At 38.7% G+C, this 230,686-nt stretch carries 196 protein-coding genes, 1 tRNA gene, 1 other RNA gene and 3 pseudogenes (1 of these 201 cut by a window edge); 102 read left to right on the top strand and 99 right to left on the bottom strand.

The genetic code is table 11. From position 1 onward, the window contains the following. The 15 genes from BUA96_RS01000 to BUA96_RS00930 form a co-directional block, all read left to right on the top strand. Window positions 1-1,459, top strand: the 3' portion of a protein-coding gene (locus tag BUA96_RS01000) for an NADP-dependent glyceraldehyde-3-phosphate dehydrogenase (protein WP_072979420.1). 137 nt of this gene lie to the left of the window's left edge; only the last 1,459 of its 1,596 coding nucleotides appear in the window; the start codon falls outside the window, past its left edge; it ends in the stop codon at window positions 1,457-1,459. A gap of 385 nt (window positions 1,460-1,844) precedes the next feature. After that, complete coding sequence (locus BUA96_RS00995; RefSeq protein ID WP_072979418.1) at window positions 1,845-2,510, top strand: GNAT family N-acetyltransferase; 666 nt, start codon at window positions 1,845-1,847, stop codon at window positions 2,508-2,510. Between the two features lie 47 nt (window positions 2,511-2,557). Beyond that, window positions 2,558-3,745, top strand: a complete 1,188-nt coding sequence (gene argG, locus BUA96_RS00990) for an argininosuccinate synthase (protein ID WP_072979416.1) — start codon at window positions 2,558-2,560, stop codon at window positions 3,743-3,745. Further along, window positions 3,742-4,719 (top strand): N-acetyl-gamma-glutamyl-phosphate reductase, encoded by a 978-nt coding sequence (gene argC / locus BUA96_RS00985; RefSeq protein ID WP_072979414.1) that lies wholly within the window; start codon window positions 3,742-3,744, stop codon window positions 4,717-4,719. Before argG ends, argC begins: the two co-directional genes overlap by 4 nt. Window positions 4,720-4,806: 87 nt before the next feature. Next, window positions 4,807-5,607, top strand: coding sequence for a pyrroline-5-carboxylate reductase (proC, locus tag BUA96_RS00980; protein WP_072979412.1), 801 nt, complete (start codon window positions 4,807-4,809; stop codon window positions 5,605-5,607). Further along, complete coding sequence (locus BUA96_RS00975) at window positions 5,607-6,740, top strand: aspartate aminotransferase family protein (protein ID WP_072979410.1); 1,134 nt, start codon at window positions 5,607-5,609, stop codon at window positions 6,738-6,740. Before proC ends, BUA96_RS00975 begins: the two co-directional genes overlap by 1 nt. A 59-nt stretch (window positions 6,741-6,799) precedes the next feature. Beyond that, window positions 6,800-7,750: an N-acetylornithine carbamoyltransferase gene (locus tag BUA96_RS00970; RefSeq protein ID WP_072979408.1), complete on the top strand. Its 951-nt coding sequence runs from the start codon at window positions 6,800-6,802 to the stop codon at window positions 7,748-7,750. Window positions 7,751-7,759: 9 nt separating this feature from the next. Beyond that, window positions 7,760-8,536 carry an acetylglutamate kinase gene (gene argB / locus BUA96_RS00965; RefSeq protein WP_072979405.1) on the top strand — a complete coding sequence of 259 codons (777 nt, stop codon included), beginning with the start codon at window positions 7,760-7,762 and terminating at the stop codon, window positions 8,534-8,536. Beyond that, a complete protein-coding gene (locus BUA96_RS00960) occupies window positions 8,536-9,600 on the top strand; it encodes a M20 family metallo-hydrolase (RefSeq protein WP_072979403.1) in 1,065 nt (354 codons plus the stop codon). Before argB ends, BUA96_RS00960 begins: the two co-directional genes overlap by 1 nt. 61 nt (window positions 9,601-9,661) lie before the next feature. Further along, the gene (argH, locus tag BUA96_RS00955) at window positions 9,662-10,960 is read left to right on the top strand and encodes an argininosuccinate lyase (RefSeq protein WP_072979401.1); all 1,299 of its coding nucleotides are present in this window, start codon (window positions 9,662-9,664) and stop codon (window positions 10,958-10,960) included. A 184-nt stretch (window positions 10,961-11,144) separates the two neighbouring features. Beyond that, window positions 11,145-11,516, top strand: coding sequence for a hypothetical protein (locus BUA96_RS00950; RefSeq protein WP_072979399.1), 372 nt, complete (start codon window positions 11,145-11,147; stop codon window positions 11,514-11,516). A gap of 152 nt (window positions 11,517-11,668) precedes the next feature. Then, window positions 11,669-12,751, top strand: a complete 1,083-nt coding sequence (locus BUA96_RS00945; protein ID WP_072979397.1) for an efflux RND transporter periplasmic adaptor subunit — start codon at window positions 11,669-11,671, stop codon at window positions 12,749-12,751. Between the two features lie 25 nt (window positions 12,752-12,776). Continuing rightward, window positions 12,777-15,983, top strand: a complete 3,207-nt coding sequence (locus BUA96_RS00940; RefSeq protein WP_072979395.1) for an efflux RND transporter permease subunit — start codon at window positions 12,777-12,779, stop codon at window positions 15,981-15,983. Further along, entirely contained in the window at window positions 15,964-17,415 is a 1,452-nt protein-coding gene (locus tag BUA96_RS00935) for a TolC family protein (RefSeq protein ID WP_072979393.1), read from the top strand. The genes BUA96_RS00940 and BUA96_RS00935 overlap by 20 nt, the downstream gene beginning before the upstream one ends. Window positions 17,416-17,626: 211 nt before the next feature. Beyond that, on the top strand, window positions 17,627-18,154 hold the full coding sequence (locus BUA96_RS00930; protein ID WP_072979391.1) for an SRPBCC family protein: 528 nt from the start codon (window positions 17,627-17,629) through the stop codon (window positions 18,152-18,154). A 114-nt stretch (window positions 18,155-18,268) separates the two neighbouring features. Here BUA96_RS00930 and leuB read toward each other — a convergent pair whose 3' ends face one another. The 4 genes from leuB to BUA96_RS00910 all read right to left on the bottom strand — a co-directional run bounded on the left by leuB (window position 18,269) and on the right by BUA96_RS00910 (window position 22,647). Beyond that, window positions 18,269-19,384, bottom strand: coding sequence for a 3-isopropylmalate dehydrogenase (leuB, locus tag BUA96_RS00925; protein ID WP_072979389.1), 1,116 nt, complete (start codon window positions 19,382-19,384; stop codon window positions 18,269-18,271). A gap of 24 nt (window positions 19,385-19,408) precedes the next feature. Continuing rightward, window positions 19,409-19,993: a 3-isopropylmalate dehydratase small subunit gene (gene leuD, locus BUA96_RS00920; protein ID WP_072979387.1), complete on the bottom strand. Its 585-nt coding sequence runs from the start codon at window positions 19,991-19,993 to the stop codon at window positions 19,409-19,411. Continuing rightward, complete coding sequence (leuC, locus tag BUA96_RS00915; protein ID WP_072979385.1) at window positions 19,994-21,379, bottom strand: 3-isopropylmalate dehydratase large subunit; 1,386 nt, start codon at window positions 21,377-21,379, stop codon at window positions 19,994-19,996. A 95-nt stretch (window positions 21,380-21,474) separates the two neighbouring features. Further along, window positions 21,475-22,647, bottom strand: a complete 1,173-nt coding sequence (locus BUA96_RS00910; RefSeq protein ID WP_072979383.1) for a 2-isopropylmalate synthase — start codon at window positions 22,645-22,647, stop codon at window positions 21,475-21,477. 127 nt (window positions 22,648-22,774) lie between these two features. Between BUA96_RS00910 and BUA96_RS00905 the strand changes: the two genes are divergently transcribed. From BUA96_RS00905 to BUA96_RS00895, 3 genes are all read left to right on the top strand, one after another. Then, window positions 22,775-24,337 carry a hypothetical protein gene (locus BUA96_RS00905; RefSeq protein ID WP_072979381.1) on the top strand — a complete coding sequence of 521 codons (1,563 nt, stop codon included), beginning with the start codon at window positions 22,775-22,777 and terminating at the stop codon, window positions 24,335-24,337. Window positions 24,338-24,358: 21 nt separating this feature from the next. Further along, entirely contained in the window at window positions 24,359-25,231 is an 873-nt protein-coding gene (locus BUA96_RS00900) for a DMT family transporter (RefSeq protein ID WP_317041282.1), read from the top strand. Window positions 25,232-25,368: 137 nt separating this feature from the next. Continuing rightward, window positions 25,369-25,617 (top strand): hypothetical protein, encoded by a 249-nt coding sequence (locus tag BUA96_RS00895; RefSeq protein WP_072979377.1) that lies wholly within the window; start codon window positions 25,369-25,371, stop codon window positions 25,615-25,617. Window positions 25,618-25,822: 205 nt separating this feature from the next. Here the strand turns inward: BUA96_RS00895 and BUA96_RS00890 are convergent, their stop codons facing one another. Continuing rightward, window positions 25,823-26,533: an RluA family pseudouridine synthase gene (locus BUA96_RS00890; protein WP_072979375.1), complete on the bottom strand. Its 711-nt coding sequence runs from the start codon at window positions 26,531-26,533 to the stop codon at window positions 25,823-25,825. A 12-nt stretch (window positions 26,534-26,545) separates the two neighbouring features. Continuing rightward, a complete protein-coding gene (panB, locus tag BUA96_RS00885) occupies window positions 26,546-27,364 on the bottom strand; it encodes a 3-methyl-2-oxobutanoate hydroxymethyltransferase (RefSeq protein WP_072979373.1) in 819 nt (272 codons plus the stop codon). 134 nt (window positions 27,365-27,498) lie between these two features. Here panB and BUA96_RS00880 point away from each other — a divergent pair, with 134 nt between their 5' ends. Further along, window positions 27,499-27,948 carry a 3-methyl-2-oxobutanoate hydroxymethyltransferase gene (locus tag BUA96_RS00880; protein WP_072979371.1) on the top strand — a complete coding sequence of 150 codons (450 nt, stop codon included), beginning with the start codon at window positions 27,499-27,501 and terminating at the stop codon, window positions 27,946-27,948. 293 nt (window positions 27,949-28,241) lie between these two features. Beyond that, complete coding sequence (locus BUA96_RS00875; RefSeq protein WP_164916938.1) at window positions 28,242-31,499, top strand: ankyrin repeat domain-containing protein; 3,258 nt, start codon at window positions 28,242-28,244, stop codon at window positions 31,497-31,499. Here BUA96_RS00875 and BUA96_RS00870 read toward each other — a convergent pair. Next, a complete protein-coding gene (locus BUA96_RS00870; RefSeq protein ID WP_072979367.1) occupies window positions 31,496-32,929 on the bottom strand; it encodes an L-serine ammonia-lyase in 1,434 nt (477 codons plus the stop codon). The two genes, BUA96_RS00875 and BUA96_RS00870, sit on opposite strands and share 4 nt — an antisense overlap. A 316-nt stretch (window positions 32,930-33,245) precedes the next feature. Between BUA96_RS00870 and BUA96_RS00865 the strand changes: the two genes are divergently transcribed. Beyond that, complete coding sequence (locus tag BUA96_RS00865; protein ID WP_072979365.1) at window positions 33,246-34,865, top strand: dihydroxyacetone kinase subunit DhaK; 1,620 nt, start codon at window positions 33,246-33,248, stop codon at window positions 34,863-34,865. 163 nt (window positions 34,866-35,028) lie between these two features. Next, on the top strand, window positions 35,029-36,945 hold the full coding sequence (dnaK, locus tag BUA96_RS00860; RefSeq protein ID WP_072979363.1) for a molecular chaperone DnaK: 1,917 nt from the start codon (window positions 35,029-35,031) through the stop codon (window positions 36,943-36,945). 173 nt (window positions 36,946-37,118) lie between these two features. Here the strand turns inward: dnaK and BUA96_RS00855 are convergent, their stop codons facing one another. Then, window positions 37,119-37,619: an OmpH/Skp family outer membrane protein gene (locus BUA96_RS00855; RefSeq protein WP_072979361.1), complete on the bottom strand. Its 501-nt coding sequence runs from the start codon at window positions 37,617-37,619 to the stop codon at window positions 37,119-37,121. Window positions 37,620-37,805: 186 nt separating this feature from the next. Here BUA96_RS00855 and BUA96_RS00850 point away from each other — a divergent pair, with 186 nt between their 5' ends. Next, window positions 37,806-38,822, top strand: coding sequence for a hypothetical protein (locus BUA96_RS00850; protein WP_072979359.1), 1,017 nt, complete (start codon window positions 37,806-37,808; stop codon window positions 38,820-38,822). A 345-nt stretch (window positions 38,823-39,167) separates the two neighbouring features. Here the strand turns inward: BUA96_RS00850 and BUA96_RS00845 are convergent, their stop codons facing one another. Together BUA96_RS00845 and BUA96_RS00840 are read right to left on the bottom strand one after the other, a co-directional pair. After that, entirely contained in the window at window positions 39,168-39,893 is a 726-nt protein-coding gene (locus tag BUA96_RS00845) for a leucine-rich repeat domain-containing protein (protein ID WP_072979357.1), read from the bottom strand. 564 nt (window positions 39,894-40,457) lie between these two features. Next, entirely contained in the window at window positions 40,458-41,117 is a 660-nt protein-coding gene (locus BUA96_RS00840) for an alpha/beta hydrolase (protein WP_233430590.1), read from the bottom strand. Between the two features lie 203 nt (window positions 41,118-41,320). Between BUA96_RS00840 and BUA96_RS00835 the strand changes: the two genes are divergently transcribed. From BUA96_RS00835 to BUA96_RS00800, 8 genes are all read left to right on the top strand, one after another. Further along, on the top strand, window positions 41,321-41,746 hold the full coding sequence (locus BUA96_RS00835; protein WP_072979353.1) for a PaaI family thioesterase: 426 nt from the start codon (window positions 41,321-41,323) through the stop codon (window positions 41,744-41,746). 2 nt (window positions 41,747-41,748) lie between these two features. Then, entirely contained in the window at window positions 41,749-42,858 is a 1,110-nt protein-coding gene (locus BUA96_RS00830; RefSeq protein WP_072979351.1) for a chorismate-binding protein, read from the top strand. 31 nt (window positions 42,859-42,889) lie between these two features. Then, complete coding sequence (gene menD, locus BUA96_RS00825) at window positions 42,890-44,605, top strand: 2-succinyl-5-enolpyruvyl-6-hydroxy-3-cyclohexene-1-carboxylic-acid synthase (protein WP_072979349.1); 1,716 nt, start codon at window positions 42,890-42,892, stop codon at window positions 44,603-44,605. Between the two features lie 73 nt (window positions 44,606-44,678). After that, window positions 44,679-45,020, top strand: a complete 342-nt coding sequence (locus BUA96_RS00820) for a DUF2853 family protein (RefSeq protein WP_072979347.1) — start codon at window positions 44,679-44,681, stop codon at window positions 45,018-45,020. 144 nt (window positions 45,021-45,164) lie between these two features. Beyond that, window positions 45,165-46,007 carry a CvfB family protein gene (locus tag BUA96_RS00815; RefSeq protein ID WP_072979345.1) on the top strand — a complete coding sequence of 281 codons (843 nt, stop codon included), beginning with the start codon at window positions 45,165-45,167 and terminating at the stop codon, window positions 46,005-46,007. A 67-nt stretch (window positions 46,008-46,074) separates the two neighbouring features. Beyond that, window positions 46,075-46,914: a 1,4-dihydroxy-2-naphthoyl-CoA synthase gene (locus tag BUA96_RS00810; protein WP_072979343.1), complete on the top strand. Its 840-nt coding sequence runs from the start codon at window positions 46,075-46,077 to the stop codon at window positions 46,912-46,914. A 56-nt stretch (window positions 46,915-46,970) separates the two neighbouring features. Further along, window positions 46,971-47,489, top strand: coding sequence for a PH domain-containing protein (locus tag BUA96_RS00805; protein WP_072979341.1), 519 nt, complete (start codon window positions 46,971-46,973; stop codon window positions 47,487-47,489). Further along, a complete protein-coding gene (locus BUA96_RS00800; RefSeq protein WP_072979339.1) occupies window positions 47,482-49,020 on the top strand; it encodes a PH domain-containing protein in 1,539 nt (512 codons plus the stop codon). The genes BUA96_RS00805 and BUA96_RS00800 overlap by 8 nt, the downstream gene beginning before the upstream one ends. Before the next feature lie 3 nt (window positions 49,021-49,023). On the opposite strand, the gene BUA96_RS00795 is transcribed toward BUA96_RS00800, so the two are convergent. From BUA96_RS00795 to BUA96_RS00770, 6 genes are all read right to left on the bottom strand, one after another. Beyond that, entirely contained in the window at window positions 49,024-51,435 is a 2,412-nt protein-coding gene (locus BUA96_RS00795) for an alpha-ketoacid dehydrogenase subunit alpha/beta (protein ID WP_072979337.1), read from the bottom strand. A gap of 184 nt (window positions 51,436-51,619) precedes the next feature. Beyond that, the gene (locus BUA96_RS00790; RefSeq protein WP_072979335.1) at window positions 51,620-54,451 is read right to left on the bottom strand and encodes a gluzincin family metallopeptidase; all 2,832 of its coding nucleotides are present in this window, start codon (window positions 54,449-54,451) and stop codon (window positions 51,620-51,622) included. A 114-nt stretch (window positions 54,452-54,565) separates the two neighbouring features. Then, the gene (locus BUA96_RS00785) at window positions 54,566-55,255 is read right to left on the bottom strand and encodes an LOG family protein (RefSeq protein ID WP_072979333.1); all 690 of its coding nucleotides are present in this window, start codon (window positions 55,253-55,255) and stop codon (window positions 54,566-54,568) included. A 32-nt stretch (window positions 55,256-55,287) separates the two neighbouring features. Beyond that, window positions 55,288-58,119, bottom strand: a complete 2,832-nt coding sequence (gene uvrA, locus BUA96_RS00780; RefSeq protein ID WP_072979331.1) for an excinuclease ABC subunit UvrA — start codon at window positions 58,117-58,119, stop codon at window positions 55,288-55,290. A gap of 115 nt (window positions 58,120-58,234) precedes the next feature. Next, the gene (locus tag BUA96_RS00775; protein WP_072979329.1) at window positions 58,235-59,311 is read right to left on the bottom strand and encodes a DNA topoisomerase IB; all 1,077 of its coding nucleotides are present in this window, start codon (window positions 59,309-59,311) and stop codon (window positions 58,235-58,237) included. 194 nt (window positions 59,312-59,505) lie between these two features. Continuing rightward, window positions 59,506-60,594 (bottom strand): M42 family metallopeptidase, encoded by a 1,089-nt coding sequence (locus BUA96_RS00770; protein ID WP_128755718.1) that lies wholly within the window; start codon window positions 60,592-60,594, stop codon window positions 59,506-59,508. A gap of 106 nt (window positions 60,595-60,700) precedes the next feature. Here BUA96_RS00770 and BUA96_RS00765 point away from each other — a divergent pair, with 106 nt between their 5' ends. The 10 genes from BUA96_RS00765 (at window position 60,701) to BUA96_RS00720 (ending at window position 69,311) form a co-directional block, all read left to right on the top strand. After that, a complete protein-coding gene (locus BUA96_RS00765; RefSeq protein WP_394365236.1) occupies window positions 60,701-61,393 on the top strand; it encodes a DUF4294 domain-containing protein in 693 nt (230 codons plus the stop codon). Window positions 61,394-61,614: 221 nt separating this feature from the next. Further along, window positions 61,615-62,154: a bifunctional pyr operon transcriptional regulator/uracil phosphoribosyltransferase PyrR gene (gene pyrR / locus BUA96_RS00760; protein WP_072979325.1), complete on the top strand. Its 540-nt coding sequence runs from the start codon at window positions 61,615-61,617 to the stop codon at window positions 62,152-62,154. Window positions 62,155-62,169: 15 nt separating this feature from the next. Next, complete coding sequence (locus BUA96_RS00755) at window positions 62,170-63,102, top strand: aspartate carbamoyltransferase catalytic subunit (RefSeq protein WP_009780522.1); 933 nt, start codon at window positions 62,170-62,172, stop codon at window positions 63,100-63,102. After that, window positions 63,099-63,434, top strand: coding sequence for a ribonuclease Z (locus BUA96_RS00750; protein WP_072979323.1), 336 nt, complete (start codon window positions 63,099-63,101; stop codon window positions 63,432-63,434). Before BUA96_RS00755 ends, BUA96_RS00750 begins: the two co-directional genes overlap by 4 nt. Window positions 63,435-63,496: 62 nt before the next feature. Next, complete coding sequence (locus BUA96_RS00745) at window positions 63,497-64,417, top strand: ribonuclease Z (protein WP_072979322.1); 921 nt, start codon at window positions 63,497-63,499, stop codon at window positions 64,415-64,417. Window positions 64,418-64,524: 107 nt separating this feature from the next. After that, window positions 64,525-65,169 (top strand): pyridoxamine 5'-phosphate oxidase, encoded by a 645-nt coding sequence (gene pdxH, locus BUA96_RS00740; protein WP_072979320.1) that lies wholly within the window; start codon window positions 64,525-64,527, stop codon window positions 65,167-65,169. Between the two features lie 9 nt (window positions 65,170-65,178). Further along, entirely contained in the window at window positions 65,179-65,664 is a 486-nt protein-coding gene (locus BUA96_RS00735) for a SixA phosphatase family protein (RefSeq protein ID WP_072979318.1), read from the top strand. Then, the gene (ppk1, locus tag BUA96_RS00730; protein ID WP_072979316.1) at window positions 65,665-67,749 is read left to right on the top strand and encodes a polyphosphate kinase 1; all 2,085 of its coding nucleotides are present in this window, start codon (window positions 65,665-65,667) and stop codon (window positions 67,747-67,749) included. A 3-nt stretch (window positions 67,750-67,752) separates the two neighbouring features. Next, window positions 67,753-68,652 carry a Ppx/GppA phosphatase family protein gene (locus tag BUA96_RS00725; RefSeq protein WP_072979314.1) on the top strand — a complete coding sequence of 300 codons (900 nt, stop codon included), beginning with the start codon at window positions 67,753-67,755 and terminating at the stop codon, window positions 68,650-68,652. A 71-nt stretch (window positions 68,653-68,723) separates the two neighbouring features. After that, complete coding sequence (locus tag BUA96_RS00720; RefSeq protein ID WP_072979312.1) at window positions 68,724-69,311, top strand: porin family protein; 588 nt, start codon at window positions 68,724-68,726, stop codon at window positions 69,309-69,311. Between the two features lie 85 nt (window positions 69,312-69,396). Here BUA96_RS00720 and miaE read toward each other — a convergent pair whose 3' ends face one another. Next, window positions 69,397-69,978: a MiaE family protein gene (miaE, locus tag BUA96_RS00715; RefSeq protein WP_072979310.1), complete on the bottom strand. Its 582-nt coding sequence runs from the start codon at window positions 69,976-69,978 to the stop codon at window positions 69,397-69,399. Next, a pseudogene (locus BUA96_RS00710) lies at window positions 69,978-71,737 on the bottom strand (DNA polymerase III subunit gamma/tau). The gene miaE and the pseudogene BUA96_RS00710 overlap by 1 nt, the downstream one beginning before the upstream one ends. 184 nt (window positions 71,738-71,921) lie before the next feature. On the opposite strand from BUA96_RS00710, the gene rnpB reads away from it, so the two are divergent. Next, window positions 71,922-72,239: RNase P RNA component class A (rnpB, locus tag BUA96_RS00705), an RNA gene on the top strand. 424 nt (window positions 72,240-72,663) lie between these two features. Here rnpB and rsmD read toward each other — a convergent pair. The 3 genes from rsmD to BUA96_RS00690 are packed head-to-tail and all read right to left on the bottom strand — an operon-like array spanning window position 72,664 to window position 74,643. After that, window positions 72,664-73,206 carry a 16S rRNA (guanine(966)-N(2))-methyltransferase RsmD gene (gene rsmD / locus BUA96_RS00700; protein WP_072979308.1) on the bottom strand — a complete coding sequence of 181 codons (543 nt, stop codon included), beginning with the start codon at window positions 73,204-73,206 and terminating at the stop codon, window positions 72,664-72,666. Then, the gene (locus tag BUA96_RS00695; RefSeq protein WP_072979306.1) at window positions 73,203-74,003 is read right to left on the bottom strand and encodes a DUF3822 family protein; all 801 of its coding nucleotides are present in this window, start codon (window positions 74,001-74,003) and stop codon (window positions 73,203-73,205) included. Before BUA96_RS00695 ends, rsmD begins: the two co-directional genes overlap by 4 nt. Next, complete coding sequence (locus BUA96_RS00690) at window positions 73,990-74,643, bottom strand: hypothetical protein (protein ID WP_072979304.1); 654 nt, start codon at window positions 74,641-74,643, stop codon at window positions 73,990-73,992. The genes BUA96_RS00695 and BUA96_RS00690 overlap by 14 nt, the downstream gene beginning before the upstream one ends. A gap of 116 nt (window positions 74,644-74,759) precedes the next feature. Between BUA96_RS00690 and BUA96_RS00685 the strand changes: the two genes are divergently transcribed. The 5 genes from BUA96_RS00685 (at window position 74,760) to BUA96_RS00665 (ending at window position 79,294) form a co-directional block, all read left to right on the top strand. Then, window positions 74,760-76,193: an ATP-dependent DNA helicase gene (locus BUA96_RS00685; protein WP_072979302.1), complete on the top strand. Its 1,434-nt coding sequence runs from the start codon at window positions 74,760-74,762 to the stop codon at window positions 76,191-76,193. Between the two features lie 5 nt (window positions 76,194-76,198). After that, window positions 76,199-76,765, top strand: a complete 567-nt coding sequence (locus BUA96_RS00680) for a DUF4126 domain-containing protein (RefSeq protein ID WP_072979300.1) — start codon at window positions 76,199-76,201, stop codon at window positions 76,763-76,765. Further along, window positions 76,762-77,514 (top strand): 3-deoxy-manno-octulosonate cytidylyltransferase, encoded by a 753-nt coding sequence (gene kdsB / locus BUA96_RS00675; RefSeq protein ID WP_072979298.1) that lies wholly within the window; start codon window positions 76,762-76,764, stop codon window positions 77,512-77,514. The genes BUA96_RS00680 and kdsB overlap by 4 nt, the downstream gene beginning before the upstream one ends. Continuing rightward, entirely contained in the window at window positions 77,514-78,050 is a 537-nt protein-coding gene (locus BUA96_RS00670; RefSeq protein ID WP_072979296.1) for a 1-acyl-sn-glycerol-3-phosphate acyltransferase, read from the top strand. The genes kdsB and BUA96_RS00670 overlap by 1 nt, the downstream gene beginning before the upstream one ends. Window positions 78,051-78,280: 230 nt before the next feature. Continuing rightward, window positions 78,281-79,294, top strand: coding sequence for a hypothetical protein (locus BUA96_RS00665; RefSeq protein ID WP_072979294.1), 1,014 nt, complete (start codon window positions 78,281-78,283; stop codon window positions 79,292-79,294). A 108-nt stretch (window positions 79,295-79,402) separates the two neighbouring features. Here the strand turns inward: BUA96_RS00665 and BUA96_RS00660 are convergent, their stop codons facing one another. From BUA96_RS00660 to rlmD, 18 genes are all read right to left on the bottom strand, one after another. Beyond that, entirely contained in the window at window positions 79,403-81,439 is a 2,037-nt protein-coding gene (locus tag BUA96_RS00660) for a DUF349 domain-containing protein (RefSeq protein WP_072979292.1), read from the bottom strand. A gap of 85 nt (window positions 81,440-81,524) precedes the next feature. After that, window positions 81,525-82,253 carry a shikimate dehydrogenase family protein gene (locus tag BUA96_RS00655; RefSeq protein ID WP_072979290.1) on the bottom strand — a complete coding sequence of 243 codons (729 nt, stop codon included), beginning with the start codon at window positions 82,251-82,253 and terminating at the stop codon, window positions 81,525-81,527. A gap of 58 nt (window positions 82,254-82,311) precedes the next feature. Beyond that, entirely contained in the window at window positions 82,312-83,334 is a 1,023-nt protein-coding gene (locus BUA96_RS00650; protein ID WP_072979288.1) for a DUF368 domain-containing protein, read from the bottom strand. Continuing rightward, on the bottom strand, window positions 83,324-84,304 hold the full coding sequence (locus BUA96_RS00645; protein WP_072979286.1) for a DUF368 domain-containing protein: 981 nt from the start codon (window positions 84,302-84,304) through the stop codon (window positions 83,324-83,326). Before BUA96_RS00645 ends, BUA96_RS00650 begins: the two co-directional genes overlap by 11 nt. Window positions 84,305-84,490: 186 nt before the next feature. Further along, complete coding sequence (locus BUA96_RS00640; protein WP_072979284.1) at window positions 84,491-85,888, bottom strand: tetratricopeptide repeat protein; 1,398 nt, start codon at window positions 85,886-85,888, stop codon at window positions 84,491-84,493. Between the two features lie 115 nt (window positions 85,889-86,003). Further along, on the bottom strand, window positions 86,004-87,194 hold the full coding sequence (locus BUA96_RS00635; RefSeq protein ID WP_072979276.1) for an aspartate aminotransferase family protein: 1,191 nt from the start codon (window positions 87,192-87,194) through the stop codon (window positions 86,004-86,006). Further along, on the bottom strand, window positions 87,184-89,013 hold the full coding sequence (locus tag BUA96_RS00630; RefSeq protein WP_072979275.1) for an OstA-like protein: 1,830 nt from the start codon (window positions 89,011-89,013) through the stop codon (window positions 87,184-87,186). The genes BUA96_RS00635 and BUA96_RS00630 overlap by 11 nt, the downstream gene beginning before the upstream one ends. Before the next feature lie 89 nt (window positions 89,014-89,102). Beyond that, on the bottom strand, window positions 89,103-89,672 hold the full coding sequence (locus tag BUA96_RS00625) for a class IV adenylate cyclase (RefSeq protein WP_128755719.1): 570 nt from the start codon (window positions 89,670-89,672) through the stop codon (window positions 89,103-89,105). Between the two features lie 47 nt (window positions 89,673-89,719). Beyond that, window positions 89,720-90,772 carry a zinc-binding metallopeptidase family protein gene (locus BUA96_RS00620; RefSeq protein ID WP_072979271.1) on the bottom strand — a complete coding sequence of 351 codons (1,053 nt, stop codon included), beginning with the start codon at window positions 90,770-90,772 and terminating at the stop codon, window positions 89,720-89,722. Window positions 90,773-90,907: 135 nt separating this feature from the next. Next, the gene (locus BUA96_RS00615) at window positions 90,908-92,179 is read right to left on the bottom strand and encodes an adenylosuccinate synthase (protein WP_072979270.1); all 1,272 of its coding nucleotides are present in this window, start codon (window positions 92,177-92,179) and stop codon (window positions 90,908-90,910) included. After that, window positions 92,180-92,668: a Fur family transcriptional regulator gene (locus BUA96_RS00610; protein WP_175546491.1), complete on the bottom strand. Its 489-nt coding sequence runs from the start codon at window positions 92,666-92,668 to the stop codon at window positions 92,180-92,182. It lies immediately after the preceding gene. A gap of 24 nt (window positions 92,669-92,692) precedes the next feature. Then, window positions 92,693-94,909: a RelA/SpoT family protein gene (locus BUA96_RS00605; protein WP_072979268.1), complete on the bottom strand. Its 2,217-nt coding sequence runs from the start codon at window positions 94,907-94,909 to the stop codon at window positions 92,693-92,695. A gap of 86 nt (window positions 94,910-94,995) precedes the next feature. After that, window positions 94,996-96,228: a M48 family metallopeptidase gene (locus tag BUA96_RS00600; RefSeq protein WP_072979267.1), complete on the bottom strand. Its 1,233-nt coding sequence runs from the start codon at window positions 96,226-96,228 to the stop codon at window positions 94,996-94,998. A gap of 10 nt (window positions 96,229-96,238) precedes the next feature. Beyond that, window positions 96,239-97,045 (bottom strand): TrmH family RNA methyltransferase, encoded by an 807-nt coding sequence (locus BUA96_RS00595; protein ID WP_128755720.1) that lies wholly within the window; start codon window positions 97,043-97,045, stop codon window positions 96,239-96,241. A 28-nt stretch (window positions 97,046-97,073) separates the two neighbouring features. Beyond that, on the bottom strand, window positions 97,074-97,994 hold the full coding sequence (locus BUA96_RS00590; RefSeq protein WP_072979266.1) for a CPBP family intramembrane glutamic endopeptidase: 921 nt from the start codon (window positions 97,992-97,994) through the stop codon (window positions 97,074-97,076). Window positions 97,995-98,073: 79 nt separating this feature from the next. Next, window positions 98,074-98,814 carry a DUF6048 family protein gene (locus BUA96_RS00585; RefSeq protein ID WP_072979265.1) on the bottom strand — a complete coding sequence of 247 codons (741 nt, stop codon included), beginning with the start codon at window positions 98,812-98,814 and terminating at the stop codon, window positions 98,074-98,076. Continuing rightward, a complete protein-coding gene (locus tag BUA96_RS00580) occupies window positions 98,783-99,280 on the bottom strand; it encodes a DUF6452 family protein (protein ID WP_072979260.1) in 498 nt (165 codons plus the stop codon). The genes BUA96_RS00585 and BUA96_RS00580 overlap by 32 nt, the downstream gene beginning before the upstream one ends. Window positions 99,281-99,285: 5 nt before the next feature. Further along, window positions 99,286-100,698 (bottom strand): 23S rRNA (uracil(1939)-C(5))-methyltransferase RlmD, encoded by a 1,413-nt coding sequence (gene rlmD / locus BUA96_RS00575; RefSeq protein ID WP_072979256.1) that lies wholly within the window; start codon window positions 100,696-100,698, stop codon window positions 99,286-99,288. Between the two features lie 259 nt (window positions 100,699-100,957). Here rlmD and rocD point away from each other — a divergent pair, with 259 nt between their 5' ends. Continuing rightward, window positions 100,958-102,202, top strand: coding sequence for an ornithine--oxo-acid transaminase (rocD, locus tag BUA96_RS00570; protein ID WP_072979251.1), 1,245 nt, complete (start codon window positions 100,958-100,960; stop codon window positions 102,200-102,202). A gap of 107 nt (window positions 102,203-102,309) precedes the next feature. Here rocD and BUA96_RS00565 read toward each other — a convergent pair whose 3' ends face one another. After that, a complete protein-coding gene (locus BUA96_RS00565; protein ID WP_072979249.1) occupies window positions 102,310-102,813 on the bottom strand; it encodes an FKBP-type peptidyl-prolyl cis-trans isomerase in 504 nt (167 codons plus the stop codon). 74 nt (window positions 102,814-102,887) lie between these two features. Then, a complete protein-coding gene (gene pepT, locus BUA96_RS00560; RefSeq protein ID WP_072979243.1) occupies window positions 102,888-104,123 on the bottom strand; it encodes a peptidase T in 1,236 nt (411 codons plus the stop codon). Between the two features lie 174 nt (window positions 104,124-104,297). Here pepT and BUA96_RS00555 point away from each other — a divergent pair, with 174 nt between their 5' ends. The 4 genes from BUA96_RS00555 (at window position 104,298) to guaB (ending at window position 109,959) form a co-directional block, all read left to right on the top strand. Beyond that, window positions 104,298-105,311, top strand: a complete 1,014-nt coding sequence (locus BUA96_RS00555; RefSeq protein ID WP_072979242.1) for a quinone-dependent dihydroorotate dehydrogenase — start codon at window positions 104,298-104,300, stop codon at window positions 105,309-105,311. Window positions 105,312-105,402: 91 nt separating this feature from the next. Next, the gene (locus BUA96_RS00550) at window positions 105,403-107,340 is read left to right on the top strand and encodes a tetratricopeptide repeat-containing sensor histidine kinase (RefSeq protein ID WP_072979241.1); all 1,938 of its coding nucleotides are present in this window, start codon (window positions 105,403-105,405) and stop codon (window positions 107,338-107,340) included. A gap of 186 nt (window positions 107,341-107,526) precedes the next feature. Then, window positions 107,527-108,393, top strand: coding sequence for a hydroxymethylglutaryl-CoA lyase (locus BUA96_RS00545; protein ID WP_072979240.1), 867 nt, complete (start codon window positions 107,527-107,529; stop codon window positions 108,391-108,393). 93 nt (window positions 108,394-108,486) lie between these two features. Then, on the top strand, window positions 108,487-109,959 hold the full coding sequence (guaB, locus tag BUA96_RS00540) for an IMP dehydrogenase (protein WP_072979239.1): 1,473 nt from the start codon (window positions 108,487-108,489) through the stop codon (window positions 109,957-109,959). A gap of 79 nt (window positions 109,960-110,038) precedes the next feature. On the opposite strand, the gene BUA96_RS00535 is transcribed toward guaB, so the two are convergent. Together BUA96_RS00535 and BUA96_RS00530 are read right to left on the bottom strand one after the other, a co-directional pair. Further along, window positions 110,039-110,584 carry an OmpH/Skp family outer membrane protein gene (locus BUA96_RS00535; RefSeq protein ID WP_072980419.1) on the bottom strand — a complete coding sequence of 182 codons (546 nt, stop codon included), beginning with the start codon at window positions 110,582-110,584 and terminating at the stop codon, window positions 110,039-110,041. Window positions 110,585-110,733: 149 nt separating this feature from the next. After that, a complete protein-coding gene (locus BUA96_RS00530; protein ID WP_072979238.1) occupies window positions 110,734-110,970 on the bottom strand; it encodes a hypothetical protein in 237 nt (78 codons plus the stop codon). Between the two features lie 279 nt (window positions 110,971-111,249). On the opposite strand from BUA96_RS00530, the gene BUA96_RS00525 reads away from it, so the two are divergent. The 5 genes from BUA96_RS00525 to BUA96_RS00505 all read left to right on the top strand — a co-directional run bounded on the left by BUA96_RS00525 (window position 111,250) and on the right by BUA96_RS00505 (window position 118,037). Further along, window positions 111,250-112,116, top strand: a complete 867-nt coding sequence (locus BUA96_RS00525) for a peptidylprolyl isomerase (RefSeq protein ID WP_072979237.1) — start codon at window positions 111,250-111,252, stop codon at window positions 112,114-112,116. Next, window positions 112,100-113,524, top strand: a complete 1,425-nt coding sequence (locus tag BUA96_RS00520) for a peptidylprolyl isomerase (RefSeq protein WP_233430589.1) — start codon at window positions 112,100-112,102, stop codon at window positions 113,522-113,524. The genes BUA96_RS00525 and BUA96_RS00520 overlap by 17 nt, the downstream gene beginning before the upstream one ends. A gap of 3 nt (window positions 113,525-113,527) precedes the next feature. Next, window positions 113,528-114,481 carry an AAA family ATPase gene (locus BUA96_RS00515; protein WP_072979235.1) on the top strand — a complete coding sequence of 318 codons (954 nt, stop codon included), beginning with the start codon at window positions 113,528-113,530 and terminating at the stop codon, window positions 114,479-114,481. A gap of 247 nt (window positions 114,482-114,728) precedes the next feature. Then, the gene (locus BUA96_RS00510) at window positions 114,729-116,993 is read left to right on the top strand and encodes an aconitate hydratase (protein ID WP_072979234.1); all 2,265 of its coding nucleotides are present in this window, start codon (window positions 114,729-114,731) and stop codon (window positions 116,991-116,993) included. A gap of 156 nt (window positions 116,994-117,149) precedes the next feature. Next, a complete protein-coding gene (locus BUA96_RS00505; RefSeq protein ID WP_072979233.1) occupies window positions 117,150-118,037 on the top strand; it encodes an anti-sigma factor in 888 nt (295 codons plus the stop codon). Window positions 118,038-118,111: 74 nt separating this feature from the next. On the opposite strand, the gene BUA96_RS00500 is transcribed toward BUA96_RS00505, so the two are convergent. Continuing rightward, the gene (locus BUA96_RS00500) at window positions 118,112-118,846 is read right to left on the bottom strand and encodes an XRE family transcriptional regulator (protein ID WP_072979231.1); all 735 of its coding nucleotides are present in this window, start codon (window positions 118,844-118,846) and stop codon (window positions 118,112-118,114) included. A 387-nt stretch (window positions 118,847-119,233) separates the two neighbouring features. On the opposite strand from BUA96_RS00500, the gene guaA reads away from it, so the two are divergent. The 3 genes from guaA (at window position 119,234) to BUA96_RS00485 (ending at window position 123,231) form a co-directional block, all read left to right on the top strand. Then, window positions 119,234-120,766, top strand: coding sequence for a glutamine-hydrolyzing GMP synthase (guaA, locus tag BUA96_RS00495; protein ID WP_072980417.1), 1,533 nt, complete (start codon window positions 119,234-119,236; stop codon window positions 120,764-120,766). A gap of 80 nt (window positions 120,767-120,846) precedes the next feature. Then, a complete protein-coding gene (locus tag BUA96_RS00490) occupies window positions 120,847-122,823 on the top strand; it encodes a LysM peptidoglycan-binding domain-containing protein (RefSeq protein WP_072979229.1) in 1,977 nt (658 codons plus the stop codon). A 3-nt stretch (window positions 122,824-122,826) separates the two neighbouring features. Further along, the gene (locus BUA96_RS00485) at window positions 122,827-123,231 is read left to right on the top strand and encodes an OsmC family protein (RefSeq protein WP_072979227.1); all 405 of its coding nucleotides are present in this window, start codon (window positions 122,827-122,829) and stop codon (window positions 123,229-123,231) included. 104 nt (window positions 123,232-123,335) lie between these two features. Here BUA96_RS00485 and rplT read toward each other — a convergent pair whose 3' ends face one another. From rplT to BUA96_RS00435, 10 genes are all read right to left on the bottom strand, one after another. Continuing rightward, the gene (gene rplT / locus BUA96_RS00480; protein WP_009780461.1) at window positions 123,336-123,680 is read right to left on the bottom strand and encodes a 50S ribosomal protein L20; all 345 of its coding nucleotides are present in this window, start codon (window positions 123,678-123,680) and stop codon (window positions 123,336-123,338) included. Window positions 123,681-123,789: 109 nt separating this feature from the next. Continuing rightward, entirely contained in the window at window positions 123,790-123,987 is a 198-nt protein-coding gene (gene rpmI, locus BUA96_RS00475; protein WP_009780460.1) for a 50S ribosomal protein L35, read from the bottom strand. Window positions 123,988-124,105: 118 nt separating this feature from the next. Beyond that, window positions 124,106-124,657, bottom strand: a complete 552-nt coding sequence (gene infC / locus BUA96_RS00470; protein WP_072979225.1) for a translation initiation factor IF-3 — start codon at window positions 124,655-124,657, stop codon at window positions 124,106-124,108. 22 nt (window positions 124,658-124,679) lie between these two features. Then, window positions 124,680-126,626 carry a threonine--tRNA ligase gene (thrS, locus tag BUA96_RS00465; RefSeq protein WP_072979223.1) on the bottom strand — a complete coding sequence of 649 codons (1,947 nt, stop codon included), beginning with the start codon at window positions 126,624-126,626 and terminating at the stop codon, window positions 124,680-124,682. A gap of 123 nt (window positions 126,627-126,749) precedes the next feature. Continuing rightward, window positions 126,750-128,081 (bottom strand): DUF58 domain-containing protein, encoded by a 1,332-nt coding sequence (locus BUA96_RS00460; RefSeq protein WP_072980414.1) that lies wholly within the window; start codon window positions 128,079-128,081, stop codon window positions 126,750-126,752. Window positions 128,082-128,089: 8 nt separating this feature from the next. After that, entirely contained in the window at window positions 128,090-129,127 is a 1,038-nt protein-coding gene (locus tag BUA96_RS00455; RefSeq protein WP_072979221.1) for an AAA family ATPase, read from the bottom strand. Between the two features lie 2 nt (window positions 129,128-129,129). Continuing rightward, entirely contained in the window at window positions 129,130-130,350 is a 1,221-nt protein-coding gene (locus BUA96_RS00450) for a DUF4350 domain-containing protein (protein ID WP_072979219.1), read from the bottom strand. Next, window positions 130,347-131,090 (bottom strand): DUF4129 domain-containing protein, encoded by a 744-nt coding sequence (locus tag BUA96_RS00445; RefSeq protein WP_072979217.1) that lies wholly within the window; start codon window positions 131,088-131,090, stop codon window positions 130,347-130,349. Before BUA96_RS00445 ends, BUA96_RS00450 begins: the two co-directional genes overlap by 4 nt. Next, the gene (locus tag BUA96_RS00440) at window positions 131,090-131,947 is read right to left on the bottom strand and encodes a YciC family protein (RefSeq protein ID WP_072979215.1); all 858 of its coding nucleotides are present in this window, start codon (window positions 131,945-131,947) and stop codon (window positions 131,090-131,092) included. The genes BUA96_RS00445 and BUA96_RS00440 overlap by 1 nt, the downstream gene beginning before the upstream one ends. Continuing rightward, window positions 131,925-132,914, bottom strand: a complete 990-nt coding sequence (locus BUA96_RS00435) for a stage II sporulation protein M (protein ID WP_072980412.1) — start codon at window positions 132,912-132,914, stop codon at window positions 131,925-131,927. The genes BUA96_RS00440 and BUA96_RS00435 overlap by 23 nt, the downstream gene beginning before the upstream one ends. A 199-nt stretch (window positions 132,915-133,113) precedes the next feature. Here BUA96_RS00435 and BUA96_RS00430 point away from each other — a divergent pair, with 199 nt between their 5' ends. From BUA96_RS00430 to BUA96_RS00420, 3 genes are read left to right on the top strand one after another with little or no spacing between them, the layout of a single operon-like run. Then, the gene (locus BUA96_RS00430) at window positions 133,114-133,836 is read left to right on the top strand and encodes an RDD family protein (protein WP_072979213.1); all 723 of its coding nucleotides are present in this window, start codon (window positions 133,114-133,116) and stop codon (window positions 133,834-133,836) included. After that, the gene (locus BUA96_RS00425) at window positions 133,836-134,456 is read left to right on the top strand and encodes a trimeric intracellular cation channel family protein (RefSeq protein ID WP_072979211.1); all 621 of its coding nucleotides are present in this window, start codon (window positions 133,836-133,838) and stop codon (window positions 134,454-134,456) included. The genes BUA96_RS00430 and BUA96_RS00425 overlap by 1 nt, the downstream gene beginning before the upstream one ends. A gap of 42 nt (window positions 134,457-134,498) precedes the next feature. Further along, complete coding sequence (locus tag BUA96_RS00420; RefSeq protein WP_072979209.1) at window positions 134,499-135,044, top strand: pyridoxamine 5'-phosphate oxidase family protein; 546 nt, start codon at window positions 134,499-134,501, stop codon at window positions 135,042-135,044. Window positions 135,045-135,049: 5 nt separating this feature from the next. Here the strand turns inward: BUA96_RS00420 and BUA96_RS00415 are convergent, their stop codons facing one another. Further along, window positions 135,050-135,775 carry a peptidylprolyl isomerase gene (locus tag BUA96_RS00415; protein ID WP_072979207.1) on the bottom strand — a complete coding sequence of 242 codons (726 nt, stop codon included), beginning with the start codon at window positions 135,773-135,775 and terminating at the stop codon, window positions 135,050-135,052. 2 nt (window positions 135,776-135,777) lie between these two features. On the opposite strand from BUA96_RS00415, the gene BUA96_RS00410 reads away from it, so the two are divergent. From BUA96_RS00410 to BUA96_RS00395, 4 genes are all read left to right on the top strand, one after another. Continuing rightward, window positions 135,778-136,425: an NUDIX hydrolase gene (locus tag BUA96_RS00410; RefSeq protein ID WP_072979205.1), complete on the top strand. Its 648-nt coding sequence runs from the start codon at window positions 135,778-135,780 to the stop codon at window positions 136,423-136,425. A gap of 63 nt (window positions 136,426-136,488) precedes the next feature. After that, the gene (locus BUA96_RS00405) at window positions 136,489-137,292 is read left to right on the top strand and encodes a lysophospholipid acyltransferase family protein (RefSeq protein WP_072979203.1); all 804 of its coding nucleotides are present in this window, start codon (window positions 136,489-136,491) and stop codon (window positions 137,290-137,292) included. A gap of 180 nt (window positions 137,293-137,472) precedes the next feature. After that, on the top strand, window positions 137,473-138,411 hold the full coding sequence (locus tag BUA96_RS00400) for a serine hydrolase (protein ID WP_072979201.1): 939 nt from the start codon (window positions 137,473-137,475) through the stop codon (window positions 138,409-138,411). A gap of 58 nt (window positions 138,412-138,469) precedes the next feature. Further along, window positions 138,470-141,253, top strand: coding sequence for an NTP/NDP exchange transporter (locus tag BUA96_RS00395; protein ID WP_084673009.1), 2,784 nt, complete (start codon window positions 138,470-138,472; stop codon window positions 141,251-141,253). Here the strand turns inward: BUA96_RS00395 and BUA96_RS00390 are convergent. The 8 genes from BUA96_RS00390 to BUA96_RS00355 form a co-directional block, all read right to left on the bottom strand. Next, on the bottom strand, window positions 141,250-141,711 hold the full coding sequence (locus tag BUA96_RS00390; protein ID WP_072979196.1) for a MarR family winged helix-turn-helix transcriptional regulator: 462 nt from the start codon (window positions 141,709-141,711) through the stop codon (window positions 141,250-141,252). The two genes, BUA96_RS00395 and BUA96_RS00390, sit on opposite strands and share 4 nt — an antisense overlap. Continuing rightward, on the bottom strand, window positions 141,712-142,185 hold the full coding sequence (locus tag BUA96_RS00385; RefSeq protein ID WP_072979194.1) for a glutathione peroxidase: 474 nt from the start codon (window positions 142,183-142,185) through the stop codon (window positions 141,712-141,714). It lies immediately after the preceding gene. Between the two features lie 3 nt (window positions 142,186-142,188). After that, entirely contained in the window at window positions 142,189-142,611 is a 423-nt protein-coding gene (locus tag BUA96_RS00380; protein WP_072979191.1) for a DoxX family protein, read from the bottom strand. Between the two features lie 108 nt (window positions 142,612-142,719). Continuing rightward, complete coding sequence (locus tag BUA96_RS00375; protein WP_072979189.1) at window positions 142,720-143,178, bottom strand: SRPBCC family protein; 459 nt, start codon at window positions 143,176-143,178, stop codon at window positions 142,720-142,722. Between the two features lie 164 nt (window positions 143,179-143,342). Beyond that, complete coding sequence (locus BUA96_RS00370) at window positions 143,343-144,632, bottom strand: serine hydrolase (RefSeq protein ID WP_072979187.1); 1,290 nt, start codon at window positions 144,630-144,632, stop codon at window positions 143,343-143,345. A gap of 31 nt (window positions 144,633-144,663) precedes the next feature. Next, window positions 144,664-147,570, bottom strand: coding sequence for a PEP/pyruvate-binding domain-containing protein (locus BUA96_RS00365; protein ID WP_072979184.1), 2,907 nt, complete (start codon window positions 147,568-147,570; stop codon window positions 144,664-144,666). Window positions 147,571-147,786: 216 nt separating this feature from the next. Continuing rightward, window positions 147,787-148,428, bottom strand: a complete 642-nt coding sequence (locus BUA96_RS00360; protein WP_072979182.1) for a hypothetical protein — start codon at window positions 148,426-148,428, stop codon at window positions 147,787-147,789. Between the two features lie 4 nt (window positions 148,429-148,432). Beyond that, a complete protein-coding gene (locus BUA96_RS00355) occupies window positions 148,433-148,927 on the bottom strand; it encodes an RNA polymerase sigma factor (protein ID WP_072979180.1) in 495 nt (164 codons plus the stop codon). 124 nt (window positions 148,928-149,051) lie between these two features. Between BUA96_RS00355 and BUA96_RS00350 the strand changes: the two genes are divergently transcribed. Then, window positions 149,052-150,347, top strand: a complete 1,296-nt coding sequence (locus tag BUA96_RS00350) for an NAD(P)/FAD-dependent oxidoreductase (RefSeq protein WP_072979178.1) — start codon at window positions 149,052-149,054, stop codon at window positions 150,345-150,347. A gap of 65 nt (window positions 150,348-150,412) precedes the next feature. Here BUA96_RS00350 and BUA96_RS00345 read toward each other — a convergent pair whose 3' ends face one another. The 6 genes from BUA96_RS00345 to BUA96_RS00325 form a co-directional block, all read right to left on the bottom strand. Next, window positions 150,413-151,240 (bottom strand): alpha/beta hydrolase, encoded by an 828-nt coding sequence (locus BUA96_RS00345; RefSeq protein WP_072979176.1) that lies wholly within the window; start codon window positions 151,238-151,240, stop codon window positions 150,413-150,415. A 72-nt stretch (window positions 151,241-151,312) separates the two neighbouring features. Then, window positions 151,313-151,732: a DUF1801 domain-containing protein gene (locus BUA96_RS00340; RefSeq protein WP_072979174.1), complete on the bottom strand. Its 420-nt coding sequence runs from the start codon at window positions 151,730-151,732 to the stop codon at window positions 151,313-151,315. A 1-nt stretch (window position 151,733) separates the two neighbouring features. Continuing rightward, window positions 151,734-152,333, bottom strand: coding sequence for a YdeI/OmpD-associated family protein (locus BUA96_RS00335; RefSeq protein ID WP_072979172.1), 600 nt, complete (start codon window positions 152,331-152,333; stop codon window positions 151,734-151,736). A 123-nt stretch (window positions 152,334-152,456) separates the two neighbouring features. Continuing rightward, the gene (locus tag BUA96_RS17230) at window positions 152,457-152,630 is read right to left on the bottom strand and encodes a hypothetical protein (protein ID WP_164916939.1); all 174 of its coding nucleotides are present in this window, start codon (window positions 152,628-152,630) and stop codon (window positions 152,457-152,459) included. Between the two features lie 58 nt (window positions 152,631-152,688). Then, complete coding sequence (locus tag BUA96_RS00330; protein ID WP_072979170.1) at window positions 152,689-154,002, bottom strand: MFS transporter; 1,314 nt, start codon at window positions 154,000-154,002, stop codon at window positions 152,689-152,691. A 3-nt stretch (window positions 154,003-154,005) separates the two neighbouring features. Next, window positions 154,006-154,704 (bottom strand): arylesterase, encoded by a 699-nt coding sequence (locus tag BUA96_RS00325; protein WP_072979168.1) that lies wholly within the window; start codon window positions 154,702-154,704, stop codon window positions 154,006-154,008. 118 nt (window positions 154,705-154,822) lie between these two features. Here BUA96_RS00325 and BUA96_RS00320 point away from each other — a divergent pair, with 118 nt between their 5' ends. Both BUA96_RS00320 and BUA96_RS00315 read left to right on the top strand, forming a co-directional pair. Beyond that, window positions 154,823-155,509, top strand: a complete 687-nt coding sequence (locus tag BUA96_RS00320; RefSeq protein WP_072979166.1) for an ABC transporter ATP-binding protein — start codon at window positions 154,823-154,825, stop codon at window positions 155,507-155,509. After that, window positions 155,506-158,052 (top strand): ABC transporter permease, encoded by a 2,547-nt coding sequence (locus BUA96_RS00315; protein WP_175546490.1) that lies wholly within the window; start codon window positions 155,506-155,508, stop codon window positions 158,050-158,052. The genes BUA96_RS00320 and BUA96_RS00315 overlap by 4 nt, the downstream gene beginning before the upstream one ends. On the opposite strand, the gene BUA96_RS00310 is transcribed toward BUA96_RS00315, so the two are convergent. The 4 genes from BUA96_RS00310 to BUA96_RS00295 all read right to left on the bottom strand — a co-directional run bounded on the left by BUA96_RS00310 (window position 158,049) and on the right by BUA96_RS00295 (window position 161,870). Further along, window positions 158,049-158,798, bottom strand: a complete 750-nt coding sequence (locus BUA96_RS00310; RefSeq protein WP_072979164.1) for a DUF3307 domain-containing protein — start codon at window positions 158,796-158,798, stop codon at window positions 158,049-158,051. The two genes, BUA96_RS00315 and BUA96_RS00310, sit on opposite strands and share 4 nt — an antisense overlap. Further along, window positions 158,795-159,388 carry a SatD family protein gene (locus BUA96_RS00305; protein ID WP_072979162.1) on the bottom strand — a complete coding sequence of 198 codons (594 nt, stop codon included), beginning with the start codon at window positions 159,386-159,388 and terminating at the stop codon, window positions 158,795-158,797. The genes BUA96_RS00310 and BUA96_RS00305 overlap by 4 nt, the downstream gene beginning before the upstream one ends. Before the next feature lie 114 nt (window positions 159,389-159,502). Further along, window positions 159,503-161,254, bottom strand: a complete 1,752-nt coding sequence (gene ggt / locus BUA96_RS00300) for a gamma-glutamyltransferase (RefSeq protein WP_072979160.1) — start codon at window positions 161,252-161,254, stop codon at window positions 159,503-159,505. 4 nt (window positions 161,255-161,258) lie between these two features. Continuing rightward, the gene (locus tag BUA96_RS00295) at window positions 161,259-161,870 is read right to left on the bottom strand and encodes an acyl carrier protein phosphodiesterase (protein WP_072979158.1); all 612 of its coding nucleotides are present in this window, start codon (window positions 161,868-161,870) and stop codon (window positions 161,259-161,261) included. Window positions 161,871-162,006: 136 nt separating this feature from the next. Here BUA96_RS00295 and glmM (BUA96_RS00290) point away from each other — a divergent pair, with 136 nt between their 5' ends. Continuing rightward, window positions 162,007-163,395 carry a phosphoglucosamine mutase gene (gene glmM, locus BUA96_RS00290; RefSeq protein ID WP_072979156.1) on the top strand — a complete coding sequence of 463 codons (1,389 nt, stop codon included), beginning with the start codon at window positions 162,007-162,009 and terminating at the stop codon, window positions 163,393-163,395. A gap of 2 nt (window positions 163,396-163,397) precedes the next feature. Here the strand turns inward: glmM (BUA96_RS00290) and BUA96_RS00285 are convergent, their stop codons facing one another. Next, complete coding sequence (locus BUA96_RS00285) at window positions 163,398-164,267, bottom strand: lysophospholipid acyltransferase family protein (protein ID WP_072979154.1); 870 nt, start codon at window positions 164,265-164,267, stop codon at window positions 163,398-163,400. A gap of 236 nt (window positions 164,268-164,503) precedes the next feature. Between BUA96_RS00285 and BUA96_RS00280 the strand changes: the two genes are divergently transcribed. Together BUA96_RS00280 and BUA96_RS00275 are read left to right on the top strand one after the other, a co-directional pair. Next, on the top strand, window positions 164,504-165,154 hold the full coding sequence (locus BUA96_RS00280; RefSeq protein WP_072979152.1) for a rhomboid family intramembrane serine protease: 651 nt from the start codon (window positions 164,504-164,506) through the stop codon (window positions 165,152-165,154). A 45-nt stretch (window positions 165,155-165,199) separates the two neighbouring features. Further along, window positions 165,200-165,880 carry an SIMPL domain-containing protein gene (locus BUA96_RS00275; RefSeq protein ID WP_072979150.1) on the top strand — a complete coding sequence of 227 codons (681 nt, stop codon included), beginning with the start codon at window positions 165,200-165,202 and terminating at the stop codon, window positions 165,878-165,880. A 37-nt stretch (window positions 165,881-165,917) separates the two neighbouring features. Here the strand turns inward: BUA96_RS00275 and BUA96_RS00270 are convergent, their stop codons facing one another. Together BUA96_RS00270 and BUA96_RS00265 are read right to left on the bottom strand one after the other, a co-directional pair. Beyond that, complete coding sequence (locus BUA96_RS00270) at window positions 165,918-167,036, bottom strand: GNAT family N-acetyltransferase (RefSeq protein ID WP_072979148.1); 1,119 nt, start codon at window positions 167,034-167,036, stop codon at window positions 165,918-165,920. A 40-nt stretch (window positions 167,037-167,076) separates the two neighbouring features. Then, on the bottom strand, window positions 167,077-167,967 hold the full coding sequence (locus BUA96_RS00265) for a transporter (RefSeq protein ID WP_072980408.1): 891 nt from the start codon (window positions 167,965-167,967) through the stop codon (window positions 167,077-167,079). Between the two features lie 176 nt (window positions 167,968-168,143). Here BUA96_RS00265 and BUA96_RS00260 point away from each other — a divergent pair, with 176 nt between their 5' ends. Genes BUA96_RS00260 through BUA96_RS00245 form a run of 4 tightly spaced genes read left to right on the top strand, consistent with a single transcriptional unit; the run spans window position 168,144 to window position 173,654 of the window. Beyond that, entirely contained in the window at window positions 168,144-168,404 is a 261-nt protein-coding gene (locus BUA96_RS00260) for a DUF4834 family protein (protein WP_072980406.1), read from the top strand. Window positions 168,405-168,432: 28 nt separating this feature from the next. Next, window positions 168,433-170,874 carry a YfhO family protein gene (locus BUA96_RS00255; protein ID WP_072979146.1) on the top strand — a complete coding sequence of 814 codons (2,442 nt, stop codon included), beginning with the start codon at window positions 168,433-168,435 and terminating at the stop codon, window positions 170,872-170,874. Between the two features lie 27 nt (window positions 170,875-170,901). Then, window positions 170,902-172,185 carry a glycosyltransferase family protein gene (locus tag BUA96_RS00250; RefSeq protein WP_072979144.1) on the top strand — a complete coding sequence of 428 codons (1,284 nt, stop codon included), beginning with the start codon at window positions 170,902-170,904 and terminating at the stop codon, window positions 172,183-172,185. Then, on the top strand, window positions 172,185-173,654 hold the full coding sequence (locus BUA96_RS00245; RefSeq protein WP_072979142.1) for a lipopolysaccharide biosynthesis protein: 1,470 nt from the start codon (window positions 172,185-172,187) through the stop codon (window positions 173,652-173,654). The genes BUA96_RS00250 and BUA96_RS00245 overlap by 1 nt, the downstream gene beginning before the upstream one ends. Window positions 173,655-173,698: 44 nt before the next feature. Here the strand turns inward: BUA96_RS00245 and BUA96_RS00240 are convergent, their stop codons facing one another. Then, window positions 173,699-174,982: a hypothetical protein gene (locus tag BUA96_RS00240; RefSeq protein WP_072979140.1), complete on the bottom strand. Its 1,284-nt coding sequence runs from the start codon at window positions 174,980-174,982 to the stop codon at window positions 173,699-173,701. Between the two features lie 166 nt (window positions 174,983-175,148). Between BUA96_RS00240 and BUA96_RS00235 the strand changes: the two genes are divergently transcribed. Beyond that, window positions 175,149-175,493: a DUF4870 domain-containing protein gene (locus tag BUA96_RS00235; RefSeq protein ID WP_084673007.1), complete on the top strand. Its 345-nt coding sequence runs from the start codon at window positions 175,149-175,151 to the stop codon at window positions 175,491-175,493. A gap of 180 nt (window positions 175,494-175,673) precedes the next feature. Here the strand turns inward: BUA96_RS00235 and BUA96_RS00230 are convergent, their stop codons facing one another. From BUA96_RS00230 to BUA96_RS00220, 3 genes are read right to left on the bottom strand one after another with little or no spacing between them, the layout of a single operon-like run. Next, entirely contained in the window at window positions 175,674-176,954 is a 1,281-nt protein-coding gene (locus tag BUA96_RS00230) for an ammonium transporter (protein ID WP_370175079.1), read from the bottom strand. A 33-nt stretch (window positions 176,955-176,987) separates the two neighbouring features. Continuing rightward, entirely contained in the window at window positions 176,988-177,326 is a 339-nt protein-coding gene (locus tag BUA96_RS00225) for a P-II family nitrogen regulator (RefSeq protein ID WP_072979138.1), read from the bottom strand. A gap of 19 nt (window positions 177,327-177,345) precedes the next feature. Further along, window positions 177,346-178,464, bottom strand: coding sequence for a porin (locus BUA96_RS00220; protein WP_072979136.1), 1,119 nt, complete (start codon window positions 178,462-178,464; stop codon window positions 177,346-177,348). Window positions 178,465-178,936: 472 nt separating this feature from the next. Here BUA96_RS00220 and gltB point away from each other — a divergent pair, with 472 nt between their 5' ends. The 3 genes from gltB (at window position 178,937) to BUA96_RS00205 (ending at window position 185,473) form a co-directional block, all read left to right on the top strand. Then, the gene (gene gltB, locus BUA96_RS00215; RefSeq protein WP_072979134.1) at window positions 178,937-183,445 is read left to right on the top strand and encodes a glutamate synthase large subunit; all 4,509 of its coding nucleotides are present in this window, start codon (window positions 178,937-178,939) and stop codon (window positions 183,443-183,445) included. A 7-nt stretch (window positions 183,446-183,452) separates the two neighbouring features. After that, window positions 183,453-184,919, top strand: coding sequence for a glutamate synthase subunit beta (locus BUA96_RS00210; protein WP_072979132.1), 1,467 nt, complete (start codon window positions 183,453-183,455; stop codon window positions 184,917-184,919). A 113-nt stretch (window positions 184,920-185,032) separates the two neighbouring features. Further along, window positions 185,033-185,473 carry a hypothetical protein gene (locus BUA96_RS00205; protein ID WP_128755721.1) on the top strand — a complete coding sequence of 147 codons (441 nt, stop codon included), beginning with the start codon at window positions 185,033-185,035 and terminating at the stop codon, window positions 185,471-185,473. Window positions 185,474-185,523: 50 nt separating this feature from the next. Here the strand turns inward: BUA96_RS00205 and BUA96_RS00200 are convergent, their stop codons facing one another. The 7 genes from BUA96_RS00200 to BUA96_RS00170 all read right to left on the bottom strand — a co-directional run bounded on the left by BUA96_RS00200 (window position 185,524) and on the right by BUA96_RS00170 (window position 192,288). Further along, window positions 185,524-186,039 (bottom strand): hypothetical protein, encoded by a 516-nt coding sequence (locus tag BUA96_RS00200; protein ID WP_128755722.1) that lies wholly within the window; start codon window positions 186,037-186,039, stop codon window positions 185,524-185,526. A gap of 42 nt (window positions 186,040-186,081) precedes the next feature. After that, complete coding sequence (locus BUA96_RS00195) at window positions 186,082-186,873, bottom strand: S1 family peptidase (protein ID WP_084673005.1); 792 nt, start codon at window positions 186,871-186,873, stop codon at window positions 186,082-186,084. Further along, window positions 186,864-187,463, bottom strand: a complete 600-nt coding sequence (locus tag BUA96_RS00190) for a hypothetical protein (RefSeq protein ID WP_072979126.1) — start codon at window positions 187,461-187,463, stop codon at window positions 186,864-186,866. The genes BUA96_RS00195 and BUA96_RS00190 overlap by 10 nt, the downstream gene beginning before the upstream one ends. A 182-nt stretch (window positions 187,464-187,645) precedes the next feature. Then, window positions 187,646-188,764: a DNA polymerase III subunit beta gene (dnaN, locus tag BUA96_RS00185; RefSeq protein WP_072979124.1), complete on the bottom strand. Its 1,119-nt coding sequence runs from the start codon at window positions 188,762-188,764 to the stop codon at window positions 187,646-187,648. A gap of 138 nt (window positions 188,765-188,902) precedes the next feature. Then, window positions 188,903-190,582 (bottom strand): gliding motility-associated ABC transporter substrate-binding protein GldG, encoded by a 1,680-nt coding sequence (gene gldG, locus BUA96_RS00180; protein WP_072979122.1) that lies wholly within the window; start codon window positions 190,580-190,582, stop codon window positions 188,903-188,905. Continuing rightward, a complete protein-coding gene (gldF, locus tag BUA96_RS00175) occupies window positions 190,579-191,304 on the bottom strand; it encodes a gliding motility-associated ABC transporter permease subunit GldF (RefSeq protein ID WP_072979120.1) in 726 nt (241 codons plus the stop codon). The genes gldG and gldF overlap by 4 nt, the downstream gene beginning before the upstream one ends. A gap of 24 nt (window positions 191,305-191,328) precedes the next feature. After that, the gene (locus tag BUA96_RS00170; protein WP_072979118.1) at window positions 191,329-192,288 is read right to left on the bottom strand and encodes a Gfo/Idh/MocA family oxidoreductase; all 960 of its coding nucleotides are present in this window, start codon (window positions 192,286-192,288) and stop codon (window positions 191,329-191,331) included. 195 nt (window positions 192,289-192,483) lie between these two features. On the opposite strand from BUA96_RS00170, the gene BUA96_RS00165 reads away from it, so the two are divergent. Continuing rightward, window positions 192,484-193,125: a protein-L-isoaspartate(D-aspartate) O-methyltransferase gene (locus BUA96_RS00165; protein ID WP_072980396.1), complete on the top strand. Its 642-nt coding sequence runs from the start codon at window positions 192,484-192,486 to the stop codon at window positions 193,123-193,125. A gap of 3 nt (window positions 193,126-193,128) precedes the next feature. Here BUA96_RS00165 and BUA96_RS00160 read toward each other — a convergent pair whose 3' ends face one another. Together BUA96_RS00160 and BUA96_RS00155 are read right to left on the bottom strand one after the other, a co-directional pair. Further along, complete coding sequence (locus tag BUA96_RS00160) at window positions 193,129-193,362, bottom strand: hypothetical protein (RefSeq protein ID WP_072979116.1); 234 nt, start codon at window positions 193,360-193,362, stop codon at window positions 193,129-193,131. 142 nt (window positions 193,363-193,504) lie between these two features. Beyond that, complete coding sequence (locus BUA96_RS00155) at window positions 193,505-194,245, bottom strand: hypothetical protein (protein ID WP_072980394.1); 741 nt, start codon at window positions 194,243-194,245, stop codon at window positions 193,505-193,507. Window positions 194,246-194,447: 202 nt separating this feature from the next. Here BUA96_RS00155 and BUA96_RS00150 point away from each other — a divergent pair, with 202 nt between their 5' ends. Genes BUA96_RS00150 through BUA96_RS00140 form a run of 3 tightly spaced genes read left to right on the top strand, consistent with a single transcriptional unit; the run spans window position 194,448 to window position 197,163 of the window. After that, the gene (locus tag BUA96_RS00150; RefSeq protein WP_072979114.1) at window positions 194,448-195,341 is read left to right on the top strand and encodes a DUF72 domain-containing protein; all 894 of its coding nucleotides are present in this window, start codon (window positions 194,448-194,450) and stop codon (window positions 195,339-195,341) included. Continuing rightward, a complete protein-coding gene (locus tag BUA96_RS00145) occupies window positions 195,338-195,817 on the top strand; it encodes a gluconokinase (protein WP_072979112.1) in 480 nt (159 codons plus the stop codon). The genes BUA96_RS00150 and BUA96_RS00145 overlap by 4 nt, the downstream gene beginning before the upstream one ends. Beyond that, window positions 195,817-197,163: a GntP family permease gene (locus BUA96_RS00140; RefSeq protein WP_072979110.1), complete on the top strand. Its 1,347-nt coding sequence runs from the start codon at window positions 195,817-195,819 to the stop codon at window positions 197,161-197,163. Before BUA96_RS00145 ends, BUA96_RS00140 begins: the two co-directional genes overlap by 1 nt. Here the strand turns inward: BUA96_RS00140 and BUA96_RS00135 are convergent. The 5 genes from BUA96_RS00135 to BUA96_RS00115 form a co-directional block, all read right to left on the bottom strand. Further along, window positions 197,160-198,254, bottom strand: coding sequence for an endonuclease/exonuclease/phosphatase family protein (locus BUA96_RS00135; protein ID WP_072979108.1), 1,095 nt, complete (start codon window positions 198,252-198,254; stop codon window positions 197,160-197,162). The genes BUA96_RS00140 and BUA96_RS00135 overlap by 4 nt on opposite strands. Before the next feature lie 61 nt (window positions 198,255-198,315). Beyond that, the gene (locus BUA96_RS00130) at window positions 198,316-199,602 is read right to left on the bottom strand and encodes a mechanosensitive ion channel family protein (RefSeq protein WP_072979106.1); all 1,287 of its coding nucleotides are present in this window, start codon (window positions 199,600-199,602) and stop codon (window positions 198,316-198,318) included. Between the two features lie 189 nt (window positions 199,603-199,791). Continuing rightward, complete coding sequence (locus tag BUA96_RS00125; RefSeq protein ID WP_072979104.1) at window positions 199,792-200,118, bottom strand: CCC motif membrane protein; 327 nt, start codon at window positions 200,116-200,118, stop codon at window positions 199,792-199,794. A gap of 1 nt (window position 200,119) precedes the next feature. Further along, window positions 200,120-200,395, bottom strand: a complete 276-nt coding sequence (locus BUA96_RS00120) for a DUF2752 domain-containing protein (protein ID WP_072979102.1) — start codon at window positions 200,393-200,395, stop codon at window positions 200,120-200,122. Between the two features lie 3 nt (window positions 200,396-200,398). Beyond that, a complete protein-coding gene (locus BUA96_RS00115; RefSeq protein ID WP_128755723.1) occupies window positions 200,399-202,390 on the bottom strand; it encodes a T9SS type A sorting domain-containing protein in 1,992 nt (663 codons plus the stop codon). Window positions 202,391-202,483: 93 nt separating this feature from the next. On the opposite strand from BUA96_RS00115, the gene BUA96_RS00110 reads away from it, so the two are divergent. From BUA96_RS00110 to BUA96_RS00090, 5 genes are all read left to right on the top strand, one after another. Further along, entirely contained in the window at window positions 202,484-203,041 is a 558-nt protein-coding gene (locus BUA96_RS00110; RefSeq protein ID WP_072979098.1) for a Smr/MutS family protein, read from the top strand. A 200-nt stretch (window positions 203,042-203,241) separates the two neighbouring features. After that, on the top strand, window positions 203,242-203,517 hold the full coding sequence (locus tag BUA96_RS00105) for a hypothetical protein (protein WP_072979096.1): 276 nt from the start codon (window positions 203,242-203,244) through the stop codon (window positions 203,515-203,517). A 351-nt stretch (window positions 203,518-203,868) separates the two neighbouring features. Then, window positions 203,869-203,942 (top strand) — tRNA-Arg (locus BUA96_RS00100). Window positions 203,943-204,172: 230 nt separating this feature from the next. Continuing rightward, complete coding sequence (locus BUA96_RS00095) at window positions 204,173-205,345, top strand: site-specific integrase (protein ID WP_233430588.1); 1,173 nt, start codon at window positions 204,173-204,175, stop codon at window positions 205,343-205,345. Window positions 205,346-205,563: 218 nt separating this feature from the next. Beyond that, entirely contained in the window at window positions 205,564-206,220 is a 657-nt protein-coding gene (locus BUA96_RS00090; protein ID WP_072979094.1) for a sugar-binding protein, read from the top strand. Here BUA96_RS00090 and BUA96_RS00085 read toward each other — a convergent pair. After that, window positions 206,217-207,263: a substrate-binding domain-containing protein gene (locus BUA96_RS00085; RefSeq protein ID WP_072979092.1), complete on the bottom strand. Its 1,047-nt coding sequence runs from the start codon at window positions 207,261-207,263 to the stop codon at window positions 206,217-206,219. The two genes, BUA96_RS00090 and BUA96_RS00085, sit on opposite strands and share 4 nt — an antisense overlap. A gap of 299 nt (window positions 207,264-207,562) precedes the next feature. Here BUA96_RS00085 and BUA96_RS00080 point away from each other — a divergent pair, with 299 nt between their 5' ends. The 10 genes and pseudogenes from BUA96_RS00080 (at window position 207,563) to BUA96_RS00035 (ending at window position 222,867) form a co-directional block, all read left to right on the top strand. Continuing rightward, complete coding sequence (locus BUA96_RS00080; RefSeq protein WP_084673003.1) at window positions 207,563-208,489, top strand: sugar phosphate nucleotidyltransferase; 927 nt, start codon at window positions 207,563-207,565, stop codon at window positions 208,487-208,489. Next, window positions 208,480-209,595 (top strand): phosphotransferase enzyme family protein, encoded by a 1,116-nt coding sequence (locus BUA96_RS00075; protein WP_072979090.1) that lies wholly within the window; start codon window positions 208,480-208,482, stop codon window positions 209,593-209,595. The genes BUA96_RS00080 and BUA96_RS00075 overlap by 10 nt, the downstream gene beginning before the upstream one ends. Continuing rightward, complete coding sequence (locus tag BUA96_RS00070; RefSeq protein ID WP_072979088.1) at window positions 209,592-210,530, top strand: NAD-dependent epimerase/dehydratase family protein; 939 nt, start codon at window positions 209,592-209,594, stop codon at window positions 210,528-210,530. Before BUA96_RS00075 ends, BUA96_RS00070 begins: the two co-directional genes overlap by 4 nt. After that, window positions 210,530-211,858, top strand: coding sequence for a sugar MFS transporter (locus tag BUA96_RS00065; protein WP_072979085.1), 1,329 nt, complete (start codon window positions 210,530-210,532; stop codon window positions 211,856-211,858). The genes BUA96_RS00070 and BUA96_RS00065 overlap by 1 nt, the downstream gene beginning before the upstream one ends. Beyond that, window positions 211,857-213,809: pseudogene (gene nagB / locus BUA96_RS00060) on the top strand (glucosamine-6-phosphate deaminase); the annotation flags it as partial. The gene BUA96_RS00065 and the pseudogene nagB, both read left to right, overlap by 2 nt. A gap of 10 nt (window positions 213,810-213,819) precedes the next feature. After that, the gene (glmM, locus tag BUA96_RS00055; protein WP_072979081.1) at window positions 213,820-215,211 is read left to right on the top strand and encodes a phosphoglucosamine mutase; all 1,392 of its coding nucleotides are present in this window, start codon (window positions 213,820-213,822) and stop codon (window positions 215,209-215,211) included. 270 nt (window positions 215,212-215,481) lie between these two features. Further along, window positions 215,482-218,409: a SusC/RagA family TonB-linked outer membrane protein gene (locus BUA96_RS00050; RefSeq protein WP_072979079.1), complete on the top strand. Its 2,928-nt coding sequence runs from the start codon at window positions 215,482-215,484 to the stop codon at window positions 218,407-218,409. Between the two features lie 18 nt (window positions 218,410-218,427). Then, the gene (locus tag BUA96_RS00045; protein ID WP_072979077.1) at window positions 218,428-220,077 is read left to right on the top strand and encodes a RagB/SusD family nutrient uptake outer membrane protein; all 1,650 of its coding nucleotides are present in this window, start codon (window positions 218,428-218,430) and stop codon (window positions 220,075-220,077) included. After that, on the top strand, window positions 220,070-221,416 hold the full coding sequence (locus tag BUA96_RS00040; protein WP_233430587.1) for a DUF3472 domain-containing protein: 1,347 nt from the start codon (window positions 220,070-220,072) through the stop codon (window positions 221,414-221,416). Before BUA96_RS00045 ends, BUA96_RS00040 begins: the two co-directional genes overlap by 8 nt. An 83-nt stretch (window positions 221,417-221,499) precedes the next feature. After that, window positions 221,500-222,867 carry a Gfo/Idh/MocA family oxidoreductase gene (locus tag BUA96_RS00035; protein WP_072979075.1) on the top strand — a complete coding sequence of 456 codons (1,368 nt, stop codon included), beginning with the start codon at window positions 221,500-221,502 and terminating at the stop codon, window positions 222,865-222,867. A gap of 376 nt (window positions 222,868-223,243) precedes the next feature. Here BUA96_RS00035 and BUA96_RS00030 read toward each other — a convergent pair whose 3' ends face one another. Genes BUA96_RS00030 through BUA96_RS00020 form a run of 3 tightly spaced genes read right to left on the bottom strand, consistent with a single transcriptional unit; the run spans window position 223,244 to window position 229,121 of the window. Further along, window positions 223,244-224,689 carry a SusD/RagB family nutrient-binding outer membrane lipoprotein gene (locus BUA96_RS00030; RefSeq protein WP_233430586.1) on the bottom strand — a complete coding sequence of 482 codons (1,446 nt, stop codon included), beginning with the start codon at window positions 224,687-224,689 and terminating at the stop codon, window positions 223,244-223,246. Between the two features lie 12 nt (window positions 224,690-224,701). Further along, window positions 224,702-227,794 (bottom strand): SusC/RagA family TonB-linked outer membrane protein, encoded by a 3,093-nt coding sequence (locus BUA96_RS00025; RefSeq protein ID WP_072979073.1) that lies wholly within the window; start codon window positions 227,792-227,794, stop codon window positions 224,702-224,704. Between the two features lie 31 nt (window positions 227,795-227,825). Then, on the bottom strand, window positions 227,826-229,121 hold the full coding sequence (locus BUA96_RS00020) for an alkaline phosphatase family protein (RefSeq protein WP_233430585.1): 1,296 nt from the start codon (window positions 229,119-229,121) through the stop codon (window positions 227,826-227,828). Window positions 229,122-229,240: 119 nt separating this feature from the next. Between BUA96_RS00020 and BUA96_RS00015 the strand changes: the two genes are divergently transcribed. Next, window positions 229,241-229,843: a TetR family transcriptional regulator gene (locus BUA96_RS00015; protein ID WP_072979071.1), complete on the top strand. Its 603-nt coding sequence runs from the start codon at window positions 229,241-229,243 to the stop codon at window positions 229,841-229,843. Here the strand turns inward: BUA96_RS00015 and BUA96_RS00010 are convergent. Continuing rightward, entirely contained in the window at window positions 229,826-230,083 is a 258-nt protein-coding gene (locus BUA96_RS00010) for a CBU_0592 family membrane protein (RefSeq protein ID WP_072979069.1), read from the bottom strand. The two genes, BUA96_RS00015 and BUA96_RS00010, sit on opposite strands and share 18 nt — an antisense overlap. Window positions 230,084-230,467: 384 nt before the next feature. Between BUA96_RS00010 and BUA96_RS00005 the strand changes: the two are divergent. Then, a pseudogene (locus BUA96_RS00005) lies at window positions 230,468-230,686 on the top strand (hypothetical protein); the annotation flags it as partial.

The raw sequence follows: 230,686 nt of genomic DNA, 5'->3' as shown, positions 1-230,686 counted from the left end.
AGATGGAGAGCGTCAACCAACTCGTTTGGGCTCTATTCCTTCTTTGGGCGAATCTGAAGCTATTGCAGCAGTTGATGCTGCGCACAAAGCCTATGATCGCGGTCAGGGCTTGTGGCCTACAATGAAAGTTGCCGACCGTATTAAGTGTATGGAAACTTTCGTTACAAAAATGAAAGAAAAGCGGGAACTCATTGTAAAACTGCTGATGTGGGAGATTGGTAAAAATTACCCGGATTCGCAAAAAGAGTTTGATCGTACAGTTGAATATATTCTTGATACCATCGAAGATTACAAGAATATGGATCGTGAGAGTGCTAAATTCTATAAAGAAGGTGGTATTCACGCGCATATTAGACGAGGTCCTTTAGGCGTTGTACTTTGTTTGGGGCCTTATAACTATCCGCTTAACGAGACGTTTTGTTTGCTGATTCCTGCATTGATTATGGGAAATACGGCTGTTTTTAAACCGGCTAAGCACGGCGTTCTTTTAATCACACCGTTGCTAGAGGCTTTTCAAGAAAGTTTCCCTGCCGGAGTGGTGAATATTCTTTTTGGAAGAGGTAGAGCCGTGGCAACACCAATTATGAAAACCGGAAAGGTAGATGTTTTAGCCTTGATTGGTCATAGTTCTTCGGCCAATTCACTTCAGGCATTGCACCCTAAACAAAACCGTTTGCGCTTAGTTTTAGGTCTCGAAGCAAAAAATCCCGCGATAATTTTACCGGATGCTGATCTTGATCTTGCAGTTGCAGAATGCATCGCCGGAACACTATCTTTTAACGGCCAGCGCTGTACAGCGTTGAAAGTGATCTATGTGCATGAAAATATCGCAGAAACCTTCAATAGAAAGTATGCTGAGGCTGTTGATGCTTTAAAATTTGGTTTGCCTTGGGAAGATGATGTGAAGCTCACGCCGCTCCCTGAACCTTCAAAACCAGATTATATTCAGCAGTTGATTGATGATGCTAAAGCCAAAGGCGCAAAAGTGATCAACGCAAAAGGCGGGGAGCGCTCAGAAAACTTTATTTGGCCGGCAGTATTGTTTCCGGTGACTAAAGAAATGGAGGTTTACAAAGAAGAACAATTTGGCCCTGTAGTTCCGGTGTTGACATTTAAACACATCGACGAACCTTTAGATGATATGGCTGAATCGAATTACGGACAGCAAGTAAGTCTTTTTGGTAAAGATGTAAAAGCACTTGCGCCGCTGATAGACACGTTAGTTAATTTAGTATGTCGTGTAAATTTAAACAGTTCGTGTCAGCGCGGTCCAGATGTTTATCCATTTACAGGCAGAAAGGATTCAGCGGTGAGTACATTGAGCGTACATGATGCCTTGCGTTCGTTCTCGATACGCACATTTGTGGCTTCTAAAGACAATGCATACAACAATGCGATCCTTAATGAGCTGTTGGATACCAAAAAATCAAACTTTGTAAGTACAGATTACTTGCTGTAACATTCATAAATGATTTGGTTTATTATGAATCAATCAGTGAAAAGTGCTTTTTGTATTGAAAACTGAAGAATATTTAAAAAAGTAGATTTATTTGATATTTCTAGTAAAATCTGGAGGTTCATTTAAATCTACTTTGTATTTTAGCATCAACAATGAAGGGAATAAAAAGACATATAACAGAACTAAAGCAAGCGGTAAGTGCGTTGCTTAATTCTTTATACCCAGTTAACAGAACCAACACTACATTGGTTTATATTCCTGTACGCCGCCGTGAGCGCCGCCGCCCCTAGTGGGTGCATATTTTTAGGGAACTTAGGTGAGTCCGGTTCCAACTTTCGATTCAAATTACAATTTCACTTTTTTCTAACTTCCAATTCAATTGAATATGGAAATTATTATTGCTAACAAATCCCACGCGGGATATGCACAATATATTTGCGATACCATCGCAGAATCTGCAAAAGTACGCGGCACCGGAATCGCCAAACGTACACCTGAATACGTCATTACCAAGATGGAAAACGGCAATGCAGTGATCGCCCTTGACGGTGAGAAATTTGCCGGTTTTTGCTACATCGAGGCTTGGGGCCATGGTAAGTTTGTAGCTAATTCAGGACTTATAGTACATCCGGATTATAGAGGCAGCGGACTCGCGCGCCAGATCAAAGAAGCGATCTTTAATCACTCCAGAGCTAAATATCCTGATGCTAAAGTATTTGGGATCACCACCGGTCTTGCCGTGATGAAGATCAACTCGGATTTGGGCTACCGTCCTGTGACCTTCTCAGAGCTTACAGATGATCCTACTTTTTGGAAAGGTTGCCAAACCTGCAGAAACTACGACATTCTTCAACGTACTGAGCAAAAAATGTGTTTGTGCACAGGAATGCTTTATGATCCTGAAAAAGAAGAAAAGAAAAAGCAGGAAATTGAAGATAAAATCAATCAAAGAGTTCGTGAGAAAGAAGAGGTAAACCCTAAAGCATTTACCCGATTAAAAAGCATCAAAGAACACTTGTTTTTGAAAAAAGATAAAAAAAAAGAAGAATAAAAACCTTAAGCTCACTTACCGAGCGTTTTCAGAATAAATAGAATAAAATGAAAAAATTAGTTCTCGCCTACAGCGGCGGCTTAGATACCAGTTATTGCGCAAAATACCTTTCAGAAGAAAAAGGATTTGAAGTTCATGCGGTAAGCATTAATACCGGTGGTTTTACGCAAGAAGAGATTGACGAAATCGAATCTAAAGCCTTAAAGATCGGTGCAAAAACCTACAAAAATGTACAAGCAGTAGATCGCTTTTATGACAAAGTAGTTAAGTATTTGATCTTTGGGAACGTATTGAAAAACAATACCTATCCGCTTTCGGTAAGTGCAGAACGTATTATTCAGGCGGTTGAGATCATCAATTATGCAAAATCTATTGGTGCAGAATACGTAGCTCACGGAAGCACGGGAGCAGGAAACGATCAGGTGCGTTTTGATATGATCTTTCAAACTTTGGCACCTGAGATCGAGATCATCACACCAATTAGAGATTTAAAACTTTCACGTCAGGAGGAGATCGATTATTTAAAAAGTCACGGGGTTGAGATGTCTTGGGAAAAAGCACAATACTCTATAAACCGTGGACTATGGGGAACTTCTGTTGGCGGAAGTGAAACATTGACTTCACACCAAGGTTTGCCGGAATCTGCTTTTCCTTCTCAGGTAGAAAAGTCTGAAGCAGAAAAAGTAACCTTAACTTTTGAAAAGGGTGAACTTACCGCTGTAAATGGTAAATCGGGATCTCCTGTAGAAAATATTGAAGCTTTACAAAAACTTGCGGCTCCGTTTGGTATCGGTCGTGATATTCATGTGGGTGACACGATTATTGGGATTAAAGGTCGTGTAGGTTTTGAAGCTGCTGCACCTGTGATTATTTTAAAAGCGCATCATTTGCTAGAGAAGCACACGCTTACAAAATGGCAAATGCAGCACAAAGATTATTTATCTAATTTCTATGGAATGCACCTGCACGAGGGACAATATCTTGATCCCGCAATGCGCAACTTGGAAGCATTTTTAACCGATAGTCAAAAGAATGTTTCAGGTGAAGTGTATGTGACGCTTCAACCGTATCGATTTACTTTAGAAGGAATAAAGTCTGATCACGACTTGATGAATGCTTCGTTTGGTGCGTATGGTGAGATGAATAAAGGCTGGACGGCAGATGATGCTAAAGGCTTTATCAAAATCACCGGGAACCAAAACAAGATTTACAACCACGTAAACGGAGACTCATGATCAAAGCAGGAATAATTGGCGGTGCCGGTTATACGGCAGGAGAGTTAATCAGAATTCTACTGAATCATAATTATGTTGATTTAAGTTTTGTTTTCAGTACTTCAAATGCCGGAAATCTATTGAGCGATGTGCATCAGGACCTACTAGGAAGTACTGATATTCGATTTGCTGATACGGTTGATTTTAATGTTGATGTGGTTTTCTTGTGTTTAGGACACGGAAACTCAACTGCATTTTTAGATAAGAATGTGTTTTCAGAAGAAACCATTATTATTGACTTAAGTAACGATTTCAGGCTAAAACCAGACGCTGAGTTTCAAGGAAGAGAATTCATTTACGGACTTCCGGAACTGAATAAAGACGAGATCAAACAAGCGGGTTCTATTGCAAATCCGGGGTGTTTTGCTACTGCGATCCAGTTGGCATTACTTCCGTTAGCAGATTCAAAGAATATAACTTCAGACATTCACATCAATGCAGTGACCGGTGCTACCGGAGCGGGAACTTCACTTTCAGCAACGACGCATTACACTTGGAGAGATAATAACTTCTCATATTACAAGCCGTTTACCCATCAGCATATGGGGGAGATCAATCAGTCGGTTAAAAGTTTGCAAAGCGGATTTGACAAGGAGATTTTCTTTCTTCCAAATCGTGGGAATTTCTCTCGAGGAATTTTCGCCACCGCGTACACCAAATTTGAAGGAGACCTGGAAGCTATTAAAAAAATCTACACCGATTTTTATGCCGAAGCGCCATTCACCTTTGTTTCCGAGACAGATATTCATATGAAGCAAGTGGTGAACACCAATAAATGTTTGATTCACTTGCATAAGCACAACAATCAATTATTGATCACCAGTTGTATTGATAATCTTTTAAAAGGAGCTTCAGGACAGGCGGTAGAAAATATGAACTTGATTTTCGGTCTACCACAAACCGAAGGCTTGAATTTAAAAGGAAGTTATTTCTAAGCCTTTAGAGAGGCGTATAAAAAGATTTCCGTCTGAAATTTATCCTGAGCGATAGTCGAAGGGCGGAAATGAAAAATCTTATTAATTATGAAAATAGCAATCATAGGTACAGGTAATTTGGGGCTTTCAATAGCTAAAGGTTTAATTACCAATAATGCAATCACTTCTTTGTACATGACGCGCCGTAATCCGGCTGGGATTGAGTCCTATGCCGAATATAAAAACGTGTTTGTGACTTCAGACAATGTTGAGGCGGTGCAAAAATCTGATATTTTGATTTTTGCGGTACAACCTGCGCAGTTAGGTTCTATTTTACACGATATCAAAAACGAATTGACTGATAAGCATGTACTGATATCAACGATCACAGGGTATCAAATTTCGCAGATAGAAGATATTGTGGGAACTGACCAGTTCATCATTCGCGCGATGCCGAATACAGCGATTGCGGTTGGTGCATCGATGACGTGTTTGGCGAGTAACGAGAAAGGAATGAAGCGTATCAAGATCGCCGAAGCTATTTTCAACAGATTAGGAAACAGCTTGATCATTCCTGAAAAACAAATGCAAGCAGCAACGGTAGTTTGCGCCAGCGGAATCGCATTCTGGATGCGCTTAATTCGCGCAACAACACAGGCAGCGATTCAGTTAGGTTTTGATGCTAAAGAAGCACAAGAATTAGCGATGCACACCTGTAACGGTGCTTCCAAATTATTGATCGATTCCGGAAACCATCCAGAAGAAGAGATCGATCGTGTAACCACGCCAAAAGGTTGTACCATAGAAGGCTTGAACGAGATGGAGCACAAAGGCTTGAGTTCGTCGTTGATTCAAGGGATGGTTGCATCTTTCAATAAAATTAATGTTATAAAAACAGACCAGAAATAATGAGTTTATTTGATGTTTATCCACTTTATGATGTGACACCCATTAAAGCTCAGGATGTCTGGGTTTATGATGCTGCACCTACTAAATATTTAGATTTATATGGTGGTCACGCGGTGATCTCCATAGGTCACGCACATCCTAAATATGTTGAAAATCTTACCAAGCAATTGGGCGATATCGGCTTTTATAGCAATGCGGTTAAAAACCCATTACAGGAAGCTTTAGGCGAAAAATTACCGCTTCAGGCTAATTGTCCCGGCTATCAATTATTTATGTGTAGCAGTGGGGCTGAGGCTAATGAGAATGCGTTGAAAATGGCATCTTTCGTTACCGGAAGAAAAAAAGTAGTCGCTTTTCACAACAGTTTCCACGGAAGAACTTCAGCAGCGGTTGCCGCGACCGATAATCCTAAAATTGTCGCACCAATTAACGCACAGCAAGAAGTTGAATTTTTACCCTTAGGAGATTTGGACGCTTTAGCTGCAGTTTTAGCAAAAGGTGATGTTTGTGCGGTAATCGTGGAGTTTATTCAAGGTGTTGGTGGTTTAGATATCAGCACTGCTGAATTTTATGAAGGCGTTGATAAACTATGCAAGGAAACCGGAACCTGCCTTATTGCAGACGAAGTTCAGGCAGGTTTTGGCCGTACCGGCAAATTCTTTGCTTTTCAAGAATATAACGTGGAGCCTGAGTTGATCTCGATGGCTAAAGGAATGGGGAACGGATTTCCGGTTGGAGGAATTCTAATTCACCCTTCGATCAAAGCAGAATACGGAATGCTGGGGACCACCTTTGGTGGAAATCACTTAGCGTGTACCGCAGCCTTGACCGTTCTTGAAGTTTTAGAAGAAGAAGATTTGATGACACACGCGTTACGCGTTTCTGATCATTTTAAGGCAAAAACTACAGAAATTCCGCAGATCAAAGCGGTAAAAGGGCGCGGTTTGATGCTAGGTATTGAATTTGATTTTGATACGGCAGCCTTACGCAAAAAGCTGATTTACGATCAGCATATTTTTACAGGAAGTGCAAAAAATAAAAACTTGATACGCATTCTTCCACCATTAACGGTTCAGAACGAGCATATCGATCAGTTTTTTGAAGCACTTAAAATAGAATTAAACAACTTATAATAACTATAACTCTAGCAGAGATTTCGGCTGCTAACTAACACTTTGACAGGAATCAACTAATGAAAAAATACACCGGTTTAGACGACATTACAGATCTACAGGAATTAATCGCCGAAGCACGCGCGTTAAAAGCGAATCCATATGCATATGAACATTTAGGAAAGCGCAAGCGCCTGGTGATGCTGTTTTTCAACTCGAGTTTGCGCACGCGTCTAAGTACAGAAAAAGCAGCAAGCAATTTAGGAATGGATGTTACGGTGATGAACTTCAACAGCGACGCTTGGAAGTTAGAATTTGAAGACGGCACAGTGATGAATGCAGACACTTCTGAGCACGTGAAAGAAGCGGCCAAAGTGATCTCTCAATACGGTGATGTGATTGCGGTACGTGCTTTCCCAACGTTGACTGATAAAGCCAAAGATGAGTCAGAATACGTGATCTCTAACTTTGTAAAATACGCCACAGTACCGGTGGTCAATATGGAAAGTGCAACGGCGCACCCATTACAGGCCCTGGCAGATGCTATTACCATCACGGAGCTCTCTCAAAAGAAAAGGCCAAAAGTGGTCCTGAGTTGGGCGCCTCACCCTAAAGCATTACCGCATGCGGTGGCCAATTCGTTTATCGGGATGATGCAAAAAATGGATGTTGAGCTTACCGTTACGCATCCTAAAGGTTATGAACTGAGCGACGCTACGATGAAGGATACGCCTGTGGTTTATGATCAAGATGAGGCCTTAAAAGATGCAGATTTTGTCTATGTCAAAAACTGGAGTAATTACGAGAATTACGGTAAAGTTTTGGCAACTGTAGATTCGCACAGCAGTTGGACGATTACCGACGAAAAACTGGGCAATGCCAAATTTATGCATTGTTTGCCGGTGCGTCGCAATGTGATCGTTGCAGACGAAGTTTTAGACGGAAAGCAATCTGTAGTGATCGAGCAGGCAAACAACCGTACGTTTTCTGCGCAGGTGGTTTTGAAGAAGATATTAGAGAACCTGAATTAAAAGCCGAAAATGAAAAAGCTAAACATCGTCAAAGTAGGCGGGAACATTATCGAGAAAGAAGAAGATCTTCAGTCTTTTTTAGATGCTTTTGCAGCGCTTCCGGAGCCGAAGATTTTGGTGCACGGTGGCGGAAAGCTAGCGAGTCAGCTGGCTGAGCGGTTAGCAATTCCGGTGAATATGGTGAATGGTCGTAGAATTACCGATGCCGAAACGGTTGAAGTAATCACGATGGTTTACGGAGGAAAAGTGAACAAAAGCATCGTCGCCGGTTTGCAAGCCAGAAACTGTAATGCGATAGGATTTTCGGGAGCTGATGGGAATACGATCTTGTCTGTAAAAAGACCGGTTAAGGAAATCGATTTTGGTTTTGTGGGTGACGTGGTAGCGGTAGATTCAGAGATGATCGATAAGCTTTTGAGTATTGGGATCACCCCAGCATTTTGTGCGATCACACACGACGGAAATGGGCAATTATTCAATACCAATGCAGATACGATCGCGTGTGAATTGGCACGTGGACTTTCAGCAAACTATGAAGTTACGTTGAATTATTGCTTTGAAAAGAACGGCGTTTTACTCGATATTAACGACGATACTTCAGTAGTGAAAGACATTGATTCAGCCAAATATGCTGAATTCTTAGAAGAAAAAATAATAGCAGACGGAATGCTTCCAAAAATGGAAAACTGTTTTTACGCTTTAAAAGGCGGTGTGCAGCAAGTACGTTTAGGAAAGCCCGAAATGCTACACCATAAAGATGCTAATTTTACAACCTTAAGACTGTAATGAATAGAGAGCAACTTACACAGGAAGCGATTGAGCTACTTAAAAAATTGATCGCAACCCAATCTTTTTCTTCCGAAGAAGAAGGTACCGCTGCGATAATTGAAGCTTGGTTTAATGCGCACGATATTCCTTTTAAAAGGCAGGCCAATAATATCTGGGCAACCAACAAAGACTTTCAAGAAGGCAAAACTACATTGCTGCTTAATAGCCACCACGACACGGTGCAGCCTAATAATGGGTATACACGCGATCCGTACAGTCCGGATGTAGAAGATGGTAAACTATATGGTTTAGGGAGTAATGATGCAGGTGGGTGTTTAGTTTCGTTAATCGCAACCTTTACCTATTTCTACGCGCAGGAAAATCCAAAATACAATTTGGTTATTGTGGCCAGTGGTGAAGAAGAAAGCAGTGGTCCCAATGGTTTGAATAGTATGCTTAAGGTGATTCCGCCGGTTGATGTTGCAATCGTGGGTGAACCTACCTTAATGAATCTCGCAGTTGCTGAAAAAGGTCTTGTGGTGTTTGACGCCAAAGTGAAAGGAACGCCTTCTCATGCAGCGCATCCTAACGATAACAATGCGATTTACAATTGTATTGAAGTTTTAGAATGGTTTAAGAATTTCAAATTTGAAAAATCTTCAGATGCGTTGGGCGATGTAAAAATGACCGTTACGCAGATCAAAGGAGGGAAGCAGCATAACGCGGTTCCGGCAGATGTGGAATTGGTTGTTGACGTGCGCGTGAATGATGCGTATTCCAATAAGGAAATAGCCGATTTACTTCAGGAAAAAGCGCCGTGCGACGAGATCATTCCGCGTAGTTTGCGATTAAATTCTTCTTCAATTCCTGTAGATCACGATTTGGTTAAAGCCGGCATTGCGCTAGGAAGAAGTACTTACGGTTCGCCAACACTTAGCGATCAGGCGGTATTGAGCTGCCCTTCGCTTAAATTGGGTCCCGGTGACAGTACGCGCTCGCACAGCGCTAACGAATTTATCTATGTAAATGAAATCGAAGAAGGAATCGAAATTTATATAGATTTGCTGAAAAGTATACTTTAAGATTTCCGCCTTTGCGGAATAATTAGATTCCTTATTTCTAGGGAATGAAAACACACGAGATATGAAACTTTGGGACAAAGGTGCCGATATAGATACTAAGATCATCGATTTTACGGTGGGTAACGATCGTGAGATCGATGTGCATATTGCTAAATATGATGTGCAAGCGACACGCGCGCACGTAAAAATGCTGAATAAAATAGGTATTCTTACCGATGAGGAATTAAAAAGTTTGCTTCCGCAGCTTGATATTTTAGAAGCGCATACGCAAAATCCGGATTTCTTTATAGAGCCTGAATATGAAGACATTCATTCTAAACTAGAAGCAGAATTAACGCTTATTCTTGGCGATACCGGTAAAAAAGTACACACGGCGCGCTCGCGTAACGATCAGGTTTTGGTAGCGCTTCAGTTGTATTATAAAGAACAATTACAGCAAATTAAAGCGCGTACGGTTTCTTTATTTGAAACCTTAATGCATCTTGGTGAAAAGCATAAAGATAAGTTGTTGCCGGGTTATACGCATTTACAGGTCGCAATGCCTAGCAGTTTTGGTCTTTGGTTTACAGCGTATGCTGAGTTATTGATCGACGATGTAATATTGATCAATGCGACTCAGGATATTGTTGACCAAAATCCACTGGGTTCTGCGGCAGGTTACGGAAGTTCGTTTCCTATAGATCGCCAGATGACGACCAAAGAATTGGGTTTTGCCACAATGAAATATAACGTGGTTGCAGCGCAAATGGCGCGCGGTAAAAGCGAGCGTACACTGGCTTCGACCTTAGGAAGTTTAGCCAACACACTGTCTCGTTTTGCGATGGATGTGTGCTTGTATATGAGTCAGAATTTTGGCTTTGTGAGTTTTCCGGAGCATCTTACTACGGGAAGCAGTATTATGCCGCACAAAAAGAATCCTGATGTTTTTGAGTTAATTCGTGGTAAGTGTAATAAGATTCAATCCTTAAGTACCGAAATGGTACTAATTACTAATAATTTGCCCAGCGGGTATCACAGAGATTATCAGTTGTTGAAAGAAAATACGATAAGCGCGGTTGAGACCATCAAGGACATTTTAGAGATCTTTGATTATGCGATTGGTCAGGTGATCGTTAAAGAAATTGACCTGAACGATGAGAAGTATAAATACCTGTTTACTGTTGATAGTATTAACGATCTCGTAGTAGAAGGTAAATCATTTAGAGAGGCATATCAACAGATTGGAAGCCAAGTACAAGACGGGACGTACAAGCCTGAGGCCGGAAAAAATCATACCCACATAGGTAGCATTCATAATCCGGGATTTGCCGAAATTAAAGCTAAAATGCGCAAAGTTTCCACCGCTTTAGATATCAAATAGCATAGCGTAAGCTTTTAAGCTAAAAAGTGGCATAAAGTTATTTTTATGCCACTTTTTTTATGAGATCACTTTAAGTTTTGATTAAATGCTAAGAAAATGATTTTTCTTAAAACTTTTCGTTTACAATTTTTGGTGGTTTGCTAAGTCTTCTGTTAATTTTGTCTCGTCTTAATTCAAAGAACATATGAAGTTTCTTTTTTCATTTATTGTATTCCTTGCTGGCTTTGTGCAGCTTTCAGGTAGTTCTTACCTGCCGGCTGATTCGGCAATGCAATCCAATGCTTTTGAAGAAACCTTAATCAATGACTTGAATCAACCACATTTTGACGTGGTTCACAGTCAAAACTTAGAATTAAGAATCGCAGAATTTGAAATTGAAGAAAGCGATCGTTCAATTTCTAAAGCAAGCCAAAGCCTTGCAACCGCAGTCCTCGCTACACAGACATCTGTTCCAAGATGTTTTTACTTTAAATACAAATATTTAAAAACTAAAGCGCGTTCTTCTTTAAGCGCTTCAGTAAAGCCATACCTTTTATTCCAGGTATTTAGACTTTGATTTAAACTTTTAAGCCCACATTGTTTGGGCTAAACCTGTTTCAGTTTTTTGGTGCCTCACACTTAGCCAAGAAGCCGAGACATTCCTATGTTTTTTCCGTTCGGGAAAAGCTTTTAAATCCATTTAATTTTTTAAAGTAAAATTCACATCACATGAAAAAGATTCTCATGATGTTGGGCTTGGGGACTATGTTGTTCCACGTAAGCTGCAAGTCAGAACACCACGAAAAGGAAGAAGAAACTACCTTTTATGTTACTAATCCTATGCGAAAGGATACCGTAATTACAAAAGATTATGTTGCCCAGATTCACTCAAGTCGTCATATTGAATTACGTGCTCAGGAGCGCGGGTATCTTCAGAAAATATTTGTTGACGAAGGTCAATCCGTAAAAAAAGGACAGCTTCTTTTTCAAATTATGCCGAAGCTTTATGAAGCAGAAATGCAAAAAGCAAAAGCCGAAGCACAATTTGCCAATATTGAATATCAAAACACTAAAAAACTCGCCGATAGCAATGTGGTTGCACCTAACGAACTAGCAATGGCTAAAGCGAAGTTAGAAAAGGCTAATGCAGAGCTTGCGCTATCCCAAGTACATCTTGAATTTACTCAGATACGAGCACCATTTGACGGGATCGTTGACCGCTTTCACGTGCGTTTAGGTAGTCTGGTAGATGAGGGCGAATTACTCACCAATCTTTCAGATAACAACATTATGTGGGTTTACTACAATGTTCCTGAAGCGGAATATCTTGATTATAAAGCTGCGCTGAAAGATGCTACAAAACCAGAAGTTGAATTGCTTATGGCAAACAACAAATACTTTGGTCACAAAGGTATTGTAGAAACCATTGAAGCCGACTTTAATAACGAAACGGGTAATATTCCTTTTAGAGCTACTTTCCCTAACCCTGACGCGCTACTACGTCACGGAGAAACCGGTAATGTACACGTTACTATTCCTTTAGAAAATGCGCTTTTAATTCCACAGAAAGCAACTTTTGAAGTCCTTGACAAGAAGTACTGTTATGTGATAGATGACGAAGGCGTCGTTCACTCTAGACAAATTACCATCGCTGAAGAAATGCCGCACTTGTATGCTGTGAGCGATGGTCTGAGCACCGATGATAAAATTCTTCTTGAAGGATTGAGATTGGTAAGAGAGAATGATAAAGTAGAATATGAAGTAGAAGAACCTAGTGAAGCTATGGCTGAATTAGCTCTTTACGCTGAGTAAGCACTTCTTCTAAAAAAGGAAAATAATGTTTAGTAGATTTATTCACAGACCCGTATTTGCGATAGTAATTTCGATTATTATCGTGTTTATAGGTTCGCTCGCGATCAAGCAGCTGCCTATATCACAGTTCCCGCAAATCGCGCCTACCACGGTAAATATTTTTATTGCGTATCCCGGTGCAAGTGCAGATGTATTAGTAAAATCAACCTTAGTAACCTTAGAGAATTCGATTAACGGGGTTCAAGGAATGCGTTATATGGCTACCGATGCTACCAGTGCAGGGGAAGCCACGCTTAGAATCATTTTTGAACCCGGTACAGATCCTAACCAAGCTGTGGTGAGGGTCAAGACCAGGGTTGACCAGGTGATGCCCCTCTTGCCCGAATTGGTTCAGCGAGAAGGGGTAGTGATTACACCCATACAGCCTAGTATGTTGATGTATGTGAACCTGTACTCTAAGGAAAAAAGTATGGATGAAAAATTTCTGTACAACTATGCTAACGTAAAAATGATTCCTGAGATCAATCGTCTAAAAGGGGTTGCACGGTCTCAAATTTTAGGAAGCCGTAGATACGCAATGCGTGTTTGGTTAAATCCAGATCGTATGCGTGCTTATGATGTCTCAGTTGATGAAGTGATGGAAGCGATGCAGGAACAAAGTATCGTGGGACGTCCCGGACGCTTGGGACGAAGTTCTGGTATAGAGGCGCAGTCTCTAGAATATGTGTTGACGTATAAAGGCCGGTACAACGAGCCTGAACAATATGAAAATATCATTATTAGAGCCAATTCTGAAGGGGAAAGCATTCGCCTGAAAGATATTGGTAAAGTAGAGTTAGGAAGTGAATTCTTTGATATCTACTCCAACTTAGATGGTCATCCTTCTGCGGCGATCGTATTGAAGCAAAACTACGGAAGTAACGCCAGTGACGTTATTGATGAAGTAAAAGAAAAGCTTGAAGAAATGCGCGCTGATTTCCCTCCAGGAATGGACTATAAAATCAGTTATGATGTTTCTAAATTCTTAGATTCTTCTATAGAACAGGTAATAGACACCTTACGTGATGCCTTTATTTTAGTTGCCTTAGTAGTATTTATATTCTTAGGAGACTGGCGCTCCACGTTAATCCCTATCATCGCGGTGCCGGTCTCTTTAATTGGGGCGTTCTTTGTCATTCAGTTCTTTGGCATTTCGATAAACATGGTGACGCTGTTTGCGCTCGTACTGGCTATTGGTATTGTGGTGGATGATGCGATTGTTGTCGTCGAGGCGGTGCACGCCAAGTTTGAAGAGCATCCGCATATATCGCCGTATCTCGCCGTTAAACAAGTTTTGGGTGAAATAAGTGGAGCGATTATAGCGATAACCGGTGTAATGGTTTCGGTATTCTTACCTATATCATTTATGTCTGGTCCCGTAGGAACCTTCTATAGACAGTTCTCGATTACTATGGCGAGTTCCATTGTGATTTCAGCATTGATCGCGTTGACGCTGACGCCGGTATTGTGTGCAATGCTGTTAAAGAATAACCACGGACAAGAGAAGAAGCGTAATCTCTTTACACGTGCGCTGGATAAATTCAATAGTGGTTTTGATAAACTTACCGGTAAATACGTTGCAGTACTGAAGCGTATCGTAAGCAGAAGATGGTTAACCTTCGGAATTTTGATTGCTTTCTGTATTGGTATTTTCTTAGAAAGTCAAGTGCTTCCGTCAGGGTTTATTCCTAGTGAGGATCAAGGTACGATCTATGCGATCATTCAAACACCTCCGGGAGCAACATTAGAGCGAACCAATAAAGTTTCGCTTGAACTTCAGAAAATCGCTGAAGAAGTTGACGGGATCGAGTCGGTTTCTTCGCTTGCAGGTTATGAGATTATGACCGAAGGTCGTGGTTCTAACGCAGGTACGTGTTTGATCAACTTAAAACCTTGGTCTGAGCGTGAGCACGATGTTACCAAAATTATGGAAGAGCTTGAGGAGAAATCAAAAGGGCTAGGTGCCATAATTGAATTCTTTGAACCGCCTGCCATCCCTGGTTTTGGTTCTTCTGGTGGATTCTCAATGCGTTTGTTAGATGAGAATACGGAAACGGATTATCAAGATTTTGATAAGGTAAACCAAGAGTTTGTAGACCATTTAAAAGCGCGTAAAGAACTCACCGGTGTATTTACCTTCTTTGCGGCAAATTATCCGCAATATGAGCTGGAATTCAATAATGATCTTGCTATGCAAAAAGGTGTTTCTATTGGGAAAGCTATGGAAAACCTAAACATTATGATAGGTAGTACCTACGAGCAAGGTTTTATCAAGTTTGGTCGCTTCTTTAAGGTCTATGTACAGTCTGATCCTAAATTCAGAAGATTGCCTTCAGATGTGCTCAATATGTTTGTGAAGAATGAGGATGGCGAAATGGTTCCGTATTCTGCATTTATGACCCTTAAGAAAACACAAGGGCCTAACGAGGTAACGCGTTTCAATATGTATAATTCTGCGGCAATACGCGGTCTACCGGCTCCCGGATATACGACAGCAGACGCGATTGAAGCAATTCGTGAAGTAGCAGCGACAACCTTACCCAAAGGATATGACATTGGCTGGGAAGGTCTTTCTTATGACGAGGCTAACCGCGGTAATGAGTCCGTTTATATTTTCTTGATTGTATTAGTCTTTGTGTACTTTGTTTTAGCTGCACAGTACGAATCCTTTATCATTCCGTTATCGGTAGTGTTCTCGCTTCCGGTTGGGGTATTTGGATCATTTATGGTGCTTAAAATGATGGGACTACAGAATGACATTTATGCCCAAATTGGTCTCATAATGTTAGTAGGTCTTTTGGGTAAAAACGCCGTGCTTATTGTAGAATTTGCAGTATTAAAACGCTCTCAGGGTGCCACGATACTCGATGCTGCGATAGAAGGAGCAAAGGTGCGTTTCAGACCTATTTTAATGACTTCGTTTGCCTTTATCGCCGGTTTGATTCCGCTGTTATTAGCATCAGGAGCAGGAGCGATTGGTAACCATACGATTGGTGCTTCGGCATTAGGCGGAATGTTATTCGGTACTATTTTCGGGGTGATTATCGTGCCCGGATTGTACTTCATTTTTGGCTCTCTCGCAGACGGAAGAAAATTAATTAGAGACGAAGAAGACGGTTCTTTAACCGAAGGCTTTGTACACGAAATAGATAGTTTTTCAAATTCAGAAGAAGATGATCAAGAAGATAAATAAAACGCAATTTTTATATACCGTAATGGTGTTGTTCATACTGGCATTTTCTGCCTGTAAAGCACCAGGTTTAGCAGAGCGGGAGGTCGATTTAAAGGACCTCCCACAAAGCTATACCAACTATGCGGTGACTGATACGACCAACACTGCTTTGATACACTGGAAGCAATATTTTACAGATCCTTATTTAACTGTGCTTATAGATTCTGCTCTGGCAAACAATCAGGAGTTGAATATTATGCTACAAGAAATTGCGATTTCAAAAGCAGAGATCAAAGCAAAAAAAGGTGAGTATTTACCCTTTGTAGGCTTTGGTGCTGGTGCCGAAACTGAAAAAGTTGGTAGATATACAAGTCAGGGAGCTAATGATGCCAACACAGATATACGACCGGGAGAAGAATTCCCGGAGCCTTTGCCTAATTATGATTTCGGACTCAAAGCAACTTGGGAATTGGATATCTGGAAGAAACTACGCAACGCAAAAAAAGCAGCCGTCTTTAATTATTTGTCGAGCGTAGAAGGTCGAAATTTTATGGTTACGCAGTTGGTAGGCGAGATCGCTGAAAACTACTACGAACTTTTAGCACTCGATAATCAGTTAGAAATTTTAAACCGAAATATTGAGATTCAGAATAATGCGTATCGAATCGTGCGACTTCAAAAAGAAGCTGCACGTGCCACAGGGCTTGCGGTGAGTAAATTTGAAGCAGAAGTATTGCACACTAAAAGTTTGCAGTTTGATATTCAGCAACGCATTGTAGAAGCTCAAAACCGAATCAATTTTCTGGTGGGTCGCTTTCCGCAGCACGTTGCCCGCAGTTCTCAAGATCTGATGGCAATGAAACCTGCGGTTATTCAATCTGGAGTTCCCGCGCAACTCTTAGAGAATCGTACTGATATTAAGCAAGCTGAATTAGCGCTTGAAGCGGCTAAGCTTAATGTAAAAGTGGCAAAAGCACGTTTTTATCCTTCGCTAGGTATTTCAGCCGGAGTAGGTTTTGAAGCGTTCAACCCGAAGTATTTGCTAGACACTCCGGAGTCTTTATTGTACTCAATTGCCGGAGAGTTGACAGCGCCTTTGATCAATAGAAACGAGATCAAAGCAGCGTACGCAGGTGCTAATGCAAAACAAATTCAGGCGGTTTATGATTATGAGCAAACCGTGTTGAATGCGTATATAGAAGTGGCTAACCAACTAGCTAAGGTTGATAATTTAGAACAGAGTTTTGCGCTGAAGTCGCAAGAAGTAGATGCCTTAAATCGTTCGGTGAATATTTCAGGGCAGTTGTTCTCTTCGGCAAGAGCTGATTATATGGAAGTTTTAATGACGCAGCGCGATGCGTTAGAATCTAATTTTGATTTAGTGGAAACTAAAATGGCTCAAATGAATGCCTATGTGCATATGTACCAGGCGCTAGGTGGCGGCTGGAACTAGTTTTTAGTTAGTGTTGAGGTTGTTTGCATCGCTTCTTTTGATATCGGAAGCGTGCAAACTAGAAACCGCCCGGTGGTGATGTCCCGGGCGGTTTTTTATTGAAATCAATTAAGACACAAAATATCGTTTTGGGAGTGGTTGTTTAAAAAAGTTTGAGAATTACATTTAAAATTTTTCTACTTTAGTCTGTAGCAACCTCAAACAACCTGATATGTTATTCGTCTATATCCTCATCGGAATTTTAGTTTTAATCGCTATTCTGCATTTGACCGCCAAAAAGCAATATGTAGTAAAGCGTGATATCAACATTCAAAAACCAGCAGATAAAGTTTTTGAATATTTAAAGTATTTAAAAAATCAAGATCATTGGTCTCCTTGGAGCCGAAAGGATCCAGATATGAAGAAAGTCTATGAAGGGGTAGATGGTACTGTGGGCTTTGTTTCTAAATGGGATGGAAATAAAGAAGTAGGAAGTGGCGAACAAGAGATTACAGGGATCATTCCCGGTAAACGTATAGAAAGTCAGTTGCGCTTTATTAAACCTATGAAAAGTACCAGCGATGCGTGGTTAGCGGTAAGCACACCTAATCCCGGGATAACTAACGTAGCTTGGGGTTTTAGCGGAAAGAATAAGTTTCCCTTTACAGTGATGACGTATTTTATGAGTATGGATAAAATGGTAGGCAAAGACTTTGAAGCCGGACTCAAAAATCTAAAGGAAATTCTCGAGGATAATTAGGAATCTGACACTGAACAAAAAAAAAGCGACCCAACAGGTCGCTTTTTTTATTCTAATATTTCAGGTCTAACATCTCAGATCTAGGATCTAATATCTTCTACCTAAAATCTATTCCTAGATAATCGTGCTTTGTCCCGCGTGAATGTTTCTAAAATTACGATTAGAATCTTCAGGATGTGTGATGTAGTCAGCAATAAAGTCACCCACCTTGGTCGTGCTGTAGGGTTTTTTAGGATTGATATCGCCAGTAGTGATACCTAACTCTAATGACTTTTCTACTGCTTTTTCGATAGCGTCTGCTTCTTTTTGCAGATCAAGATGGCGTAACATCATTGCTGCAGAAAGAATAGAAGCCAGCGGGTTAGCAATATTTTTACCAGTAGCTTGAGGGAATGAACCGTGAATAGGCTCAAACATTCCTACAGTGCTTCCGATAGATGCAGAAGCCAATAGCCCGATGGAACCACCAATTACCGATGCTTCATCAGAAATGATATCTCCAAAAAGATTTTCGGTTAAGATCACATCAAACTGACTCGGATTTAAGATCATTTGCATCGCTGCGTTGTCCACAAATAAAAAGTCGAGTTCTACATCATCATATTCTTTAGCGATCTCGGTAACGGTTTTACGCCATAAACGCGAAGTTTCTAATACATTTGCTTTATCTACAAGCGTTAATTTTTTTCTTCGGTTTTGTGCTTCTTTAAAGGCAAGATGCGCAATACGCGTGATTTCTTCAACAGAGTAGGAGCAACCATCGCTTGCTACTTGTCCGTCTTCGCTTAATTCTTTTGATCCAAAGTAAATTCCGCCGGTGAGTTCGCGATAGATAGAAATATCAGTCCCGCTGATGATCTCTTTTTTCAACGGAGAATTTTCGATCAAGCGCTCGTAAGCTTTTACCGGTCTGATGTTACAGAATAGACCAAGCGACTTACGCAGCTTTAATAAACCTTGTTCAGGTCTAACTTTTGCTGAAGGATCATTGTCATATTTAGGATGACCAATGGCACCAAAAAGTACCGCATCGCTTTCCTGACACAATTTGATCGTATCTTCAGGAAGCGGGTCTCCCGTCTCGTCAATAGCGCAAGCGCCTACCAGCGCTTTGTTAAATTTAAATGTATGATTGTAAACGTCTGCGATCGCATCAAGCGCCTTCACGGCTTGCTCAGTGACCTCAGGACCAATACCGTCTCCTGCTAAAAGTGCTATATCAAATTTCATAAGTGCTACTTTATCGTTTATTAGTTAGAAGCTGCGTTCAAGTTCAAAAGCTTCGATTTTATCTTTTTTACTGATCAAGAAATCAATGTCATCATAGCCATTGATCATACAGACCTTTTTATACGGATCGATCTCAAACTCGAGTTCGCCCGCAGGGGTACTCAATAACTGGTTTTCTAGATCAATGGTGAGTTTGGTTTGCGGTTTTTCAGCAACAAGTGCTAAAAGTTCTTTTAAATATTCCGGAGTTACCTGAATAGGAAGAATACCGTTATTAAGCGCGTTTCCTTTAAAAATATCTGCAAAGAAACTGCTGATCACTACTTTAAAACCATATCCTGCAATCGCCCAAGCGGCGTGTTCTCTACTAGAACCGCAACCAAAGTTATCTCCAGCAACTAAAATAGGACCGCTGTACGTAGGATCGTTCAAAACAAAATCCTCATTTACTTCACCGTTTTGTTTAAATCTCCAATCTCTAAAAACATTATCGCCAAAGCCTTTTTTGTCGGTAGACTTTAGGAAGCGCGCAGGTATGATCTGGTCTGTATCTATATTTTCAATAGGTAACGGAACAGCAGTATCGGTAAGTTTTGTAAACTTTTCCATCTAGTTTAATTGTTTTGTAATGTCTGTAATTTTTCCGGCAACGGCGGTGGCGGCAGCCATTAGCGGACTCGCTAAAATCGTACGAGCGCCTTGTCCTTGGCGTCCTTCAAAGTTTCGGTTTGAAGTAGAAACGCAATATTCACCTTCCGGAATTTTATCATCGTTCATCGCTAAACAAGCAGAACAACCGGGCTGTCTCAATGCAAATCCGGCTTCAGTAAAGACTTTATCAAGTCCTTCCTCAACGAGTTGCTTAGCTACTTGCTGCGATCCCGGAACTAACCAGGCGTTTACATTTGGGGCTTTTTGTTTTCCTTTTACAAAATCTGCCGCAATGCGGAAATCTTCAATACGGGAGTTGGTACAACTACCAATAAATACATAATTGATAGGTTTATCAATAAGGCTTTCTCCCTTTTTAAAGTTCATATAAGCGAGTGCCTTATCTAGATTTACATCCTCTTTATCAGGAATGGTTCCGGTAACTTTAATTCCCATTCCCGGGTTTGTACCGTAAGTAACCATTGGCTCGATGTCTTCTGCATCAAACGAGTATTCTTTATCAAAAACCGCATCAGCATCTGTAGGAAGCGTTTTCCAGTAGGCCAATTTTTCTTCCCATTCTGCATTTTCCGGAGCGAATTCGCGCCCTTGAACGTAGTCAAAAGTAGTCTGATCTGGTGCGATCATTCCGCCTCGCGCACCCATTTCGATACTCATATTACAAACCGTCATACGGCCTTCCATAGACATTTCTTCAAAGACATTCCCGGCATATTCACAGAAATATCCGGTACCTGCGTTGGTACCAATTTTTGAGATCACATAAAGAATTACATCTTTAGGAAGCACGTTAGGTTTTAATTTTCCGTTTACGTTTACCCGCAGACTTTTCGGCTTCGTCAATAATAAACACTGGCTTGCAAAAACCTGCGCAACCTGGCTAGTACCAATACCAAAAGCGATCGTACCAAATGCACCATGTGTAGAGGTGTGGCTATCCCCACAAACCATCGTCATACCCGGTTGGGTGATTCCTAATTCGGGAGCCATCACGTGTACGATTCCGTTGTATTTGTGACCAAGACCATAAAGCGTGATCCCATGTTTTTCACAGTTTTCTGAAAGTTGTTTCAGCTGATTTCTTGATAATACATCACGCACCGGCAAATGTTGATCTACTGTTGGTGTGTTGTGATCTGCAGTTGCCACGATCTGATCAGGGCGTGCTACGGCGATGCCGCGTTCTTCTAATTCTGAAAAAGCTTGCGGGCTGGTTACCTCGTGAATAAGGTGTTTGTCTATATAAAGTACTTGTGGGCCATTAGGCACCGTGTCTACCACGTGCGCGTCCCAAACTTTATCAAATAGGGTTTTTCCTGCCATTGTATTGTAATTGGTTCCTGAGAACACTTAGATTATATGAAAAAATAAGGATTCTAATTCAAGAATCCTTATTTAATAGTTTAATTTATAATGTGTTATGCTTCGACTTGCGTCTGAATTTTTGCTTCTTTCATGATCTCGTGAATGTCTTCATCGTGAATTTCTTTCTGCTTATCTGCAAATTTAAGAAAGACCTCATAAACATCATCTAACTGAAGCTTGGTTAATTCGTAGCCTACTTTTTTAGAACGGTACGCTAAAGCTGCGCGACCGCTACGTGCAGTAAGAATGATGGCGCTTTCGGTAACACCAACTTCTTCTGGATCCATAATTTCGTAAGTCTCGCGGTTTTTGATCACACCGTCTTGGTGAATCCCTGAGCTGTGAGCAAAAGCATTAGAACCCACAACCGCTTTGTTAGGTTGTACCGGCATTCCCATTTTGTCACTTACCATTTTACTGGTATCCCAAAGTAGACGAGAATTGATGTTAGTATCCAAACCTAAGTCCGGATGTTGACGTAAGATCATCACGACTTCTTCAAGAGCGGTATTTCCGGCACGTTCGCCAATACCGTTTATAGTACATTCTATCTGGCGCGCACCATTAACCACACCGGCAATCGAGTTGGCAGTTGCAAGGCCCAGATCGTTATGACAGTGGCAAGATAGAATGGCTTTGTCAATACCTTTTACGTTTTCCATAAGGTATTTCATTTTTGCTCCGTATTCTTCGGGTAAGCAGTATCCTGTAGTATCAGGAATATTAAGCACCGTAGCACCTGCTTTTACAGCAGCTTCACAAACGCGTGCCAGATACTCATTGTCTGTACGGCCAGCGTCTTCAGCATAAAACTCTACGTCTTCTACAAAGGTTTTTGCATAAGCCACAGCATCGTAAGCGCGTTTAATAATGTCCTCACGATTTGATTTAAACTTGTATTTAATGTGCGAGTCGCTGGTACCAATTCCTGTGTGAATACGTGGCTTTACAGCATGTTTTAAAGCTTCAGCAGCTACTTCAATATCTTTTTTAACGGCACGGGTAAGACCGCATACCGTTGCGTTTTTTACCAAACGCGAAATTTCTTCAACAGATTTAAAATCACCGGGGCTAGAGATAGGGAAACCGGCCTCAATAACATCAACACCCAGCAGGTCGAGACGTTCTGCAATAATTAGCTTTTGTTGGGTGTCTAATTTACAGCCTGGGACTTGCTCCCCGTCTCGTAGTGTTGTGTCAAAAATTTGGACTTTGTTATCGGTCATAGTGCTTTTTTTCTCAATTTAAGTGTGAATATATATATTGGTAGTACTTTTGAGGTTACCAAAGCAAAATAACCTACGATGTTTAAGCAAAAACGTCTTTATTTAAAGTACTGATAAACAATATTTTATGCGTAAAATCATTACAACAGCAAATGATTCAAAAGATTCGCTTTACGTGCTCATCAAGTCGTTATCAAAGTCTGAAAAACGACAATTTAAACTTTACGTAGGTCGCCTGGACGGAAACGCAGATTCTAAGTATTTACAGCTTTTTAACCTGCTGGATAAAATGAATACCTATGATGAAAGCGAAATTTTTAAGCAGAATATTGTCAAGAAACAACAGCTGTCTAATCTAAAAGCGCATCTCTATAAGCAGATTTTAATCTCGCTGCGCTTGAGTCCGGCGCATCAAAATATACGTGTTCAAATACGAGAACAGTTAGATTTTGCTACGGTGCTTTATCAAAAAGGCTTGTATCAACAAAGCTTAAAACTTCTGGAGAAAGCCAAGCATATGGCAATTGAGAATGAAGAAAAAAATGTGGCCTATGAGATCGTTGAGCTTGAAAAAGTGATCGAAAGTCAATACATCACGCGCAGTATGAGTACCCGCTCAGAAGAGTTAGCAAACGAAGCTAAGATCCTTAGTCAGCAGAATCTGATGACCAGCAAACTCTCTAATTTATCGCTTCAGCTGTATGGATTGATGTTGAAAACCGGCTATGTGCGTAGTGATGAAGAGAAACGAGAGATCACTCAATTTTTCACGAAGTCGATGCCTAAGTATAAAATGAGCGATCTAGGATTTCGGGAGAAACTATGGTTGAATAAGGCCTATCTCTGGTATAGTTTTTTAATTCAGGATTTTTTAAGCTGCTTTAAATATGCAACGCGCTACGTAGAGTTGTTTGAAGAAACACCGTCAATGATCGCCCGTAATCCGGTGTTTTATCTTAAGGGAAATCATTATTTGCTAGAGTCGTTATTCTTCTTGAAACATCACACCAAATTTGAAGAAGTCCTTGCTCGACTAGAAACGCGTTTAGCATCTACAGACTTTCCGCATAGCGATAATTTGGAGATTTTAGAATTTCTATATGTGTACTCGCATAAGCTGAATCATAAATTTATGGTGGGTGATTTCAGTACAGATGACGGACTCATAGAAAAAATTGAAAAATACCTGAAGCAGTCGGGGCAACGCATGGATGAACACCATATAATGGTGTTTTATTACAAGATCGCTAGTCTGTATTTTGGAAATGGTCAGAATAAAAAGTGCATCGAGTATCTTGGAAAAATCATCAACAATAAGTCGCTCAAAATGCGCGAAGATTTAATGTGTTTTGCACGTATTCTTAATCTTGTGGCGCATTATGAAGCCGGAATGGATTATCATTTAGAAACGCTTTTACGTAGCACTTATAAGTTTTTGATCAAGATGGATGACCTGCACGAGGTGCAAAAAGAGATGATCAAATTCCTAAGAAATCTAGGTGAGATTTTCCCGGGCGAATTGAAAAATGAATTCAAAAAATTACGGAATAGGCTAGAAGTCTATGAAGATGATCCGTACGAGCGCCGAGCATTTTTGTACCTTGATATTCTTTCTTGGTTGGATAGCCGAATTGAAAACCGCCCTGTTGCCGATATTATTAAAGAAAAAGCATCTTTGCTTAATCGCTAGTGTTCGAAGAAAATTCTTGTTTTGACCCAAACCCAAAATTCCTATATCAAAAATATTTTACAGCTTAATCTGGCAATGCTCTTGGTAAGTACTAGTGGTGTTTTAGGGAGAGCGGTCACTTTGCCACCTGTGGTAACTATAGGTTGGCGCGCACTCTTAGCAGTAGGTTTTCTGTTTTTATTTTTAAAATGGAAAAGGATCAGTCTAAAAATAGATAGAGAAGATCGTTTTAAGGTGATTTTAGGCGGAATTTTAATGGGCATTCATTGGGTCGCTTATTTCAAAGCATTGCAACTGAGTAATGTCGCTATTGGAATGCTTACCATTTTCACCTATCCCGCGTTAACCAGTATTTTAGAACCATTGTTGTTGAAACTTCCATTTCAGAAAATCCATTTATTTCTGGGATTGCTTGTACTCGCTGGGATTGCTTTTTTAATACCTGATCTGGATTTTGAGAATGAATATACACAGGCGGTAGCTTTTGGCTTAGGTTCGGCATTGGCGTATGCTTTACGTAATATTTTGATGAAAAAACAGGTGGAAAAATATCACGGTAGTTTATTAATGACCTATCAAGCACTTATTGTAGGAATTGCATTAATTCCATTGAGTTTTCAAACCAATGTTGAAGCACTTCAGGAAAATCTCGTCTGGCTTTTAGCCTTAGCTTTGCTCACTACAGCTTTAGGGCATACCTTATTTCTAATGACCTTTAGACATTTTTCCATCACTACTGCAAGTATTATAAGTAGTGTGCAGCCGGTATATGGGATCGCTTTAGGGATTTTACTTTTAGGGGAAATGCCACAATGGAGCACAATAATAGGCGGAGTTTTGATCATTAGTGCAGTGATCATAGAAAGTTTACGTAATGTTAAACCGAAAGCCTAAACGGTTGACTGTGAGTGTAAAGGAATAATTGTTTTTAAACAATCTAAATACAAATCATTCAAAATCAGCTATTTAAATTCATTCTTGCTAGAATAGCCTGTACTTTTACTTCAGTATTAATCCAAAAAAGAAACGTTATGGCTATCAGACTCGGAAATAGTTGTTCAAATTGCGAAAATTTAACAGCATCAAATCAATGTAAACTTCACGATGTACAAGTAACTGCAGGTTACACTTGTGATAGTTTTTCAATGAAAGCAGAACTTAAAAATGATCCTAATTGCGCTAACTGTGCTCGTTTTCACGGTCCTACTTGTGCAAATCCTCAGAAAGCAGCTCCAGAAATGCTATGCTCACACTGGGCTCCGCATAACAATGCAGCTTAATTTTCTGAAAGTTATAAAATTATATAGTAAAGCTCTTTCGCAAGAAAGAGCTTTTTTTATTGGTATCTCCAAATGTTTAAATAGGATGTAAGACTAGCTATCGGGAGGCTTCGAAATAAGAATTATTATCCAAGTAAATCTTCAAGTATTTGCCCAGAGGCAGGCAACTTATAAGTAGCAGCAATTTCAATTAAAGCTAGAGTTATCAATCACTTAAACAGGCTCTCCATAAATTATCATCTAGTGGCGGATCTGCAATAAAAGTCATTTCTTTTTTTTGAACAGGATGTACTAACGTTAATTTGCGTGAGTGTAAATGTATGCTTCCGTCAGGATTGCTTCGGTCAAAACCATATTTCAAATCGCCTTTGATCGGGCATCCAATCGCTGATAATTGGGATCTGATTTGATGATGGCGTCCGGTATGTAAATCGACTTCCAATAAAGAATATGTGTTCAGTTTTTTGAGTACACGGTATTCTAAAATTCCTTTTTTACTGTCAGGCACTTCGTTGATGTGACTGTACGACTTGTTTTGCTTAGGATTTCGTTTTAAATAATGAACCAGCCTATCTGAATTTTTAGGCGGGTTTTCTTTTACTAATGCCCAATAGGTTTTTTTTGCCTCTTTTGCCGCAAACAGCTTATTGAGTCTCGGTAAGGCTTTCGACGTACGTGCAAAGATCACAATGCCACTCGTAGGGCGGTCTAACCGATGCACGACGCCGAGATAAACGGCTCCCGGTTTGTTGTACTTTTCTGCGATATAACTTTTTACCACTTCGCTAAGTGGCTTATCTCCGGTTTTATCACCTTGTACGATATCTCCAGGCCGTTTATTGACGACAATAATATGGTTGTCTTCATAAATGACTTGAAGATTCTCTTTTGTGCTATGTATTGCTTGATTTTTCAGAGGAAAGACAACTTAGTATTGCTCATCTTCAGAAGGAAAATCAACAGCCTTTACATCAGTAATATACTGCTCAAACGCACCGGTCATCAAGGTGTGCAGGTCTAAATATCTGCGTAAAAAGCGCGGACTGAATTCTTTACTCATTCCTAGCATATCGTGCATTACCAAAACCTGACCGTCAACGCCATTACCGGCGCCGATACCAATGACAGGAATAGTAAGACTTTCGGCTACTTCTTTAGCTAATTTGCTCGGTACTTTTTCTAAAACCACCGCAAAGCAGCCTAATTTTTCTAGAAGTAGTGCGTCTTCTTTAAGCTTCTGAGCTTCAGATTCTTCTTTAGCGCGTACGGTGTACGTACCAAATTTATAAATAGACTGTGGTGTTAACCCCAAATGTCCCATCACCGGAATTCCAGCGTGTAGAATACGTTTGATAGACTCTTTAATTTCTTTTCCACCTTCCAATTTTAATGCGTGACCGCCGCTTTCTTTCATAATGCGAATTGCAGAACGAAGTGCTTCTTTAGGGTCACTCTGATAGGTTCCGAAGGGGAGATCTACTACCACTAGAGAGCGCTTTATAGCACGAATTACCGATGATGCGTGGTAAATCATTTGATCTAAAGTGATCGGTAGCGTGGTCTCGTGACCTGCCATAACGTTAGAGGCAGAGTCGCCAACTAAAATTACATCGATACCGGCACGGTCTAGAATTTTAGCTGTAGTATAGTCATATGCGGTAAGCATTGCGATTTTCTCGCCTTGACTTTTCATTTCGGTTAAAGATTTAACCGTAATTCTTTTGTATTCTTTTTTTGCTGCTGACATAGCACAATTTTTAAATGCGCGTAAAAGTAGTAAATTACTCACGTTTTGCCCCAAAAAGAAAGCTTTGAATATAAAAGCAAGGGTGTTAATGCATTAGTATTTTAACTGTCAAACCGCTACTAAAAACCATCACTTTGAAAAGAATTATTACGCTCGTTTTTATTATTTCATTTAGCTGTGTAAAAGCTCAAGAGCCTGAGCAGGCTAAAGAAGTGGTAATTGCATTTTTTAATGCATTTCATCAGCAGGATACTTTAGCTATGAAAGAATTGGTTTATGATTCGATTAAAATGCAATCTATTGGGTTGTCTAAATCAGGCTCGGTAAAACTTTCAACCAGCAGTTTTGATTCCTTTTTAAAATCGATCGCCGGGATTCCTGATACTGTAAATTTTGAAGAACGCATTCTGGATTATAAAGTACGTGTTGATGTATTAATGGCTAACGTATGGACGCCCTATGAATTCTATATAAACAACGAAATAAGCCATTGCGGAGTCAATAATTTTCAGATGATCTGGGATGACAATACCTGGAAGATCTTTTACATTGTTGATACCAGACATCAAGAAGGTTGTAAGTAATCTGCTTTTGTGTTAACGCATAAGCTATTTTATATAACTGCTATTGAATTCGGGACGAGCCTTGCGACATCTCAGTCTCGATTATCGAATAAATAGCTTTGTGTTTTTCAGTTATTTAACTATCTTCAAACTCCCTTAATAATCCCCTCGTAGCGTTAATTTTAAATTCATAAACCGTGAGGGGCTCCTGTTACTTATTCTATTTTCTTGTACTATTTGGTTTCCAGATTTGTTGCGGGCAGCAAACTATTGATACGCTACGAGCGCCCGGATTTGGCGTTGATATACGTTTTTTGGATCCTCTTGATCCCGGGCATAAATCAGTTATTCGCTCAGTTCCTTTCACTGTTTTTGAGACTAAAAATGAGTCCAATGCAGTGCTTCCTGTTGAGAAGGCTTCAGAGTTGCGCTATGAATTTGTACAAACCGCTTATGATTTTGAGCAAAAGATTCTGGGGCTAGATGCTGAAGATTTAGTGGCTTCGGCAAATTTTTCACAAGCGTATAATAGTACTGCCGATGCTGAGAAAAAAGATCAGTTGTTGTATGTCTATACGTTACGTAAAAAGAGCTTATTTGCGCTAGAGCTTCAGCAGAATCAGATTTCTGAAAAGTTTAAAGATGCCGTCGCTCGGCTTGGTCGCGATTTGACAGCCGAAGGTTTTCTCAGTTGGTTTGGAACACACTATACCACCCGCGTAACCTATGGCGGACTATTTCTGACCCGTAATATTATTCGGTCTGAAAACTTTGTCAATTCTCCCTATTCAGAAAAAGAATTTAAAACCAAATTACTCATCGCAGTCGGCGAGCAGCAACGTGGCGATACACTTACAGATCCTTACATTCAGTTAGGTCCTCCACAGCGTTTTACGCGAGGAGGTGACTCTAAAGAGATCTGGGACGAGCGCTGGGAGCAAACCGTAACTCCTGAGAATGCTCAAATAATCGAAGCAACCTATAAGCCGCTGACGACCCTACTCACTCCTCAAAACTTTCCGGAGCTTGAGGATATAGCAGAAAAAAGAGTTTTGCTCGAGACTGCCCTTGCACGTGCGGAATCCAGAGTTAAAAACTGGCAAGCGCAAGAGCATAGTTCTTCATTCTTTCAGAAATATTCGTTGCGCTTTCGGCAAAAAGCGATCTCTGTTGTAAAAAACAGTATGGGAACGGCAGAAGAGTCTTCAAGAACCAATTATGTTGGCGATCTTTTCTTTGGAAGTTTTAATGCCAATGGTGAACCTATGACCACCAAACCTTTGATTGAGTATCAGGGGATAGACTTGAATACATTGCTAACAGATGAAGAAATTGCACTTAACAAGATTCTTGATTTTACAATTTCGCCTGAAGAATTAAAGGGATCTTACGTCAGCATTTGGGATGATACTAAAAAGTTGGTCAAAGGTGAAAACCGAACCACTTTATTTATTAGCGGACCCGAGACTGCCAGAACGGCTTTTAAGGAAGCACTGGTACAACCTGTATTTAAAGAAGTTCAGATAACCACTATTGATAACGATGTGTTTACCATCAAATACAGTTTAGAACAACTTAAAGAACATACGCTAATTGTAGCTTCCGGGAATCCTTATAATTATGCTTTGGACTCCGAATTGGTCGCTGCTGCGGCACGAGGAGATACGCTAGCAATCGTAGAAAAATACCTCGCCGGGGCATCCCGGGCAGTGGATGGCGTTATTGCCGCAGCAGTACAGAATTTTGATGATGCAGCTGTACTGAATACAATTTTTGATTTTGGCGTGCAACCTACAACCAGTGATCTGGATCTGGTTTTTGATCCGGATTATTTCAGTAAAGAAAAGGCATTGACATTACTAGAACGGGGCGCAAAACCTAAGAACAATATGATCTTTAAAGCAGTTGCTTACAAAGCTCCTGAGGTGATTTATGCACTGCTTCGAGAAGGGGCAAAACCCGTGAATAATGATATTGCTTTCGCCGTTAGAAACAAAGACTATAAAGCAGTCAAAGCGCTGATGAGTGATGGGATCACTAATTTTACTGCTGATACCGAAATGCTAGCGCTCGCCGTAACTAACGCAGATGCCGATCTCGTCGAACAGTTTATTGAATTTGGAGCGGAGGCTAATGCCACTATTTTAGAAGAAGCCTTAAAGTCTGAAGATTCAGAGCTCTTAGATCAGATTAAAATGGTCACCACAACGTCGGCACAGGTTTTAGAGGTTGTTGCTCAAGCTGATGATACTACATTATTCTCTTATTTTTTGCAGCAAGGGGAGGCGCAACTTTCAGACAAAGTGATTACCACTGCAATAACCAATAGTAACTTGGCAATTTTAGGTCAAGCGTTAGATCAAGAAGACCGTGCAGACTTTTCACTAGAACAAGCAATACTTTTTAAGAGCACACCTGCGGTCAGATTAAGTCTTGAACACGGCGCGAATGCAGCCCCTGCTTTTGATTACGCTGCTGCGGAAAATGATTTTACACTTTTTAAGGAAAGTCTAGATCGCTTTAACGGAGATCCTAAAACAGCCTTACGCGTTGCCGTTAAATACAATCAAACCGATTTTGCAAAGTATGTTTTTCAGCAGAAAGAAGCTGAAGTAGATCCCAATGTACACCTCACGGAAGTCGTCAAAAATGAAAATCAGGAGCTAGTGGAGTTTTTGATTTCAAAACGTGCAGATCCACAACTGGCGGTTGACGCGGCAATCCAATCGGGCAATAGCAGTATCACGCACTATTTGATTGAAAAAGGAGCTGTAGTTGAAAACCCAAATCTTTTAAAAAGTGCGTCAAAGAACCAGAATATTGAGTTGGCCAAAGTACTGCTTGAAACACGTCAAATGGATCCTGATGCGATTATGCTAGATCTTATCGCGCTTAAAGATGCAAAGCTGGTAGAAACAAATTTAAGTTATGGTGCTCAGGCTGACGCAGCAGCACTGCGGGCGGCTGTTGACTCAAAGAGTGAAGAAATAGCCTTAAAGTTGATCGAGCTTGCTGCCAATGATTTACTTACAAATACCTTGATTTTTAATGCTGTTAAAAACGGGATGCCTCAAGTGGTATCTCATTTGATCGATCGTGTTTCTAATCCGGATTACGCATATAAAGCAGCTCTAGAAACCAAGCAGGCTGAAATGTTAAACTTAAGTATTGCCAAAGGAGCGATGACCGAAGATCAAGATCTATTTAGAGTTATGCGTGCTGATTTTCAAGAAGCAGTACCCGTTTTGTTGGATGCCGGTTTAGATCCCAAAGTGCTGGATCTTGAAGGGAATACGCTCTTACATTATGTTGTGTTTAAAAGCGATAAAGAAGATCTTCAGCTTATTGAGGACTTACTAGACTACGGGTTGAATATTAATGCGAAAAATAAAATAGGAGAGACCCCACTGCATTGGGCGGTAAAAGGCGGAAATCAAAACACAGAGATCATAAAAAAACTACTCGCAAATGGAGCGCTTGTTGAAGCACAGACCATAAAACGGCAAACTGTTTATGATTACGCCGAAGACAAATCGATTAGACAGTTATTAAAAGAGAGCATTTACCGCTAGCAATCGCTTAACGCCACGTTTACAGCAAGCCCACCTTCGCTAGTTTCTTTATATTTAGAGTTCATATCTTTCGCAGTTTGCCACATCGTTTCAATAACTTTATCTAGCGGCACTTTGGCATTGCGAGCATCTGTGTCTAGAGCCATTTCACAAGCGTTAATGGCCTTGATGGCACCCATCGCATTACGCTCTATACACGGAATTTGAACCAAACCAGCAATAGGATCGCAGGTTAATCCTAAGTGATGTTCCATTGCGATCTCACTTGCCATTAAAACCTGTTCCGGTGTGCCGCCCATTAATTCGGTTAAGGCGCCGGCTGCCATTGCGCTTGAAACTCCTATTTCAGCTTGACAGCCTCCCATCGCGGCAGAAATAGTAGCTCCTTTTTTAAACAAGCTACCAATTTCACCGGCTACCAGCATAAATTGTCTGATGTCTTCAAAGTTGGCATCGTGATTCTCAATAACCATATAATACATCATCACCGCCGGGATCACACCCGCGCTACCATTTGTGGGAGCAGTGACCACCCGACCTAAAGAAGCGTTTACTTCGTTTACAGCAAGCGCAAAGCAGGAAACCCATTTGAGAATTTGCCTGAACTTAACCTCGGTACCGCGAATTGCAGTGATCCATTCTTCAGCATTTGTGTAGTTGCAGTCGCCTATCAGATTTTTATGGGAATCAAACGCACGACGACGTACATTGAGTCCGCCCGGTAATGTACCTTCGGTGTGGCAACCGGTGTACATAGAATCCAGCATTACATTCCAGATCTCCTTCAGTCTAAAATTGATCTCTTCCTCAGTATTCAAGGATTTCTCATTCTCAAGAACGAGTTCAGAGATTTTTAGATTTTCGGCCTTACAATAGGCTAATAATTCTTTTCCTGATTGTATAGGGTATGGAAAGCCTTTAAGTTGTTCTTGTTTTATCTTAGAGCGCTTGCGTTCTTCTTGCACGACAAAACCACCGCCAATTGAATAGAACGTATCTGTGGTGCGTTTGCCTGAACTCAACTGAGCTCTAAATGTGATACCATTAGGGTGAAAAGGTTTAAACTTTTTGTTGAAAATAATTTGAGTTTCCGAATCAAAATCTAGTAAACGCTCACTATTAAAGCTCAGTTTTCTCTCTTTTCGAATACGCTCAATAACACCGCTAATATCCTCAATTGGAAATTTTTGCGGGTCAAGACCTTCTAAGCCCAGCAACACCGCGATATCTGTAGCGTGCCCTTTTCCTGTAAGCGTAAGCGAACCATAAAGCTCTACGGTAATGCGCTCAACGTTGTCAAATTTACCCTTATCCTTTAGTTTACTAATCCATCTGCGAGCAGCGCGCCACGGCCCTAGCGTATGCGAACTAGAAGGGCCTACGCCAATTTTAAGCATATCAAAGACGCTAATGCTCTCGATTTTTTTCATAGGGTATATTTAAGACGAATTATAGGGTTTTATTTGGCGCCAAATATAGGATTTTAGATGATGCTACATCGTTGTCATAGGTTGAAAAATCAATTGATTTAGTTGGGTAAATTGGTTAATTGACCGGCATTGAAACTCATTGTTTTACCAAATTTATTTAGAGTATCAATAGGAGTAAATGACAAAATTTAGGTTGCAGTAGATCTCGGTGGAGCGCTATGTCAATTGAAATTTAAACATTTTTATAAGGAAGCTTTAAGAGTGTAAGGCTGCGCTAAATTGTAATTTGAAGCTGCAAATTATTCAAATTACACTCATGAAATTTTTTATAAATGAACCCCAAAATGTCGTCAATGAAGCGATCGAGGGGATATTGACTGACCCTAAACTTACTAAACTTGATAATTTTCCTGAGGTGCGGGTCGTGCTTAGAAAGGAGATCGATGCCAATAAAGTATCTGTGATCTCAGGAGGTGGAAGTGGTCACGAACCGGCCCACGCCGGATTTGTAGGTGAGGGAATGCTTACCGCTGCAGTATGCGGCGACATTTTTGCGTCTCCGTCTGTGGATGCGGTGTTATCTGCGATCGTGGCTACAACCGGAGATCAAGGCTGTTTACTTGTGATTAAAAATTATACGGGCGACCGACTCAATTTTGGTCTGGCAGCAGAGCAAGCTCGTGAAATGGGATATAAAGTAGAAACCGTGATTGTGGGCGACGATATCGCACTTGGTGAAGATGTTGAGCAGCGTGGCCTTGCCGGGACACTATTTGTGCATAAAGTCGCAGGATATTTGGCAGAAGCCGGAAAAGATCTTGAAGAAGTTGCTGCAATGGCTCAAAAAGTAGCCAGCCAGACGTGTTCTATAGGTTTATCCTTAGAAGAAGGAAAAAAGTTTGAACATCCCGAAGCTTCGCGTTTAGAAGATTCTGAGGCTGAATTAGGACTCGGGATTCACGGCGAACCCGGAGTCGAAAAAATTAGTATTCAAAATGCAGATGTGCTGGTGGAGAAAATGTTGAAGAAGCTAACACAATTTTTACCTCATGAGGAGCAGGAGTATGCCTTATTGCTTAATAATTTAGGAAGTGTCACTCCTTTAGAGATGAGCATTCTGCTTAATGGCATTAGTAAAAGTGAGCTTGCTAAAAATGTGAAACTTTTGGTTGGGCCGGCGCAATTAATGACCTCACTTAATATGAATGGTGTTTCTATTTCGGTGCTGCAATTAGATGATGAGATTACCGAAGCACTAACTGCAAAAGCACAGCCGGCTGCCTGGATGATCAGAACGTACGCCGAAAAATCTTCGGTTGAAAGTCCGGAGTTGCCTAAGACGCTTCCTTATAAAGCTTCTAGCAATAGTGAGGTTTCCAAAGCTATTAATGCCATAACTATGATGCTGATTGAATCAAAAGATGAACTCAATGCTATTGATGAAAAAGTAGGGGATGGTGATGCCGGATCAACTTTTGCCACAGGAGCAAAGAAGCTTCAAGAAGTACTAGATAAACTTCCGCTAGCGGATTATTCAGAGTTGCTTATTACTATAGGCCGCATTTTAGCTCGGGAAACCGGAGGTTCAAGCGGAGTATTACTTTCTATTCTATTTACCAGAGCCGGAAACGCTTATAAAGAATCACAACATTTAGGAAAATCTTTGTTAGAAGGACTTAATAAAATGAAAGAGTTTGGCGGGGCCGAAGAAGGGCAGCGAACGATGATTGATGCGTTGCAACCTGCTTTTGAAGCACTGGCTGAAGATAAAAGCATTACCGAAGCTGCTCGTGCAGCCCGAAAGGGCGCTGATAAGACCAAAGAAATTACGCAAACTAAATTTGGTAGATCTTCTTATTTATCGGAAAACTCTTTGGAAGGAATTCCCGATCCCGGTGCGGAAGCTGCAGCACGTGTCTTTGAAGAGTTGGCTTAAAACCTACAAAATTGACACTAGAGCAGCGACCCTTTGTGCGTTGTTGTCTGAATTCTAAAAGATGAAAATTAAATTTATGACAGCTTGTCAGCAAATTTCTACTGGCATAAAGATTGACTTTAACAGGCTGAATAAAATTTAATAACACTTAAAATTATATATAATGAGTAAAATCATAGGAATTGATTTAGGTACAACTAACTCTTGTGTTGCCGTGATGGAAGGTAACGAGCCGGTGGTTATACCTAATGCAGAGGGTAAAAGAACTACTCCTTCTGTAATAGCATTTGTAGAAGGAGGAGAGATTAAAGTAGGAGATCCTGCAAAAAGACAAGCAGTAACTAACCCAACCAAAACGATTTCTTCTATCAAGCGTTTTATGGGGAATAAATTTAGCGAGTCTTCTAAAGAGGTTGATGCTTCTGCTTACCAAGTGGTAAAAGGAGATAACGACACTCCACGTGTGGACATCGATGGTCGTTTATATACTCCACAAGAACTTTCAGCGATGATTCTTCAAAAAATGAAGAAAACTGCTGAAGATTATTTAGGACAAGAAGTGACCGGAGCGGTAATTACTGTACCTGCTTACTTTAACGATTCTCAGCGTCAAGCAACTAAAGAAGCTGGTGAGATCGCAGGTCTTAAAGTAGAGCGTATCATCAACGAACCAACTTCTGCAGCACTTGCTTACGGTCTTGATAAAAAAGACAGTGATCAAAAAATTGTAGTATTTGACTTTGGTGGTGGTACACATGACGTTTCTATTCTAGAATTAGGTGATGGTGTATTTGAAGTACTTGCTACTGATGGTGACACACATTTAGGTGGTGATGATGTAGATAGCAAAATCATCAACTGGTTAGCTGAAGAATTTAAGGCGGAAGAAGATATGGACCTTCGTAAGGATCCAATGGCACTTCAACGTTTAAAAGAAGCTGCTGAAAAAGCAAAAATCGAGCTTTCTTCTTCAAATCAAACTGAAATTAACTTGCCTTATGTAACGGCTACCGCAAGTGGACCAAAACACTTGGTACGTACGCTTACCCGTTCTAAGTTTGAGCAGTTGATTGACGATCTAGTAAAAAGAACTATTGAGCCTTGTGAGTCTGCGCTTAAAGCAGCAGGTCTTTCTAAGAGCGATATCGATGAGATCATTCTTGTAGGTGGTTCTACACGTATCCCAGCGGTTCAAGAAGCTGTTGAAAAATTCTTTAACAAGAAGCCAAGTAAAGGAGTAAACCCTGATGAGGTTGTAGCAGTAGGTGCAGCAATTCAAGGTGGTGTATTAACTGGTGATGTAAAAGATGTATTGTTACTTGATGTAACACCACTTTCTTTAGGTATTGAAACTATGGGTGGTGTGATGACTAAGTTGATCGAAGCAAACACTACGATCCCAACGAAGAAGTCTCAGGTATTCTCAACTGCAGCTGATAATCAACCAAGTGTTGAAATTCACGTACTGCAAGGTGAGCGTCCTATGGCAAATGACAACAAAACAATTGGTCGTTTCCACTTAGACGGTATTCCACCAGCACAGCGTGGTACTCCTCAAATTGAAGTTACGTTTGATATTGATGCTAACGGTATCATCAAAGTAAGTGCAGAGGATAAGGCGACTGGTAAGAAACAAGATATCAGAATTGAAGCTTCTTCAGGTTTAACAGAAGAAGAAATTCAAAAGATGAAGTCTGAAGCTGAAGCAAATGCAGAAGCAGATAAAAAGGCTAAAGAGAAAGTAGATAAATTGAATGAAGCAGATCAAATGGTTTTCCAAACTGAAAAACTATTGAAAGAATCTGGTGATAAATTATCTGCTGATAATAAGACCAAAATCGAAGGTGCTTTAGAAGAATTGAAAAAAGCGCACGCTACTGGTGAGGTAGAAAAAGTGCAGCCGGCTTTAGATAACTTAAATGAGATCTGGAAGTCTGCTTCTGAAGAAATCTACAAAGCTCAAGCTGAGGCACAAGGTGGAGCACAACCTGGACCTGATGCAGGTCAAGCAGGCGGTGGTAACGCTGAAGGAGCTTCTGGAAGTGACGTAGAAGACGTAGATTTTGAAGAGGTTAAATAAGCCTTCATAATTAGAGAGAAACCAACCAGCTTGGTTGTTAAATACTAAAAACCCCGATGCATTTGCATCGGGGTTTTTTATTGGTGTTATGGGTATTAATTTTTAAGTCTTGTCTCTGTAAAGGACCTGCTTTTAAGAATAACTGCAGAATTGCTTAGCGTTGTGAGTACATTTTACATCCCTAAAGTACGCTTAACCTCCGGCATAAGGTCTTTTCCTTTTGCCATAACAAGACCAGCATCTTTAGAAGAATCTAGTACGTAGAGAAAACCAAGATTATCGGCTACTTTAGTCACGAGCTCTCTTGCTTGTTGTTTTACCGGTTCAAATAATAGTTTGCGTTTTTCGGCGATTTGTTTTTCAATATTCTGTTGCGTTTGCGCCAGATTACGCTCAATAAGTTCGAGATCGCTTTTGCGTTTTTCATTTTCCGCAGGAGAAAGAGTAGAAGCTTCATCCTCATATTTCACAAACTTTGCCTGATACTCTCTATACGAAGTCTCAAAGTCACGTTGATACGCTTGTCTTAAGCGATTAAGCTCTGCTTCGGCTTCAGAAGTTTGCGGCATTAGATTAATCACTTCTTCCATATTAATATGTGCAACAGTTCCTTGTGCGCTAAGTGTAGTTGCAATAAAAAAAACTAGGAGGAAGGCGAGGTGTTTAAATTTCATTTTTGGGGAATTAACGATGTTCATTTATTCTAGTTATGCGTCTTAAGGACGCTGTTCAGTATACGGTGTTTCAATATTTGAGCCAAAACTCAAAATATTCTTAAACAGAACCCGTAATATAATGGTTCTTTGCAATTTTACAACTTTTAACTTGATACAAGTTCGTGTTATTTAACCCCTAAGCTTATGAATCAACGTCTACTTCAGTTCAGTATTTTTTTCAGCATAGTATCATTTCAACTCTTAAGTGCACAAAACAGTAAGTCTGCTAAAGGTTTCAAAGACTATTTTCCTATAGCTGAACGTCCATTTTTAGCGGCAGGAACCGGAAATAACCCGTACGAACGTATTTTACTTGAAGCCAAACCTGTGGTTTATTACAGCATCTATAATGATATACGTGAAGCGCTTAACAGAGATACCATTGTGGCGGGTGATGCGGTTTATTTGAGTATTCAACCGCACCTGCGTATTTATGATGAAAATTCAAAACCGGTAAAAACGCCGTCGTATAAAGCTTTTATTGGATGGCAATCTATTATTAAAACGGAAAACAATAATTTTCTTACCGCTGCGATCGAAACAGGTCATTACTCAAACGGACAGAGCAAATCAGCTTTTAGCGAAGATTTTGAAGATAATACTCCGGAGAGTAGGGCGCTTTACGATGATATTACAGATGATACCAATCTCTCAGAGATTTTAAATCGATCTTCCGGTAATTTTTCTACTAACCTTACACGGCTGTCTTTGAACTACCGCATTAATACATTTGATAAGGATAACTACCCCTTACAATCTCACTCCTTTACAATGGCTTATCAGATTTATCACAATCGATTTTTGGGAGTGTTTCAATTTGGTGGATATAACCCTGAAGATATTGATATTTATGGCAGGCATCAAATCGAGGCCTGGTACGAATTTACCGCACATTTTAAAAAGATGCGTTATAGCCTGTCGCAACGTGTATTTTTGCATCCTGACGTACACCCTTCAGCAGAATTATATAGATCAGAAACTAGTGCGACCCTTTATCCTTGGGATGGTGATCTGGGAATTATGGCGCGCTTTAGCTTTGGTTTTGACGATTATAATTATCGCTTTGTAGATAGTTATCCACGGTTTTCTATTGGGTTAACTTGGGACTGGTTTACGCCGTTTGTAGTTAAGCCAAGAAGAATGCAAGTTCCTCAAAACTAATTTATCTACGATTACAATTGGAGTAGCATAGGTTTTTAAACAATCTTAATTATTGCAATTCGCTGTATCAGTATAACTTTAGAACACCTTTCAGAATAAAGAATCATAGCGTTTGAGAAGCGAAAATATTATTATGCTGAAGAATGATTTGGTGTGGTTTAAGGTACTATTCCCAAAGAATTATTTATGATCTATTGGGATACATAAAAGTCCTGTAATAGGATCGTTTTACTGCATTAAGGAAAGCTCCTTATTCTTTGCGAGCAAATACAAACAAAAAGGTCTGCACCGAAGCACAGACCTTTTACCAACTTAAAACTAATTTATTATGATTTGGGGAATAAATTATTCGTTTGATGCTAAAGGATTTGTAGTATTCAAATCTTCATTAAATGCTACACCCTCATTATAGTTTTCAAAATTATTAGCAGCAAGAGCTAAAGTCTTAAGGTTTTTCATATTCTTAATACCTGCTGGTACCGTACCTGCTAATTGATTGTTAGATAGATTTAATTCTTTAAGATTTTCCAGTTTTAAAACTGCTAGAGGAAGATTTCCATTTAAGTTATTGTCGAAAAGATTTAAGATTTCTAGATTTTTAAGATTGCTTACCTCATTTGAAATGCTTCCACTTAAGTTATTGCTAGTCAACATTAGTTGCTCTAGCTTGGTTAAGTTGTAAATAGTCTTAGGTAATTTACCGTCAAGCATATTTCCGTTAAGAACAAGAACTTTAAGGTTTTTCAAATTTCCTATAGAAGTAGGAATCTCACCTTGGATTCTATTGAAGAATAACTCTAAAGTCACCAGACTGTCAAGATCTCCTAAGGTCTCTGGCAATTGACCGTTGAGGTTATTCATACTTAAGTTAAGACCAACTACGTTGTTATTTACAACGCGTACCCCGTGCCAAGTAGCAACATCAGCGCTAAGATCCCATGTAGTATTCCATTCAGAACCGTTAGTGGCATTATATAAATCAATCAAAGCTTGTTTCTGAGTATTAGAAACCTCTGCAAAAGCTGTTAAGCTTAGAAATGCTACTGCGAAAAGAGTAAAAATTGATTTCATATGGGTTGATTAATTGGTTTAACGACGTAAATATAGTGTAGTTAAACCTTTAAATGCAATTATATTCGTTGAAATACACGATTAAATACCGATTTTATCCAAATAGTTGTTTTGTACAATTAAAAATTAGTGGTTTTATACAATTTATTGATGGGTTGCAAGCTGGTTTTGTGGTACTTTTAAGGACAAAATCTAGTTGTAACTTATTTTAAAGTAAGTTAATTCTTACTTAAATCAAGTATTTATGCTGTTGGTAGTAGTTTGTCCAAATGAAAAGAGTCTGACTTATTTAAAATCAGACTCTCTACCAACTAAAAACTAATATATAAACAAACAACAAACTAACTCGACAAGTAATACCAGCTCGAATTTCAGAATTGAGTAAGGGACTCTTTGTGTTATCTTCTTCTAAGATAGCGATTTAATTCCGTTAAAAACAAATTAATTCGTTGAAATACACAAAAATAGATTTTGTAAAGTGCGTTGTAATACTTTAAATACTAGGATATTAAATGAATCTATTGCTTTAGTCGCTTTGGTAGATCTAGAATGAAACCGATTTGATTACAACGTGTTCAATACTGTATTAGCAATTTGCTGAAGACTGGCTTCGTGAACTACATGAGTGCCATCAAAGATCACTTCTTCCATAGAGGCGTTAAATAAAGACTTTGCTAACTGCTGCTGTTGGCGTAACGCTTCTTTACTGATTAATGGATCTTCGTTGCCATAAATAGAAAAGACACGTTTAGGTTGATTCGCAATATGCTTCACATCAGCAGGTATTTTTCCCGAATGCAGTATTAGAACATCACAAGAGATTTCTCTGTGCGCAAGCCAACGGGTTATTACAGAAACGCCTTGTGAGAAACCCATCAATACTACAGTATACTTTTGGAGATCTACGCTGCTCAATTCTTTATTATATACCTGATCTAAATAGTTCAACACGTTCTCAATCTCTATTTCAGTATTTTCTCGAGTTAACCACGAGGCACCTATATATTTATAACTTTTATCCTGGTAATATTTGCTTGGGGCTTGAGGCGCTATTATATAGTTTGGGTCCGGAGCTAAACTTTCAAAATGCTTTATAAAAAAGGTGCTCAAATGGCCCAGACCGTGACAAACAATCCAAATATTCTTGGTTTGATCATTTAAAGTATTCAAGGTCTGGTAGGTGTTTGTTGTGGTGTAGCTAACGCTTTTTTCTTCGTTCATCATTTTGCTTTAAGTATCTTTACTCAGTGAGAAAGTAAGAAAAGTTTAAGGGATAATTACTCTTAATAGTATTTGTTTTACAAGAGCAAATACTGGTTTGTAAAGAGTTTAATTTTAGTTTTTTTGCTTGGTTTTAATAGCATTGAGCAAGTTTTTTATAAAACGTATTGCTTAAGGTATTGCAAAGGAAGGATAAACAAATAGATATGTTTCAGGATAATAAAGAAGAAGCGCTTAAACGTTGCAACGCGATTTGCAAAAACACATTGATGGAAACGCTTCAGATAGAGTTTACTGATATTGGTGAGGATTTTCTTACCGCAAGAATGCCGGTCACTTCAAAAGTGCATCAACCGGATGGCGTGTTGCACGGCGGTGCATCAGTCGCTCTGGCTGAAAGTGTAGGGAGTGCAGCAAGTATGATGTTTCTTGACGTTGAAAAAGTTTTTATAAGAGGAATTGAGATTTCTGCAAACCATGTAAAAAGTATTTCTGAAGGTGATGTGTTTGCAAAAGCGACCTATTTGCATAAAGGGCGTACCACTCAGCTTTGGCAAATAAAGATTACCAATACCGCAGGTGACCTAATATCCTTAGTCAAGCTAACTACGATTGCTTTACCAAAAAAGTAAGAATGTCTCAGGAAGAATTAGCATCTCAATTAGAAAATCATTTTAAAAAGCAATTGCCTTTTGTTATTTACAGCAAACCTGGTGCTGCTGCGCTTCAGGTTATCTTTCAAGAGGATAAGAAGCTACATACCACTTCGACCTATGAAGAAGAAGGTTTTGTGTTTGCTCCGTTTGATAGCAATCAGCCCGGAATTCTAATTAAAGGTAAGCCCACCGAGATTATAGTTTCAAGCGCTGCTGTCGAATTCAATTCAGTTGAAAAAACTATTGAAACCAAGGATGCTGATCAGCATATTGCATTAGTTGAAAAAGCGATTGAAACAATCACTGATTCAGACTTGAAGAAAGTTGTGCTTTCGCGAAAGCAAAACATTTCAATTGAAGCCTCGTCGCCGATACCGCTATTTTTTAGACTCAATCAAAAATATCCAACGGCATTTACCTATTTATGGCATCATCCTGAGGTAGGCACGTGGCTAGGTGCAACTCCGGAAACCTTATTAGCATTAAAAGGTCAACGTCTAGAAACTATGGCACTTGCAGGAACTCAGTCTTATTCTGGATCCACAGATGTGGATTGGGGTTTAAAGGAGCAAGAAGAGCAGCAAATGGTAACCGAGGAAATTACGAGTAAACTAGCAGGCTTTGATTTTAAGGCCTTTAGAGTTCACGATAGGGAAACGTACAGAGCCGGTGGACTCTTGCATTTACGAACTAAAATTACCGGGAATTTAGCACCTACTGAAAATCCACTTAAAGCTTTGCTAAATGCGTTGCATCCCACACCTGCGGTTTGTGGATTGCCACGTGATCTTGCCAAGTCGTTCATTAATGAGCAAGAAAGTTATGATCGTGCGTTTTACACAGGTTTCTTAGGTGAGATCAATCAGTTGCAGGATCATTCTAAACGCCGAACCCGTAGAAACGTTGAGAATCTGGCCTACAAAACCGTAAAGAAAACTTCAGAACTATATGTGAATTTGAGGTGTATGCAATTTAAACCTCAAATGGCATCGCTTTATGTTGGCGGCGGTATAACCGCGGGCTCTGACGCCAAGCAAGAGTGGCAAGAAACTGTTAATAAAGCACAAACTATTGCCAGTATTCTCTAAGATTTGGCCTTTGTCGTATTTTTGAATTCCAATGAAATATTCTAGTATCCCCGTCGCTCAATCTGTGGTTTTGCTTTGTTTAGAAAAAGGAATCAACCACATTGTAATCTCCCCAGGATCGCGAAATGCCCCGTTAACAATCGGTTTTACGCATCATCCTGAAATGAAAACCTATAGCGTGGTCGATGAACGATCAGCAGCGTTTTTTGCATTGGGAATTGCCCAACAAATTCAAAAGCCCGTGGCGTTAGTTTGTTCGTCAGGCAGCGCGGTTTTAAACTATTATCCGGCGATTTCTGAGGCTTTTTACAGCGATATTCCTTTGGTGGTAATTTCGGCAGATAGGCCAATTGAGCGTATTGATATAGGCGATGGGCAAACCATTAGGCAGCGTAATGTGTTTGAAAATCACATTTTGTATTCGGCAAATTTATATTCTGAATATGTGCCAGATAGCACGTTGACCGATCCCAAACTCATTCAGAAACAGCGGGAAGCCACTAAGCATAACCAGCAAGAGATCAATAAAGCTTTAAACGAAGCGCTAAGCGGTCAAGGTCCGGTACATATTAATGTGCCTTTTTACGAGCCGCTTTACAATACCACCGAAGAAAAACTGGTAAATCCAATAATTGTGGAAGAACCGGTAAAATCGATGGAGTTGACGGAGGCCTATTTACAGCCGTTTGTTAAGAAATGGAATAGCGCAAAGCGAAAGCTGGTCATCGTGGGCGTGCTGCAACCCAATACGATTGAACAGCAATTTCTTGATACTTTAGGAGATGATCCTAGTGTCTTGGTTTTTACCGAAACGACCTCTAATCTGCATCATCCCAATTTTTTTACAAGAATTGATAATATAATTGGTTCGCTAGACGATAACGGATTTAAAAACCTTCAGCCGGAATTACTGGTAACCATCGGCGGAATGATCATCTCAAAGAAGATCAAGGCCTTTTTGAGAGAATATCAACCTGATCAGCATTGGCACATTGACCCTAAAAAAGCGTATGACACGTTTTTCTGTCTGAATAAACATTTTAAAGTTCCTGTAAATTATTTCTGGAATCAATTTTTACCTCAAACTTCAACTGTTTCCAGTGATTATCAGAAGGAGTGGCTTGCGGTAAGAACCCAGCGAGATCTAAAACATCAAGAATATATACAAGATATGGGTTGGTGCGATTTTAAAGCTTTTGATCGCATTCTTTCTCGACTGCGTTCCGGCAGCCAATTGCAGTTAGGTAATAGCTCAACTGTGCGCTATGTGCAGCTTTTTGATATAGATAAAACTCTAAAGGTTTTTTGTAATCGTGGAACCAGTGGTATTGACGGCAGTACATCTACGGCGGTAGGTGCTGCTGTAGGAAGTGCTATGCCCACCACACTTATTACAGGTGATCTGAGTTTTTTTTATGACAGCAATGCCCTTTGGAATGCTCACCTCCCAAAAGATTTTAAGATTATTGTCGTGAATAATTCCGGGGGTGGGATTTTTAGGATTTTACCCGGGGATAAAACTTCTCAAGCCTTTGAAACCTATTTTGAAACGGTTCATAATCTAGATGCTTCGCATTTATGCAAGATGTATGGGTTAGCCTATTTTTCAGCTGAAAATGAAGGTGAGTTAGCTGAAGCTCAAGTTGCATTCTACGCCGAAAACGACCGCCCGTGCTTACTTGAAATTAAAACTCCGCGTATCGAGAATGATCAGGTTTTGTTAGGGTATTTTAAGTACTTGAGATAAATAGATAAGAAATTTTGATTTTTATGTATATTTAAGGAGCTAAAATTTAAAACCTTAATTAACAGAATATCTTATGAGTAAAAGAGATGAAATGATCGCAAAGTACGCGACCGATCTAAAAGAAAAAATGGGACACGATGCAGATATGGACCTGCTAACTAAAGTGACTATTGGTTGTGGCCCTTCAATTTACAATAAGGATTCTGCTACGGTTTCTGCCGGAAGCGAATCAGAACTTGAAACGGTAAAGAAAAATTTCTTGATCAAAAAGTTAGGTCTTGAAGATGGTCCGGCTTTGATGGAAGGATTACATAAAGTTTTAGAAGATTACGGGAAATCTAATCGCAACAAGTATAGAGCTGTTGTGTATTATTTACTTACAAAGCATTTTGGTAAAGAAGAGGTTTACAGTTAATCTCAACTTCTAATAATATTGAAACCGCTTCTATAAAGCGGTTTTTTTATGCTTCGATCTGAGCTAATTTTAAATATAAAGGAGCGCATTTCGTTAAAACTAATCCTTCGATTTTTGTTATTTTTGAAGTCTTAAAAAACAACTATGCTTGAACTGGGAGAATACCATAAAATGATAATTGATCGTGACGTAAGTCCCGGTTTATATTTGAGGGATGAAGAAGAAAATGAGGTGTTATTACCCGGTAAATATGCTCCCGAAGGTTTCGCATTAGAAGATGAGATTGAAGTTTTTGTCTACCTCGATAATGAGGAGCGACCGGTAGCGACCACGCTTAAACCCTATATTGAAAAAAATGGTTTTGCCTATTTAGAATGTACTTCGGTGACTAAGATAGGTGCTTTTGTAGATTGGGGATTAGATAAAGAGTTGTTTGTGCCTTTTTCTAACCAAGTGACGCCTATGCACGAAGGTAATTGGTATTTGGTTTATATGTATTTAGATGAGCGTACGAATAGGTTAGTGGGGTCATCCAAATTCAATAAATTCTTAGACAATACTGAAGTCACTGTTCAGAAGCACGATAAAGTTGACTTGATCATCTCGCACTTTTCAGAACACGGGGCGCATGTGATTATTAACGAGCGCCATCAAGGCTTGATTCATAAGGATACTATTTTTGAAGACATTCGGGTAGGTGACCGGCTCCCGGGATACATTAAGCGTGTGCGAGAAGATAAAAAGATCGATGTATTGCTTCAGCCTGAAGGCTACAAGAGTATAGAGCCTAATGCGCAGTTTATTTACGACGAACTCAAAGCAAACGGAGGTAGTTTGCCCATACACGATAAGAGTTCGCCTGAAGATATCAACGCGTACTTCGGTATCAGCAAAAAGTTATTTAAAAAGGCCATCGGCGCCTTATATAAAGACCGACAAATTAAAATTACAGATCAAGGTATCGAGTTGACCAACAAAGACGCTTAGCCTTAGTATTTAAATACAATCTAGGCGAAATATGACAACTCCAAGTCCATATAAATAGCAAAATATTATGCAAGAACCTCACTGGGAAACGGTTAAAGAATATCAAGATATTACGTTTAAAAAAGCAAACGGAGTAGCCCGTATCGCTTTCAACAGGCCCGAAGTACGCAACGCATTCAGACCCAAAACAACGTCAGAATTATTAGATGCTTTTCACATCGCTCAAGAAGATACATCAGTAGGTGTGATATTGCTTTCTGCGGAAGGACCGTCGCCTAAAGATGGTGTTTATAGTTTTTGTAGCGGGGGTGATCAGAGGGCGCGTGGCGATCAAGGCTATGTAGGCGAAGATGGGTATCATCGTCTGAATATTCTTGATGTACAGCGTTTAATTCGTTTTATGCCTAAGGCAGTAATTGCAGTGGTTCCCGGTTGGGCAGTAGGAGGAGGTCACAGTTTACACGTAGTTTGCGATCTTACTTTGGCGAGTAAAGAACACGCGATCTTTAAACAGACAGATGCTGATGTTACTAGTTTTGACGGAGGTTATGGCTCTGCTTATTTAGCTAAAATGGTAGGGCAGAAAAAAGCGCGTGAAATTTTCTTTTTAGGTCGAAATTACTCAGCGCAGGAGGCTTTTGAAATGGGAATGGTCAATGCTGTAATTCCGCACGACGAATTAGAAGCAACTGCTTACGAGTGGGCTCAAGAGATTTTAGCAAAATCACCAACATCAATAAAGATGCTCAAATTTGCTATGAACTTAACGGATGACGGAATGGTTGGACAGCAAGTTTTTGCAGGTGAAGCCACACGATTAGCGTATATGACCGAAGAGGCCAAAGAGGGTAGAAACGCATTTTTAGAAAAAAGAAAACCCAATTTTGATAAAAAATGGATTCCATAGCAGAAAAATTGATCACGTTCTAGTATTTTTAAAAGAACGCAGTCAAAAACTTCTCAATGGAATATAAGTTTACAAATGCCCCGGTAGACCTAGATGCCTTACCTGATCATCAACAGCTAGTTTATACGCCCACTTTAAAAGCTAGACTTTATAAAGCCTTACTCGTTATAGGTTTGTTTTATATAGTCTTGATTGTTGGTGTCCTACTTTTGCGTACGGTTTCTGACGTAAAGTATTTAATTCCCGCTTTATTTATTGGGGTGACTTTCGTGTTTATGCTGATGGCAGGTTATCAGTTCTTATTGCAAAAACAGATAGGCTATGCGCTGCGAGAACACGATATAGCGTTTCGGCGCGGAGTGATCTTTGAAAAGATTACGCTTATTCCATTTAATAGAATTCAGCATATTTCAACCTCTGCGGGTGTTTTAGACAAGGCTTTCAAAATCGCTAATCTGAACATTTTTACAGCTGGTGGATCAGGAAGTGATATCAATATTCCCGGATTAAATCCCGATATGGCGGCACGCCTTAAAGATAAAGTGGCTCAACATCTAACCGAAGCCGATGTCTAAGCCGTTCGAGACTCCACAATTGCAATCAAAGCTCGGGATTCTTTTTATTTTTTTATCTCAGGCTTATAAATTTTTGCGTGCTTTTGGTGCTGCATTTCTGTATTTCCTCATTAAAGGCTTTCCTTCAGAAGTTGTGCTGCCCATAAGTATAGGGTTGGTTGTATTGCTTCTGGCCATTTTAGGATATAGCGTTTTATCGTATAAAAAGTTTCGGTTTTATATTGATTATAAGAATGCTGAATTCATTCTAGAGCAAGGTGTGTTTGCGACAAAAGTTACTTCGATACCATTTTCTAAGATTCAGCAGGTTTATTTTAAACGTTCTTTATTGCAGCGTGTGATTGGCGTAAATAGTGTCGTTGTGGATTCCGCAGGAAGCAGCGCTCAGGAAATTGATATTAAAGCCTTGTCTGATGAAGATGGTAAGGAGTTGCAGCAGATACTGATGCAGGCTGTTAAGGAAGAAATCGGCACTTCTGAAGCTAGTGAACCAAATGAATCACAACCTGAGAATACAGCTAGTAAACAGCCAGAAGCACTCTGGACGCACCGATTAAGTCCTCTAGCCTTATTGAAGTTGGGCATCACCAGTAATTATTTTAGAGGGGTTTGGCTCATTTTACTTTTTGTGGGGTCTTTATACCAACAATTGGGAGATTTTGAGTTGCTGCAAGATGATCAATATACAGAAGGAATAAAGGGCTATTTTGACGCTTACAGTAAGCCTATTGAACTTTTTCTACTTACTGCCTTAGTATTTGTCGGCGTTTTTATTTTAGGAATGCTCATCTCATGTATTGAGATTTTTATCAAATATTTTGATCTCAATCTTAAACAGACCAAAGAGAGCTTAGAATTGGCAATGGGTCTTAAAACCAATACTAAGGTGAGTTTAAAACCGCGAAGAGTGCAATTGATGCGTGTGGTTACTAACCCTATTCAAAAAAGGTTGAATCTCAACGAGGCACAAATTGCAATTGCCAGTAGTCAGGATGATCTCAATAAAGCTAAAATTACGATTCCGGGGTTAGAGCGAGCTCAGGTAGAAAAAGTAAAACGCTTTTTGTTCAGTCATCAAATGCGTCCCGGCCGTATATTTAAACCGGCATTCATTTTATATGTGCGTTTGCTCATCATAGCAGGTTTGCCGCTTCTTTTGACCGCATTGGTCGCTTCATTTTTGGTTCCTAATTATATGACTGAAATTCTCAGCATTCTCTTTATCATTTTTGGGATGCTAATCATTCCGTATCAGTATTATTGGTACAAGGCCCTGGCGCTAGAAATAACACCTGAATTTGTAATTCTTCGGAAAGGCGTATGGAATCAGAAAACTGAAATTATAGAACTATTCAAGCTACAATCTGTAACCGTTAGTCAACCGGTGTGGTACAAAAAGCGTGATCTATATAATTACACGTTTCATACCGCAGGCGGTGATTTATCCTTTCCGGTAACGAGTGCTGAAGCACAGCGATACATCAACTATGCGTTGTATCGCGTTGAAGTTTCGAGAGAAGCCTGGATGTAATTCTTATCTGATTTGCGGATATGCATTAGGATTTACCTCGTGCATTATCTGATATATTTTCTCAAAAATATCTTCTGCGGAAGGCTTAGAGAAATAATCCCCATCCGTACCATAAGCTGGTCTGTGCGGTCTTGCAGCAAGAGTTTGTGGTGCACTATCCAGATGTCTAAAAGCCTTTTGCTCATCTAAAATATGCTGCAGTAAATACGCCGAAGCTCCACCGGGCATATCTTCATCTACGACCAAGATTCGGTTTGTTTTTGCAATACTTTTTACCGTATCGTGATTCAAATCAAAAGGAAGTAATGATTGCGCATCGATCACTTCAACACTTATATTTACCGCTTGTAGGTCCTTAGCAGCAAGTTCTACCAATCGGAGGGTACTTCCGTAAGAAAGCACAGTAATATCTGTTCCTTCTCGTAATACTTCAACCTTACCTATTGGTGTTTTAAATTCCGCCAGGTTAGTAGGTAGCTTTTCTTTTAATCGATATCCATTAAGACATTCTACGATCACCGCAGGTTCATCACTCTGCATTAAAGTGTTATAAAAGCCGGCAGCTTTGGTCATATTACGCGGTGTTAAAATATACACTCCGCGAAGTAAACCTAAAAGTGCTCCCATCTGAGATCCACTGTGCCAGATCCCTTCTAGACGATGTCCACGTGTTCTTACGATCAATGGAGCTGTTTGTTTACCGTGAGTTCTATAGCGCAATGTGGCCAAATCATCACTCAAGGTTGCCATCGCATAAAGTATATAATCTAAATACTGAATTTCGGCAATAGGGCGTAAGCCGCGCAAGGCTAAACCTATTCCTTGACCAATGATCGTTGTTTCGCGAATTCCCGCATCAGCAACACGTAATTCGCCATATTTATCTTGAAGTCCTTCTAAACCTTGATTAACATCCCCAATGGTACCGGTATCTTCACCAAATACAACACTGTTAGGGTATTTGCTGAAAAGCGCATCAAAATTATCTCGCAGTACAATACGCGCATCTACCGTTTTTGCATCATCAGCATATTGCGGAAGTTCTTCAGCAATATTTGTGGCTTTAGAGTCAAATTCACTAAACACGTGACTGCTGTAATTAGGCTGTTCTTTAGCGATAAATTTAGTCACCCAATCTTTTAATGCCGAGATCGCTTCACTTTGTTCTTGGGCTACAAAACGTAATGTTTTTCGCGCAGCGATCAGTACATCAGACTTCAGTGGATCTTTCTCATCAACTAAAGTTTGTTTGATCCCTTTAATAAATTGACCGTTTTCACTTTCAGAAATGATGGTATCTATAAAGCTTACAACCGTCTTTTTTTCTGCCTTAATCGGATTTAAGAAAGATTCCCAAGCTTTGCGTTTTCCTTCGCGCACTTTGCGCTTGATGTCTTTTTCTAAATCAGTAAGTTCTTCATCAGTGGCGATCTGGTTGTTGATCATCCACTCGCGCATCTTAGTATTACAATCGTGTTCTTTTTCCCATTGCAAACGATCTTTACTTTTATAACGCTCGTGCGATCCAGAAGTTGAGTGCCCTTGCGGCTGAGTAAGTTCGGTGACGTGTAAAAGTACAGGAACGTGTTGTTCACGCGCTATTTTTCCGGCTTGTTCAAAAGCATCTATAAGTGCGGGATAATCCCAACCTTTAACGCGAATGATCTCAAAGCCATTTTCTTCTTCATTACGCTGAAAACCGCTCAGGATCTCAGAAATATTTTCTTTGGTAGTCTGATGTTTCGCGTGTACTGAAATTCCGTAGTCATCATCCCAAATTGCAGTAACCATCGGGATTTGCAATACTCCTGCGGCGTTGATGGTTTCAAAAAACATCCCCTCAGAAGTACTGGCATTACCAATAGTTCCCCAAGCGACTTCATTACCTTCGTTAGAAAGTCCGTCTGTGTTCATTTCAGGAACTTGTCTAAACAATTTTGAAGCTTGCGCAAGACCTAATAAGCGCGGCATCTGACCGGCGGTAGGCGAGATATCTGCACTGGAGTTATATTGTTCTAAAAGATTTTTAAGCTTACCGTTTTCATCCAAACTATGCGTACCAAAATGACCACCCATTTGTTTCCCGGCACTCATAGGGTCATTTTCAAGACTTGTATGGGCGTATAGACCGGCAAAAAAGTTTTCGATGGTAAAATGATCTATCGCCATCATAAAGGTTTGATCGCGGTAATACCCCGATCGCCAATCTCCTTTTTTAAAGGCTTTAGCCATCGCTAACTGAGGGACTTCTTTACCATCACCGAAAATTCCAAATTTTGCTTTCCCGGTTAATACCTCTCTACGACCTAATAAACTGCATTCACGGCTGGTGACTGCAATTCTATAGTCATTAAGGACTGTGGCTTTAAAATCATCAAATGAAATTTCAGAAGTAGGCTCAGATTGCGTGTGCATAATTTTTAATCAGTTTGTGTAAAAGTACGGAAATTTCACGTTATACACAATTCATTAATTTCTTTAAAAAATGATAAATTTTTAATAAAAATCGTTTTGATTGAATTTTTGTTAAAAACAAGGTGCAAATAATCTATTCTGCTAATAATTTTTAAATGGAAGGAGCTTTGTTGGGGTGTTTAGTCTAGTACCACTTTCTAGTAAATAAGCTCAACATGGTGCGCAGGTCTAGGGTAACGATAAAACGAATTTTTTGATCATAATTGGGCTGACCAATTTCCCATCCATTAGAAGAGTACACCGGAAAAAAGAGCTCAAAGTAATCTTCAACCAATACCGTACGTATACCGCTATCGTATAAGAAACGTGCAGAACTGCCTTGATTTTTTACTAGCCCAATATCTGCATAGCCATGAATAAAATTCCAAAGTGTGGTGCTGGTGTTTACGGTAGTTAGCCACTCATTACCAAAAGGAGTGTCGAGTTTTGACTTGAAACCACCTTCCGCTAAAATTAATTGCTGACTAAAAATTCCTGAGTTTTCAGACCTTCCGTAATAATTGTATCTGAACAAATAATCGGTAGGGCGGTCTAGTGCAAAACTGAAATAATCCCCCTGAGAACGCGTATCATTGTATAAAAAGATTCCACCGAAAAAGCGTAAATCAAACTGCCTGTTATTTAAAAATACTTTACGGTATTTAGCGGTAAGCGCAAACTTGCTGAACTTCTGCGACAGCTGAAAATCTGTATCATATGTAAACGCGTTGATCACTCCCGGATCACTATTGGTGTAGCGTACATTAAAAACACTATAATTAGGATCGTCATTGGTGATCACATCAGACTCATCTCTATAAACATTGATATTGCTTACCGTGAGAAACTGTCTTTTGTCTGATCTAAAATCGTCTGTTCTAAAGCCAAATGTTATAAAAGGACTGTAAGACTTGTACAAAGCATCGGGCGCATAAGAAGAAAGTGAGCCCGAAATACCGTAGCGTATCGCGTATAGATTACCTTCATTTACGTTTTGCGTATAGGTAAAACCGGCGCTACCGGTCAACTTGTTTGATTTTAACCCATATTGCGGTTCTATGCGGTAATTAAACGCTTTAGAAAGCAACGTTTTATTATACATTTTAGCGCCCAGTTTTAAGCCGTCGTAAAAGTTGTATTCTACTACCGGCATAAAAAACACCTGGTTTTTAGAAGGATCTTCAAGATCCTGTAATAACTTAAACTGAAACGGTTTATTCACCCCAAGAAATGGATTGATTTTCTTGTAGTTATTACGTCTGTTGTATTCTGGTACAAAACCTTCAGCATTGATAACGACGCGATCAATACTATCACCGGCAATACTAAGGTGTTGCTCTTTCTCAAAACCGTCAACCCAAGTTTTAGAGACGATCTTATCTTTATTCACCCCATAAACGGGAATAGGCATCTGACTTTTGGTCTTATTCTTTAGTTCAATTTTAATGCTATCGCCTTCTCTTTTGACTTCGTTGAATTTATAATCTATAATCTTACGTGAATTCACATAATCATTAAAGAACCAATCGAGATCTTTTGAAGTATTAGCTCTCAGAATTTGTTCAAACGCTGTTGAAGAGGTGAGCTTTAATTTATTTTCTAAGTAGAATTGATCAATGCTTTGTTCAACCGGAGTATTACCTAAATATTCTGAGAGGTAGTTCATACCTGCAGCAGCTTTATACGCGTTTGCGATATTTTTATTGAATTTTATCAGCGAATCGCTAGGCGTGGTCAGCGGCTGATCTAGATTCATACGCGCCATATGCATATACAGCAAGTTGTACTGCTGATTAAATTCAAGATCTGAAAGGTGAAATTGCCGCGCGAGCCAATATCGATTCAACGTACCTACCACTTTTAAGTTGGGATAAAAATGATCCATGTATTTCATCATGGTGTACATTTTTATTCCATCGGCGATCCAACGGTCATCTCGAGGATTGATAAATAAGGTGCGATCTATAAAATTATCTATAGCTGTTTTTAATATTTTAAGTTCGTACTTAAAATCTTCAGGAAACGGACTTAAAAAATCAGGCAGCTGGTTTAAACCATATACCGGATTTTCGGCATAATCTATATTTGAAATAACCAGTTGTTTAAAAGGATATTCGCCCAATTCTGCAACAAGAAAATGACTGATTTTGTCAATGATCAAAGCTTCTCTTTCGGCAATAACCTTATCGTCCGTGATATTGGTAACCACCGTCAGGTCATCTGTTTCAGTGATCTGAAATTCAGAAATCTGCCGTAAATAAATTGTAGTGTTATTTCTGGAATTGCCTTCTAAATAAACGGTCTTGTAATTATTTTGAGCACTTACAGTGGCATTGGTTTGCTCAAGTTCATTGATAAATCGATAATTCTTTTTAAATGAAAATTGAATAGAGAAATCTGTGGGCGCCATATAAAGGTCATCCAGATTTTTATTGCTGTAATAATGCCAAGTCCCATCGTAAACCGCCGGTGCAATAAACCAATATTTTAGATTAAAATCTCCGTTATCTAGCGCCCCATAACCGGTAAACTTCGCATCAGGAATACGTATGTTGTAATTGAGTTTTAACTGCGTAGTTTCACCCGGTGCTAGAGGATTTATCAATGCTACTTGAATGACGTCCTCAGCGTCTTCAAGTCTCGTAAATGTTAGATTCCTGAAGCTTTCCCCAATGATAGAATTGATCTTTGAAGCGCCCCGCGCATCATCACTCGCAAGATGAAACCTTCGGTCGTAATTCTCAGCAAAGCGCCTACCGAGTTTAGATTGTTTTGATGAAAAACTATGTGCCCAGTCATTGAAGAAAAGTTCCGTTAGCGTATCCTTTGAAGTATTCTTAAAATAGATATCCTGCTGAATAAAGAGCGACTTTTCTTCTTCTACCAAGCGTGCTGTTATCTCAATACGATTCTGTGCTTCGCTTGTAAAAGGAAACAGGCCTAAACAGAGAAGAAGCGCTTGAAGCAACGTCTTCATAAGCTCGCTTGAATATGTAGGCGTAAAAAAGTTGAGATGAGCACGCGGGCAGTTTTTCTTTAGAATGAATCAATTACTATACCAACGCAAATAGTAGCGCTATGGTTTTTCTCTTTAGAAATTAGGACTCAACTCATATTCATTGTAGAAGTTGTTTAACACCTCAAGTACTTCATCTTCGGTATCTACAAGATGTAAGAGATCAATATCTCCCGGGCTGATCGTATTGAATTTGTCTAGCAATGTATTTTTAATCCAATCAAAAAGTCCTTGCCAATATTCAGTACCTACAAGAATGATGGGGAACTTATCAATTTTATGGGTTTGAATAAGCGTGATCGATTCAAAAAGTTCGTCTAAGGTCCCAAACCCTCCAGGAAGCACTACAAAGCCTTGCGAATACTTCACAAACATTACCTTACGAACAAAGAAATAATCAAAGTCGATGCTTTTATCACCGTCAATATATGGGTTGTCGTGTTGCTCAAACGGCAAATCAATATTTAAACCTACCGAAGTACCGCCGGCAAGGTGCGCACCTTTGTTACCGGCTTCCATAATTCCGGGGCCACCACCGGTGATCACACCGTAGCCGTTTTCAACGATTTTTTCTGCGATAGCCACAGAAAGCTTATAGTATTTTTGATCTGGTTTAGTACGTGCGCTACCAAAAATAGAAACACAAGGACCAATTCTGCTAAGCTTTTCAAAACCGCTTACAAATTCGCCCATTATCTTAAAAATAGCCCAAGAGTCGTTTGTTTTTATCTCATTCCAACCCTTAGGTTTTTGTTCAGTTCTCATAATATTTTGTTTTGTAAAATTTTGGCAAGAGCCTAATTTAATTCATTTCGTAGAAACTTGGCGGTAAAGCTCTTTTTATCTTTTGCCACTTCTTCAGGAGTCCCTTTTGCAACAAGTTGGCCGCCATTTCTACCGCCCTCATACCCAATGTCTATGATATGATCTGCCATCTTGATCACATCGAGATTGTGCTCGATGATCAACATAGTATTTCCTTTATCGGTAAGTCTGTTAAGAACGTCCATCAAGATGCGTACATCTTCAAAATGCAAACCGGTCGTAGGTTCGTCAAGGATGTAGAAAGTATTTCCGGTGTCGCGTTTAGAAAGCTCTGTAGCTAATTTTATACGCTGGGCCTCACCACCTGAAAGCGTAGTTGATTGCTGCCCTAATGAAATATAACCTAGTCCTACATCTTGAATGGTTTTGAGCTTTCGGTAGATTTTAGGAATATGCTCAAAAAAAGGAACCGCCTCATCAATGGTCATCTCAAGAACATCGGCGATACTTTTTCCTTTATATCTAATTTCTAGCGTTTCTCTATTGAAGCGTTTCCCCTGGCAGGTTTCACATTCAACATAAACATCGGGTAGAAAGTTCATTTCTATCACACGTAAACCACCCCCTTTACAGGTTTCACAGCGTCCGCCCGCAACGTTAAAACTAAAACGGCCCGGCTTATAACCACGAATTTGAGCTTCTGGGATTTGTGCAAACAAACTGCGAATTTCACCAAAAACTCCGGTATACGTTGCGGGATTGGAGCGCGGTGTACGGCCAATTGGCGACTGATTGATGTCAATAACTTTGTCGCATTCATCTAAACCTTTGATGCTTTTATAGGGCGCAGGTTTTTTAACACCGTTAAAATAATGCGCATTCATAATAGGGTAGAGGGTCTCGTTGATCAACGTAGATTTCCCACTTCCGGAAACTCCGGTGACTACGATCATTTTACCTAACGGAAACTCAACATTTACCTTTTTAAGGTTGTTGCCTGTTGCTCCTTTTAAAACGATTTTCTTTCCGTTTCCTTTTCGGCGTTCTGCCGGAACAGCGATCTCTTTTTCTCCATTGAGATACTGAGCGGTAAGTGTATGCTGCTTTACAAGCTGTTTTGGTGTACCTTCACTTATGATCTCCCCACCGTGTTTTCCTGCAAACGGACCAATATCAATCACATAGTCAGCACGCTCGATCATATCTTTATCGTGCTCTACAACCAAAACTGAATTACCTAAATCGCGAAGGGATTCTAGCGAATTAATGAGTTTTTCATTGTCTCGCTGATGCAAACCAATACTGGGCTCATCAAGAATATAAAGCACACCTACCAGTTGCGAACCTATTTGTGTTGCAAGGCGAATACGCTGCGCCTCACCACCAGAAAGGGATTTTGAACTTCGGTTTAAGGAGAGGTAGGTCAAACCAACATCTACAAGAAACTGAAGTCTCGCATTGATCTCCTTTAAAATTTCGGTGGCGATCGCGGTTTGTTTGTCGCTTAAATTATCCGGTAAATCCTTGAACCAAGCTGCAAGTTCCAGCACATCCATTTGCGCAAGCTCGGCGATATTTTTTTCGCGTACGCGGAAGTATAATGATTCTTTTCGCAGGCGAGATCCTTCACATTCTGGGCAAACCACCTTTTCCATATATTCTTTAGCCCAGCGCTTCAGAGAAGCGGAATCATTATTGTTGTAGGTACTCTCAATAAAATTGGCAACCCCTTCAAAATCAATTTTATAATTTCGGCTAACACCTAGTGTTTTGGAGTCAACAGTGAACTTTTCCTTTCCTCCATAAAGAATCATAGTCAATGCTTCTTTAGGAATATCCTTAATAGGATCGGTCAATTTAAAGTCAAAGCGCTGCGCAATGATCTCCAGTTGCTTAAAAATCCAATTGCTTTTCTGATTTCCGTGAGGAGCTAGTCCGCCATTTTTGATAGACAATTTAGGATCCGGGATGATTTTATCCTCATTAACGACGCGTAACTCACCAATACCGTTACATTTAGGGCAGGCGCCTTTAGGTGAGTTGAACGAAAAATTATTAGGTTCAGGGTTAGGATAAGAAACTCCGGAGGTAGGACACATTAAGCTTCTGCTGAAATAACGTGCTTCGTTGGTATCGTGATCCAGAATCATCATCACATCTTCGCCGTGATACATCGCGGTATTAATGGTTTCCAGAATGCGTTTATCGATGTCCTGACCTTCTTCAATTTTCAACCGATCAATCACAATCTCTATATCGTGCGTTTTGTAGCGGTCGATTTTCATACCTTTTTCAATGTCGCGTACTTCGCCATCTACACGCACTTTGACAAAGCCTTGTTTAGCGATTTGTTCAAATAATTCGCGGTAGTGCCCTTTACGACTTCTGATAACAGGAGCCAATACGTTTACCCGTTTTCCGGCGTATTCTGTTTTGATAAGATCTTTAATCTGCTCGTCGCTGTAGCTTACCATTTTTTCGCCGGTTTCGTAGCTGTATGCATCACTAGCACGCGCATACAACAGGCGTAAGAAGTCATAAATCTCAGTGATGGTTCCTACGGTAGACCGCGGACTTTTACTCGTGGTTTTCTGCTCGATTGCGATCACCGGTGAAAGCCCTTGTATTTTATCTACATCAGGGCGCTCTAAACCACCTAAAAATTGTCTGGCATATGCCGAAAATGTTTCAATGTATCTACGCTGACCTTCAGCGTAAATGGTGTCAAATGCAAGAGAGGATTTTCCACTACCGGAAAGACCGGTAATTACAACCAGTTTTTCTCGGGGTATTTGAACGTCTATATTTTTAAGGTTATGGGCTCTCGCGCCATAAACTTCAATGTATTCTTGTGATTCTGCCATTTTCTTTTTCAAGTGTGCAAAGGTACTGTAATTGGGTGAAAAATAGAAGCAAGTCAAGGTTTGCTAAACATTAAGCAAGTGTTATTTAGCAAGCATTAGCGTAACTCATGAGTATTTAAATATTGACCTCGTAGTTAGCCAGCATTTCTTTGATAACCATTTCTGTGCGGGAGAGGTGTGAGCCAGATTTTGGCTTTATGCGGTCTACTTTTTCAAAATAAGGTAAGATAGATCCGTCTGCATAGGCTTCTGGAATCACGGGATGTACGTAATAATTGCGACACACCGTGCGGGTATTACCCAGTCCATCAGCAGCAGCGTCATACGCGGTAAGTAAATTTTTAGCGTTCTGCTTTTCTTCAGCTATATAGCCAAGGTCACGTAAGCATTCAAAAAATATTTTAGTCGCCGCCCAGGTTCTAAAGTCTTTTGCTGAAAACAGATCGCCGCTTAAATCGTGAATGTATTCATTGATCATCGTGCTGTCTACGTGATCTTTGCTTCCGTCTGAGTCATAAAATTGAAACAGTTCCCAACCAGGAATTTCTTCACATTGGTTGACTAGATCAATGAGTTTTTCATCTGTAATGGCAATGTCGTGCTCTTTACCTTTTTTCCCAACAAATTGAAACCGAATATCACTTTCTGTAGTTTTTACGTGACGGGTGCGCAACGTAGATAGCCCGTAAGTTTTATTCCGCTTGGCATAGCAATCATTGCCTACACGTATATGTGTTTCTTCCATCAACCGAACTACCAAGGCTAAAACTTTGCGTTTGGTCATCTCTGGAGCATCAAGATCTTGATCTACCTGTTTGCGTATTTGCGGTAAAACATTAGCAAATGCAGCGAGTTTTAAAAATTTTGTTTCATTTCTGAGTTTATTCCACGTTTCGTGATAGAGATAAACTTTCCGATCTTTTTCATCGCGACCCACTGCTTGTAAATGACCATTAGCGGGCTCAGCGATCAACACATCTTGCCAAGCCGGCGGGATGACTAATTCTTTTATGCGCTTAAGCAATTCCTTTGATTTTATCGTCTTATTATTCTTGCAATAAATAAATCCTTTACCGTGCTTTTTGCGACAAATGGTAAGGTGTTCATCAGTAACATAAATAAGGTCGGCAATGCGTGCAGCTTCTTCCGGGCTAGATAAAATATTCTCGAGTTTTTCCTCAGTAATGGTCATAACTCAAATTTAATCCCAATTTGAGCGTAAGCTTGCTAACGAAATAATAATATTAGATCGCAGATTTCTAATTATTTGTGAAAGTACTTTCAGAAAAAATGAAAGCTTTAGTAAAACAGGGATTCAATAAAAAATGTCCGGTGACTTTTGGTCAATCCGGACATTCCTTATGATGGCTAGTAAAGCACTTAAATTTAGTCAAAATAACTAAAGCTCTGACCGTCTTTTATTTTTAATACACTCTCGTAAATCATTTTGATCACATTTTCTACATCATCACGATGCACCATTTCTACAGTGGTATGCATATAGCGTAACGGTAAACTGATCAATGCCGAAGGCACGCCGCCGTTGCTGTAAGCGAATGCATCGGTGTCAGTCCCGGTAGCGCGACTGCTCGCAGCACGTTGAAAAGGAATGTTCTTTTCTTCGGCAGTATCAATGATCAAATCTCTTAATTTTTGCTGAATCGCAGGAGCATAAGAAATTACCGGTCCGTCGCCTATTGCCGCGTGACCATTGGTCTTCTTTTCGATCATTGGGGTGGTGGTGTCGTGCGTTACATCGGTAACGATCGCCACATTAGGTTGAATCGTGTGCGTGATCATTTCCGCGCCGCGAAGTCCGATTTCCTCTTGAACCGAGTTCACAATGTACAATCCAAAATCTAGTTTATTTTTGTTTTCTTTAAGTAAACGCGCCACTTCAGCAATCATAAATCCGCCCATTCGGTTATCAAGAGCGCGACATACAAACTTATTTTCGTTAAGCACGGTAAATGTATCCGGATACGTAATCACGCAACCTACGTGCACACCAAGTTTTTCTACTTCTTCTTTGGTTTTACAACCGGTATCGATAAAAATATTATCTAAACTTGGAGCTTTTTCGTTGCTTTTATCACGCGTATGAATCGCCGGCCAGCCAAAAACTCCCTTAACAATACCTTTTTTGGTGTGAATGTTTACCAATTTAGAAGGGGCAATTTGATGATCGCTTCCACCGTTACGTATTACGTAAATAAGACCGTCATCTGTGATGTAATTCACATACCACGAGATTTCGTCAGCATGGCCTTCAATAACCACTTTGTATTTAGCATCAGGGTTAATGACGCCTACTGCGGTTCCGTAGTTATCAGTTATGAACGTGTCTACATAGGGTTTTAGGTATTCCATCCAGATTTTTTGCCCTTCCCACTCATAACCGGTAGGAGCGGCATTATTGAGGTATGACTCTAAAAAGTCGAGTGATTTCTTATTTAAAATGCTTTTTGACATAATTATGATTTTGTACGAAAGTAAGAATATTCATGCCAAAAGCATAAAGCAATCTTGGCGATTATGTACTTTTGGAACAGTTTTAGCACAACATTATTTAAAAAAGAATTTGAAGAATTACAGCTACATATTTTTTCTGTTTTTTTGTGGAAACCTCTTAGCTCAGACTACTGAAACTACAGAGCAGGAACCTGATACTACCGCTACCGAGTATTACCTCGTAGATGGCGATAGTATTGCGCGATCAGCTATTTTTCTTGATGATGTTGTGGTTTTAGGAAGGCTCAAGTTTGATGACAATACGGCTAGACGTAGGTATCTCATTTTGAGACGGAAAACAAGAAAAGTCTGGCCTTATGCAAAACTGGCAGGCGAGCGACTCGTAGAACTCAACGAGCGTCTGGATTCTATGAAAACAAAACGGGATCGCAAGCGTTATACGAAGATCATTCAGCGGTATGTAGAAGATGAGTTTAAAGAAGAGCTCAAGAAACTCACCCGTACCGAAGGTCAAATTCTTGTAAAACTGATGTACCGTCAAACCGGTCAAACGACTTTTGACCTTATCAAAAATTACCGAAGCGGTTTAAAGGCTTTTTTACTGAATACTACAGCAAGCTTTTTTGATATTTCGCTAAAAGAAATTTACGACCCTGCCGATGTGCAAGAAGATTATTTAATCGAAGATATTTTGCAGCGTTCTTTTCAAGCTAAGGTTTTAGAACCGCAAGATCCTGCGATTGATGTCAACTTTTTAGAGTTAGAAAATAAATGGCGGAAACCATCAAAAGGGATCAAGTAGTGAAGATTTCAAAAACGAACTTGATTTACATTATTGCTGCGCTAATAACGCTAATAGGATTGATCACCGGTAAATATTTCTTCCTGTTTTTTGCGATACCATTTGGCTTCAATTGGTTTGGAAAAAAGAAAGACTAAATTGTTTGTATTTGGCAGTATGTTGAAAAGCCTCGTTCAAAAAAAATAAATACCTTTGTTTCCCAAAATAGTAGTTCTCCCATTATGAGCCAGAAAGTCTTGCTTAATGCAAAAGAAATAAACATCATTTTAAATCGACTGGCTTGTCAACTTATAGAAAATCATAAAGATTTTAAAGATACCGTTCTTATCGGGATTCAACCCCGCGGAATTTACGTCGCAGAGCGCATTAAAAAACTTCTGGAAACCGATTATCAAATCCCTGAAATTAAACTGGGCTATTTAGATATCACTTTTTTTAGAGATGATTTTAGACGTAGCGATAAACCGCTGGAAGCTAATAAAACCAAGATCAATTTTGTAGTCGAAGATAAAAACGTCGTTTTTATTGATGATGTGTTGTACACCGGCCGTAGCATTAATGCTGCGTTAACGGCAGTACAGAGTTTTGGCCGGCCAAAAAACGTTGAGCTTTTCACTTTAATTGATCGTCGTTTCAGCAGGCATTTGCCCATTCAGCCTAATTATCGTGGGCGTCAGGTAGATGCGATCAATGAAGAAAAGGTTTTGGTAAAATGGGTCGAGAACGGGGGAGAAGATGTTGTATATCTTGTAAATAAGTAATTATAAAGTAACAGAATGAGCGAGTTAAGTGTAAACCACTTATTGGGGATCAAGTATATCACAAAAGCAGATATTGACCTCATTTTTGAAACGGCAGATCATTTTAAAGAAGTAATCAATAGGCCGATTAAGAAAGTTCCTTCGTTACGAGATATTACCATTGCCAATCTTTTCTTTGAGAATTCTACACGTACTAAACTTTCTTTTGAACTTGCAGAAAAACGGCTGAGCGCAGATGTGATCAATTTTTCGGCAGGTGCTTCTTCGGTTAAAAAAGGAGAAACTTTAATAGACACGGTGAACAACATCTTGTCTATGAAAGTAGATATGGTGGTGATGCGTCATCCTAATCCGGGAGCGGGTGTTTTTCTTTCTAAAAATATTAAAGCGAGCATCGTAAATGCGGGCGATGGTGCACATGAGCATCCTACGCAAGCCTTGCTTGATAGTTATTCTATTACTAAAAAGCTGGGAGAAGTCGCCGGAAAGAAAGTCGTGATCGTAGGAGATATTCTCCACAGTCGTGTGGCGCTTTCTAATATATATGCGCTGAAGCATTTAGGAGCTGAAGTTAAAGTTTGTGGACCAAAAACTTTGATGCCAAAATATATTGAATCGCTTGGTGTTGAGGTTGAGCTTAACCTAAGAAAAGCATTAGAATGGTGTGATGTAGCCAATATGTTGCGGGTTCAAAATGAGCGTATGGATATCAGCTATTTTCCATCTACTCGGGAGTATACGCAACAATACGGTTTAGATAAAGAATTGCTTGATTCACTGGATAAAGAGATTGTCGTGATGCACCCTGGGCCTATTAATCGCGGAGTTGAGATTACCAGTGATGTGGCAGACAGCGGCCAATCTATCATACTTAATCAGGTCGAAAATGGTGTCGCAATTAGAATGGCAGTGATATATTTGCTGGCTTCAAAAATCAAACAGCAATGATCATAACCGAAAAAGATACTTATACCATTCTTGCCGATGAGGAAAACGGAGTAAAAAGTTTTGCTTCTTTTCTTGATTTTATTGTCCCCAAAGCACACGCCGAAAAGAACTTGGTAATCGACCTTTTAAAATATGAAACCCTTACTTTAGAAGAGCTTTTGTACTTTTTACCGCTTTCTAATGCGCAGCGCGCCGCGCAAAAGTCTTTTGTTCTGGTAAATAAGGCGGTTCATGTTGATCACGTGCCTGAAGAACTTATGGTAGTGCCTACACTGGATGAGGCTAAAGATGTGATCGATCTTGAAGAAATACAGCGTGATCTAGGGTTTTAAGTACTACATTCTTTAAATAGATTTTTATGCTGTAACTTACGCATATTAATCGTTCCTTATTAATGAAGCTTACCATTTTAGGCTGTTATGCAGCAACACCTCGTAGTTTTACTAATCCTACTTCACAAGTATTACAAATTAAAAACCACTTGTTTTTAATTGATTGTGGTGAGGGCACCCAAGTAGAATTACGCCGCAATAAGGTTAAGTTTTCTAAGATTAAGCACATCTTTATCTCGCATTTGCACGGGGATCATTTCTTTGGATTAGTTGGACTTATTTCTACGTTTAGATTACTCAATAGAGAAAAAGAACTGCACGTGTATGGTCCTAAAGGAATCAAACAAGCGATAACGCTTCAGTTGAAACTTTCTAATTCTTGGACCAATTATCCGCTATATTTTCACGAGTTAGAAAGCAAAGAGCCGCAGCTCATTTTTGAGGACGAAAAAGTTTCCGTAGAAACCATTCCGTTAAAGCATCGCATTTACGCCAACGGGTTTTTATTCAAAGAAAAACCGGGAGAGCGTAAACTCAATATGAATGCGTGTTTACAACACGAGATCGATGTGGTCTATTACCGAAAGATCAAAGCCGGGGGAGATGCGATACTCGATGACGGTACAGTTATACCAAACAAGGAACTTACTTTTGATCCTGATCCACCGCGCAGTTATGCGTTTTGCAGTGATACGATTTATAAGCCAGACAACCTTCCGCAGTTAAAAAATGTGACCTTTTTGTATCACGAGTCTACTTTTTTAGAAGCTCACGCTAAGTTGGCGAATCCCACCGGGCATTCTACCGCGCGTGAAGCAGGTCTTATGGCAAAGGGCGCAAATGCTCAGTATTTAATCTTGGGACATTACAGTACCCGCTATCCTGATCTGACCTTGTTTGCGAATGAGGCCAAAGCTGTTTTTGAGAATGTGCTTACCGCTGATGATGGTAAAGTTTTTGATTTTGACGAACTGCCGGTCTAGGATCTAAATTGATTTCTTTTCTTATTTAATTTTAAATTTTGGTAAAAGATACGTTTGTGCTTTTTACCTTTATAGCACATTGATGTACCTTGCTTCAAAATAAGAAAATGGCAGAAGATTTAAGCGATTATAGAAAGTCTTACGAAAAAAGTGAATTAACGATTTCGCAAAGCGAAAACAATCCGTTTGAGCAGTTTAAAAAGTGGTTTCAGGAGACCGAAGCCGTTGCGGCAGAAAGCGAAGTAAACGCGATGACGGTGTCTACAATTGGTCTTGATGGTTTTCCTAAAAGTCGTGTGGTTTTATTAAAAAGCTATGATGAAAATGGCTTTGTTTTTTATACCAATTATGAAAGCGAAAAAGGCCAGGCGATCGCTCAAAATCCCAATCTCTGTATTTCATTTTTCTGGCCCCAAATGGAACGACAAGTTATAATTAAAGGTCGTGCTGAAAAGGTGTCAGAAGCGACTTCTACAGCTTATTTTCACAGTAGACCTGCAGGAAGTCAGTTAGGTGCCTGGACGTCTCCACAAAGTGAGGTGATTCCTGATCGCGAATTTTTAGAGCAGCGTCTTGCAGACCTAGAAAAAAAATATGCCGCAACCGAAATACCTAAACCACCACATTGGGGTGGGTATCTCGTGGTGCCTACCGAATTTGAATTTTGGCAAGGTAGACCCAACCGTCTTCACGATAGGTTGCGCTATACTCCGGGCGGTGTTCACTGGAAATTAGAACGCCTTGCCCCTTAAATTTACAGTATGAAAACATTATATCTAGTACGTCACGCCAAGTCATCGTGGGAGTTTGATCTTGATGATCACGAGCGGCCCTTAAACGAGCGTGGCCTTTCAGACGCTCCTAAAATGGGAGCCTATATTCGTGAAAAAATTACATTACCACAGCGCATAGTGAGCAGTGACGCTGTTCGTGCAAAAACCACAGCTTTACTGTATTTGAAAGAGCTAGGAATCCCGGAAGAGCGGTTAGAACTTTCGCACCAATTGTATGATTTTAATGGGACGGGGCTTGATAGTTTCATACGATCTTGTGATGATGAGATTGACCGTTTGATGGTATTTGGGCACAATAATGCACTGACTTATTGGGTAAATCAATACGGAAATAAACCAATAGATAATGTAGCCACTGCAGCATTTACAGAAATTACCTTTAATGTGAAGCACTGGAGTGAAATAGATCTTGGTGAAACCAAGCTATACATCAAACCGAAGCAAATTAAATAAATGGATAACCGAATAAATATGGCCACTTTAGAAGCAGATGAAACGCGTTATATTAATAGAGAAATCAGCTGGCTGCAATTTAATGCCAGAGTCTTGCAAGAGGCTGCTGATGAAACGGTTCCGTTGATTGAGCGTTTAAGGTTTGTAGGAATCTTTTCTAATAATCTCGATGAGTTTTTTAAAGTGCGTTATGCCACGGTAAAACGTATTGTAGAAGCGGGTAAAAAGGGCCGTAAGGCTTTGGGTGTTTACGCAGCAGATGAACTTCTTGAGAAAATTACGCGCATCGTAATTCAACAGCAGGAAGAAAGTTTAAATATTATTGATGACATTCTCCAGCGTTTAAAAGAAGAGGGAATTTACGTGATCAAAGAAAATGAGGTACATTTTCCTGAGCATAGCGAGTACATTAAATCTTTTTTCACCGAAAAAGTGAGTCCGGCTTTGGTTACCATTGTTTTAAGCGATGATCTAGAGCTTCCGCGTATTCAGGATCTTGAGGCGTATCTGACGATCACCATGAAGAAAAAGGGCAGTAAAAAACCTATTTATGCTTTGGTTGAAATTCCTAGCGAGCTTGATCGTTTTGTGGTGCTTCCGCAGGTTGATGGTAATGATTATATTATGATCCTTGATGATTTGATTCGGTATAATTTAGAATCGGTTTTCAGCATATTTGAGTACGATGAGATTTCGGCACATATGATTAAGATCACGCGTGATGCTGAGCTAGATCTCGAATCTGATCTGGGGAAAAGTTTTATTGAGAAATTATCTAAAAGTGTAAAAGGGCGTGAAGATGCAGAGCCGGTACGCTTTGTACACGATCAGACTATCGGCGACGATACATTAGCTTTTTTATTGAATAAATTAGGAATTGAAAATACAGACAGTATCATTCCCGGTGGCCGTTATCACAACCGAAAGGATTATATGGATTTTCCTAGTCTTGGCCGTACAGATTTGCTTTATGCTAAGCAAAAACCGCTACCCATTAAAGGGATTAGTTTAAATGATAGTATGTTTAAAAAAGTCGCAGAAAAAGACTTTTTGCAATACACGCCGTACCACACCTTTGCATATGTAATCAAGTTTTTACGCGAGGCCGCTCTGGATCCTAAAGTAAAAACCATAAAAATCACCATTTATCGTTTGGCTAAACTGAGCCACGTGGCTAGTGCTTTGATCAATGCAGCTAAAAATGGAAAAGAAGTAACCGTGCAAATTGAATTGCGCGCCCGTTTTGATGAGGAGAGTAATATGCGTTATGCCAATAAAATGCAGGATGAAGGAGTAAAGCTCATTTTTGGTGTTCCCGGGCTCAAAGTGCACAGTAAAGTGTGTGTTATAGAGCGCTTAGAAGGTTCACGACTTAAACGTTATGGGTTTATAAGTACCGGAAACTTCAACGGTATGACCGCACGCATTTATACAGATTACACGCTATTTACCGCAAATAAGCAAATACTCAAAGACCTGAGTAAGCTCTTTAATTTCTTTGATACCAATTATATCGTCAATACGTATCAGCATTTAGTGATCTCACCGCATTATGCGCGTAATACGTTCTATAAGTTGATCGATAACGAGATCAAAAAAGTTAAAAGTGGAGGTAAAGGATACATTAGACTGAAGCTTAACAGTATGTCTAATTATGCTATCATAGATAAGCTGTACGCTGCTAGTAATGCTGGGGTAAAAATAGATATGATCATTCGTGGCGTATGTTGTTTGATTCCGGGAGTTGAAGGAATGAGTGAGAATATAAAACTGATAAGCATCGTAGATAAATTTCTAGAGCATCCTAGGGTAATGATTTTTGGAGAAGAAGGCGAGGAGAAGGTGTTTATTTCGTCGTCAGACTGGATGACTCGAAATCTTGATAATAGGGTAGAAGTAACTTGCCCAATCTATGATGAGGATATCAAGCAGGAAATTATAGATACATATACGATCTGCTGGAATGATAATGTGAAAGCCAGAGAGATTACCGCAAAACAGGACAATGCGTATCGCAAAAATGATGAGGCTCCGTTGCGCTCGCAGTTTGCGACTTACGATTACTATTTGAATAAACTTACTTAAACTATGATTCAACTAAAGAAATACGGTGCGATAGACATCGGCTCTAATGCCGTGCGCTTGCTGGTGGCAAACGTTATAGAGGTAGAAGATCGCGATCCTATTTTTAGAAAAAGTTCTTTAGTGCGTGTGCCTATTCGGTTGGGAGCTGATGTTTTTAAGGAAAAGAAAATTTCCGAAGAAAATATTGAGCGCATGATTGATACTATGGAAGCGTTTAAGCTTTTAATGAAGGCGCATAAAGTAGTAGACTATAAAGCTTGTGCTACCTCAGCAATGCGCGAAGCCACAAACGGAAGCGAGGTTGTGAAGACGATAAAGAAAAAAACAGGTGTTCAGATCACTATAATTGACGGAAGCGACGAAGCAGCGATTATTGCTAATACCGATTTGAAGTCCCTCATAGCTTCTGACCGTTCTTATTTATACGTTGATGTAGGAGGAGGTAGTACCGAATTTACATTGTATAGCGCAGGAGAGGTAGTTGCTTCCAGATCATTTAAACTAGGAACTGTACGACTACTAGAAGGTTTAGTAGGACATAACACGTGGACCGAAGTTGAAAACTGGATTAAGGAAGTCACTGCCGGACATACCAAAATTGAACTCATAGGTTCTGGTGGAAATATCAATAAGATTTTTAAACTCAGCGGTAAAAAGGACGGCAAACCCTTAACGTATTTTTATATGGTCACGTTCTACGAATTTTTACAATCTTATACTTATGAGGAACGGGTTACAGAACTTGGTTTAAATCTGGATCGTGCCGATGTGATCATCCCGGCGACCCGTATTTATCTTTCTGCAATGAAATGGAGTAGAGCTAAGAATATTCACGTTCCTAAGATAGGCTTGTCTGATGGTATCATTAAATCGCTTTACAACGATAAAAAGCTGCCGGTTTAGGTTGCAATTAAAAATAGTAGTAATATTGTTATGCTACTTTACTGAACTTCAACAAATTTAAAAATATAATTATGAAGAAATTTTTACTCGGAATATTTCTTTTGGCAGCATTTAATTCTTTTGCGCAAGGAGTACGCTACGGTGCTAAAATAGGTATGAATGTTTCTACTTTGAGTGGAGATGCCTTTGATGACTCTAGTAGTCGCTATGGTTTTGCAGCCGGTGTTTTTGCTGAAATCCCGCTGGGAAATGCATTTCAATTTCAACCGGAATTTTTATACTCCGGCCAAGGTATAAAGCCTAACACAGGGCCTGAATATAATTTTGGTAATGGAGAAGATGGTTTGCCTATGCGTCCTTTTGATGAGCGTGCTGAACTTGATTACCTTCAGTTGCCTTTACTGTTCAAAAAGAATTTTGGAAAGTTCAACATCCACTTAGGGCCGCAAGTAGGCGTTGCTGTATGGAATTCTGACAATCACGAGGTTTATAAAAATTTCGATTATTCAGGAATTGGAGGAATTGGTGTTCAGGTATTTGATTTTCTATCTATTGAAGCACGCTATTCTGTAGGATTTAGAAATGTAATCGAAGAGCGCTATTCAGGTATCGAAGGAAAAAATCAGTACTTCGCTTTAATGGCCTCCTATCGACTTTAAAAAAGTTTAGATAAAAAAATAGCCGGCAACTTGCCGGCTATTTTTTGGTATGCTGCAGAAGGTATAATAACTTAAAGCAGTTTGTTTACCCGTGAATAGTACCCTCTTTACTAAGGTCTTTCATAATTTCGGCTTCAAAATCTAGAAGATCCTGCCATTTCTTATTGACTTCTTTTTCATCACCATATTTACGGGCAAAGCCTAAAAACATAGTATAATGATTGGCTTCACTTACCATTAGGTTGTGATAAAATGTGCACAACTCTTCATCCTCAAGCTCCTGTGATAGCAATCTAAATCGTTCACAGCTTCGGGCTTCTATAAGCGCCGCGTATAACAGGCGGTGCACCAATTGTGTCGTTCTACTGCCTCCCTTCGGAAAAAATTTGAGCAATTTATTTACGTAAGCATCCTTTCGGTCCTGGCCTAAAGTCTTTCCTCTGGCAATTATTTTATCGTGAACGAGCTTAAAATGGCTGATTTCTTCTTTTACTAAAGCGATCATTTCTTGCACGAGCTCAGTATATTCAGGAAAAGAAACAATTAAAGATATTGCCGTAGAGGTTGCTTTTTGCTCGCAGAAAGCGTGATCCGTAAGAATATCATCAATATTCATTTCAACAATATTGACCCATCTTGGGTCTGTGGGTAATTTAAGTCCTAGCATTAGATATCAAGATCAAAAGTTTTACGTAGTAAGTCGAGATCAGGATTTTTATCCTTTAGTTTTTCATATTTCTCACGGGTCGTGTACGCATATTTACGCTCTGCTGCCTCATTGACCGTGATATCAATGGTGATGTCGTAATTCTGCAACTTACGCTTTAAAAATTCTAAAAGTCCGTGTTGCGCGCGTTCTAATTCTACCCGCATGGTATCGTTAGGAAACTCAATTTGAATAGCAGTTCCCTTTAACGTTGGTGTATCAGTCTCCAGATTTGAAGCCAGAATTTTTTCACCTTTTTTCTGAAGTTTTGCCACATATTCTTTCCAGGCGGCTTGCATTGCGATTTCGGTGAAAGGCTCTCGCGGCAGTTTGCTTACATCAACTTCTTTTTCAGTTTGTCGCTCAAGAATTTCTTTTTTGCGGCGTAAACCTTTTAAAGAAAGTCCTGAAACGCGCTGACTTTGATTGGTTAAATTGGGCTTTACGCGTGGTTGTTCTTGAGCGGTTTCAGGTTCAGCCGCTTGACTTGGTATAGGCTGCTTAACAGGTTCTACTGTTTTTTCCGCTGTCTGCTCTTTGTTTTGAACAGGAGCAGAAACCGTTTTCGATTCTACTGATACATTTTTAGGTGCTTGTTCAGGCTGACTTTTGAAATACGAAGCCGGAATTATGAAATTACGGGCTTTTTTTTTTCTCCATCAAAAGTGATAGAGGCCATTTGCATCAAGCATAGTTCAACTAACAGGCGAGGATTGCGACTAGTTCTATATTTTAAGTCGCATTCATTGGCGAGCTCTAAGGCTTGCATTAAAAAGTTGAAGCTTGTTTTTTGCGCTTGCTCGTGGTATTTCTTTTTAGTTTGATCACCCACTTCTAAAAGAGCAATGGTCGCGGGTTGTTTACAAACCATAAGATCGCGATAATGCGATGCTAGACCTGCGATGTAGTGGTGGCCGTCAAATCCGCGAGCTAAAATATCATTAAAGCTTAGCAGTAGTTGCGGGATATTATTTTCTAAAATGAGATCGGTAGTTTCAAAATAGGTGTCGTAATCGAGAACATTTAAGTTTTCGGTTACGGCAGCTCGTGTAAGATTTTCTCCAGAAAAACTCACCACCCGATCAAAGGTTGATAAGGCATCACGCAAAGCACCGTCTGCCTTTTGTGCTATGATGTGAAGTGCTTCTTCATCAGCGGTTATACCTTCTTGCTTAGCGATATCAACAAGGTGCTCGCGTATGTCTTTTACCGTAATTCTTTTGAAGTCAAAAATTTGACAGCGAGATAGAATAGTAGGTAATATTTTATGTTTTTCAGTGGTTGCAAGAATGAAAATAGCGTGTTTCGGTGGTTCTTCCAGCGTTTTTAAAAAGGCATTAAAAGCCGCCGAAGATAACATGTGTACCTCATCTATAATATAAACTTTATAATTGCCCACTTGTGGAGCAATACGCACTTGATCTATGAGGTTTCTAATATCATCAACAGAGTTGTTTGAAGCGGCATCCAATTCAAAAATATTAAATGCATAATCTTCATCTTCATCTACAATTTCATCGGCTTCTTGATTGATCTTTTTTGCAAGTATACGCGCACAGGTAGTTTTACCTACACCACGCGGACCGGTAAAAAGTAGGGCTTGAGCCAGATGGTTATTTGCAATGGCATTCTCTAAAGTATTGGTAATGGCCTGCTGGCCTACAACGTCTTTAAACGTGGCAGGTCTGTATTTTCGGGCTGATACTATAAATTGTTCCAATGCAGAAATCTGGTGATTATTAAGATAGAAATCGCTATAATTTCTTACGGTAACAAATATAAAAAGAGCTGTATCAATAGGCACCCAATAGCGCTGATTTTTGCTATGATGTTATCAACAATTTTTCCATTTAATAAGATTATGAACACGCTGAATGGCTAAGTTTAAAAACGTACTTTTGCGGCAAGCAGACCGCCTTATCGCTCGTGCAAACGAGAGGAAAGTCCGGACACCATAGGGAAACATAGCGGCTAACAGCCGTCAATACTTTAGATTTCTAGAGTATTAGGACCAGTGCAACAGAAAGAATGTACAGATCATGCTGTAGTGAAATCAGGTAAACTCTATGTGGTGCAATGTCATGTATACCGGCAATGAAGTGCGTCCCGTGCGATGCCGGAGGGTAGACAGATTGAGCAAACAAGTAATTGTTTGTCTAGATAAATGATAAGGGATTACAATTTTGTAATTACAGAACCCGGCTTATAGGTCTGCTTTTTTATTTAGATCGGTCTTTGGTAGCCTTTTAATCCAATCTATTGCTTCTTCAAGAGTGAAAAAAACTTCAAGTGGTTTTTTAAAAAAGGCTTTTTCAAATTGAGCAGCTTCTCGCTTTATCGCTCTATTGCTTACCACAGCCATTCCTGCAATATAGTCATAGAATGGGCAGGATAAATAATCTGTAGGATTCACGCTGTAATCATTAATTCGTAACGATATATAGCCGTAATAGGTAGCAGGCCCAAAAAAATCAGTGATAATTTTGTGAGCTTGTGCTATGTGTTCCTGCGTGAGATTTACGCCATCATGTATCTCTGAAATGACAAAATGATCGTAAAATCTTAAAACACAAAAGTTGAGTTTTATGATTTTAAGAGGTTTCAAGTTGGGATTTATTTTTAGTAAAAATACTAAAAATCAGTGTATTATGAATTTTTATTGAAAAAACTAAAAACACTACCCCCATACTTACGCGTCTCAAAACAATTAGAATGTTCTTGTAAATCTGTATGCTTGCTGTGTTCTATGATTAAGGTGCCATCATCAGTAAGTAGCTCGTTTTCTAAAACCAAGTCAACGATCTTTAAAAATTCAGAGGTTTCAAAGTCATAAGGAGGGTCTGCAAATATGATATCATAGTTTGCAGAACCTCTTGCCAAATAGCTGTAAACATCAGATTTTATGACATTGATCTGCATCTCTAAATCGTCTGAGGTTTGCTGAATAAAGCGCGCACAAGAAGCGTTGGCATCAACTGCTGTGATATTTTCACTACCTCTGGATGCAAATTCGTAGCTTATATTTCCGGTGCCGGAAAATAAATCAAGTACCGAAACTGTACTAAAAGTATATCTATTGCGTAGAATATTAAACAGCGATTCTTTGGCCATATCAGTTGTAGGCCTTACCGGTAATTTTTTTGGAGCAAGTATACGTCTGCCTTTATAACTTCCGCTGATAATTCTCATAAGCTCAATGGGTAATTTAGAATCGTGTTTTTAAGTTCTTCGGGAGTAGTTGTTTCAGGAGCAACAAGACGAACTTCTCTCACATATTGGTAGATGTACTCATAGTTGGCATCCTCTTTAGTAATAGCTCCACTTAAGACCAACGGGTGAATTTCAGGATTTAATTGAAGTTGTTCATAGCAGAACAAAATATAATAAACAAAATCCTGAGGTGTATCAAAGTTAAACTGATTGCTCAATAATAATTTTTTCTCTTGATAAGCAATAACCGAAAGTGTATGCGGTCTAACGTGAACAAAAACTTCGGCCGTTTGTGTTGATGCGACTGCAAGAGTGTTGTTTAGTAGTATTGACTGACTGTGGAAGTAAGTAAACGTTCCAAAATGATCAAAAAAGAAATTATTGATATTTGCGTAAGGCACGTAGATATTTACCAATTCTAAGGCTTCGAGCTCGTCGTAAACGATAAAATCGGTTTTTAAAATCTTGGTGTTGAATTTTAAATAATCGGTGAGATGTTTTTCGTCAAAAAGCGCCTGTGGAACTACTGTAAAAAGTTCGTTGACGTAAACCACAACTACTTCTTCAAAATTCTGTTGAAGGTTAGGAGTTGCCTCAATGATCTTTTTAATTTCAATTAAGGCTTTCTCAGGAGAAAGAGATCGCGCAAATGCAATGCTTTTCGCTTCAACACATTGATGCTCTTGATTTTTGATATAAAAAGAAAATCCATCCAGGCTAACCTGGATGGATACTATAAGATTTTCTGGGTTTTCCAGATTTTTAGTCCTCTGCATCTCCGTAACTCTTAGGCCAGTTACCGGCTGTTTTAACTTCAGTCATAGAACCTACAGTAAGATAAGCTCCATTTACTCCTTCAACAGAAACCACTTGCTTTTCTTTAGCAACATAATCTTTAGGTTGATCAGCTAATAAAATATCTTTAGAAACTTTTGCTTCAAATACCGGGATTGGCACATCACTCTTTAATATAGTCCCGGCTTCCATTTCAAATTTAGCATCAGCTACTGGAGCAGGAACATTCATCATAGTTTTGTAACGATCAGTTCCTTGGAAAAGAGAATCTTTAACAGAACGGAATCCTAATGTATCAATAATAGTAATTTCCTTATTAGTATCAACTCGGTAACGACGTGTCGCTTCTTCATCTAATACTAAAGTGTCACGGCGTTCAGTAAGTACAAATTCGGCTGTATCAATAAATGCAATTAATTGATCAAAATCTTCTGCAAACTTTCCGGTTATCTGTTTGTAAGCCATTTGAGATTTTTGAATTTCCTTTAGTTTGTTAACGGCTTTTTGATAACGTACAACTTTAAGGTCATTAAATTTTACTTCGCCGTAAACAGCGTTAAAAAGTAAATATCCTAATACTCCGATAACAACCCAAAGTACTAACTGAATTACTATTTTCATTCGATGTGTGGTTTTAGATTTTAATTAAGGTTATAAGCAAATCTACAATTTTTTTTTAATCGTTAAAGAATATCCCCTTAAATTCATTAGTATCTTTACACTTTCAATAATTATTTATGGAGCTGGATCAGCACGCATTTTATAAGCTTTTACTTAAAGATTTTCCTTTTACGCCAACCCAGAAACAAGATATTCTATTACAACAACTTAGCGACTTTATTTTTGAGCCTAAAAACAATTCTATTTACGTTTTAAAAGGCTTTGCCGGTACCGGAAAAACTACCGTGATTGGTACCATTGTTAAAAACTTGTGGAAAATTAAAATGTCATCGGTGCAGTTAGCACCTACAGGAAGGGCGGCGAAAGTCATTTCTAACTACAGTGACAAACCCGCGCATACCATTCATAGAAAAATATATTATCCTAAAAAGGAGCGGGGAGGCGGAGTCTCTTTTACGTTACAACGCAACAAGCATCGCAATACAATTTTTATTGTTGATGAAGCTTCAATGATCTCTGATAATGCAGCAGAATCTAAATTATTTGAAAACGGTTCTCTGCTTGATGATTTGATGGCATATGTATATAGTGGTCATAAATGCAAATTACTTCTAATAGGAGATCAAGCACAGCTTCCACCAGTGAAAATGGATTTAAGCCCGGCACTTGATGCGCGCAATCTTCAATTGCAGTTTGATAAAACGGTAAAAAGCATAGAACTCGATGAAGTTATGCGACAAGCCGAAACGAGTGGAATTCTTAAAAATGCGACTAGGATCAGAGAGTTCTTAAATGACGAACTCTACGAGGATTTTAAATTTGATTTAAGCGGCCAAGATGATGTGGTACGGCTTATAGATGGCCACGAAATTATGGATGCCTTAGGCGATTCTTACAGAGAATACGGCAATGAGGGGACGGCTATAATTGTACGCTCAAACAAGCGTGCAAATCTTTATAACCAGCAAATTCGCTCCCGCATACTTTTTAAAGAAGAAGAGGTGAGTGCCGGAGATTATTTTATGGTGGTGAAGAATAATTATTTTTGGTTAGATACTAAAAGTGAAGCCGGATTTATCGCCAACGGAGATATTATTGAAATTCTTGAGATTTTCAGTATAAAGGAGTTGTATGGTTTCCGCTTTGCGGAAGTAAAAATTCAAATGACAGATTATCCTAACTTGGCTCCTTTTGAAACTGTTTTACTACTTGACACCCTAACTTCAGAAACACCTTCTTTATCCTATGAAGAAGGCAATACGTTATATCAAGAAGTGATGAAAGATTATGCTGATGAGACTTCTAAGTACAAGAAGTTTATGAAGGTTAAGAACAACAAGTTTTTTAACGCTCTTCAGGTCAAATTCTCCTATGCGATTACCTGTCATAAATCACAAGGTGGTCAGTGGGAAACGATTATGGTAGAGCAGCCATATCTTCCTAACGGAATGGATAAAGATTATCTGCGTTGGCTGTATACCGCCGTTACACGTGCGCGCAAAAAGCTGTATCTTATAGGTTTTAAAGACGATATGTTTATCGAAAATTAAGCGATGTGGAACTTGCTATAAGTATTTGTTTAGGAATTGGCTTGGCGGCGGCTTCAGGCTTTAGAATATTTTTACCACTGCTAGCGCTAAGTACGGCGGCTTGTTTTGATGTGATCCAGTTGAGTACTTGGGAGTGGTTGGGCAACTGGCAGACTTTGGTTCTGCTCGGTGTGGCTTCGGTTTTTGAAATTCTAGCATATTACATTCCGTGGTTTGATAATGCACTTGATACCATTGCTGTTCCACTTGCAGCGGTTGCAGGCACTATTTTGTTTTTTGTAAGTTTAGGAGATTACGGTCCGTGGGTTTCCTGGTCGCTGGCAATCATTGGGGGAGGAGGAACAGCCGGGCTCATAGCAGGATCAACCGCTGCACTAAGAGCGACTTCGAGTGCAACTACACTAGGAATTGCTAATCCGGTTTTTGCAACCTTAGAAGCTATAGTATCCACGATATTTGCAATAGTTGCCATTTTTATTCCTATTCTTGCAGGCGTTTTGGTACTTCTGTTAGGCTACCAAATCTATAAATGGTATCACAAACGAAAGCTAAAAAAGAATTCGCTACAATGACTCAACGATTAAAGACTATTGCGATGATCCCTGCGCGCTATGAAGCATCTAGGTTTCCGGGGAAATTAATGAAGGATCTCGGCGGAAAACCGGTAATTCTGCGCACCTATGAAGCGGCTGTAAACACAAAGCTTTTTGATACGGTTTATGTAGTTACTGACAGCTCGGTCATTTACGATACAATAGTAAGTGCCGGAGGGCAGGCAATTATGAGTATCAAAGAACACAGCTGCGGGAGCGATCGTATTGCTGAGGCTGTTGCTGATCTCGATATTGATATTGTTGTGAATGTACAAGGAGACGAGCCATTTACCAATGTTGAAGATATGCGCAATGTGTTGCAAGTGTTTTATGAGGAAGATGCAGCGCAAATTGACTTAGCTTCTTTGATGACTCCTATTACTAAAATTGAAGATATTGAAAATCCTAACAATGTAAAGGTGATTGTTGATCAAGCTGATTTTGCATTGTACTTTTCGCGTGCAGCAATACCTTTTCGTCGAGATAGGGATGTTGATGTAACGTATTTCAAGCATAAAGGTATTTATGCCTTTAGAAAGCAAGCTGTGCTCGACTTTGCAAAGTTGCCGATGCGTTTGCTTGAAGCTTCAGAAAAAATTGAAGCTATACGTTATTTAGAATATGGTAAACGTATAAAAATGGTGTTGTCACACTCACCTGCTATTGGTATTGATACACCTCAGGATTTAGAAGAAGCGCGCGCAATTCTAGAAAAGCGGCAACCATAATGCGAAAACTAGCACTTTTTATCTACACGGCCTTGGGTTGGAAAATCAACGGAACATTTCCTTCTGAGGTCAAAAAAATGGTTGTCATTGCCGCTCCACACACGAGTTGGCATGACTTCTATATGGGGCTATTATTTCGAAGTGTCATCGATGTTCAAATTAATTTTTTAGGTAAAAAAGAATTGTTCAAGTGGCCCTTTGGGTGGTACTTTAGAAAAGTTGGCGGAATTCCTTTAGATCGCTTTAAAAGCGAAAATAAAGTTGATCGTATTGCCCGAATGTTTGAGGATCACGATACATTTAGACTTGCTCTTTCGCCTGAAGGTACGCGTAAGAAAGTGGACCATTGGAAAACGGGATTTTACTATATTGCTTTAAAAGCTCAAGTGCCTATTCTTCCTATTACGATGGATTTTGGTAAGAAGGAACATCGCATCGGGCGACCATTTTATCCTACCGGAAATTGCGCGCGCGACTTGCGCCAACTCCAATTATTCTTCAAAAACGTAGAAGGCAAGTTTCCTGAGCGCAGTTAATTAAGACGATTTTAAAGTTTTTGGCAATTTTTGGCAAAAATGTGGCTTCTTAATTTGTGCTAAAGCCCTGCTAAACCTTCGTTAATTCTTCATAGGTTACAAATAATAAAGTTTTGATTATTAATTGAATATGATTTTTTGTTAATAGCGTTGATAATTCTTTAAGAACTAGAACAAGCTGTTTTGCGTTTCTTAGGAGGAACAAAACAATTTTAACTAAAATTCAATTTATGAACATTTCTAAATTTATTTATTTTGGAGCTATCGGATTATTAGCTTTAACTTCTTGTGACGATGACACGGATGATGCAGGTAATGAAATTAATGGAACAGCAGACTTATATGCAACGAGTCATACTGATGGCAGTGTAACTAAATACGATCTTCTTAGAGGTGAAATTACTACTTACGGAACCGCTTCAGCAGATGCTGAAGGTATTTACTACAGCCCGGATGATGATAGTTTTACTATTGCAGCACGTGGCGCGACACAAACGTCACTTCAATCTTATTTAAGTGTAAGTGATATTATTGAGGCTACTATTAGTCTTGATGTAGATATTATGGGACCTACCGTTTTACAAAGCCCTAGAGATTTAGCTGTTAATGGAAATATCTATGTTGTTTCTGACAATGCAAATGCTAACGGAAGATTTTTCGTTTTTGAAAAGGATGGAGATTCTTTTACTTTAAGAAATACAGTTACTGTTGATTTTGCAGTTTGGGGTATTGAGTTTGTTGGCAACGATCTTTATGCCGTGGTAGATAGCAGTAGCGATCTTGCGGTATTTACAAACTTTGCATCTACTAACACAACAGATGCGACTGTTGCAGCTTCTAAGCGTATTACAGTTGAAGGTATTGTGCGTACACACGGACTTGATTATGATGGTGGAACTATGATTATGACTGACATTGCAGCGGCTTCAGGAGGAGACTTTGCTGTAGATGGTGCATTTCACGTGATCACTAATTTTGATTCTAAATTTGATGCTGTTGATAACGGTGGAACTTTAGCAGTTACTGATCAGGTTAGATATGAAGGTGATGCTACACTTATGGGGAATCCAGTTAATGTGGTTTATGATGCAGAAACCGATGCGGTTTACGTAGCTGAATTAGCAAACGGAGGCGGACAAATACTTACCTACGGAAATGTTTCTTCGTCAGCAGGAGGTAATGTTGCTCCTAATTCTGCAACAGCACTATCAGGTGTATCTTCTTTATATCTTTATAAAGACTAAAAACTGAAACGGTTTAAAAATCAAAAGCACAGCTGTAAAGGCTGTGCTTTTTTTATGATAAAATGTAATCTTTTGAATCGAAAGCTTTAAAACTTCTAAATCTAATAACTAGTATAAAGATTTAAGTTTAGCCAATTTAGCTTTCCATATTTCTAGGTTCTTTTTGTGATCAGCGATGTTTTTATGAACATCACGTACTAATGGATTATCATCTGCAACGTGCTGAAAAAATCCTAAGTTATTTTCAAGCTGATTGATTTCGGCTTTGATTTCATCTATTTTTTTAGTGATGAAATAATGCTCTTTATTAAGCGCTTGATTACTATCCTCATCGGCTATAGCAGCAACCCGATTTTCATATTTAATAAGTTCAGATTCTTTTTTACCTAGATCTAATTTTTTAAATAAACCGTCGAGTACTTTATTAAAGTCTTGCTCGATACTCTTTTTAGAATGAGGTACACGACCGGTATCTTTCCATTCTTTAATGATACTTTTAATGGTTTTTAGATCATCTTCGTGACTACCGCTGAGTTCAATTGCTTTTACCTTATCGAGTAATGCATTTTTCTCTTCAAGGTTTCCTTTCTCTTCTTCAAGGATTTCTTTTTTCTCTGCGTGTAAGCGGTCAAAGAAATGATTACAAGCCTTTTTAAAGCGTTTCCAGATTTTATCACTGTCCTTACGAGGAACGTGGCCAATTTTTTTCCAATCGGCTTGAATGCGTTTCATTAGATCAATAGTGACTTTAATGTCTTCATTGTCCTTGTTGTCTTCAGCGATCTGAACCAGTTCAAGCTTTTTCTGCAGGTTTTCATACTGCTGCTTCTTCTGGTTTTTATAAAATCCGTTTTTATTATGATTGAATTCACGCGTCGCTTTTTTGAACGCCTTCCACGTAGGTTCGTTATCTCTTTTAGGAACTTTACCTATTTTGAAAAACTCTTCACGTAGCGTATTTACTTCTTTCATTTGTTTCTGCCAGCCGCTGTGTGCAGTCGCCGGGTTAGCCGCTATATCTTCGATCTTAGCAATAACCTCCTGTTTTTTCTCAAGATTTTCTTCGTAGATCTTATCTATATTCTTAAAATATTCTTGACGTGCATCGTGAATTTTACGCGTAGCCGCACTAAATTTTTCCCAGATTTCCTCACGGTATTCTTTAGAAACCGGTCCTACTTCTTCTTTCCAGATTTTATGCAGCATTTGTAATTCTTTAAATGCTCTATTTACATCCGGTTCTTTAGCAAGTTCTTCGGCCTGCTCAATAAGTTTCAGTTTTTTGTCAAGATTTTCTTTAAAATCTTTGTCTCTAAACTCTCTGTTGAGATGCAGAAAGTCATAAAAGTTCTCGATATGATGGTGGTAGTTATTCCATACCAGATTATAACGATCTCGCGGAATATTCCCGGCATTGCGCCAGCGTTCCTGAATGTCTTTAAACTTCTCAAATGTAGTATTGATGCTATCTTCACCACCCACCTCATTTTTAAGTTCTTTAAGCTCTTCAATCAATGCATTGCGCGTCTCTAGATTGGCATTAAGATCCTTTTTGAGATTTTTGTAGTAGTTATTGCGCTTTTCACGATACTCAAAATAGAGTGTATTGAATTCTTTCTTTAACGGACTGTAATATCTGAAGTCAATGATGTTTCCGCCTTCTTCTAAAAACTTTTCTTTGGCCTCTTCCTGCTCTTCTTCAAACTGAGATATAAACGCAGCACGCAATTCGGTCACGTGCTCTTTAATGGCTTGAATTTTATGATTATTAAGCAGGTATTTGAACTCTTTTATGAGTTCTTCTTTACTAAGGCTATCGTATTCTTTTTTAGGAATATTATGACGTTCAGAAGTGCTTTCATCCTCACTATCTTCATTTAAAGCTGCATCCAGATCATTAGGATCAGTCTCCTCATCTTCGTCTGATTCTTCAGCAACAAATTCTTCGTCATCATGTTCCTCATTCTTGGCGCTTTGTATAACGTCTATAGATTCAGTAACAAGTGCTTCATCCTGTTGTTCTGAAGGATTTTCAGGCGTTTCTGAGTTTTCTGATGGTTGTTGAGATTCTATCTGACTAGAAGTCTGTGCTTTATCGTTATCAATCTTCTCGTCTTTGTCTGATGCTTTTTTTTCTTCTGACATTTGTTTCAATGTTAAGGTGCTTTATTAGTATTTAAAGATACTACTAAGAAAGCAATTAACAAGAGCACAATGCGAGAAGGCTAGATCAATTCCAGATTTGCCAGGCTGCTTCGGCTTGTAGTTTAAGCATCTCATAACCGTTTGAAATGCGGGCGCCCTGGGCTTTTCCGTTTTTTAAAAATTGCGTTTCTACCGGATTGTAAACCAAGTCATAAAGCAAATGATATTTACCCAGCAAGCGATAAGGAATTTTAGGACAGTCTGTTATATTAGGATACGTGCCTAGCGGAGTGGTGTTAATGATAAGCGTATGTTTTGAAAGAATCGCACCGTTTAATGCGTCATACGCAAGCTGATCTTTCTCAGGTTTTCGAGAAACGAATTTAAATGAAATATCTTCTAATTCTAAGGCGTAAGCGATGGCTTTTGAAGCGCCGCCGGTTCCTAAAATAAGCGCGTGTGTATGATTTTGCTCCTCTAAAAAAGGTTTTAAAGATCTTCTAAACCCTAGATAATCTGTATTAAAACCTTTCAACTTACCCGTGCTTAACCGTTTTATAGTGTTGATCGCACCAATAGAACTCGCGTGTTTATTGAGTTCGTCAAGGTAGGGCATAACCGTTTCCTTGTAAGGGATTGTAACATTAAATCCCGAGCAATCTGTACGCTCCAATAGCTGTTTTACTTCGTCAGGACTTTGGCAATCAAAGTTAACGTAAGATCCATCAATAGCTTCTCTTTCAAACTTTTCGGTAAAATATTTTCTTGAAAAGGAGTAGTCAATATTCTTACCTATAAGGCCTAATTTAATCATAATTGGTTGGGGTTATATGATTTAGTTGGTTTTAGTGCTTGTAAAAATGGAGTATTTCCTAAGACTGTACACGGGTCTTTTCCCCGTATTTACCCAATGCTACCACACTAAAGATTCCTAAAAGTATGAATATCGTTGCAATTATGTTTTCTGCGGAAAAACTTTCTGGCCAATATCGGTCATAATTCGTTAAAATAGGATCACCTACACGATCATAATTGATTTCACCGAGTGCATTCCGCTCAAAAACAGGATTTTTCCAAGGCCAAACAACCCCTAAGGAGCCGGCAATAAAACCTATTATAGCTGCATTGGTTGCATGTTTATAATGCTTCAGCAAATAACCTAAAAAGTTAGATAAGGTCACAAGACCGGTTACAGATCCTAAAGTAAATACCGCCATCACTTGAAGTAAGCGCAAACGGTGCGGATCGTTAATAAATGAAAAATCAGCTTGAATAAGGTCAGACAGTGTGTCGTAAAGCGCATTGACGGAATCCACTAACAGCAACACATAGTTGCCCAATAGGATCAAAATGAAAGAACCCGATAATCCCGGCAATGTCATTCCCGAAACGCCAATAATTCCACAGAAAAATACAAAGATCAGATTGTCGTTTTGGGTAGCCGGCTCAAGTAAACTGATAAGAATCCCTGTGATAATTCCGAGTGCTAGGATAATGATGTTGCGCTGGGACCAGTCGTTAAAATCTTTAGCGATGTAATAGATACTACCGATGATCATTCCAAAAAAAGCACTCCAAACGTACAAGGGGTAGTGGTCAATAGCGATGTCTAACAGTTTTGACACACTAAAATAACTAATGATCATTCCTAGAATCAGCAGAAAAAGAAATCTGCCATTTACATAGCGCACAAAGCTTCTAAACCTTCCATTAAGCAATAGTTTAAACGCATTTTTATTAACTTTTTGAAGCGAATAAATAAACTCTTCATAGAAGCCCGCAACGTAAGCGACCACACCACCAGAAACGCCCGGCACTTTATTGGCTGCGCCCATTGCAAGCCCTTTAAGTACCAGCCAAACCTTATCAGGAAAGGAGCGGTGTTTAGATTCCATTTTCTTGTTTAGAATTGGCAAAGCGTTCAAGCAGAAAAATAGTCAAAAAGCCTATAAGCGCCAAGATGCAAACCAAGAGTACTTTAGGATCGCCTTCAAAATACTGAGGCAAAATACTTTTTTCAATCAAGGGCACTTGATGCCCTTCAGAATTGGTTCGGTACGAAAGCACTTCTTTCCAAGGCCAAACTTTATTGAGCGCGCCAACCATAAAACCTGTAAGTAAAGCGAGCGTCAAATTTTGATAATTTTTAAAGAGATAGGTGAGAACTTTTGAAAATGTCTTTAAGCCTACCACGCAACCTAGCATAAAGAGTACAAGCTTTAAAGCTGCATCTTTTAAGGCAGAAAAATCAAATGCTAGAAGCGCATCAACAAAGTTACGCACAGTGCCTAAAACAATGCTGTAAGAGCCTAAAAGTAACAAAATAAACGAACCTGATATTCCCGGAAGAATCATCGCAATAATGGCTACAAAGCCTGAAAGAAAGATAAACCAATAACTTGCACCTGTGCTTAAAGGTTCGGCGATGGTAATATAGTACGAGATCACAATGCCAATCACCCCGGAAAGGATGACACCAAAATTCCATTTTTTGATTTGAGCTCCGATATAAACGATACTTGCTACGATCAGACCAAAAAAGAATCCCCATAATAGCAACGGATGTTCTTCAAGTAAATACGTAATAAGCTTAGCTAAAGAGAGAATACTGAGAATAACACCGAGGAACAGCGCTCCAAGAAACTTTAAATTGTATGCGTTTACAGCCGCTTTAATTCCATTATTTTTCCAGACTTTAAAAAAAGATGTATCAAGCTTGTCAATAGTCGCAATTAATTCTTCATAAATACCTGCAATAAAAGCGATAGTACCACCAGAAACTCCAGGAACTACATCAGCAGCGCCCATCGCAAGACCTTTTAATGTAATTACCGCATAGTTAAGTAATGATCTGTTTTGAGACATAGGCAGGTTGTTGTTTGGCCTCAAAAGTAAGAAAGAAATATAAATTCAAAGCCGCAAGTACCCGGCAAGAAAAATAAAAAAACCGCAAGTAGTATAACCTGTGGTTTTTAGTGGTGTCTCAACGACAAATAGTCCCTTGAGGTCATTTAAGAAATGATCATTTTCAAAATAGACCTTTTTACAGAATTAAGATTTCTTAGCCTTTTTTATTTTTTTGAGTACGCTGCGTTTGGCATAAACAAAGGGGAAAAGTTCCTCAAGAATGATATCGTAATCAGGTTCTAAGCGCAATGCATTTTCAAGATGAAAATGACCCTTTTCCTCTTGATTAAGACTGAAATATAATCCTGCAAGTCTGAATTCAATTTGCGGAGATTCAGGATAAAACTCAATGGCTTCAAACAAGTTGGTTACGGCAGCTTCATATTCACCTAAGTAAATAAGAATATCACAGCGCGTTAACCAAGTGTCTAGCTCATAATTCCCTAATTCTAAAGTTTTGCGATAGCCGCGTTCTGCTTCTTCATAAAACTTTAAGCGGTTGTTGATTTTAGCATAGCGTTTCCAATACAACACATTTTCACCATCAATATTAATGGCTTTGTTGATGTAGTAAAGCGCATTTTGATAATCCATCTTCTTGGTGTAGAAATCGGTTATCGCGATCCAGCCTTTATCTAAAAGTGGATCTTCCTTAACGGTTTTTAAAAAGAATTCGATGGCAAGGTCATCACAATGCAACTTTTGGTAGCATTTACCCATTCTTAAATATGCAAATGATGTAGGATCGTCCAAGCCAAGAGTGATTTGATAATTTTCAATCGCTTCATTGTAGCGACCTAATTTTTCAAGCACTTTTCCTTTTTCAAAATAGGCGCCAATAAAAGTATCGTCACTAATGATCGCAAAGTCATAAGCGGCCAGCGCTTTGTTATAATTTTTTAGATCAAAATACTGCTTACCCACCTGATGCCAGGCGACCTCACAATACGGATTTTTATCAAGAAACATATTGAGATAATCTATCGCTTCCTCGTGTTGTTCTAAGAAGTCAAAGCAATAGATCACATTATACAATGCAGAGTAATCATCTTCATCTACTTCCAGACATTTCATAAAACTATACTTAGCATTCTGAAAATCGTCCATAAACAAGTATTCCATTCCTATTAAAGAATAGATATCAGCATCTGCATCTGTAAGTTCCAGTGCAGTTTCTAGCAGCTCAATGGCTTTTTTGTGATCGTCTCTTTTTGAGAAAATATTAGCCTTCTGAATATAGACTTCCTCGTTTTGAGGTTCTAATTCATAAAGTTCTGCCAGCAAACGATCTGCTTCATCAAGTTTATTCTCAAAGATTAAAATTTCGATTTTAAAAAGTTTGAGATTTGAGGAGGAAGGGTGCTGGTCAAGACCAAGTTTAACAGCTTTCTTTGCGAGCGCAATTTTGCCATTTTCTAAATAATGGTTGACAATATTCTCAAATTCATCCGAATCGAAGAAAAGGACATCATTTGTCTTTAACATAGATTCAAAACGGGTGAGCGGGAAATTATTCTCTTCGTGTTCTTGATTAAACTTCATACACGTTGCTTTTAAAATTTCTGCCTATATAAATTTATAAAGGATAACAGGCAGAAGACTGTAGGCTACATATTGTTGTTAACAAAGTAATCAACAATTACGCCTAAACAGTTGATTATGACAATTTAGTCGCAATTTTATCTAAAACCTTAAGCAGGATCTCACAGCCTTTAATAATCTCATCTTCAGAGATCGTTAGGGGCGGAGTGATGCGAATGGCTTTAGTCTCAAACAATAGCCAAAATAAAATAAGGCCTTCATCTTGCGCCATCAATATAGCTTCGGTTGTAATTTCTGCGGAAGGTGTAATAGCTGCCAGCATAAGGCCTTTACCACGTACTTCGGTGATCAGGTCGTGTTTCAGTAGGCGTCTAAAAAGTTTTTCTTTTTCTAAAGTTTGCTGAATGAGCTCTCCATCTAAAATCGTTTTTGCGGTAGCCAAAGCTGCTGCCGCAATGACAGGATGACCTCCAAAAGTGGTTATGTGTCCCATTTTAGGATTGTCAGAAAGCAAACGCATATGTGCCGTTGAAGCAGTAAAAGCGCCAATGGGCATTCCGCCGCCCATACCTTTACCCATCACCACAACATCAGGAACTACATGATAATTTTCAAAACCAAAAAATGTCCCTGTGCGTCCAAAACCGGGCTGAATTTCATCTAGAATTAAAAGTGCTCCAACTTCCTCGCAGCGTTTTTTTACTGCAGCCAGCCAGCCGTGCTCCGGTTGAATAAATCCGGCACCGCCTTGTATGGTCTCTAAAACGACCCCGGCGACTTCATTGGTAATCTGTTCTAAATCTTCAAAGCTATTGAAGTTGATGTGTGAGATAGCGCCAACCACTGGTCTAAAAGGGGCTACACGTTCTTCGTAATTCATTAAACTCAATGCTCCAAAAGTATTGCCGTGGTAGGCTTGATTTGCCGAAATTATTTTACTTCGACCTGTGACGCGTCGAGCGAGCTTCATTGCACCATCTATAGCTTCTGTACCGCTGTTTACCAAATAGGTTTGTTCTAACGGATCTGGCAAATTTGCAGCAATTAAGCGCGTTAATTCGACAGCAGGATCTTGCGCATACTCGCCGTAAACCATCACGTGTAAATACTTCTCACTTTGCTCCTGAATCGCCTTAACTACCGACGGATGACAATGCCCAATACTCGCTGCAGAAACGCCTGCTACAAAATCTAAATAGGCTTTGCCTGTAGTGTCGTAAATAAAGCTGCCTTTTGCGTGCGAAACTTCCATCGCAAGAGGATGCGGACTCGTTTGCGCTTGATATTTAAAGAAATCAGCTTTCATTATCTGTGGAATCTTGAACTTTTAAAGTAGGTAATTGTTTAAGCGGTTGTTTGCCGGCCGGCTTTGAAGGTTTGGGAGCTAAAGAATCTTTTTTGATAGTGGCTTTTTCATTGATTGGCACCCCAATCGTCGGAGCATCTTCCTCTCGATTCTTAAGATCAGATGGGTTGAGTTTAGAAGCTTCGGGGATATCGAGTTCTTCTTCAGGGATCGTATTATCAAAGAAATCTTCATCAATTTCTGGCAGCGGAATTCCTTCGATCTTCGTAAGTGTAAACGGAGCTTCTCCTTTAAAAATATCTTCTTTTGTGAGCAATCGCTCCTCACCACGCCAGTTTAGCCCTTCAAATTCTCGAGACTCTTTAGGGAATTTTGAAAGCGGATACACCTCGCCATCTACCTGTTTGAATTTGGTAATTTCTACCAAAGCATTATCTTCTAAAATAGCAGTAATAGAAGCCGATTTACTTTTGTCAATTCCCTGTAAAACACCATCATCTGCTCGCATATAATTGATGCTTTCGGCATTTTTAATGATGTCAATTTGATGCAAAGCATTGTCCTGAAAAGTTCCGTAGAGGACGTCGCCTTTAACTTGATTAAAACCACTTTTCTCTTGGTCAAATAGTGGAATGGTATCTTGTTGTACCAGAAATGCATTTTCAAAGACGTGAAGCGAATCTAGCTGCTCTGTTTTTGTGTTACTTTTTAAGTGAATAGAATCACCGGTCATTTGGCTCAGATCGCTCCATAAAACCGGTTTTCCAATCATTTGGGTAAGTCCGTTAGCTTGGTTAATGTGAATGGAGTCGCATTTACCACTCATATCACTTTTAAAAAGGCGCACGTTGTAGTAACCGCGTACGATGCGTTTTTCAGGAATTCCGGTAACTACAAGTCGATCGCCGTGCACATAAATAGAATCTTGATCTTGCACGGTTATAGCTACCGCTCTTTTGGTAATGAATACCGAATCTTTTTCTTTAAACACTTCGGCATAATGCCCTTTGATCACGCTGTTATTTGCCGTGTCAATTACGCGAATATTGTTGGTAGCCGAAGCAAAACTTGTAGGACGGTCAAAGTACAAGCTATCGCCATATACTGTACGATTATCATAGTCTATACGTGAATTTTTCACAAAATAGCCGTTGTCATTGCGCGTGTCATAATACCCACGCTCGCAATACACTGTGCTGGTCTCGCTTGTAATGGTCGACGGGCCGTATAAATAAGCAGCTCCGGTTTCTGAATAAAAGTCGAGTTGGTCGCTGTTGATCACATATTCAGGATTGGTAACAACCACATTTTGAATGAATGAGTATTTATCTTGATCTAAAAAGTACCGACCTATTTTACTTTCGATAACACTAGCTGTATCGCGTAACGTACCACCGGTTCTGTAATAGGCTTGTTGTTTAATTCGGTTGAAGTATAGCGTGTCAGTATCTAGGGTTGCAGTCGGAGTTCTGAGATTCACGCCTCCGGAAGCCCAGGCAAATTGCGTGTCGCCATTGTACTCAGCATAATTGCTACGCATACTTATGGTATCGCCTTGCTTCATACGCACGTTACCAATTGCTCTCACAAAATTTTCATCTTTGTAATGGAAGGCCAGATCACACCACATCTCGATTCCTTCGTGCTGGATGTAGACCTGCTTGGTATTTTTATACATTACCAAAGCTCCGGGATACTTGACTTCGTCTATTTGTGAGATATCTGAAGTGATATCTAATTCCTTTTTCTCTTGAGCCGATAGACTGATCGAAAAAAGAATGAGAAGCAAAAGGACGCTTTTTCTAAAAAAATTGGGCATAGCAAATTTTGATGCAAATATAACGGAAAAACACCCGCTTTAAGTATTTGTTCAAATCAAAAATCTAAAGGGCTCAAAGCAAGAGGAAACTACTTAGATTGGACTGCTTTGATCATATCAATATAAAACTCTTTAGTAAGTTGATCTTTAGAAAGTCCTATCTCTTCCAGAAGCATGTAAAGTTTTTCAAAAAGAGTATCAGTCTCCGCTTTATCAAGGGTGTTGGTTTCAATTTCGATAAATGCATCTGCTAATTCATCAAACTGAACTAAAGCAATCTCTATGGAAGCGTTGCGATATTTCAGATTAAAAATCTCGCAGTGTTTGGCGTAATGTGCGCTTTTCTGGTAGCCTAACTTAAAAAGGATTTGCTCTGTGTTATAATGGTCTGAAACCAAAGTTTCATATTCGGGTTTAGAGCGCGTCACCTGTTCAAAAGCCTTGTCTTTAAACGTGAGATAATGTTTAGCCTCACCAGAATCTAGATTGTTTTTTGTACGTAAACGAAACTCTTGATCGCCTTGCGTTAGCGTACCATTGATGTCATAATAACGATCGTCGTAATCCAGTTTATAGTGTGAATCAATGGCTAAGGCTAAAATCTGAGCTCGAGTTTCAGTATAATTTTTTAAGCGTGCGGTAAGTTCAACTTCAAACATAGGAGACAATTGGTGCGCTAAAAATAATCATCAATGTTCAAATAACTTTACAACCTCACCACTTTATGTATAAACGTCAATTTCTCAATAACCGGTGGTGAAAGCACAAAAGGATATGCATCCTGATGCCCCATACTGCGGTTAAGAGAGTTTAAGGCGTAGGTGAGTGGTAAATAGTGTTTAATGATTTTCTGAAAATCTTTTTCCTCATAAGGGTCAAAATCACAGGCTACCTCAAGATTGCGCACTTTAGAGATTTCAGGATCTAAACTCAAGCCAAAACTATACGAGGTTTCAAGCATATCCATCAGATGTAAGTAGTGCGCCCAAGTTTCTGCCCAATCTTCCCAAGCGTGCATTGTTGCATAACTACTGATGTAACTCTCGCGCCAATTTTCGGGAGCACCATTTTTATAATGAGCTTCTAAAGCTTGACCGTAATCTTGTGTGTCATCACCAAAAAGAGCTCTAAATTCTTCTAGATTCTTAGCATTAGGCTGAATCAAAACTTCCCAGTAAAAATGACCGACTTCGTGTCTAAAGTGACCTAAAAGCGTGCGATAGCGTTCTGAGAGTTGTTCTTTAATATATTCTCTGTGTGCGGCATTTGCTTCTTGAATATTGAGCGTAATCAAACCGTTAGCGTGTCCTGTTTTTATTGCGGAAGGATTGCTAGGGTCTGGAGCCAAAAAGTCAAATGTAAGATTCAGTGGTTGCTTATTAATAATGAATTTAGTGGGAAGTTTTAGCTTATGAAGCGCATAAAAAAGGCGATGCTTTGCTGTTTCAATTTTCTGCCAATCCAGTTTATTTTCAGGAATGCTCAAATCAGGTATGGTGCGGTTGGTACTGCAAGCTTCACAAAACGGCGTTGGACTTTCGGTAGCCACTAACCAGTTGCAGGCGTTGTATTGACGGTTAGCGCAATAGGTAAGCGCTGTTTTTTCTTTGGTAGGCGTAATAACCGTTTTTTGATCAGCCGGAAAAGAAACTATTCCTTCAATCGCATTAAGGTAACCTAGGTTGTTACCGCATTTTTCGCAGGTTGTATTTTCAAAATATACCGGATTTTTACAGTTACTGCATTGAAATAATTTCATTGAAAAGTAGGTTGTTAGTTTACTGTAAATGTAAGTGTTACCGCGTTTAGCTTTTCATAATACTATTAAAAAGAAAGCATAAAAAAATCCGAAGTTTTTGCTTCGGATTTTTTTATCAATTCTATAATCTTGAGACTATCGGTGAATCGTTTGGGTTCTGTCTGGTCCTACAGAAACGATTTTGATAGGCACATTCAATTCTTTTTCTAAGAACTCAATGTAGGCGTTAAGCTCCTTAGGAAGCTGCTCATCACCTTTCATTTTGGTAAGATCTTCTTCCCAGCCTTGCATTTCTGAATAAACAGGCTCTACATTTTCCGGTTCGATATTGTAGGGTAGGTGATCAATAACCTCACCTTTGTATTTGTATTGTGTACAAATTTTAAGCGTGTCAAAACCACTTAAAACATCACCTTTCATCATCATCAATTGAGTAACGCCATTTACGCGAACCGCATATTTCAGCGCTACAAGATCTAACCATCCGCAACGGCGAGGTCTACCTGTGGTAGCTCCAAACTCGTTACCCACGCGTCCCATAGTCTCACCAACTTCGTCAAAAAGTTCGGTAGGGAAGGGGCCAGAACCTACTCGAGTAGTGTAAGCTTTAAAAATTCCAAATACATCCCCAATTTGGTTAGGTGCTACTCCCAGACCTGTGCAGGCGCCGGCAGCTGTCGTGTTTGAAGAGGTGACAAAAGGATACGTACCAAAATCAATATCTAATAAAGATCCTTGCGCACCTTCAGCTAAAATAGATTTTCCGGCTTGTTGCGCTTGATATAGATATTCTTCAGAATCAATAAAGGTGAGCTCTTTCAAAACTTCAACAGCCTTAAAGAATTCTGCTTCTAGTTCCTCAAGATCATATTCGATCTTTGCGTCATAGAAGTCAATCATATCAATATGCTTGTCTCTCAAGGCAGCATAACGCTCTTTCCAGTCTGCAAGTTCAAGATCTCCTACACGGATTCCGTTACGACCGGTTTTATCCATATACGTTGGTCCTATTCCTTTAAGGGTAGAACCTATTTTCGCTTTTCCTTTTGAAGCTTCAGAAGCAGCATCAAGAAGGCGATGCGTAGGTAAAATCAGATGCGCTTTACGGGAAATAAGAAGTTTCTCCTTAACGTTTATCTTGAATTGCGCTAAGTTGTCTAATTCCTTCTTAAAAATAACAGGATCGATCACGACTCCGTTACCTACAAGATTGATTGCATTTTCGTGAAAAATTCCTGAAGGAATCGTGTGCAAAACGTGCTTAATTCCATCAAATTCTAGCGTATGTCCAGCGTTTGGTCCGCCTTGAAAACGGGCTATAATATCATAATCCTTTGTAAGAACATCTACGATTTTGCCCTTACCTTCGTCTCCCCATTGGAGACCAAGAAGTAAATCTACTGCCATTTATGAGTTGTTGTCTTCGGTTGTATTTTCGGTTGAATTATCCTGCTTGCGGTTACCGTAAAAATAAAGGGAGTGCTTGTTGATTTTTATATCAAAAACCTCTTCAATAGTCTTTTTAATAGACTCAATACGCGGGTCACAAAATTCAATCACTTCGCCGGTATCGGTAAGGATCACGTGATCGTGTTGTTTGTCAAAATACGATTTCTCGTATTGCGATTGATTTTGACCAAATTGATGTTTACGTACCAGACCACAAGCCAGCAAAAGCTCTATTGTATTGTAAAGGGTTGCTCTACTCACACGATATTTTTTATTCTTCATGCTGATGTAGAGGGTCTCAATATCAAAGTGATCATTGTAGTTGTAAATCTCCTGTAGAATTGCGTAGCGCTCTGGAGTTTTACGGTGACCGTTATCTTCTAGAAACTTTGTGAAGACGTTTTTAACGACTTCCTGATCTTTATTTATTGTAGCTTTTGGTATCATAATAATATTTGCAAAGTTACGCATTTACAAGCGTATGACTTTGTCGATACCGTTTATTTTTTTCAAGTTTTCGATAAGTCTGTGTAAATGCTTTTTGTTTTGAACGATCACGGTTATGTTCCCTTTAAAAACGCCGTCATTGGTGGTAAAATTCAGTCCACGCATATTTACGTGCATATGTTCAGAAATTTCACGCGTCACGTGATTAACAAGTCCAAGCGTATCTATACCTGTTAACTCTAGATCTGCTCTAAATTCTTGAGCTGATGAATCTATCCATTTCGCCGGAATGATGCGATACGCATAATTACTTTGTAAGGAAATAGAATTAGGGCAGTTTTGCTTATGTACTTTAATTCCGTCAGAAACCGTGGTAAAACCAAATACCTTATCCCCGGGAATCGGATTACAACAAGCTGCAAGCGTATAGTCTAACTTTTGCTCGTCTTTCCCAAAAACTAATAAATCATATTTATCAGTTATCTCATCTTTATCAACGTGCTCTGCAACCGGGGCTTTCCTAATTTTATTTTTAAAGAAGCTTACAATAGCGCTGCTTCGGGAAGCCGCGTACTCCTTGATCATTTTATTATCAATGGTCCCAATACCTACACGGTAAAATAAGTCTAGGCTGGTTTTAAGCTTAAAGTAAATAACCATCTCGTTGATGATATTCTCATCAAGCGTGATCTTTTGCGAACGCAGTTTTCGGGTAAGAATAACTTTACCGTCTTCGGCAATGGTTTTCTTTTCGTCTTTAAGCGATGATTTAATTTTAGAACGCGCACGGGCTGTGGTAGCGTAGTCTAACCAGTTGTTGTTAGGCTTGGCGTGCTCTGAAGTAATGATTTCTACCTGATCTCCACTTTTAAGTTCGTGACTCAAAGGAACCAATTTACCATTCACCCGAGCTCCGCGGGTATGCATTCCTATTTCGGTGTGAATACTGAAAGCAAAATCAAGTGGCGTGGCAGCTTTGGGTAGTGATTTTAGATCTCCTTGCGGCGTAAAAACAAAAATCTCCTTGTTGTAAAGATTCAGTTTAAACTGCTCAACAAATTCAACCGCATTCGTCTCGTTGTTTTCGAGTGCGTCTTGCAAACGGTTTAGCCATTCATCAAGCGTTTTATCTTCTTCACTTTCAGTTGAAGAACCTTGCTTGTATTTATAATGTGCAGCGTAACCTTTTTCGGCGATTTCGTTCATACGTTCCGAACGAATTTGCACTTCAACCCAGCGCCCTTTTAAACCCATTACGGTGATGTGAAGCGCTTCGTAACCTGTAGATTTTGGAGAAGAAATCCAATCTCTGAGTCGCGTAGGGTTAGGTCTAAAATGGTCTGTAACTATGGAATAAATCTTCCAGGCTAAGAACTTCTCGCTTTCTGGCGTTGCCTTGTAAATGATACGTATCGCAAATTTGTCATAGACTTCGTCAAACGGAATGTTCTGCTTGAGCATTTTGCGACGAATACTGTAAATAGATTTTGGCCGACCTTTTATCTCATAGTCCAAAATTTCTTTATCCAGAGAATTTTGAACCGCCTGCGTAAACTCTTCAATATATTGATCTTGTTGCTCTTTGGTCTCTTTCATTTTGCGAGAAATATCTTTAAATACTTCTGGCTCTGTGTATTTTAAACCAAGATCTTCAAGTTCTGTTTTGATGTTGTAAAGCCCAATTCTATGCGCAAGCGGAGCATAGATGTAGAGGGTTTCACTGGCAATTTTAATTTGCTTATCAGGCCGCATAGAATCCATTGTTTGCATATTGTGCAAACGATCTGCGATCTTGATGATAATTACCCTAACGTCATCGTTTATGGTAAGCAGCATCTTTCTGAAATTCTCAGCCTGAAGCGAGACATCTCTGTGCTTCTTAAGATTCGAGATCTTTGTGAGTCCGTCTACAATTCTTGCGACAGTAGGGCCAAAGCGTTCTTCGAGATCTTCAAGCGTATAAATGGTGTCTTCTACGACATCGTGTAATAAGGCCGCAGCAATAGAAGTCGCGTCCATCCCGATCTCGCTGGCGACTATGCGTGCAACAGCAAGCGGGTGAAAAATATAAGCTTCACCAGATTTGCGACGCTGATCTTTATGCGCATCAACAGCCACGTCAAACGCTTGTCTGATCAATTTTTTATCATCGTCAGAAAGCGTGCGGTAGCTTATGCGCAGCAGCTCTTTGTATTGTCTGGCGAGCTCTTTATTTTCTTTTTCTATATCAACCGGAGTCATAATTTAAAAGTACAATTATATCCTAAAAAAGCAAATGGATTTTGGCAGTGATTCAGGTTAATCTGAATAAATAAAAAGCGTGTATTTTACCCTTTTAAGTTGCGATAGCGCTGCAGGAGCGTAGGGTGCGAGTAATGTAACTTTACGTAGAGCGGATGCGGCGTTAAATTGCTCAAACTGTTGCGGGATAATTTTTTAAGCGAACTGATCAACGGATCGCCGGCGTATGTATTTTTTGCAAAATTATCTGCTTGATATTCAAATTTGCGCGAGAGAACACTCATTAAAAAACCGGTGATTCCGCTTATTGGGCTGTACAGAATACCAAATGCAATAAGACCGATGTGAAAGCTGGGTTCAGCAACACCTAGAGCTTCAGAAAAAATGCTATTGCTGATGAAAATTCCTAGAAGCCACAAGGTAAATCCTGTTAGAATTACCGAAGCAAATAAGTTTACAATAATGTGGTTTTTCTTGTAGTGTCCCACCTCGTGCGCCAAAACTGCAACGATCTCATCTTCCTCCAGATCATTGATCAAAGTGTCGTATAGCGTAATGCGTTTTTCAGAACCAAATCCTGAAAAGTAGGCATTGGCTTTAGTGCTGCGTTTAGAGCCGTCGATCACAAAAATATTATTCAGTTTAAAACCAACTGTGGCCGCATATTGCTCAATTTTATTCCGAAGCGAACCCTCTTCAAGAGGGGTTTGCTTATTAAAAAGAGGAACGATCAGCTTGGCGTAAAACATATTCATCACTAAAGCAAAAACCGCAAAAACAATCCAGGCATACACCCAAAATAGACTTCCGCTTATTTGATAAAACCAAATGACCAGAGCGAGCAAACCGCCTCCCACGATGATTGTCATCAGCCAACCTTTGAGTTTATCTGCTAGAAAAAGCTTTGGTGTAGATTTATTAAAACCGAAACGCTCTTCAATGATGAACGTCTTATAATAGCTAAAAGGCGTTGTTAAAATATCAGACCCAAGCATAATAATTCCGAAGAAAATCAGGCCTACAGTGATTTCATTATCACTTATACTTCTGGCAATTTGATCTACGAAAGCAAATCCGTCTAGAGCAAAAAATAACAAAGTGATTACGAGCATAAAACTTGAAGTAAGCGTGCTAAATTTTGCGTTTACCTTTTTATAATCTTGAGATTTCCGGTAGGTTTCTGAGTCGTAAACATCTGCCAGTTCCTGAGGAATAGGATCGTCAAAATGCTTAGCGTTAAGCCAATCGAGCATTTGATCTATCACAAAACTTAAGATGATAAATGCAATGATGATATAAAAAACAAGCGTGGGTGTCATTAGAGGAAATTTAAAGAGTAAAACCGCGTTGTCTGCGCGCTTCAAAAATAAGGATCGCTGCAGCCACCGAAACATTCATAGAGTCGAGGCGGCCCTGCATCGGGATGATGATGTTTTGTTTTGCAGCATTACGCCATTCTTCAGAAAGGCCATCTGCTTCAGTACCCACAACTAGGGCAGAAGAGGTGGTGAAATCTTGCTTTTCGTAAGAAATAGCTTCCTGCAAAATTGCGGTGTAAATCGAAATGTTTTGGTGCTTAAGAAAATTAATAACTTCTTCTGTACTACCTGTAGCCACAGGAATCGTAAACAAACCACCTACGCTAGAACGTATTATGTTTGGGTTGTACAGATCTGTACGCGGATTAGCTAAAATGAAAGCGTCAACTCCTGCCGCATCAGCGGTACGTAAAAGCGCCCCGATATTTCCGGGTTTTTCAGGAGCTTCGGCTATTAATATCAGCGGATTTTCAGGAAGATCAAGATCGTTTAACGCATTCTTTTTCGCTTTCGCGGAAGCAATAATTCCTTCGGTTCCTGATCGGTATGCGATTTTTTTATAAACTTCTTCAGTAACGACAATCTGCTCAGTTGTACTCGAGATTTTAGTCTGAAGTTCTTCTAGTGCTTCGGTTTGAGCAATTTCGGGACAAAAGAAAATTTGAGTCAGTTCAAAACCCGCATCAAAAGCCAGATTGATCTCCCGGACACCTTCAATCAGAAATTCACCGGTTTTACGGCGAATTCTCGATTTTTCTTGTAAAGCTACAAGGTGTTTTATCGTAGGATTTTGTGTGCTGCTAATTTCTTTTATCATAACGCAAAGATACTAAAGCCGGGGCAGCTTATTTCTGATTACGCGTGCTGTCAACCACTTTTTTAAAAACATAATGTTCTTGAAGCGTTTCAAGAAATTTAAGTTTAGTATAACCGGAATCTTGCTTGCTCAGCAGGTGTAAATTGATCAGTTCGTTATCTCTAAGTTTTAGCGTATCGCTAGTGTACAAACTGTCAACCAGCTTTTGCAAGCTATAATTTTGAGCTTCAAGGCATAGTAAATTTCCTTGTTGCGTGGTGTCAAAATGTAAAATTGAAGTTTCTTCAACCTCAAAAGCAAGTCCGGCAGCTTCTATCTTAACTGCGTCATCATCAACAAGCGGAATCATCACATTGTGATAAAAGAGAAAAGCCATCATAATTAAAATGAAATTATGACTAAAATGTCCCAATATCGCCCAAATGAAACCAAGTTTAAGTCTGAAAAAACTAAAAATAATTCCGGCAAAGAGTTGCGCCCCAACGAGAATAGGTGATAATATAAAGAACCAAAGGTCCACATTACTGTAGTTAGACATATGAACAAAACCAAATGCCGCCGAAAATATATACACGATGATGCGGAGGTGTTTTTTCCAGAAGGTTTCTATATCAAGTTTAAAAAGGTAAGCGATGAGCCGCAAAAGGTAATTGCGTTTGTATTTTAATGGAAATCTAAATACGAATTCTTCAAGAATCGGCGGAACAATGGTGATCAACAAGATAGACATCCAAAAGCTGTACAATTCTTGATTGAGCACGTTTTCATACCCCTTGGTCAAGGGTTCAATAAGACTCATAAGAATCAAAAACAGAAAGGCAAAACCAAAGTCATAGATGATACCGGAAACTAAAAACTTTACTTTTTCCCAAACCGAAATAGCGTATGGGGTGTCATCCGGATTCTTGATGAAGGTGTTGATAATGCGTATGCGTGAACGTAATCCCATTCAGACGGTGTTAGTGAAAGTCTGCTTTTATTGATGTTACTTAAGGATGTTGCATACCTGAGGTGTGCTCCTTGATTATTTATTTTTTGAAAATAGGAATTAAATAGGAAATGGTGTAGCCATAGCCCGCGCCATAAACATTATCAAAAGTTACTTTGTTGTAGCCCGGAGCATAAAGATTGGTGAAATTATCAGGCGATTTTTGAGATAAAATACGTTTTAATTGTACATTAAGTCCCATATACAAATTGTTGAATAACTCTACCTGAATTCCCATTTGAAGTTCTGCCCAAATTAAATTGAGATTAGAATAATTGCGTGGATCAGTGCGTACATCAGGCTCAAAAAAGGTATTGGTGGTGTAAATGGTATAGTTGTTTAAATCCTGATTAAAGGTTGAAAAACCTACGTGTAACCCCACGTAGATCAGGTTAGACATTCCTTCCCAATTGCTGTAAGCGTTGTAATTTATTCCGCCTTTTAAATAACTACCTTGTACCTGCGCATCATAAGTAGGCTCATTAAAGTCACGGGTTTCTGTACCTAATTCCGCAGCTACATAATAGCGATCTTTTATTCTGAAGTCCCCTAAAATAGCAAATCCTTGATAGCGATCATCCAGAATGGTTCTTAGCGGTTTACTTAGGTCGATACCTACGCGTAAACCGTATTTATTGGTTTTAGGTTTAGAAGCAAGAGAGTCTACCGCTGTTGAGTCGGTTATGCTTTCTTGAGTAATGCCTTGTTTGTCCTGCGCGCTAAGCGAAAAACCGGTCATCAGTAAACTACTAATGACGAATATATACCTGAGTAGTGTCATTATTAGTTATAGTTCTGGTGTTTATAATAATATCGTCTATCCAGCGCCCGTCTGAACCCGGATTATTCTGAATAGTAAGGTTTGAAAAACTCACCCGATAGCCACAAGCTCTGCTTATAAATTCTTCTTGAGGTGTGTATTTAAAAGTAACTGTATCGGCATTATTAGGATCTTCAGCTGCCACAAGATTATTAGGGTTTTTTACAAAAACCAAAACGGTTGCGGTAGTATCTGTACGTAAAGGAATTTCTACAGTTGATGCGCTGGTATACGCCAAGCTGTCTGAGTTGTCCACTTTATAGATCGTGATATTGAGCTCCTTATCTTCGGTGGTGTTATCAGCATCTTGAAAGCCAATAGTGAGTACCGGTGTGGTGGGTGTGCTCGCTGCACAGATATCATCACGCTCGCAAGAAATCGCGATGAGCGCAATGATAAAAACTAATAAAATCCCGTTTTTAAGCATGAGCTTTATTTCAGTTTGAGTAAAACTACGTTTTCTACGTGATGTGTCTGCGGAAACATATCTACCGGTTGAACGCGTTCTACTTTATAATATGGGTCTAACAACGCAAGATCCCTGGCTTGTGTTGCACTGTTACAGCTCACATAAACAATGCGATCTGCTTTAATTTTAATAAGTTGAGCGACTACATCTTTGTGCATTCCGTCGCGAGGTGGATCTGTGATCACGACGTCAGGCTGACCGTGCTGAGCAATAAATGCATCGTTGAATACATTTTTCATATCACCCACATAGAACTCAACGTTTTCTATTTCGTTTAATTGCGCATTTTCTTTTGCAGCAATAATGGCATCAGGCACGGCTTCTACACCGATCACCTTTTTAGCCTTTTTGGCAACAAATTGAGCAATAGTACCCGTTCCTGTGTAAAGATCAAAAACCGTTTCATCGCCTTTCAATTCGGCAAAATCTCGGGTAATTTTGTAAAGTTCGTACGCTTGTTCAGAGTTGGTTTGATAAAAAGATTTGGCGTTTATTTTAAACTTAAGTCCTTCCATCTCTTCAAAAATATGATCTCTTCCGGCATAGCAAATAACATTTTGATCATAAATAGTGTCATTACCTTTCTCGTTGATGACATAAAGTAGCGAAGTAATTTCAGGAAAGGTTTCCTTTAAATACTCGAGAACCAGTTTGCGTTGAGCTTCGGCATCTTCAAAAAATTGAACCAAAACCATCAATTCACCGGTACTGCTCGTACGAATCATAAGCGTACGCAGGAGTCCTTCTTGATTGCGCGCATTAAAAAACGGAATGTTGTTTTTTGTAGCAAATTCTTTCACGCCGTTGCGTATGGCATTGCTGGGATCGCGTTGCAGATGACACTTATCAATGTCCAGAATTTTATCCCACATCCCCGGAATATGAAAGCCCAGCGCGTTGCGATCTTCAATAATCTCATCGCTTTGTATTTGCTTCAGCGTAAGCCATTTGCTGTCGCTAAAGGAAAATTCCATTTTATTTCTGTAGAAGTAGATGTCTTTACTACCGCTAATGGGAGTGATGTCTGGCAAGTCAATTTTGCCCAAACGCTGCAGGTTGTTGACCACTTCACGCTGCTTGTATTCCAGCTGATAGTCGTAATGCATATTTTGCCATTTACAACCGCCACAGGTCCCAAAATGTTTACAAACCGGCTCAGTGCGCTTGGGAGAATATTCATGAATTTTTATCGCTTTGCCTTCATAGTAGGCTTTGCGCTGCTTCATTGTTTGAATATCTACCACATCACCGGGTACCGCATTGCTAATAAAAATTACACGCCCATCTGGCGCTTTGGCAATAGATTTCCCTTTTGCGCCGGCATCTGTAACCAACACATTTGAGAATATTTTTCTGGATTTCTTTCTTCTTGACACGCGGCAAAAATAGTATAAATAAGACGATCTGCAGAACCGCTTTTTAATATGTTTTAGCGAAATAATGCTCGGCGCGATATTTATGGATTATCAGGTTACACCGAAGCTTAATTCTTAAGTTTTCTGCTTTATTTTTAGTAATTTGCGATTTCTTAATAAGGATGATTTCTCTCCTTAATACGATGCTTTGAAAAATGAATTTTTAAGAGTGCATCAAAAGCAGGAATCGTTGAAAGATTACCTTTAAAATTTTTACAAAATGACTACTGTAGATCAACTTACTTCACAAGAGGCGATTGCTCTTGAGGACAAGCACGGCGCGCACAATTATCATCCGCTTCCTGTGGTGCTAAAACGTGGCGAAGGCGTTTACGTGTGGGATGTAGAAGATAAAAAGTATTATGATTTTTTATCAGCATATTCAGCAGTTAACCAAGGGCATTGTCACCCGGCCATTGTAGGCGCAATGACAAAACAAGCCGAAGTGCTTACACTTACCTCTCGCGCTTTTCATAATGATGTTTTAGGTCGTTATGAGAAGTATGCCACCGAATATTTTGGGTTTGACAAGTTGTTACCTATGAATACGGGTGCCGAAGCGGTAGAGACTGCAATAAAAATCGCACGTAAATGGGCATATGAAGAAAAAGGCGTTCCTGAGCAAGACGCGCAGATCATTGTTTGCGAAAATAATTTCCACGGAAGAACAACAACCATTATTTCTTTTTCTAACGATGAAGATGCACGTAAAAACTTTGGTCCGTATACTCCTGGTTTTATAAAAATTGCATACAACGATGCGGATGCTTTAGAGCGTGCGTTGATTGAAAATAAAAATGTTGCCGGATTTTTAGTGGAGCCTATTCAGGGAGAAGCCGGGGTATTTGTACCAGATGAAGGCTACTTGGCTAAATGTAAAGCCTTGTGCGAAGAACACAATGTACTTTTTATAGCTGATGAAGTTCAAACAGGGATCGCAAGAACGGGGCAGTTGCTTGCTGTTAATCATGAAAATGTAAATCCAGATATTTTGATCTTAGGAAAAGCGTTGTCTGGTGGTGCTTATCCTGTTTCAGCAGTATTGGCAAATGATCCGGTTATGAATGTGATCAAGCCGGGACAACACGGTTCTACCTTTGGAGGAAATCCTGTTGCAGGGGCAGTTGCAATGGCTGCCTTGCAGGTTATTCAAGATGAAAATTTAGCAGAAAATGCCGAAGCTCTAGGGAAGCTTTTTAGAGCTAAACTCAACGAGTATATTGAAACGAGTACTATTGTAAGTTTAGTGCGTGGTAAAGGATTGCTAAATGCGATTGTAATAAATGATTCTGAAGATAGCAGTACGGCTTGGGATATTTGTATGGCTTTGAAAGAAAACGGACTTCTGGCAAAACCTACTCACGGAAACATCATTCGTTTTGCACCACCTTTAGTAATGAACGAAGAGCAACTTTTAGATTGTGTGAGTATCATTACTAAAACTCTAAAGGCATTTGAAAAGTAAGCTATAAATGGTGCAATATATAAACTACCACAAGGTTTTAAACCTTTGGGCAGTATAAAAAAAAGGAGCGCAATTGGCGCTCCTTTTTTAATGCTATTTTAATAGCATTACTCTGTTGCAATGAGTTCGATGTCAAAGACAAGTGCAGTGTTAGGTGGTATTGGGCCTGCTCCAGATGCACCGTAAGCTAATTTTGCAGGCATTAATAGCGTTGCAGTTCCACCTTCTTTCATTAAACTGATACCTTCTCTAAATCCTGCAATTACGTTGGCTAAATTGAATTCGATAGGGTTTACAGCCTGGTCAAAAACAGAATCATTTAAAAAGTAGCCCTTATAAGTGACTGTCACGTTCGCACTGCTTGATGGTGTTTCGCCGGTTCCTTCAGTTTCTATCACGTAATATAAACCGCTATCTGTACGTGTTGCCTCTAATTCGTTTGCTTCAATATACGCTAAGATTTCAGCTTCATTGCGCTCAAAGGCTTCCTCGTCTGTTTCGGTGATAGGTGTTTCGTAATTGGTATCATCGGTCCCGCAAGAGATAAGTGTAGCTAAACCAATACTTGCTGCAAATAATTTAAAATACGTTGTTGTGTTAGTTAACCTCATAATATGAAATGTGATTTTTTGTGTTACACATTCTAGACGCAAGATATTTTAAATGGTTGCTTCGGTTGCGGTAATTATTTTTTTGCAGCCAATTCTGCGATCTTAATGATCACCTCTGTCGCTTTGATCATACTTTCTACAGGTACATATTCAAACCTTCCGTGGAAATTATGTCCGCCGGCAAAAATGTTAGGACAAGGTAAGCCCATAAAAGAAAGTTGTGATCCGTCGGTTCCGCCTCTAATGGGTTTGATTATAGGTTCGACATCAACGGCGTGCATCGCTTTTTCTGCAAGTTCAACAATATGCATCACCGGCTCAATTTTCTCCCGCATATTAAAATACTGATCTTTAATCTCTATTGAAATGAGTTCTAAACCGTACTGACTATTGATTTCTGCAGCAAGATTATTAAGCACCTCTTTACGTGCCTCAAAATGCTCTTTGTCGTGATCTCTTAAGATGTATTCAAGAACAGTTTCCTCAACATCTCCGTGAATTCCATTTAGATGAAAAAAACCTTCACGCCCTGAGGTATGCTCGGGAGTTTCTAAGCGCGGCAACGAACTGATAAAGTCCTGAGCGATGTGAATACTGTTGATCATTTTGCCTTTAGCATAACCCGGATGTACGCTTTTTCCTTTTACAAAAACCTTGACCCCTGCAGCATTAAAATTTTCAAACTCGAGTTCGCCAATTTGGCTTCCATCCATTGTGTATGCCCATTCGGCGCCAAATTTTTCGACATCAAATTTATGCGCGCCACGCCCAATTTCTTCATCAGGTGTAAAGCCAATACGAATGGGTCCGTGTTCAATTTCAGGATGATTTTTCAGGTATTGCACTGCTTCCATAATTTCAGTAATACCGGCTTTATCATCAGCGCCAAGCAGCGTTGTTCCGTCAGTTGTGATTATAGTTTGACCTTTATACTCTAGGAGATCGTCAAAGTCATCAGGAGATAAAATGATATCTAATGCTTCATTTAAAACAATGTCTTTTCCATTGTAATTCTCAATGATTTGCGGATTTACGTTGGTACCGCTAAAATCTGGCGTAGTGTCATAATGCGCAATGAAACCAATAGTAGGAAGCGGTTTTGCAACCGTGGCGGGTAGCGTAGCCATAATATACCCATTCTGATCAATGCTCACATCATCAAGCCCCATTGCAAGAAGCTCTTGATGCAGTTTGTTTGCAAGGTCCCATTGTTTTTGGGTGCTGGGCGTGCTAGAACTGTTTTCATCACTTTGAGTATCTATGGTTACATAGCTAATAAAACGCTTGATAAAGAGGTCTTTTTGGATCATAGGCAAATTTTAAACGAGATGGTTTTTAGGCTGTAAAGGTACTGTTATGATCAAAAAATAAAATACAGAGAATCAATTTTATAAAATATTTAATTCGTTCTATTAAGAACTGATTTTCTTTTTGAGTTGCATCACATAAACCTATTTTTGCACGACTCTAAAAAACTGACCTTTATGTATAAATCAATTATACGTCCACTGCTTTTTAATTTTGACCCAGAAGGTGTGCATCACTTTAGCTTTAAAAGCATTAAGTTGATGAAACAATTGGGGTTAACGCGATTAGTGAAGCCTGTTTTTAATATTGAGCATAAAGCTTTAGAGCGTGAGGTTTTTGGACTGAAATTTAAAAATCCGGTGGGGCTTGCTGCAGGTTTTGATAAAGATGCCAAGTTGTATCAAGAACTCTCAGATTTTGGGTTTGGTTTTATTGAAATAGGCACGCTAACGCCAAAGCCACAACCCGGAAATCCTAAAAAACGTTTATTCCGTCTAAAGGAAGATAAGGCCATTATAAATAGAATGGGATTTAATAATGGCGGAGTGGCAGCAGCGGTTTCGCGACTCAAAAAAAATAAAAATGTACTTATAGGAGGGAACATTGGGAAGAATAAAGTCACCTCTAATGAGGAGGCATTTAACGACTATAAGATCTGCTTTGAAGCCCTTTACGATTATGTAGATTATTTTGTAGTTAACGTAAGTTCGCCAAATACGCCCAATTTAAGAGCCTTACAAGATAAAGAACCGCTTACCAAATTATTAGCGGGCCTTCAAGAGCTCAACAAAACCATATCTCAAAAACCTATTTTACTTAAAATCGCACCGGATCTCACCGATGAACAATTGAATGATATCATCGAAATTGTTCAAGACACAAAGATCGCCGGCGTTATTGCAACCAATACCACGATTAGTCGCGACGGACTTCAATCTTCAAATAAAGAGGAAATAGGAGGTTTAAGTGGAAGTCCTTTACGTGATCGTTCTACAGAAGTCATTAGGTTTTTACATCAAAAAAGTCAAGGTGCTTTTCCTATTATCGGAGTAGGAGGTATCCACAGCCCACAGGATGCACTAGAGAAATTAGAGGCAGGAGCGAGTTTGATTCAGTTGTATACAGGATTTATCTATGAAGGGCCCTCATTAATCAAGCGTATTAATGAAGAAATTATAAAGCAGAGTTAAAAAGCTTTAATACATTTACGGGTTTTCAGAACCTAAGTATCAAAACCGCTTTTTTGCGTTCAAAAAAATACAACCTAAATCTACCAATTTAGTGAACTTAAAGTTTAAGAAGCCCCTAATAATCACGCAAACCATCAATTGGTTTGTATTGTTGGCTATTGTGGCTACTGTAAATCTTTATAGTCAAACTCCCCAAATAGACTCTTTAAAGCAAGAGTTGAAAAAAGCAGCGAACGATACGATTCGCAGTGATTTTAATGAGCGCATTGCATATGAGTATTTGTATTATCAACCCGATAGTGCCAAGCGCTATATTGATAAAGCTTTAGAACTCGCCCAACTCAACAACTACCAGCGTGGTATCGCAAAAGCTTATAATAGAATGGGAACCTATTATATCGTCACTTCCAAATACCCCGATGCTATCTTGGAATTTCAAAAGGCGCTTCCCCTATATAAAGCTAAAAACGACAGTTTAGGCCTGAGTGAAAGCTATGGGAATCTTGGAGTTCTCGAATTTTATCTACGGGATTATGAATCTTCTGAAAAGAACTTCAGGCAGGCATTGGATTATGTAGATTCTGTAAATAACAGAAATCAGTACATAAAGTACATTGTAAATTTAAGTGGTGTATTTAGGGAGAAACGAGTTCTAGATAGTGCAGTTTACTATTCAAAAAAAGCCTTGTACCTCATAAAAGGAGGAGGAGATCCTAGAATCGCCGGAGTTGCCTATTTTAACTTAGGAACCGCTCGCTATTTTCTGGGCTCGTATGATGAAGCGATCGCTAATTTAAATCTGGCATTGCAGTCTTCCAATTTTCCGGTGCAGTTTCAATGTTTGGCAAAATCGTATATCGCGCAGAGTTATACGGCCCAAGGAAGATTAGATGAGGCTGCTAGCGAGCTTTTGGCTATTGAGCAGCAAGTTCTTGATTTAAAAGATCAATACGTTATTCTAGCCTATTATGAGGCTCGGCAGAAATTGCACGAAGCCAATAATAATACCGCTGAAGCATTAGCATATGCTCAAAAGTATATTAAACTCAATGATGAGATTCACAACAGAGAACAATCTAATATTCTTCAAAACCTCAAGATTCAATTTGGTATTGAAGAACAACAGTTAGAAAATGAATTGCTACGTAGTGATGCCGAAATGCAGGCGTTACAGATCAAACACCAGCGCTATGCGATCATTGGTATTTCTGTTTTAATTGTTTTATTGTTCTTGCTGCTATTTATCCTTTACCGAATGTATAGCTATAAAAAGAGTGCTAATCGCATTCTTAAAAAAGAACAGCAGGTTTTAAATACGAGTAATAAAAACCTAACCGCCATCAACCATCAGAAAAATAACTTATTCTCAATAGTTGCGCACGATGTGAAGAGTCCTGTGGCGGCGGTGTTGAGCAGTATTAATTTGCTGCATAACAATTATAAAAACTTTACTTCTGAAGAAATTGAAGCCTTGTCTGAAGAGCTAAAGAAACAAACATCAAATCTTTATTACTTAATTGATAGCGTTTTACTGTGGGCAAAATCACAAATGAACGGTTATAAATTTATAATCTCTGAAGTGCACCCGCATAAAGTAGTAAGCGAAGTTGTTGAGGCTGAAGATGTATTTATAGAGCGTAAAAATCTTAAGATTGACTGTGTAATCCCTAAGGAAGATATCATTTTTACAGATCGTCAAGTAGTCATCGTGATTATGAGAAATCTGCTTAGCAATGCGATCAAGTTCACACCTGCAAACGGCAAAATAACTTTTAGTGCAAACCGCACTGCAGAAGTTTACGAACTTTCTATTTCTGATACCGGTGTAGGAATGTCTAAAACTGACCTAGACAAAGTGTTGATTAAAAAAGAGAGATTTTCGGTAAAGGGTACAAATGATGAAGCGGGTAATGGTATTGGGCTTATTTTATGCCAGGAGATTGCTCATCAAATAGGAGGAGAGATCGTTGCTACAAGCCAACCTGGCAATGGTTCTACGTTTACGTTAAAACTTCCAATCATAAAATAGACGATCTGAATAAAAGATATTGATAATCTTTAGCGCTAGGTTTTTCCATTAGCGGAAATCATAAAGGAAATCCTGCACCAGGCGCGCATCAATCGGATGCTTATGACCTTCATAAGAATTAAAATCTCCTATGAAAATTTGCGCTTCAAGCAGTTTATGTATCTTTAAATTCTTTAAAAGAGCTTAATGTCAAAACCGGTTAAAATAATAGAATGTCCCAGAGATGCTATGCAGGGTATAAAGCAATTTATTCCTACCGAGGCAAAAGTGCAATACTTGCAATCGCTGTTGCGCTGTGGCTTTGATACCCTTGATTTTGGCAGTTTTGTGAGTCCGAAGGCGATTCCGCAAATGGCAGATACAGCTCAGGTTTTAGACCGATTAGACTTGAGTGCAACAGCAACAAAATTGCTCGCCATCGTGGCGAATCTAAGAGGTGCTCAAGATGCTGTGCAATTCGATCAAATAGCGTACTTAGGCTATCCTTTCAGTATCTCTGAAATTTTTCAAATGCGTAATACACATAAAACTATCGAAGAATCGGTAGTGGTGCTTTCTGATATTTTAGAGACCGCAACTAAACACAACAAAGAAGTAGTTACGTATTTAAGTATGGGTTTTGGTAATCCGTATGGTGATCCTTGGGACGTGGATATTGTAGGAGCCTGGACCGAAAAATTAGCTGCAATGGGAGTGCGTATTATTTCACTTTCGGATACTGTAGGATCTTCTGATGCTCAAACGATTGATTATTTATTTAGCGAATTGATTCCGGCGTATCCTCAAATCGAGTTTGGTGCGCATTTACATACCACGCCAAACCAGTGGTTTGAGAAGGTTAACGCGGCGTATAAAGCGGGGTGCAGGCGCTTTGACGGAGCAATTCAGGGATTTGGTGGGTGCCCAATGGCAAAAGACGAACTTACCGGTAATATGCCCACAGAAAAAATGCTTTCCTATTTCAATTCAGTTAAAGTAGATTCCGGAATCAGACCTATGAGTTTTGAGTCGGCACACAACGAGGCTTCAAAGATCTTTCATAATTATCATTAGGTTAAATTAGGCATAGCCTTTTATTAAAATTCATTTTACACCAAAGTTTGAGATTTTAGCAGTATATTTGCACGCAATTAAATCCTAATTGCAATGACAGCTCACGAAACAAAAATACTGGGAGAAGGTCTTACTTACGATGACGTACTCTTAGTTCCTGCTTATTCTGAGGTGCTTCCGAGAGAAGTAAATATTCAGTCAAAATTTTCTAAAAACATCACGCTTAATGTGCCTATCGTTTCTGCAGCGATGGATACCGTGACCGAATCAAGTATGGCGATCGCTATTGCTCGTGAAGGTGGTATTGGGGTGTTGCATAAAAATATGACTATTGAGCAGCAAGCTGTTAAAGTACGTCGTGTAAAACGTGCCGAAAGTGGGATGATCATTGATCCGGTAACGCTTAATAAAGAAGCTAAAGTCAAAGATGCTAAGCGTCTGATGGCAGAGCATAGCATTGGAGGGATTCCTATTGTTGATTCTGAAGGTCACCTTGAAGGAATCGTTACCAACAGAGATTTGCGCTTTGAGAAAGACAACGAGCGTGCTATTGTTGAGGTAATGACTTCAGAAAATCTTATTACTACTTCTGAAGGAACTTCGTTAGCGGAGGCCGAAGTGATCTTGCAGGAAAATAAGATCGAAAAACTTCCGGTTGTTACAAAAGATAACAAGCTTATAGGTTTAATAACCTTTAGAGATATTACAAAACTTACGCAAAAACCTATCGCTAATAAAGATACCTACGGAAGATTACGCGTTGCCGCTGCTGTGGGTGTTACTGCTGATGCTGTTGAGCGCGTTGAAGCACTTGTAAATGCCGGAGTGGATGCTGTGGTGATCGATACAGCACACGGACATACGCAAGGTGTGGTTCGTGTTTTGCAAAGTGTGAAAGAAAAGTTTCCTGCACTTGATGTTGTGGTAGGAAATATCGCTACTGCCGCCGCTGCTAAATATTTAGTGGAAGCAGGCGCCGATGCGGTTAAGGTAGGTATAGGACCCGGTTCTATCTGTACAACACGTGTTGTGGCAGGTGTTGGTTTTCCTCAATTTAGCGCGGTTTTAGAAGTGGCAGCAGCATTAAAAGGCACCGGAATACCGGTAATTGCAGATGGAGGAATTCGTTATACAGGAGATATTCCTAAAGCGATTGCTGCCGGTGCAGACTGTGTAATGCTTGGTTCATTGCTTGCGGGTACTAAGGAGTCTCCGGGAGAAACCATCATTTATGAAGGTAGAAAATATAAAACCTACCGCGGAATGGGTTCTGTAGAAGCTATGAAAACAGGTTCAAAAGATCGTTATTTCCAAGATGTTGAAGATGATATTAAAAAATTGGTGCCGGAAGGAATTGTAGGCCGTGTTCCTTATAAAGGCGAACTTTATGAAAGCGTGCATCAATTTATAGGTGGTCTAAGAGCCGGAATGGGATATTGCGGAACCAAAGATGTTGAAGCTTTAAAAGAAAATGGACGTTTTGTAAAAATCACGTCAAGTGGTATTCACGAGAGTCATCCGCACGATGTGACCATTACTAAAGAATCACCAAATTATAGCAGATAATCCTCAAGCTTAATCGCTTGGATGAAGCATAAAAAAAGGGAGCAAATTGCTCCCTTTTTTTATGTGATAGATTACCGTATTAATTTTGAGTAGGCAAGGCGGTTTGGTCTTGCTGACCTTGTACTTTTAAAGTAACTCCTAGCTTATCTGCTACGGCTTGAGTCAAATCGTGAGTAGGGTCAAAGTAAGCTACCCCGGCATTAAGTGTTAACACCTGAGAGTAGTTTTGCTCTTGCGCAACTTGATTGAGTGCTTGACCTACTTTTTGGTATAAAGGCTGCATCAATTCATTTTGTCTGATTGAGATCAATCCTTGAGAATTTTGTCTAAAACGTTGAATATCTTGTTCCATACCAACGATTTCTTCTTGTTTGGTTTGCTTGTCCTCTTCTGAAGCTGTTGCCTCAGCATCTTGATAAGCGGTTACAGCGGTTTGATATTTAGTCACTAAATCTTTAAACTGTTTTTCTAATTCAGCGTTATAAGCCTCTAAGTCTTTTTGTACTTGTGCTACTTCATCAAGGCTTGAGATCACTAAATCGCTGTCGATGGTTCCAACTTTTGTTTGAGCCAGCGCAGAAAAGCTGATAAAACAAGCTACTAGGGGTAAGAAAATTTTTTTCATTTTAAATTGAATTTTGCCTGTTTGTGCTAGGCGATTGTTTGTAATACAGTTAATTTTTAAAAAAATTACGCGCAAAGATATAAAAGCTTGAATGCTATCAAAGTATTTTTTAACACCTTAGCCTCAAAGCAAAACTTTAAGCGCAAGCTTTAATCACAAAATTCCCCACGATGTGGTTTTAAAGCATCGCGCACGGCAGGCATTTGTGCTTTAGAAACTATAAAATACGCGATAGCGTATAATTCAGATTTCTGCTCAACGCCTGTTTCATTAACCTTCAGGTCGTGCGCAGTCTTATACTCATCTAAATGAATGACGTGGTGTTCTGCGATTTTTAAAGCATCAGGACCTCTAAAATCCCATATCAGTTTTATTCTTTGTTCCATATAACAGAGTCAATAGGTGTGCCAAAATTAAAGGTCATTGCGTACGATGACCGGAGCAAAATTACCCATAAGCTTTTTCAATTCTTCAGATTTAGAGTAGATTAATTCGTTTTTAGATGGTTTTAGAAGGTGTTTGTGGCCTATCTTATAGAATTTCAGTGATTTATGAAATAATCAGTTCTGAGGGAGAATTCTTAATTTTGCAAATCTCTAAAACAATTGCAACAGAGGTCTCGAGTTGTAGTCTTTGAGAGAGACTTTTGAGTTGGTTTAAGTGATATGTCTAGATTTATAATGCGTTTTAGTATACTCGTGCTTTTTGCCGCCCTTGTGGTTTCTTGTGATCTTTTGGGGTCAAAAGCACCTGCCGGGGTTCCTGTTGCGCGAGTGGGTAATGCTTATTTGTATAAAGAAGACATAGAGAAGTTGATCACTGCAGAATTGTCTCCAGAAGACAGCACCACCTTAGTGAATGGATACATTAATCGCTGGGCAACTAAGCGATTACTCGTAGATAATGCACAGCGCAACATCACGCTTGACGAGCAAGACCGATTGAACAATCTGGTAGAGCAGTATAAATTAGATTTGTTTTCGCAGGCCTACAAAGATGCTTTGGTTGCGCGTAGTTTGGACAGCAGTATTACAGATGCAGAGGCTTCACAGTTTTATACTGAAAATAAAGAGAATTTTAAGCTGAATGAATCCCTACTCAAACTGCGGTATATTGAGATGGGAGAGAATGATTATAATGAAGATGAAATAAAAAAGCGTTTTACGCGCTTTAATGCTAAAGACAAGCGTTTTTTAGACTCTATTTCGGTTCAGTTTAGAGCACAATATTTAAATGACAGTACCTGGATAAGTCTGGATAAGGTTATTGCTAAAATTCCGCCGGTAAATGTTGAAAACAGTGACCAGCTACTAAATAAAACCGAATTTTTACAACTGCGTGATTCATTAGGATTATATTTGATCGCGGTTAATGATCGCCTTGATCGCAATGATGACGCGCCGTTAGAATATGTGTTGCCAACGGTGAAGCAAATTCTTCTTAACCGAAGGAAACTAGATTTGATAAAACAATTAGAAAAGGATATTACTAAGGATGCAATTAAAAACAAACAATTTGAACTGTATAACTAAAGCTTTTGCGCTCTTTCTTTTGTGTGGTATGTGGTCAGGCTTGACCGCACAAGAAATTATTGATACAGACGCCGCTGGCGATACTGCTCAAAATGAGGAAAAACCGCTTACATCGGGAACCACGTTTAAAGTAGATGGTGTGGCAGCTGTGGTTGGAGAATATGTAATTCTAGAAAGCGACATTCAGCAAGCAATCGAATCTCTCAAACAGCAAAAAGTAGAAGGTCAAGATCTGTCTACGTGTAGCGTGATGGATAAACTCATGGAAGATAAGCTTTATGCGCATCACGCAGTGATTGATAGTGTAATGATCAACGAAGAGCAAGTGCGCTCGTATACCCAACAGCAGATAGATTATTTTATCAATCAATTAGGCTCTGAGGAGAAAGTATTGAAGTTCTACCGTAAAGAAAAAATGAGCGATCTTAAAAAGGAGCTTTTGGAACTTAACCGCAATCAGGAATTGGCCAAAGCCATGCAGCAAAATATTGTTGAAGAGATTGAGGTAACTCCAGAAGAGATTAGATCGTATTACAAAGAATTAGAAGAAGATGGGCTGCCACAATTTGGTGTGGAGCTTGAAGTATCAAAAATTCAGATCATTCCAGATGTTCCTCAGGAGGAGAAGCAGAAAGTAATTGACCAGCTTAACGGATACAGAACAGATATTCTTGAGAACGGAAGCAGTTTTGCTACTAAAGCGGTGTTGTGGTCTGAGGATGAATCTACTCGTGGTGACGGTGGTTTAATTAGAGATGTAGATCGCAAATCACAGTTTGTTAAAGAATTTAGAGATGTGGCCTTTAGTTTACAGGAAGGTGAAGTAAGTAAGCCTTTTGAGACTGAATTTGGTTATCACATTATTAAGGTGGAGAAAATACGTGGTCAAAAAATTGATCTTCGTCATATTTTAAGAATACCTAAAGTGACTGCTGCTGCAGAAAACGCTGCAAAAGACGAAATCGAAAAAATTAGAAAACGCATTGAAGATGGCGAGATCACTTTCGCGGAAGCTGCACGTGAATTTTCAGATGAAAAAGAAACGGCTAGCGACGGTGGGATTATGATCAATCCTGTAACACAAGACCGTATGTTTGAGCTTAAAAACCTTCCACCGGAATTATATCCTAAGGTTCAAAATCTAAAAGAGGGAGAAGTTTCAATTGCCTTCAATAACCCTACGCGCACGGGAAAAACACGTTATGAAATTTATACCGTTTCTGATCGTATTGAAGAGCACGAAGCAGATTTTGCGATTGATTACGTAAAGATTAAAAATTTCGCATTACAAGCTAAACGTATCAAAGCCATTGAAAAATGGAAGAATGAAAAAATAGCGGAAACCTATATTAAATTAAACGGAGATTATAGAACTTGCGATTATAGTAGCAACTGGATAAAACAATAAACTATGTCAGACGCTAAGGCAATTGATGCGCTGGTCACCCGTTATCAAGATTTAAAAAAAGAAATAGGTCGCGTAATCATTGGTCAGCACGAGGTTGTAGATCAAATCGTGATTTCAATTTTTAGTGGCGGTCACGCGCTTTTAATTGGTGTTCCGGGGTTGGCTAAGACGTTAATGGTCAACACGATTGCGCAAGCCTTGGGTTTAGATTTTAAACGAATTCAGTTTACGCCAGATTTGATGCCTAGCGATATTGTAGGTGCAGAAATTCTTGACGAATCCCGCAATTTTAAATTCCTTAAAGGACCTGTTTTTGCTAATATTGTTCTTGCAGATGAAATCAACCGTACTCCACCTAAAACACAGGCTGCGCTTTTAGAAGCGATGCAAGAAAAAGCGGTTACTGTAGCCGGTAAACAATATCCATTAGATAAACCCTACTTCGTCTTAGCGACGCAAAACCCTATTGAGCAGGAGGGAACCTATCCCTTGCCGGAAGCTCAGTTAGATCGTTTTATGTTTGCGATCAATCTTGTTTATCCCAGCTATGAAGAAGAGGTAGCTATCGTCAAAGCGACTACGGCAGATACTCAGGTGTCGGTTAAGCCATTATTTACCGCAGCTGACATTGTGAATTATCAGCAGCTTATAAGACGAATTCCTGTTGCAGATAATGTTGTTGAATATGCGGTTGCATTAGTGGGTAGAACACGCCCTGATTCAACAAGTGCACCTCTGATTGTGAAAGATTATATCGATTGGGGGGCAGGTCCCAGAGCTTCGCAGAACTTAATTCTTGCTGCAAAAACGCACGCTGCAATACAAGGGAAATATTCTCCTGATATCGAAGATGTAAAAGCCGTAGCTCAAGGTATTTTAGGGCACCGTTTGTTGAAGAACTATAAGGCTGAGGCCGAAGGCTTAACCCTTAAAGAAATCATAAAAAGCCTGCTCTAGAGTAATATAGAAAGACTCTAAATAATTGCTTAAGGTCTTTTTTTATTAACATTTGACTTCTAACTACCTAATAATCATAATTAAGCAACGAAATCGATATATTCTTGAGGGAAATTGCAATAAGTTTAGCATTTACAAGCATTGCCTTAATCTATATGTCGGCTTCCTAAATTCTTCGCTTTTTCGTAATTTTAGCGCCGCTTTCAAGCGCAATTAATTTACAATTTCAATTAACTAAAATTTAGATATGGCATTTGATATCGATATGATCAAATCGGTTTACAGTAAGGTGGCAGAGCGTGTTGACGCCGCTCGAGAAATTACCGGTAAGCCTTTAACACTGGCAGAAAAAATATTATACTCTCACCTTTGGGATGGTAAAACTGATAAGGCATTTGTACGTGGTAAAGATTACGTAGATTTTGCTCCAGATCGTATCGCTTGTCAGGATGCTACAGCTCAGATGGCGCTTTTGCAGTTTATGCAAGCAGGAAAAAAAGAGGTTGCCGTGCCTACTACTGTGCATTGTGATCACTTGATTCAAGCAAAGCAAGGTGCGCAAAAAGATTTAAAACGCGCTAACGAAACGAGCAACGAAGTTTTTGATTTTTTAGAGTCTGTTTCTAATAAATACGGAATTGGTTTCTGGAAGCCGGGTGCAGGTATTATTCACCAAGTAGTTTTAGAAAATTATGCATTTCCTGGAGGAATGATGATTGGTACTGATAGTCACACGGTAAATGCCGGAGGTCTTGGTATGGTTGCAATTGGTGTAGGTGGTGCTGATGCTGTTGATGTAATGGCCGGAATGCCGTGGGAACTTAAATTTCCAAAATTAATTGGAGTTAAATTAACAGGTGAACTTAACGGTTGGACTGCTTCTAAAGACGTTATTCTTAAGGTAGCAGGTATTCTAACTGTAAAAGGTGGTACTGGCGCTATTGTTGAATATTTTGGCCCGGGTGCTAAAAACCTTTCAGCAACTGGTAAAGGAACTATTTGTAATATGGGTGCAGAAATTGGAGCAACCACTTCTACATTTGGTTATGATGAATCTATGGAGCGTTTCTTACGTGCTACAGATCGTGCAGATGTTGCTGACGCAGCAAATGAGATAAAAGAATATTTAACAGGTGACGACGAAGTATATGCTAATCCTGAGCAATATTTTGACGAAGTGATTGAAATTAACCTTTCAGAATTACGTCCGCACCTTAATGGTCCTTTTACTCCAGATTTAGCTACTCCAGTAGGAGAACTAGGAGAGAAAGCCGCTAAAAATGACTGGCCAATTAAAGTTGATTGGGGTCTGATAGGTTCTTGTACAAACTCTTCTTATGAAGATTTATCAAGAGCTGCTTCTATCGCGCAGCAAGCGATTGACAAGAAATTAAAACCTAAGAGTGATTTTGGTATCAACCCGGGATCAGAGCAAATTCGTTACACTGCAGAGCGTGACGGCTTGTTGGAGGTTTTTGAGAATTTAGGAGCGACTATTTTTACAAATGCCTGTGGCCCTTGTATTGGTCAGTGGGATCGTAGTGATCGTAAAGGGGAAGAGAAAAACACTATTGTGCACTCTTTCAACCGAAACTTCTCAAAACGTGCCGATGGTAACCCAAATACGCACGCATTTGTAGGTTCTCCAGAAATGGTTGCAGCAATTGCTATTTCAGGACGTTTAGATTTTGATCCATTAAATGATACACTGATCAACGAAGATGGAGAAGAAGTGAAATTAGACGTACCTGTAGGTTTAGAATTGCCTACTAAAGGTTTTGCTGTTGAAGAAAACGGGTATTTAGCACCTACTGAAGACGGAAGTAAAGTTGAAGTAAAAGTTGCTACAGACAGCGAGCGTTTACAGTTGTTAACTCCGTTTGTGCCTATTAAGGATTCAGAGCTAAAAGAAGTAAAACTTCTTATTAAAGCCTTTGGAAAATGTACCACAGACCACATTTCTATGGCTGGACCTTGGTTACGTTACCGTGGACATCTTGATAATATTTCAAATAACTGTCTGATTGGTGCTGTAAATGCATACAATAAGAAGACCAACTTTGTAAAAAGTCAATTGACAGGCGAGTACGGCGGTGTGCCAGATACACAGAGAGAGTACAAAGCTAAAGGAATCAAAACCATTGTTGTTGGAGATCATAACTATGGTGAAGGTTCTTCTCGTGAGCACGCTGCAATGGAGCCACGTCATCTTGGTGTAGCTGCAGTATTAGTTAAATCTTTTGCACGTATTCACGAAACAAACCTTAAGAAACAAGGAATGTTAGGATTGACTTTCGCTAACGAAAATGACTATGATCTGATTCAGGAAGATGATACATTCAGCTTCTTAGATATCGAAGAATTTGCTCCAGACAAGCCGTTGACAATTGAGGTAACACATGCTGACGGAAGTAAAGACACGATTAAAGCAAATCATACTTATAATGATGCGCAAATCGCTTGGTATCGTGAAGGTTCTGCTTTAAATCTTATCAAAAAGCAAAACGCTTAATAGATTATATTAAAATAATATTAAACCAAACCACGACTTTGTGGTTTGGTTTTTTTATTCCCTTTATTTGCGGAAATGATTGTCTGAAGCAAATGAAATTTTTTAAACAGAACATCGTTTTACATTTCAGAAACAACTTAAACTAAAAGAATTCTTATGAAAAAAATAAACCTTTTACTACTTGCAGTTTTAGCGATATTCGCTTCTTGCTCAGGTGATGATACCGTAGCAAGATCAACGGTAACTATTGATATTTCTGGTCTTGAGCGCTTAGAAAATGGTGCTGAATACCAGGCTTGGATCTCTAATGGTGCCGAAGTGATTTCACTAGGTAGATTTACTGATGTAAATTTTCCAAAGAGTTTTGAAGCACTTACCGGAGACGTTGAGGGTGCTACGCAATTTTTGTTAAGCGTAGAACCGGGCAATGATTCCAGCACTGAAATTAGTCAGTCTATTTTGTTGAGTGGAGATTTTGTAGGGAATGCAGCTACGGTTGATGTTTCTCAGAATTTTGGTTCGTATACCAGCGCGTCTGGTCAGTTTGTGCTTCAAACGCCTACAGATAATGTGAGCACTAATGAAAATAGCGGGTTATATTGGTATGTACCAGCAACAGGACAACCGGGATTAAAATTACCTACTTTACCGGCAGGATGGAAATACGAAGGCTGGGTAACCGTTCCGGGGGCTAGTGGTGACGTGGATCTTTCTACTGGAAGATTTACTAACGTGAACAATGCTGATGAATCAGATCCTTTCAGTTTAAACATAAACCCTGCACCGGATTTTCCTGGTGAGGATTTCATCAATGAAAATGTGTTGAGTGCATATGGGGTAAATACATTGCCTAACCTAGTAGGGAAGCAAGTATTTATTACAATTCAGCCTATTTTTGACAACACCAGCAGCTCTTCTTCTATCAGTCCATTTGTATTGCGTCCTCTTGTAGGTACTGTGACGCAGGAAGCAGGATCTAGTGTAACGAATACAATGCAAATAAACACAGCATCGTTTCCGGTAGGTCGTGTGACACGTGATTAATTCTGTGATTATCTTAAAATAAAAAAAAACCGGCTAATTGCCGGTTTTTTTTATTGGTTATAATTTAGTAGCGCTTAAACTAGTTTATTGATTTTTTCAATGAGTTTGCTCATATCACTTTGAAGCTTGTCAACCTGACTTTCTAAATGCTGCACACGTTTATTGGCATCCATATCCACAACATTTAACGAGCTGGTGATTTTACCTCTGACTACTAATATTTCAAGAATATTTTTAAGGTTATAGCTTACACTTTCGTACTTGCTGTTATCGCTTATCAATATTATGGCATCGTTAGGTAAATCTTTTTTTATACGTTTGGTTAAAACCGATTTTGCAGTTACAATTACCGCTACAGAACCGTCTAAAATTTCGTTTAGATCATCTGTATGTTGTGTAATAAGAATATCACCGTGCATTAGGGTAGGCATCATACTGTCACCTTCAACTTCAAAAAGTTTTTGATCTTTTGAAGGTTCGTAGCCCGGCAGTTTAAACATGTCTAAGGTTGACATCCATTGTTCATTATCACGGTTTTCAATAAAACCTGCTCGAGCTTCCACATTAATTAATGGTACAAATCCATTTGTTGAGTTCATCATAATAGAATTATGAGAACCTTTTAAAATGCGATCTGTAGGAACACTGTACAATTTACTAAGCGTGAGCAAGTGTTCGGTCGTGATTGAATTCTGACCGTTTTCAATTAAAGAATAGGCGCCCTGAGTGATGCCGAGTTCTTCGGCTACTTTCTTTTGTGAAAGCGAAGCACCTTCCCTGAGGGATTTAAGTTGTTTTGATACTGACATTTTAGATTAGGTTTAGGGAACATCTAATTTCTTCAAATATAAAGATTAAATAAGATAATATTGTTTTTAATTATATTTTTAAGCAATAATTCTATTTTTCCAAGATAACTGAAGAACTAATACGTTTAAATTCTTAAAAAACGTTAAATAGTGATAATATAATAATGATAAGATGATTTTCTGTAAGATTTAACCGTTTAAAAAGACAGTGCAAAAGTTATTTATCGATAGAATAGCTTTGATAGTCTACCTACAAAAAGAAATTGAGATTATGCTAAAAAATTGAATTTCAAGTAGCTAATATAGCCGGAAGATTGTTGACTAAATTGTGTAAAAGAACCTTAGGTTTTGATGTTTTGAAAATAGATAGAAATGCTATTTTTGTTTATGCAAAATAACGTACTCATTCTAGATTTCGGATCGCAGTATACCCAGTTAATCGCCAGACGTATACGGGAACTCAATATCTTCTGCGAGATCAAACCATTTAACAATTTACCTGATGATTTAAGCAGCTATAAAGCTGTGATTTTATCAGGCTCTCCATCATCAGTTAGAGCAGAAGATGCTCCGCACCCTGATTTATCTCAAATTAGAGGGAAAAAGCCTTTGCTTGGGGTATGTTATGGAGCGCAATATTTGGCGCATTTTCACGGTGGTGAAGTGGGGCAGTCCAATACCAGAGAATACGGTAGAGCTAATCTTTCTATGATTAAAGAGGATGAAGCGTTTTTTGAAGGTGTAGAAGTAGGAAGCCAAGTTTGGATGAGCCACAGTGATACGATTAAAGCTTTGCCTGAAGGTTCGGTGAGACTTGCAAGTACGCACGATGTAGAAAATGCGGCTTACAGAATAGGAGGAGAAGAGACCTACGCAATTCAATTTCACCCAGAAGTATATCACTCTACAGACGGTAAAAAGATTTTAGAGAATTTCTTGATCAATATTGCTAAGGTTGAACAAACCTGGACTCCCGATAGCTTTGTTGAAAGCACCGTAGCGCAATTAAAGAAAAAGGTAGGTTCAGATAAAGTAATTTTAGGCTTGTCTGGCGGAGTAGATAGTTCAGTTGCAGCAATGCTTTTGCACAAAGCGATTGGTAAAAACCTGCACTGTATTTTTGTAAATAACGGACTGCTAAGAAAGAATGAATTCCATGACGTATTGCAACAATATGAAGGCATGGGGTTGAATGTAAAAGGCGTTGATGCTTCTGATCGTTTTTTAAGTGCATTAGCGGGTAAGAGTGATCCTGAAGAGAAGCGTAAAACCATCGGTCGTGTATTCATCGAAGTTTTTGATGATGAAGCGCATATGGTTGAGGATGCAAAATGGCTGGCTCAGGGTACGATCTACCCTGATGTGATCGAGTCTGTTTCTGCTACCGGAGGGCCTTCGGCAACAATAAAGTCGCATCATAATGTAGGCGGTCTACCAGATTTTATGAAGCTTAAAGTGGTGGAGCCTTTGCGAATGCTTTTTAAAGATGAAGTTCGTCGAGTGGGTGCAAGTATGGATATGAACCCTACTTTATTAGGAAGGCATCCATTCCCTGGACCTGGCCTTGCCATTAGGATTCTTGGGGATATTACACAAGAGAAAGTACGTATTCTTCAAGAGGTTGATGCTATATTCATAAACGGATTACGTGATTGGGGATTATATGATCAGGTATGGCAAGCTGGTGCTATGTTGCTGCCTGTAGATTCGGTTGGAGTGATGGGAGACGAGCGTACCTATGAAAAATGTGTTGCCTTGCGTGCTGTAGAAAGCACAGATGGGATGACCGCAGATTGGGTAAACCTGCCTTATAATTTTCTTCAAAAAGTTTCAAATGATATAATAAATAAGGTTAAAGGCGTTAATAGAGTAGTCTATGACATCAGTTCTAAACCACCCGCCACGATTGAGTGGGAATAGAAGATTTAACAGCGTTTAAAACTCATTTATATGGCAATACCTCATAATTTTATGAGGTATTGGTGTAAAAAATAAACACAATGAAAAACATATCAATTCTTTTCGTAGTCATTTTTGTAGTGTTCAGTTGCTCGAGTATTGGGCAGCAAAAATATGCAAGTCATCAAGTGCGGGAAGGTGAAACAGTATCTAGTATTGCTAACAAATACAACGTTACGGTTTATGAAATTTACAGACTGAATCCTGAAGCTAAAAGCAAATTGTATCCTGGTCTGGTCTTGATTTTACCGGGAGGCGAGTCAGCACCCGGCGGATCAGAAATTTCTGCAGACGGAAAGTTTATACTGCACACGGTGGCTAAAGGCGAGACATTGTACAAGCTGTCTAAAAAGTATGATGTGGCTGAGTCAGAGATCAAACGGTATAACAAGCATCTTTACAGCGCAGAGTTGAGAAGAGGCGAAACGGTAAAAATTCCTAATACTACTGAAGCTGTAGCAGAAGACGATTCTGCTAAACCAGCGGTAACAAACAGAAAGCATATTGTAAAGCCTAAAGAGACTAAATACGGTCTTGCTTCTATGTACGGTATTACCATTGCTGAATTGGAACAAATGAACCCAGAAATTAAAGAAGGTTTGCAAATAGGAACTATTTTGAATGTTCCGGATAAATCATATGCTAAAGATGCGGTGCTTGAAGAGAGTAAGTATGGTTTTTATGAGGTTAAACCCAAGGAAAACTTTTTTCGACTTACCCAACGTTGGGATATGACCGAAGATGAATTGATCGCTTTAAATCCTTCTTTAAACGACGGACTTAAAAGCGGAATGATTTTAAAGCTTCCGAAGGAAAAACTTAGTAATACTGCTCTAGACGTTACCGGCGAGGCTACACGTTTAGCGGATAATTTAACTAACAGATCAACCAAGAATATAGCCGTGATGTTGCCTTTTAATCTTGGCAAAACAGTTGTAGATACCGGTGATGTTCGAAAAAAAGTACTTAAAAATGATCGGGTAATGAATATTGCTCTTGACTTTTATAGCGGGGCATTAATGGCTATTGATTCGGCAAAAGCTTTGGGTATTTCTTCGAATTTATATGTGTTTGATACGCAATATTCGAGAGGAGATGGTAAAGCAGGTAATGATCGCAAAATTGAGCAACTCATCAATAATGGAGATTTTAATAAAATGAATGCTGTTATTGGTCCGTTGCTTACGTCTAATGTCGAAAAAGCAAGTCAGTTATTAAGAGATCGAGCCATACCGGTGGTTTCTCCAATCGTGCCTAATGTAAGTATGCGCTCTAATATGTTTCAATCGCGTCCCGATGATGAGATTTTGAGAGAGCAAATGCTGCGTTACATTAAGCAGGAAGGAAAAGGTAAAAATATAATTGTTATTGCAGATTCTAAAAACACAGGTATTAAGTCGAAACTTCTAGATTTATATCCAAGCGCTAAAGTGGTTTTTCCGGAGTCTTCAGATAGCGGCTACTATTTAAGAGCGAGTAATCTTACCTCTAAACTTTCAGAAACTATAGATAACTGGGTGATTTTAGAAAGTAATGATATTGCGTTAATCAGTAGTGTAACTACAAGCCTGAGTACGCAAGCGGCAAGTAAAAAAATCACTTTATTGACTACAGACAAAGGTTCAGCATATCAGAGTGATGATATTTCAAACATTACCTTAATGCGTCTTAATTTTCATTTCCCTTCTGTAGCGCGTAGCTATACCGAAAATCACGCAGGTTTTGTTCAAGCTTATGCGGATAAATACGGATATGTTCCCAACAGTTATGCGGTGCGCGGTTACGATCTTACTTTTGATACTATATTGCGTCTTGCGGCTGCAGAAAGTCTTTATGATGCTGCAGATGCGGGTTATATTACACAATACGTTGAGAATAAATTTAAGTATGTGCAGGATCCGGTTTCGGCGGGTTATTTCAATACTGCAGCTTATATTTTAAAATATGGAGAAAATTTAGAGGAAATCGTTGTTGAAATCCCCTCTGATCAAGGATCTTCATCTTACCTAAAAAACTAAATCATGACAAGTAAAGTAGTATATCTGGGTAATTTACGTACCGAATGTGAACACGTTAAATCAGGTAGCACGTTTATCACCGATGCTCCAACAGATAATAATGGAAAAGGAGAAGCTTTTTCTCCTACCGATACTGTAGCGACTGCTTTAGCAAGCTGTATGCTTACGGTAATGGGTATTAAGGCTGCTCAGATGGAAGATGTGCATTTAGATGGTTCTACTGCTGAAGTGACTAAAATAATGAAAGCAGAGCCTCGTAGAATTGCTAGAGTAGAAGTGAAGCTGAATTTAAAAGGAGTGGCTGATGATAAAAATCGAAAAATTCTAGAAAATACTGCAAGAACGTGTCCCGTATTAAATAGTTTACATCCTGATATGGAAAAGGAAATCATCTTTAACTGGATGTAATTGAGTGGAGCTTGTTATAAAATAACATCAATAAAAAAGCCCGATCAATTTGATCGGGCTTTTCATTTCTAAGCGGAAGTATTGTTTAATTAGGCGTTATAGCCTTATTTTACTTTATTTACGATTGCTTCAAAAGCTTCTGGGTGATTCATTGCTAAATCTGCAAGTACCTTACGGTTAAGTTCGATGTTTGCAGCTTTAACTTTACCCATAAACTGAGAATAAGACATTCCGTGCATACGAGCACCCGCATTGATACGAGTGATCCATAACGTACGGAAATTTCTTTTCTTTTGACGACGGTCACGGTATGCATAAAGCATAGCCTTTTCCACCGCATTTTTAGCAACTGTGTAGACGTTTTTACGTCTTCCAAAGTAACCTTTGGCTTGCTTCATTACCTTTTTTCTTCGGGCTCTAGAAGCAACTGAATTTACTGATCTTGGCATAATTTAATTGTTTTTGTAGCAGGCGGGTGACAAGCACCACTTTTAAAACTCTAATTTTTTCGTTTTGCCCAACTCCAGGGTTTATAAAATAATTTAACCGGTTACGTGCTTATTTAAGACGTAACATAATTTTCACATTATTCTCGTCAGCTTTGTGTACCAAAGTGTCGTGAGTTAACGCTAGCTTACGTTTCTTAGACTTTTTAGTCAAGATGTGACTCTTAAACGCGTGCTTTCTTTTGATTTTACCAGTACCTGTAAGCTTAAAACGCTTTTTAGCACTGCCTTTTGTTTTCATTTTAGGCATAATTCCTAGTTTATTTAATTATTCCGCTTATTACTGTTTGTTGTGATTTTTTTAAATCAAAACAATCCCGGCCTTTCTAAAAAGGTCGGGATTTATATTTTAAAAAGTCTAATGACTTTTATTTACTTTTCTTAGGAGCCATAAACATAATCATACGTTTACCCTCCAATTTTGGCATTTGTTCAACTTTACCATATTCTTCAAGATCTTGTGCTAAACGAAGCAATAAAATCTGACCTTGATCTTTATAGATGATTGAACGCCCTTTAAAGAACACATACGCTTTTAATTTAGCTCCTTCTTCTAAGAACTTGAGTGCGTGTTTCTTTTTAAACTCGTAGTCGTGATCGTCTGTGTTAGGACCAAATCTAATTTCCTTTACGACCACTTTAGAAGCTTTAGCTTTAATTGCCTTTTCACGCTTCTTTTGCTCGTAAACAAACTTTTTATAGTCCATTACCTTACAAACCGGTGGATTGGCGTTAGGAGAAATCTCCACTAAATCCAATTCCAGTTCTTGAGCGATTTCCAGTGCTTTGCTGGTAGGATAGATATCCATCTCTACATTATCGCCAACAAGGCGCACCTCACGTGCACGAATTTTTTGGTTGATATTGTGTTGGTCTTGCTTTTGGACTCTTGCGGGTCCTCTTGATCTTTTTCTACGTATTGCTATGGCTATATAATTTTAATTAAACTTCAAATTTTTTCAATGTCTTGGAGATTTCAGCATCAATCAGTTCAGCAAATTTTGCAACTGTCATCGTTCCTAAATCTTCTCCACCATGTTTACGTACAGAAACCGTACCATCATTGGCTTCTTTCTCGCCAATTATTAACATGAAAGGCATTTTCTGCATTTCTGCTTCGCGAATCTTCCTTCCCATAGTCTCTCCACGATCATCTATCGTGGCACGTACGCCATGATTTTCGAGCAAAGTTAATACTTTTTGAGCGTAATCCTCATAGTTTTCACTGAGTGTTAACACGGTAGCCTGTTCTGGCATCAACCAAAGTGGGAAATTTCCACCGGTGTGCTCAAGCAAAATAGCAACAAAACGCTCTAAACTTCCAAAGGGTGCTCTGTGAATCATCACCGGGCGGTGTTCTTCATTATCACTGCCTTTGTAGGTGAGTTCAAAACGTTCAGGAAGATTGTAATCTACCTGAATGGTTCCTAACTGCCAGCTACGGCCTAAAGCATCTTTTACCATAAAGTCTAACTTAGGCCCGTAAAACGCAGCTTCGCCGGTCTCTACGACATAATTTAAACCTTTAGCTTTAGCGGCATTAATGATCGCATTTTCGGCTTTTGCCCAGTTCTCATCAGTACCTATATATTTCTCCTTATTCTCAGGGTCTCTTAAAGAAACCTGAGCGGTAAAGTTTTCAAAACCTAGTGAACCAAATACATAAAGTACAAGGTCAATTACTTTCATGAACTCATCATCCAGCTGATCTGGCGTACAGAAAATATGCGCATCATCTTGTGTAAACCCTCGCACTCGTGTAAGTCCGTGCAATTCACCGCTCTGCTCATATCTGTAAACCGTACCAAATTCAGCATAACGCTTAGGAAGATCACGGTAACTCCACTGCATCGCATTATAGATCTCACAGTGATGCGGACAGTTCATAGGCTTCAGTAAGAACTCTTCACCTTCTGCCGGTGTCGTAATTGGCTGAAAGCTGTCTTCTCCATACTTCGCATAATGCCCAGAAGTCACATAAAGTTCTTTTTGACCAATATGTGGAGAAACCACCATCTCATAACCAGCTTTTTTCTGAGCAGCCTTTAGGAAATTTTCAAGACGCTCACGCAAAGCGGCACCTTTAGGCAGCCATAATGGCAGTCCTTGTCCTACTTTCTGTGAAAAAGTAAAAAGCTGAAGCTCTTTTCCTAGTTTTCTGTGATCGCGTTTTTTTGCTTCTTCAAGTAATTCTAAGTATTCTTTTAAGTCTTTTTGCTTCGGAAATGAAATACCGTAAACTCGGGTAAGTTGCGGCTTGTTTTCATCGCCTCTCCAGTACGCTCCGGCAACGCTCATTAATTTAACCGCTTTTACAAAACCGGTATTGGGCAAGTGACCACCGCGACATAGATCTGTAAAGGTATCGTGATCGCAGAAAGTGATCGAACCATCTTCTAGATTTTCGATCAATTCTACTTTATACGGATTTTCCTGTTCTTGATACATTGCCAGCGCATCTGCTTTAGAAACACTGCGCATTGAAAACTCGTGTTTTCCGCGAGCGATTTCAAGCATTTTATCTTCAATCTGCTTAAAGTCGTTCTCGCTGAGGGATTTTTCACCAAGATCTACGTCGTAGTAGAATCCTTTGTCAATTGCAGGACCAATCGTAAGTTTTACTCCCGGATACAATTCTTCTAAAGCTTGCGCTAAAATATGCGCCGAAGAATGCCAAAAAGCTTTTTTTCCTTCATCATCATTCCAAGTAAACAAAACAAGTGCACCATCCTCGGTAAGTGGGGTGGTGGTCTCAATCGTTTTGTTATTGTATTTAGCAGAAATAACATTTCGCGCCAAGCCGGCACTTATGCTGTTTGCAACATCAAAAGGTGTTGCTCCGCTTTCAAATTCTTTTACGCTGCCATCTGGCAAAGTAACTTGGATCATAATAAAATTTTAGGCTGCAAAGATAAAGGCTTTTGCGAGAAAATTAGATAGGAGTTATTCAAAAATTTATAGAAGATTTTAAGCGCTTCAAACGTATTAAATAGTGTTTGTTTTATCGAAGCATTACAGAATTCCGCGCGCTTTTATTTCCAAATATTTATTGATGGTATTCACGGTTAAATCTTCAGGCTTGGTAAGTACGGTTTGAATACCGTTTTTTTCAAGTTCCTTAACCATTAACTTCTTCTCATAGTGCATTTTTTGGGCAATCGTCTTATGATAGATCTCTGGTGTATTCTGAGCTTTTGTAGCGATTAGATCTTCAAGTTCCGTATTTTCGAATAAAATAACCACCAGGACGTGCTTTTGCGAAAGTCCTTTTAAATAGGGCAATTGGCGTTGCATCGCGCTGCTATGCTCAAAATTAGTGTACAAGAGCAATAAACTGCGGTGGGTTATTTTTCGCTTTACTTCAGCATATAATCTACCAAAGTCACTATCAAGAAAATTTGTTGAGATCGAATAAAGGACTTCAAGAATAGTATTTAAATGCGTTTTTTTGCTGCTGGCTGCGAGATGATTGTGTATGGTATTGCTGAAGGTTAACAACCCGGTTTTGTCGTTCTTCTTTAATGCTATATTACTGAAAGCAAGCGAACTGTTTATCGCATAATCGAGTAGGGTAAGGCCATTGAACGGCATTTTCATCACGCGGCTGGCATCTATGATGGAGTAGACAGGTTGTGATTTTTCGTCCTGAAACTGATTGATCATCAGCTCGCCACGCTTAGCGGTTGCCTTCCAATTTATGGTACGCACGTCATCGCCACTCACATATTCTTTGATCTGCTCAAACTCCATCGTATGACCTATACGCCTGATTTTTTTGAGACCAAATTGCGTCAGTTTATTATCAATCGCCAGAAAGGCATATTTTTTCATCTGAATAAATGAAGGATACACTTTGACCTCTTGATCTTTGCCGAAAGTAAACCTGCGTCTGGCGAGATTTAAAGTGGAATTGACATAGATATTCAGGCGTCCAAAAGTATAGACTCCGCGTTCTACCGGCCTTAATTGATAGTTGATTATAGTTTTTCCGCGAGACGGAATGCTTCCGGTTTTTAGAAAATCGCGTTTTTGAAACTGAACAGGAATTTCATCAATCACCGAAATACCAATAGCAAAATTAAACTTGCTTTGAATCGCTAAGGGGACTTCGTTAAGATCACTATTAGAAAATTTTTCAGGAAGCTTCCGCGATGCGTTTATTCCTTCCTTATTTCTAAAAAGTAGTACGACATCAAATAGAAATGCGACACTTAAAAAAAACGTTCCTAAGAGCGCTATGCTAAAAAGCGTATGCCACCAGTAGGAGAAAAGAAAGAGTACGATAAGCACAGCGAGTATAAAAAATAGTCGCTTACCGAGATAAAGATTTTTTATGAAGTTAATGATGCGCACTAACGAGGGACTTCAACAGATTGTACTAACATATCGATAACGGTTTCCGGAGTCATACCTTCCATCTCGCGTTCTGGAGAGAGAATAACCCGATGTCGTAAAACCGGAGTTACGGAGCGTTTTACATCTTCTGGAGTCACAAAATCTCTCCCGGAAATCGCAGCAAATGCTTTTGCAGCGTTCATAATAGATAGGGAAGCACGAGGCGATCCTCCTAGATATAAATGCGGATGCGTACGTGATTTTACCGTGATCTGCGCGATATAGTTGAGTATTTTTTCTTCTACTAGGATCTTACGGGTTTGCTCGCGATATTCTTGAAGTTGCTCTGGTGAAAGTACACTATTGATGGCTTCTGCTTGTGAGCCGGTACGCTCGTTTTGTGATTTAAGAATTTGAATTTCATCTTCAAGGTCGGGGTAATTCACTTTGATCTTGAATAAGAAACGGTCAAGTTGTGCTTCGGGAAGGGCGTAAGTTCCTTCTTGTTCAATAGGGTTTTGTGTGGCTAAAACCATAAAAGGTTTTTCTAATTCATAACGATGCCCATCTATGGTGATCTGGCGTTCTTCCATCACTTCAAAGAGTGCAGCCTGAGTTTTAGCCGGAGCGCGGTTGATCTCATCAATTAAAATGATGTTAGAGAAAATAGGCCCATGCTTGAATTCAAAATCACTGCTTTTCATATTTAAAACCGAAGTTCCCAGAACGTCACTTGGCATTAAATCTGGCGTAAATTGAATACGACTAAAGTTGGTGTTCAATGTTTTGGCAAAAAGTTTTGCGGTAACCGTTTTAGCAATTCCCGGAACACCCTCGATCAAAACGTGACCATCAGAAAGCAGAGCGACGATCAACAGTTCTATAAACTCGTGCTGGCCTACAATCACTTTTGCAAGTTCAGCTTTTAAAGCAGCTACATTGTCACGTAATTCTTCGAGCGGAATTCTGCTCTGAAACGCTAAGTTTTCTGAAGCTTCATCCGTTGAATCTTGAGGTGTATTTTGATTTTCAGGGTCCTTATAGGATTCTTCCATAACTAATGGGTGTTTTTAAAATTTTCTACAAGCGTATTGAGCTTTATAAGTTCGTCTTCGCTCACAACAGCCTTTTGTCTGATCAAGATAATATAATCTACGAGTGTTTTAATTTCGGATTGTGGTTTGCCGCTTTTAGCGGTTAATTTTTCAACAAAATCCTGACTAAAGCGTTCTGTTGATAAGGTGTAAACACTACGTATATGCTCTAAGATATGATTGATTTGGTGCATCGCAATTTGCCGATTATCTTTTTTATCAAGGTACATTCCGGCAATAGTTCTTGTATAATCTAATGTTTTATTAGGTAAAGGCTGAATCACGGGAATGCTACGTTGTTTACGCTTTCCTTCAAAAATAACCCACAGAATCGCTACAAGAATCAGCAAGTACCACGACCATTTTAAATATTTATTGGTCAAAATCAATCGCAACGGAGAAACAGCATATTCTTTACTGTTTTTATAATACTGATCTAAGTATATCGTGCCATCATCTGGGAGGTAAGACAGTGCTTTTGCAGTATATTCTGCATTAGTACTGTCTAACATAAAAACATTGGTAAAGCCTTCTGGGAACGTGTGTAAATAGACAGTTCCGTTCTTGTACGGTGTTTTTATAAAATTGACCTTGGGCTTTTTTATCTGTGAAGAATCATTATCACGAATCAAATCAAACACGCCAAGAACAGTTGTTTTAAGAGTGTCTATCTCATCAAAGTAAACGGTACCAACATCTTTATTTAATCGAAAAGGGCGCTCTGCTTTTAACCGCGGGTTGGTAAAATTAACCAGTGGTCGTTTTTTTTGGTTAGCCGTTTCGCTATAAAAATTTAGACCTAACCAGAGGCTGTCTAAAATGGTTTTGCTAATAGAGCCGGCCGAAACAAAAAGGGTATTGCCTCGTCCTACCCATTCTAAGAGTTTATTACTTTCGGTGGCATCATTATAAACACTTCCGTTTAGGAAAAAATAAGTGCTTCCTGCCGGTAGGGTGCTGTCTTGTAAAAACTCAAATGGTGGAATGTTGACTTCTTCAATTCGGTTTGCATTGATCACACTTGGCAATTGCTCGTGAAAAACATAGGTGCCAAAAGGAATTTTATCCTGCTTACCGTATCCCTTAAACCAGTTGATGGGTTCGGGTTGTGAAGCTTCGGCAAGAATCAAAACCGCAAGAAAAGCGATGAGTACCCCTGCCATTACTTTATAGCGTTTGCTCATAAATCTGCAGTGGTCTTTTTAAATTCTGTTTCGGCTTTTAAAAACTGGTGCGAACTCACATTAAAATTTCCATACCAAATAAAATCGTAGATCCTAGTGAGCTTGGTGAAGTCTGCACGCAAGGTATCGTTCTTGATTTCATAAACATAATCGGCATTGGTTTTTTGCGCTTGCCAATCTATAATATCTTTTTGTGCTAACTTTTGTAATAACAGTAAATAGTAAAAACGTACGGCGAGTCTATAATTGTTTTCTTTCAGCGCAGCATCAATAAGTTCTTGAATGTTTTGGGTCTCTATTATTTTTTGTTCGTCTGAAAGAATGACTTTGTTTAAAGCATTTGTTTTGAGAGGCGAACCGCCAAGGTCAATGCGCATAAAGAGCCAAACGAGCAAGGCTACCACCAAAATAATGATCAGATAAGGCAGTGCTTCAATAAGAAAACCAAGAATACCGCTAACTTCTTCTCCTTGTAAAAGCCATTGAATAAAAGAAGACCAGAGGTCATTAAGCCAGGTTTTAAAGCGCGTCCAAATATTATCTGGCGGAACAAAAGCCACATAGTCAAAGGCGTCATCCTGACGGTATTCTTCAAGTGCTTGCTCCTCAAAATATTTAGGCGCCACAACACTATCATCATAGCGCACTTGCCGGGCCACAGTTGTTGAATCGTTTGTATTTTGAGCAAATGCTGCAAACGAAAACAAGCAAATTAATATGTAAAACAGCTTAGTGATCATTAATGGTCTGAGCCAATACTTTCTATAGTTTCAAAGGTTCCGGTTTGATTTTTCTTTTCATTCAGATTGAAATAAATGAAAGCGATCGCGATGGCAAAAATTCCGGCAAGAATATATTGTACCGCCGATGAAAGCACGCTCAGCGTAATATAAACCCAATCAAACATACTTGACATATCGCCTTGAGAGATTGTTTCAGCAGAAAGAAAACCTTTAGTTAAGCTATATAAAATCACAGGGAGTGAAAGTACAATGTTAGCGATGTAAAGTAAAATACCTAAAACCAACATTGTGGCAAAGGTGATCCACCATTCATTTTTGATGAGTTTAAAACTGTCTGAGATAGAATCTCCCACAGCTTTATTTTCAAAAACCAGAATGGCCCAAGCTAACGACAGTGGAATCGCAATATAAACTCCGGGAAAGAAACACAACATAAACCCAAAGAACATCATTATAAAAATTAGAAAAGTGAGCCCGGTTAAGCTACCCAGTTCTGATTTTACAGAACGTTTTAACTCATCTTGATCTACAACCCCTTGATTGGCAACATATAGCTTGATATAGTTCAAGACGGTGCCATAGAGCACACCATAATAGAAAAACAGGGCGATAAACAAAGCTAAAATGGGTAGGAATAAATTAGCTGCGCCAAAAGTACCACCCTCTAAAAATGAAAAGTTGGCTGTTGCGCTCGTGTAGTATGCAGAGATAGCTATCAATACTAAAAACGGAATCGCTGCATTGCGTAAAAGTGCTTTAAACAATGGTTTGTACTCTAGCCGAATGAATTTAAATGTATCGGTAATTATGTCGCCTAGTTCGCGTTGTTTTTTAAATGTGATCAGTTCTTTCATCTAATGGTTGTAGTTGTTTTTTGAAATATATTCTGGGGTATACGACGTAGTAAAATAAAATTAGTAACAAAGAAAGTGTAATAATTAAGATGGCTAGCCAGTCTGGCATTTCGGTATGGCGGGTCACAAAACCTTCAAGAAAGCCGGCAATAATAAAAAACGGAATCGTACTCACCACGATTTTTAATCCGTCTTTCATACCGCGTTTAAAGGATTCTAGGCGGGTATAGGTTCCCGGGAATAAAATACCGTTTCCTAAAACCAAACCCGCTGCGCCGGCGATAATGATCACCGAAATTTCAATCGTACCGTGAATCCATATCGTGCGTACAGATTCCCATAGCAGTCCTTTATCATAAAAGAAATATTGAAAAGAACCCAGCATAACTCCATTTTGCATCATTAGATACAGGGAACCAATACTGAGTAAAATTCCGAAGATAAAAGCCATTAGCGCGACTTTAATATTATTTACGGTGATGCCCATAAACATTTCAACCTCGTTCATTTCTTTATATACCCTCATGGGATCGTTATCAGCTATATTTTCTAAGGTCATATTTACATAAGCATCTCCCAGTATACTACGCACGTAAGCGCCATCTGTCGCAGCGCTATAAGCACCTACGACACAAAATAGGGTAAACACTAAAAAAGAAATGAGCAACTGTCGCTGATACTTGTACATCAACAACGGAAACTCTTGAGTGAAAAAAGTGATGAAACGCGTGCTGGATTCTCGCTTGGTTTTATAGATTTTTTGATGCGATTGCGAGGCCAGATGGTTTAAGTATTGCGCGGTTTTACTCTGAGGATAAAAGGTCTTCGCATAGCTAAGATGATCTGTAACTTCAAGATATAAAGCAGATAATTCGTCAGGTGATAAATCAGTATGATTACCAGAAAGAACGTTTTCAAATCTTATCCATTTGTCCTTATTTTGCTTCACAAAAGCCGCCTCGCGCATAAATTGAATTGTTGTGATGCTCATTAAAACAGCCTCAAAAATGGGTTTAATGAGAATGGTATCGTTCAAAGATAAAAGAATAGTAGATTACGTGTGCTTATTTAAGGCCTAATTTATTTTTTTGCATTTTGAGCGCTCGGAAACAAAAGTTTTAATAAACATTTTTTAATCTCGATTGTCGGGAATAGCATTTAAGTTAATGGATAATTTTCAAATTGAAACTGCACAAAATGTGAGCATACAGCAGCAAGTTGCAGGTATTGGTGATCGTATTTTGGGCTACCTGATAGACCTTTTAATCTTAGGTGCTTACTGGATTGCCTCCATCTTTTTGCTTTCTGCATATGGTCTGGACTCTAATTCTGACGGTTCGATCAATATTTACTTTATGATCGTTGGGATTCCTTCGTTTTTATACTTTTTATTACTCGAAGCTTTTTGGGATGGTCGTACCCCGGGTAAGGCCGCTTTAGGTTTACGTGTGGTAAAAATAGATGGCTCAAAACCGGGTTTTGGAAGTTATTTTGTGCGCTGGTTGATGCGTATGGTAGACATTACTCTTACCAGTGGGGGAGTAGCGGTATTTACCATTTTGCTTAACGGAAAAGGGCAGCGTCTTGGAGATATCGCTGCCGGAACAACCGTAATTACTGAACGTAAAAAGGTAAAAATCAGCCATACAATTTTAGAAACTATAGCAGACGATTATGTGCCTAAATATCCGCAAGTTACTGTGTTTACAGATGCCGATATTCAAAAGGTAAAAACCATTTACACCGAAGCACGCCTGCACAGCAAACACAATGTTATTCTAAAATTGAGTCAGAAATTGGCGGCAACCATGCAGATCACTCCAGAAGAAACACCTTTTAACTTCGTAGATCGCGTGCTTAAAGATTATAACTATTACACCCAGCAGTAATGGAAAATATTGCCAGTATAATTGATATTTTAGGAACTATCGCATTTGCGATTTCGGGAGTGATCACGGCAACAAAAAAGCGTATGGATCTTTTTGGGATCTTGATCATTGCGACGGTTACTTCGGTGGGAGGTGGCACTTTACGCGACTTACTCATTGGCAAATCGCCGGTTTCTTGGTTGCTAGATTCAACCTTTGTATATATCATCGTTGCGACTACTATAGTTGGTATTATTTTTAGAAAGCAATTGCGTTACGTGCGCAGATCACTATTTTTATTTGATACCATTGGTATTGCGTTATATACGGTCACCGGTGTAGAAATTGCATTGTTGATCAATCTGGATCCGGTTATTTGCGTGGCTCTCGGGACTATTACTGCTTGTTTTGGAGGGGTAATTCGCGATATTCTGTGTAATGAGATTCCGGTGATTTTTAGAAAGGAAATTTATGCGAGTGCGTGTATTGCAGGAGGAACGTTGTATGTCATTATGCACCATTACGGCATTGCTGCTGGTGTAAATGCAGTAGTTTCAGGACTTGTGGTAGTTGTCATTAGAACGTTAGCGGTGGTATATGAAGTGCAACTGCCTTCTATTTATAGCAAGGCAGAGCGGTAGCAGACTGCAATTACTTTTGTAGCTTTAAAAAAACTTTCAATCATGGGTAAAAAGCTTCCGCATCTCAATCAACAACTTCAAGAATTTATAGATGCCCAAAAGATATTTTTTGTGGGTACGGCAGCTGCCGAAGGACGTGTGAATATTTCACCTAAAGGTATGAACACCTTTTATATTCTGAATGAACAAGAGGTACTTTGGCTAAATCTTACCGGAAGCGGGAACGAAACCGCAGCGCATTTGCTCGAAGATACGCGGATGACGATTATGTTTTGTTCGTTTGAAAAAAATCCATTGATCTTAAGACTTTTTGGGGAAGCCGAAGTTTACCATGAGCGCGATGATCAGTTTGCTGCGTACATGAAGTATTTTGAAGAAACTGCAGGTTCCCGACAAATCTTCAAGTTAAAAATAGATTTGGTACAAACTTCCTGTGGTTTTGGAGTTCCTTTTATGGACTATAAAGGGGAACGCGAAACGCTAAAGGTTTGGGCCGAACAAAAAGGAGAAAGCGGTATTAAAGAATACTGGACCGAAAAAAATCAGACCAGCTTAGACGGTTTAGAAACCGGGATTTTTAAAGATTAAAAAGCTTAATCGAGCAATTCTACTTTTAAATATACATTTTCAATAGGCCACTCGTTGTCATCTGTTTTGAGCTTATTGATCTCGTCAACCACATCCATACCTTGAGTTACGCGGCCAAAAACCGTATGCTCGCCGTCAAGATGATGAGCACCACGCTCAGGAACCACAATAAACCATTCAAAAGGTGAAGAGGCATCGCTGATATTTTGCTCTAAATATTTTGCAGCCGAAAATGCCCCGCGTACGTGTGTATGATTGGCACTAGCTTCGTTGGGAATGAGATAATTTCCGATACGCTGACGCTTCTTAGGTGTTTCATACCCATCGCTATTTCCACCTTGTACAACAAAATCCAGCGCATTGCGATGAATCATGGTCTCATCAAAATAACCTTGTTTTACCAGAAGCACAAAGTTGGCACGATGTAAAGGCGTATCTCGGTAAAGTTGAATGTCAATATCACCAAATTTAGTTGAAATCCGTGCTCGCGTTTCTTTATTCTTTTTTCCGTATTCGGTCAAAAAGGGGATTAGCTCTGCTTGAGATTCAATAATTGAACCCGGTTTTTTCTTAAGACGCTCGTTTTCGGCTTGAGCTTTTTGCTCTGGAGTGCTATCTAAAACAGTCTCAGTTTGTTGCGTCTCCTCGGCTTTTTCTTTTGTTTTTTTATCTTCACATCCGGCTCCCGTCAATAGAATTAAGCTAAGTAAAAAGTAAAGAGAAGTACGCATATATGCAGTTTGATGAGTTTTTAAAACAAGTTCCAAAATTAAGCAATTTGGAATTATTAGGACAAGAAGCGCAGTTTCTTATGGCGCCTGATGAACGCATTCGTGCATTAAGCGAAATGGATATCGAAGCCAAAAAGCCGCGATGGGCAGGGGTGATGGCGGTTTTTTATCCTAATACTAAAGGGGAAACGACACTCGTACTCATTTTAAGAAAAACCTATAAAGGAGTTCACAGTAACCAAGTAGGCTTCCCCGGTGGTAAAGCCGAAACCTGTGATGAGAGTATTAAACATACTGCTTTGAGAGAAACAGAAGAAGAAGTAGGCCTTCCGCAAAACGAAATAAATGTCGTGAAGAAGCTCACTAAACTATACATTCCGCCAAGTAATTTTTGGGTACAACCTTTTATAGGCTATGTAGAGCAAACTCCGGTATTTACCAAAGAAGATGCAGAAGTTGAAGCAATATTAGAAGTTCCGTTAGAGGAGTTTCTTGCAGACAAAAGCGTTATAACGCAACGCATAGATACCTCTTACGGGACGATGCTTGACGTTCCTGCTTTTTATCTTTCAGAGCACGTGGTCTGGGGCGCGACCGCAATGATGCTAAGTGAAGTCAAATGGGCATTTCAGCAAATAGATCGACTTTAGGCATATAATTTGAAGTTTTAATTTTATATTTCACAACTATCCTTTTATTACGTACAAAAAACTATGGGACTTTTTAAAACCAATCCGTTTGGGCATTATGACTTCATCAAGAAGTGGCTTATACGAGTGGCGGGTGTGATGTCACATCGCCGCTATCGTGGTTTTAATGCGTTACAGATTGACGGTTCTGAAATTATAAAAGATCTGCCGGACACAAACGTACTTTTTGTCTCTAATCATCAAACCTATTTTGCTGATGTCGTTGCGATGTTTCACGTATTTAATGCGAGTTTAAGCGGTAGAGTAGATAGCATCAAAAACGTAGGCTATCTGTGGCAGCCTAAACTCAACATTTATTATGTAGCAGCAAGCGAAACGATGCGCAGCGGATTACTGCCGCGTATTATGGCTTATGCCGGTGCAGTTTCAGTTAGCAGAACCTGGCGATCTAAAGGAAAAGAGATTGACAGACCCGTAAATTTGAGCGATACCGAAAATATTGGGATCGCATTGCACGACGGCTGGGTGATTACTTTTCCGCAGGGAACTACAAAACCTTGGAAACCCATTAGAAAAGGTACCGCGCATATCATTAAACAATACAAACCTGTAGTAGTGCCAATTGTGATTGATGGTTTTAGAAGATCTTTTGATAAAAAGGGAATTCGTATTAAAAAACGCGGAATTCTTCAGACTATGGAAATTAAAAAACCATTAGATATCGACTACGAAAATGATAGCGTAGAGGATATTGTAGAAATGATTGAGTATGCCATAGAGCAGCATCCTTCCTTCTTAAAAGTAATTCCTCAGGAAGAATTAGAGAAAGAAGAACAGCTTAATCAAACCCGTAGATGGGACTATTAGTCAGTGAAATAAACATTTAAATTTCTTGAGTTTTAACATTTCTTTGGCATAGCGCTTGCAACTAATTAAAACAAAGAATGTTAAATATTGATTTTAGGTTGATTTTTCTTTAACCTTTGCATACTATTAATGTAAATATTGCGTTAAAGCCCCAAAATCAATTAGACCCAAAAATTGTTTATGAGAAAACTAAGTTTCGCCCTTGTATTGCTAGTAGTAGCAATGACTTCAAAAATAACAGCACAAGAACTTCCATTTAAAGATTGTATTGATGCACCGCTAGAAGATTTTAACAGCAGTGTTTTAACTACTCAATTATACAATCAGATCGCTAAAGACCCTACAATGAAACGCCTAGTAGACCAGAAAAAGATGGCTGTGGGTATTGTGAGTCTTGATGACCCTAATGCGATTCAATATGCAGGTCTTAACGGTGAAGAAATGATGTATGCTGCAAGTTTGCCTAAAATTGCAATCCTACTTTCAGCGATGGATGCGATCGAAAAAGGAGAACTTAAAGAAACCGCAGAAGTTAAAAAAGATATGTGGTTGATGATCAGCAAATCAAATAATCAGGCCAGTACCCGTATGATTGATCGTCTGGGGTATGACAAAATCTCAAGTGTACTTACCAGCGACCGTTATAAGTTATATGATCAGAGTAAAGGCGGTGGTCTTTGGGTAGGCAAGCGCTATGCGGCTGCCGGAGAACGTAGACCTGATCCAATGAAAGGACTAAGCCACGCCGCAACTGCAGAGCAAGTTTGCAGATTTTACTACAAATTAGTTACCGGTAAATTGGTAAGCCCAGAGCGTTCTAAAGCAATGCTTGATATTATGGAGAATCCTTCATTGCACCACAAGTTCGTAAATACGCTTGAGCGTATAGCACCTAATGCACGTCTATTTAGAAAATCTGGTTCTTGGAAACAATATCATTCAGATTCTATTTTAGTTTGGGGAGAAGATGGCCGCAAGTATATTATGGTAGCGCTTATTGAAGATCCTAACGGTGAACAAATTATAAGAAATTTAGTATTTCCTGTAGAGAAAGCTCTACAAAAATCTCGAACTTTACTTGCGAGTGCTACAAAAGGCGCTGGCAACTTAGGTGATTAAGAAGTTCCTTAAAAAGACGTTTAATATAAGAGATGGTGAGATAACCATCTCTTTTTTCATGCAGTTATACGTCTTTTTGATCATCACGATCCTGCTTATTGTAAAACCTACTGTCAACGCGCTTTTTCTAAAGGGGCTGGGAGCAGATAGTCTTGCGTTTGGTTATTTACTTATTGCTGCAACGGCAATCGTAACATCATATTTTTATAATCAAGCGGTAAGGCGGTATTCTTTACGTCGTATTATGGTTTCATCGCTGGTGTTCTTTGCACTGGCTTTTGTGTTTTTGGCCGTATTGTATAAGCTAAACGCTATCGGCGCCATAGCGCTTTATATTTTCTATGTCATTAGCGGAATTTTCGCTGTACTCACCACAAGTCAATTTTGGTTGTTGGCTAATATGGTATTTAATGCCAGAGAGGCCAAAAGACTTTTTGGTTTCATCGGTTCCGGGGCAATTGCAGGAGGGATTTTTGGAGGCTACTTAACGACTATTCTCGTGCCGTATATTGGTAATGGAAACATGCTGCTTATCGCCGCATTGTTTATAATTTCCTGTATTCCGTTACTATCCTTGATCTATAAAAAGGGATACGTCAGTAGAGCTTCAATTTCAGAAAGTAGTAACCATTCGCTTGGGGACTCTGCATATAAGCTTTTATTAAAATCGCGACACTTAACCTATCTGGCCTTGATCATAGGTTTAGGTGTTATTGTTGCTAAACTTGTAGATTTTCAATTTAGTGATTTTGCTGCGCGATCAATTCCTGATGCAGATCAACTGGCCTCGTTTTTTGGCTTTTGGTTTTCAACCTTCAATTTGGTCTCGCTTGGGATTCAATTGTTTTTGACCAACCGGGTAGTAGAAAAGTTGGGAGTTAATAGTTCGTTGCTAATCCTTCCGTTAGGTATTGCACTAGGTTCTTTATTATTCCTGACATTTCCGGAGTTATGGGTGCTCATAATCATCAAAGGTATTGACGGAAGCTTTAAACAATCTGTCAATAAAGCTGCTACCGAACTTGCGATGGTGCCGGTTTCTTTAGAAATAAAAAACCGCACCAAATCATTTATCGATGTGGTGGTTGATAGTGTCGCTACAGGAATTGCCGGCTGTCTTTTAATTTTTGTGATAAAAGGATTGTCGTTACCGTCTAACTATGTTACAGTAATTATCATTTTTCTGATTTTGGTTTGGATTGTCGGAATTTTTAGAGTTAGAGATTCTTACTTTAAGAGTTTTAGGCAAAGTCTTAAAGAAGCTGTTGAGGTCACCGAAGGCGTTCCGAGGCGCAAGCGCAAGTCACCTTTAGAGCTAGGGAAACGTATTTTAAGCAATGGGAATCCTTTACAAATTGTAGAATATCTCAACCATCTAAATAAACGTAATGCTAAGATCTTAAAGCAAAAAATTATTCCTCTACTGAATCACGTAGATGATGCGGTTAAGATCGCTGCGATTAATCAACTCTACCATTATCCTGAGGGCACTGCGTTAGAAGCCGTGCGCGATATGGTGCATCTTAAAGATGACGAAGTAGTGTATGCGGCGATGAATTATCTCATTTTACATACTTCTTTAAATGATAGCCGAATTTTTGATAGCTATCTCAATCACAGCAGCGATTATATTGCGCACGCAGCCTTACTTTGCCTGGCCAAAGAAGCACGAAATAACCAACAGATCGCAAGCCGTTACAATCTTGAATTGCGTATTGAGTTGTGGCTGGCAGAATTAGAATTGCCAGATAGCGATCACCGTCCTGAGGAACTTTCATTTCTGTTAGAGTCTATTGGTTACGCGCAGATGCCGCAATTCTATTCTTTTATTTCGGCTAACTTTAATAACCGGAATCCGCATATTGTAAGCCACGCCATTATCGCTGCAGGAATTTCGAGAGCTCCGCAATTTATTGATGCGTTGATTGATTTTCTGACGGTTAAACAGTACCGAAAAGATGCCATCGCAGCGCTTATTGCTTACGGGGAGAGCATTAGTGAGATCTTGCTAGCCAGAGAAGCTGAAAAATTATTGAAAAACAATGCAAAGAAATATATCCCGGCGGTGATACAGACGTTTGAGACACAAGCTTCTGTGCGTGTCTTACTGCGCTTACTCCAGAGTCGCGATAACCTTATTCGCCGTGCTTCAGCAAAATCATTACATAAATTAAAAGGAAAGAATCCTAAGCTTAATTATTTCCCCAAAACGGTATTTAGGCTTCTATTGCAGTATACCTTTGAGTATCGGGATATTGTAAGTAGTCGTAAAGTGATCAAAAGCAATTTTAATGCTAAGGCATATGATCGCTTACCGGAAGATGATCAAACCGAATTACTTCAAGCACGCGAAGGTCTGCTAGAGGTTTTAGACCGACAACTAAGCTTGCGTATTGAAACCATTTTTCAACTTCTTGCGGTGTACTACAGCCGAAAAGATCTTGATGTGGCCTATAAAGGTTTCGTGAGCACAGATCGTGATACTAGAGCGAATGCTATCGAGTTTTTAGATAATATTCTTTCCCCTAAATTAAAACACAGTTTATTGCCTTTATTAGAGCTCGCAATTATCGAAGACGTAGATGTGTATCAAGAGATTTTAGAAGATGATATCAGTTTTAATAAGGCCCTTATAAAACTCATTGAAGTAGGTGATGGTAACCTTAGACTTCCTGTGATCTATTTAATTCAATTTTTAGGAGATACTTCATTCCTACCGTTGCTAGCCGAACTCAAAATAACCGCTAAAAACCGTGATGTGCGCTCTTTCGCTTCCTTAGCGCTTAAAAAGTTGCAACCTGCTTTATTAGATACGACAACTGGTACTTCATTGGGCTCTTAAACTTCCTGGCTGCGTTCTTTCAACACCAGTACAAGCTGGGCTAAGGTTTTCTCAAAGGTGGCATAATCTTCTTCTTTAAGATCTACGTCGCTAAAAAGATTTGCAATTTGCTGCGGAATACTTACTGCTTTTTCCTTTAGCGCTTGACCGCTAGGTGTGAGTTTGACTAAAACCACACGCTCATCGTGCTGGGCACGACTACGCACCAATAACTCTTTTTGTTCTAAGCGTTTAAGAAGTGGGGTGAGGGTATTAGATTCTAAAAGTAAGCAGGATCCAATGGCATTTACGGTCTGCTCCCCATTTTGCCATAAAACCAGTAAAACCAAATATTGCGGGTAGGTTACATCCAGTTCTTTTAGCAAAGGAGCATACATTTTGGTCATAAGCCGTGAAGCCGCATAAAGCGGAAAACACAATTGGTTTTCAAGATGCAATTGAGGAGTTTCTTGATTCATTTACAGAATTTTTTCAATGTCTTTAGTCAGATGCTCAGGCTTAGTCAGGGGTGAAAAGCGCTTTACAGGTTGTCCGTTTTTGTCAATGAGAAATTTGGTGAAATTCCATTTAATGCGACTTCCTAAAGTTCCGCCAAGCTGCTTCTTTAGGTATTTAAAAACGGGATGCGTATTACTGCCATTAACTTCAATTTTATCAAACATTTTGAAATGAACACCGTAATTCACCTGGCAAAATTCTTCAATAGCATCAGCGCCGCCCGGCTCTTGATTACCAAACTGATTACAAGGAAAGCCTAAAATCTCTAAACCATTATCTTTATACTTCTCATACAGTGCTTCAAGTCCCTCATATTGTGGCGTAAGGCCGCACTTGCTCGCAGTATTCACTACAAGAACCGTTTTTCCCTTAAAAGAATTCATTGATATCGTTTCTCCCTGAAGTGTTTTTGCTTCTAAATCGTAGAAATTCATAGCTTATTTTTTAAATTTATTCTTCAAATAGGTGAGTGCTCCGGTAGACCAAAGCGCCCATAAGATCAACACCGGTTGAAAAAACAAGCGTATTAACCTTTTTTGATCAGTATCTAAACCAAAAGCATCAATACCATTGGTGTACTGCGAAATGTTTCCTGGAAAGATCAGCACATAAAAAAGTGCTAAGATCAAGCCCACTTTAATGCGATGCTTGGTTATGAAGATCATTGCGAGACCTAATAGAATTTCTGTAACCCCCGAAGCGAGTACCACAAAATCCATAAAAGCGGCACTATCCGGTAGCCAGCGTGGTACCTGAGCCTGAAATTCTTGTCGCTGAAAGGTGAGATGCCCAACGCCGGCAATGGCCATTAAAGTACCTAAGATAATCCTAAAAACGCTTTGAGTGGTAGTATATTTCATTTTATATCTTTTACGATTAAATCGTGTGCGATTTAAAATTAGCAAAAAATACTTTTGACACAAAACCAAAATTTAATTTAAGCTTATTTAAGCATCTCAACCTAAAATTTAAGCTTCAGAAAGTTCTATAAGCTTGTCTAAAGCTTTGGACCACGTAGTATTAAAGTAATCAAGATAATCTTCAGGGACCTCGCTCGTTACGGTAACTGTGGTGATCCCTTGATGCTCCTTAAAGCTATAATTCTCTAGGTTACCAGCCCACGATGCTACCTCAGGACCTTCAGTAATTTCCTGAGTTCCTTTTAAAATTCCATAATGGCGTATAGAGATAAATTCATTAGGAATATTCTCGACGATTTCAGAAATCATTCCGCCACGGTTCCCTTCTTTATCAGTACCCACAAAGTATATTTTTGAACCTTTTTCCCAACTTCCTTCATAGGTTGAAGTGGGATCAAACGCTGCCGTCCACTTCTCATAAGTTTTGATGTTATCTAAGCCTAGCATTGTACGGTACACCTTTGTCGCGGGCGCTTGGATCTCTTTTTTATACTGAATAGTTTTCATAGGGCTTATGGTTCGTGTTGATTATTTTCTGAATCTGAATTCCGTTTGAATTTAGTAAGATTCTTTAATAATCTGACGAGAATTTTTTAGACTTAAATGAACTTGGTAAATAAAAAATCCCGTCCAAAAAATGAACGGGATTTAATGCGTACAAATTTTATATGTTATTGCCCCGTAGCTGAAGCTTTTGGCTGGTTTACTTCTTGTAAAACTTTATCAATACGGCTTGCGAGATACATATGATCTGTAGCCGAATTTTTCCTAAGCACGTTGGTCATAAGACACACAATATACTTGGGACCGTCATCAGGATGCTCTACAATAATTACAGAATTCATATAATTAAAAACATTTCCGGCATAGTCGCCGCAAGCACCTTTACTTTTATCACATTTATAAAAACTTCCGCTTTTGAAATACACAGCGGCTGAGTCTAATTCATGAGAATATGCATACCGAATACGACGTTCTGTTTGATACATAATGCGTTTCATTTCTAAACTAGAAAGAGAGTCTACCGCTTTCCCTTGTTCTAGATTGATCAAAAACTTCATCAACCCTTTTGGTGAACCAATACTGCCGCCCATTCTGCCTACGTAGCGTTCTCCACCGTTAGTAAAAAAACCACCCAGACGCCACTCATCTTCTGTGATTCCCATTGCGCGTAAAGGTTCGTTTACTACTTCATTAGCAAGTCTGGTCACCTCGCCACGATCTGTATCTTTAAACCATTGCATAGCTTCCTCGTCAGTAAGGTCAAAGTATTTTTCTCCAAAAACCTTCAATAATAAAGCCTCACGATAGACCACGCTGGCAGCCCCGTTATTACTTACGGCAACCATATGGTCAATCCATTCATAAAGGCTAAAAACATCATCCTCGCGCGCGGTTCTTCGGGTTAATTTATCTTGCTCAATATCATAAACCGGAATCGTGTGATGGTCATATACTGCAAACGGACCGCCTTTTACACGTTTATATTTAAGTAGGTTCACTCGTGCACCCCAATCATCAGGACACAATTTTTCAAGTTGATCAAACATTGCGATAAGAATAGCTAATTTACCCACGCTTCCCGGTTGATATCCTCGGGTTTCATTTCGCGCAGCGTATTTAAGATTGGTACTATCAGTCATATCTAATACCGAGATCGAATAGCTCTGGTCTAAACCATAAAACAAACCGCCTATTTTTTTCTGAAATTCTGCATCTTCAGTCATATAAGCGATCGCGCTATCTTGTTTTGCGGTCAATCGAAGTTTTATATCCTCAACCGAAAGATAGGCTCCGGCCGGAATACGATTATACGCAATACTGTCGCGCACTATTTTTTCTAATTGGGCCAGTCTGTCAATGCCTGTTCGTTCATATCCGTCAATAGGGTAGAAGCTGTCAGGTACTGCAAATGCTAAGGTTAGGAGAATGACCGGTATGCAGATTAGTACTTTTTTCATAGGTTGTTTTTATAGAAATTACTGCGGAAGTTTAAAGTTTGCTATCCATCTCAATATATTCGTCAGGATTGGTTTTAGGCGAAATGGAGTCAAGATATCCATTGCTCAGCGCATTTTTATTTTCGACAAATGGTCTGATCTGAAACAGCCATAATTTATCATCTTGAAAACCTAATTCTACATCATAAGCAGCCTTAGGATCACTATTAGTTTCTTCAGGAATTTTTGATCTAATTTCATCTGCCACTTCTCTTAAGCTTTGAATATTTTTTTCATTCAAGATCGAAGCTTCAAAAGAGGTTGAATATCCTTTGGTTCCCCCGGAAACAGGAAGTCTAATATAGTCTGGCTGTCTTGCTGGAGCTAATAGTTTAGTCGTGTTAGCGGTTACTAAGCGAGTTTCGGCAGCTTGACCGTCAACGGCTCCACCGGCACCTCGGCTAAATGCAACCGTAAGATCCTCGTCTGTTCCTTCGTTGATTCCTTTGGTGATCATAACGCCGCTATAATCAACATCAACACTTGGGATCACAAGTATTGAAGGAAACACATTTTCGGGATTAGAAAGATATACTTGGCGCCATTTAAAACTACGCTCGGTATAAGGCGACGCCCATACTTTTTTAATTCCGTCTAAGATCTTTTGTTCTTCTACCACATTAAAAAGCGTCAGGTTTAATCCGGCACCTGTGAACTCTTTTAAGTCTTCCATATTGGTGTCACTACGTAAAAACACCGGGGCTTGTCCTATAGGTTTACCAAAAATAGAAGCAAATGAATTACGCAATTCGCTCACAAAGGCAGGTTTTAATTGCATCGCATTGATCGCGTCTCTCAAGGTAGCAAGTTTGGCGAGTTGATAATCTACCACCTGAGCATCAGGAGTTCCTGCCTGGCGTTTAGCTTCGGCGGTTTCAAACATTTCGGTAAGAAATTCCCAGTAACTTTTACCTTGACCGGGCATTGGGAGATTCATATGATCTCTAAAAATCCCAAAAGGAATCACTAGTCCTTCAACTACGTGATCCGGGAACATTTTCTTTAACTGACCTAAATTTGCAGCTTTTGGACCCGACAGAATACCGCTTGCGGAAGCATCGATATCCCTCATATTGAGAATGCTTTTTTGATCTAACTGAATTTTTTCGATTGGGACGGCAATTTTTGTTTGCTTACGTTCTTCAGATGAAAAAAGCGCTTTTTCTTCCGAAGTCATTTCATCTGCAGGTTTTAGGATCACTGTACCTTTATTTGAAACTGCGTAAAACACTTCTTCGCCATTAAACTCTTGAAGATCTTCAAGATTCTTATCACTTAAAGCGGCGTTAGGAATACCTAAATTACGCGCGAGAAGCTGTACGTGAGAAACTAAATTTCCTTCATCTACAGTAGCAATTCCGGCAACCGGTTTAAGGTCTGAAGGTGGACGTTTAAAGATGTAGATCTTTTTATTAGAAACTTCAACCGCATCCGGATTTCCAGATACGACAACCAATTCGCCCAGTGCATAACCAGGATTCAAGCCGTGAATAGCGCTTTGCTCATCAATTTGCATCACATCGTTCTCCAAGTTTGATTTATTTGAAATAAAATCACCCAATTCGCTAACCGTTTTTCCTAAAGGAAGCGCTACAGATGACCGCACGCGATCGTCGATAAAGCCCATTGCGAGCGGTTCAAATTCGGCGTATTTTTCAACTACAGCATCGTAATTGGCTTTAGCCATTGCCGCACTCCATTGCACGATGCTGCGCGAAGTGTTTAAAATGGAATTTAATTCGGCTAAAGAAACTGTTGTATAATTTATAGGAGCAATAACTGAAGCCACTTCTTCCCATTCCCAAACCTCGAGAAGTCCGGTGCCGGCAGTTGCGTAGCTTAGGTAATAGTTTTTATCTAAGAGGTCACGCAAATCTTCAGGTTCCCAATCTGCGGCTTTTTTCAGAAGCATTTCTTCTAACTTTAAAGAAACATCTAAAAGCGTTAGGCGCTCTGAAGCCTTTTTCACTTGCGTTACCTGCGTTCTAATATTGCACAAAAGATCACTAATCTCAGGAATGATATCGTAAGCCGGAGTGTTGTTATCAAAGTCTGTGGTAAACTTGAGCAGTTGCTGTTTTACATCAAAGTCCCCTTTAATGCTCGCAACTTGATTTTTAAGGCGCTCTAAATTGATAGGTGCATAATATTCATTTAGCGTAGCCACTAAAGCATCAAATTGCTCCTTAAGTTCTGGAGTGAGTTCGTCGCTATATTCCTGACGGAAATTTTGCACAAGAGCAAGATCGCTAACTTCCGGCTGCCCGTGAATTTTCACGCGAACGTCCATAAATTTCGGGAATTCTTCAGCGATAACTTTTGATTCGCTTCGCATACGCTGTGCAATATTGTCATCGCCAGAATGCGGTATATCTTTTAAAGATTGACGAATAACGTAGTAATTCTTATCTAGTCGGGCGTCATCTTTAAGTAACCATTCGTAGAATTCGATTCCCCAGGCTTCTTCGTCTTCAGATTGAATCGCCCCGCGGTAAAATTGTGCTTTTTCCAGAATCCACCCATTATCTACGCTTTGCAAATATTTGTTGAGTTGGTATTGTTTCAGTCGGCTTTGTTCTTGTGCTTCATCCCAAAATTTATTTTTATCAGCTGCGGCTAAAATTTCACCAAAAAATAAATGATTACGCTCCGCCAGATTTTCGGTTAGCGGTTTATAGCTTGCGTGCTGAATACCGTCTACGCCTTCCGGACACGGATCTTTAGGCTCACGCATAGTGCCATCTTCACAAAACCAACGTATACGTAAATAAGGACCGCGAGGGTCCTTCTTAAAATCTTGAATGGTTTGCTTTATAGATGCAGAAGTGTATTCTTGTGCTTTTACAGTAAATGCATTCAGCAAAACAGCAATAAAAAGAACGAGTAAGACTTTGGGCATAATAGGTTGTTTGTCACAAAAATAAGTGTAGCACTTGTTAATAGCTCCATAAAAAAGATTATGATTTTCTTAAATCTTTATAAGTTTTCGCTAATCACGATGTTTCCCAAAAGCCTGCCCTGAGATGTTTTAAAAAAGTGGTAATGGTTCAGTATAAAAAAGCCTGTCTCAATCAAGACAGGCTTTAATATTCTAAGAATAAAGAAGAGAAGCAATCTAGTCACGCATTTCCAGCTTGCTAAGCTCTTTGTAATTACGTTTTAAACGGCGTAACAAAATACCGTATAGTAACTTGTAGAAAGCCCATAGCAATGCGACTAAAACGAGCAGCATCACAATAAATACGGCTATAAATCCTAACGGCATAGATTGCGTACCGTCTTCGGCTTGTATCATTACATCGTTGAACTTCGGGTCAAAATTGAGCATTGCAATGAATACCACCATCCCGATAATAAAAAAGATTATGAGGTTATAAGCGACATAAAAGTTAACCGTACGTCTCACTTTGAGAATACGACTCATTAAATGCTTAGTATTGTCTGTAGTTTGTACTTCTCTATAATTCTTGTAAAAGAGATAGATAAAGATGCCTAGAACGGCATATTGCAATACAATACCTACGATTTCAAATTCATACAAATGTATTTGTCGAAGGGTCTCAAGGGTTTCGGCGTTTACCGTAGTTATGTTAAGAATAGTCCATAATACAAACTCAAAAATAGATACATATAAAATCCACTTCATCAAAGACGAAGAGCGTTTATGAATCATTTTATATATAGTGTCTACACTTACTTTAGGAAGATCTGCCTCTTGGCGCTTCCAGTCTTTTTTTAAGAAATCTAATTCATCCATCGTTCTACACATTTAATAAGTCTTTCAACTTTCCTTTTACCCGGTTCATTTTTACTCTGGCGTTCACTTCAGAAATACCTAAAGTTTCAGAGATCTCGCTATAGGGTTTGTCTTCCAGATAAAGAAATACCAGCGCTTTATCAATATCGTTGAGTTGCCTGATCGCCGAGTACATTAATTTTAATTGTTCTTCAATAGTGTCGTCATAATCGGTACTGGCTATTTTAAACATCACGTTATCGTAGTCTTGCGTTTTAATCCGTCGCTTAGACTTGCGATATAGCGTAATTGCTGTATTGAGCGCTACACGATACATCCAGGTGGTAAACTTAGAGTCTCCTCTAAATTTAGGATAGGCTTTAAATAATTGAATGGTTATTTCTTGAAACAAATCATTATGCGATTCCTGATCGTGGGTATAAAGCCTGCAGATCTTATGCACAATATTTTGATTGGCTTCAAGCTGTGTTACAAATTGTTTTTCAAGTTGCGGATCCAATATTAAATTGTTAGTTGAAGTATTTGTACAGAAGCGGGGTAATATGTTACAGCTATTGCTAAAATAATGATAAAGATTAACGGTTCTAGGGCCTGTACGTTAACTTTGATACAAATTAACTACCATGAATATTCCTGAAACTAACCAACCGCGCATCGTTATTATTGGTGGGGGGTTTGGAGGTATGAACCTGATAAAAAAACTTAAAAAAACAGATTATCAAGTAGTTTTACTCGACAAGCGAAATTTCCACACCTTTCAGCCTTTATTGTACCAAGTATCTACTTCTGGGCTCGAGCCAGAATCTATAGCTTACCCTCTCAGGAAAATCATCAGGAAACAAAAAAATATGCATTTCAGGTTGGCCGAAGTGCATCGTATAGATACCCAACTACAAAAAGTACGTACTGATATTGGCGACTTGCACTATGATCATCTAGTGATTGCGACAGGTACGCGCACTAATTTCTTCGGAAATAAAACTATTGAAGAAAATGCGATCTGGATGAAAAGTCTTCCGCAGGCTTTAAACATTCGCAGTCTGATGTTTGAAAATTTAGAGAAGGCCAACAGAACCGAAGATCCGGTAAAACGAAAAGAACTTTTACGTTTTGTAATCGCTGGAGCCGGCCCAACCGGTGTTGAGTTGAGTGGTGCCTTTGCAGAACTTCGCTCTAATGTCCTCCAAGCCGATTATCCTGATATGGATACTAGCGAAATTGAAATTCACCTGATTGAAGGTGCAGATCGCGTGTTGCCGCCATTTAGTAAGCAATCTTCAGAAAAAGCGCAGAAGTTTTTAGAGGAAATGGGGGTGACCATTCACTTAGAAACTTTTGTAGGCAATTATGAGAATAACCGTGTGACCACAAAAGGAGATTTGGTACTAGATACCGCAACATTTATTTGGTCTGCTGGTGTGACTGGTGCTTCTATCGAAGGTTTTGAAGAAACCGCTTTATTACCAAAACTGAACCGCTATAAAGTAGACCGATACAACCGTGTCGCCGGTTTTCAAAATATATATGCCATTGGAGATATCGCTTTAATGGAAACCGAAGATTTCCCAAAAGGTCATCCGCAATTAGCGCAGCCCGCTATTCAACAGGGAAAGAATCTGGCGAAGAATTTTAAAAAGATGCTACGTAAAGAGGAGTTAGAACCCTTTAAATATTTTGATAAAGGTTCTATGGCGACCATAGGTAGAAATAAAGCCGTGGTCGATATGGGTAAAATTCACTTTGGTGGATTTCTCGCGTGGTTTATTTGGATGTTTATACACCTTTGGTTTCTCGTGGGCTTTAGAAATAGGGTAGTGACCTTTTTCAACTGGACTTACAGTTATCTCAACTATGACAAAGCAGCCCGACTCATCGTACGGCCTTTTAAACAGAACAAGATCATCGCAGAAGAAGATTAACAAAAAAGGGACAGTTTTACTGTCCCTTTTTTTATTGGCGCTGCCAAAGGCTTGCCTGAGGTAGTTTACTCAATACTTGAAGTGAAATTTTGAATCTCCTTAAAATACTTACTCAACGGATTGAAGAATTGTGTCACCATCGCGGTATGATTTTTATTCATAATCAGCAGTTGTGCTTCGGGCTGAAACTCGAGAAGCTTCTTATGAAACAAATCATTATAATAGTAAAGTGACGGAATGGTTTTAGTTCCTAGCAAGGTTAAAATAGGCGGCGTATTTTCATCTAAAAAATAATACGGCGAAGCGTTTTTCCATTCGTCAGGGTTGGTCGTCCAAGTCACATTGTAATACTCATCTTCACCAGGCGGATTTTCTTGTAAATAGGAATACATATCGAGTCCGGCTGCATCGTCGAGAATAATTCCTTTTATATAATCTGTGTTTTCTAGATAATTTGGATTCATAGCCGCTAGCGCAGCCAGATGCCCGCCTGCGGAATGCCCCATTAAAAAGATTCGGTTAGGGTCGCCGCCATATGCTTGGGCGTTATCGTGCGTCCACTTAATGGCTTTGGCGATCTCTTGAGTCATCTGATCGTAATTGGCATACGGACTCAGCGTATATCCGGGAATGACGGTGAGGTAATCTTTGCCTGCAAAATTACGCCCTAATACGGAGTAGGTGTTTTTATTTCCGCTGTTCCAGTTTCCACCGTGAACAAAAATCAGCACATCGTGAGCTACCAGGGAATCTTTAGGTTGAAAAATATTAAGCTCAGGAGCTTCTGCAGAAGCTTTATACGCTGTATCTAAATACTCAACGTTTTCTTTCTTCACCGAACCACAACTCACTAAAATGATACTGGCAACAAGAATAGAAAGTGATAATCGCATAGTTAAATTATGTAGTTGTAGTTAGGTCAACGTGTAAATACTAGCTTTATTGGCGTCGTAAAGAGATAAGTTTTAAGCTTTATATTTCTCACGCATATAAGCCACAGATTCGGTAATCAGTTTTTTTAGAATCTCAAGATCAATGTCTGCGAGTTTGTTGATGTAAAGGCACGAAGCCCCGGTTTTGTGCTTGCCCAGTTGTTCAAGCAATTCTGAATAGCGCTTAAAACCCGGCATAATATAAATTGAAAGATTCTGTTTACGCGGTGAAAATCCCGTAAGAAAAAAATCACCTTCGCGGCCGCTATCGTATTTATAATGATACGTGCCATAGCCGATCAAGCTATCTCCCCATAGCACTGCCGGTTCAGGAAGAAGTTCGTTGAAAATAGAATAGAGCGCTAATGCATCTTTCTTGCGTTGCTCGTGTTGCACTGCATTGATATAATCCAATACCGAAGCATCTGTAGGTTGTGTTTTATTAGCCGACATCTTAGCAATTTTTATATTTATCGTGTAAGCCTTTGCCGTCAAGAATAAGTGGTGTGGCTTTTTCTAGTCTGGATCGTCTGGTTTTTTCTTGTTTGGCAGAAGCAATATGCTCGGCGTATTCTTTTTGTCTTCCCGGAGTAAGTGCTTTAAAAGCCTTTTCTAAATTTTGATTTTCTGAGAACGCTTGAGTGAGTTCTGTAGGTAAAACCACTTTTTTTACTGGCTTCGCGGCTTTTACTTCTAATCCTTTTTTCTGATTGCTAATCGCCTCGTTGAGGTAGTATAAAAGTTCGTCTTCTTTAATTTCTGAAGCATCGGTGTAGCGCAGCTGGCGCAAGGCTTTGGTTTTACCTTCCTGTGCATTGTGCAGCCGCCCATATTTATCTTTAATAAGCGAGCCGTTGAAAAACCAAACCCCAAAATGATGTTTAAATTTTCCGATCCCTGCGACGTTTTTGCCGTCTATGGTGTACACGGGAGCACTCCATTTAAAGGTTTCAACAAGTTCTGTTTGCTTTACTATGGTTCTTAATGTTAAAATAGCATCTTTAAAAGGATGTTCTGTTTCAAAATAAGCCTCTATTTTACTGGGATTGCTCATACATTATTGGTTAAAAAGTGCTTCAAAAAAGCACTGAAATATTAACTATAAATTTAACTAAAATCCACCGAACACTTTGTAAAACATATCAAATTTCGGCATACATTAGTACTATAAAATGAGTCAAACAATGGCACAAAACAAGTCATCTAAAAAGGCTGCTCCAGCTAAACAGGCTACAAAACCTGCTGCTGTTAAGCCGGTGAAGACTGCTTCTAAAAAGAAGTAATCTTTAATATCTAAGGGCATCCAGGATGCAGCCGATATAACAATATCCAGCAATGGAAAGAACGCCACTTAAAACGTGGCGTTTTTTTTTTTTTTTGCTGCTTAAAAAATGAATGTTTTAAAACGTTTATTCTACATCGGGTAGGGTAGAACCCTTGAAGGCACCAATAATGCCTAAAACAGAAAGTAAAACAATTACGACTTCAACAGAGATCAGCGAAGCAAGAGCACTCAAACCTCCAGTTATTAGTAGTATGATTCCGATGAGCGTATTGCTTACCGCAACATAATCGGTACGACGGTTACCTTCTGCCATATCCACGATATAGGTCTTACGGCCCAGGCGCACTCCTTGATGGGCAATTCCCAATACGAAAAGCGCCACAGGATACAACCAAACTTGATCGCGTAAACCTGGGACATATTGAATTAACCCAACTACAATGAGCCCTAAACCAGCAGTAAGCATCGCTGCATAAGTCATTACTTTTTTACTGGATTTATCTGCCATTTTACCCCAAACCGGCGCACTAATGATGGAAGCGACGCCATTTGCAATAATGAACAAACCCAATAAATAGGCTTCTTTACCTACATAGCGCTGGGCAAGCAAAATGTAGTAAGGTGCAGTTAAGGCGGAGCAAAGCAGTAAGGAACGGGTAATGATAAAATTTCTAAAGGGTTTATCCTCTTTAAGCAAGCTCAAACGGTTCCAGGCTTCTTTTAGACCATTTTTACCTCCTTCGGTGGCACCGGGAAATTCTTTGATGTTAGCATAGATCAACGCAGCAATCAGCCATAATGCTGAAGCAAAGAAAATGAGGTAGCTGTAAAATTCAATACCAACATCATCTTTAGATCGGTAAAGAATAAATAGACCGGCTGCTAAGACCAAGATTCCGCTTACCGATGAGGTGTAACCTTTTAATTTTCCGCGTTTTTTCTTCGGAATTGTTTTTCCCAAAACATCTTTAAAAGCAATGGAGCACAAGCCCCGAGCAAGACTAAAAGCGATTAGGCATCCGATTATCAACCATCCGGCAATAGTTCCTTCAAAAGATAAGGCGATCAAGCCGATGCCGGCAATAGCTAGGAATTGTAGAAACGAACCTAAGACCCAAATGTATTTACGTACGGCACGTTTTCTTATGTAATGAGCAATAAACAACTGGGGTAACATCGACCCTGATTCTCGAATGGGAACAATAAAACTGATGAGCATCACGGGAGCATTTACATAACTCATAATCCAAGTGAGTACCGTTTTAGGATTGCTCAAGGTGTCCCCCAGAGAAGTGAGCATATTACTTATAAGAATGAGGAAATAATTTTTTGGCGTTTCTCTACAAGATTCTTCATCGATCGCCTTGCAACTCCTCGCATCTTCTTCATCATTGAGGTAATCGTAGAGCTGCTCTAGATTGGTTTCTTTTTGCGCCATTGTTTATTCTTGAACAAGTGGTCTTAAAACAGGCCATACATTGGCAGCTACCAGTTTATGCCCTTCTTCGGTAGGATGAATACCATCGTTTTGGTTTAAGCTTGCGATACCGCCTACGTTTTGTAATAGGAAAGGAATAAAAGCAATATTATTTTCTTCAGCTAACTGCGGAAACATATTTTTAAAATCGGTGGTGTATTCTGTTCCTAAATTAGGAGGAAGCTGCATCCCCGCAAGAACGATTTTTGCCTGTGGCGCTTCAGCTTTTACTTTATCAATCATCCATTGCAGATTTTCACGCGTCTCTGCTACCGAAACACCACGTAAACCATCATTAGCTCCTAGTTCTAACACAAAAATAGCTACATCTGGTTCCAGCACCCATTCTAATCTGTTTCTACCTCCGGCGGTAGTTTCGCCACTTAGACCGGCATTGATCACATTATAATCAAGTCCGAGGCTATCTAATTTCTCTTGAATCAAACCGGGAAATGCATTGTCTGGATCTTCTAAACCGTAACCGGCAGTCAGACTGTCGCCAAAGAATAAAATGCTGTTTGAAGTAGCATTTTGATCTTCTGCATCAGTAGTTTCAGAAGTATTTTGTGATTCATTTTCTTCAACATTAGTGGTGTTAGCATCTTTACACGCAGCAAGGATCAAGAAAACAAAAAGGAGATAAAAGGGAATTATATTTTTCAAGAGGGTAGATTTAAAAGGTAATTGATTATTTTAAACATTTATTGGCGCGCCTGAGGTTTTCACGTAAGCTTCGGTCTAAAAAAGCGTCCAAAACGATTCTTCCAAGCAATACCCATTTATGGCATCTATTTTAGAAATTTCAAATTTAGCAAAATGCTATACCAGTGGCTCAAAAACGCTCAAGGTACTTGACGATATTAACTTTAGTATAACAGAAAAAGAAACCTTTTCTATTGTTGGTCCTTCGGGAAGTGGTAAAACCACCTTACTCGGTTTATGTGCCGGTCTTGATAAACCAGATTCTGGAACAGTGACTTTAAATGGTGTCGAGCTCAGTAGTCTTACCGAAGATGAACGTGCCTTATTGCGCAATAAAGATGTTGGTTTTGTTTTTCAGGATTTTCAATTATTACCTACGCTTACCGCACTTGAGAATGTGGCGGTTCCTTTAGAGTTGCAAGGCGTCAAGCACGCAATGAAAAGAGCAGCCGAATTACTCACTAAAGTTGGTCTTGGAGATCGCGGTAATCATTACGCCTCGCAACTTTCTGGCGGAGAGCAGCAGCGTGTGGCACTTGCACGTGCTTTTGCTAATGATCCTAAAATTTTATTCGCAGATGAACCTACAGGAAATCTGGATGCTGAAACCGGAGAAACTGTAGTTGATTTGCTTTTTGAGTTGAATAAAGAATTGGGGACCACTTTAGTTTTGGTTACACACGATATGGAACTCGCTCAGAAAACACAGAATATTCTCACCATTAAAGGAGGCCGAATTGCAAACCTTACAAAAGCAAGCGTATGAGCGGTATGAAAAGTTCTTTGCGCTTAGGCTGGTTGAGAAAAATGGCGTGGCGCGACTTTAAAGCCAGTGCCGGCAAGCTGAGTCTTTTTATGGTTTCGATCATTTTGGGAGTTGCAGCGATTGTGTCCATTCAATCTTTTGGAGAAACTTTAAAGGATAATATTGCCTTACAGTCAAAAGCTTTGATGGGCGCCGACTTTAAAATCGACAGCGATCATCCACTAACCGAAGAAGCTCAAGCTATCGTAGATTCTCTAGGAGGAGCAGATGCTGAAGAAATTTCGTTTTCCTCGATGGCGTTGTTTCCAAAAAATCAAGCGACCAAATTGCTACAAGTGCGGGGGATCAGCAACGGATTTCCATTCTACGGAAAGTTGGAGACGCAACCAGAATCGGCCGCTGAAGATTTTCAAGAAAAGCAAGGCGCTTTGCTCGATGCTACAGTGATGCTTCAACTAAATGTAAAGGTTGGAGATACCATCAAAATAGGTGAAGTGAAACTGCCTGTTTTAGGTGCTGTTGAAGCACTTCCCGGAAGCAACGCCGTTTTTAGCGCGATCGCTCCACCGGTGGTCATTCCGTATCCATTTATAGAAAAAACCGGTTTGGTTCAGTTGGGAAGCCGAATTGATTACGAGTTTTATTTTGAAGCTCCTGATCAAGATATGGAGCTTCTTGATCAAGCGATTGATAATCGGTTGGACGAGGCAGATGCTGATCTCGACACCCATACATCTACCAGTGAGCGTCTTGGTCGACGCTACGAAAACTTTGGGAAGTTCTTGAATTTAGTTGGTTTTATCGCCTTGCTTTTAGGATGCGTGGGCATTGCAAGTGCGACTACCATTTATATCAAAGACAAACTCAAATCGGTCGCTATTTTAAAATGCTTGGGAGCGAGCCGCAAGCAGGCATTTCTTATTTATTTGATCCAGATTGGTGTTTTAGGCCTCGTTGGTGGAATTCTAGGAACCATCGCCGGATTGTTGTTGCAGCAGTTATTTCCTATTCTTTTAGAAGGATTATTACCGGTAGATGTTGCACTTAAATTATCTTGGCCGGTTATCTTTTTAGGAATTTTCATCGGCGCTTTTATGTCGCTTTTATTTGCGCTCTACCCGTTGTTGAGTACGTTGCAGGTTTCTCCTTTACAAACTTTACGGGTAAGTGCTTCAGACAATCAACAGTCCTCAAAAACGGCGATAGCAGTCTCATTGGCGATACTCACCTTTGTGTTTTTATTCGCGTTTTGGCTGTTGGAAGATTGGAAGTACGCCGCATCATTCTTAGGTGGAATTCTCGTTGTTTTTAGTATTTTAGGCGGAATTGCACGCGCATTCAAGCGTTTACTTCGTAAGTATTTTCCCGAGAGCTGGAGCTTTACCTCGCGGCAAAGCTTACGTAATTTGTTCCGGCCTCAGAATCAAACGGTGGTGTTGATTCTTGCGATAGGCGTTGGTTCATTTTTGATAAGCACACTTTACTTTACTAAGGATATTCTGCTAGCTCAGGCCAATCTAGATAGCGAAGCCAATCAAGCCAATATGATCTTGCTCGACGTGCAAAAGGATCAAATGACTGAAGTTGCACAAACACTTTCTTCTAATGAATTGCCGCCGCTAGATCAGATTCCAATTGTGACGATGCGCGTGCAAAGCATTAACGGTCGTGATAATGCCAACTTAAAAAAAGACACGACCGTCCACATAAATCGATGGATCTTAAACCACGAATTCAGAACGACCTATCGGGATTCTTTAATTGCTTCGGAAGTTTTACAAGCAGGAACATTTACAGGAACCTTTACCGAAGAAGCTGAGGTTGTTCCAATATCTGTAAGTGACAATTTTGCTGAAGATGCAAAAGTTGGAATAGGAGACCGCGTGACCTTTAACGTACAAGGCCGACTCTTAGAAACCGAAATAGGAAGCATACGCACCGTAGACTGGAGTAGAATGCAATTGAATTTTTCAATCGTATTTCCGGCAGGAGTGTTGGAGCGTGCGCCACAGTTTGGTGTGATCACCACACAGGTTCCTGATGCAAAAGCTTCAGCAGCCATTCAGCAGAAATTAGTAAAAGCATTCCCTAACATTTCGATTCTTGATCTACGACAGGTGCTTAGCGTTGTTGAAGAGTTGCTTACTAAAATTAGTTACATCATCAACTTTATGGCGTTTTTCAGTATTCTTATCGGGATCATTGTTTTGCTAGGTGCGGTGCGTACGAGTAAATTTCAACGGATTCGGGAAAGTGTATTGCTGCGCACGATGGGAGCAAAGAGCAAACAGATTTTACGTATTCAAGGTCTAGAATATTTGTACTTAGGACTATTGGGAACGCTGTCTGGTATTTTGCTGTCGCTATTGGGCAGTTTGCTACTCGCTTATTTTGCGTTTGATACGGCATTTATTCCATCGGCAATTCCATTTTTGGTTCTTTTACCAGGAATTACAGCGCTTGTTTTAGCTATTGGATTGAGCAACAGTCGCAGTGTGATTAAAAGGTCGCCACTAGAAGTGTTACGCAAAGAAGGTGTTTAGGCGTTAAATGTGTCTAATGCGCTTAAGTATCTAAACAGTAAGCCGCAACCTATTGCAATCCCAAAACTTAATAGGGTGCCTATTAGGACATATTCAGTAAGTCTTCGGTTTTTGCCTTCGGTTAAATCACCAAACCTGAATACTGATTTGGCCGTGATTAGAAATCCAATGGCAGACCAGGTGTTGAGTAAAATAAAGGTGAACACAAACAGGCGTTCAAGAATCCCTATGATCTTTCCGGCTCCCGCGAGCGAGGTGCTTTTTACATTTTCTTTTTTTGAAGCAGGCTCAATAGCATCTTGCCACGGCTGAAGCGCAACACGCATAAGAATTCCGGCAACATAGGTCACAAAAAATAGTAAGGTGATGAGCAATAGAGATTGTGGCGATAGGATTTCAGTGAAATCGATGCTGTATGGCGTATAATAATAAAGTACGAGATTGAGCACCATAAGGTGTGCGATTTGGTCTGCGACAAATAGCTTGCGGCTGTTCTTTTTTGTTGTAAACTTTATTTTAAGCGCATCAATGGCGTAGTGCGTAAGAATGATGGTTGTAATGCCTAAAAAGTAAGCGGGGTCAAACTGCAGTAAAATCAATAAAACAATCAGATGAACACCTACGTGTGCTAGTAAGTATTTTGATTTCCAACCGTGTTTCATTTTATGCTTTACCCACTTAGACGGCTGAAGCACAAAATCTCCTAAGATATGAGCCAGAACCAATTTTAGCGCAAAAACGATCATAAGGTTTCAATTTTTTTAGTGTAATACTGTAGCATTGAATGAATCTCGTCATAACCTGCACGAGAAAGCGCTTTACTTATAGCACTCTGAGCTTTATCAAGCTTCTGGCTCAATTCGGTTTGATTGAGCTGAGGTTCTTCGAGACGTGCTTTAACGATCTGTGCGGTAACCGGTGGCCATTGATCCATTGTAAGACTTGCTAACGACAGCATAAGATTTAGCGTTTCATCCAGTTGCTCGTTGGCTGATTGAAGCACTAGCGTTCTATTCTTAATAGCGTCAAAAGCTGTTCCTGAATGTATAAAAGCACTGCCGTTTGCCAAGGTAATTTGATCTGCATCATAAGAGCATTCGCCTAAGCCTATCGCAATACGTACATCTAAAGCTGCATTAGATTTTATTACAGACTTGATATGGATAGCGGCTTCTAAAGCCAAAGCTGCATCCACAATCAATTGAAAACTATCACCACGGAAGATTTCCCAGGTTTTTGGGCTTGAGCCATACCTGTTTAACACTTCAATGAGGGCATCTTGCCAGCCCATAAAAGCTCTGGAATTTACAATATCTCCTGTAAGAACAGCTTTCATTTAAAATTATAGATTCTAGTATATAATGCCAAATATAATCTATTTTGATTATAATTTAAAATATACACTAAAAACGTTATAATTTGAATTATGTATTGATTAGTGTATAATTCTTTAAAAACCAACTGCGGTATCATCGCCTCTGCGATCTGCACCACCTTCTAATTTTCCATCAGGAAGAACAAGAACTCCATCTACTTTACCCAGAATCACACTATTCTCTTGTCGTATTTCATACCCCTTATTACTTAAGGTGTCTAAAAGATCTTTACCAAAAGCATCAGGCTCAAAAGTAACAACATCAGGAAGCCATTGGTGATGAAAGCGTGGCGCATCTACCGCTTCTTGCATTCCGTAGTCAAAAACCGCTACATTGAGAATGGTCTGCAGCACCGAAGTAATGATGGTTGATCCTCCAGGGGTACCTACAGTCATCCAGAGTTGCCCTTCTTTTTCTACAATAGTAGGAGTCATAGAACTCAACATTCGTTTTTGAGGCTCAATCTTGTTCGCTTCAGCGCCTATAAGTCCGAACATATTCGGCACGCCGGGTTTTACGCTAAAGTCATCCATCTCATTATTTAAAAAGAAGCCCAATTCATCTGCATATAATTTTGAGCCGTAAGCGCCATTTAGGGTAGTGGTAAGGGCTACTGCATTACCGTATTGATCAATGAGGGAAAAATGTGTGGTTTCCATAGACTCGTATCCTGAGATCGCCCCGTGCTTTACTTCAGCAGAAGGAGTTGCTTTGTCAAAATCAAAAGATTGCATACGTCGCGCGGCATAAGCCTCACTTGTAAGTGAATCAATAGGGATCTCATTAAAATCAGGATCACCTAAAAAGAAACTACGATCAGCATACGCTCGGCGTTCTGCTTCGGTAATAACTTGAATGCTTTTTGCTGAATTATGGCCGAAAGATTTTAAATCGTAAGGTTCAATCATTTTTAATATTTCGGCTAAACAGACTCCGCCACTTGATGGAGGAGGCATCCCGATCACCCGAAGATTTTTATAATTTGAAATGATGGGTTCTCGCCATACCGCTTCATAATTTTTTAAATCATCAAGGCTGATGATCCCGCCATGTTTCTGTATAAAATCAACTAATTTTTGTGCGGTTTCCCCCTCATAAAATTCCTGTTTTCCGTTAGCGGCAATCCGTTTCAACGTTGAAGCTAATTGCGGATTTTTAATGAGATCACCAGCTTTAATTTTTATGGAATCACTTTCTCGAAATCCAATAGAATACAATGTTTCTTTGCCGTTCACTTGATCAAAAACCGAAGCATAATTTTGAAAGCGCGCCAATTGATTATCGGTAATTTGATAACCCTTTTCAGCCAATTCGATCACAGGTTGAAGGATTTCTGCCATGGGCATTGAACCCAATTTCTCGTGAATAGCAAACATACCGGCGATGCTTCCGGGAACACCTACCGCTAAAGGTCCCTGCCGACTTAAAGAATCTATCGCGTTACCTTCATTATCAAGATACATATCGTGCGTTGCTGCCATAGGAGCCTTCTCGCGATAGTCAATACTACCTACTTCACCATCAGCTTTGCGGTAGACCATAAACCCGCCACCGCCTAAACTTCCTGCAAACGGGTAAGCCACATTAAGTGCCATATCAACAGCAATCAACGCGTCAAAGGCATTTCCTCCCTTTTGTAAAATTTCAGCCCCAATTCTAGATGCTTCTTCGCGTGCAGAAACCACCATAATACTATCTGCGATTTTCCCACGCTCAATGCTGCGGGGTTCTGGAGTTTCTGTTTTACAGGCTGCTAAAATCAAGAAAAGGCTCAGCACTAAAAATTGGGAACAAAATGGGGGCTTCAAGGCGTTTTTTTGTTGCATAAAGTCAGGTGTTTTTTAATCTAAATTGAATGTCAAGTTCTTTGATTCGGTTGGAGCAAAATGCCCGAAGTTCTTCAAAAAATAGTGTGAATTCGTTTTCAAAGTCGTGGTAATGTAGCTGCAGATCTTCAACCGCACGATCCATTCCGCTTATATTTTTGGTTCGTCGATTCATATTGTATAATACCGTGGCAATTCCGCTAATTTCAGCATAACTCAACAGCCAGTTGTCAGCGATCATATGCGGTACCATACGCTGAATAGAGGGCGTAAGAATATCATAATGCTCATCAAGCAAATCATAAAAATCTTCAACATACTGAGGTAAAGGGATCTTATTATATTTTTTCCAGTTTTTTGTCAAAAAATGGTCGTAAAGAATATCTACAATAACCCCACTATAATGACTGTATTTAGGATGCAGTCTTTTTGTACTTTGTTTTACAATAGGATGTGAGTCTGTAAAACTATCAATACTGCGGTGTAGTAAAATTCCTTTTTGCAATTGAGGCCGGTAGTTTTTGTATTGTTTACCTTTTATGCCATCAGCCATAAAATTACCCAGCTTAATAAGCGTATCGTTGCCAGACAGGTATATGTGCGCTAAAAAATTCACAGGCTTAAATTACAAATTCTGAAGATACAGAAGCGCCTCTAATGGCTATATTTGTCAGACCAGAAATTTTAAAACTACGAGCATTATAATTTTCAGTTTTTGAAAATAAGCTCAATAAAATCAGAATACTTTATTTATGACCCTAATAAAATCAATATCAGGAATACGTGGTACCATTGGAGGAAAGCCTGAAGAGAATTTAACCCCTATAGACGCGGTGAAATTTGCTGCTGCTTACGGCACTTATATTAAAAAGCAACGCAATAAAGACATGCACAAAGTTGTGGTAGGTCGAGATGCGCGCCTGAGCGGAGAGATGTTGCAGCAATTGGTTATGCAAACCTTAGTAGGTTTGGGGATTGACGTGGTAGATCTTGATCTTTCTACCACACCAACGGTAGAACTCGCGGTGCAATTAGAACATGCTGATGGTGGGATCATCCTAACTGCATCTCACAATCCCAAACAGTGGAATGCATTAAAACTTCTGGATAAAAATGGTGAATTTCTCAATGCTGAAGCTGGTGCAGAGATCTTAAAACTTGCCGAAGAATCTTCGGTAACTTTTGCTGAAGTTGATGCTTTGGGAGCAATTCATAAAAATGATGCCTATATCGATATTCATATAGACGAAGTCTTGGATCTGGATTTGGTAGATGAAGATGCGATCAAAGCTGCTAATTTTAAGATTGTGGTTGACGGTGTAAATTCTACCGGAGGTATCGCAATCCCAATGCTTCTGGAACGTTTAGGGGTTTATGTTGAAAAATTATATTGTGAGCCTACCGGAAATTTTCCGCATAATCCTGAACCCTTAAAAGAGCATCTCACTGACATTTGTAAGTTGGTTCCGGAAGAAAATGCCGATTTAGGAATTGTGGTTGATCCTGATGTAGATCGACTTGCGTTTATTGATGAAACCGGCGAAATGTTTGGCGAAGAATATACCCTAGTAGCTTGTGCAGATTATGTATTGAGTGAAAATCCCGGAGATACGGTTTCTAATTTAAGTTCGTCAAGAGCCTTAAGAGACATAACTCAAAAACACGGAGGAACCTATCACGCTGCTGCCGTAGGCGAAGTAAATGTGGTGACTAAAATGAAAGAAGTTAATGCCGTGATTGGAGGAGAAGGTAACGGTGGAATAATCTATCCGGAGTCTCATTATGGCCGCGATGCACTCGTGGGTGTTGCTTTATTTTTAACGCACTTGGCGAAAAAGAAAATTAAAGTTAGTGAATTACGCGCGAGTTACCCGGCGTATTTTATGAGCAAAAAGAAAATTGAATTAACGCCCACCCTAGATGTCGATGCTATTTTAAAGGAAATTGCGCAGCGTTATCAAAATGAAGATGTAAATACCATAGACGGAGTGAAAATTGATTTTGAAAATCATTGGGTACATCTTAGAAAATCAAATACAGAACCTATTATTCGTATTTACACGGAAGCACAAACCCAAACCGAAGCAGATCAAGTTGCAGATACAATGATCAGCGAAATTAAATCGATAGCGGGTATTTAAACCTAAAGCGCGTGTTTAAACCGCTTATGTGTCCATAAATAATATTCCGGATTTGCTTTGATCTGCGCTTCTAGCAATGCTGCAAATTCATCGGTAATTTGATAATCCGGTAGCGCGGTGGGATCTTCGGTAATAACTTTAAAAGAGGCTTTATAATAGCCTCTTTTTATTTTGTCTACCGCGAGATAGATAACCGGCATATCTTCAGATTTCGCCAGGCGCTCAACTCCGGTGAAAAAGGGTACATTCTTTCCTAGAAAATCGATGCAGTGATAATGTTTGCGGGTTTTAGGTGATTGATCTGCGATAAACGCATACGTTGCCATTTTTCCGGCGCGTTGTTGTTTTCTGATAATGAAAGTAGCTTCTTTATTCGCTAACAGCTTAGAATTCCATTTTTCTCTAATCTCGTGAATTAGCTTATCAAAATACGGGTTTTTAATTCGTTTGTAAATTCCGTAGCCACTGTGATCAAAATAGAATTGTAACGCCGTAAGCCATTCGTAACTGGCATAATGCCCCATCATAATTAAGGAGCTGCGTTGCTCTTTTACTAATTTCTCAACGATACTCAAGTCATCAAATTGAAAGCGCTCTTTGAGTTCTTCGGCAGAGATAGAGATTGATTTGATCATTTCTAAAAACATATCACACATATGTCTATAGAACTTCTTTTCAATGCTTTTACGTTCAACATCTGATTTTTCAGGAAATGCTGTCTTAAGATTGAAACGTACCGTTTTCTTTCGGTAACCTACCAAGTAGTATAAGATGAAAAAAATAACATCAGAAACTTTATAAAATAGCCAGAACGGAAGTTTAGAGATAATCCACAATAGAGGATAAACCAGCCAATAAAGAAGGCGTTGCATGTGCGTTTTGTTTTTATGGGTAACTGCGCGTAAAAATTCTGAATCTATAAAGTTCTTTTTAGGTTTCTACTAAGCGTATACGACCTGCATCCTTTTCTAGGAATTAAAGATTTCCTTCTTACAAGCGTCTCAGGTACATTCCGCATTGTAGTTTATTTCTACCTATAAACGGCATCACATGAAACGGCAGTTAGTGCACAAATATAGGTATATTTGAATCCAAAATTTGAGCTTTTATGGGCGATTTAAGTATAATTACTGCCATTGTAATTGGTGTCAATGTGTTGATCTCAATTAAAGGTTTTAACGATTATTCCTTTTTTGAAAAATATAAGTTTAATACGGGGGCGGTGCGTAGAGGCGAGCAGATACGTGTATTATCTTCAGGTTTTCTGCACGTGAGCACGTCGCATTTATTTTTTAATATGCTTACGCTCTATTTCTTTGCGCCTATAGTTATTTCATTTTTAGGTAATTGGGAATTTGTGGTTATTTATCTCGGCAGTTTGATCCTAGGAAACTTACTTTCCTATTATTTTCATAAAGATGAATACCATTATACTGCGGTGGGAGCCAGTGGCGCAGTGTCAGGAATTTTGTATGCTGCGATCTTGCTTTACCCAGATATGAGTCTATATATGTTTTTTATTCCTGTACCTATTCCGGCGTATATTTTTGGGATTGGGTATTTACTGTATTCAATTTATGGAATGCGAGCCAATAATGACAATATTGGTCACGATGCCCATTTTGGTGGCGCAGTAGGTGGTTATGTTATTACTTTGTTAATGGTGCCTGCTTTGTTTCAGGTTAATACCTTGATGGTAGGTTTATTAGCGATTCCAATTGTAATTTTATTTATACTCAACAAGACAGGTCGGCTTTAATGGCACAGGACTTGCTTTTATTGAGGTAAATAAAAAACAACTATTATGAAATCTATTTTAATTCTAGCAATTACCGCAATGAGCACTATGGCAAGCGCCCAAGCTATTCAACCAACAGTAAACGTAACAGGAGAAGGGGAAGTAGTAGCAGTACCCGATGAAGTTACCATACGTATGGGAGTTCAAACCGAAGGAAAAGACGCAAAAACAGTTAAGGCTGAAAATGACACCAGCGTTGATAAGGTTTTAGATTATTTACTGAAGATGAACATTCCGCAGAATCAAGTGCAGACCGAATATGTAAATCTGAACAAAAACTACGATTACAATACCAAAACCTATAACTATCGCGCGAGTCAGACTATTTCTGTAAAACTGAAAGATCTGTCTAACTACGATAAAATAATGGCAGGACTCTTATCTTCTGGCATCAATACCATCAACGGTGTAGAATTTTCTTCTTCAAAAATGGAAGCTTATGAAGCCGAAGCGCGCAAGAAAGCTATCGCTAACGCTAAAACTAAGGCACAGGAGTACGCTCAAGTATTAGGACAAGGAATAGGTAAAGCAATTACTATCGCAGAATTAGGAACCAGCGTTCCTCAACCACAGCCTATGTACAAAATGGCAATGGCAGAATCAGCAGATAGTACGCAACGTACTTTAGCACCTGGCGAATTAACGATAACTTCAAAAATTCAGGTAAGTTTTATTCTTACCGAATAATAATATAGCATCGCTATAATCTAAAAGAGTTTAGGGCCTATAAATCACGTTTATAGGTCCTTCTTCGTTTATGTAGTTGATGATCATACTTTTTCCAAAGCTGCTGAATTGCTTTGTTTTCTTCAAGTTCAGGATTGGTCTCCACTTCAGTAATACCGTTTGCAGTAAACAGATCTTGCATTGTTTGAAAAATTGCAGCGGTAACCCCTTTACCTTGATATTCGGGATCAATGCCAATTAAGTAAAAGGCAGCCGTATCGTTGTTATTTCTCGCACGTAACAGATGAATAAATCCAAAAGGCCACAGACTTCCGTTAGCCTTTTTTAATGCTTTACTAAATGAAGGCATCGTGATCGCAAAGGCAATGAGTTTACCTTCAGCATTCTCAATACATTTGATGTAATGCGGATTTATGTATTTGATGTACTTATCCTTATAGTGATCGATCTGATATTGTTGAATAGGCACAAAGGTGCTCAGGTCGTTGTACGTCTTGTTGAGCAGCCCAAACATATCATCTACATAAGGCAGAATCTCTTTGCTATTTTTAAAGTGAATCAACTTAAGGTTGTAACGTTCTACAATGATTCGCGCAAATTTTTCAACCTTTTCGGGAGATTTTTCAGGGATTTGGATCTTATATTCAACCCATTCAGAAGCTTTCTCAAAATTCAGTTTTTCAAAATGTTCTTTGTAGTATGGGTAGTTATACCAAGTGATCATCGTATTGAGGTATTCAAAACCTTCGATGAGCATTCCGGCCTTTTCCATATTGCTAAAACCTACCGGACCTTCAATCCAGTTTAAGTTATTAGCGCGGCCAATTTCTTCTACTTGAGCAATGAGTGCTTTAGTTACTTCAAGGTCATCAATGGCGTCAAACCACCCAAAACGCATTTTAGGTTTACCTTGTTCATTGATCTCAATATGATTGATGATCGCTGCGATCCTTCCAACCGGTTTGTTGTTTTTATAAGCTAAAAAGAAGCGGGCCTCGGCATTTTTAAAAACAGGATTCTTTTCAGGATCCATACTTTCAAGCTCGTCATTGACTAACGGAGGAACCCAGTTACTGTTCTTATCATAAAGTGAAAACGGAAACTTGACAAATTTTGTCAGTTCCTGTTTTGTTTTCATTTCTTTTATTGTAATCATTCTACTCTAATAATATAGCTTGTAAAGGTAACCGTATTTTTTATTTCTGCGGAAGCAATTCATCGTGGCTATGAAAATCCAGTCGGTAAGATAATCCTAAACCCAATTGCTGGCGTTTAGGAGTCTCTTTAAAATTGATGAGGGCACTTACATCAACCTGAAGATCTTTAGTAATCAAATAAGCACCGCCAAAGCGAAATAGGTCATCAGCATAAATGTCGCTTATAATCACTTGAAACTCTGCAAAAGCTGCAATTTTAGAATTGAACGAATGCGTCATTGTGGTGATCCAGGCTTTGGTAGGAAAATCAGTTAAAAATTGATCATAGATAAAGTTATTGACCCAAACCCAACGGCCCCAGTTGTGCTGTGTGATCGCGACGACTTTTGGAGTAAAACCAGCCTGACTACTAGGTAAAAACGGGTTATCGTCTTCGTACACATAATTTGCGGCTGAGTAAATAGAAACTGCAGGAATTAGTGTACGCCACTTAAATGCACGATTGGCGTGGTAACTGTACAGATTAATTTTTTCTTCGTAATTCTTATAAGGATCGTACAGCAAGTATTTTGCTCCTAGCGTAATAATGGGAAAACCACTATGGCTGTATGGTTCTGCTGCACCAGCTGTAGGAACGATGTCTTCGTATAAATAAGTTCCGCTGAAGTTAAATTCTAACTGCTCACGAATGGCACCGTATCTCAACTGAAATTCCGCCCCAATATTGTCAGTTTCTGTGTAGAGTAAATTATGCGATTCTTTACCCATTGTCGCTCCTAATTCTGCCTGAAAAACGCCACGGCCCACGGCAAAGGCTCCTTGAGATTGTCCCGGCCTGTTAGAGTTTAGGGTTTCAGTGTATTGAGCTTTAGCTTGTTGAACAAATGCACACAACAACAGCGATAAACTAAAAATCAATTTATTCGGCATAACACTGAATTTCATAAAACTGGAACTAAGGATTTTTTTGACCTGCAATCTGACAAACATAGTGTAAAAATAAGAGATAGCCTAAAGTTAACATACAACCCAACAGGCTAGGTTTTATTCTTTTTTTAAGGTGAAAACGTGTGGTAATGGTTAATTTTGTCGCAAATATTGTGCTGATGAAGTTTATTCAAACATTGCTTATCATCTTATTAATCTTCTTTGGATTGCGAATCCTTTTTAGATTTTTATCTCCTTATATTATGCGTTACTTGGCCAAAAAGGTAGGAGAGCGTTTTCAGAATATGGCCCAAGGTCCCGGCTATAAAGAACCTGCAGCTAAAAAAGAAGGAGAGACGGTTATAGACCGTGTTCCGCATCGCGACCAGACTTCAAATAAAACTGTGGGAGAATATATCGATTATGAAGAAATTGACTAATTTCCACGCTTTAGTATAGCTAACTTATATGACATTTTCCTTTAAAAAGATCGCGCCACACCTTGTTGTGGTTTTGATATTTATAATTACTGCATTACTTTATTTTAGTCCCGTGCTTTCTGGGAAAAAGATGTTTCAGAGTGACATTCAGCAATATCGCGGGATGGCTAAGGAACAAATGGATTTTAGAGCCGCTACCGGTGAAGAACCATATTGGACCGATGCAGCTTTTGGCGGAATGCCTACGTATCAATTGGGAGCTAAATATCCATATAACTGGATCAAAAGTTTAGATCTTAGCATCAGGTTTTTGCCGCGACCCGCAGATTATTTATTTCTCTATTTTATAGGTTTTTATGTGCTGCTTCTTGTGCTGAAACTCGATTGGAAATATGCCGGTCTTGGAGCCTTAGCCTTTGGGTTTTCTAGTTATCTCATTATTATTTTAGGTGTTGGCCATAATGCAAAAGCCCACGCGATCGCCTATATGCCGCTGGTTTTGAGTGGAATCCTTCTTACGTTTAGAAAAAAGTATATCTGGGGTTTTATTCTCACTACGGTTGCAATGGCGTTAGAAATTGTCGCCAATCACGTGCAGATGACCTATTACCTGATGTTATTGGTTCTTGTGCTTGGGGTCGCTTATTTAATAGATGCTTTCCGAAAAAATGAATTACCACATTTCTTTAAAAGTGTAGGGATTTTAGTTTTGGCTGTTGTGCTTGCTATAGGTACTAATGCGGCGAGTTTGATGGCAACTTCAGAGTATAGCGCTTTTAGTACACGCGGAAAAAGCGATCTGACCATCAATCCTGATGGAACTCCTAAAACTGATGTTGGTGGTTTAGATAAAGAATACATCAATCAATACAGCTACGGGATTTCTGAAACTTTAGACCTTTTTATCGCCGGTCTCTATGGAGGTTCAAATTCTGAGCCGTATGATAAAGACAGTGCTTTTACGCAGTTTTTATTGCAACAAGGAGTTCCGCCTCCTCAGGTTGAATCTATTTTTGGGCAATTCGGGCTCTATTATTGGGGAAGTCAACCTGGAGTTTCAGGTCCGGCTTATCTCGGGGCTGTTGTCGTATTTTTATTTGTTTTAGGAATTTTTATGGTAAAAGGACGCCTGAAATGGTGGCTTTTAGGCGGAACGATACTCTCGCTGTTGTTAAGCTTCGGAAGTAACCTTTCTTGGTTTACCGATCTATGGATTGACTATTTTCCGCTCTATAATAAGTTCAGGGCTGTGACTTCAATACAGGTGATCGCTGAGATTTGTGTACCTGTTCTGGCGGTGTTTGGCTTGTATAAAATTTTACAGAAAACCGAAGCAAAAGAAGATAAGCTCAAAGCTTTAAAATGGACCACGGGAATTACCGGAGGACTATCTCTGATCATTCTGCTATTCAACGGAAGTCTATTTTCTTTTGCCGGCGGCAATGACGCATATTACATTCAGAATTTTGGAATGGATTTTATAAGTGCCGTTAAAGAAGACCGAAAATCACTTCTGGTAAACGACACCCTCAAAACGCTGATTTTAGTACTGATCGCGGCCGGGTTAATTTGTTTTTATATCAAACAAAAAGTATCTGAAATCCAAGTGATTTTAGTCATGGCAATTTTGATTGTTTTTGATTTGGTACAAGTTGATCGCCGTTATGTGAATACCGAAAACTTTATGGCGGCACGATTGGTAGAGCAACCTTTTCAAGCTTCTGAAGCAGATAAGCAGATTTTGCAAGACACTTCGCGGTACCGTGTTTTTGAACAACGCATTGGTTTAAATGGAGCGCGTACAAGTTATTTTCATAATTCAATAGGAGGTTATCACGGTGCAAAACCTGCACGCTTGCAAGAATTGGCAGAGTTTTATTTGTATCAAGGAAATATACAGCCATTGAATTTGCTTAACGTGAAATACATAATATCGCAAGATGAAGAGGGCGCTGAGCAAGTGCAGCAAAACCCGCAGGCAAATGGAAATGTTTGGTTTGTACAAAATGTAAAGGTTGTGCCTGATGCCGATGCAGAAATTTTAGCTCTTGATAGCTTAAATACGTTGCAGACGGCTGTGATTCAAGAGCGCTTTGCAAATGATCTACCACGGAATATTTTTCCGCAAGACAGTACAGATAACATCTCTCTTGTGGAACATCAGCCTAACTATTTAAAATACCAATCTAGTGCTCAAGAAGCAAAATTGGCTGTGTTTAGCGAGGTGTATTATCCTGACGGGTGGAATGTTTACATTGATGGTAAACCTTCAACCTATTTTAAGGCAGACTATATTTTGCGAGCAATGATGGTTCCTGAAGGTGAGCATACCATCGAGTTTAAATTTGAACCTCAAGTGGTAAAGACCGGAAGTACAATTAGTTTGGCTAGTAATATCTTGCTCATTTTGATCATTTTTGGTGGGGTCTTTTTTACCTACCGAAAGTTGAATAGCGCTAAAACGGAGTAAGTAACAGTAAGTTTCTAAATTATTTTTGTGAAAAAAGCGTTGATCATATGCTATTATTGGCCTCCTGCCGGAGGACCTGGTGTACAGCGCTGGCTGAAATTTGTTAAATACTTGCGGGAATTTGAAGTTGAGCCCGTTGTTTATATTCCTGAAAATCCTGATTACCCTATTCTTGATGAAAGTTTAGTTGATGAAATTCCGGATGATGTAAGCATTCTCAAACATCCTATTTGGGAGCCTTATAAAATGGCTCAATTTTTCTCAAAGAAAAATACAAAACAGATCAGTTCTGGAATAATAAAAGAGGAAGGCAAACAGAGTCTAGTTCAAAAACTCATGCTGTTCATTCGCGGTAATTTCTTCATTCCTGATGCGCGTAAATTTTGGGTAAAACCATCGGTTGCGTTTTTAAATTCTTATTTAAAGGATCACCCCGTAGATTGCATAATTACTACAGGACCGCCGCACAGCTTGCATCTTGTAGGAAGGGATCTTAAGAAGCTTCATAATCTACCTTGGATCGCCGACTTTAGAGATCCATGGACGAGTATTGGCTATCATAAAAAGTTGCGATTAACTAAATTCGCTCAGCGAAAGCATGCTGATCTCGAGTTTCAGATCTTAAATGAAGCCACTCAAATTTTGGTAACAAGTCCCACAACAAAGAGTGATTTTGAGAAAACTACAAATACTCCGGTAACTTGCATTACTAATGGTTTTGACGATGAAAAAGTAATGCAGCCAGAATTAGATCCTGTATTTTCTTTTGCTCATATTGGTTCGCTATTAGAAGATCGAAACCCTAAGATCTTGTGGGAAATTCTTTCAGAAATAAAGACTGAAATACCAACTTTTGGCCAGGATTTAAAAATAGAACTGATTGGCCGAGTAGGTGAAGCGGTGAAACAAACAATTATTGCCGAAGGCTTAGTGGACAATCTAATGATTCCAGGGTATGTCACGCATCAAGAAGCTTTGATAAAACAACGTAGCGCACAAATTTTATTGCTTTTGGAAATTGATTCCATAGAAACGCAAGCGATTATTCCGGGTAAGCTGTTTGAATATCTAGCAGCACGAAGACCTATTTTAGCTATTGGTCCTGTAAATTCAGATATAACATCAATTTTAGAAAAAGCTGATGGTGGAATCTATTTTACATACCATGAGAAACAACGATTAAAAGCATTTATTCTCACAAAATATGAGGAGTATAAAAATGGTGGTATTTCGCAAACTAACGGTAATTTAGAGCAATTCACGCGTAAATCATTGACCGCTAAGCTAGCCGAATTAATCCACACCTTGTAATGGGAATAGTTGCATCGCAATCCTTTAAAAACCTAGTTACAACCTATATAGGTTTTGGTATAGGTGCGCTCAATACGCTGGTGTTATATGTACAGTTTTTTGATGCTGAATATTATGGCCTTGTGGGATTTTTACTTAGCGCTTCTACCTTAGCAATGCCATTTGTAGCGCTCGGCGTTCAGAATACACTCATTAAATTTTACTCTTCTTACAGTGGTAGGAAGCAAGATGATTTTTTGAGTTTTATGCTAATGCTTCCTTTACTTATAATCCTTCCGGCTTCGATTTTGGTATATTGTTTTTACGGCGAGCTGGTAGATTTTTTAGCTTCAAAAAATGATATTGTTCGGCCTTATGCTTATTTGATTGCAATCATCGCCTTTTCAATGGCATATTTTGAGATCAGTTATGCTTGGGCTAAAACACAATTACAAAGTGTTTTTGGAAATGTGATGAATGAAGTATTTCATCGCTTTTGCATTATGCTCTTACTTGTAGGTTTTGCGCTCAAATTGTTTAGCACAGAAGGATTCTTGTATGGTGTTGCGGTTATTTATGCGCTGCGAATGCTGGTGATGATGCTTTACGCATTTAGATTGCGCGCGCCTCGCTTTAGAATTGCAATTCCCGCAGAATGGTTGTCTATTTTAAAATATAGTATTCTGATCATCATTGCCGGTTCTGTAGCGGTTATGATTTTAGAGATTGATATGTTTATGCTAGGTAAATTGATTCCTATTCAAAACGTAGCCTATTATTCCGTAGGAATTTACATTGCCGCCGTTATTGCAGTACCTGCAAGAGCAATGCATCAAATTATGTATCCGCTTACCGCGACTTATATTAATGCACAGCGTTATCTTGAACTTAGGGATTTGTATAAAAAAAGCTCCATAACACTTTATGCCGTTTCCGGACTCATTTTTTTGCTCATTGTTTGTAACATAAACACTTTGTACTTGATGCTTGATCCGGCGTATAGTAAAGGTTTATATGTGGTATTGCTTATTGCGCTGGCTAAATTGATAGATAATGTAATGGGTAATAATAATGCTATTTTATACAACAGCGATTATTACCGGTTGGTTTTAGTATTAGGAATTGTTTTAGTTGTGATAGCTGTAGTACTCAATCTGATTTTTATACCCATTTTGGGAATTAGCGGGGCAGCAATAGCAACCTTTGTTGCTTCGGTGGTTTATGCACTTTCTAAGATTTACGTGGTACAGAAGAAATTTAAAATGCATCCTTTTACTACTGAATCATTGTATTTAACAATAGTACTTATCTTATTGGGAGTAGGATTTTACTTTTGGGATTTTAAGTGGAATCCGGTATTGGCAATAGGAGGGAAGTCGGTTATATTAGGTCTGATTTATTTAACCCTAATTTATCGACTTAAAATTTCTACTGAGATAAATCACTGGATCAACACCTATCTATTAACGAGAAAATCCCGATCTGAATAAATCAGATACGGGACCTTCCAACTAACCAACCAAAAAATCTTTATTTAGTTTCCGCGACCTCTAGAGCTACTTCTAGATGTTCTCGCAGAACTTGTTTTTCTAGTATTTGATGCTCTTGCCGCATTGCTGCTTCTTGAGCTTTGTGAACGCTGAACGCTGCGCTGAGGAGCGGTTGAACGCTTTGCTACAGTGCGCTGTGTTTGAACGTTTCTTGAAACACGTTGCGTATTGCTGGGGCGTTGTGCTACGCTTCGCTGATTACTTGTGTTTCTAGACTTTGCAATATTACGATTATTTGTACTTCTTTGAGCAATAGTTCGCTGTTGATTTGATCTTTGAACAGCATTATTACGTGTAGCAGTACTAGTTCTTTGGGTTCTTATCGTATTTCTATCAGCATTACTGCTTCTAGATACAGTATTTACATTACGAGTAACACGAGCATTTGTATTATTCGTAGCTCTTCTGGCATCAGAATTTCGGCTTGACCGGTTATTGATAATAGCATTATTTGAGCTTCGCGATTGTCTTGTGTTTGCTGTGTTTCTAGAGGTTCTGCTATTTGCAGTAGCTCTAGACGTGCTTGATCTTGAAGCATAAGATCTACTATCAGTATTTACTCGTGCGCGGGCTTTGCTGTAACTGCCGCGTCTTGCATTATTATGAGCAATACGTCCTTGAGGTCGTTTGAAATCATGATAAGCGTTTCTATAGCCATTGCGGTATCCTTGCATATAGTGACTTCTGTGGTATGCATAATCATATCTTACAGGATGATAAAATCTTCTATACGGTGTTGTGTATACTAAACATCTGTCAAAAAATGGTCTGTAAAAGAAGTTGTGATACGGATGATATACATATCTTCGATTGTATACATTGATATAACCCGTTACGTGTGAAAATCGACTACCACGATAAAAAATGTTTAAGCCACCTACGTTTACGATTCTGTTATTTTGGTAATTTATAAATACGTCACCTGCTTGAATAATTCTACCCCAGTTATCATAGTAAATTGGCACATTTTCAATCTGAATTACAGCTCCATAATCATCATATTGCACATAAGGATCATAGTTGTATCCTGAATTGTAACTAATATTTACAGGACCGGCATTTACATTAACATTTACGCCTTGAGCGATTTGAGGTAAAACAAAGTCAAATTCACCATCAGGATATATAGAAAATTCTACACCGCCTTCTACAAATATGTAGCGACTACCATCATAATATCTATTAATTGAGGTATCATCCAAGGTTGCTGCGGTTGCAGAAGACACTCCTGCAAGCAGACCAATAAAAAGGTAAATTAAGTTTTTCATAATTTCTAGATTTAGATTGTTTGTACTCTGAACTATTTCTTGGATGGTACGTTTAGTTAAATACAAGTAGCGTGCCATAATTTGACAGAGTAGTTAAAACACACGACTGTAACATTTATCAAAACAGAAGTACTAATAGGTAAACAATCAAAAAATCAACATATTTATGATGCTTAGAGAAGATAAGAATTTACTGGTAGTTGCACACCTTAGTCAATTGCTAGATTTTGTAACCGGAATAGGTGGCTTTATTGTGCCGCTAGTGCTGTGGTTAACACAGCGCGAAAAAGTGCTTAATATGGACGAGCACGGGAAACAAATTCTCAATTTTCAGATCAGTACTTTTATATATAGTATAATTTGTATTCCTTTGATCTTGCTATTTGGCTTGGGAATTCTTGGGTTTATTGCTTTAGGCTTACTAGTTCTAATTTTTCCGATAATTAACGCGATCAAAGCTGCAAATGGTGAAGCTACATATTACCCAATATCTATACAATTTTTAAAATAGAATAGTATTTCGGCACTAATCAAAAGGAGAAGTCTTAAAAGTCGAGTTTGAAAATTTGCTAGAGACGAGAATCTCCTATGTTGCTTCGAAATATCCCAATAGTCTAAAAAAAATAAACCCTCAGCATTCGCTGAGGGTTTATAAATTATAGCGTTTTGAGTTTAACTCATAAGTCTAAAATTATTCGTCAACTTCAAAGTTGTAAGCTGTTGTTCCGTGCTCGTGCGCATCAAGACCTTCAAGCTCTTCTTTTTCAGAAACGCGGATTCCAATTGTTTTCTTAACGATAAACAATACGATAAAGGTAGCAACAATTGCCCAAGCGATCATAGAGATCGAACCTAAGAACTGAACACCTAGCTGGCCAAATCCACCACCGTAAAGCACACCGCCTTCGGTTGCAAAAACACCAACTAAAACAGTTCCTAAGAAACCGCATACTCCGTGTACTGAAATTGCACCTACTGGATCATCAATCTTAAGTTTTTTGTCGATGAATTCAATAGATAATACCACAACGATACCACTGATAAGACCAATGGCTACAGAGCCAAATGCGTCTACATTACCACAACCTGCAGTAATACCTACTAGTCCTGCTAAGGCGCCGTTCAAAGTCATAGAAATATCTGGTTTACCATATTTAATCCAAGTAAAGAATAGTGCAGCGATACCACCTAATGCTGCTGCAAGATTGGTATTTATGATCACACTACCCACGGCAATAGAATCGTCTCCACCAAAGGCTAACTGAGATCCACCGTTAAAGCCAAACCATCCTAACCAAAGGATGAATACCCCTAATGCACCTAAAACAAGGTTATGTCCAGGGATTGCATTAACTTTTCCGTCAGGGCCATACTTACCAATTCGAGGTCCTACTAGTTTAGCTGCGACTAAAGCGGCAAAACCACCTACAGCGTGAACAATTGTAGATCCTGCAAAATCAATAAATCCAAGATTGTTTAACCAAGCTTGATCATCAAAAGGCCATAACCAGCTTCCTGATACCGGATAGATAAATGTGGTTAAAACCGCAGAAATGATAAGGTAAGAAGAGAACTTAAAACGTCCTGCAACTGCCCCGGAAACAATAGTTGCTGCGGTAGCACAAAATACAGTTTGGAAAAAGAGGTTGTGCCAGTCATCTTCGCTAAAGAAAGCTAAGTCTGAAGGGTCTCTCATAAAACCACCTAAAATGGTTTCGCCACCATACATAATAGAGTAACCCACTACCCAGAACATTAAAGATCCTACTGCGAGGTCCATAAAGTTTTTCATAATAATGTTACCTGCGTTTTTAGCACTTGTGAATCCGGTTTCTACTAAAGTAAAACCCGCTTGCATAAAGAATACTAAAATGGCAGCGATGATGATCCAGAGAATACCTAGATCTGCATTAACTGCGTCAACAGCAGCTTGTACTGCATCAGCCGGTTCTTGTAATAACATATTAGCCATAAAATTCATTTGATTTATTTAGTTTGATTAGTTTTAGTTTAAAGTATCTGGTCCTTTCTTTCCTGTTCTAATGCGGTATGCATCTTTAACATCAGAAACAAATATTTTACCGTCACCTACTTCACCAGTTGCAGCAGCATCTAAAATGGCTGCAATAGCGGCTTGTTCAAAATCATCATTTACAACTATAGAAAGGTATCTACGTTGAATATCACTTGTGCTATAAGAAACACCGCGATAAACATGACCTTCTTTCTCGTTCCCAAGACCGGTTACGTCCCAGTAAGAAAAGAAGTTCACTCCTTTTTCGTGTAGCGCTTTTTTAACAGCTGAAAATTTAGATTTTCTAATAATTGCTTCAATTTTTTTCATTGTAAAAATTTAGTTTAGGTTAAAATGAATATACGGCTGCAAGTAAGAAAGAACCTAAGCTACCTGTATAAGTAGGTGTCCCGTCATACGAGTCAAGAAATACATCTTCACTTGCAGAATCTAATCTAAATTCGGGAATAAAAGTTAAAGGACCAACTTTTGCATTACCAGATAGGGTTACCGCAAATACATTTGCATCTCCTGCAGCATCGTAGCCACCTATTGCACCTGCACCGCCAGCAAACTCACTAAAATATTCAGGACGTAATCCTAAAGAGAATGAATCGCTTAAAGCAGCTTGAGCATAAAGAGCTACACCGTAAAATCCGTAATCATCACCGCCCATATCACCAGCGTCTGTAGTGTTATAAGTAGCGTTTAAGCCTAAATAGAAAGAGTCACTTAAGTCATAACCAGTGGTAAGGTCAACCTGAAAAGTAGAACCGGCTCCTTCTCCTAAGCCTTGATCAGTATAATCTCCATCCTGATCTCCATAAATTAAGTTTAAGAAAGTACTACCACTGTCTGTTGAGTATCCTAACTGACCTCCAAAAGTGTAGCTTCCTGCTGGATTAAAATCTGTCCAATCAGTTGGGTTCATTACTGCAAGCATTGCGCTCCAGTTATCATCAAGGGCAAAGTCTGCTTTTAAACCAGAGTGAGAGAATGGTCCATAAGAGAACATATAAGAAGTAGAATAGTTGAAGTTCGCTGCAGGCGAAATAACTTCATATCCTAAAAATGTGTTCCAGTTACCAAAGGTTAAAGTAACACTTTCGCTCACGTTCCAATACACATACAATTGGTTCACGATGCTTGAACTTGCAGTAGTAGAGCCAAAAACAGCATCTGTACCACGTGGGCCATAAACAAGATCTGCTACAGCTCCTACACTTCCTTTTTCATAGCTTAAAACTGCGTTTGCCATACCTAAAGCAAATCCTGGCTGATTAGCAAATGAAGAACCCGGTGCAGGATAGCCTTCATCTGTAACCTTATTAAGCGTAGTGATATTCTGTCTAAAATACGCATCGATAGATCCTGAAAGTGAGAATCCGTCAGTCCAAGAGGTTTCTTCTTCTTGAGCAAAGGCTGAAAGACCTAAGCATAGCATTACAGGTAAAATTAATTTTTTCATTTTTAAATTGATTAATTGGTGAGCTGCTAAACTAGGTATTATTTAAAACCACCCCCAAAAAAATAGGGGGTAAGTGAAAATTTTTATTGTTTTTGTAAATATACCCCCTAAATTTTTAGGGTATGCTATCCGAAAGCGATTTCGGAAGTTTTAAATTGTGAATTTAATTATGGAGAATGTGCTGTTTTTGTTAATTTATGGTAATTTTTAGGGTAAAAAAGTATCAAAAACGCCAATTGTTAACATTCGCTTAAGATTTATAGCATTTTTAGAATTTGCCGAAATAGCCGTTTTTGGGCAAAAATGCATTTCATTTTCTATAAAAAGACCTCTGTTTTATTAATTACTTTTTATTTAAAAGACTTTTTTTTGACAATTACGAAATAATAAAAATCTTATTCTTTAAAATTATTGGCATTTCAGTTTATTGAATAGCTTTATCATTCTGTCTTTAATATTGAGCAAAAATTTTATGGAAAAACAAGGATTATATTCACCAGAATGGGAGCATGAAAATTGCGGTGCTGGGTTCATTTGTAGTCTTGAAGGAAAACAGTCTAATGGAATTATTCATAAGGCGCTAGAAATTCTTGAAAAACTAGAACACAGAGGAGCGGTTAGTAGTGACGGAAAAACGGGAGACGGTGCAGGTATACTTATAGATATACCTTATGATTTCTTTAAAGAGAATTGTGACTTTGATCTTCCCGAAGCGCGAGCGTATGCAATGGGTAATGTGTTTCTTCCTCAAAAGGAAAATCAACGAGCATATTGTAAGAAGATTTTTGAAGAGCAAATCGAGGCTAAAGGACTTAAGCTTTTAGGCTGGAGACGCGTACCGGTAGATACCGGTTATCTTGGTGCGATCGCGGCAAGCGTAGAACCTCACATAGAGCAAATTTTTATTGGTAAGCCCAATGATGAAATGCAGGAGCAAGAGTTTATGATCAAACTTTATTCTGCGAGAAAAATTACAGAGCATACTATATTAAATAGTAAGCTTTCAGAACGTACTTATTTTTACCTGCCTAGTCTATCTAATAAGACCTTAATATTTAAAGGGCTTTTAATGCCTGAGGATATTAAGTATTATTATGTAGATCTTTTAGATCCTAAGCTGACTACAAGACTTGCGTTAGTGCATCAGCGATTCTCAACAAATACCTTCCCAACTTGGGATTTGGCGCAACCGTTTAGATATATGTGTCATAACGGAGAGATCAATACCCTGCGCGGTAATGTTTCGCGTATGCGTAGTAGAGAAGAGCTTCTTAAAAGTGACTGGTTTGGAGAAGAGATTAAAGAGTTGTTCCCAATTATTCTTCCGGGGAAATCAGATTCAGCTTCGATGGATATGGTTGTTGAACTTCTCTTAATGTCAGGAAGATCATTACCGGAAATTATGATGATGTTAGTACCAGAAGCTTGGGAAAAGCATCAAGATATGACACCTGAGAAAAAAGCGTTCTACGAGTTTAATAGCTGTATCATGGAACCGTGGGATGGTCCTGCTTCTATTCCTTTTACAGATGGGGATTATATTGGAGCTGTATTGGACCGTAACGGATTAAGACCATCGCGTTACACCGTTACCAAAACTGGTGATGTAATCATGTCATCTGAAACCGGGGTTTTAAATATTGAGCCAAAAAACGTTGCATTCCACGGTAGATTAGAGCCAGGGAAAATGTTTTTAGTTGATATGAAAGCCGGTCGCATTGTTAATGATGAAGAAGTTAAAGAAAGCATCGTTACACAAAAACCATATCAAGAATGGTTAACTAAAAATCGTGTACATCTTAAAGATATACCTTACCGTGATGTTGATTTTAAATTAGAAGATACTGATTTTGGTCTGCGTAAAAACGCTTTTGGTTATACTAAAGAGGATATCAATACGATAATTGTACCTATGGCTACTAAAGGTAAAGAGCCTATAGGGTCTATGGGTTCAGATACCCCGCTAGCAGTATTATCAGATCGTCCACAACTTATATATAACTATTTTAAGCAATTATTTGCACAAGTAACTAACCCGCCTCTCGATGGTATTCGAGAAGAACTTATTACTGATTTAAGTCTAACACTAGGTCCTGATACCAACCTTATGGAAATCACGCCTGATTACTGTAAGAAAATCAGAATCCAAAACCCGGTTATATCTAAAGAGGATCTTGATAAAATTAAAAACTTTGACAATCCAGACTTTAAAGTTACTTCGATCCCGATGCTTTATGAAGCTAAACGTGGATTAAATGGTCTTGAAGATGCTTTAGATGAAATGGTTGCTAAAGCTTCAAAAGGAATTGATGATGGGCATACCATTTTGATTCTTTCAGATAGAGGGGTTAATGATGAGATGGCACCAATTCCTGCACTTTTAGCGTGCTCGTACTTGAACAGTGGATTATTTAGAAGCGGTCAGCGCTCTAAGATGAGTATCATCGTTGAGTCGGCAGAACCACGAGAAGTGCATCACTTTGCATTATTATTTGGTTACGGAGCCAGTGCGATCAACCCATATATGGTTAATGAGATCATTCAGAAGGAGATCGAAGCAGGTAATCTAGGAGATATTGACTTTACTTCAGCAGTAGAAAATTACAACAAAGCGATAGGTAAAGGAGTGATCAAGGTGATGAATAAAATAGGAATCTCTACGCTTAACTCGTATCGAGGTTCTCGTTTATTTGAAGCTTTAGGCTTGAACTCCAAGTTGATTTCAAAATATTTCCCAAATACACCAAGTAGAATTGAAGGTATAGGGCTTTATGAAGTAGAGCAAGAGATTGCTAAACGCCATACCCGTAGTTTTGGAAGTAAGCACATTTCAGGTAAGCTGGAGATCGAATCAGGTGGAGAGTATCGCTGGAGACGTAATGGCGAGCGCCATATGTTCAATCCGTTGACCATTGCAAAACTTCAGGAAGCTGTAAGACGCAATAATCCTTCAACTTATAAAGAATATTCTAAGCTTATTAATGAGCAGTCAAAAAAGTTAATGACTATTCGTGGTCTTTTTGAATTTTCAAATTATGACCCTATTCCTATTGAAGAAGTAGAACCTTGGACCGAAATTGTAAAGCGTTTTAAAACGGGAGCAATGTCGTATGGTTCGATCAGTAAGGAGGCGCACGAAAATCTGGCTGTTGCAATGAACCGTATTGGCGGTAAGAGTAATAGTGGAGAAGGAGGAGAAGACGCTGAGCGTTTTTATAAAAGCCCTAATGGTGATTGGAGAAACTCTGCCATTAAACAGGTAGCTTCAGGACGTTTTGGTGTTACGAGTAACTACCTTACCAGCGCAAAAGAAATTCAGATAAAAATGGCTCAGGGTGCAAAACCTGGGGAAGGCGGTCAATTGCCAGGAGAGAAAGTAAATAAATTCATTGCTAAAACCCGTAAGAGTACTCCTTACGTAGGTTTGATTTCTCCACCACCGCATCACGATATCTATTCGATTGAAGATTTAGCGCAGTTAATTTATGACCTAAAATCTGCAAACCGAGAAGCACGTGTAAACGTCAAACTTGTTTCAGAAGTAGGTGTAGGTACAGTCGCTGCAGGGGTTGCTAAAGCAATGGCTGATGTCATTCTAGTTTCTGGCTATGATGGAGGAACCGGTGCATCACCACTTACTTCTTTACGTCACGCCGGTTTACCGTGGGAATTAGGAATTGCCGAAGCGCAACAAACTCTTGTGCTTAATAACCTGCGTAGTCGTATACGTTTAGAATGTGACGGTCAGCTAAAAACAGGACGCGACGTTGCTGTCGCTTGTCTATTAGGTGCCGAAGAATTTGGATTTGCAACGGCACCGTTAGTGGCTTCAGGATGTATTATGATGCGCGTATGTCATCTAAATACCTGTCCTGTAGGGATTGCAACGCAGAATCCTGAATTGCGTAAGAAGTTCAAAGGACAACCAGAACACGTAGTTAACTTCATGTACTTTATTGCTGAAGAGTTGAGAGAGATTATGGCTCAACTAGGATTCAGAACTGTTGACGAAATGGTAGGTCAAGCGCATAAGTTAGACCGAAACAAAGCAATTGAACATTATAAAGCTGCAGGTATTGATCTTTCACCAATTCTACATAACATTCAAGTTCCTGAAGGAGTAAAGATTTACAATACCGAATCACAAAATCATCATTTAGAGAAATCTATTGATTTTGAAATTATAGAATTAGCGCATACTGCATTATTCCGTAAGGAAAAAACAACGCTAGACCTTGAAATTAATAACTTAAACCGTGCTGTTGGTGCGATTTTAAGTAATGAAATTTCTAAGATCTATGGTGAGCAAGGCTTACCTGATAATACCTTAAAGGTGAACTTTAAAGGTTCGGCTGGTCAGAGTTTTGGTGCTTTCGCAACAAAAGGTCTTACTCTTAAAATAGATGGTAACGCTAATGATTATGTAGGTAAAGGACTTTCTGGTGCCCGACTAATTATTAAAGTTCCTGAGGAGGCTACTTTTGAAGCTAATGAGAATATCATCATTGGTAACGTAGCTCTTTATGGTGCAACTAGTGGAGAAGCGTATTTTAATGGTGTAGCCGGAGAGCGTTTCTGTGTGCGTAATAGTGGCGCTACCGCAGTTGTAGAAGGTATAGGAGATCACGGTTGTGAGTATATGACCGGTGGTGTTGCTGTAATCCTTGGTAAAACAGGACGTAATTTTGGTGCCGGTATGAGTGGCGGTATCGCTTACGTTTTAGATGAGGATCAAAAGTTCAAATCTAAGTGTAATGCTGCAGATCTTAACTTAGATCCAGTTACCGAAGAGAATGATAAACAACAATTAAAAGAATTGATTACCAATCATTACAATTATACGCAAAGTGCGTTGGCACAGCGTATTCTTGAGAACTGGGATGCATACTTGCCTAAGTTCATTAAAGTATTGCCAGAAGAATACCGTCAGGCATTGATACGATTGGAAGAAGAAGAAAAATTAACAGATTTAACGGAATAATAGAATCATGGGAAAAGTAACCGGATTTTTAGAATATGATAGAAAAAATGAACCGTACAAACCTGTTGAGGAACGGATTCAGAAATATGAGGAGTTTACCATTCCGCTTGATAAACCAGAGATAAAAAACCAGGGAGCACGTTGTATGGATTGTGGGATTCCCTTTTGCCATAGTGGTTGCCCGCTTGGTAATTTGATTCCAGATTTTAACGATGCTGTTTATCGCGAGCGCTGGGAAGAGGCCGCGTCCATCTTACACGGCACGAATAATTTTCCTGAATTTACAGGAAGATTATGTCCTGCGCCTTGCGAAGAAGCTTGTGTACTCGGGATCAACGAAGACCCTGTTACGATTGAAAATATCGAAAAAAATATAGCTGAAGAAGCTTTTAAAAATGGTTGGGTCAAGCCAAATGCACCTGAAAAACGTACAGGAAAAACGGTTGCAGTTATTGGTTCTGGACCTGCAGGGTTAGCTACTGCACAGCAGTTAAACCGTGCCGGACATTCAGTAACGGTGTTTGAGCGAGACGAAAAACCAGGCGGACTTTTACGCTACGGAATTCCTGATTTTAAAATGGAAAAGCACGTCATCGATCGTAGATTGGCCATTTTAGAAGAAGAAGGAATTGTTTTTAAATGTGGAGTGCACGTAGGAAAGGATATTAAAGCTGATGCATTGAAAAATGATTTTGATGCTGTAGTACTTTCCACCGGAGCAACGGTGAGACGTAATTTACCCATTCCGGGATCTGATTTAAAAGGAATTTATCAAGCGATGGATTTCTTGCCTCAAAACAACCGTCGTGTAGATGGTTTAGAATGGAAAGGCGAAGAGATCAAAGCTACCGGTAAAGACGTGATCGTAATAGGTGGTGGTGATACAGGAAGTGACTGTATTGGTACCTCAATTCGTCACGGAGCAACCAGCGTGAAAAACTTTGAGATTATGAGTAAGGGAACTCCTGAACGTCCTGAGAATCAGCCTTGGCCCTATTGGCCAATGCGTCTGCGCACCAGTACTTCTCATAAAGAAGGAGCAGAGCGTTTCTTTTCAATTTCTACTAAAAAATTTGTGGGTGACGAAAATGGAAACCTAACAGGTCTTGTTACCGCTGAAGTAGAATGGACGCACAAACCGGGAGAACGACCTACGCTTTCAGAAGTTCCGGGAACGGAAAAAGAATGGAAAGCAGATATGGTATTTCTTGCTTTAGGGTTTACAGGTAGTGAACCTACAGTTGCTGAGCAATTGGGCATTAAAATGGATGCGCGAACAAACATCGAGGCTTCAATAGATAATTATATGACTAATGTGCCCGGAGTGTTTGCTGCGGGAGACTCTAGACGAGGACAATCGCTTATTGTTTGGGCGATTTCAGAAGGAAGACAGGCGGCCCATCATGTAGATACGTATCTTATGGGAAGTTCTGATTTACCGTTAAAAGGGGATGGTGATTTACCAAGAGTATAATTATTTTTAGACTTAATTTTCTGTAAGCCTGAAGGTTATTAATCTTCAGGCTTTTTTTATATACTAAACGCAACCTTTTTAAGTTCTAAGCATCTTAAAAGAAAATATTCTCCATGATGTTTAGATTACTTTTCTTCAGTTTTATGCTATTGAGTTTGAGCTCATGTACTGATGATAATAACACTGCAACAACTAACCTCGTTCAAGAAACCGCAACGGTTCGACTTAACTTAGTTAAAATGAGCGGACAGATTCGGAATTCTGAAACCACGGGAGCCGAAATGGCGTGGCAGGAATACTATATTTTAGGCCCTGAAATGCATTTTACAAAGGTTAGAGAGCGTGATGGACAAACTTTAAAATCTGAAGGTACATTTGATATTGTAATGATCAACAGTGATAAATATCTACAATTTACTCACGATTCAGATGGCGAATTGGTAGGTAATTGTACCGGAGATTCAGTAGAATTACTTATGTATACCACCTCAGATAGTGTGCAGAGTACTTGGCAAAGTTGTGACGGTCCAGGATTGTATTACACCTTTGAATAATGCTCATACAGAAGTAAAAAAAAGAGACTCAACAGAATGTTGAGCCTTTTTTAGTTAGTGAACGTGGTCAACTGAAGCGCTAATACAAATTGAGCGGCAAGATCTTGATCAGTAAATTCATAAGTATTAAAATCGAAGGATTCTTTAAAAACCGTAGCCACTCCAAAAAATGTAAATTCTTTAGCTGCAAGCGCTTCTATAAGATAACGATTAGGTTGATAGTTAAAAAAGGATTTCCTGTTAATAACCACATTATCTGGTCTGTAATAAGGAATTAGAAAAGACATACGTGAATCTAGTTGCCACGTGTAAACGCCGGTAGCTGCTTGTAACATATTTTCAAACTCTAAAGACATTTGCATAACGTCATAGGTTTCATATAACGCGATTAAGATCACAACTTGATTATCATAAGTTGTGGCGTAAAACAGTCCGTTTTCTTGTTTTAATTCCATTCCTTTTGGGAGCGCTATTGTGGCTCCGGTTGTAGCTTCGAGATAAATATCAAAACTAAAATTGTTATACGCTATGCCTTCCTGATCAAGCGCTTGCATTATCTGATACATACCCATTTCAGGGTATTGTGTATAATTGCCCGTAGCATCTAGTTATTTAAAAGTTCGGGATTTTATCAGTTGAAATGAGAATTGTCCATTACTCACAGTTTTGGCGTTTGACGGGGGGATTTCTTCGGCGAAGAGGGTATTTACCTTTTTGAGACTAGATCTGGGAAATGCATCGGTTGCATTTTTGAGGTCGTTTAAGGCGGAAGCTGTAATGCACCAACTGATTCCGGCAGCGCCATTTTCTAAACCTCCGTCTGCAATTCCTATCAGTTTTCCGCGGTAGTCAACAATGGGAGAACCCGAAAATCCGTGTAGCAGCTGACCTTTTAAATAAACAATTTCGGTGTCTAGGGAAGGAAAGCCAAGCGATCTGATCTCTTGTTCTGCAGACGGCTCTAAGAGGTCTTTAAGGCGTTTACCTTCTATTAAACCAACAGTAAAATCACGATCTTGGTATTTGTCGTTACTTCCATAATAACCTACGGTGAACACTTTAGTATCAATGGTAGATGTGGTAATGTTTTCAGGTTTTAAATAGTTTGCGGAAATGCATTCCGAAAGACTCAGCAAGACCAAATCTGATTTTTTAGAAATTCGGTTCAGTCTCACAGAGCACCACGATTTTTCAGAAGGAATAAAAACTTCAATCTGATCTGGGTTACCAATCGAATGTAAAGTAGCTATGATTTGATTGCCATTTCCGTAGAAAAATCCGGTAGAATATTTATTGCCTGATTTTACCCGCACAATAGTTTTGCTGATCTCTTCTTTAACACCACCAAACACAACGGAATTTAAGCAGCACAGGCTTAAGAGTAATAGCATTATTCGCATAGCAATTCCTTAATTAGAAGTACGGAAGATTTTAATTCGCTATCATCCATACTATTTTGTTGAAGTTGGTTAAACAGTCTTAGAAACTTTCCGCCGGAAGCAATAAAGAGTTCTTCGATCTCTATGAGTGATAAATCTTCGACCTCTACTGCGCAAAGCGCTAGATCATTTTCATCAGCCATCAGTAGTGTGCTTTTGAGCGCATTTGCGTTTGCAGCTTCTTTATTAAAAGACAGCTTTTGATTAGCAACAAGTCCGAAATGTTTGAAGTAAATCAGTTCTTTTATTTCCTCATCTGAAAAATTAACCGATTTATAAAGGGCGATCTCATTTTGAAGGGAAGGGGCCAGAACGTCGTGCGTACGTAAGAAAATGCCCAAAAGTAAAGCAGTAAAGCACCCTAGACTAAAGCTGCCAATAATTATTTTATTGCCACTTTCGCCTTCTTTATCGGGGCGCAAGCCAAAGAAAGCTGCTAAAAGAGAAGTAAGTGCTCCTAAAATAATGCCCGTAACTTGTGCAATAGATAGCCCGATTATGAGACCTACCAAAATACCTAAAGCTAAACCAGATAAAAAATCTCTTCTCATAGTATAAGAATTTAATTATCGGGGATTTGCTAGGAGATCAAAGGGTATTTAAATGTAGTGCGAAATTTTTAATAAAACAATAATCTATTGTTTTTCAGTTTTTTATAAAATAACAAAGCGCTCTTGTAATTGCTCACAAGAACGCTTCTAAAATAAAAGGTACTTACTTATCCTTCTTACTCTTAATTATTAAGCATAACCGGCATCACCAGCATCGTTACTTTTTCACCTTCATCTAGACCATCAACCGGAGTTAAAATCCCGGCGCGGTTAGGTAACGACATTTCTAAGGAAACATCGTTGGCATTTAAATTATTAAGCATTTCTACCAGAAATCTACTGTTAAAACCTATTTGCATATCATCTCCTTGATAATCACAGGTTAAACGCTCTTCGGCTTTATTGCTATAGTCAACATCTTCCGCAGAAATATTAAGTTCTGCTCCCGCAATCTTTAAACGGATTTGATGTGTTGTCTTATTTGAGAAAATAGATACCCTACGTACCGAGTTTAAAAACTGGTTACGATCAATCACGAGTTTATTAGGATTCTCCTTAGGAATTACCGCCTCATAATTTGGGTATTTTCCATCGATCAAGCGGCAAAGTAGTTGCACATTATCAAAGCTAAATTTTGCATTTGAGTCGTTGTACTCAACACTGATGTCATCATCACTTGATGCTAAAATTCCTTTTAAAAGATTTAAAGGTTTTTTAGGCATGATGAATTCAGCGGTTTGATTGGCCTGCACATCAGTACGACCGTATTTAACCAGTTTGTGCGCATCTGTAGCTACAAAGGTTAATCCTTCGGTATCAAACTGAAAGAAAACACCGCTCATTACCGGTCTAAGGTCGTCATTTCCTGTAGCAAAAATAGTATTGCTTACAGCGGTTGCAAGCACTCCTGCAGGAATGCTAACTTTGCTAGGATCATCTAATTCAACGGCATTAGGGAACTCTTCTCCAGAGGCATAGGCTAACGCATACTTACCGTGATTAGAACTAATTTCTATCGTGTTATTATCACCTGCAACAAACGTAAGCGGTTGTTCTGGAAAGGTCTTTAATGTATCGAGCAGTAAACGTGCCGGTACTGCAATACTTCCGCTGTCATCAGACTCAACCTCTAGGGTTGCGATCATTGTAGTTTCTAAATCAGAAGCCGAAACTTTTAAAGTGCTTTCTTCTAATTCAAACAAAAAGTTATCTAAAATAGGAAGCGTGTTACTGTTATTGATTACCCCGCCTAAAACCTGTAATTGCTTTAAAAGGTAAGAACTTGATACAATAAATTTCATAAGAAAAAGCTGTTTATGCTCTTTGACACGAGGTCAAAACTAGAATTCAAATGGGTTGACAATTTTATTTTTTAGCTGTCACACAGCCTCACAAAGATATCGTAATAGCCGTTTTTGCCGAAACAAACTTATTAACACTTAGGCCCGATATTTACGCCGTCTCAGCGCTGTATAAATTAGAGCAAACACAGCGAGAAACACTAGCGGAAGCCCTATTGTCAAGGCTTGCCAAGTGGCGCGGTCATTTGATATTTTTTGAATATCAAGTGCAGGAAGATTTATACTCTTGCTTCTAATGTTAATAAGACCATTATCGTCAAGAAGGTAATTGACAGCATTGAGTAAAAATTCTTTATTTCCGTACTCTTTAAATGTGAATTTGTCAAATCCTAATTCTAAAGGTCTGCCGTTTTGATCCAGATCATTTTTAATAAGATCACCATCAGCAACCACGATCATTGCGGTATTTTTTATTGCGCTTTCGCGAAAAGGTTCCCTCAGATTTTCTAACGGAAGAATTCTATTTTTAAACGCCGAAGTAAATTTCCCCTCAACTAAAACCGCCAGATTTTGTGCTCCTGCGGCATATTGCTCGGGGCTGGGTTCTGTGGTAATAGATTCTAGACTTACCGGTGCAGGCACTCCATTTACCTTAGAAAGTACAGAGCTTTGAAGCAATACGGTTTGTTGTAAATCTGTATTTAATAAATCAATTTGATTTGCGTATTCAAATGCAATGGGATTATCAATATTGGTGTTTATAGGATGATTCTCAGCGGGCGTCACTAGCGGATAATAGAACCAGGGGAGTTGCGTATATTGTGAATTTGCGGCTTCTCCACTCGCTAATACCAGGGGTGCTGCGTAGAGATCTTCAATTAAAACAGGATTGATGCGTAAGCCGTACTTAAAGAAAAAATCATCTAGATTAAGTTGTCTTGCGGTAGCCAGCGCCATACCATCACGCAGATACAAACTGTCAGTCTCCATCGCTACTTGATCGAGCAGAAATAATGATTTTCCGCCGTGCATAATAAATTGATCTAACGCATACTTTTCGGCATCACTAAAAGCCTTAGTTGGTTTTGCAGCAACTACAAGATCAAACTTATTAAGCGCAGTAAGTACAGTATCCGGGGTTTGCGCGATAGAATCTAAAGGGAAAGGCGCAATAAAATACCGTTCTCTAAGCGTCTTGAAAAAGTCGGCAATGTATTTATCATCAAGTTCGCCGTTTCCTTTTAAAACAGCAATACGCTTACTTTTTGGGTTGAGCGCTTTATAAAATCCGTTAGAGAATGCATACTCCAGATTTTGAACCGATCTGCTTACGAGTTGATCTGGTGCGGCTCCCAGGCTTTTCTTCAACAGCGGGACAGGGATACTTTTACCTTTATATGAGACCAAAGCCCAAGGAAATATAAACTCCTGACTTACTTTTCCATTATCTCTAAGCTGTACCTGCTCTGGGCGCATTCCGCGATTGTTGAAATCCTGAGCGATTTGCTCTGGAGAAACTCCGTCGGGAACAGGATTTACAAATGCAAATTTGATGTTTGTATTTTGAGAAGCATATTCCTCAAGCAGTTGGCGTGTTTCAATTTGTAATTTTTGAAAAGCATCAGGCACATTTCCTGAAAGAAATACGTCAACAACTATCTGATCCTGTGCTTTAGCAATGATATTTTTTGATGTTTCAGATAGCGTATAACGACCGTCAGCTGTTAAATCAAGTCTGAAATTGAAGGACTGAGATAAAACTAATACGATCAGAACGATCGCTACAAAAATTAAATTTTTTGAGTTTGACTTGATCATCCCTTCACAGATTTTGATTCAAGTTTTAAAACGGTAAGCCCAACAAAAACAGAAGTTATGCTCAAAAAATAAACAAGATCTCTACTGTCTATTACTCCGCGGCCAATGCTTTCAAAGTGCATTTGCAAACTCAGACTTTTTAAAATTTCGATATTCAGCGCGTCTGCAATTCCATTGAATCCAAAGTAAAATAGAAAGCATAAAAGCGCAGCAATTAAAAAAGCAACAATTTGATTCTCAGAGAGCGTAGATGCAAAAATGCCGATGGCAGTATATGTAGCAGCTAAAAAGAGAAGCCCCAAGTACGAACCGATCAAAACACCTTGATCATAATTACCCTGAGGATTACCAAGTTGATCAATAGCATAGACGTATACAAGAGTAGGAATTAAAGCCAAAATCAAGAGCAGCAGTGCACCAAAAAACTTACCCAAAACAAGCTGTAGGGTAGTAATGGGTCTGGTAAGAAGTAACTCTAAAGTCCCCAAACGTAGTTCGTCACTAAAACTACGCATAGTAACCGCCGGAATTAGAAAAATAAAGATCCAAGGTACGAGCTGAAAAAAAGGCGTTAAGTCGGCAAAACCGTAATCAAAAAGATTAAAGTCATTATCAAAAACCCACAGAAAAAGACCGTTTAGGATTAAGAATAGTCCTATAACTAAATAGCCAACAGGAGAAGCGAAAAATGAATGGAATTCTTTTTTCAGAATTGCTAACATAGGCTTGAGGTTCTTTTCAGAATATTATAGATCAGCAATAATTTTCATAGCGATGCGTAAGGCTTCAGTGCCATTTGCTAAGCTCACAATAGGTGTGGTATTTTGCTCAATAGCATCGGCAAAAGCTTCTAATTCGTCTAAAATAGCATTATTCTCTTCCACCTCAGGATTGTCAAAATAGATTTGTTTTTTTACTCCTTCAGCATTCTGAAGAATCATTGCAAAGTCATCTGCCTGTTCAGGCGCATCTTTCATACGTACCACTTCGCATTTCTTCTCTAAAAAGTCTACAGAGATGTAGGCATCTTTTTGAAAGAAACGTGCCTTACGCATTTTTTTCATTGAAATGCGGCTGGCAGTAAGATTAGCCACACATCCGTTTGCAAATTCAATACGGGCATTGGCAATATCAGGTGTATCACTTATCACTGAAACGCCCGAGGCAGAAATGTGTTTCACCTCACTTTTAACCACACTTAAAATGGCATCAATATCGTGAATCATCAAATCCAAAACCACCGGCACATCAGTACCTCTGGGATTAAATTCGGCTAAGCGATGCGCCTCGATAAACATCGGGTTTTCAATAAGATGATTGACGGCTGTAAACGCCGGATTGAAACGTTCTACGTGACCTACCTGACCACGAACGCCGTGTTTTTTGGCAAGCTCACGTATGGCCACCGCTTGCTCAACAGTTTGAGCAATAGGTTTTTCTATAAAGAGATGCTTACCGGCTTTTATGACTTGTTCTGCGCAATCAAAATGATGCGTTGTTGGCGTCACCACATCAACTATATCGCAAGCATCAATTAGCTGCGCAATACTGTCAAAACGATGATAGCCAAATTCTTCAGCAACAGCTTTTGCGGTAGTTTCAGATTCATCGTAAAACCCTACGAGTTCATAGCGTTCTGACTGATTTAAAAGTTTAAGGTGAATTTTTCCCAAGTGTCCCGCACCCAGTACGCCTGCTTTAAGCATAGTATATGTTGTTTTTCCTTTTTAATTAAGAAGGATTGATTTATAGAATATAAGGTCAACGTAAATAGTATAATCTTATTGAGACCTTCTACAAAAATAGGTTTTCTTATGCAGAATTTTGCCATTCTACCTGTTGTTGAAAAAATGCTGGTTTTTGTCTAGGAAGTGGGCTTGTGGTTTGCGTATTTTAGCGGTATGAAGGATACTACTCGTCACCAAGGGAAGCGTAGATTGCTCGCACAAATTGTAGAAAAAAAAGGAGTTTCTAACACCGCTGTTTTAGATGCTATTAGAAAAATTCCGAGGCATTTTTTTATGGATAGTAGTTTTGAAGATCACGCCTATCAAGATAAAGCATTCCCGATTGCAGCAGACCAAACCATTTCTCAACCCTTTACCGTAGGTTTTCAAACCGAATTACTCGAAATAAAAAAAGGTGATAAAATTTTAGAAATAGGTACGGGGAGTGGTTATCAAACCGCTGTTCTTTGTGAAGTAGGCGCCAAAGTGTATTCTATAGAACGCCAACAGGAGCTTTTTAGAAAGACTAAAAACTTTCTGTCAAAATTGGGTTATCGGCCTAAGCGACTCACTTTTGGTGATGGCTATTTAGGAATGCCTGAATTTGCACCTTTTGACGGTATAATCGTAACTGCGGGTGCTCCTTATATTCCTAAACCTCTTTTAGCACAACTTAAGATTGGTGGTAAACTCGTGATTCCTGTGGGCGATGACGTTCAAACGATGATACGCATCGTACGCAAAACACAAACCGATTTTGAAAAGAAAGAATATGGGGAGTTTAGGTTTGTTCCTTTACTTGAAGACAAAAATTAAAATCTAATCCATTGCGGCGTCTTGCCAATAAAGATAATGGCACAAGCCTACACAAAGCGTTGATAAAAAGGCGACGGCATAAACCGGTATATATCGTAGTTCAGAAAGTTGATCTGGCGCAGCCGAATTACTAATGGCATAACCCACTAACAACATCCCGATAAACCAAACTAAGCTACTTGCGAGCAGTTGTTTTGAATAGTTTTTGAGGTAGTTTTTAAATTGTAAAGAACTCATAATAGAACGATTTTGTATCTATAATTTCTTAAAAATTACAGAAAACACCAGAAAATTCCAAATGAGGTTAGACTCTTAACATTTTAAAATTAAAGGTTTTAGCGGAAATTGTAGGTCTGATTACACGCGCTACGTGAAGTATTTAATTCTCTGGAAAAGAAAAAATACTATAATCAATTTCAGGGTTTAAAATAATTTCTTTAACATCAATTGGTTGACCGCCCTGGCTGATCGTAAACGGAAAATAAAGTCCTTCAACCTCTTGATAATCGCTCATAGTAATACTTACCGGTTGCCCTAGCTGTGTAGTTTCAATAGCGATAGGGTAGTAGTTTTGCGCATCAAAAAAGTAAAAACTTTCATTAGGGACCTCTTCACCATTTACAAATTTTGGTTCTTGAGTAAGTTTGATCTTAAATGCTACAATCCCATTTTTAGCAACAGTACTTATATATTCTGCTTTATAACCATTTTCCCGGTAATGTAAGAGCGGTGATGGAAAGTCATTACGTTTCAGTAACATGTTTTTACGCATATCATCAGAGGAGATCTCAGGTTCCATCGTTAAAAAGTTGGTGGTCCACATTGTAGCCCCGTCAAAAGCCATCTGCGTCACTTTTTTTTTGTTGTATTCAAACACAACCGCTTGTTTTCCGCTTCGGGTATTGTAAATGGTAATTGGCACGCTTAAATCACCCTGAGTAAATGAACCTTTAGTCTTAATCGCATCAATTTCAGACCAAGCTTCAATACCACCGGTTCTGTCAATATATTTTGTTATGATCTCATCGGCAGTTTGATTATACATGGTTTCAATTAGCTCTTCCTGTGCCACTGAAGAAAACGTAATCAATAAAAAAGATAAAAACGCTAATGTTTTCATAGATATAATACTAAAAGTAACAGACTGGTATTTTGCGAAAATAGGCATTAAAACGGTATACTTTACTTAACTCCTTTCAAAATAATGTGCACTGAAGTAAAGTGCTAATTTTATGTTTACTTCAGGCTTAGAACGGAAAAATACCAAAGCAAATTATATCTTTAAGCAAAATGCATGTATTGGAATATAAATTGTACTCCTTATGAAATTCGGAAAAGTTAACGATCCCGGAAGTATAGACTTTACGCTTCCGCCTGATCACCCAGACACAAAGATTATACTTAACAGCAAAGCGACTAAAGCTAAACCTCAATTGTATGTGGGGTGCGCAAAATGGAATAAGCAGGATCTCAAGAATTTTTATCCCCGCGGAACAAAAGATGAACTGGGCTATTATTCTAGACAGTTTAATTCTATAGAATTGAACGCGACATTTTACAGACTTTTTCCGAAGGACCAATTTGAAAAATGGTATGAGAAGGTACCGGCAGATTTTAAATTCTTTCCGAAGGTTACTCAGAACATAAGTCATTTAAAACGGCTCATTAACGCCCCCGAATTATTGCCGGAATATTTAGATCATACCTTGCTTCTGAAAGAAAAATTAGGATGCATTTTTTTACAGATGCATAATAATTTTCAACCTAAAAATTGGGATCGGGTAGAGCAGTTTGTCGCCGCCTGGCCTAAAGAAGTACCTCTCGCGATCGAATTTAGACATACGGATTGGTTTAACGAAGAGCCTGTTGCGCAGAAACTTTATCACCTTTTAGAAACAAACGACATTGCAAATGTGCTTGTAGACACTGCGGGGCGGCGTGATATTATGCATATGAGAATGACCAATTCTGAAGCATTTATACGTTTTGTAGGAGCAAATCATCCTACTGATTACGAGCGGCTAGATGATTGGGTTGCGCGTTTAGGCGTTTGGATTGAAGAAGGAATCTCAAAAATTGATTTTTTTATTCATCAAAATGTTGAAAAAGAATCTCCATTACTAGCTACTCATTTTATCAAGAAGATGAATGAGAAGTATGATTTTGATTTGCACCTTCCGGGGAAAGATGATGCTAATCCAACCTTAGATTTATGAGTAACGTAATTATTGTTGCCGGTGTTTCAGGATCCGGGAAAACAACTATAGGAAGATTATTAGCTGAGAAGTTAGACCTTGATTTTAAAGATGCAGATGATTTTCACCCAGCTGCAAATGTTGAAAAAATGAGATCGGGACTTCCACTAAATGATCAAGATCGTGCTCCTTGGCTTGCTATACTTGCAAAAAAGATCGAAGAGTGGAGCAGAGCTGACGGTGCGGTTTTGGCCTGTTCCGCACTAAAAGAAGCGTATAGGAAACGATTAGATGTAAATAAGCAGGTCACTTGGGTTTTTCTTGACGGATCGTACGAACTTCTAAAATCCCGAATGACTGCTCGTAAAAACCACTACTTTAAAGCAGAATTGCTGCAATCTCAGTTAGACACGCTTGAACCCGCAGATTATGGGATACACGTATCAATTGCACCATCGCCCGAAGAAATAGTAGATGAAATTTTGAAAGCCTTATAATGGAAGCACAATTACTTTTTGCAGTCTTTGCAGGGATCGGATTATTATTGTTTTTGATCTTGCGATTAAAGCTACAAGCGTTTTTAGCGCTGTTACTTTCCGCAATCTTTGTAGGGGTGTTGAGCGGATTGCCAACAGAAAGCGTACTTCAGTCCGTTACAGACGGAATAGGCGGTACGCTTGGTTTTGTTGCAACCGTTGTGGGATTGGGTTCTTTATTTGGAGCGCTACTTGAGCATTCAGGAGGGGCACAGGCCATTGCTCAGTACCTTCTTAAAAAATTTGGAATTAAAAATGCTCCGTGGTCAATTATGCTAACGGGATTTTTTGTTGCGATCCCGGTGTTTTTTGATGTTGCCTTTATTATCTTAATTCCTCTTATTTATGCTTTGCAGCGCAGTACAAAAAAATCACTTTTGCTATATGCATTGCCGCTGTTGGCTGGTTTAGCAGTAACTCACGCGTTTATACCGCCTACACCGGGACCCATTGCCGTGGCAGATATTTTGAATGCAAACCTGGGATGGGTAATTCTATTTGGGTTTATAACAGGAATTCCCACTGCGGCGATTGCGGGACCGTTTTTTGCCAAACGGATAGCAAAACGAATTCATATTGAAGCACCCGAGGAGATCGAAGAGGAAAAGGAATCGTTCGCGAATGCGCCCAAACCCGCAACTATACTTTTAATCATTTTTCTACCCATCTTGCTGATCGTTTTAAACACCGTATTGAGCAGTCCGCTTGGAGCAAGAATAGGAATTTCAGAAACTTTTCTTGATATCATTCAATTGCTGGGACACCCCTTTACAGCGTTGATCTTAGCCAATTTAATCGCTTGGTATATCTTAGGCGTACGCCGAAATGTTTCTAAAGAAAAACTCTTAGAAATTTCGACGAAAGCATTATATCCGGCAGGTGTGATAATACTATTAACGGGTGCCGGTGGTGCGTTTAAACAAATATTGATCGATACCGGTGTAGGCGAGATGATCGCTAATGCGCTGCAAAGCGATTATTTTCCACCAGTGATTTTCAGTTTTATTCTTGCTGCTTTAGTGCGCATAATGCAAGGTTCTTCAACTGTAGCAATGATCACTGCCGCCGGAATCACCGCGCCATTAGTAGTTCAGAATAATTTAAATGATATGAAACTTGCTATTTTAGTGATCGCCATTGCAGCAGGAGCCTCAATTTTTTCACACGTAAACGATAGCGGATTCTGGCTTGTAAAACAGTATTTAGGCTTAACTGAAAAACAGACCTTTAAAAGTTGGTCTATACTCACAAGCTTAATCGCGTGTATAGGTTTGGTTGTTTCTACACTGCTTTGGTATGTAGTTTAGGTATTGTCAGATTGTTTGCGCGTATCCTTTTGTGTAGCTTCCTTTTTGATAATATCATACGCTCGCTCTAATTGTTCTTCACGAGGAGGTTTAGGCATTTGCTCTGCTTTGTTTTCAGGTTCAAGTGTAAGTTCGGCGAAAGCAGGAAAATGATCAGAGCCAATGGCATTACCACGCAGAACCGTTTTTGCCCTAAAGTGTTCAGAAACAAAAATATGATCCAGCGGCCAGCGCATAATTTTGCTTTTTGCACTAAATGTATTGAATAACCCACGCCCGATGCGTAAATCAAGCAACTCGCTTACTTCTTTAAAAAGCTCTGTAGATTCTGACCACGCCACATCATTAAAATCACCAATCGCAATTACAGGTAACGTATTGTTTCGGCTTTTGAAGGCAGTTTTCATCATTTCAGCATCCCGATCAGTAGACATAGGATTATGTTGAGGCATCGGCGGGGTAGGGTGAATAGCATATAGCTCAAACCTGTCGCCAGAAGGAAGTTGCACCACAGACTCAATAGAAGGTATGCTGTCATCTATTTGAAAATGAATTTTTGGGTCTTCTAAAGGAAATTTTGAATACAGTAACATTCCGTAGGTATTGTCTAACGGAATTCCTTTATAATGCGGGTAGTTTTTTGATAGTGTAGGTGCAATGGCATTTAACCAATCTTTATCGGTTTCTAGAAGCAATAAAATGTGTGGATCTTTTGCTTCAACTTCTTCTAAAAGCGCCTCGTGCTTTTTATTCTTTTGTAAAACATTAGCTACTAAAAGCTTAAAAGTTCTGTTTTGATCAGTGATGGTACTGTCTAAAACGTCCTTTTCAGCAAGAGGCGTATAGGGATAAATTTTGACAACCTGAAAAACAAGACAGGCAATCATTATGCTCATAAATGCATAATCTTTTGCCCATTTAATATCAAATTTTATAAAATACGCTAAGGTAGCCGCCGCGGTAAAGATGGTGAGTTGCATATGTGGAAAGTCAAAAATGCGTATCCACCAATAATCAGCCGCAATGAACGGTGCTATTGTGAGTACAATAGCGATTCCTCCAATAATCTGGAGTACATTTTTAAAGGTCATTTTAGGTTAGGTTAGGGACTTTCGAGCTTAAAAATGCACTTGAAAGCAGTTTAACCGTAAGCTACTCTTTTGACTGGTTTTTCTGCGTTAAAAAACTGGTAATATCCTTAGAAGAAGGTTCTTCAAAAATTTCAAGACCAAAGAACGGTACAGCAGCGATCACGTGATCAAAGATATCAGCTTGAATGTGCTCATAGTTCTCCCAGCGCTTATCAGTGCTGAAACAAAAGATCTCAAGCGGAATTCCCTGAGCAGTAGGAGGAAGGTGGCGCACCATCAAAAATAAGTCCTTATTGATCGCCGGATTTTCATACAAATAGGCGTCAATGTATTTTCTAAATACCCCTAAATTGGTTTGATTCAATCCGTTTATGGCTAAGCTTTGATCAACGCCTTGTTTTTTATTGGTGCGCAGGACTTCTTTTTCCATATGTTCAATATACGGAGCAACAAGTTGAATTCGTTTAAGTTCTTTTAAATCAGCTTCGGTTAGAAACTTAACGGAATTTTGTTTGATAAAGACCGATCTTTTTATACGTCGCCCCCCGCTTTCTTGCATTCCACGCCAGTTTTGAAAAGAATCTGAAATCAAACTGTATGTTGGGATTGTGGTATAGGTCATATCAAAGTTTTGCACTTTAACGGTAGCAAGGTTAATTTCAGTGACCGTACCATCTGCTCCATATTTGCTAAAGGTGATCCAGTCGCCAATACGCACAATATCATTGATAGAAACCTGAATGGAAGCTACAAAACCGAGTATCGTATCTTTAAATATCAAAAGTATAACTGCCGAAGCTGCTCCCAACTGAAGCACAAAATTCATCGCGTTTTTATCAAAAAGCTCCAGAATAAAAAAGAAAATCCCAATGCCCCATAAAAAGAGCATGGTCACCTGTAGGTAACTCTGTAAAGGCTTGTCGTGAAACTGTTGTTTGGTCTGAAAGTAATCGCGAGATGTACGTAATAAGCTGCGTATAATTTTTAGAATAAGCAGAATTACGTAAAGGTCAAAAATCTTTAGAAGCCAATAAAGCGTGGTGGGGTAATCCTCAAGCAACTCAACAAAAAACCATTTAAAAATGGCTAGCGGAATAATGTGGCCAATATATCTAGGGAAATTGGTAAGAACCAAAAAGTCGTCAAAAGAGGTTTTCGTTTTATTGCTAAAAACCTTGAATGCTTCGACGATGAGTTTTTTAAGAAGTTTATCTAATAAGGCAATGAGCAGGATGAAGATAAACGCATTTATAAATACCGTAAGCATTTCAGCATAAAAGGGAACGACACCTAAGTCTTCTACATAGGAGCTAAAATCTTTTAAATACGTATCTATTTGGTAGGCCATGAGGATTAATTAGGGGCGCAAAATTAAGGATAAAGATCTCAATATAATCTAAGTAAATTATTAAGATTTTGAGACTAAACTATAAAAGAAAAGCCTGAGCAGTCGCTCAGGCTTTCATACAATACGATTTTACCTCAAACGCGTCGCCAAAAGGGTCTAAAACCGAAAAGGCTTGCCGCGAGATAGTAACTAAGCTTGTGCGTTTTGCATCTCCAAAGCCCATTGCTGAATAGCTTCTGCGCTTCCGAAGATGATCAACAAGATTATGCAGAAAATAGAAACGATAACCGCTAAGATTAAACCAATGATAGCGATAATACGCGCAGTTTTAAGTTGACCATAATTCTCATAAAGTTCAGGATTAGGCGCTGCTAATTTTTTGTCTTTATTCGCTAGAAAAAGCGCGATACCAGAAAATAAGAGTCCGCCAAAACCAGAACTGAAGCAGCACGCAATAAATGATACAATTCCTAGAATTAAGGAAATGGTTACGTTAGGTAGTTTTTGTTGTTCCATATCAGGATGTTAGTTTGAGTATATAGCTTACAATAATAGTGGTTACAGATAAGATTGCCAAAACTGAAATGATTTTGCTACCATATTTAACGCCTACCATATAATTCAGGCTGATCATAACACCCAGAAAGACCAAAGGATAAATTGCGGGATATAGCTCAAAGGCTTTGACAAAATCACCTTGAAATAATGCAACCAGAGAACGCTGCAATCCACAGCCCATACACTCAAAGCCTAAGTATTTTTTATTCAGGCAAGGAAGCATGTATTCTTCCATAGGTTACTTAATATTTCTTACAGAAACTTTTTTAGTATACTCAATATTATCTCGCGTGGTCACTCGTACAATATAAACCCCGTCGCTCCACGCATTAGAAGGAATGATCACTTTTTCGCTTGTACCCTCATTTAATTTTGAGACTAAAAGACGCCCGCTAATATCAAATACATTGACTTCTTTAAGTTCTGTTTGCAACGGATTTAGTACCGTAAGTTCAGCGCGACCGTTGTTCTGATAAATATTAAAAGAACGTTTAACCTCTTCAACTTCTTCGACATCTAGGGTTTTAGAATCTTTAAATACAATTTCAAAACGATCAGTATACGTGCCCTGTTCTAGCTCAAACTCATAAGATTCATCAAGAATATCGTGATATTCGTCAGTGAGCTTATCGTGTAAGTAGATGCTTTCGTCTGGGGTGAAATTAATATCTGTAACCTTTATTTCATAGGTGTTGGTAGGATTTGCTCCCGATAATTTGAGAGCTAATTTATTTTCAATTTGATAAGGAAAGATATTCATCAAATAAGATTTATCTGAATCCTCGAGTAAAAAGTTTATATCGCTCGGCAGGCTTGATCTATTTTCTCCATCACCGGCACGATCAAATCCTAATGTTGCCGATTCATACATAATACCTTTTAAAGTTCTTACATATTGATGATTCACAACTGTTGATAATACAAACTTGGGCATTATTAAAATCCCATCTTCCGTATACGTTAGACCTCCAGGATTAAGTGAGCTATTACTTCCATTTTTTTGGGCTGTCTTAGCACCTTTACTTGATGAATTATTTTTAAATTCCGGATCATAAACAGCATTCGTCTCTTTTATAAAAACCCTGAAATCATTTTTCATAGTTACTTGTAGAGTAGGTAGCGGAGCTCCTCCGTCAACAGCAGTTTGTTCAGAGGCAGTTAAATCTCGTCCTAAAACAAAAAATCCTTGGCCAATAGGAGCTATTTTACGTTCAATTTCATTCACCAAAGGATCGTCAGTATCAATTGAAGGCCCATCAGAACGTACTGTTCCGTCTTCATTATACATTACATATGTAGGAGAAGTGTACTCTCCTAGAGATGTACAGTCCATTAATGGAGTAAATGTTCCATAGCCTCCTAAATAATCTGCAAGGTAATGCGATTGTACATTAGGGTCTGACTCCCAAAAAAAAGCTTCTCCAGTGATCACTTCAGTTCCGGTGGAAGGGGTTCCCGAGTACGTACCCAAACAATTTGCAACAGATTGCCCACTATTATATAATAAATAATAACTTAAGTTTAAAGCAGAAGGGTAGGGGTTACCTACTAAAGTTCTTTGCGTAGGTTTAACATCAACTTCAATATTCCCATTATTAGGTATTCCTCTAAAATCAAATGCAGTACTTGTGGGAGTTGTACCACTTCCTACTCCTTTCATTGAAAAACCTTCTCCCGGAAGTAAAGGATTTCCAGAGCTTATTTTTGACCAACCAGAATATCCTTGAGTGGCAATATATTTGTACAACCAAGTTGTTGAAAGTGTTAAAGGAGCAGCTATACCGTTATAACTAGCAGAAAAAGTAGCAGCGTCGCTATCCAATTCATCAATTACTTGATAAACTCCACCGCCATTTCCAGAATCTAAATAAAATCTAGCATTTCCAGCGTTTCCATTATTAGGATTACTTTCATTGGGGTCACCCACAGGAGAAGCCCACATATGATAATCCCAGGCATTTCTTGTATTTTCTTGATAAACCGAGACAATTCCTGTTCCTGAATTTGAGCTATTCTCTCCTTGGATAAGCTGACCTTCATTTCTTAAATAGAGATTACCACCTGTCTGATCAGGATTTCCATCCATACCAATTTCCTGATTGACATATATAATTTCTCCATTGTTAAACACATACGCATTAGAGCCACCTGTCGATGATTTAATATGTAGTTGTCCTACAGACAAAGCCGGGAGTAATAAAAAGAATAATTTGGAGTAAAAATTTCTCATATTGAAATATTTTTGCGAAGATACTAAAATTACCAATCCGTTTGCGTAATTCAAAGAAGATTTGAAGCTTTTTATCGAGTTAAAACCAATTTTATGAGTTCTCAATACAAAATAGGTCAGGGAGTTACACTTTTAGATGATGATTTGTCTGGAGTAATTACAAAAATTGAAGGTGAAAAGATTTTGATTATTTCAAAAGATGGTTTTGAGTTTGAGGTATCTATCAAAGAAATTGTTCCTAATAAAATGCTGGATCTAGAATTTGATGACGATTTCGATGATATGATTAATGAAAAGGAGAAAGCGTACTCAAAGAGAAAAAAGCAACCTATAAAAAATAAAGGCGTTCTTCCTCCAATGGAAGTCGATTTACACATACATCACTTGACGAAATCTGAGAGCGGGATGTCTGCGCATGATAAGCTTAATCTGCAGGTCGATACTGCAAGAAGAAAACTTGAATATGCAATTCTTAAACGCATTCAACGCGTGGTTTTTATACACGGTGTAGGAGAGGGCGTATTGCGTGCAGAATTAGAATATCTTTTTTCGCGATACGATACCGTTAAATTTTATGATGCGGATTATCAAAAATATGGTTTGGGTGCTACTGAGGTGTATCTATATCAGAACTCAAAGCACACATCGTAAGTAAAAACTTACATTTATTTCTTGCGATAATTTATTTTGCTCAGATATTCTCTTGCTCTTGCAATTTTAAGTGCTTATATAGCGGTTAATTACTTAGAAAATCTTAAACAATTCCAAAAATTGTGTATTTCGTCGAAAAAAATTGACTTTTATAGATTAACGGTTATATATTTGGGGTGTAATACAACAAAACCCAAATCATGCTTAAAACTTTTACTCTTATTTGTGCTCTTTTTCTTAGTGCACTTGCTTCAGCTAACACAGATGAAGTGAAGCCCGTTTCTGAAAAAATCATTTTTACTAGCTCTCTTGATTTAGTAGTTGCTCAGCAAGATGAGTCTTTAGCTAGTGAGGATTTACCTGATGCCATATTGAGACTTTACCAATTGGAGAAGGTTAAATTTACAGACAGAATGATTTATACACATAAGCCTTTAGAATTAGCAAATATTAAGAATCCCGTTAAAACAGCTTAATTCCCCAAATTAAGATTTCCCCAAGTCATAATTGATTTAATTACAACACACCCGATTTTCTAATTGCCGTAATACTTCAACCCCAAATCATAAGTTGACGGTAACGATGAAATTACACTTACGATTCCCCCAAATCATAGTTGAATAAGAGTTTAAGTTGGGAGAAAGGCCCGTTGCGCAAGCGCGGGTTTTTCATTTTGTAGAAGGACTTTCTATTCAGTTAAGTGGATTGAAAGGATTATAATATTCAGTAAATGAGCGGTATACTTTTCAAAAGATAAAATTTATTAATTTTCTGAATGGTTATGCTTTCAAATTTTAGTTAAAGCATTATATTTGCACCCGCAAAAAGGTCGCGTAGCTCAGCTGGATAGAGCATCTGCCTTCTAAGCAGACGGTCACAGGTTCGAATCCTGTCGCGATCACTTTTTAAGCATTCAAATTGGATCAAAACCCTGTAAATTGTATGATTTACAGGGTTTTATGTTTTTTATGGATTTATTTAAATAGCTTTAAATTCAATAAAAAATACCACAAATCGGTCAACAAATTTAAACTTTTATTTTGTTGACCGAATTAAGGTTTAAAATGCTTAAATTTAAGTACTTACGTTTGGCTTTCGTCTTGAAAAATGTTTCATTTAAAGACGAATATTATGAGAACTCGGTTAACGTTTAGTTTAAACTTCTGGATTAACGGTTGTAGAGCTGAAAATGAAGAAGCAATAATCTATGCTCGCATCACTGTTAATGGGAAACGAGCAAATATTAGCTTAAAGCGAAAAGTGCCTGTGGAAAGTTGGGATAGTAGTAAAGGATTGGTTCGTGGATCCAAACCATTTGCGAAATCCCTGAATAAATATTTAGATCAAATACGTTCACTTATCTATCAATCTTATGAAGACTTACTGAACGAAGGGAACCTTATTACCGCCTCAGCTATAAAAAATAAATTTTTAGGTGAGGATAAGCGTAATAATACCCTATCAGAATTATTTGAATATCACAACTCCATTTCTGTTACTTCACTCTCCAATCACACGCTGCGTCATTATAAGGTTACGCAGCGCTACTTAAACAAGTTTCTTATAGATAAGTATAAATCAGATGATATTTATCTTAATAAGCTTGACTATTCCTTCATCAAGAATTTTGAGTTCTTTTTAAAATCCTATGAGCCGAAAGATCATCAAAAAAAGATGGGGCATAATACGGCGATGAAGAATTTACAAAGATTACGTAAAATGCTTACGATGGCATACCACCACGAATGGATAGATAAAGATCCTTTTATTCGTTTTAAAAGCTTATATGTAAAAAATAGAAGAGAGTTTCTAGCTCAGTATGAACTTGAACAACTAGAAGATTTTTCGTCTTTCTTAGAGCGTCTGGATATCGTTAAAGATATTTTTCTATTTGCTTGTTATACGGGCTTGTCCTATATAGATGTAGCCAAATTGAATAAAGATAAAATTGAAACCGATTTAGATGGTCAGCAATGGATCAAGACCAAGCGACAAAAAACAAGCATAGAGCTTATAATACCATTGCTGAATAAAGCGAGAAGGATTCTTTTGAAATATCAAGATCATCCACGGGTTTCTGATATGAACAGGTTACTGCCCACGTTATCGAATCAAAAGACGAACAGCTATCTCAAGGAGATTTCTGATTTCTGCGGGATAAAGAAAAACCTCACTTTTCACGTGGCCAGGCATACTTTTGCAACTACAGTAACACTTACAAATGGGGTTCCTATTGAAACTGTGTCAAAATTTGTTAGGACATACCAAGCTCGCCACAACTCAAATTTATGCTCGCGTTATTGACCAGAAAGTTAAGCAGGATATGGAACGCTTGGAACTAAAGATTGATAAGGGTTTAAGAATTGTAAGATAGAGGGTTTCTCAATAAGGTTATCCTTAGTAGACAGAAAAATTAGAAGCTTCATTTGAGATTGGTTTGGTAATTTTAATTTTATATACTGGCTTATTGTGATATATTATGAATCTAATATTTGCTATTACTTTTAAAAATTGAGGTTTCAATGAATAATACAAAATATATAGTTGGGCGAATACAAAACGGTTCTTCCGATTTGAGAAAAAGGGAAGAAACCAATCTCTGGGACAGTGCCAATGAACTCACCAATTTTGTATCACCTTGGGATAAGCAGCCTATAAAACCTATTACATTTAAAGCGTTATATGACACAGACTATTTCTATTTTAGTTTTAGTGTTGAAGACGACTCGGTATTCACCGAATTAAAAGACGATTCTAAATCCAGCATAGCGCAATCAGATCGCGTAGAACTGTTTATAAGAGCAGATGCGCAAATGTGTCCATATTACTGCTTGGAGATTGATACGCAGCCACGTATTATGGATTTCAAAGCAATGCCTAATCGAAATTTTGACTTAAGTTGGAATTGGCCAGAAGGCGAAATTGATGTAAAATCTTCTGTATTAAAAGATCACTTTAAGGTAGAAGGAAAAATCAGTCTAAAATCGCTAAAAGCACTTAATCTCTTAAAACAGGATGCTCGGGGTACCTTTATGGAAATTGGTGTTTACAGAGCTAAATATAATCATGACGAGATGGGTAACAAACAAGCCACCTGGATTACCTGGACAGATCCTAAAACTCCAGAACCTGAGTTTCATATAGCAGCCTCTTTTGGAATTTTTCGCTTTGAATCTTAATTTAAGTATTGTGGGTAATTTTCGGTATTGATAATATCAATAGGAAGCGTTAAGGATTCTTGTAAAGGCTTATCAAATAGGAAAAACTCAATCAGATTAGTTAAACTTAAATACACTTGTTTTTTAGGATCTTGATGTATTAAAAAGGCAATTTTGTCTTCTTCTAAGTATTTGATATTTTCGGCCACGAGGTCATAACCTATAATAAAACTTTTTGGTAAATAAGCTGCAATATGATTTGCTAGTAAATAGGCTTTAGAAGTTGTAACAAATAATCCGTCAACGGCATCAAGAGATTTTAAAAAGTTTTCTATAGTCTGGTCAAATGGAATTTTAGATTCCTTTTTAATGTTGTGAACGTTAATGGTATAAGCTAATTCTTTTTGAGCAAAATAATCTTTAAAGCCGCGTTCCTTTTCCTGCATATGCGAGGCATTTTGAAAGGCTTCATCTATATGCAAAACAGCTAGCGTTGCTTTATTTCCTAATAGCATATTAAACAACTTTGCCGCTACACGTCCACTTTGAAACAAATCCTGACCAATCTCGAGATTAATTTGTGGTTCTTTAATATAGTTATTAAACGTGGCGATTTTAATACCTGCAGCTACACACATTTTCGCAACATGCTCTGCTTCCTTATAAAATAACGGAACCATTAATACAGCATCTGGTTTTTCGGCTATGACTAGATCTGCAGCTTTGGTAAATGATTTTGTAGACTTTGGTTTAAATACACCTTTATTTATTTTGATACCAAAATGACTAAATTCCTGCTCAATCTGCTTTATAGCTTCATAACAGGGAAGCCAGTAGGGGTCTGCATCAGCATCGGGTAATAATATGGCAATATTATAGATCTTATTATTTTTAAGACTCTTTGCAATAGGATTGGGTTTATACTCAATTTTATCAAGTACTTTATTTACCTGTTCCAAAGCTTTAGGAGATACTTTTCCGCGCTTATGAATTACACGATCTACAGTGCCTTTAGATACGCCAGCTAATTCTGCGATATCTTTAATGGTGTAATTTTCTTTCATTAAAACAAAGATAATAATCTATATGAATTATCAGACTAATGTGTGCTCGATAACATTTTTTAATGTGTTCGAGCACATTTTTGTCAAAATTGCTTTTTTTTCAGATTCTTTTTAGATAAATTGTACCAGATTTAAAGATTAATAACGTGTGAGAGCAAATAATCTTTTAAATAAAAAACTGATTTACAGTGCTTTGTAATTTTTAAATTAATAAGAAATCAAATTGTGTTAATACAGGTTTTCAAACTCAGGTTTAGAAAACTATTAACAATCAACCAAAATTTTTGAAAAACACATTTATGTCAACAGAAATGCAAAATTCTAAAGGACCTACACTTGTTATACTTGCTGCCGGAATAGGGAGTAGATATGGTGGTTTAAAACAGCTAGATACATTTTCGCCGCAAGGGGATACTATAATTGATTTTTCGATCTATGATGCGATTGAGGCTGGGTTTAAAAAAATTGTATTCATCATAAGAGAGAATTTATTAGAAGAGTTTAAGGAGGTTTTTGAACCTAAATTAAAAGGTAAAGCTGAGGTAGATTATGTATTTCAGGAATTAGATCGTGTGCCAGATGCCTTTGTAGATTCTAATCGCACTAAACCTTGGGGAACAGGACACGCCTTATTGCTAACTAAGGATGTAGTAAAAGAAAATTTTGCAATCATTAATGCAGATGACTTTTATGGGCGTGAGTCTTTTATAATAATGGCAAACGCTCTAAATGATATAGATAGTGATTCTTATCATTTTAATATGGTTGCTTTTCAACTTAAGAATACAGTGTCAGATCACGGGTATGTCTCTCGTGGAGAATGTAAAGTCTCTCAAGATGGCTATCTCGAGGATGTTACCGAACGTACACATATTGAGAAACAAGGGGATAAAATTTTAGTAGAAAACGAGAGTGGCGACCTAGAGCTTATTGATCCGGAAACATTTGTTTCTATGAACTTTTGGGGTTTTACGCCTAAATGTTTTGAATTTGGATGGGAGCTTTTTAATGAATTTCTGGAGCGTAGTAAAGGCAATATAAAAGCCGAATTTTTTATACCTACTGTAGTAAATGAGATGTTACAATCTGATAAAGTGAGTGTAGAAGTATTAAGTACTCCCGAAAAATGGTTTGGAGTAACCTATAAAGAAGATAAAGCCATTGCGCAAACAGAAATTAAAAAATTAAAAGATAACGCAGTTTACCCGGTGCACTTATGGGATTAAATACAAACGAATTAATAGCTTCAGTTTTTAATGCGTTTAATCATAACTGCACAATTACTGATATAGAAGAATTTTCTAGTGGTCACATTAATGATACCTATTTTATAAGCACTGCCGAAGGACAACAATTTGTATTGCAGCGTATAAATGATGAGGTTTTTAATAATGTAGAAGAGCTGGTTAACAATAAAGTTAAGGTGAGTAAGCATCTTGCTGCAAAAATTCCAGAATTAGATACCGAAGAAAAATACAGACGTGTTCTTACTTTTTTACCTGCCAAAACGGGTGCTTATTATTATCAGGATGCTTTCAATAAATATTGGAATTTAACTTACTACATAGCAAAGAGTGTTTCGTTTGATACTGTTACAAATAAAGAAATTGCTTATGAAGGCGGAAAGCTCTTTGGTAAATTTATCAGTCAGACTAGTGACTTTGATGCGTGCCAATTGGTAGAAATAATTCCGGGATTTCATGATGTTCCCAGACGGTTATTGCAATTTGAGCAGGCAAAGAAAAACGCATCTGCAATGCGCTTAGAATGTGCAGCTTATCAAATTGAAAAGGTAGCGGCATTACAAGAAGAAATGGTCTTGTTACAGCAGTTAAAGGATGAAGGTAAAATTCCAACTCGAGTAACTCATAACGACACAAAAATTTCGAATGCGCTGTTTGACGCAAATAATAAGGGTTTATGTGTTATCGATACAGATACAGTGATGCCCGGTATTGTGCATAATGACTTTGGAGATGCAATACGCACCATTTGCAATACAGCCGAAGAGGATCAAAAAGACCTAAGTCTGGTATCCTTTAATGTAGATTACTATGAGGCATATCTCAAGGGGTTTTTAGAGGAATTACGAGACTCATTATCAGAAGTTGAAATCCAATTTTTGCCGCTAGGCGCAAAAACTATAATCTTCATAATGGGTTTACGATTTCTAACAGATTATCTGGCGGGCGATGTGTATTATAAAACCTCGTATGACGAGCACAATCTAGATCGGGCTAAAAATCAATTTAAACTTATCGAAAGTTTTGAAGATCAATATAACGAGATTTTAAAACTGAGTAAATCTATTGTAAAAGTAAAACAGCTATGAAAAAATATGTAATAACGGGTGGGGCTGGTTTTATAGGAAGTCACATTGCAGAACATCTTGTGGGAGAAGGTCATGAGGTTGTTGTATTGGATAGTTTACGCACTGGATTTCAAAAAAATATCGATCCTTTTAATTTAAAATTTGAGCAAGGCGATATTAGAAATATCGATACTGTAAATAAATTAGTTTCCGGTGCATCAGCGATTTTTCATCTTGCGGCATTAGTTAGTGTGCCAGAATCTATAAGTAAAATAGCCGAGTGTAATGCAATTAATGCTCAGGGAACAATTAATATTCTCGAAGCGGCAAAAAGGGCAGGAAAATGTAAAGTAATCCTATCTTCTTCTGCGGCAAATTATGGTGATAATCCGGTTTCTCCCAAAGTAGAAGCGATGACACCAGAACCTTTAACACCCTATTCTATTACTAAGCTTGATGGGGAGTATTACCTCGATATGTACCGCAATCAGTTTGATGTACCTACCACCTCTTTGCGCTATTTTAATGTATTTGGTCCGCGTCAAAACCCCAAGTCGGCTTATGCTGCAGTAGTTCCTATTTTTATTTTAAATGCATTGCAAAACAAGCCACTTATAATTTATGGTGATGGGCAGCAAACGCGTGATTTTATCTATGTAAAAGATGTTGTAGCAGCAAATTTACTCGCATCACAAACAGGTAAAGGGGTTTATAACGTGGCATTAGGAAACAGTACTTCGGTACTGGAACTGGCAGAATTTATTATCAAAATCACCAATTCAAAGTCTGAAATACTATTTAAAGAAACGAGAGCTGGTGATATAAAGCACTCTCAGGCAAATCCAGAAAAATTTCAGAAAGAAGGGTTTGAACCAAAGTATTCTATAGAAGAAGGTTTAAAAGAAACTGTAGCATTTTATGAAAGTGAATTGCTGGCACAAGTAAAAGAAGCATAATGGCCGATACTGCAATACAAATAAAAGAACCACAGGATTCAAAAAATGTTTCGATTGCTATTATAGCCGGAATGTTTTTTATACTGGGATTTGTAACCTGGATAAATGGGGCGCTTATACCATTTATGAAGGCTATTAATGAGCTCACCGACCAGCAGTCGTATCTGGTTGCATCTGCATCTTACATCTCGTTTGTGGTAATGGCACTTCCAGCATCTGCCATATTAAAACGAATAGGCTACTGCAAAGGGATGTCACTGGGTTTATTTATTATGGGGTTAGGAGCATTGGTTTTTGTGCCGGCCGCAGAAGCACGTACATATTCTTATTTTCTCATAGGTATATTTATTCAGGGAGCAGGAATGACGTTGTTACAAACAGCGGTAAATCCTTACATCACCATTTTGGGTCCAATTAAGAGTGCTGCAAAACGCATTGCAATTATGGGGATTTCTAATAAAGTTGCAGGAGCTCTGGGATCCCTGATATTTGGTGCATTATTACTCTCAGGGATTGAAGCAACTCAAGATAAAATTAAGCTTGCTGAAACTAGTAATAAAAATGTATTACTAGATCAAATGGCAGATAGCGTGGTATGGCCTTATATTATTATGGCTATATGCCTGTTTATTTTTGCTCTGCTTATACGTAAAGCACCATTACCTGAGCTAGAAGCTACCGAATCTGATGAATCGGGAGCAGAAGATTCAAAAAAAACGGTACTTCATTATCCGCATTTGCTATTTGGGGTTTTAGCACTTTTTGTTTACGTAGGAGTTGAGGTTATTGCTGGTGATAGTATCATTTCTTACGGTTTGGCACAGGGGTTTCCTGCAGAACAATCTAAGTTTTTTACCTCTTATACGTTGCTTGCAATGGTTTGCTCTTATGCATTAGGAATATTTTTAATACCTAAGTACATAGAGCAGCGCAATGCATTAATTATAAGTGCCACATTAGGAATTGTTTTAAGTGTATTAATCATCAATACCACAGGATTTACTTCGGTATTACTAATTGCGGCATTAGGTATTGCAAATGCAATGGTGTGGCCTGCAATATGGCCTTTATCACTTAGTAATCTAGGAAAACATACAAAAACAGGTTCTGCATTGCTGGTAATGGGTATTTCTGGTGGTGCGTTAATTCCACCGTTATACGGTAGACTTGTAGATGTCAATAAAGCAGATTTAATGCAAGAAGGAACTACCGCTGCAGTTGCTGCGGGAGAAGCAGCAAACTCAGGTTACATCTTATTAATCCCTTGTTACCTTATCATCCTGTTATTTGCAATATGGGGATGTCGCATAAAAAGTTGGTCAAAATAAAAACAATAAAAAGAAAACAAGAATGTTCACTAGTACAATAGACACTGCTACCGAATTTGAAAAACGTTTTGAGAAAATCAATACTCATGTTTTTGATAATTCCGCGAATGCGTCAAAAGCAGTAGCTCAACAAATAGCTGCACTTATTAAAGAAAAGCAAAGCCAAAATAAAACTTGTGTATTAGGATTAGCAACGGGCTCGTCGCCCAAGAGCTTGTATGCAGAACTGGTGCGATTACATCGAGAAGAACAGTTGAGCTTTAAAAATGTAATTACCTTCAATCTGGATGAGTATTACCCAATGAAGGCAGAATCGATACACAGTTATGTACGATTTATGAATGAGCAGCTTTTTGATCATATAGATATTTTAAAAGTAAATATTCATATACCCGATGGAACGCTTGCAAAAAATGAGATTGCTGGTTTTTGTACTCAATATGAGGATCAAATCGAAAAAGCAGGAGGGATTGATTTACAAATCTTAGGAATAGGAGGTAACGGTCATATAGGCTTTAATGAATCTGGATCTTTGCAAAATTCTAAAACACGACTGGTAGCGCTAGACCACAGTACTCGTATTGCTGCAAGTAAAGAGTTTGAAGGTTTAAAACACACCCCCCGTACGGCAATTACACTTGGCGTTCATAAAATAATGGAAGCTAAGCGGGTTATTCTTTTAGCCTGGGGCGAAAGTAAATCTGCAATTATTGCAAAAGCAGTAGAAGAAGGACTTACTAATCTTGTGCCGGCATCTTTTTTACAAGAGCATCAACATGTAGATTTTGTGTTGGATAAAGAGGCTGCGTCTAAGCTTACCCGTATTAACAAACCGTGGTTAGTAGAAGAAGTAAATTGGACAGATAAACTGATTAGTAAAGCGGTTTTAGATTTGGCCATAAGCTTAGAAAAACCCATTTTAATGCTTACCGATGCAGATTATATTGAGAACGGAATGAGCGATTTGCTGGCACAAATGGGCCCGGCATACGATATCAACATACGTATATTTAATAAACTACAAAATACCATAACGGGCTGGCCAGGAGGAAAACCGGGTGCAGATGATAACAAGCGACCAGAGCGAGCACTGCCAGCTAAAAAACGGGTGTTAATTTTTAGTCCGCATCCTGATGACGATATTATAAGTATGGGGGGCACGTTTAAGAGATTACACGAGCAGGGACATGAAGTGCACGTGGCTTACCAAACATCAGGAAATATTGCAGTTGCCGATGATGAGGCGATACGTTTTGCAAAATTTATTACAGATTATAATGAGGCATTCGGTATTTCTTGTGACGAAGCTCAACGTATATATAATAAGAGTTTTGATTTTTTAAAAACCAAAGAAATAGGAGGTATAGACATTCCAGAACTTCGACAAATCAAAGGAATTATTCGTCGTGGAGAAGCTCGAGCTACCAGCCATTTTGTGGGCTTACCCGATAGTCAGATTCATTTTATGAATTTGCCGTTTTACGAAACAGGAGCAATTGAAAAAAATCCATTAGGAGCTGAAGATATTGCACTTACAATTGATCTTATAGAGCAAGTTAAGCCACATCAAATTTACGCAGCTGGAGATCTTGCTGATCCGCACGGAACCCACAAAGTGTGCCTTGATGCTGTTTTTGAGGCTTTAAAACAAATCAAGCATAAAGATTTTATGAAAGACTGCTGGTTGTGGTTATACCGAGGTGCATGGCAAGAATGGGGTATCGATGAAATTGATATGGCGGTGCCTATGGGACCAGATCAGGTAATAGAAAAGCGTTTTGGAATATTTAAACACCAGTCTCAAAAAGACGGAGTTGTTTTTCAAGGATCAGACAGTAGAGAGTTTTGGCAACGTGCAGAAGATCGTAACCGCGAGACCGCAGAGTTGTATGACAAGCTCGGACTTGCGCATTATGCAGCAATGGAAGCTTTTGTAAAATGGGAATATTAATAGAATAACAATGACATTAATAAAATCAATATCGGGAATACGGGGTACAATAGGTGGTGCTACGGGTGATAATTTAACACCCTTAGACACTGTAAAATTTGCAGCAGCTTACGGTACCTGGTTAAAAGCTGAGAATACAAACCAAAAACTAAAAATAGTAATAGGTCGTGACGCCCGTTTGTCGGGTAGTATGGTAAGCGGATTAATCAGCAACACATTACTAGGGCTGGGAATAGATGTGATAGATTTAGAACTATCTACCACACCTACAGTAGAACTAGCGGTCGTAAGAGAAGCGGTTCATGGGGGAATAATTGTAACCGCAAGTCATAATCCCAAACAATGGAATGCCTTAAAATTACTTAATCATAAAGGCGAATTTTTAAATGCTGAAGAAGGAAGTAAAATTATAGCACTCGCTGAGAAAGAGGCTTACGATTTTGCTGAAGTAGATAATTTAGGTAGTTATTTTGTAAATACGAATGCTATTGAAGCGCATATCGATGAAGTATTAGCATTAGAACACGTTGCAGTTGAAGCAATAAAAGCAAAAGGTTTTAAGGTTGTGGTCGATGCCGTTAATTCTACAGGAGGAATCACTATTCCTGCATTATTAGAACGATTAGGCGTGATCTGTATACCATTATACTGTGAACCTACAGGACATTTTCCACATAATCCTGAGCCCCTTGCAGAACATTTAACTGCTATTTCTAAACGTGTAGTTGAGGAGCAGGCAGATTTAGGATTTGTGGTAGATCCAGATGTAGATAGGCTGGCTATTGTAAATGAAGACGGGACTATGTTTGGGGAAGAATATACACTCGTAGCTTGTGCTGATTATATTTTAGGTAAAACGCCGGGAACTACAGTATCCAATTTGTCTTCAACACGCGTACTTAATGATGTAACTATAGGCTATGACCAAGCTTATTTTGCCAGCGCAGTAGGTGAAGTAAATGTGGTTACCAAGATGAAAGAAGTAGAAGCGGTAATAGGTGGAGAGGGGAATGGAGGTATTATTTACCCGGAGTCACATTACGGACGTGATGCTTTGGTAGGTATTGCTCTGTTTTTATCGCATCTCGCCGAAACCAGAAAAAGCTGTAAAGAATTACGTAATTCTTATCCTGCATTTTTTATAGCCAAAGAGAAATTAGAGTTACCTACAGCTACAGATATTGATGCATTATTAATGCAGATACAAAAGGTCTACGCCAACGAAGAAGTTAATACAATCGATGGGACTAAGATAATCTTTAAAAATAAAGAGTGGGTGCATATCCGTAAATCTAATACGGAACCTATTGTACGCATTTATGCAGAGAGTACATCATTAAAGAAGGCTAGACTCCTGACAATGAAAGTAAAAGAAACATTGAATTCTTTTATTTTAACATAAATTAATTATGTGCTCGTGCACATAATTAATTTAAATGTATTAGATTAGTAAAATCTTAACAAAGAATGATGATTTTTGAATATTATTTTTTTGAGTAATGGTATAATTAAATTGATTTTAGGCAATCTATATTAGATTTAAAAATAGTTACAACTATTTTTTTAACTAAAAGTGTGCTCGAGAACACTTTTATAGTACCTGAGTGGATTTAAAGAATCAGACAAGCAGAAAACTTTTTAAAATCAATCAAATAATCAAACAACATTAATTATGATTAAAATTTTAAGCACAATTTTTTTCGTTTTGTGTACTGCAAGCGCAGTTTTCGCACAAAGCGCAATTACGGGAATAGTGACTGATTCAAAATCCGGATCGCCTATTCCTGGAGCTAATGTTCAGATAAAAGGAACTTCTACAGGAGTGGTAACCGATTTTGATGGAAACTATAGTATATCAGCAGAATCAGGTCAAATCCTTGTTTTTACTTACTTAGGTTTTAAGCCAAAAGAAGTTATAGTATCTACAATGACTACAGTTAATGTGAGTCTCGAATCATCTACCTCAGAATTAGATGAAATTGTGGTAGTAGGCTATACCGAACAAAAAAAATCAAGTGTTACTTCGGCTGTATCAGAAGTCAAGTCTAAAGAGCTTACCGATGTTACCACTTCAGATGTTTCTACAATGCTTCAGGGTAAAGCTGCCGGAGTACAAGTGGTGCAGGGATCAGGACAACCGGGTTCTTTGCCATCGGTACGGATTCGAGGTTTAACTTCAATTAATGGAGGTACAAATCCGCTTTGGGTACTTGATGGAGTAATTGTACACGGAACCCCCAATTTAAATCCAAATGATGTCGAAGGTATATCTGTTTTAAAAGATGCTTCAGCAACAGCATTATACGGTTCTCGCGGTGCAAATGGTGTCGTTGTGGTGACTACCAAGCAAGCTAAACTAGATCAAAATACACTCACTATTTCCTCAAGATTGGGTTACAGTTATTTTAACAATGGCAATTTTGAAACGATGAATTCACAGCAACTCTATGATTACTATCAATCTTTTGGAAATCAAGATAATATTCCTGAAGGAATTGATGAAAGCGTATTGGCTAATGATTTTGATTGGTTTGAGAATGGTACTCAAACAGGAGTGATTCAGGATCATAATCTAACATTTACCGGCGGCAATGAAAAGTCAAAAACATTCCTGTCATTAGGATACTATAATGAGACAGGAACACTCAAAGGATACAAATATGATAGAGTAAGTGCTCGTTTGAATCACGACTACAAAATTGGAGAAAGGCTTACGCTAAAACCAAAGGTGGCTGTAAACTACAATAAGCGAAATAATCGGCAACATTCTCTTTATGCTCTGTATACTTATATGCCTTGGGATACCCCTACTGATATTAATGGAACTATTATAAATCCTCAGGATCTAGAAAGTGGTCAGATTTGGTACGGGAGAGATAATGCAAATTATCTCTATAACTTACAATATAACTATAGCAATAGTAGGGAGCTAAATCTTTTTTCTAATATGGATTTAGAATATCAGATTCTTCCTGATTTAAAATTTATTTCTACTAATAGTGTAACTTTTTACTATGCTGATGGTATGACTTATACAGACCCCAAATCAACTAGTGGTCTTGCTAATAATGGTCAACTATATAAGTACAACACTAAACGTATAACCAACTTTACAAATCAGATGTTGAAGTATTCAAAATCAATGGGTGCGCATCGTATAAATGCACTTTTAGGTTATGAATATCAGGATTATAAATATACCTCTAGTGGTGCTACTGGCTATGGGATTGTATCGGGTACCACAATTTTGGATAATGCTGCTACACCAGGAGCGGTATCAGGGACTACAAATGATTCTGCTCTTCAGTCTGTATTGTTTAATGCTGATTACGGGTATGATAATCGCTATTTAGCACAGTTCTCTATACGTAGGGATGGAGCCTCAAATTTTGGAAAAGACAATCAGTACGGTACCTTTTACTCTGGTAGCTTAGGTTGGAATATACATAATGAAAGCTTTTTTAAAGTAAAGGAAATAAATCAACTTAAGCTACGAGCCAGTTATGGCGCAGTAGGAAACAGACCAGCGGCACTCTATCCACAGTATGATCTATATAGTTTACAGAGTACATACAATGGTTTGCCAGCGCCATCTCCATATCAATATGGAAATGATGATTTAGCTTGGGAAATTTCATATCAGACTAATATAGGCTTAGATAGCCGCTTCTTTGATCGTGCAAGTTTTTCTTTAGAATATTATAATAAGGATACCTCAGACTTATTGTACTATGTGATTCTGCCCTCTACAAGTGGTTATAATGGATATTATGAAAATATTGGAGGAGTGGTTAATACTGGTTTTGAAGCCAATCTTTCTGTAGATATTTTTCAGGAAAACCAAAGCGGCTTTGGCTGGACTATAACTGGGAATATTGGAACCAATAGCAATGAAGTTACCGAGCTTTTTGAGGGTGAAGATATAGACAGAGGTACTAAACTGTCTCGTGTAGGAGAGGATTATAACACTTGGTTTATGCGTAAATGGTTAGGAGTAGATTCTGAGACTGGAAACCCTTTATGGGAAACGGTTGATCCTAATACTGGAGAGCGTTCAGAAACAACGGATTATAATGCAGCCACAAAACAGATTGTAGGTAGTTCAACTCCTGATTTTTATGGAGGTTTCAGTTCGATGATGCTTTATAAAGGATTCTCACTTAGCGCAAACTTTAATTTTTCTCAAGGAGGTCAGATTTATCATTCTAGTAGAGAGCTATATGACGCAGATGGAGCATATCCTACCTATAATCAACAGGTTTTACAGGATGGTTGGAGTAGATGGGAGGAGCCAGGAGATATAGCCACGCATCCACGAGCTCTTTATGGAGGGAATAACCTTTCTAACAAAACATCTTCACGTTATTTAGAAGATGCAAGCTATCTCAGAATGCGTAATATTCGTTTAGGCTATACTTTCTCTCAAAAATGGTTGAGCGATCTTCACATGAGTAATTTTGAAGTGTACTTAACTGGAGATAATTTACTCACCATTACTGATTTTTCGGGAACTGATCCTGAAGTAGGAATTGATGGGTATGCTAGCTCCCAATATCCTATTTCTAAGCGTATTGCGTTTGGACTTAATCTGTCATTTTAATCAAAAATAAATAGCGAAATGAAAACTATATTTAAACTATTATTCATCACTGTTATACTTGTAAGTTGTGAGGTAGAGCGATTTCCTTATGACTCTATTGCTTCAGAAGAATTATTATCTGGCGAAGGAGGAATAGAAGCAGCAACGCTTGGTAATTATGCGATCTTAAAGGGAGATGCAGATGGAAATGGATTTGCTCCGCAATTTCATAGAATAGCAGAGTACCCTGGAGATAATGTCGCTCTGAGTGGGACGACAACTGATGCATTATTTTATTCCTACAATTACAATAACTTAGCTACAAGTGGTCGTGTGAATAATTTTTGGACCTCCGGTTATCAGGCTATTGTAGGCTGTAATAAAATGATTGAGCTTACCACAGAAGGGGAATCTGAAGAAACAGATCAACTTATTGGTGAGAATTATTACTTAAGAGCATATGCTTATTTTCAATTGGTAAATGTTTTCGGTCGCCCTTACAATCAAGGACGGGATAACCTAGGAGTACCTTTGAAATTGACTTCTCTGATAGATGATTTACCAGACCGTGCTACTGTAGGTGAAATTTATGATCAAGTAGTTTCCGATTTGCTTAAGGCGGAATCATTGATGACAGTCAATAAATCCAACAGTTATGCAACTAAAGAAGCCGCTCAAGCATTGCTATCCCGTGTTTATTTATATATGGAGGAAAATCAAGAAGCAATTGATTATGCTGAAAAGGTTATAGCTTCTGGGCGATACAGTTTACTTTCCACAGATGAACTACCTAATTATACAAGAATAAATCCAGATGATAATTCAGAAACTATTTTCTGTTTTAAATTTTTAGAAGAGTCAGACTATAATCATGGATATTATACTGTGGGTTCATTGTATGCAAATATATTAGGAAGTGGATGGGGTGAAATGTATGCTTCAAATGACTTTTTAGACTTACTCAGAAAAAATCCTACTGACAAACGATTAGAATTTATAGATCCTCAATACAGCACAGATGCTAACGGAGATTTAATTCCGGCAGTATATTGGGTGAATGAGAATTATCAATATGTGTTTAGACAAACCTTTGAACAAGGCAATGAAACTTATTTTACAGACAACGGTAACGATTATCTAATTTCTTCCGAAGTAATTGGTCCACAAACACTGTATTATTTCACCACTATTGCAGGAGATAAACAATACGTAATAAAAGACTTCGATATGGTAAAGCGTAATGGATATCCCAAATTCTTTATACTAAAATGTTCGCTTCAAGATGATGTACCTCAATTATGGTCACCCGTGGTTTCTCGCTTAGCGGAAATGTATCTTAATCGTGCAGAAGCTTATGCTAAATTAAATCAGGTCGGGAATGCATTAAATGATATAAACACTATTCGCACACGAGCAGGTATTACAACTTACAATGATGCATCAGAGTTTCCTGAAGGAATGACTATTCTTGATATTGTGTTGCAGGAGAGGAGAATGGAATTGGCATATGAAGGGCATCGTAAGTTTGATGTATTCCGTAACGGAAGAACCATGAATAGACGCTATCCAGGAACGCATTTAAATGGAAATAATCCATATTATGAAATCCAACCATCAGAAGATCGTGTGATTGAGTACATCCCTGAGGCACAAATTAATGTTCAGCCAAGCTTAATTCAAAATGACTAATACATACCAAAGCTTAAAAGAAAAATTACCAAAAATGATTTTCTTGCTGATGACTTTGGTGTCCTTATTCTCTTGTAAAGAAAATGAGATCGAAGAAAATGTGGTATATAATTTTACGATCCGGATTCCCGCAGGTGGAAATTCTTGGATTCAAAATAGTGCCGAAAGAACACAAGGTCTGGTGTTTGATACAGGTGTTCATAATTGGATATCAACAGAGGATGTAGTTGAGTCATATTTTGCAACATCTCAAAAAGGTGATTTGCAAGTGGGGCTTGTTGTTAAAGTACCTGACGGTATAACTAATCTTGAAGTGAGTCTAGATGGAAATGTTACAGATATCCAATTGTCAAATTCTTCATATCAAGATATAGCAGTTACTGAATTTAAGGATATCCCTATAGGATATCACAAATTAGAATTTAGAGCACTCGGAAAAACGGGAGCATATATTGCCGATTTAAAAGAAATTTTATTAGGAGGTAGTGCAACAGATTCGAAAATAACATATATAAAAAATACCGAACATTTTTATTTCGGTCGTCGTGGCCCTTCCGATCATCTGAATTTTTCTATTCCTGAAGAAAAGGACCTTACTTATTTCTATAGTGAAATAGAAGTTCCTGAAGGGCAAGATAAGATTGGATCTTATTTTACGGCCAATGGTTTTAATTTTGGATATTTTGGAATTCAGGTAAATAGCGAGACCGAGCGACGTGTGATTTTTTCTGTTTGGAGTCCCTACAGTACTGATGATCCTTCAGAAATACCTGAAGATCAGAAAATAATTCTTCTCGATAAAGGTGCTGTTGTAAATGCAGGAGAGTTTGGTAACGAAGGGTCAGGAGGACACAGTCATTTAGTTTACAATTGGAAGGCAGGCACTACGTATAAATTTTTATTGAAAGGAGAGCCTTCGGTCAACGATTCTTCAGATTATACAGCTTGGTTTTATGCCCCGGAAACCGGTGAATGGCAATTAATTGCTTCTTTTAGAAGACCTAAAACTACGAGTTATCTCAAACGCTTTTATTCATTTTTAGAGAATTTCAGTCCTAGTACTGGGAATCAAGAACGAGAAGCGCTATATAAGAACCAATGGGTATATGACACCTCAGATACTTGGACCGAAGTAACGGAAGCCAAATTCACTGTAGATGCGACAGCTAGAGCTGGACGCCGACTCGATTATTCAGGGGGAAGTGATGAAGAAATTTTTTTTCTTAGAAATTGTGGATTTTTCTCAGATAATATAAATCCTGATACACTTTTTACCAGAACCTCATCAAATAATAAGCCTAGTATTGATTTTGAAGTTCTTGACAAGCTTCTTAACTAAAAGCTGAATGTAGATAATATATTTACCTCCTTCAAAATACTACTGTAATAAAAATTAAAATCATATTATTTAAGAATTAGATTATGAACTCAAGAAGAAACTTTATTAAAGGATCAGCTATTGTTGGAGCAGGGATAACCCTTGCACCCAATTTAGTTTTTCCTAATACTAAATACAGCTCTGAAAAATTGAAGATTGCATTTATTGGAGTTGGTTTACGAGGAACCAATCACCTTAATAATGCGATTCATCGTAAGGACACTGAAATTACTGCTATTTGTGATATCGATCCCAAACGTATTGAGATCGCCTTAGATTTGATTGAAAAAGACGGAAGACGGAAACCTTTGGTATTTGGTAACAATGAAAACGACTATTTGAATCTTTTGGATTCCAAAGAAGTAGATGCAGTGATCATTGCTACCCCTTGGTTATGGCATACTAAAATGGCAGTGGCGGCTATGAAAGCAGGTGTTTATGCCGGACTTGAAGTTTCAGCTTCCCAAACGATAGAAGAGTGCTGGGACTTAGTGAATACACACGAAGCTACTGGAACGCATATGATGTTTTTGGAGAATGTGAACTTTCGTAGAGATGTTATGGCTGTCCTAAACATGGTAAAACAAAATGTTTTTGGTGAAATGCTACACTATCGTTGTGGATACCAACACGATCTTAGAGCAGTAAAATTTAATGATGGTAAGCAGCCTTATGGAGGTGGGGTTGAATTTGGAGAAAAGGGACTTTCTGAAGCAAAATGGCGCACTAAACATTCAGTGTACCGTAACGGCGATACGTATCCAACACACGGGGTTGGACCAATTGCGGCAATGGCGGATATTAATAGGGGGAATCGGTTTACCAGTATGACAGCCAATGCAACTAAAGCGGTGGGGTTACACAAGTATGTTGTAGATCAGGGAGGTAAAGATCATCCCAATGCCAAGATTAAATTTAAACAAGGTGATATAATCACCTCAACCATAGAATGTGCTAATGGAGAAACCATAATTGTAACTCACGACACTAATTTACCTAGACCGTATTCTCTAGGATTTCGAGTGCAAGGCGCAAACGGACTTTGGGAGAAGGATGGAGATCGTATCTATATTGAAGGAGAATCACAACCACATCGTTGGGATGACTCACAAGAGTGGTTGAAAAAATATGACCATCCAGTCTGGAAAAAATATGGAGAAGAAGCCACTGGTGCGGGTCATGGAGGAATGGACTACTTTGTAATGAAAGCTTTTGTCGAATCTGCTATTGCTAATATTGCTCCACCAATTGATGCATATGATGCTGCAGCTTGGAGTGCGATAACCCCGCTTTCAGAAGCTTCCATTGAAAATAATGGTGAACCGCAGGAGTTTCCTGATTTTACACGAGGTCAATGGGTTGCACGAGCTCCTTATGATTGGATGAAAGCGGAGTATAAGGTTAAATTCTAGTTTTTGACTATTTTACTCCATAAAATGCACAATTCAGAGATTTTTTATTACTTCCAAAATTAGTAGAATCAAAGAAGATTCTTTGTGGCAAGTACAAGGTAATAATCATTGATAAGAGTTTAAGATTCGTTGGATAAGATACACTCTTGGACTTTCAATTACTATAAAAGCAGAAGTACTTAGAAAATTTTGTTTGCTACACTGTTGAACTAGCATTCAATAATGATTATAGGCTAGAATTAAAACCTTAAATGAAGACCCGTTAAAGGATATAGTGATTTAATAATCTTAATTCCAACAGCTCGTAATTGAATAATTATTTAAAAAGCTATGATTTTAAAATCATAGCTTTTTAAATTTGTTAAGCAGATGCAATTTAATCAATGAGCCACATCGAAGCGTTTATATTGTCACCCGAAGGGAATTGTCGATTAATCGCTTCGTTTAGATTTTCCGGGTTGTTGATGCTTTCATTTTGAGGATACATAAAGCGTTTTGGGATCAAACCATTATTTAAAATTCCACCACCATCTACATTAAATTCGGGAAAACCTGTTCTTCTTTGATCATAAAAACTCTGCCAACCAGTATTCAAAAACAAGGCAATGTGCTTTTGAGTAAGTATAGACTCTAGGTCTTCATTACTATTTAATTGAATTGTAGGATTATTTAAGTAATCTTCAGCCTCCGATATACCATAGAAAGCTAAAGATGCAGCTATTCCTGACTTATAATACGGTTCACTTGGTTCTGAAATCCAACCGCGCGCAGCTGCTTCTGCTAGTGTAAATTGAAGTTCAGCATAGCTCATAAGTATTGAAGGCTCATTTACAGGATTGTTATAATATCGCGGCTTAATTCGAGAGGCCTCTCCACTAACGGCTTTAGATCCGTTATCGCTTAAAGGTGCGCTACCATACAAACCACCATATGCTGAAAAATCCTCCACGTTTAAATTTGATGCATTTGGCTTTTTGTCCGCCATCATAAACAATCTAGGATCTTCATAGTTTTGAAGCCTTTCTACAAAGGTTTGTTCCATATAATAGGCTGTTTGAAGCGAATTATCATTAAATAACGGATAGCGATTGTCTTGAATATCTACATAAACTAAAGATGCATTATCTGAATTAGATTCAAATATTGGGAATTGATCAAAATTATTCAAGATTTCATTAAACCGGCCAACAATATCAATATCGGTCTGATCAACTTTATTGGATAGGCTCATTAGAACTCTAAGACTATAACTATTTATTAGTTTTTGCCATTGTTTTTTATTTCCCTCATAAATAACATCACCACGAATAGTTTCAGTGTTTTGAGCTAATTCTAAACCAGCAGCCCTAAGAGAATCAAGGGCTGATGCATAAATTAGCTCTTGACGGTCATAAGAAGGAGTATAAATTCCTATCTCAGCACCTACAGCTTCTGTATAAGGTACGTCGCCAAATACACGGGTTAGTTCAATAGCGTAATAAGCATTGAAAAACTTTGCCAAAATTTGATACACCTGTGAATCTGTACGTTGAGATTCTTGAATCATTTTATAAACTTGTTTTAGATCATCGTATTGACCAAAACCAGCTCGTTGCCAGTTATAATACTGATATTGATTGGTGCCATCTGTAAATGTTAATTGTCTACTAGCTAATGCAGCATTAAGACTTACATTATTAAAGGCTGTAGTCTCAATTGTGGTTAGGAGTAAATCTGGACTTACTTGAGTGGCCCGGTTAGGGTCGTTTTGTAAATCTTCAACTTTAGAACATCCAGCAAGCAGTAGTAGAGAGAATATAATTAGATACTTTTTCATCATCATTAATTTGGTGTATTAAAATTTTGCATTGATGTTAAATCCAATATTGCGGGTCGCCGGAGCTTGAAGATTATCTACTCCTGAGTCAGGATCAACATTAGGAATATCGGATGCTAACCATAGATTACGGCCTACAAGGGAAACGTCTAAGCTTTTAAATGGTGTTCGTTCTAAGAACGCTTCATTGAATTGGTAGGTTAGCGTTACTTCTCTTAGCTTTATAAAGGTTTCTTTGTAATAATGGTAATTCTTATTGTGGTAATTACTAGTGCTCTGCATAAAACTGATATAGTTTACAGGTACATCATTAGGAGCGTAAGTACGCGTATCTTCTGTAATGGTTCCATTAACATCGTAGCTAACCGAACCACCTGTGACCACAACACCATTTCCTATATATGTATTTTCACCATTTACAGCATCTTCTCTAAACTGATTTACTGTTCCTTTAGAAGTACCTCCCCACCACATTTTCTGGTTTGTATTTGAATACATCAAACCACCTAAGCGACCATCAAATAAGAATGATAAGGAGATGTTTTCATACTGTAAACTATTAGAAATTCCATAAGTTAAGTCAGGTTCATCATAGCCAATGAATCGATCATATGGATCTGAAACTGGTAATCCATTTTCAAAAATTACATCTCCTTCAGCATTAGTTTGATAGACTCCAGTATATATTTTGTCAGTTCTATCACCAACACGAATATATCCTTCAGTTTGCTCACGATCGCCATAGATTTCTTCTTGGTATCTGCGGTAATGACTTAAATTTATCTGAGTGTTCCAGCTAAAGTTTTCATTTTTAATAGGTGTCGCATCTAGCGTTAATTCTATACCTTTTCTTTGAAATTCATTTCCATTCAATAAAATACTACTATACCCAGAAGCATCAGAAATGGGGCTATATATTAAATTATTATAATCTCTAGCTTGGTAGTAAGCAATATCCAATCCAAGTCGATTATTTAAGGTTCTTATATTTGCACCAACTTCCCAAGTGTCTGAGGTTTCTGGTTCTAAATTTGGAGAAAGTAAATTACTGCCAAAGTAGGTTGACGGTGTACCATTCCAAATCGTTCCTTTTTCATACGCTAAAATATAATCATAAGGATCACTGCCAATTTTACCCTCAGAAACTCGAGACCAAGAACCTCTAAGTTTGGCAAAACTTATCCACTGTGGCATTTCAAATAGACTGCTTAGTACAACCGAACCGGAAACAGACGGATAAAAGAATGAATTGTTACCCTCAGGTAATGTTGAGACTTTATCGTTACGTCCTGTTAATGATAGATAAAATGCGTTATAGAACTCAAGATCAATAAAACCGTAAAAGCTGTTGATGGTTTCTTTTTCTTCACGATTGGAACCTAATAATGTAGCGCCAGCATTATTTGCTAAATTGTAAAAACCGGGGACATTCAATCCGTCAGTAGACTGAGACGTGTTTTTTGAATTTCTATAATAATTGACATATGCTCCTTCTGCTGTGATCCCAAAATTATCTGAAATTTTCTTTTCAAAGTGTAGTGCTAAATCTGAAGTGATATCGAAATACTCCGTTTGTGCAATTGAAAAGTTTCCTCTGGATTTATTACCATAACCGATATAACTTTTAGGTTCTTTATAAGTTCGATAAAGACTGTATTCATTTACCCCTGTACGTCCTCTTAGACTTAAGGCATCGTTGATTTCATAGTTGAAGGAAGCATTACCATAAATGTTGGTCTTATTATAACCTCTTTCATATTCATATGCCTGAAAGTAGGGGTTGTTATAATAGGATATATTAAAATGACGTTGCTGTATGCCTTCTTGACCTTCGCGCCAGTAATTTTTTAAATCTCTAATATCAACATCTGTACCTGTCCATAATATCAGGTTATAGAGATAGTTAGTAGGGCCATAACCAACTTCAGGAAAGTTACTAGTGAATTGCTTATTGTAGGTTAAAGAGCCATTTAATGTAAGTTTATCAGTAGGTCTTATGGTACCAGCAAGGTTGAATGATGTGTTTTTCAAATCTGTATTAGGAACAATTCCTTTCTGATAATTGTTAGATAAAGAGAGACGAACGTCAGCCTTATCATTACCCCAACCAACACTTACATTGTTGGACTGTATAATTCCTGTTTCGAAGAAATTTTTGATATTATCTTTACCTCTAGATGTGAAGGGTATTGGAATTAATTCTCCTGTGTTGGGATCTATTGGACTGTTGTACTGCGTGGTTTCATAAAAACCGCTTGTAGTAGTAGGATCCTGCTGATCTAGGCGTGGTCCCCAGATCCATCCTCCACCTTCAGTACCGGATCCACTTCCATTCACATAAGCATAAACGCCTCGATTTCCGTTTCCGTAGGTCGTTTGAACATCAGGCACCCGGATGAAATCTGTCTGAAATAAGGTAGAATTATTGAAGCTTACATTGAGTTTACCTTTTTTACCTCGTTTTGTTGTAATCATAATTGCCCCATTTCTTCCTACAGAACCGTAAAGTGCAGAAGCAGTAGCACCTTTTAAAACACTTATACTTTCAATATCGTCCGAATTAATTTTCCAGATATCTAACGTGCGATCAGGAATTCCATCAATTACTAGTAGGGGAGTAGCGCCACGTAACTCGATGGTGGGATTTTGAAACAGATCAGTCGAGTTCTTAATATTCAACCCAGCAACGCGACCTGAAAGTTGATTGACAAAATTGGGTTCTTTAGCTTTTTCTAGATTATCGCCTTCAACTTCTTGAACTGCGTATCCCAGCGCTTTTTTCTCTTTTTTGATTCCTAAGGCTGTTACAACTACAGCATCAAGAGCTTGCGCATCTTCTGCCATAATAATTTCAAGAACCGATTGATTTGAGATAACTACTTCTTGCTTTGTAAAACCAACGTAGGAAAATTGTAAGGTCTCGCCACTATTCACTTCAATACTGAAATTTCCATCGAAATCAGTTACTGTCCCTCGAGAACTATCAGGGATCATAACAGTAACGCCTCCCAAGGGCACCCCGTTAGGGTCTTTGACTATACCTTTAACTGTCTGCTGAGCAAACGAGACCAGAGATACTAAAAGGATAAAAAGGGTAAAGATTTTCTTCATGTCATTTTGAAATTAATTGCTTTTTTGTTGATTAATTATTTGAGATAATCCAAACATTTTGAGTGGTGTTTTCCGTCTGTAGAAGAATTTTAACCGGAAGTTTTTTACCTTTTTTTAGAACAATATCAAACCGTTCTGATCCCAAGGAAGTTTGACCGATTTTGGTATAGTTATCTTTTCCACCCAACTTCTTATCATTAGTGTTGGTTATCAAAATGCTGACTTGGGTATTCTTGTTTCCTAAAGTTTCCCATTCTAAATGCAGTCGATTATCTAACACTTCAGCTTGAACATTTATGAAATCAACAGGATCAATAAGAGAAACCCCATCCCACTCTGAACGTATATCTTTGGCTACATCTAGGTTTAAAAAACTAGTCATTGTAGGCAGCAGATCTACGATAGCGGGTATTTGCGTGTCGAAATAAGTGTTGGTGTTTTTACTGTTAGTAACAATCCAGGTACTACGTTCTCTATCTGTCTGTCCTCCGTGATGTTTTCCATCCTTAGGCGATCGTCCGTGATCTGTTGTTACTAGAAACAGCCAGTCTTCTTGGTGGCTTTGTTCTCGAAATTTCACTGCATCGTAGATGGAACCAATTAAACTATCTTCGTATTTAATGGCTGCAGTAAGTTGTGGACTATCTCCATAGCCGTGGCCCATATCATCCGAATATTCTAGATAAACCCAAGAAAGATCCGGAGCCTGTGTTTTTATAGTAAATGCAGCTTCTTTAGCCACTAGCGCATCTATATTTTTAATGTACTCACGTTTGGCATCGTGTGGGAACCTAATAGTATCAAGTTCGTATCCATCAAATTTATAATCAACTTCAACCGCTCTTGTCTGATCTAAGCCTTCTCCTATAAGTTTTGTGCGATTGTCCAACCAAGTAGAGAATACAGCGGTTTTGCCATTCGGATATTGATCTTTGAATAGTCTAAAAATTGTAGGATAATTATAATTAGGATCTTTAATACTGTTGCCCCAAACATTGTGTTTATTTGCCCATACCCCTGTAAGTAGGCTATTATAACCAACAGCAGAAATTGTAGGCGTTTCAGAATATCCTTCTTTTAAACCTCCAACATATGCTTGGGTTATCGATCCTTCGCCAGCAATTTCATCCAATCGAGGTGAGGGGTTGTTCACGATCATGTCGTAAGCAATGCCATCAACTATAATGAAGACTACTTTTTGCTTAATTGAAGTAGTTTTTTGCAACTGAGCATTCAAGTTTATAATTGAGGCGAATAACGTAATAAGTAATACTGTTTTTTTGAGATGCATATTTTTTGATTTGATGGCATCAAAAGTAGCAGACAAGAAAAATAGATTGACCAATCGTTCAATTAAATAATGATTACTTAAATGTTGTCTTTGTGTTATTATGTTTTACAGAATTCAATAAAAAATTGAAAAGTCTATTTTTGATAAATTTTAGTATGGGTAGAAAAAATATTAGCGAGCAAAGAAGGAAAGAAATTATCATTGCGTTTTATGAAGTATCGCGTCAATTGGGACTGGAGAATGCCTCTATAGCTAAGCTTGCCCAGCATATGGATATCAGCAAAGGATTAGTTCTACACTACTTTGAGAATAGGGAGGAACTCTTGATTGGATTAAATGAATATATCCTAGAACAGCATCTTAACGTAATGATTTCTGAGGATATAGGTGTGATGAACACTAAAGAACATTTAGTGCTTTTTATTGAAAATTTATTTACCAGAGCCTGGAATAGCTATTTTGATGATGGTGTTTTTTATAGCTGTTATGCACTTATCTATCGAGTACCTGAATTTAAAAACAGTTTTAAATCATACCTACTTGAATTACACCAAGTATTATATCAAAGATTACTTGAAGCTAAATCAAACAGTGTTATAAATAATACTAATTTGAAAGAGGTAACTGAAGTTATTTTTGCCCTAATTGATGGTGCCTATTACTACTTAGGAATGTTCGAAGAGTCTGAAGCGAGATATAAAAAACAAGTAGCTATCTACACAAAATATAGCCTTGAGTTGCTAAATTTTACCACGTGATTTTCCTTTTATAGTAGGTTGCATTCTCTTTATTACAGCAACTAATGCAATCAATCCCCAAACAGCATTCACAAATATGTTTGGGTAATCATCAATAACCAATGCATTTATCACTAGGCATAAAGCCCCAAGAGCATTTAAAATGTGATACAAGTATTTTTGAGCAGAGAGGTAATCAAGACTTAAAAGTAAGTAGGAGATAATAAATAGTAATGCGCCAATCCAACCTATATATTCCATAATAACATTTTGATATACTATAACTAGTAAGAAGTTTACCTCAATATAGGAAGGAAGCAATTTATGATGTGCTAATTCATTTTATTATTCCATTAAATTTAATACGGACTCCTTAGAAATCGTTCTCTACTTTTAAGTTTTGGGTTCCAATATTTTGCTCGCCTTCTTAAGTTTTAAAACCTCCCTCGTTAGCTTTTTGAATTCCCTTAAGCAGCATCGCTGTACTTCTCTTTTTTTGAAAGCAAAATATCAATAGTTTGAAATTAGCCGGACAGCATAACCGCATTTATATGTCCATACTAATTCAAACTCTTAAAAACATATCAGCAACAAAAAGGGGAACAGCGATAGGCATTAAATGGAAGTAAATCAAAAAGAAATCTTATGAAATCAGTTCAAAACATACAAAAAGAAGCGGAATCAAAAACCTTAAAAACAAAAAAGGCAAACGCTCAGGATAACATAAGTAAATCATTTTTTAAAGGTATAAACGCAAATTGTCCAAAGGGTTTGGGCAGCATTTTTAATCATCTAAATTTTAGAGTTATGAGTACACTAAGAAATCAAGTTCAGTTAATCGGAAACGTAGGGCAAGAGCCTACA

It is taken from the genome of Leeuwenhoekiella palythoae (genome assembly GCF_900130045.1).
Lineage (GTDB): Bacteria > Bacteroidota > Bacteroidia > Flavobacteriales > Flavobacteriaceae > Leeuwenhoekiella > Leeuwenhoekiella palythoae.
Note: the sequence above shows the minus strand (reverse complement) of the source record. Positions and strands in the feature narration are given on the sequence as shown.

Coding starts and splice junctions, on each gene's coding strand:
- BUA96_RS00995 (WP_072979418.1), top strand. CDS start 1,845: ATGGAAATTATTATTGCTAACAAATCCCACGCGGGATATGCACAATAT.
- argG (WP_072979416.1), top strand. CDS start 2,558: ATGAAAAAATTAGTTCTCGCCTACAGCGGCGGCTTAGATACCAGTTAT.
- argC (WP_072979414.1), top strand. CDS start 3,742: ATGATCAAAGCAGGAATAATTGGCGGTGCCGGTTATACGGCAGGAGAG.
- proC (WP_072979412.1), top strand. CDS start 4,807: ATGAAAATAGCAATCATAGGTACAGGTAATTTGGGGCTTTCAATAGCT.
- BUA96_RS00975 (WP_072979410.1), top strand. CDS start 5,607: ATGAGTTTATTTGATGTTTATCCACTTTATGATGTGACACCCATTAAA.
- BUA96_RS00970 (WP_072979408.1), top strand. CDS start 6,800: ATGAAAAAATACACCGGTTTAGACGACATTACAGATCTACAGGAATTA.
- argB (WP_072979405.1), top strand. CDS start 7,760: ATGAAAAAGCTAAACATCGTCAAAGTAGGCGGGAACATTATCGAGAAA.
- BUA96_RS00960 (WP_072979403.1), top strand. CDS start 8,536: ATGAATAGAGAGCAACTTACACAGGAAGCGATTGAGCTACTTAAAAAA.
- argH (WP_072979401.1), top strand. CDS start 9,662: ATGAAACTTTGGGACAAAGGTGCCGATATAGATACTAAGATCATCGAT.
- BUA96_RS00950 (WP_072979399.1), top strand. CDS start 11,145: ATGAAGTTTCTTTTTTCATTTATTGTATTCCTTGCTGGCTTTGTGCAG.
- BUA96_RS00945 (WP_072979397.1), top strand. CDS start 11,669: ATGAAAAAGATTCTCATGATGTTGGGCTTGGGGACTATGTTGTTCCAC.
- BUA96_RS00940 (WP_072979395.1), top strand. CDS start 12,777: ATGTTTAGTAGATTTATTCACAGACCCGTATTTGCGATAGTAATTTCG.
- BUA96_RS00935 (WP_072979393.1), top strand. CDS start 15,964: ATGATCAAGAAGATAAATAAAACGCAATTTTTATATACCGTAATGGTG.
- BUA96_RS00930 (WP_072979391.1), top strand. CDS start 17,627: ATGTTATTCGTCTATATCCTCATCGGAATTTTAGTTTTAATCGCTATT.
- leuB (WP_072979389.1), bottom strand. CDS start 19,384: ATGAAATTTGATATAGCACTTTTAGCAGGAGACGGTATTGGTCCTGAG.
- leuD (WP_072979387.1), bottom strand. CDS start 19,993: ATGGAAAAGTTTACAAAACTTACCGATACTGCTGTTCCGTTACCTATT.
- leuC (WP_072979385.1), bottom strand. CDS start 21,379: ATGGCAGGAAAAACCCTATTTGATAAAGTTTGGGACGCGCACGTGGTA.
- BUA96_RS00910 (WP_072979383.1), bottom strand. CDS start 22,647: ATGACCGATAACAAAGTCCAAATTTTTGACACAACACTACGAGACGGG.
- BUA96_RS00905 (WP_072979381.1), top strand. CDS start 22,775: ATGCGTAAAATCATTACAACAGCAAATGATTCAAAAGATTCGCTTTAC.
- BUA96_RS00895 (WP_072979377.1), top strand. CDS start 25,369: ATGGCTATCAGACTCGGAAATAGTTGTTCAAATTGCGAAAATTTAACA.
- panB (WP_072979373.1), bottom strand. CDS start 27,364: ATGTCAGCAGCAAAAAAAGAATACAAAAGAATTACGGTTAAATCTTTA.
- BUA96_RS00870 (WP_072979367.1), bottom strand. CDS start 32,929: ATGAAAAAAATCGAGAGCATTAGCGTCTTTGATATGCTTAAAATTGGC.
- BUA96_RS00865 (WP_072979365.1), top strand. CDS start 33,246: ATGAAATTTTTTATAAATGAACCCCAAAATGTCGTCAATGAAGCGATC.
- dnaK (WP_072979363.1), top strand. CDS start 35,029: ATGAGTAAAATCATAGGAATTGATTTAGGTACAACTAACTCTTGTGTT.
- BUA96_RS00855 (WP_072979361.1), bottom strand. CDS start 37,619: ATGAAATTTAAACACCTCGCCTTCCTCCTAGTTTTTTTTATTGCAACT.
- BUA96_RS00850 (WP_072979359.1), top strand. CDS start 37,806: ATGAATCAACGTCTACTTCAGTTCAGTATTTTTTTCAGCATAGTATCA.
- BUA96_RS00845 (WP_072979357.1), bottom strand. CDS start 39,893: ATGAAATCAATTTTTACTCTTTTCGCAGTAGCATTTCTAAGCTTAACA.
- BUA96_RS00840 (WP_233430590.1), bottom strand. CDS start 41,117: ATGATGAACGAAGAAAAAAGCGTTAGCTACACCACAACAAACACCTAC.
- BUA96_RS00835 (WP_072979353.1), top strand. CDS start 41,321: ATGTTTCAGGATAATAAAGAAGAAGCGCTTAAACGTTGCAACGCGATT.
- BUA96_RS00830 (WP_072979351.1), top strand. CDS start 41,749: ATGTCTCAGGAAGAATTAGCATCTCAATTAGAAAATCATTTTAAAAAG.
- menD (WP_072979349.1), top strand. CDS start 42,890: ATGAAATATTCTAGTATCCCCGTCGCTCAATCTGTGGTTTTGCTTTGT.
- BUA96_RS00820 (WP_072979347.1), top strand. CDS start 44,679: ATGAGTAAAAGAGATGAAATGATCGCAAAGTACGCGACCGATCTAAAA.
- BUA96_RS00815 (WP_072979345.1), top strand. CDS start 45,165: ATGCTTGAACTGGGAGAATACCATAAAATGATAATTGATCGTGACGTA.
- BUA96_RS00810 (WP_072979343.1), top strand. CDS start 46,075: ATGCAAGAACCTCACTGGGAAACGGTTAAAGAATATCAAGATATTACG.
- BUA96_RS00805 (WP_072979341.1), top strand. CDS start 46,971: ATGGAATATAAGTTTACAAATGCCCCGGTAGACCTAGATGCCTTACCT.
- BUA96_RS00800 (WP_072979339.1), top strand. CDS start 47,482: ATGTCTAAGCCGTTCGAGACTCCACAATTGCAATCAAAGCTCGGGATT.
- BUA96_RS00795 (WP_072979337.1), bottom strand. CDS start 51,435: ATGCACACGCAATCTGAGCCTACTTCTGAAATTTCATTTGATGATTTT.
- BUA96_RS00790 (WP_072979335.1), bottom strand. CDS start 54,451: ATGAAGACGTTGCTTCAAGCGCTTCTTCTCTGTTTAGGCCTGTTTCCT.
- BUA96_RS00785 (WP_072979333.1), bottom strand. CDS start 55,255: ATGAGAACTGAACAAAAACCTAAGGGTTGGAATGAGATAAAAACAAAC.
- uvrA (WP_072979331.1), bottom strand. CDS start 58,119: ATGGCAGAATCACAAGAATACATTGAAGTTTATGGCGCGAGAGCCCAT.
- BUA96_RS00775 (WP_072979329.1), bottom strand. CDS start 59,311: ATGACCATTACTGAGGAAAAACTCGAGAATATTTTATCTAGCCCGGAA.
- pyrR (WP_072979325.1), top strand. CDS start 61,615: ATGAGCCAGAAAGTCTTGCTTAATGCAAAAGAAATAAACATCATTTTA.
- BUA96_RS00755 (WP_009780522.1), top strand. CDS start 62,170: ATGAGCGAGTTAAGTGTAAACCACTTATTGGGGATCAAGTATATCACA.
- BUA96_RS00750 (WP_072979323.1), top strand. CDS start 63,099: ATGATCATAACCGAAAAAGATACTTATACCATTCTTGCCGATGAGGAA.
- BUA96_RS00745 (WP_072979322.1), top strand. CDS start 63,497: ATGAAGCTTACCATTTTAGGCTGTTATGCAGCAACACCTCGTAGTTTT.
- pdxH (WP_072979320.1), top strand. CDS start 64,525: ATGGCAGAAGATTTAAGCGATTATAGAAAGTCTTACGAAAAAAGTGAA.
- BUA96_RS00735 (WP_072979318.1), top strand. CDS start 65,179: ATGAAAACATTATATCTAGTACGTCACGCCAAGTCATCGTGGGAGTTT.
- ppk1 (WP_072979316.1), top strand. CDS start 65,665: ATGGATAACCGAATAAATATGGCCACTTTAGAAGCAGATGAAACGCGT.
- BUA96_RS00725 (WP_072979314.1), top strand. CDS start 67,753: ATGATTCAACTAAAGAAATACGGTGCGATAGACATCGGCTCTAATGCC.
- BUA96_RS00720 (WP_072979312.1), top strand. CDS start 68,724: ATGAAGAAATTTTTACTCGGAATATTTCTTTTGGCAGCATTTAATTCT.
- miaE (WP_072979310.1), bottom strand. CDS start 69,978: ATGCTAGGACTTAAATTACCCACAGACCCAAGATGGGTCAATATTGTT.
- rsmD (WP_072979308.1), bottom strand. CDS start 73,206: ATGAGAATTATCAGCGGAAGTTATAAAGGCAGACGTATACTTGCTCCA.
- BUA96_RS00695 (WP_072979306.1), bottom strand. CDS start 74,003: ATGCAGAGGACTAAAAATCTGGAAAACCCAGAAAATCTTATAGTATCC.
- BUA96_RS00690 (WP_072979304.1), bottom strand. CDS start 74,643: ATGAAAATAGTAATTCAGTTAGTACTTTGGGTTGTTATCGGAGTATTA.
- BUA96_RS00685 (WP_072979302.1), top strand. CDS start 74,760: ATGGAGCTGGATCAGCACGCATTTTATAAGCTTTTACTTAAAGATTTT.
- kdsB (WP_072979298.1), top strand. CDS start 76,762: ATGACTCAACGATTAAAGACTATTGCGATGATCCCTGCGCGCTATGAA.
- BUA96_RS00670 (WP_072979296.1), top strand. CDS start 77,514: ATGCGAAAACTAGCACTTTTTATCTACACGGCCTTGGGTTGGAAAATC.
- BUA96_RS00665 (WP_072979294.1), top strand. CDS start 78,281: ATGAACATTTCTAAATTTATTTATTTTGGAGCTATCGGATTATTAGCT.
- BUA96_RS00660 (WP_072979292.1), bottom strand. CDS start 81,439: ATGTCAGAAGAAAAAAAAGCATCAGACAAAGACGAGAAGATTGATAAC.
- BUA96_RS00655 (WP_072979290.1), bottom strand. CDS start 82,253: ATGATTAAATTAGGCCTTATAGGTAAGAATATTGACTACTCCTTTTCA.
- BUA96_RS00650 (WP_072979288.1), bottom strand. CDS start 83,334: ATGGAATCTAAACACCGCTCCTTTCCTGATAAGGTTTGGCTGGTACTT.
- BUA96_RS00645 (WP_072979286.1), bottom strand. CDS start 84,304: ATGTCTCAAAACAGATCATTACTTAACTATGCGGTAATTACATTAAAA.
- BUA96_RS00640 (WP_072979284.1), bottom strand. CDS start 85,888: ATGAAGTTTAATCAAGAACACGAAGAGAATAATTTCCCGCTCACCCGT.
- BUA96_RS00635 (WP_072979276.1), bottom strand. CDS start 87,194: ATGAAAGCTGATTTCTTTAAATATCAAGCGCAAACGAGTCCGCATCCT.
- BUA96_RS00630 (WP_072979275.1), bottom strand. CDS start 89,013: ATGCCCAATTTTTTTAGAAAAAGCGTCCTTTTGCTTCTCATTCTTTTT.
- BUA96_RS00625 (WP_128755719.1), bottom strand. CDS start 89,672: ATGTTTGAAGTTGAACTTACCGCACGCTTAAAAAATTATACTGAAACT.
- BUA96_RS00620 (WP_072979271.1), bottom strand. CDS start 90,772: ATGAAATTATTTCAATGCAGTAACTGTAAAAATCCGGTATATTTTGAA.
- BUA96_RS00615 (WP_072979270.1), bottom strand. CDS start 92,179: ATGGCAGTAGATTTACTTCTTGGTCTCCAATGGGGAGACGAAGGTAAG.
- BUA96_RS00610 (WP_175546491.1), bottom strand. CDS start 92,668: ATGATACCAAAAGCTACAATAAATAAAGATCAGGAAGTCGTTAAAAAC.
- BUA96_RS00605 (WP_072979268.1), bottom strand. CDS start 94,909: ATGACTCCGGTTGATATAGAAAAAGAAAATAAAGAGCTCGCCAGACAA.
- BUA96_RS00600 (WP_072979267.1), bottom strand. CDS start 96,228: ATGACACCCACGCTTGTTTTTTATATCATCATTGCATTTATCATCTTA.
- BUA96_RS00595 (WP_128755720.1), bottom strand. CDS start 97,045: ATGATAAAAGAAATTAGCAGCACACAAAATCCTACGATAAAACACCTT.
- BUA96_RS00590 (WP_072979266.1), bottom strand. CDS start 97,994: ATGGGATTACGTTCACGCATACGCATTATCAACACCTTCATCAAGAAT.
- BUA96_RS00585 (WP_072979265.1), bottom strand. CDS start 98,814: ATGACACTACTCAGGTATATATTCGTCATTAGTAGTTTACTGATGACC.
- BUA96_RS00580 (WP_072979260.1), bottom strand. CDS start 99,280: ATGCTTAAAAACGGGATTTTATTAGTTTTTATCATTGCGCTCATCGCG.
- rocD (WP_072979251.1), top strand. CDS start 100,958: ATGACTACTGTAGATCAACTTACTTCACAAGAGGCGATTGCTCTTGAG.
- BUA96_RS00565 (WP_072979249.1), bottom strand. CDS start 102,813: ATGAGGTTAACTAACACAACAACGTATTTTAAATTATTTGCAGCAAGT.
- pepT (WP_072979243.1), bottom strand. CDS start 104,123: ATGATCCAAAAAGACCTCTTTATCAAGCGTTTTATTAGCTATGTAACC.
- BUA96_RS00555 (WP_072979242.1), top strand. CDS start 104,298: ATGTATAAATCAATTATACGTCCACTGCTTTTTAATTTTGACCCAGAA.
- BUA96_RS00545 (WP_072979240.1), top strand. CDS start 107,527: ATGTCAAAACCGGTTAAAATAATAGAATGTCCCAGAGATGCTATGCAG.
- guaB (WP_072979239.1), top strand. CDS start 108,487: ATGACAGCTCACGAAACAAAAATACTGGGAGAAGGTCTTACTTACGAT.
- BUA96_RS00535 (WP_072980419.1), bottom strand. CDS start 110,584: ATGAAAAAAATTTTCTTACCCCTAGTAGCTTGTTTTATCAGCTTTTCT.
- BUA96_RS00530 (WP_072979238.1), bottom strand. CDS start 110,970: ATGGAACAAAGAATAAAACTGATATGGGATTTTAGAGGTCCTGATGCT.
- BUA96_RS00525 (WP_072979237.1), top strand. CDS start 111,250: ATGTCTAGATTTATAATGCGTTTTAGTATACTCGTGCTTTTTGCCGCC.
- BUA96_RS00515 (WP_072979235.1), top strand. CDS start 113,528: ATGTCAGACGCTAAGGCAATTGATGCGCTGGTCACCCGTTATCAAGAT.
- BUA96_RS00510 (WP_072979234.1), top strand. CDS start 114,729: ATGGCATTTGATATCGATATGATCAAATCGGTTTACAGTAAGGTGGCA.
- BUA96_RS00505 (WP_072979233.1), top strand. CDS start 117,150: ATGAAAAAAATAAACCTTTTACTACTTGCAGTTTTAGCGATATTCGCT.
- BUA96_RS00500 (WP_072979231.1), bottom strand. CDS start 118,846: ATGTCAGTATCAAAACAACTTAAATCCCTCAGGGAAGGTGCTTCGCTT.
- guaA (WP_072980417.1), top strand. CDS start 119,234: ATGCAAAATAACGTACTCATTCTAGATTTCGGATCGCAGTATACCCAG.
- BUA96_RS00490 (WP_072979229.1), top strand. CDS start 120,847: ATGAAAAACATATCAATTCTTTTCGTAGTCATTTTTGTAGTGTTCAGT.
- BUA96_RS00485 (WP_072979227.1), top strand. CDS start 122,827: ATGACAAGTAAAGTAGTATATCTGGGTAATTTACGTACCGAATGTGAA.
- rplT (WP_009780461.1), bottom strand. CDS start 123,680: ATGCCAAGATCAGTAAATTCAGTTGCTTCTAGAGCCCGAAGAAAAAAG.
- rpmI (WP_009780460.1), bottom strand. CDS start 123,987: ATGCCTAAAATGAAAACAAAAGGCAGTGCTAAAAAGCGTTTTAAGCTT.
- thrS (WP_072979223.1), bottom strand. CDS start 126,626: ATGATCCAAGTTACTTTGCCAGATGGCAGCGTAAAAGAATTTGAAAGC.
- BUA96_RS00455 (WP_072979221.1), bottom strand. CDS start 129,127: ATGGAAGAATCCTATAAGGACCCTGAAAATCAAAATACACCTCAAGAT.
- BUA96_RS00450 (WP_072979219.1), bottom strand. CDS start 130,350: ATGAGCAAACGCTATAAAGTAATGGCAGGGGTACTCATCGCTTTTCTT.
- BUA96_RS00445 (WP_072979217.1), bottom strand. CDS start 131,090: ATGATCACTAAGCTGTTTTACATATTAATTTGCTTGTTTTCGTTTGCA.
- BUA96_RS00440 (WP_072979215.1), bottom strand. CDS start 131,947: ATGAAAGAACTGATCACATTTAAAAAACAACGCGAACTAGGCGACATA.
- BUA96_RS00435 (WP_072980412.1), bottom strand. CDS start 132,914: ATGCGCGAGGCGGCTTTTGTGAAGCAAAATAAGGACAAATGGATAAGA.
- BUA96_RS00430 (WP_072979213.1), top strand. CDS start 133,114: ATGGATAATTTTCAAATTGAAACTGCACAAAATGTGAGCATACAGCAG.
- BUA96_RS00425 (WP_072979211.1), top strand. CDS start 133,836: ATGGAAAATATTGCCAGTATAATTGATATTTTAGGAACTATCGCATTT.
- BUA96_RS00420 (WP_072979209.1), top strand. CDS start 134,499: ATGGGTAAAAAGCTTCCGCATCTCAATCAACAACTTCAAGAATTTATA.
- BUA96_RS00415 (WP_072979207.1), bottom strand. CDS start 135,775: ATGCGTACTTCTCTTTACTTTTTACTTAGCTTAATTCTATTGACGGGA.
- BUA96_RS00410 (WP_072979205.1), top strand. CDS start 135,778: ATGCAGTTTGATGAGTTTTTAAAACAAGTTCCAAAATTAAGCAATTTG.
- BUA96_RS00405 (WP_072979203.1), top strand. CDS start 136,489: ATGGGACTTTTTAAAACCAATCCGTTTGGGCATTATGACTTCATCAAG.
- BUA96_RS00400 (WP_072979201.1), top strand. CDS start 137,473: ATGAGAAAACTAAGTTTCGCCCTTGTATTGCTAGTAGTAGCAATGACT.
- BUA96_RS00395 (WP_084673009.1), top strand. CDS start 138,470: ATGCAGTTATACGTCTTTTTGATCATCACGATCCTGCTTATTGTAAAA.
- BUA96_RS00390 (WP_072979196.1), bottom strand. CDS start 141,711: ATGAATCAAGAAACTCCTCAATTGCATCTTGAAAACCAATTGTGTTTT.
- BUA96_RS00385 (WP_072979194.1), bottom strand. CDS start 142,185: ATGAATTTCTACGATTTAGAAGCAAAAACACTTCAGGGAGAAACGATA.
- BUA96_RS00380 (WP_072979191.1), bottom strand. CDS start 142,611: ATGAAATATACTACCACTCAAAGCGTTTTTAGGATTATCTTAGGTACT.
- BUA96_RS00375 (WP_072979189.1), bottom strand. CDS start 143,178: ATGAAAACTATTCAGTATAAAAAAGAGATCCAAGCGCCCGCGACAAAG.
- BUA96_RS00370 (WP_072979187.1), bottom strand. CDS start 144,632: ATGAAAAAAGTACTAATCTGCATACCGGTCATTCTCCTAACCTTAGCA.
- BUA96_RS00365 (WP_072979184.1), bottom strand. CDS start 147,570: ATGCCCAAAGTCTTACTCGTTCTTTTTATTGCTGTTTTGCTGAATGCA.
- BUA96_RS00360 (WP_072979182.1), bottom strand. CDS start 148,428: ATGGATGAATTAGATTTCTTAAAAAAAGACTGGAAGCGCCAAGAGGCA.
- BUA96_RS00350 (WP_072979178.1), top strand. CDS start 149,052: ATGAATATTCCTGAAACTAACCAACCGCGCATCGTTATTATTGGTGGG.
- BUA96_RS00345 (WP_072979176.1), bottom strand. CDS start 151,240: ATGCGATTATCACTTTCTATTCTTGTTGCCAGTATCATTTTAGTGAGT.
- BUA96_RS00340 (WP_072979174.1), bottom strand. CDS start 151,732: ATGTCGGCTAATAAAACACAACCTACAGATGCTTCGGTATTGGATTAT.
- BUA96_RS00335 (WP_072979172.1), bottom strand. CDS start 152,333: ATGAGCAATCCCAGTAAAATAGAGGCTTATTTTGAAACAGAACATCCT.
- BUA96_RS00330 (WP_072979170.1), bottom strand. CDS start 154,002: ATGGCGCAAAAAGAAACCAATCTAGAGCAGCTCTACGATTACCTCAAT.
- BUA96_RS00320 (WP_072979166.1), top strand. CDS start 154,823: ATGGCATCTATTTTAGAAATTTCAAATTTAGCAAAATGCTATACCAGT.
- BUA96_RS00315 (WP_175546490.1), top strand. CDS start 155,506: ATGAGCGGTATGAAAAGTTCTTTGCGCTTAGGCTGGTTGAGAAAAATG.
- BUA96_RS00310 (WP_072979164.1), bottom strand. CDS start 158,798: ATGATCGTTTTTGCGCTAAAATTGGTTCTGGCTCATATCTTAGGAGAT.
- BUA96_RS00305 (WP_072979162.1), bottom strand. CDS start 159,388: ATGAAAGCTGTTCTTACAGGAGATATTGTAAATTCCAGAGCTTTTATG.
- ggt (WP_072979160.1), bottom strand. CDS start 161,254: ATGCAACAAAAAAACGCCTTGAAGCCCCCATTTTGTTCCCAATTTTTA.
- glmM (WP_072979156.1), top strand. CDS start 162,007: ATGACCCTAATAAAATCAATATCAGGAATACGTGGTACCATTGGAGGA.
- BUA96_RS00285 (WP_072979154.1), bottom strand. CDS start 164,267: ATGCAACGCCTTCTTTATTGGCTGGTTTATCCTCTATTGTGGATTATC.
- BUA96_RS00280 (WP_072979152.1), top strand. CDS start 164,504: ATGGGCGATTTAAGTATAATTACTGCCATTGTAATTGGTGTCAATGTG.
- BUA96_RS00275 (WP_072979150.1), top strand. CDS start 165,200: ATGAAATCTATTTTAATTCTAGCAATTACCGCAATGAGCACTATGGCA.
- BUA96_RS00270 (WP_072979148.1), bottom strand. CDS start 167,036: ATGATTACAATAAAAGAAATGAAAACAAAACAGGAACTGACAAAATTT.
- BUA96_RS00265 (WP_072980408.1), bottom strand. CDS start 167,967: ATGCCGAATAAATTGATTTTTAGTTTATCGCTGTTGTTGTGTGCATTT.
- BUA96_RS00260 (WP_072980406.1), top strand. CDS start 168,144: ATGAAGTTTATTCAAACATTGCTTATCATCTTATTAATCTTCTTTGGA.
- BUA96_RS00255 (WP_072979146.1), top strand. CDS start 168,433: ATGACATTTTCCTTTAAAAAGATCGCGCCACACCTTGTTGTGGTTTTG.
- BUA96_RS00245 (WP_072979142.1), top strand. CDS start 172,185: ATGGGAATAGTTGCATCGCAATCCTTTAAAAACCTAGTTACAACCTAT.
- BUA96_RS00240 (WP_072979140.1), bottom strand. CDS start 174,982: ATGAAAAACTTAATTTACCTTTTTATTGGTCTGCTTGCAGGAGTGTCT.
- BUA96_RS00235 (WP_084673007.1), top strand. CDS start 175,149: ATGATGCTTAGAGAAGATAAGAATTTACTGGTAGTTGCACACCTTAGT.
- BUA96_RS00230 (WP_370175079.1), bottom strand. CDS start 176,954: ATGGCTAATATGTTATTACAAGAACCGGCTGATGCAGTACAAGCTGCT.
- BUA96_RS00225 (WP_072979138.1), bottom strand. CDS start 177,326: ATGAAAAAAATTGAAGCAATTATTAGAAAATCTAAATTTTCAGCTGTT.
- BUA96_RS00220 (WP_072979136.1), bottom strand. CDS start 178,464: ATGAAAAAATTAATTTTACCTGTAATGCTATGCTTAGGTCTTTCAGCC.
- gltB (WP_072979134.1), top strand. CDS start 178,937: ATGGAAAAACAAGGATTATATTCACCAGAATGGGAGCATGAAAATTGC.
- BUA96_RS00210 (WP_072979132.1), top strand. CDS start 183,453: ATGGGAAAAGTAACCGGATTTTTAGAATATGATAGAAAAAATGAACCG.
- BUA96_RS00205 (WP_128755721.1), top strand. CDS start 185,033: ATGATGTTTAGATTACTTTTCTTCAGTTTTATGCTATTGAGTTTGAGC.
- BUA96_RS00200 (WP_128755722.1), bottom strand. CDS start 186,039: ATGTATCAGATAATGCAAGCGCTTGATCAGGAAGGCATAGCGTATAAC.
- BUA96_RS00195 (WP_084673005.1), bottom strand. CDS start 186,873: ATGCGAATAATGCTATTACTCTTAAGCCTGTGCTGCTTAAATTCCGTT.
- BUA96_RS00190 (WP_072979126.1), bottom strand. CDS start 187,463: ATGAGAAGAGATTTTTTATCTGGTTTAGCTTTAGGTATTTTGGTAGGT.
- dnaN (WP_072979124.1), bottom strand. CDS start 188,764: ATGAAATTTATTGTATCAAGTTCTTACCTTTTAAAGCAATTACAGGTT.
- gldG (WP_072979122.1), bottom strand. CDS start 190,582: ATGATCAAGTCAAACTCAAAAAATTTAATTTTTGTAGCGATCGTTCTG.
- gldF (WP_072979120.1), bottom strand. CDS start 191,304: ATGTTAGCAATTCTGAAAAAAGAATTCCATTCATTTTTCGCTTCTCCT.
- BUA96_RS00170 (WP_072979118.1), bottom strand. CDS start 192,288: ATGCTTAAAGCAGGCGTACTGGGTGCGGGACACTTGGGAAAAATTCAC.
- BUA96_RS00165 (WP_072980396.1), top strand. CDS start 192,484: ATGAAGGATACTACTCGTCACCAAGGGAAGCGTAGATTGCTCGCACAA.
- BUA96_RS00160 (WP_072979116.1), bottom strand. CDS start 193,362: ATGAGTTCTTTACAATTTAAAAACTACCTCAAAAACTATTCAAAACAA.
- BUA96_RS00155 (WP_072980394.1), bottom strand. CDS start 194,245: ATGAAAACATTAGCGTTTTTATCTTTTTTATTGATTACGTTTTCTTCA.
- BUA96_RS00150 (WP_072979114.1), top strand. CDS start 194,448: ATGAAATTCGGAAAAGTTAACGATCCCGGAAGTATAGACTTTACGCTT.
- BUA96_RS00145 (WP_072979112.1), top strand. CDS start 195,338: ATGAGTAACGTAATTATTGTTGCCGGTGTTTCAGGATCCGGGAAAACA.
- BUA96_RS00140 (WP_072979110.1), top strand. CDS start 195,817: ATGGAAGCACAATTACTTTTTGCAGTCTTTGCAGGGATCGGATTATTA.
- BUA96_RS00135 (WP_072979108.1), bottom strand. CDS start 198,254: ATGACCTTTAAAAATGTACTCCAGATTATTGGAGGAATCGCTATTGTA.
- BUA96_RS00130 (WP_072979106.1), bottom strand. CDS start 199,602: ATGGCCTACCAAATAGATACGTATTTAAAAGATTTTAGCTCCTATGTA.
- BUA96_RS00125 (WP_072979104.1), bottom strand. CDS start 200,118: ATGGAACAACAAAAACTACCTAACGTAACCATTTCCTTAATTCTAGGA.
- BUA96_RS00120 (WP_072979102.1), bottom strand. CDS start 200,395: ATGGAAGAATACATGCTTCCTTGCCTGAATAAAAAATACTTAGGCTTT.
- BUA96_RS00115 (WP_128755723.1), bottom strand. CDS start 202,390: ATGAGAAATTTTTACTCCAAATTATTCTTTTTATTACTCCCGGCTTTG.
- BUA96_RS00110 (WP_072979098.1), top strand. CDS start 202,484: ATGAGTTCTCAATACAAAATAGGTCAGGGAGTTACACTTTTAGATGAT.
- BUA96_RS00105 (WP_072979096.1), top strand. CDS start 203,242: ATGCTTAAAACTTTTACTCTTATTTGTGCTCTTTTTCTTAGTGCACTT.
- BUA96_RS00095 (WP_233430588.1), top strand. CDS start 204,173: ATGAGAACTCGGTTAACGTTTAGTTTAAACTTCTGGATTAACGGTTGT.
- BUA96_RS00090 (WP_072979094.1), top strand. CDS start 205,564: ATGAATAATACAAAATATATAGTTGGGCGAATACAAAACGGTTCTTCC.
- BUA96_RS00085 (WP_072979092.1), bottom strand. CDS start 207,263: ATGAAAGAAAATTACACCATTAAAGATATCGCAGAATTAGCTGGCGTA.
- BUA96_RS00080 (WP_084673003.1), top strand. CDS start 207,563: ATGTCAACAGAAATGCAAAATTCTAAAGGACCTACACTTGTTATACTT.
- BUA96_RS00075 (WP_072979090.1), top strand. CDS start 208,480: ATGGGATTAAATACAAACGAATTAATAGCTTCAGTTTTTAATGCGTTT.
- BUA96_RS00070 (WP_072979088.1), top strand. CDS start 209,592: ATGAAAAAATATGTAATAACGGGTGGGGCTGGTTTTATAGGAAGTCAC.
- BUA96_RS00065 (WP_072979085.1), top strand. CDS start 210,530: ATGGCCGATACTGCAATACAAATAAAAGAACCACAGGATTCAAAAAAT.
- glmM (WP_072979081.1), top strand. CDS start 213,820: ATGACATTAATAAAATCAATATCGGGAATACGGGGTACAATAGGTGGT.
- BUA96_RS00050 (WP_072979079.1), top strand. CDS start 215,482: ATGATTAAAATTTTAAGCACAATTTTTTTCGTTTTGTGTACTGCAAGC.
- BUA96_RS00045 (WP_072979077.1), top strand. CDS start 218,428: ATGAAAACTATATTTAAACTATTATTCATCACTGTTATACTTGTAAGT.
- BUA96_RS00040 (WP_233430587.1), top strand. CDS start 220,070: ATGACTAATACATACCAAAGCTTAAAAGAAAAATTACCAAAAATGATT.
- BUA96_RS00035 (WP_072979075.1), top strand. CDS start 221,500: ATGAACTCAAGAAGAAACTTTATTAAAGGATCAGCTATTGTTGGAGCA.
- BUA96_RS00030 (WP_233430586.1), bottom strand. CDS start 224,689: ATGATGATGAAAAAGTATCTAATTATATTCTCTCTACTACTGCTTGCT.
- BUA96_RS00025 (WP_072979073.1), bottom strand. CDS start 227,794: ATGAAGAAAATCTTTACCCTTTTTATCCTTTTAGTATCTCTGGTCTCG.
- BUA96_RS00015 (WP_072979071.1), top strand. CDS start 229,241: ATGGGTAGAAAAAATATTAGCGAGCAAAGAAGGAAAGAAATTATCATT.
- BUA96_RS00010 (WP_072979069.1), bottom strand. CDS start 230,083: ATGGAATATATAGGTTGGATTGGCGCATTACTATTTATTATCTCCTAC.